The organism is Janthinobacterium sp. 64 (genome assembly GCF_002813325.1).
Lineage (GTDB): Bacteria > Pseudomonadota > Gammaproteobacteria > Burkholderiales > Burkholderiaceae_D > Janthinobacterium.
On record NZ_PHUG01000001.1, the window covers coordinates 2395546 to 2621574 of the forward strand.

Annotated in this window: 209 protein-coding genes, 3 tRNA genes, 1 other RNA gene and 1 pseudogene (1 of these 214 only partly in view); 114 read left to right on the forward strand and 100 right to left on the reverse strand. The window is 63.0% G+C overall.

What is annotated here, in order from left to right; all coding sequences use genetic code 11:
* Positions 1–773 carry the 3' portion of a transaldolase gene (gene tal / locus CLU91_RS10460; protein ID WP_100874101.1) on the forward strand. Its footprint begins 163 nt before the window's first position, so the window shows 773 of its 936 coding nt (coding positions 164–936); the start codon falls outside the window, past its left edge; it ends in the stop codon at positions 771–773.
* 66 nt (positions 774–839) lie between these two features.
* Here the strand turns inward: tal and CLU91_RS10465 are convergent, their stop codons facing one another.
* Positions 840–1697 carry a hypothetical protein gene (locus CLU91_RS10465; protein ID WP_157814674.1) on the reverse strand — a complete coding sequence of 286 codons (858 nt, stop codon included), beginning with the start codon at positions 1695–1697 and terminating at the stop codon, positions 840–842.
* Between the two features lie 167 nt (positions 1698–1864).
* On the opposite strand from CLU91_RS10465, the gene CLU91_RS10475 reads away from it, so the two are divergent.
* The 3 genes from CLU91_RS10475 to CLU91_RS10485 all read left to right on the forward strand — a co-directional run bounded on the left by CLU91_RS10475 (position 1865) and on the right by CLU91_RS10485 (position 6108).
* The gene (locus CLU91_RS10475; protein WP_100874104.1) at positions 1865–2956 is read left to right on the forward strand and encodes a patatin-like phospholipase family protein; all 1092 of its coding nucleotides are present in this window, start codon (positions 1865–1867) and stop codon (positions 2954–2956) included.
* Between the two features lie 121 nt (positions 2957–3077).
* Positions 3078–4799, forward strand: coding sequence for a methyl-accepting chemotaxis protein (locus CLU91_RS10480; protein WP_100874105.1), 1722 nt, complete (start codon positions 3078–3080; stop codon positions 4797–4799).
* 130 nt (positions 4800–4929) lie between these two features.
* Positions 4930–6108 (forward strand): tetratricopeptide repeat protein, encoded by a 1179-nt coding sequence (locus CLU91_RS10485; protein WP_100874106.1) that lies wholly within the window; start codon positions 4930–4932, stop codon positions 6106–6108.
* On the opposite strand, the gene hemW is transcribed toward CLU91_RS10485, so the two are convergent.
* Complete coding sequence (hemW, locus tag CLU91_RS10490; RefSeq protein ID WP_100874107.1) at positions 6105–7379, reverse strand: radical SAM family heme chaperone HemW; 1275 nt, start codon at positions 7377–7379, stop codon at positions 6105–6107. The two genes, CLU91_RS10485 and hemW, sit on opposite strands and share 4 nt — an antisense overlap.
* On the reverse strand, positions 7376–7960 hold the full coding sequence (rdgB, locus tag CLU91_RS10495; protein ID WP_100874108.1) for an RdgB/HAM1 family non-canonical purine NTP pyrophosphatase: 585 nt from the start codon (positions 7958–7960) through the stop codon (positions 7376–7378). Before rdgB ends, hemW begins: the two co-directional genes overlap by 4 nt.
* Positions 7961–8184: 224 nt before the next feature.
* Here rdgB and CLU91_RS10500 point away from each other — a divergent pair, with 224 nt between their 5' ends.
* The gene (locus CLU91_RS10500) at positions 8185–9153 is read left to right on the forward strand and encodes an IS1595 family transposase (protein ID WP_100874109.1); all 969 of its coding nucleotides are present in this window, start codon (positions 8185–8187) and stop codon (positions 9151–9153) included.
* A gap of 7 nt (positions 9154–9160) precedes the next feature.
* Here the strand turns inward: CLU91_RS10500 and rph are convergent, their stop codons facing one another.
* Positions 9161–9889, reverse strand: coding sequence for a ribonuclease PH (gene rph / locus CLU91_RS10505; protein ID WP_100874110.1), 729 nt, complete (start codon positions 9887–9889; stop codon positions 9161–9163).
* 277 nt (positions 9890–10166) lie between these two features.
* Between rph and CLU91_RS10510 the strand changes: the two genes are divergently transcribed.
* Positions 10167–11057, forward strand: a complete 891-nt coding sequence (locus CLU91_RS10510) for a YicC/YloC family endoribonuclease (RefSeq protein ID WP_099403009.1) — start codon at positions 10167–10169, stop codon at positions 11055–11057.
* Positions 11058–11061: 4 nt separating this feature from the next.
* Here CLU91_RS10510 and CLU91_RS10515 read toward each other — a convergent pair whose 3' ends face one another.
* Positions 11062–11472 (reverse strand): DoxX family protein, encoded by a 411-nt coding sequence (locus CLU91_RS10515; RefSeq protein ID WP_100874111.1) that lies wholly within the window; start codon positions 11470–11472, stop codon positions 11062–11064.
* 211 nt (positions 11473–11683) lie between these two features.
* On the opposite strand from CLU91_RS10515, the gene gmk reads away from it, so the two are divergent.
* The 3 genes from gmk to CLU91_RS10530 all read left to right on the forward strand — a co-directional run bounded on the left by gmk (position 11684) and on the right by CLU91_RS10530 (position 14944).
* Positions 11684–12322 (forward strand): guanylate kinase, encoded by a 639-nt coding sequence (gene gmk / locus CLU91_RS10520; protein WP_080753685.1) that lies wholly within the window; start codon positions 11684–11686, stop codon positions 12320–12322.
* Positions 12323–12375: 53 nt separating this feature from the next.
* Positions 12376–12579, forward strand: a complete 204-nt coding sequence (gene rpoZ, locus CLU91_RS10525; protein ID WP_010400723.1) for a DNA-directed RNA polymerase subunit omega — start codon at positions 12376–12378, stop codon at positions 12577–12579.
* Between the two features lie 82 nt (positions 12580–12661).
* A complete protein-coding gene (locus tag CLU91_RS10530; RefSeq protein ID WP_100874112.1) occupies positions 12662–14944 on the forward strand; it encodes a RelA/SpoT family protein in 2283 nt (760 codons plus the stop codon).
* A gap of 41 nt (positions 14945–14985) precedes the next feature.
* Here the strand turns inward: CLU91_RS10530 and CLU91_RS10535 are convergent, their stop codons facing one another.
* Both CLU91_RS10535 and greB read right to left on the reverse strand, forming a co-directional pair.
* On the reverse strand, positions 14986–15636 hold the full coding sequence (locus CLU91_RS10535; RefSeq protein WP_100874113.1) for a transposase: 651 nt from the start codon (positions 15634–15636) through the stop codon (positions 14986–14988).
* A gap of 69 nt (positions 15637–15705) precedes the next feature.
* Positions 15706–16272, reverse strand: coding sequence for a transcription elongation factor GreB (gene greB, locus CLU91_RS10540; RefSeq protein ID WP_100874114.1), 567 nt, complete (start codon positions 16270–16272; stop codon positions 15706–15708).
* A 115-nt stretch (positions 16273–16387) separates the two neighbouring features.
* Between greB and CLU91_RS10545 the strand changes: the two genes are divergently transcribed.
* The 12 genes from CLU91_RS10545 to CLU91_RS10600 all read left to right on the forward strand — a co-directional run bounded on the left by CLU91_RS10545 (position 16388) and on the right by CLU91_RS10600 (position 28462).
* Positions 16388–16975, forward strand: a complete 588-nt coding sequence (locus CLU91_RS10545; RefSeq protein WP_100874115.1) for a hypothetical protein — start codon at positions 16388–16390, stop codon at positions 16973–16975.
* Between the two features lie 17 nt (positions 16976–16992).
* Positions 16993–18495 (forward strand): sensor histidine kinase, encoded by a 1503-nt coding sequence (locus CLU91_RS10550; protein ID WP_232730702.1) that lies wholly within the window; start codon positions 16993–16995, stop codon positions 18493–18495.
* 30 nt (positions 18496–18525) lie between these two features.
* Positions 18526–19173: a response regulator gene (locus CLU91_RS10555; protein ID WP_100874116.1), complete on the forward strand. Its 648-nt coding sequence runs from the start codon at positions 18526–18528 to the stop codon at positions 19171–19173.
* Between the two features lie 195 nt (positions 19174–19368).
* The gene (locus CLU91_RS10560) at positions 19369–20940 is read left to right on the forward strand and encodes a diguanylate cyclase (RefSeq protein ID WP_100874117.1); all 1572 of its coding nucleotides are present in this window, start codon (positions 19369–19371) and stop codon (positions 20938–20940) included.
* Positions 20941–21310: 370 nt separating this feature from the next.
* The gene (locus CLU91_RS10565; RefSeq protein ID WP_100874118.1) at positions 21311–22765 is read left to right on the forward strand and encodes a flagellin; all 1455 of its coding nucleotides are present in this window, start codon (positions 21311–21313) and stop codon (positions 22763–22765) included.
* Between the two features lie 92 nt (positions 22766–22857).
* Positions 22858–23235, forward strand: a complete 378-nt coding sequence (locus CLU91_RS10570; protein ID WP_100874119.1) for a flagellar protein FlaG — start codon at positions 22858–22860, stop codon at positions 23233–23235.
* Between the two features lie 117 nt (positions 23236–23352).
* Positions 23353–25350 (forward strand): flagellar filament capping protein FliD, encoded by a 1998-nt coding sequence (gene fliD, locus CLU91_RS10575; protein WP_157814675.1) that lies wholly within the window; start codon positions 23353–23355, stop codon positions 25348–25350.
* A 30-nt stretch (positions 25351–25380) separates the two neighbouring features.
* A complete protein-coding gene (gene fliS, locus CLU91_RS10580; protein WP_100874121.1) occupies positions 25381–25836 on the forward strand; it encodes a flagellar export chaperone FliS in 456 nt (151 codons plus the stop codon).
* A gap of 3 nt (positions 25837–25839) precedes the next feature.
* Positions 25840–26166 carry a flagellar protein FliT gene (locus tag CLU91_RS10585; protein ID WP_100874122.1) on the forward strand — a complete coding sequence of 109 codons (327 nt, stop codon included), beginning with the start codon at positions 25840–25842 and terminating at the stop codon, positions 26164–26166.
* A gap of 17 nt (positions 26167–26183) precedes the next feature.
* Positions 26184–27371, forward strand: coding sequence for a flagellar hook-length control protein FliK (gene fliK, locus CLU91_RS10590; RefSeq protein WP_100874123.1), 1188 nt, complete (start codon positions 26184–26186; stop codon positions 27369–27371).
* Positions 27364–27690, forward strand: coding sequence for an EscU/YscU/HrcU family type III secretion system export apparatus switch protein (locus tag CLU91_RS10595; RefSeq protein WP_096238642.1), 327 nt, complete (start codon positions 27364–27366; stop codon positions 27688–27690). Before fliK ends, CLU91_RS10595 begins: the two co-directional genes overlap by 8 nt.
* 10 nt (positions 27691–27700) lie before the next feature.
* Complete coding sequence (locus tag CLU91_RS10600) at positions 27701–28462, forward strand: flagellar brake protein (protein ID WP_232730703.1); 762 nt, start codon at positions 27701–27703, stop codon at positions 28460–28462.
* A 111-nt stretch (positions 28463–28573) separates the two neighbouring features.
* On the opposite strand, the gene fliE is transcribed toward CLU91_RS10600, so the two are convergent.
* The gene (gene fliE / locus CLU91_RS10605; protein WP_232730915.1) at positions 28574–28876 is read right to left on the reverse strand and encodes a flagellar hook-basal body complex protein FliE; all 303 of its coding nucleotides are present in this window, start codon (positions 28874–28876) and stop codon (positions 28574–28576) included.
* On the opposite strand from fliE, the gene CLU91_RS28480 reads away from it, so the two are divergent.
* The 14 genes from CLU91_RS28480 (at position 28773) to fliR (ending at position 40517) form a co-directional block, all read left to right on the forward strand.
* The gene (locus tag CLU91_RS28480; protein WP_232730961.1) at positions 28773–29129 is read left to right on the forward strand and encodes a hypothetical protein; all 357 of its coding nucleotides are present in this window, start codon (positions 28773–28775) and stop codon (positions 29127–29129) included. The two genes, fliE and CLU91_RS28480, sit on opposite strands and share 104 nt — an antisense overlap.
* A gap of 84 nt (positions 29130–29213) precedes the next feature.
* Positions 29214–30929 carry a flagellar basal-body MS-ring/collar protein FliF gene (gene fliF, locus CLU91_RS10615; RefSeq protein ID WP_100874127.1) on the forward strand — a complete coding sequence of 572 codons (1716 nt, stop codon included), beginning with the start codon at positions 29214–29216 and terminating at the stop codon, positions 30927–30929.
* Complete coding sequence (fliG, locus tag CLU91_RS10620; protein ID WP_034787109.1) at positions 30922–31920, forward strand: flagellar motor switch protein FliG; 999 nt, start codon at positions 30922–30924, stop codon at positions 31918–31920. Before fliF ends, fliG begins: the two co-directional genes overlap by 8 nt.
* A 43-nt stretch (positions 31921–31963) precedes the next feature.
* The gene (gene fliH / locus CLU91_RS10625) at positions 31964–32677 is read left to right on the forward strand and encodes a flagellar assembly protein FliH (protein ID WP_100876680.1); all 714 of its coding nucleotides are present in this window, start codon (positions 31964–31966) and stop codon (positions 32675–32677) included.
* A gap of 89 nt (positions 32678–32766) precedes the next feature.
* Complete coding sequence (gene fliI, locus CLU91_RS10630) at positions 32767–34083, forward strand: flagellar protein export ATPase FliI (protein ID WP_232730916.1); 1317 nt, start codon at positions 32767–32769, stop codon at positions 34081–34083.
* A gap of 32 nt (positions 34084–34115) precedes the next feature.
* Positions 34116–34556 (forward strand): flagellar export protein FliJ, encoded by a 441-nt coding sequence (fliJ, locus tag CLU91_RS10635; protein ID WP_071075863.1) that lies wholly within the window; start codon positions 34116–34118, stop codon positions 34554–34556.
* Between the two features lie 19 nt (positions 34557–34575).
* Complete coding sequence (locus CLU91_RS10640; RefSeq protein ID WP_157814676.1) at positions 34576–35853, forward strand: flagellar hook-length control protein FliK; 1278 nt, start codon at positions 34576–34578, stop codon at positions 35851–35853.
* A 186-nt stretch (positions 35854–36039) separates the two neighbouring features.
* Positions 36040–36552 (forward strand): flagellar basal body-associated protein FliL, encoded by a 513-nt coding sequence (gene fliL, locus CLU91_RS10645; protein WP_100874128.1) that lies wholly within the window; start codon positions 36040–36042, stop codon positions 36550–36552.
* Positions 36553–36558: 6 nt separating this feature from the next.
* Complete coding sequence (gene fliM / locus CLU91_RS10650; protein ID WP_071075860.1) at positions 36559–37545, forward strand: flagellar motor switch protein FliM; 987 nt, start codon at positions 36559–36561, stop codon at positions 37543–37545.
* Between the two features lie 51 nt (positions 37546–37596).
* Complete coding sequence (fliN, locus tag CLU91_RS10655; RefSeq protein ID WP_034754038.1) at positions 37597–38031, forward strand: flagellar motor switch protein FliN; 435 nt, start codon at positions 37597–37599, stop codon at positions 38029–38031.
* Positions 38028–38603: a flagellar biosynthetic protein FliO gene (fliO, locus tag CLU91_RS10660; RefSeq protein WP_100874129.1), complete on the forward strand. Its 576-nt coding sequence runs from the start codon at positions 38028–38030 to the stop codon at positions 38601–38603. The genes fliN and fliO overlap by 4 nt, the downstream gene beginning before the upstream one ends.
* Positions 38604–38610: 7 nt before the next feature.
* On the forward strand, positions 38611–39369 hold the full coding sequence (gene fliP / locus CLU91_RS10665; protein ID WP_096238644.1) for a flagellar type III secretion system pore protein FliP: 759 nt from the start codon (positions 38611–38613) through the stop codon (positions 39367–39369).
* Between the two features lie 10 nt (positions 39370–39379).
* Positions 39380–39649, forward strand: coding sequence for a flagellar biosynthesis protein FliQ (gene fliQ, locus CLU91_RS10670; protein ID WP_071075857.1), 270 nt, complete (start codon positions 39380–39382; stop codon positions 39647–39649).
* A 16-nt stretch (positions 39650–39665) separates the two neighbouring features.
* A complete protein-coding gene (gene fliR, locus CLU91_RS10675; protein ID WP_100874130.1) occupies positions 39666–40517 on the forward strand; it encodes a flagellar biosynthetic protein FliR in 852 nt (283 codons plus the stop codon).
* Positions 40518–40523: 6 nt separating this feature from the next.
* Here the strand turns inward: fliR and CLU91_RS10680 are convergent, their stop codons facing one another.
* Positions 40524–41168, reverse strand: coding sequence for a LysE/ArgO family amino acid transporter (locus tag CLU91_RS10680; RefSeq protein ID WP_100874131.1), 645 nt, complete (start codon positions 41166–41168; stop codon positions 40524–40526).
* A 73-nt stretch (positions 41169–41241) separates the two neighbouring features.
* Between CLU91_RS10680 and CLU91_RS10685 the strand changes: the two genes are divergently transcribed.
* Positions 41242–42153 carry a LysR family transcriptional regulator ArgP gene (locus tag CLU91_RS10685; RefSeq protein ID WP_100874132.1) on the forward strand — a complete coding sequence of 304 codons (912 nt, stop codon included), beginning with the start codon at positions 41242–41244 and terminating at the stop codon, positions 42151–42153.
* Here CLU91_RS10685 and flgL read toward each other — a convergent pair.
* The 11 genes from flgL to flgB all read right to left on the reverse strand — a co-directional run bounded on the left by flgL (position 42150) and on the right by flgB (position 53124).
* Positions 42150–43391: a flagellar hook-associated protein FlgL gene (gene flgL / locus CLU91_RS10690; protein ID WP_198521306.1), complete on the reverse strand. Its 1242-nt coding sequence runs from the start codon at positions 43389–43391 to the stop codon at positions 42150–42152. The genes CLU91_RS10685 and flgL overlap by 4 nt on opposite strands.
* 51 nt (positions 43392–43442) lie before the next feature.
* Positions 43443–45410 (reverse strand): flagellar hook-associated protein FlgK, encoded by a 1968-nt coding sequence (flgK, locus tag CLU91_RS10695; protein ID WP_100874134.1) that lies wholly within the window; start codon positions 45408–45410, stop codon positions 43443–43445.
* 87 nt (positions 45411–45497) lie between these two features.
* On the reverse strand, positions 45498–46424 hold the full coding sequence (gene flgJ, locus CLU91_RS10700) for a flagellar assembly peptidoglycan hydrolase FlgJ (protein ID WP_100874135.1): 927 nt from the start codon (positions 46422–46424) through the stop codon (positions 45498–45500).
* 10 nt (positions 46425–46434) lie between these two features.
* Positions 46435–47550: a flagellar basal body P-ring protein FlgI gene (locus CLU91_RS10705; RefSeq protein WP_100874136.1), complete on the reverse strand. Its 1116-nt coding sequence runs from the start codon at positions 47548–47550 to the stop codon at positions 46435–46437.
* Positions 47551–47552: 2 nt separating this feature from the next.
* On the reverse strand, positions 47553–48203 hold the full coding sequence (locus tag CLU91_RS10710) for a flagellar basal body L-ring protein FlgH (RefSeq protein WP_100874137.1): 651 nt from the start codon (positions 48201–48203) through the stop codon (positions 47553–47555).
* A gap of 50 nt (positions 48204–48253) precedes the next feature.
* Entirely contained in the window at positions 48254–49036 is a 783-nt protein-coding gene (flgG, locus tag CLU91_RS10715) for a flagellar basal-body rod protein FlgG (RefSeq protein ID WP_076568129.1), read from the reverse strand.
* 72 nt (positions 49037–49108) lie between these two features.
* Positions 49109–49852: a flagellar basal body rod protein FlgF gene (locus CLU91_RS10720; protein ID WP_100874138.1), complete on the reverse strand. Its 744-nt coding sequence runs from the start codon at positions 49850–49852 to the stop codon at positions 49109–49111.
* A gap of 99 nt (positions 49853–49951) precedes the next feature.
* Positions 49952–51499 (reverse strand): flagellar hook protein FlgE, encoded by a 1548-nt coding sequence (locus tag CLU91_RS10725; protein WP_100874139.1) that lies wholly within the window; start codon positions 51497–51499, stop codon positions 49952–49954.
* A 54-nt stretch (positions 51500–51553) separates the two neighbouring features.
* Positions 51554–52252 carry a flagellar hook assembly protein FlgD gene (locus CLU91_RS10730; protein ID WP_100874140.1) on the reverse strand — a complete coding sequence of 233 codons (699 nt, stop codon included), beginning with the start codon at positions 52250–52252 and terminating at the stop codon, positions 51554–51556.
* Positions 52253–52267: 15 nt separating this feature from the next.
* On the reverse strand, positions 52268–52669 hold the full coding sequence (gene flgC, locus CLU91_RS10735; protein ID WP_100874141.1) for a flagellar basal body rod protein FlgC: 402 nt from the start codon (positions 52667–52669) through the stop codon (positions 52268–52270).
* A gap of 2 nt (positions 52670–52671) precedes the next feature.
* Positions 52672–53124, reverse strand: coding sequence for a flagellar basal body rod protein FlgB (gene flgB, locus CLU91_RS10740; RefSeq protein WP_100874142.1), 453 nt, complete (start codon positions 53122–53124; stop codon positions 52672–52674).
* 191 nt (positions 53125–53315) lie between these two features.
* Between flgB and flgA the strand changes: the two genes are divergently transcribed.
* From flgA to CLU91_RS10755, 3 genes are all read left to right on the forward strand, one after another.
* Entirely contained in the window at positions 53316–54011 is a 696-nt protein-coding gene (flgA, locus tag CLU91_RS10745; protein ID WP_100874143.1) for a flagellar basal body P-ring formation chaperone FlgA, read from the forward strand.
* Between the two features lie 110 nt (positions 54012–54121).
* Entirely contained in the window at positions 54122–54430 is a 309-nt protein-coding gene (gene flgM / locus CLU91_RS10750) for a flagellar biosynthesis anti-sigma factor FlgM (RefSeq protein WP_034754089.1), read from the forward strand.
* Positions 54431–54438: 8 nt separating this feature from the next.
* A complete protein-coding gene (locus CLU91_RS10755; protein WP_100874144.1) occupies positions 54439–54906 on the forward strand; it encodes a flagella synthesis protein FlgN in 468 nt (155 codons plus the stop codon).
* Positions 54907–54922: 16 nt separating this feature from the next.
* On the opposite strand, the gene CLU91_RS10760 is transcribed toward CLU91_RS10755, so the two are convergent.
* From CLU91_RS10760 to CLU91_RS28810, 13 genes and pseudogenes are all read right to left on the reverse strand, one after another.
* Entirely contained in the window at positions 54923–55459 is a 537-nt protein-coding gene (locus tag CLU91_RS10760) for a CPBP family glutamic-type intramembrane protease (protein ID WP_157814677.1), read from the reverse strand.
* 141 nt (positions 55460–55600) lie between these two features.
* Positions 55601–56461 (reverse strand): hypothetical protein, encoded by an 861-nt coding sequence (locus CLU91_RS10765; RefSeq protein ID WP_100874146.1) that lies wholly within the window; start codon positions 56459–56461, stop codon positions 55601–55603.
* Between the two features lie 72 nt (positions 56462–56533).
* On the reverse strand, positions 56534–56896 hold the full coding sequence (locus CLU91_RS10770; protein WP_100874147.1) for a translation initiation factor Sui1: 363 nt from the start codon (positions 56894–56896) through the stop codon (positions 56534–56536).
* 50 nt (positions 56897–56946) lie between these two features.
* Positions 56947–57729 (reverse strand): flagellar motor protein MotD, encoded by a 783-nt coding sequence (gene motD, locus CLU91_RS10775; RefSeq protein ID WP_100876683.1) that lies wholly within the window; start codon positions 57727–57729, stop codon positions 56947–56949.
* A 5-nt stretch (positions 57730–57734) separates the two neighbouring features.
* Positions 57735–58481 (reverse strand): flagellar motor protein, encoded by a 747-nt coding sequence (locus tag CLU91_RS10780; RefSeq protein WP_100874148.1) that lies wholly within the window; start codon positions 58479–58481, stop codon positions 57735–57737.
* Entirely contained in the window at positions 58463–59194 is a 732-nt protein-coding gene (locus CLU91_RS10785) for an RNA polymerase sigma factor FliA (protein WP_100874149.1), read from the reverse strand. The genes CLU91_RS10780 and CLU91_RS10785 overlap by 19 nt, the downstream gene beginning before the upstream one ends.
* A 44-nt stretch (positions 59195–59238) precedes the next feature.
* Positions 59239–60102 (reverse strand): MinD/ParA family ATP-binding protein, encoded by an 864-nt coding sequence (locus CLU91_RS10790; RefSeq protein WP_100876684.1) that lies wholly within the window; start codon positions 60100–60102, stop codon positions 59239–59241.
* Positions 60095–61423, reverse strand: a complete 1329-nt coding sequence (gene flhF, locus CLU91_RS10795; RefSeq protein WP_099762516.1) for a flagellar biosynthesis protein FlhF — start codon at positions 61421–61423, stop codon at positions 60095–60097. The genes CLU91_RS10790 and flhF overlap by 8 nt, the downstream gene beginning before the upstream one ends.
* Positions 61424–61695: 272 nt before the next feature.
* On the reverse strand, positions 61696–63792 hold the full coding sequence (gene flhA / locus CLU91_RS10800) for a flagellar biosynthesis protein FlhA (protein WP_100874150.1): 2097 nt from the start codon (positions 63790–63792) through the stop codon (positions 61696–61698).
* Positions 63789–64982: a flagellar biosynthesis protein FlhB gene (gene flhB, locus CLU91_RS10805; RefSeq protein ID WP_100874151.1), complete on the reverse strand. Its 1194-nt coding sequence runs from the start codon at positions 64980–64982 to the stop codon at positions 63789–63791. Before flhB ends, flhA begins: the two co-directional genes overlap by 4 nt.
* A gap of 139 nt (positions 64983–65121) precedes the next feature.
* Positions 65122–66120 carry a fumarylacetoacetate hydrolase family protein gene (locus CLU91_RS10810; RefSeq protein WP_100874152.1) on the reverse strand — a complete coding sequence of 333 codons (999 nt, stop codon included), beginning with the start codon at positions 66118–66120 and terminating at the stop codon, positions 65122–65124.
* Between the two features lie 88 nt (positions 66121–66208).
* Positions 66209–66919 carry a pseudouridine synthase gene (locus tag CLU91_RS10815; RefSeq protein ID WP_100876685.1) on the reverse strand — a complete coding sequence of 237 codons (711 nt, stop codon included), beginning with the start codon at positions 66917–66919 and terminating at the stop codon, positions 66209–66211.
* A 91-nt stretch (positions 66920–67010) separates the two neighbouring features.
* Positions 67011–67109: pseudogene (locus CLU91_RS28810) on the reverse strand (hypothetical protein); the annotation flags it as partial.
* Between the two features lie 55 nt (positions 67110–67164).
* Between CLU91_RS28810 and CLU91_RS10820 the strand changes: the two are divergent.
* Positions 67165–67533 carry a hypothetical protein gene (locus CLU91_RS10820; protein ID WP_100874153.1) on the forward strand — a complete coding sequence of 123 codons (369 nt, stop codon included), beginning with the start codon at positions 67165–67167 and terminating at the stop codon, positions 67531–67533.
* 378 nt (positions 67534–67911) lie between these two features.
* Here CLU91_RS10820 and CLU91_RS10825 read toward each other — a convergent pair whose 3' ends face one another.
* The 4 genes from CLU91_RS10825 to CLU91_RS10840 form a co-directional block, all read right to left on the reverse strand.
* The gene (locus CLU91_RS10825) at positions 67912–68913 is read right to left on the reverse strand and encodes a S49 family peptidase (protein ID WP_100874154.1); all 1002 of its coding nucleotides are present in this window, start codon (positions 68911–68913) and stop codon (positions 67912–67914) included.
* Between the two features lie 17 nt (positions 68914–68930).
* Positions 68931–69314, reverse strand: coding sequence for a Rieske (2Fe-2S) protein (locus tag CLU91_RS10830; protein WP_198521307.1), 384 nt, complete (start codon positions 69312–69314; stop codon positions 68931–68933).
* Complete coding sequence (locus CLU91_RS10835) at positions 69311–69970, reverse strand: HAD-IIIA family hydrolase (protein WP_100874156.1); 660 nt, start codon at positions 69968–69970, stop codon at positions 69311–69313. Before CLU91_RS10835 ends, CLU91_RS10830 begins: the two co-directional genes overlap by 4 nt.
* 90 nt (positions 69971–70060) lie before the next feature.
* A complete protein-coding gene (locus CLU91_RS10840) occupies positions 70061–71056 on the reverse strand; it encodes an RluA family pseudouridine synthase (protein ID WP_100874157.1) in 996 nt (331 codons plus the stop codon).
* Positions 71057–71753: 697 nt separating this feature from the next.
* Here CLU91_RS10840 and CLU91_RS10845 point away from each other — a divergent pair.
* The 6 genes from CLU91_RS10845 (at position 71754) to CLU91_RS10870 (ending at position 81364) form a co-directional block, all read left to right on the forward strand.
* On the forward strand, positions 71754–74864 hold the full coding sequence (locus CLU91_RS10845; RefSeq protein WP_100874158.1) for an Rne/Rng family ribonuclease: 3111 nt from the start codon (positions 71754–71756) through the stop codon (positions 74862–74864).
* Between the two features lie 88 nt (positions 74865–74952).
* Positions 74953–76284, forward strand: coding sequence for a chromate efflux transporter (gene chrA / locus CLU91_RS10850; protein WP_100874159.1), 1332 nt, complete (start codon positions 74953–74955; stop codon positions 76282–76284).
* A 29-nt stretch (positions 76285–76313) separates the two neighbouring features.
* Positions 76314–77435, forward strand: a complete 1122-nt coding sequence (moaA, locus tag CLU91_RS10855) for a GTP 3',8-cyclase MoaA (protein ID WP_100874160.1) — start codon at positions 76314–76316, stop codon at positions 77433–77435.
* Positions 77436–77496: 61 nt separating this feature from the next.
* On the forward strand, positions 77497–79356 hold the full coding sequence (gene moeA, locus CLU91_RS10860; RefSeq protein WP_100874161.1) for a molybdopterin molybdotransferase MoeA: 1860 nt from the start codon (positions 77497–77499) through the stop codon (positions 79354–79356).
* Positions 79356–80144, forward strand: a complete 789-nt coding sequence (locus CLU91_RS10865) for a hypothetical protein (RefSeq protein ID WP_100874162.1) — start codon at positions 79356–79358, stop codon at positions 80142–80144. The genes moeA and CLU91_RS10865 overlap by 1 nt, the downstream gene beginning before the upstream one ends.
* A 287-nt stretch (positions 80145–80431) precedes the next feature.
* A complete protein-coding gene (locus CLU91_RS10870; RefSeq protein WP_100874163.1) occupies positions 80432–81364 on the forward strand; it encodes an MHFG family PEP-CTERM protein in 933 nt (310 codons plus the stop codon).
* 12 nt (positions 81365–81376) lie between these two features.
* Here CLU91_RS10870 and rmuC read toward each other — a convergent pair whose 3' ends face one another.
* Both rmuC and CLU91_RS10880 read right to left on the reverse strand, forming a co-directional pair.
* Complete coding sequence (gene rmuC / locus CLU91_RS10875) at positions 81377–82762, reverse strand: DNA recombination protein RmuC (RefSeq protein WP_100874164.1); 1386 nt, start codon at positions 82760–82762, stop codon at positions 81377–81379.
* Between the two features lie 5 nt (positions 82763–82767).
* Positions 82768–83163, reverse strand: coding sequence for a group II truncated hemoglobin (locus CLU91_RS10880; protein WP_034754244.1), 396 nt, complete (start codon positions 83161–83163; stop codon positions 82768–82770).
* A 123-nt stretch (positions 83164–83286) separates the two neighbouring features.
* On the opposite strand from CLU91_RS10880, the gene CLU91_RS10885 reads away from it, so the two are divergent.
* Genes CLU91_RS10885 through CLU91_RS10895 form a run of 3 tightly spaced genes read left to right on the forward strand, consistent with a single transcriptional unit; the run spans position 83287 to position 85437 of the window.
* Positions 83287–84552: an MFS transporter gene (locus tag CLU91_RS10885; protein WP_100876686.1), complete on the forward strand. Its 1266-nt coding sequence runs from the start codon at positions 83287–83289 to the stop codon at positions 84550–84552.
* A 12-nt stretch (positions 84553–84564) separates the two neighbouring features.
* Entirely contained in the window at positions 84565–84912 is a 348-nt protein-coding gene (locus CLU91_RS10890; RefSeq protein WP_100874165.1) for a GIY-YIG nuclease family protein, read from the forward strand.
* Positions 84913–84969: 57 nt separating this feature from the next.
* Complete coding sequence (locus CLU91_RS10895; protein WP_100874166.1) at positions 84970–85437, forward strand: MarR family winged helix-turn-helix transcriptional regulator; 468 nt, start codon at positions 84970–84972, stop codon at positions 85435–85437.
* Between the two features lie 10 nt (positions 85438–85447).
* Here CLU91_RS10895 and cqsA read toward each other — a convergent pair whose 3' ends face one another.
* Entirely contained in the window at positions 85448–86695 is a 1248-nt protein-coding gene (gene cqsA / locus CLU91_RS10900) for an alpha-hydroxyketone-type quorum-sensing autoinducer synthase (RefSeq protein WP_100874167.1), read from the reverse strand.
* Between the two features lie 197 nt (positions 86696–86892).
* Here cqsA and CLU91_RS10905 point away from each other — a divergent pair, with 197 nt between their 5' ends.
* Both CLU91_RS10905 and CLU91_RS10910 read left to right on the forward strand, forming a co-directional pair.
* Positions 86893–88149: a sensor histidine kinase gene (locus CLU91_RS10905; protein ID WP_232730704.1), complete on the forward strand. Its 1257-nt coding sequence runs from the start codon at positions 86893–86895 to the stop codon at positions 88147–88149.
* A gap of 11 nt (positions 88150–88160) precedes the next feature.
* Positions 88161–89168, forward strand: coding sequence for a response regulator (locus tag CLU91_RS10910; protein WP_100874169.1), 1008 nt, complete (start codon positions 88161–88163; stop codon positions 89166–89168).
* Here the strand turns inward: CLU91_RS10910 and CLU91_RS10915 are convergent.
* Both CLU91_RS10915 and CLU91_RS10920 read right to left on the reverse strand, forming a co-directional pair.
* The gene (locus CLU91_RS10915; RefSeq protein ID WP_100874170.1) at positions 89165–91696 is read right to left on the reverse strand and encodes an ABC transporter permease; all 2532 of its coding nucleotides are present in this window, start codon (positions 91694–91696) and stop codon (positions 89165–89167) included. The two genes, CLU91_RS10910 and CLU91_RS10915, sit on opposite strands and share 4 nt — an antisense overlap.
* Positions 91697–91719: 23 nt before the next feature.
* Positions 91720–92751 (reverse strand): adenosine deaminase, encoded by a 1032-nt coding sequence (locus tag CLU91_RS10920; RefSeq protein WP_100874171.1) that lies wholly within the window; start codon positions 92749–92751, stop codon positions 91720–91722.
* 554 nt (positions 92752–93305) lie between these two features.
* On the opposite strand from CLU91_RS10920, the gene CLU91_RS10925 reads away from it, so the two are divergent.
* The 14 genes from CLU91_RS10925 to CLU91_RS10990 all read left to right on the forward strand — a co-directional run bounded on the left by CLU91_RS10925 (position 93306) and on the right by CLU91_RS10990 (position 110153).
* Entirely contained in the window at positions 93306–95228 is a 1923-nt protein-coding gene (locus CLU91_RS10925) for a PrkA family serine protein kinase (protein ID WP_071075815.1), read from the forward strand.
* Positions 95229–95300: 72 nt separating this feature from the next.
* A complete protein-coding gene (locus tag CLU91_RS10930; RefSeq protein WP_100874172.1) occupies positions 95301–96569 on the forward strand; it encodes a YeaH/YhbH family protein in 1269 nt (422 codons plus the stop codon).
* Positions 96569–98170 carry a SpoVR family protein gene (locus CLU91_RS10935; RefSeq protein ID WP_100874173.1) on the forward strand — a complete coding sequence of 534 codons (1602 nt, stop codon included), beginning with the start codon at positions 96569–96571 and terminating at the stop codon, positions 98168–98170. The genes CLU91_RS10930 and CLU91_RS10935 overlap by 1 nt, the downstream gene beginning before the upstream one ends.
* 539 nt (positions 98171–98709) lie before the next feature.
* A complete protein-coding gene (locus tag CLU91_RS10940) occupies positions 98710–99366 on the forward strand; it encodes an energy transducer TonB (protein WP_100874174.1) in 657 nt (218 codons plus the stop codon).
* Between the two features lie 86 nt (positions 99367–99452).
* Positions 99453–100367, forward strand: a complete 915-nt coding sequence (locus CLU91_RS10945; protein ID WP_100874175.1) for a MotA/TolQ/ExbB proton channel family protein — start codon at positions 99453–99455, stop codon at positions 100365–100367.
* Positions 100368–100372: 5 nt separating this feature from the next.
* Positions 100373–100801, forward strand: coding sequence for an ExbD/TolR family protein (locus CLU91_RS10950; RefSeq protein WP_100874176.1), 429 nt, complete (start codon positions 100373–100375; stop codon positions 100799–100801).
* Between the two features lie 105 nt (positions 100802–100906).
* Positions 100907–101338, forward strand: a complete 432-nt coding sequence (locus CLU91_RS10955) for an ExbD/TolR family protein (protein ID WP_170840419.1) — start codon at positions 100907–100909, stop codon at positions 101336–101338.
* A gap of 78 nt (positions 101339–101416) precedes the next feature.
* Positions 101417–102628, forward strand: a complete 1212-nt coding sequence (locus CLU91_RS10960) for a hypothetical protein (RefSeq protein WP_100874177.1) — start codon at positions 101417–101419, stop codon at positions 102626–102628.
* Positions 102629–102798: 170 nt separating this feature from the next.
* Positions 102799–103770, forward strand: a complete 972-nt coding sequence (locus CLU91_RS10965) for a bifunctional riboflavin kinase/FAD synthetase (protein ID WP_100874178.1) — start codon at positions 102799–102801, stop codon at positions 103768–103770.
* A gap of 67 nt (positions 103771–103837) precedes the next feature.
* Positions 103838–106738, forward strand: coding sequence for an isoleucine--tRNA ligase (gene ileS, locus CLU91_RS10970; RefSeq protein ID WP_100874179.1), 2901 nt, complete (start codon positions 103838–103840; stop codon positions 106736–106738).
* An 84-nt stretch (positions 106739–106822) separates the two neighbouring features.
* Positions 106823–107332 (forward strand): signal peptidase II, encoded by a 510-nt coding sequence (gene lspA, locus CLU91_RS10975; RefSeq protein WP_100874180.1) that lies wholly within the window; start codon positions 106823–106825, stop codon positions 107330–107332.
* 17 nt (positions 107333–107349) lie between these two features.
* Positions 107350–108570, forward strand: coding sequence for a bifunctional phosphopantothenoylcysteine decarboxylase/phosphopantothenate--cysteine ligase CoaBC (coaBC, locus tag CLU91_RS10980; RefSeq protein ID WP_100874181.1), 1221 nt, complete (start codon positions 107350–107352; stop codon positions 108568–108570).
* A gap of 19 nt (positions 108571–108589) precedes the next feature.
* A complete protein-coding gene (gene dut / locus CLU91_RS10985; protein ID WP_086140592.1) occupies positions 108590–109039 on the forward strand; it encodes a dUTP diphosphatase in 450 nt (149 codons plus the stop codon).
* Positions 109040–109049: 10 nt separating this feature from the next.
* Positions 109050–110153 (forward strand): M48 family metallopeptidase, encoded by a 1104-nt coding sequence (locus CLU91_RS10990; protein WP_100874182.1) that lies wholly within the window; start codon positions 109050–109052, stop codon positions 110151–110153.
* A 38-nt stretch (positions 110154–110191) separates the two neighbouring features.
* On the opposite strand, the gene CLU91_RS28250 is transcribed toward CLU91_RS10990, so the two are convergent.
* Entirely contained in the window at positions 110192–110332 is a 141-nt protein-coding gene (locus tag CLU91_RS28250; protein ID WP_162835767.1) for a hypothetical protein, read from the reverse strand.
* 98 nt (positions 110333–110430) lie between these two features.
* Between CLU91_RS28250 and CLU91_RS10995 the strand changes: the two genes are divergently transcribed.
* The 5 genes from CLU91_RS10995 to CLU91_RS11015 all read left to right on the forward strand — a co-directional run bounded on the left by CLU91_RS10995 (position 110431) and on the right by CLU91_RS11015 (position 114173).
* Positions 110431–111438, forward strand: coding sequence for an XdhC family protein (locus CLU91_RS10995; protein ID WP_100874183.1), 1008 nt, complete (start codon positions 110431–110433; stop codon positions 111436–111438).
* A gap of 68 nt (positions 111439–111506) precedes the next feature.
* The gene (locus CLU91_RS11000; protein WP_100876687.1) at positions 111507–112412 is read left to right on the forward strand and encodes a DNA-3-methyladenine glycosylase family protein; all 906 of its coding nucleotides are present in this window, start codon (positions 111507–111509) and stop codon (positions 112410–112412) included.
* A 57-nt stretch (positions 112413–112469) separates the two neighbouring features.
* Positions 112470–112841, forward strand: coding sequence for a COG4315 family predicted lipoprotein (locus CLU91_RS11005; RefSeq protein WP_100874184.1), 372 nt, complete (start codon positions 112470–112472; stop codon positions 112839–112841).
* A 19-nt stretch (positions 112842–112860) separates the two neighbouring features.
* Complete coding sequence (locus CLU91_RS11010; RefSeq protein ID WP_100874185.1) at positions 112861–113388, forward strand: RNA polymerase sigma factor; 528 nt, start codon at positions 112861–112863, stop codon at positions 113386–113388.
* Positions 113385–114173, forward strand: coding sequence for an anti-sigma factor family protein (locus CLU91_RS11015; protein WP_100874186.1), 789 nt, complete (start codon positions 113385–113387; stop codon positions 114171–114173). Before CLU91_RS11010 ends, CLU91_RS11015 begins: the two co-directional genes overlap by 4 nt.
* Here the strand turns inward: CLU91_RS11015 and CLU91_RS11020 are convergent.
* Complete coding sequence (locus tag CLU91_RS11020; protein WP_100874187.1) at positions 114170–115360, reverse strand: MFS transporter; 1191 nt, start codon at positions 115358–115360, stop codon at positions 114170–114172. The genes CLU91_RS11015 and CLU91_RS11020 overlap by 4 nt on opposite strands.
* 110 nt (positions 115361–115470) lie before the next feature.
* Here CLU91_RS11020 and CLU91_RS11025 point away from each other — a divergent pair, with 110 nt between their 5' ends.
* Positions 115471–116256, forward strand: a complete 786-nt coding sequence (locus tag CLU91_RS11025) for a helix-turn-helix transcriptional regulator (protein WP_100874188.1) — start codon at positions 115471–115473, stop codon at positions 116254–116256.
* Between the two features lie 62 nt (positions 116257–116318).
* On the opposite strand, the gene CLU91_RS11030 is transcribed toward CLU91_RS11025, so the two are convergent.
* Positions 116319–116395, reverse strand: a tRNA-Met gene (locus CLU91_RS11030).
* A 143-nt stretch (positions 116396–116538) separates the two neighbouring features.
* Positions 116539–116615: transfer RNA gene (locus tag CLU91_RS11035), tRNA-Met, on the reverse strand.
* 186 nt (positions 116616–116801) lie between these two features.
* On the opposite strand from CLU91_RS11035, the gene CLU91_RS11040 reads away from it, so the two are divergent.
* The 3 genes from CLU91_RS11040 to CLU91_RS11050 are packed head-to-tail and all read left to right on the forward strand — an operon-like array spanning position 116802 to position 118893.
* Positions 116802–117380, forward strand: coding sequence for an NUDIX hydrolase (locus CLU91_RS11040; protein ID WP_034747557.1), 579 nt, complete (start codon positions 116802–116804; stop codon positions 117378–117380).
* A gap of 13 nt (positions 117381–117393) precedes the next feature.
* Positions 117394–118110: a leucyl/phenylalanyl-tRNA--protein transferase gene (gene aat, locus CLU91_RS11045; RefSeq protein WP_100874189.1), complete on the forward strand. Its 717-nt coding sequence runs from the start codon at positions 117394–117396 to the stop codon at positions 118108–118110.
* Between the two features lie 60 nt (positions 118111–118170).
* On the forward strand, positions 118171–118893 hold the full coding sequence (locus tag CLU91_RS11050) for an arginyltransferase (protein WP_100874190.1): 723 nt from the start codon (positions 118171–118173) through the stop codon (positions 118891–118893).
* A gap of 79 nt (positions 118894–118972) precedes the next feature.
* Here CLU91_RS11050 and CLU91_RS11055 read toward each other — a convergent pair whose 3' ends face one another.
* Entirely contained in the window at positions 118973–122284 is a 3312-nt protein-coding gene (locus CLU91_RS11055) for a S41 family peptidase (RefSeq protein WP_100874191.1), read from the reverse strand.
* Between the two features lie 204 nt (positions 122285–122488).
* Between CLU91_RS11055 and CLU91_RS11060 the strand changes: the two genes are divergently transcribed.
* A complete protein-coding gene (locus CLU91_RS11060) occupies positions 122489–123532 on the forward strand; it encodes a quinone-dependent dihydroorotate dehydrogenase (RefSeq protein WP_100874192.1) in 1044 nt (347 codons plus the stop codon).
* Between the two features lie 37 nt (positions 123533–123569).
* On the opposite strand, the gene CLU91_RS11065 is transcribed toward CLU91_RS11060, so the two are convergent.
* The 4 genes from CLU91_RS11065 to CLU91_RS11080 form a co-directional block, all read right to left on the reverse strand.
* Complete coding sequence (locus CLU91_RS11065) at positions 123570–124991, reverse strand: MFS transporter (RefSeq protein WP_100874193.1); 1422 nt, start codon at positions 124989–124991, stop codon at positions 123570–123572.
* A gap of 147 nt (positions 124992–125138) precedes the next feature.
* Positions 125139–126641: an efflux transporter outer membrane subunit gene (locus tag CLU91_RS11070; RefSeq protein WP_100874194.1), complete on the reverse strand. Its 1503-nt coding sequence runs from the start codon at positions 126639–126641 to the stop codon at positions 125139–125141.
* Positions 126638–129826 (reverse strand): efflux RND transporter permease subunit, encoded by a 3189-nt coding sequence (locus tag CLU91_RS11075; protein ID WP_100874195.1) that lies wholly within the window; start codon positions 129824–129826, stop codon positions 126638–126640. The genes CLU91_RS11070 and CLU91_RS11075 overlap by 4 nt, the downstream gene beginning before the upstream one ends.
* Positions 129826–130992: an efflux RND transporter periplasmic adaptor subunit gene (locus tag CLU91_RS11080; RefSeq protein WP_198521308.1), complete on the reverse strand. Its 1167-nt coding sequence runs from the start codon at positions 130990–130992 to the stop codon at positions 129826–129828. Before CLU91_RS11080 ends, CLU91_RS11075 begins: the two co-directional genes overlap by 1 nt.
* A 462-nt stretch (positions 130993–131454) precedes the next feature.
* On the opposite strand from CLU91_RS11080, the gene CLU91_RS11085 reads away from it, so the two are divergent.
* Positions 131455–133875 carry a TonB-dependent receptor plug domain-containing protein gene (locus CLU91_RS11085; RefSeq protein WP_100874197.1) on the forward strand — a complete coding sequence of 807 codons (2421 nt, stop codon included), beginning with the start codon at positions 131455–131457 and terminating at the stop codon, positions 133873–133875.
* 85 nt (positions 133876–133960) lie between these two features.
* Here CLU91_RS11085 and CLU91_RS28485 read toward each other — a convergent pair whose 3' ends face one another.
* Entirely contained in the window at positions 133961–134518 is a 558-nt protein-coding gene (locus tag CLU91_RS28485; protein ID WP_232730705.1) for a PEP-CTERM sorting domain-containing protein, read from the reverse strand.
* 276 nt (positions 134519–134794) lie between these two features.
* Between CLU91_RS28485 and CLU91_RS11095 the strand changes: the two genes are divergently transcribed.
* Complete coding sequence (locus CLU91_RS11095) at positions 134795–135064, forward strand: hypothetical protein (RefSeq protein ID WP_157814678.1); 270 nt, start codon at positions 134795–134797, stop codon at positions 135062–135064.
* Positions 135061–135414, forward strand: a complete 354-nt coding sequence (locus tag CLU91_RS11100) for an MmcQ/YjbR family DNA-binding protein (RefSeq protein ID WP_100874199.1) — start codon at positions 135061–135063, stop codon at positions 135412–135414. Before CLU91_RS11095 ends, CLU91_RS11100 begins: the two co-directional genes overlap by 4 nt.
* Here the strand turns inward: CLU91_RS11100 and CLU91_RS11105 are convergent.
* The 8 genes from CLU91_RS11105 to CLU91_RS11140 form a co-directional block, all read right to left on the reverse strand.
* A complete protein-coding gene (locus CLU91_RS11105) occupies positions 135411–136343 on the reverse strand; it encodes a CysB family HTH-type transcriptional regulator (protein ID WP_100874200.1) in 933 nt (310 codons plus the stop codon). The genes CLU91_RS11100 and CLU91_RS11105 overlap by 4 nt on opposite strands.
* A gap of 14 nt (positions 136344–136357) precedes the next feature.
* A complete protein-coding gene (locus CLU91_RS11110) occupies positions 136358–137428 on the reverse strand; it encodes a sulfate/molybdate ABC transporter ATP-binding protein (RefSeq protein WP_100874201.1) in 1071 nt (356 codons plus the stop codon).
* A 1-nt stretch (position 137429) separates the two neighbouring features.
* Positions 137430–138356 carry a sulfate ABC transporter permease subunit CysW gene (gene cysW, locus CLU91_RS11115; RefSeq protein WP_100876688.1) on the reverse strand — a complete coding sequence of 309 codons (927 nt, stop codon included), beginning with the start codon at positions 138354–138356 and terminating at the stop codon, positions 137430–137432.
* A complete protein-coding gene (gene cysT, locus CLU91_RS11120) occupies positions 138353–139162 on the reverse strand; it encodes a sulfate ABC transporter permease subunit CysT (RefSeq protein WP_232730918.1) in 810 nt (269 codons plus the stop codon). The genes cysW and cysT overlap by 4 nt, the downstream gene beginning before the upstream one ends.
* Positions 139163–139392: 230 nt before the next feature.
* Positions 139393–140031, reverse strand: a complete 639-nt coding sequence (locus CLU91_RS11125; RefSeq protein ID WP_100874203.1) for a peroxiredoxin — start codon at positions 140029–140031, stop codon at positions 139393–139395.
* Between the two features lie 42 nt (positions 140032–140073).
* Complete coding sequence (locus tag CLU91_RS11130; RefSeq protein WP_100874204.1) at positions 140074–140640, reverse strand: RBBP9/YdeN family alpha/beta hydrolase; 567 nt, start codon at positions 140638–140640, stop codon at positions 140074–140076.
* A gap of 36 nt (positions 140641–140676) precedes the next feature.
* Entirely contained in the window at positions 140677–141681 is a 1005-nt protein-coding gene (locus CLU91_RS11135) for a sulfate ABC transporter substrate-binding protein (protein WP_058050127.1), read from the reverse strand.
* 130 nt (positions 141682–141811) lie between these two features.
* Complete coding sequence (locus CLU91_RS11140) at positions 141812–142195, reverse strand: diacylglycerol kinase (protein WP_100874205.1); 384 nt, start codon at positions 142193–142195, stop codon at positions 141812–141814.
* Between the two features lie 153 nt (positions 142196–142348).
* Between CLU91_RS11140 and CLU91_RS11145 the strand changes: the two genes are divergently transcribed.
* On the forward strand, positions 142349–143128 hold the full coding sequence (locus CLU91_RS11145) for an IclR family transcriptional regulator (protein WP_092795825.1): 780 nt from the start codon (positions 142349–142351) through the stop codon (positions 143126–143128).
* 91 nt (positions 143129–143219) lie between these two features.
* Here the strand turns inward: CLU91_RS11145 and CLU91_RS11150 are convergent, their stop codons facing one another.
* The 3 genes from CLU91_RS11150 to CLU91_RS11160 all read right to left on the reverse strand — a co-directional run bounded on the left by CLU91_RS11150 (position 143220) and on the right by CLU91_RS11160 (position 146135).
* Positions 143220–144293, reverse strand: a complete 1074-nt coding sequence (locus CLU91_RS11150) for a serine hydrolase (protein ID WP_100874206.1) — start codon at positions 144291–144293, stop codon at positions 143220–143222.
* 176 nt (positions 144294–144469) lie between these two features.
* The gene (locus CLU91_RS11155; RefSeq protein ID WP_100874207.1) at positions 144470–145189 is read right to left on the reverse strand and encodes a nitroreductase; all 720 of its coding nucleotides are present in this window, start codon (positions 145187–145189) and stop codon (positions 144470–144472) included.
* A gap of 19 nt (positions 145190–145208) precedes the next feature.
* Complete coding sequence (locus tag CLU91_RS11160; protein WP_100874208.1) at positions 145209–146135, reverse strand: DMT family transporter; 927 nt, start codon at positions 146133–146135, stop codon at positions 145209–145211.
* Positions 146136–146483: 348 nt separating this feature from the next.
* Here CLU91_RS11160 and CLU91_RS11165 point away from each other — a divergent pair, with 348 nt between their 5' ends.
* On the forward strand, positions 146484–147050 hold the full coding sequence (locus tag CLU91_RS11165) for a phasin family protein (protein ID WP_100874209.1): 567 nt from the start codon (positions 146484–146486) through the stop codon (positions 147048–147050).
* A gap of 116 nt (positions 147051–147166) precedes the next feature.
* Here the strand turns inward: CLU91_RS11165 and CLU91_RS11170 are convergent, their stop codons facing one another.
* From CLU91_RS11170 to CLU91_RS11195, 6 genes are all read right to left on the reverse strand, one after another.
* Entirely contained in the window at positions 147167–147886 is a 720-nt protein-coding gene (locus CLU91_RS11170; RefSeq protein WP_100874210.1) for an ABC transporter ATP-binding protein, read from the reverse strand.
* Entirely contained in the window at positions 147883–148656 is a 774-nt protein-coding gene (locus tag CLU91_RS11175) for an ABC transporter ATP-binding protein (protein ID WP_034747484.1), read from the reverse strand. Before CLU91_RS11175 ends, CLU91_RS11170 begins: the two co-directional genes overlap by 4 nt.
* 12 nt (positions 148657–148668) lie before the next feature.
* Entirely contained in the window at positions 148669–149886 is a 1218-nt protein-coding gene (locus CLU91_RS11180; protein WP_100874211.1) for an ABC transporter permease subunit, read from the reverse strand.
* Between the two features lie 22 nt (positions 149887–149908).
* Positions 149909–150838 carry a branched-chain amino acid ABC transporter permease gene (locus CLU91_RS11185; RefSeq protein ID WP_100874212.1) on the reverse strand — a complete coding sequence of 310 codons (930 nt, stop codon included), beginning with the start codon at positions 150836–150838 and terminating at the stop codon, positions 149909–149911.
* A 299-nt stretch (positions 150839–151137) separates the two neighbouring features.
* Complete coding sequence (gene ispH / locus CLU91_RS11190) at positions 151138–152085, reverse strand: 4-hydroxy-3-methylbut-2-enyl diphosphate reductase (RefSeq protein ID WP_100874213.1); 948 nt, start codon at positions 152083–152085, stop codon at positions 151138–151140.
* Positions 152086–152095: 10 nt separating this feature from the next.
* Positions 152096–152551 carry an FKBP-type peptidyl-prolyl cis-trans isomerase gene (locus CLU91_RS11195; RefSeq protein ID WP_100874214.1) on the reverse strand — a complete coding sequence of 152 codons (456 nt, stop codon included), beginning with the start codon at positions 152549–152551 and terminating at the stop codon, positions 152096–152098.
* Positions 152552–152672: 121 nt separating this feature from the next.
* Here CLU91_RS11195 and radC point away from each other — a divergent pair, with 121 nt between their 5' ends.
* From radC to rpmG, 3 genes are all read left to right on the forward strand, one after another.
* The gene (radC, locus tag CLU91_RS11200; protein WP_100874215.1) at positions 152673–153347 is read left to right on the forward strand and encodes a RadC family protein; all 675 of its coding nucleotides are present in this window, start codon (positions 152673–152675) and stop codon (positions 153345–153347) included.
* Between the two features lie 248 nt (positions 153348–153595).
* Positions 153596–153832 (forward strand): 50S ribosomal protein L28, encoded by a 237-nt coding sequence (gene rpmB / locus CLU91_RS11205; RefSeq protein ID WP_010400928.1) that lies wholly within the window; start codon positions 153596–153598, stop codon positions 153830–153832.
* A gap of 22 nt (positions 153833–153854) precedes the next feature.
* Positions 153855–154022, forward strand: a complete 168-nt coding sequence (gene rpmG, locus CLU91_RS11210) for a 50S ribosomal protein L33 (RefSeq protein WP_010400929.1) — start codon at positions 153855–153857, stop codon at positions 154020–154022.
* A gap of 137 nt (positions 154023–154159) precedes the next feature.
* Here the strand turns inward: rpmG and CLU91_RS11215 are convergent, their stop codons facing one another.
* The 5 genes from CLU91_RS11215 to CLU91_RS11235 form a co-directional block, all read right to left on the reverse strand.
* The gene (locus tag CLU91_RS11215) at positions 154160–155368 is read right to left on the reverse strand and encodes a DesA family fatty acid desaturase (protein ID WP_100874216.1); all 1209 of its coding nucleotides are present in this window, start codon (positions 155366–155368) and stop codon (positions 154160–154162) included.
* Between the two features lie 133 nt (positions 155369–155501).
* The gene (locus tag CLU91_RS11220) at positions 155502–156860 is read right to left on the reverse strand and encodes a mechanosensitive ion channel family protein (RefSeq protein ID WP_100874217.1); all 1359 of its coding nucleotides are present in this window, start codon (positions 156858–156860) and stop codon (positions 155502–155504) included.
* A 122-nt stretch (positions 156861–156982) separates the two neighbouring features.
* On the reverse strand, positions 156983–158302 hold the full coding sequence (locus CLU91_RS11225; RefSeq protein WP_100874218.1) for an RsmB/NOP family class I SAM-dependent RNA methyltransferase: 1320 nt from the start codon (positions 158300–158302) through the stop codon (positions 156983–156985).
* 21 nt (positions 158303–158323) lie between these two features.
* Positions 158324–158932, reverse strand: coding sequence for a phosphoribosylglycinamide formyltransferase (gene purN, locus CLU91_RS11230; protein ID WP_076568208.1), 609 nt, complete (start codon positions 158930–158932; stop codon positions 158324–158326).
* Positions 158933–159088: 156 nt separating this feature from the next.
* A complete protein-coding gene (locus tag CLU91_RS11235; RefSeq protein WP_034747450.1) occupies positions 159089–159487 on the reverse strand; it encodes a barstar family protein in 399 nt (132 codons plus the stop codon).
* Between the two features lie 401 nt (positions 159488–159888).
* Between CLU91_RS11235 and CLU91_RS11240 the strand changes: the two genes are divergently transcribed.
* The 5 genes from CLU91_RS11240 (at position 159889) to CLU91_RS11260 (ending at position 163739) form a co-directional block, all read left to right on the forward strand.
* Entirely contained in the window at positions 159889–160401 is a 513-nt protein-coding gene (locus CLU91_RS11240; RefSeq protein ID WP_034785134.1) for a glycine zipper 2TM domain-containing protein, read from the forward strand.
* Positions 160402–160489: 88 nt separating this feature from the next.
* Complete coding sequence (locus tag CLU91_RS11245) at positions 160490–161278, forward strand: spermidine synthase (RefSeq protein WP_100874219.1); 789 nt, start codon at positions 160490–160492, stop codon at positions 161276–161278.
* A 47-nt stretch (positions 161279–161325) separates the two neighbouring features.
* A complete protein-coding gene (locus tag CLU91_RS11250) occupies positions 161326–163086 on the forward strand; it encodes a GspE/PulE family protein (protein ID WP_100874220.1) in 1761 nt (586 codons plus the stop codon).
* 68 nt (positions 163087–163154) lie between these two features.
* Positions 163155–163230 (forward strand) — tRNA-Lys (locus CLU91_RS11255).
* A 104-nt stretch (positions 163231–163334) separates the two neighbouring features.
* Positions 163335–163739, forward strand: coding sequence for a hypothetical protein (locus CLU91_RS11260; RefSeq protein WP_100874221.1), 405 nt, complete (start codon positions 163335–163337; stop codon positions 163737–163739).
* A gap of 3 nt (positions 163740–163742) precedes the next feature.
* Here CLU91_RS11260 and CLU91_RS11265 read toward each other — a convergent pair whose 3' ends face one another.
* Together CLU91_RS11265 and CLU91_RS11270 are read right to left on the reverse strand one after the other, a co-directional pair.
* The gene (locus CLU91_RS11265; RefSeq protein ID WP_100874222.1) at positions 163743–164246 is read right to left on the reverse strand and encodes a hypothetical protein; all 504 of its coding nucleotides are present in this window, start codon (positions 164244–164246) and stop codon (positions 163743–163745) included.
* A gap of 3 nt (positions 164247–164249) precedes the next feature.
* Positions 164250–165296 carry a lysozyme inhibitor LprI family protein gene (locus CLU91_RS11270; protein WP_100874223.1) on the reverse strand — a complete coding sequence of 349 codons (1047 nt, stop codon included), beginning with the start codon at positions 165294–165296 and terminating at the stop codon, positions 164250–164252.
* 175 nt (positions 165297–165471) lie between these two features.
* Here CLU91_RS11270 and CLU91_RS11275 point away from each other — a divergent pair, with 175 nt between their 5' ends.
* Positions 165472–167628, forward strand: a complete 2157-nt coding sequence (locus CLU91_RS11275) for an alpha/beta hydrolase family protein (protein ID WP_100874224.1) — start codon at positions 165472–165474, stop codon at positions 167626–167628.
* A gap of 59 nt (positions 167629–167687) precedes the next feature.
* Here the strand turns inward: CLU91_RS11275 and CLU91_RS11280 are convergent, their stop codons facing one another.
* The 5 genes from CLU91_RS11280 to CLU91_RS11300 all read right to left on the reverse strand — a co-directional run bounded on the left by CLU91_RS11280 (position 167688) and on the right by CLU91_RS11300 (position 173254).
* On the reverse strand, positions 167688–168980 hold the full coding sequence (locus tag CLU91_RS11280; protein WP_100874225.1) for an MFS transporter: 1293 nt from the start codon (positions 168978–168980) through the stop codon (positions 167688–167690).
* A gap of 156 nt (positions 168981–169136) precedes the next feature.
* Entirely contained in the window at positions 169137–169868 is a 732-nt protein-coding gene (locus CLU91_RS11285; protein ID WP_100874226.1) for a BON domain-containing protein, read from the reverse strand.
* 104 nt (positions 169869–169972) lie between these two features.
* A complete protein-coding gene (locus CLU91_RS11290) occupies positions 169973–170668 on the reverse strand; it encodes a hypothetical protein (protein WP_100874227.1) in 696 nt (231 codons plus the stop codon).
* A gap of 152 nt (positions 170669–170820) precedes the next feature.
* Entirely contained in the window at positions 170821–172542 is a 1722-nt protein-coding gene (locus CLU91_RS11295; RefSeq protein WP_100874228.1) for a dipeptidyl-peptidase 3 family protein, read from the reverse strand.
* Between the two features lie 112 nt (positions 172543–172654).
* Complete coding sequence (locus tag CLU91_RS11300) at positions 172655–173254, reverse strand: short chain dehydrogenase (protein ID WP_092711235.1); 600 nt, start codon at positions 173252–173254, stop codon at positions 172655–172657.
* A gap of 112 nt (positions 173255–173366) precedes the next feature.
* On the opposite strand from CLU91_RS11300, the gene CLU91_RS11305 reads away from it, so the two are divergent.
* Entirely contained in the window at positions 173367–174284 is a 918-nt protein-coding gene (locus CLU91_RS11305) for a LysR family transcriptional regulator (protein ID WP_100874229.1), read from the forward strand.
* A gap of 9 nt (positions 174285–174293) precedes the next feature.
* Here CLU91_RS11305 and CLU91_RS11310 read toward each other — a convergent pair whose 3' ends face one another.
* Genes CLU91_RS11310 through CLU91_RS11320 form a run of 3 tightly spaced genes read right to left on the reverse strand, consistent with a single transcriptional unit; the run spans position 174294 to position 178642 of the window.
* The gene (locus tag CLU91_RS11310) at positions 174294–175766 is read right to left on the reverse strand and encodes an efflux transporter outer membrane subunit (RefSeq protein ID WP_100876689.1); all 1473 of its coding nucleotides are present in this window, start codon (positions 175764–175766) and stop codon (positions 174294–174296) included.
* A gap of 50 nt (positions 175767–175816) precedes the next feature.
* Positions 175817–177415, reverse strand: a complete 1599-nt coding sequence (locus CLU91_RS11315; RefSeq protein WP_100874230.1) for a DHA2 family efflux MFS transporter permease subunit — start codon at positions 177413–177415, stop codon at positions 175817–175819.
* Positions 177416–177421: 6 nt separating this feature from the next.
* A complete protein-coding gene (locus tag CLU91_RS11320) occupies positions 177422–178642 on the reverse strand; it encodes an HlyD family secretion protein (RefSeq protein ID WP_100874231.1) in 1221 nt (406 codons plus the stop codon).
* A 144-nt stretch (positions 178643–178786) separates the two neighbouring features.
* Between CLU91_RS11320 and CLU91_RS11325 the strand changes: the two genes are divergently transcribed.
* Positions 178787–179503, forward strand: coding sequence for a TetR/AcrR family transcriptional regulator (locus tag CLU91_RS11325; protein WP_100874232.1), 717 nt, complete (start codon positions 178787–178789; stop codon positions 179501–179503).
* A 23-nt stretch (positions 179504–179526) separates the two neighbouring features.
* Here the strand turns inward: CLU91_RS11325 and CLU91_RS11330 are convergent, their stop codons facing one another.
* From CLU91_RS11330 to aceE, 4 genes are all read right to left on the reverse strand, one after another.
* The gene (locus tag CLU91_RS11330; protein ID WP_100874233.1) at positions 179527–180702 is read right to left on the reverse strand and encodes a hypothetical protein; all 1176 of its coding nucleotides are present in this window, start codon (positions 180700–180702) and stop codon (positions 179527–179529) included.
* A gap of 255 nt (positions 180703–180957) precedes the next feature.
* Complete coding sequence (lpdA, locus tag CLU91_RS11335; RefSeq protein ID WP_100874234.1) at positions 180958–182724, reverse strand: dihydrolipoyl dehydrogenase; 1767 nt, start codon at positions 182722–182724, stop codon at positions 180958–180960.
* Between the two features lie 10 nt (positions 182725–182734).
* Positions 182735–184399, reverse strand: a complete 1665-nt coding sequence (gene aceF / locus CLU91_RS11340; protein ID WP_100874235.1) for a dihydrolipoyllysine-residue acetyltransferase — start codon at positions 184397–184399, stop codon at positions 182735–182737.
* Between the two features lie 94 nt (positions 184400–184493).
* Positions 184494–187190 (reverse strand): pyruvate dehydrogenase (acetyl-transferring), homodimeric type, encoded by a 2697-nt coding sequence (gene aceE, locus CLU91_RS11345; RefSeq protein ID WP_100874236.1) that lies wholly within the window; start codon positions 187188–187190, stop codon positions 184494–184496.
* 636 nt (positions 187191–187826) lie between these two features.
* On the opposite strand from aceE, the gene folD reads away from it, so the two are divergent.
* The 5 genes from folD to CLU91_RS11375 all read left to right on the forward strand — a co-directional run bounded on the left by folD (position 187827) and on the right by CLU91_RS11375 (position 193013).
* Positions 187827–188672 (forward strand): bifunctional methylenetetrahydrofolate dehydrogenase/methenyltetrahydrofolate cyclohydrolase FolD, encoded by an 846-nt coding sequence (gene folD, locus CLU91_RS11355; protein WP_100874238.1) that lies wholly within the window; start codon positions 187827–187829, stop codon positions 188670–188672.
* Between the two features lie 48 nt (positions 188673–188720).
* Entirely contained in the window at positions 188721–190790 is a 2070-nt protein-coding gene (locus CLU91_RS11360) for a M3 family metallopeptidase (protein ID WP_100874239.1), read from the forward strand.
* 20 nt (positions 190791–190810) lie between these two features.
* Positions 190811–191236, forward strand: a complete 426-nt coding sequence (locus tag CLU91_RS11365; protein WP_100876690.1) for a DNA polymerase III subunit chi — start codon at positions 190811–190813, stop codon at positions 191234–191236.
* A complete protein-coding gene (locus CLU91_RS11370; protein WP_100874240.1) occupies positions 191233–191610 on the forward strand; it encodes a hypothetical protein in 378 nt (125 codons plus the stop codon). Before CLU91_RS11365 ends, CLU91_RS11370 begins: the two co-directional genes overlap by 4 nt.
* Before the next feature lie 260 nt (positions 191611–191870).
* The gene (locus tag CLU91_RS11375; RefSeq protein ID WP_100874241.1) at positions 191871–193013 is read left to right on the forward strand and encodes a branched-chain amino acid ABC transporter substrate-binding protein; all 1143 of its coding nucleotides are present in this window, start codon (positions 191871–191873) and stop codon (positions 193011–193013) included.
* Here CLU91_RS11375 and CLU91_RS11380 read toward each other — a convergent pair.
* Positions 193006–193908: a LysR family transcriptional regulator gene (locus tag CLU91_RS11380; protein WP_100874242.1), complete on the reverse strand. Its 903-nt coding sequence runs from the start codon at positions 193906–193908 to the stop codon at positions 193006–193008. The two genes, CLU91_RS11375 and CLU91_RS11380, sit on opposite strands and share 8 nt — an antisense overlap.
* Before the next feature lie 91 nt (positions 193909–193999).
* Between CLU91_RS11380 and CLU91_RS11385 the strand changes: the two genes are divergently transcribed.
* A complete protein-coding gene (locus tag CLU91_RS11385) occupies positions 194000–194998 on the forward strand; it encodes an NAD(P)H-binding protein (protein ID WP_100874243.1) in 999 nt (332 codons plus the stop codon).
* A gap of 21 nt (positions 194999–195019) precedes the next feature.
* Here the strand turns inward: CLU91_RS11385 and CLU91_RS11390 are convergent, their stop codons facing one another.
* Together CLU91_RS11390 and ilvD are read right to left on the reverse strand one after the other, a co-directional pair.
* Entirely contained in the window at positions 195020–195331 is a 312-nt protein-coding gene (locus tag CLU91_RS11390) for a c-type cytochrome (protein ID WP_071075742.1), read from the reverse strand.
* A 223-nt stretch (positions 195332–195554) separates the two neighbouring features.
* On the reverse strand, positions 195555–197426 hold the full coding sequence (gene ilvD / locus CLU91_RS11395) for a dihydroxy-acid dehydratase (RefSeq protein WP_100874244.1): 1872 nt from the start codon (positions 197424–197426) through the stop codon (positions 195555–195557).
* A 173-nt stretch (positions 197427–197599) separates the two neighbouring features.
* Here ilvD and CLU91_RS11400 point away from each other — a divergent pair, with 173 nt between their 5' ends.
* Positions 197600–198511: a LysR family transcriptional regulator gene (locus CLU91_RS11400; RefSeq protein ID WP_100874245.1), complete on the forward strand. Its 912-nt coding sequence runs from the start codon at positions 197600–197602 to the stop codon at positions 198509–198511.
* Positions 198512–198590: 79 nt separating this feature from the next.
* Positions 198591–199415 carry a prolipoprotein diacylglyceryl transferase gene (gene lgt, locus CLU91_RS11405; protein WP_100874246.1) on the forward strand — a complete coding sequence of 275 codons (825 nt, stop codon included), beginning with the start codon at positions 198591–198593 and terminating at the stop codon, positions 199413–199415.
* 7 nt (positions 199416–199422) lie between these two features.
* On the opposite strand, the gene CLU91_RS11410 is transcribed toward lgt, so the two are convergent.
* The 5 genes from CLU91_RS11410 to CLU91_RS11430 form a co-directional block, all read right to left on the reverse strand.
* Positions 199423–199887: an EVE domain-containing protein gene (locus tag CLU91_RS11410; protein WP_100874247.1), complete on the reverse strand. Its 465-nt coding sequence runs from the start codon at positions 199885–199887 to the stop codon at positions 199423–199425.
* Positions 199888–199977: 90 nt separating this feature from the next.
* Positions 199978–200155: non-coding RNA, 6S RNA (ssrS, locus tag CLU91_RS11415), on the reverse strand.
* Between the two features lie 55 nt (positions 200156–200210).
* Complete coding sequence (locus CLU91_RS11420; protein WP_034747344.1) at positions 200211–200522, reverse strand: cell division protein ZapA; 312 nt, start codon at positions 200520–200522, stop codon at positions 200211–200213.
* Entirely contained in the window at positions 200522–200812 is a 291-nt protein-coding gene (locus CLU91_RS11425) for a DUF904 domain-containing protein (protein ID WP_332870889.1), read from the reverse strand. Before CLU91_RS11425 ends, CLU91_RS11420 begins: the two co-directional genes overlap by 1 nt.
* A gap of 129 nt (positions 200813–200941) precedes the next feature.
* Positions 200942–201688, reverse strand: coding sequence for a hypothetical protein (locus CLU91_RS11430; RefSeq protein WP_100874248.1), 747 nt, complete (start codon positions 201686–201688; stop codon positions 200942–200944).
* Between the two features lie 527 nt (positions 201689–202215).
* Here CLU91_RS11430 and groES point away from each other — a divergent pair.
* The 5 genes from groES to CLU91_RS11455 all read left to right on the forward strand — a co-directional run bounded on the left by groES (position 202216) and on the right by CLU91_RS11455 (position 207197).
* The gene (gene groES / locus CLU91_RS11435; protein WP_010400979.1) at positions 202216–202506 is read left to right on the forward strand and encodes a co-chaperone GroES; all 291 of its coding nucleotides are present in this window, start codon (positions 202216–202218) and stop codon (positions 202504–202506) included.
* A gap of 50 nt (positions 202507–202556) precedes the next feature.
* Positions 202557–204206 carry a chaperonin GroEL gene (groL, locus tag CLU91_RS11440; RefSeq protein WP_010400981.1) on the forward strand — a complete coding sequence of 550 codons (1650 nt, stop codon included), beginning with the start codon at positions 202557–202559 and terminating at the stop codon, positions 204204–204206.
* A 184-nt stretch (positions 204207–204390) separates the two neighbouring features.
* Positions 204391–204900, forward strand: coding sequence for a hypothetical protein (locus tag CLU91_RS11445; protein ID WP_232730706.1), 510 nt, complete (start codon positions 204391–204393; stop codon positions 204898–204900).
* Positions 204901–204982: 82 nt separating this feature from the next.
* Positions 204983–205540, forward strand: coding sequence for a GNAT family N-acetyltransferase (locus tag CLU91_RS11450; RefSeq protein ID WP_100874249.1), 558 nt, complete (start codon positions 204983–204985; stop codon positions 205538–205540).
* 82 nt (positions 205541–205622) lie between these two features.
* On the forward strand, positions 205623–207197 hold the full coding sequence (locus CLU91_RS11455) for a POT-type proton-dependent oligopeptide transporter (RefSeq protein ID WP_100874250.1): 1575 nt from the start codon (positions 205623–205625) through the stop codon (positions 207195–207197).
* A 50-nt stretch (positions 207198–207247) separates the two neighbouring features.
* Here the strand turns inward: CLU91_RS11455 and CLU91_RS11460 are convergent, their stop codons facing one another.
* Positions 207248–208879, reverse strand: coding sequence for an alpha-D-glucose phosphate-specific phosphoglucomutase (locus CLU91_RS11460; protein ID WP_100874251.1), 1632 nt, complete (start codon positions 208877–208879; stop codon positions 207248–207250).
* Positions 208880–209047: 168 nt separating this feature from the next.
* Here CLU91_RS11460 and CLU91_RS11465 point away from each other — a divergent pair, with 168 nt between their 5' ends.
* The 10 genes from CLU91_RS11465 to CLU91_RS11510 all read left to right on the forward strand — a co-directional run bounded on the left by CLU91_RS11465 (position 209048) and on the right by CLU91_RS11510 (position 220713).
* Complete coding sequence (locus CLU91_RS11465) at positions 209048–209533, forward strand: sigma-70 family RNA polymerase sigma factor (protein WP_198521310.1); 486 nt, start codon at positions 209048–209050, stop codon at positions 209531–209533.
* An 8-nt stretch (positions 209534–209541) separates the two neighbouring features.
* Positions 209542–210624: a FecR family protein gene (locus tag CLU91_RS11470; protein ID WP_100876692.1), complete on the forward strand. Its 1083-nt coding sequence runs from the start codon at positions 209542–209544 to the stop codon at positions 210622–210624.
* Positions 210625–210714: 90 nt separating this feature from the next.
* Complete coding sequence (locus CLU91_RS11475) at positions 210715–213111, forward strand: TonB-dependent siderophore receptor (protein WP_100874253.1); 2397 nt, start codon at positions 210715–210717, stop codon at positions 213109–213111.
* A 378-nt stretch (positions 213112–213489) separates the two neighbouring features.
* On the forward strand, positions 213490–214236 hold the full coding sequence (locus CLU91_RS11480) for a DUF4198 domain-containing protein (protein WP_100874254.1): 747 nt from the start codon (positions 213490–213492) through the stop codon (positions 214234–214236).
* A gap of 2 nt (positions 214237–214238) precedes the next feature.
* Positions 214239–214574 carry a DUF3649 domain-containing protein gene (locus CLU91_RS11485; RefSeq protein ID WP_100874255.1) on the forward strand — a complete coding sequence of 112 codons (336 nt, stop codon included), beginning with the start codon at positions 214239–214241 and terminating at the stop codon, positions 214572–214574.
* Positions 214571–216190, forward strand: a complete 1620-nt coding sequence (locus CLU91_RS11490; RefSeq protein WP_100874256.1) for a PepSY-associated TM helix domain-containing protein — start codon at positions 214571–214573, stop codon at positions 216188–216190. Before CLU91_RS11485 ends, CLU91_RS11490 begins: the two co-directional genes overlap by 4 nt.
* Entirely contained in the window at positions 216190–216543 is a 354-nt protein-coding gene (locus CLU91_RS11495) for a DUF3325 domain-containing protein (protein WP_100874257.1), read from the forward strand. The genes CLU91_RS11490 and CLU91_RS11495 overlap by 1 nt, the downstream gene beginning before the upstream one ends.
* Before the next feature lie 139 nt (positions 216544–216682).
* Positions 216683–217225, forward strand: coding sequence for a sigma-70 family RNA polymerase sigma factor (locus CLU91_RS11500; RefSeq protein ID WP_198521311.1), 543 nt, complete (start codon positions 216683–216685; stop codon positions 217223–217225).
* On the forward strand, positions 217222–218175 hold the full coding sequence (locus CLU91_RS11505; protein ID WP_232730707.1) for a FecR domain-containing protein: 954 nt from the start codon (positions 217222–217224) through the stop codon (positions 218173–218175). Before CLU91_RS11500 ends, CLU91_RS11505 begins: the two co-directional genes overlap by 4 nt.
* A gap of 90 nt (positions 218176–218265) precedes the next feature.
* On the forward strand, positions 218266–220713 hold the full coding sequence (locus CLU91_RS11510; protein WP_157814679.1) for a TonB-dependent siderophore receptor: 2448 nt from the start codon (positions 218266–218268) through the stop codon (positions 220711–220713).
* On the opposite strand, the gene CLU91_RS11515 is transcribed toward CLU91_RS11510, so the two are convergent.
* The 3 genes from CLU91_RS11515 to xylB form a co-directional block, all read right to left on the reverse strand.
* Positions 220704–222518 carry a putative bifunctional diguanylate cyclase/phosphodiesterase gene (locus CLU91_RS11515; RefSeq protein ID WP_100874260.1) on the reverse strand — a complete coding sequence of 605 codons (1815 nt, stop codon included), beginning with the start codon at positions 222516–222518 and terminating at the stop codon, positions 220704–220706. The two genes, CLU91_RS11510 and CLU91_RS11515, sit on opposite strands and share 10 nt — an antisense overlap.
* Positions 222519–222686: 168 nt before the next feature.
* Entirely contained in the window at positions 222687–224300 is a 1614-nt protein-coding gene (locus tag CLU91_RS11520) for a methyl-accepting chemotaxis protein (protein WP_100874261.1), read from the reverse strand.
* Positions 224301–224526: 226 nt separating this feature from the next.
* Positions 224527–226002, reverse strand: coding sequence for a xylulokinase (xylB, locus tag CLU91_RS11525; RefSeq protein ID WP_100874262.1), 1476 nt, complete (start codon positions 226000–226002; stop codon positions 224527–224529).
* Positions 226003–226029: the final 27 nt, after the last annotated feature.

The window sequence follows — 226029 nt, forward strand, 5'->3', positions numbered from 1 at the left end:
TGCGCGACCATCCGAACGCTTCCAACGGCGAAATCATCGACCGCCTGCTGATCGCGTTTGGCGAGGAAATCCTGCAAACCATCCCCGGCCGCGTCTCCACCGAAGTCGATGCGCGCCTGTCATTCGACACGGAAGGCACGGTGGCCAAGGGCCGCGACCTGATCGCCCTGTATTCGAACGCCGGCATTGCCCGCGAGCGCGTGCTGATCAAGATCGCCTCCACCTGGGAAGGCATCCGCGCCGCCGCCATCCTGGAAAAGGAAGGCATCCGCTGCAACATGACCCTGCTGTTCTCGCTGGCACAGGCCATCGCCTGCGCCGAAGCAGGCGCGCAGCTGATTTCACCCTTCGTCGGCCGCATCTACGACTGGTACAAGAAATCGACGGGCATCGATTACATGGGCGCGGAAGACCCGGGCGTGCAGTCGGTCCGCCGCATCTACAACTACTACCGCAAGTTTGGCTACAAGACCGAGGTGATGGGCGCGAGCTTCCGCAACACCTCGCAAATCCTCGAACTGGCCGGCTGCGACCTGCTCACCATCAGCCCCGACCTGCTGCAAAAGCTGGCCGACAGCGATGCCCCAGTGGAGCGCAAGCTGAGCGCCGAAGCGGCGCCATCGACCAACATCGTGCACATGTCGCTCAACGAAGAAGCCTTCCGTTTCATGATGAATGAAGACGCGATGGCGACGGAGAAGCTGGCCGAAGGCATCCGCGCCTTCTGCGTCGATTCCGGCAAGCTGAAACAGATGATCGCGGCGCTGCGTTAATCGCCTCGTGCGTAAAAAAGCGGCGTCCGTGCATTGCACGGCGCCGCTTTTTTCATGCCTGCGCGATCAAGAACAGCGGAAGGTGGCCACGCCCTGGTAATTGGCGCCATTCGCCATGACCACCTTGTAGCCGCCCGTGACGAGGTAGCTTCCCGTGCCGCCGTCGCCCAGCGCCAGCAGCATGCCCGAACTGCCGCCCAGGAAGCCGCCGCTGATGACCGTCATGTCCGGCGTCTTGATCGTGCCGCTGCCGCTGGCCTTGCCGGTGCTGCCGCCGGCAGTGGCATCGACCGTCATGGCCAGCGTGGCGCCTGCGGCGCCAAAGGACAAGGTGGCGCTGCCGCTTGCCGTGCCGAAATAGCCGTCCTGCTGCACGCTGGCGCCGCCCGTATAGCTGGGCGCCGTGAACTTGCCCGCATCGCATTGGAAGGCGCCGGCGAATGGCAAGGCCGCCACCGTGTTGTAGACGCTGTAATGGGCGCTGGCATTGTTGCCGCTCATGACCGTGCTACCGCTGCTGCGCGTGAGGGTGCCGGTGAACCACCGTCCCTGCGCAAATGCCGCGTCGCCGACAATGTCGCGCGTGATGGCGGGCGTGCCGCTGAAGCTGACGCCAGAGATCTCGCTCAGGGCGCCGGAGCTGCCTTGCGCCACGCTGCCCAAGGTGCCGTAAGCCTGGCTGGCAACGGCCAGCAGCAGGTAGCGCGGGCTCGGCCCCTTCGCAAACGGCGCGCTGACGCTGCCCGTGTCGCTGCCGGCGGGCGGCGGAGTGACCTGCGTCACAGGGGGGACTGGATTGACGGGCTGGGCCGGATTCGCGGCAACCAGGGCATCGGAGGAGGAAGAGCCGCCGCCGCAGGCACTGAGGGTAGCAGCGAGCAAGACTGGCAGAACAAGGTTGAAGGCACAGGTGGGTTTTTTCATGTATCTCTTATCAATCAAAAAAGGCAAGGACGGTACGCTTGCAATGCAATTTAGTTTCCAGATAATATTGCTTTTTCCTCTCAACTGTCGCACGCCTGCCACCGCCCTTTGGCACGGCATGACGCTACAATCGCTACAATAAGTAATCGCCACCAGCCGCCACGCGCATGTCCTTCACCCTGCCTGCTTCGTCCGCCATCACCATCCGCCTGGGCCGCCGCGCCCGCGCCCGCATTGCCGAAAACGGCTTGCGCGCCAGCGACATCGCCATCGTGCCTGCCGCCGCGGGTGGGCCGAAAGGCTTGATCCTGCACCAGCTCGATTGCTGGCTGTTCGGTGATTTTCTGGCGCAGGCGCCGCGCCCGCGCCACTTCGTCGGCGCCTCGATAGGCGCCTGGCGCATGGCCGCCGCCGTGTTCCCCGACCCGGTGGCCGCGCAGCGCCGCCTGGTGCGCGAATACGTGGGCCAGCGTTATCCCGACAAGCCCGAGGCGGCGCACGTCAGCCGCACCTGCCGCGCCCTGCTCGACGCCGTCCTCGATGGACAGGATGCGCAGCTGCTGCAGCACGAGCGCCACAGCCTGTCGGTGCTGGCCGTGCGCGGCGTCGGCGCGCTGGCGCAGCCGGGAAAATGGCGCGACCGGTGCGGCTTCCTGCTGGCGGCCGCCGGCAACGCCGTGGCGCGCGCGCGTCTGGCCGCCTCGCTGGAACGCGCTGTGTTCCATGCCGGGCCGGACGGCGCCAGCTGGCTGCGCTCGCGCTTCGACGCCTTTCATTCCCACTTCGTGCCGCTGGCGCAAAAGAACCTGCGCGACGCGCTGCTCGCTTCCGGCTCCATCCCGCTGGTGCTCGATGCCGTGACGGACATCGCCGGCGCGCCGCCCGGGCGCTACTGGGACGGCGGCCTGGTCGACTACCATCTGCACCTGCCTTACCAGCGCGAACCGGACCTGGTGCTGTACCCGCATTTTGCCGACCATATCGTGCCGGGCTGGCTGGACAAGGCCATGCCCTGGCGCCGCGCGCGCAGCGGCGATAGCGCACTCGACAACATGATCCTCGTCTCGCCCTCGCCCGCCTTCGTGGCCAGCCTGCCGAACGGCAAACTGCCGGACCGGCGCGACTTCCCCCATTACGGGCAAGACCACGCGGCGCGCATGCGCGACTGGCGCCGCGCCATCGCGGAAAGCGAACGCATGGCAGCCGCCTTCGCCCGCTGGGCCGAGTTGCCGGACCTGCGCCAGACGCTCGACCTGTAGCACGGGCGAGACTGCAACAGGCACCAAAACAAGCGCGCTTTTCCCTCGCCTATTGGTCACTTATCAGTGCATACTATGTCGCACAGGCAATTAAATCCCCTCTGCGACAGGAGCTCCAACCATGCATGCCCTCTCCCACCTTCGTATCGGCACGCGCCTGGCGGCAGGCTTCGCGCTGGTACTGCTGCTGTCCGTGATTTCCACCTCGTATGCGCTGTACAGCGCGCGCGTGAATGCCGAAGCGACGCGGCAAATGATGGAAAAACCGCTGGCCAAGGAACGTCTGGTATCGGACTGGTATGTACTGATTTACTCGGCCATCGCGCGCACCTCGATGATCGCCAAAAGCACGGATGAAACCCTGTCCAGCGTGTTTGCCGACACCATCGCCGACAGCACCAAACAGGGCAGCGAACTGCTGAAGAAAATCGAGGCGCTGCTCGACAGCGATGAAGAAAAAGCCATCTTCAAATCGTCCATCGCCGAGCGCGTCAAATACCAGGATGCCAAGACCCTGGTGATGAATGCGCGCAAGGCCGGCAACGCGGCGCAGGCGGAAAGCACCTACCGCGACAGCTTCGCCCCGGCCGCCGCCAAATACCAGAACAACGTCAAGGCCTTGCTGGCGCAGCAGCGCCAGGCCATCGACGCGACGGCGCACGCCATCGAGGCAGCCAACGGGCGCAGCTTCACCCTGCTGCTGACCTTGTGCGCACTGGTGGTGGCGCTGGGCAGCGTCTGCGCCTGGCTGATCACGCGTTCGATCACCGCGCCCCTGCAGGCGGCCGTCAAGGTGGCAGAAACGGTCGCCGCGGGCGATTTGCGCACGCATTTCGGCACGGCGGCCAGCGATGAAATCGGCGACCTGATGCGCGCGCTGCACGGCATGAACGAGGCGCTGCGCAAGGTGGTGTCGGAAGTGCAGACGGGTACCAACGCGATTGCCACGGCATCGGGCGAAATCGCCGCCGGCAACCAGGATCTGTCGGCGCGCACGGAGCAGCAGGCCAGTTCGCTGGAAGAGACGGCGTCGTCGATGGAAGAACTGACCAGCACCGTGAAGCAGAATGCGGACAATGCGCGCCAGGCCAACCAGATGGCGGTCGCCGCGTCCAGCGTGGCCGAACGGGGCGGCAGCATCGTCAGCCAGGTGGTCGATACCATGGGCGCCATCGACACGGCATCGACGAAAATCGTCGACATCATCGGCGTCATCGACGGCATCGCCTTCCAGACGAATATCCTGGCATTGAACGCGGCCGTCGAAGCGGCGCGTGCCGGCGAGCAGGGGCGCGGCTTTGCCGTCGTGGCCACGGAAGTGCGCAGCCTGGCGCAGCGCTCGGCCGCCGCGGCGCGCGAAATCAAGACCCTGATCGGCGACTCGGTGGAACAGGTCAACAACGGCACCCGGCTGGTGCAGCAGGCCGGCAGCACCATGAGCGAAGTGGTCGACAGCGTGCGACGCGTCACCGACATCATGGCCGAGATCACCGCCGCCAGCGCCGAGCAAAGCATGGGCATCGACCAGGTCAATCAGGCCATCGCGCAAATGGACCAGGTAACGCAGCAAAATGCGGCCCTGGTGGAGGAAGCGGCGGCGGCGGCCGAGAGCATGCAGGATCAGGCGGCGCGCCTGGCGCAGGTGGCGGCCGGCTTCCAGCTCGAACACGTGACGCAGGCAGTGGCGCCGGTACGCGCCGCGCGGCCGGCGCCCACCCAGCTGGCCAAGCCGGCGGCCAGGAGCGCCACCGCCAGGCAGCCCAGCATCGCTGCCAGGAGCGCGCCTGCTGCGCGCAAGCCCCAGGTGCAGGTGGCTGGCGAGCAGGATTGGGAAGAGTTTTAAGGCTGACGGCGGCGCCGATTGAAAGGGTTTGACAGCGCCGTGGCGCGCGAGGATACTTGTTTCAGGTGGCAGGGCGCTCCACCGGCAGCAATACGTGTTGCGCCTGACATCGTTCTGCGGGAGCACGAACATGAAACGTATCAGCGAACAGCTGCGCCTGGCCTTCCTGTCCCCCTTGCTGCTGTGCGCATTCCTTGCCGGCTGCGCCACGGCGCCCGCCACGCCGCCGCCACCCGACCTGTTCAACGATGCCAGCTTTGCCGCGCCGGCCGTGCCGGTCGACCCGCAGCAGGCGTTTGCCATGAGCGAGGCCATGCGGCTTTACGTGCGTGTCGATATCGCGCGCGAGGCGCGCAGCAAGAATCCCCGCCGCGCGCTGGCCGATGCCCTGCGCAACCGGGCCGGGCTGCAGCTGGAATATGATGCCGCCATGACACGCACGGCGGCGCAGGCGTTCGATGCGCGCAGCGGCAATTGCCTGTCGCTGGTGCTGATGACGGCGGCACTGGCCAAGGAGATGGGGCTGGAAGTACGTTACCAGGTGGTCCTGGGAGACGAGAGCTGGAGCCGCAGCGGCGGCATGTATTTCGTCGCCGGCCACGTCAATCTCGCGCTGGAACGCCGTCCCCTCAGCAATGCGGTCGGCTACGATTCCGATGCCACCCTGCTCATCGACTTCCTGCCTGGCGAAGACCTCGTCGGCCAGCGCACGCAGGAAGTGCGCGAGGCAACCATCGTGGCCATGTACCTCAACAATCGCGCCGCCGAAGCCATGGCCAGCGGCGAGCTCGATCAAGCCTACTGGTATGCCCGCGCCGCCATCCTGCAAGACCCCACGTTTGCGGGTTCCTTCAATACCCTGGGCATCATCCAGCTGCGCCACGGCGATACCGAACCGGCGCGGCGCACGCTCGCTTACGCACTGGAACGCTCGCCCTCGAATACCGTGCTGCTGTCCAACCTGGCGCAGGCGCTCGACGGCCTGGGACGCGCGGACGAAGCCCAGCTGCTGCGGCGCAAATTGCTGGCCCTGCAGCCAGAGCCGCCGTTCCACTTTTTCAACCAGGGCCAGCGCGCCATGGAAACGGCCGACTACCAGGAAGCGGCGCGCCTGTTCAAGCGCGAGATCGCGCGCGACCCCTACTACCATGAATTCCACTTCTGGCTGGCGCAGGCGTATGCGCGCATGGGACAGCTGGCGCAGGCCGGACGCCAGCTGGAACTGGCGATGGACAACAGCACCACGCGCAGCGAGCACGGACTATACGCGGCCAAGCTGCAGCGCCTGCGCACCCTCACCACGCATTAATCTTCCAGGAACATCTGCTGCAGGTCGTTCAGGAAGCACAATCCCCGTTCCGTCGGGCGGATGAGCTGATGGTCGCGGTACAGCAAGCCTTTCGCTTCGGCCGCATTGAGCGGCCGCTCGATGGCGTTGATGGCCAGGCCCGTGCGCTCGGCGAACAGGTTGGGCGCAAAGCCCTGCGTCAGGCGCAGGGTATTGAGCATGAATTCAAAACCCATTTCCTCGCGCGCCAGCTCGCGCTCTTCCTGCACGGGGTTACCGGCCAATACCGCGTCCATGTAGGCGCGCGGCTGCTTGTAGCGGGCCTGGCGCAGCACGCGGTGCGGGAACGAAATCTTCGAATGCGCGCCCGCGCCGATGCCCAGATAATCGCCGAATTCCCAGTAATTGCGGTTGTGTTTAGCCTGGCGGCCCGGCTGCGCATACGCCGACACTTCGTAGCGGCCATAGCCCGCCTGCGCCGCGCGCTCAGCCACCATGTCGGCGATGTCGGCGCTTGCGTCATCGTCCGGCAGCGCAGGCGGATACTTGGCGAACAGGGTATTGGGTTCGAGCGTCAGGTGGTACAGCGACAAATGCGGCGGCGCGAACGACAGCGCCGTTTCCAGGTCCTGCCGCGCCTCGTCCAGCGTTTGCGTGGGCAGCGCGTACATCAGGTCGAGGTTGAAATTGTCGAAATTGGCGTGCGCGATCTCCACCGCGCGGCGCGCCTCGTTGTCGTCATGGATGCGGCCCAGCGCCTGCAAATGGCGGCCATTGAAGCTCTGGATGCCGATCGACAAACGGTTGATGCCGCTGGCCCGGTAGGACTTGAATTTTTCCGCTTCGAAGGTGCCCGGATTGGCTTCCATGGTGATTTCGCAATCGGGCTCCAGTGGCAGCAGGGTGCGCACGTCCGACATCAGCCGGTCCAGCCCCGCCGCCGACATCAGGCTGGGCGTGCCACCGCCGATGAAAATCGTGTGGATCTTGCGGCCCCAGATCAGCGGCAGCGCCATTTCCAGGTCCAGACGCAGGGCCGCCAGGTATTCGGCTTCCGGCAAGTCGCCGCGCACCTCGTGCGAATTGAAGTCGCAATACGGGCATTTTTTCACGCACCACGGAAAGTGAATGTACAGCGACAGCGGCGGCAGGGCCGTCAGGTTCAGCGCGCCAGGCTGCAGGTATTTCAGGGCCGCTCCGGCCGCGCCGGAAATGCCTTCCTGCGGCGCGGGCGACGCTCCGGGCTTGGCTGCCGACCTGGCAACGGCGCCCACCAGTTTGATCGGAATCATCGCAGCTTTTCCACCAGCGCGCGCAGGGCCTGGCCGCGGTGCGACAGCGCGTTCTTTTCATCGGACGTCAGTTCGGCCGCGCACTTGCCCAGCGCAGGAAGGAAGAAATGCGGGTCGTAGCCGAAGCCGCCGTTGCCGCGCGCAGTGGCGATCATCTCGCCATTCCAGCGGCCGTCGGCGATCACCGGTTGCGGGTCGTCCGCATGGCGCACGTACACCAGCACGCAATAGTAATAGGCGGACTTGTCGGCATGCACTTCGAGGTCGGCGATCAGTTTGGCGCTGTTGGCCGCGTCCGATTTCGGCTCGCCCGCATAGCGGGCCGAATACACGCCCGGCGCGCCGCCGAGCGCATTGACGCACACGCCGGAATCGTCGGCCAGCGCCGGCAAGCCCGTCAGGCGCGATGCGTGGCGCGCCTTTTGCAGCGCGTTTTCAACGAAGGTGTGGAACGGCTCGTCGCTTTCCGGCACGTCATACTCGCCCTGGGCGTGGACGGAAAAACCGATGGTCGAGAGCAGCTCGTTGAATTCCTTGAGCTTGCCGGCGTTGTTGGAGGCGAGGATGAGGCGTTGGGTCATGTCAGTAGTCCGGTTGAAGTGCCGACATTGTAAACCTTTTGCGCTCCCCTCACCTTGGCCCGCCGCCACGCTCAACGGCGGCAAAAGCGGGCCTGTTGCCCGGCGCGGCGGGCGGCAATGTGTAAATCTGTGTAAAGATTAGGCTCTGTCATCGAAAGCGGTGGGAACGCGCCACAGTTGCTGAGGTCTAACTGGATCAGGTATTTCCTTTCAAGGAGCCGATCATGGACGCCGCCCAGTGGCAGACCTTCGCCAGCCAATTCCCGCAACTGTCGCGCCGCCAGCGTCTTGCCAGCAGCGAATTATTGCGCACCAGCGCGCCACAGGCTGCGGCCGTCGTCCTGATCGAGCAAACAGCGCTGGCGCAACTGCATTGTCCCAGCTGTCGATCGACACATTTCCACCGTCACGGCCAGGCCCACGGTCTGCAGCGCTATCGCTGCGTGCCTTGCCGCAAAACCTTCAACGCCTTGAGCGGCACGCCGCTGGCGCATCTGCACCACAAGGAACGCTGGCTGGCCTATGCCGATTGCCTGCTCAACTCGTTTTCGGTACGCAAGGCGGCCAGCAAGGTGCATATCCATCGCAACACCAGCTTTCGCTGGCGCCACCGTTTCCTCGCGCTGGCCAAGACCGACCGACCGCGCTGCCTGCATGGCATTACCGAAGCCGACGAGATGTATGTGCTCGAGTCGCAGAAAGGTTCAAAACACATGACGCGTCCGGCGCGCAAGCGCGGAGGCCGCGCCAGCCAGCGTGGCATTTCCAATGAGCAGGTGTGCGTGCTGGTGGCGCGCGACCGCACCGGCCAAACCGTCGACTTCATTGCCGGCATGGGCCAGCTGAGCAAGGCCAAACTGCACGCCTGCCTGCCAGCGGTGATCGACCGTGACATCTTGTTGGTGAGCGATGGCCATCCGGCCTATCCCGTGTTTGCCAGGGAGATCGGCATCGGGCATGCGGCCGTTAACTTGCGGGCCGGCGTTCGCGTGCGCGGCACGGTGCATGTGCAGAACGTCAATGCGTATCACAGCAGGTTGCTCGGCTGGCTGCGTGCGTTTCATGGCGTGGCCACGCGCTACCTGCCCAACTACCTGGGCTGGCGCTGGATACTCGACGCACGGAGAATATTGTCCCCCGAAAGCTTGCTCAGAGCCACTTTGGGGACATTCCCACATCTGACGGTGACATAGCCAAAGATTACATGCCGAGGGCTTGCTTCTGCATGGCGATCAGGTCGGCGATGCCGCCTTGCGCCAGGTCCAGCAAGCGGTTCATGCCGGCGCGGTCGAAGGCGGCGCCTTCGGCCGTGCCCTGCACTTCGATGAAGTGGCCCGCTTCCGTCATCACCACGTTCATGTCCGTGTCGCAGCCCGAGTCTTCCACATAGTCCAGGTCCAGCACCGGCATGCCCTGGTAGACGCCCACCGAGATGGCGGCGACAAAGCTTTTCACGGGGATGGCGGCGATCGCGCCGCGCGCCTGCAGCTGGGAAAACGCGTCATACGCGGCCACCATGGCACCCGTGATCGAGGCCGTGCGCGTGCCGCCATCGGCCTGGATGACGTCGCAATCGAGGTGCAAAGTGCGTTCGCCGAACGCCTGCAGATCGAAGGCGGCGCGCAGCGAGCGGCCGATCAGGCGCTGGATTTCCTGCGTGCGGCCGGACTGCTTGCCGCGCGCCGCTTCGCGGTCCATGCGCGTGTGCGTCGAGCGCGGCAGCATGCCGTACTCGGCCGTCAACCAGCCCTGGCCCTTGCCCTTCAGGAAACCCGGCACCTTGTCTTCGATGCTGGCGGTGCAGATGACCTTGGTGTCGCCGCACTCGATCAGCACCGAACCTTCGGCATGCTTGGTGTACTGGCGGGTGATGCGGATGGCGCGCAGCGCATCGACGGCGCGGCCGCTCGGGCGGGATTCAAATGTCATGGGGTGTCCTGTGTGATTGGGGTTGCGGCCGCGATTTTACCACCGCGGCGCCATGCCACGGCGCAGGGCGGCCCGCGCACAAGATCCCTACAATCCTGCCCCGCCAAACACAATTTTCTTTACAATGCCGTAAAACGCACACTATTCAGCAATTTTCAGGCCATCGCGCACTTCAGTCCTGTTTTGCAGCGCGGGCGGTATTGCCTGCGCTGGCTGATTAAGTGTATAAGTGACTGTATACAAGACCAAATCGGGGAATCCTTTGAGCATTTCAAGCATGACAGGCTACGCGGTTGCCACCAGCGAAGGTGCTGCAGGCACACTGACAATTGAAATCAAGAGCGTCAACTCGCGCTTTCTCGACCTGCAATTCCGGATCAACGACGATCTGCGGGCGCTGGAGCCTGACCTGCGCGCCGCCGTCATGTCCGCCATCACGCGCGGCAAAGTCGAGGTACGCCTGAGCTTTGGCCGCAAGGCCGCCACCGCCGGCACGCAGGCGCTGAACCTGCCCCTGCTGGCCGAACTGGCGCGCCTGCAAAACGAAGTAGGCCAGCATTTTGTCTCCGCCCCCGTCATGACGGTGGCAGAACTGCTGCGCTGGCCGGGCGTCATCGAAGAAGCGCAAGTGGGGCAAGAGTCCTTGCAGGCGGACGTGGGCGCGCTGACCCGCCGCACCGTGGCGGCCTTCGTCGACAGCCGCAAGCGCGAAGGCGCGGCGCTCGAAGCGGTGCTGGTGTCGCGCATCGAAGCGATGGAAGCCATCGTCAAGCGCATCACGCCATTGATACCGCAAGTGGTGGCGGCCTTCCAGCAAAAAGCCATCGAGCGCATGCAGGATGCGCTGGGCCTGGCCAGCCAGGGCTCGAATTCGGCCCTGTCGCGCCAGGACGCCATGGAGCGCATCCGCCAGGAAGTCATTTTGTACGGCATCCGCATCGACGTGTCGGAAGAACTGGCGCGCCTGTCGGCCCACCTGGGCGAAACGCGCCACATCCTCACCAAGGGCGGGCAAGTGGGCAAGCGCCTCGACTTCATGATGCAGGAACTGAACCGCGAAGCCAACACCTTGGGTGCCAAGGCGTCCGTCAAGGAACTGGCCGACGCCTCGATGGACTTGAAGCTGCTGATCGAGCAGATGCGCGAACAGGTGCAGAACCTGGAATAGTCCTTCAGGCCAGGCGCGTTGCGGCGCGCCCCCTGTCGCTGGCGGCGATGACGACGCAGGCGACAAACAGCACGATGCTGTATTCCACGCCGCCGGCGCCATGTTCGCCCACGAACCAGCCCTTGGCCGCATGCACGATGGCGATGCCGCCGACGCAGATCACCATCAGCCCGGCCGCCGCCCAGCGCGTGTATTTGCCGGCGATGAGCAGGCTGCCGCAAACGATCTCGACGATGGTAATCGCCCACACCACGGCCAGGCCGTAGATAAATCCCTTGTCTTCCAGAAAACCGGCAAAGCGGGGGATGGTGCCATTGGCGATGCGCACGATGGCGTGGGCCATGAACATCACGGCGATGGCCACGCGCAGCAGCAACATGGCCTGGGCAACACTGAGAAACGGGAAATTTTTCATGCGTGCATCCTGTCGGTAGAATAGTTATCAAGAAAAAACCATTCGAAATTAGATAACTATTTTCCCAAGATAACAAGCAAAATATGGGTAGCTGCGGCGGCAAGGCGCATCGGGGGACTGGCTGGTCGCCTTGCCTCTTGGTAAAATACTGAATTGGGCGGCGCCCATGCAAGCGCAGGCGCCGTCATCACACGCATATGGAAAGATCCGCATGAGCCACCCTACCGCCTTCTCCGGCAGCCTGTTCGTGGTCGCCGCACCATCGGGCGCCGGCAAATCGACACTGGTCAATGCATTGCTGGCGCAAGAGCCCGGCATCAAGCTGTCGATTTCGACCACCACGCGCGCGCCCCGTCCGGGCGAGCAGCATGGCCGCGAGTATTACTTCACGACGGCGGAAGACTTTGTCGCGCGCGCCGACCAGGGCGAGTTCCTGGAATGGGCGGAAGTGCATGGCAATTACTATGGTACCTCGCGCATCATGGTGGAGCAGCAAATGGCCGCCGGCACCGACATCCTGCTGGAAATCGACTGGCAAGGCGCGCGCCAGGTGCGCAAGCAATTCCCCCGCGCGGCCGGCATTTTCATCCTGCCGCCATCGATCGATGCGCTGGAAGAGCGCTTGAACAAGCGCGGCCAGGACGAGCCGCACGTGATCACGCGCCGCCTGCTGGCGGCCGGCGGCGAAATCGCACACGCTCCCGAGTTCGAGTATGTTATTATCAATGAAGAGTTTACGGTCGCTTTGTCCGAACTGAGCGCGATCGTGAGAGCGGCCCGTTGCCGGTTTGCGCAACAAGCGGCCCGCAACGCATCGCTATTCGCCCAGCTGGGCCTGCACGCAGAGTAATTCGTCTGCACGCCAGTTCACACAGCACCACGCACACAAATTTAGGAGTTACTATGGCCCGTATCACAATCGAAGATTGCCTGAAGCAGATCCCTAACCGTTTCCAGCTGACCCTGGCTGCGACCTATCGCGCACGTCAGTTGTTGCAAGGCCACACCCCAAAGGTGGAAGCCAAGGACAAGCCTACCGTTGTCGCACTGCGTGAAATCGCTGCCGGTAAAGTCGGCATCGAAATGCTGAAAAAGGTCCCGATGTAATTGGGAAGCCGCGTGCCGGAACAGTGCTGACCCCTGCTTCTACCGTATCGTTTATTCACACTGTAAAGCAACGCGACGTTTTATGAGTCTGACCCCAGCCGACACGACTTCTGCAGCACTGCCGCCCCTGGCCTCGCGCCAGGCGGCAAAATCACAGGGCGCTTCCGCGCCCGGCGCCGGCACGTCCGGCAGCAACACCCCCGCAGCACCGCCAGCGCCCGCCCTCGGCGTGGCCTCCGTCAGCCACCTGGCCGACAAGCTGGCCGAATACCTGTCCCCCGCCGACCTGAAAAAAGTCAAGGAAGCCTACCGCTTCTCCGACGAAATGCACCTGGGCCAGATGCGCCGCTCGGGCGAGCCGTATATCTCGCACCCGATCGCCGTCGCCGAAATCTGCGCCGACTGGAAGCTCGACGCGCAAGCCATCATGGCCGCCCTGCTGCACGACGTCATGGAAGACCAGGACGTCAAGAAGGATGAATTGATCGAGCGCTTCGGCGCGCCGGTGGCGCACCTGGTCGATGGCCTGTCGAAGCTGGAAAAGATCGAATTTCAGAGCCAGATCGAAGCGCAGGCGGAAAACTTCCGCAAGATGCTGCTGGCCATGGCCTCCGACGTGCGCGTGATCCTGATCAAACTGGCCGACCGCCTGCACAATATGCGCACCCTGGACTTCATGACGGCGGCAAAAAAACGCCGCATCGCCAGCGAGACCATGGAAGTGTACGTGCCGATCGCGCACCGCCTCGGCCTGAACAACATCTACCACGAGCTGCAGGACCTGTCGTTCTCGCACCTGTACCCGATGCGCTACCGCACCCTGGCGAAAGCCGTCAAGGCGGCGCGCGGCAACCGGCGCGAAGTGGTCAACAAGATCATGGAAGCGGTGAAAAGCACCTTGTCCATGGCCGAACTCGAAGCCGACGTCACGGGCCGCGAAAAGACCCTGTACGACATCTATAAAAAGATGCGCAGCAAGCATTTGTCGTTCTCGCAAGTGCTGGACGTGTACGGCTTCCGCGTGGTGGTGAGCAGCTTTGCCGATTGTTACGTGACCCTGGGCACCCTGCACAGCCTGTACAAGCCGATGCCGGGCAAGTTCAAGGATTACATCGCGATCCGCAAGCTGAACGGCTACCAGTCGCTGCACACGACCGTCATCGGCCCCTACGGCACGCCCGTCGAATTTCAGATCCGCACGCAGGAAATGCACCGCACGGCCGAGTCCGGCGTGGCGGCGCACTGGCTGTACAAGAGCGGCGAATCGAACCCGTCCGACCTGCAGCAGCGCACGCATGCGTGGCTGCAATCCTTGCTCGACATCCAGCAGCAGACGGGCGACTCGGCCGAATTCCTCGAACACGTCAAGGTCGACCTGTTCCCCGATTCCGTCTACGTGTTTACGCCGAAGTCGAAGATCATCGCCCTGCCGCGCGGCGCCACGGCCATCGACTTCGCCTACTCGATCCACACGGGCATCGGCGACCAGACCGTGGCCGTCAAGATCAACAACGAAACCTCGCCGCTGCGCACCGAGCTGCACAATGGCGACATCGTCGAAATCATCACCGATTCCTCGTCGCGCCCCAGCCCGACCTGGCTGTCGTTCGTGCGCACCGGCAAAGCCCGTTCGGCCATCCGCCACCATTTGCGCACGATTAACCTGCCCGAATCGATCGCCCTGGGCCAGCAATTGCTGTCGCAGGCACTGCAGACTCTGAACATCGACGCCGACCTGCAAGCGCCATTGGTGGAACGCCTGCTCAACGAATCGAGCGCCAATTCCATGGACGAGCTGTACGCGGACATCGGCATCGGCAAGCGCATGGCCACCCTGGTGGCGCGCCACATCTTCGGCTTGATTGGCGGCGAAGCGGCCAGCATGCCGGTGGAACACAATAGCGGCAGCGAACTCGACCCGGTCACCATCTGCGGCAGCGAAGGCGTCTCGGTCCAGCTGGCGCCATGCTGCCTGCCGATCCCGGGCGACCAGATCATCGGCCAGCTGCGCCGCGACCAGGGGCTGCTGGTGCACACCAGCGACTGCTCGCAGGCAAAACGCCAGCGCGCCAAGGAACCGGACCGCTGGATCGCCGTGCGCTGGGGCACCGAACTGAACCGCCGCTTCGACTGCCGCATCAAGGTGCTGATCAACAGCGAACGGGGCATCCTCGCCAGAGTAGCCGCCGAAATCGGCGAATCCGACGCCAACATCATCTATGTGGGCATGGACGAAGACAAGGACAACGTCCTCGACCAGCTGCGCTTCACCGTGCAAGTCAAGGACCGCGTCCACCTGGCCGCCCTGCTGCGCAACGTGCGCAGAGTGGCCGGCGTGAACCGCATCCTGCGCGAACGCAATTAATGCTGGGGTCAGACCCGCCGGGTCTGACCCCAGGCTTACGCTTACGGCTGATCTCCACGTTCTGCAATATGCCGCAAAAAATCCTGATCCCCAAGTGCAAACTCGGCATTGATACTGGTGCGCAACTGACTTAACTCTTTCATCGACCAAGCCCGTTGAAAAAGTTCGCGATACGCCACACGTGCCTCAGCAGGACTCGTCCCCAGACGCCAGTACAGCGGATGAGCAGTTACCAAGCTATCATGCTCGCCACGCGCGTTGCAGCGATAGCTGGACCAACGATATTCACCTGGAAAATCAACCATGCCAGCGCGAACCGGATTGAGCTCGATATAACGCTGACAAACCAGTAGGTAAATCTCATCTTGCACCAGACACGACTTGTAACGACCATCCCAGATACTTCCCGTCCGTCCATAGCGCCAATTGAAATATTGCGCGTAACGTTGCGCCAGCGATTTCATCAAACCAGAGACGGTGGCGGGCGTATCCGCTGACAACAGCAAATGCACATGATTAGTCATGTGCACATACGCATGTATTCTGCATGGGTTCGCTTGCAACGCCAGACTCAAATAAGACAGGTATCGCAGGTGATCATTAGCATCAAGAAAGCATGCTTGCCTGTCCGCCCCACGCTGCACCACATGCAAAGGCATGCCAGGCATAAACAAACGCTGGGCGCGGGCCATGGTCGCTCTCCTGTAAAGGAAAGTCCCAGCGTGACAGGCCTACCAAGACTAACCCTGCGTCAGCGCAAACTACCCCTCCCCCGGCGCCGGATATGTCACTTCCAGCAACTCCAGCTCCTGCTCGCCCTGCGGCGTGTTGAGGGTGATCACATCGCCTTCGCGCGCCTTGGTGATGGTGCGCGCCATCGGCGAGATCCAGCTGATCTTGCCGTTCAGCGGGTCGAATTCATCGATGCCGACGATGGTGATCGTGTGCGTTGCGCCGTCGCTGGTGCGATAGGTTACCGTGGCGCCGAAAAACACCTGGTCGTTGCCATGATGCACGCTGGGGTCGACGATGGCGGCCAGGTCCATGCGCTTGGTGAGGAAGCGGATGCGGCGGTCGATTTCGCGCAGCCGGCGCTTGCCATAGATATAGTCGCCATTTTCCGACCGGTCGCCATTCGACGCCGCCCAATGCACGATGCGCACCACTTCCGGACGGTCGACGTCGATCAGCTGCAGCAGCTCTTCCTTGATGCGCTGGTAACCGGCCGGCGTGATGTAGTTCTTGGCGCCGGCGGGAATGGCCAGCGCCAGCGCGGCCGCTTCTTCATCGTCGTCGTTGTCGGATTCTTTTACAAAGGCTTTATTCATCCGTCTATTGTAGCTCCGCCAGAGAGCCACAGGCACACGCGATGCGGGGGCGGCCGGGCTTTTTTGACGTATCATCGTGGCAATCGCGGCAAACCTGCGCCGCACACGGAGTCGGATGAAAAAATTCTACAGAGTCAGGCGCTGGCTGTTCGCGCCGCTGGTTTACCTGGCCGCCATCTGTCTGCTGATCGAGGAATGGCTGTGGGCGACGGGCGCGCGCATCATGCAGGTGGTGGCGCAGTTTCCACCCCTGCATGCGCTCGAAGCGTGGATCAAGCGCCTGCCGCCATACTGGGCGCTGGCCATCTTCGTGCTGCCGGCCGTGCTGCTGTTTCCCGTCAAGCTGCTGGCCCTGCTGGCGATCGCGCGCGGCCATGCGTTTTCCGGCATCGGCGTGATCGTCATTGCCAAGCTGGGCGGCGCAGCCGCCGTGGCGCGCCTGTACAAGCTGACGCGCCCTACCCTGCTCAGTTTGCCGTGGTTTGCCCGTTGGCACGGTGTATTTATGGAAACCAAGGACCGCTGGATCGCCCGCCTGCGCGCCACGCGTCCGTGGCGCAGAGTCAGCCGCCTGTCGGCCGCGCTGAGCCGCGCCCGCCGCGCCTGGTGGCAGCGCTTGCGCAAGGGTACGCCAGGGCGTCATAATTCCCGCCCGGCCAGAGTGCTGCGCCGCTTCGCCGCCTTTTGGCGCGCCCGCCGCTGATGAAGAAAGGCCATCCCATGCACGATACTCCCCGGCTCGCCCCCGCCCTGCGCGCGGCGGCGCCGGAAATTTACCTGTACGACGCGGCCAGCTTGCAATTGCTGGATGCCAACGATGCCGCCTGTGACAACTTGCAGTACGCGCGCAAGCAATTGCTGGCGATGACGCCCTTCACCCTGGCGCCGCAGCTCGACGCGCAGCAGCTGGCCGCCGTGCTGGCGACCCTGGACGACAGCATCGGCGCGCAAGCCCGGCTGCATGTGCAGCAGCGCCGCCGCGATGGCAGCCTGTATTCGCTCAGCCTGCACCTGTCGCGCGCCAGCCGCCAGGGCCGCGCCTTGCTGCTGGCCGAGGGCGAAGACTTGTGCACGCCGCAGGCGACGGCCGCCGCCCTGGCGCAGGTGCAGTCGCGCTTCAACGCCATCGTCTCGAATACGCCGGGCCTGGTGTACCAGTTCTGCCTGCACGCGGATGGGCGCGCCGCCTTCCCCTACCTGAGCGATGGCTGCCAGGCCTTGCTGGGCCTGGAGCCGGCACAGCTGCACGCGCGCCCGGAACTGTTCTACCAGTTGATCCTGGCCGACGACCGTACCTCGTATCTGGAGTCGATGCAGGCGTCAAAAAACGCCTTGTGGAGCTGGAACTGGGAAGGCCGCATCTGGATCGATGCCTGGAAGGACGTCAAATGGATCAACCTGCGCTCCACGCCGCGCGCGCTGGCCGACGGCACGGTGCAGTGGGAAGGCATCATGACGAATATCACGGAAAGCCGGCTCGAACAGATCGAAGTGCGCCAGTCGCGCGCACGCCTGGCCGAGCTGACTGCGCACATCGACAAGGTCAAGGAACACGAACGCACGCGCCTGGCGCGCGAACTGCACGATGACCTGGGCGGCAATTTGACGGCGATCAAGATGGCGCTGGCCATGCTGGCGCGCCGCCTGCCGCCGGACGACCCGCTGCTGCAGGACAAGGCCGAGTATGTCGATGCCCTGGTCGACCGCAGCATCGACGCCGTGCACCGCATTTCGCTGGACTTGCGCCCCTCGATGCTGGACCTGGGCCTGGTTGCCGCGCTGGACTGGCAGGTGAAGGAATTCGCGCGCCAGGCCGGCATCGAATGCCAGTTCATTTGCAACCGCCAGCATATCGAACTGGAACTGGACCAGGCGACCAGCCTGTTCCGCATCGCCCAGGAGGCGCTGACGAATATCGCCAAGCATGCGCAGGCGAACAAGGTCAGCGTGCGCCTGGCCCGGCAGCGCCAGCATCTGAGCCTGTCGATCGCCGACAATGGCGTCGGCATGCGCCTGTCCGACCGCGCCAAGCCGCAGTCGTTCGGCATCCGCGGCATGGCCGAACGCGCCAGCGCGCTGGGCGGCACCCTGAGCCTGGTGGACGGGCCGGACGGCGGCACCCTCCTGAGCATAAAAATCCGGCTGACCACGGCGCGAGAGGCGATAATAGCGGCTGCAGCCAGTGCGCCTGCGCACAGCGGGCCGTCGCCAGACGCGGCCTAGTGGGTGAATTAGATAGGAAACAATGCAGTCATGAAAGAAAAAGCCACCATCCGGGTATTCATCGCCGACGATCATGCGATCGTGCGCGAAGGCTTGAAGCAAATCCTCGCCGACACGAAGGACATCATCGTGGCCGGCGAAGCTGAAAATGGCCACGACGCCATCAAACTGTTCCGCGGCTCGAAGTGCCAGGTCATGCTGCTCGACATCTCCCTGCCCGACCGCAGCGGCATCGAGGTGCTCAAGCAGATCAAGAAGGAAAAGCCGGAACTGGCCGTGCTGATGCTGTCCATGCACCGCGAGGACCAGTACGCCATCCGTTCGCTCAAGGCGGGCGCGGCCGGCTACCTGACGAAACAGAGTGCGCCGCGTGAACTGGTCACGGCCATCCGCCAGGTGGCGCAAGGCTTGAAATACATCAGTGCCTCGCTGGCGCAGGAACTGGCCAACACGGTGGGCGAAGACCACGAAACGGCCTTGCACGACACCTTGTCGGACCGCGAGTACCAGACCCTGGTCATGATCGCCTCGGGCAAGGCGGTGGGCGCCATTGCCGAAGAACTCAAATTGTCCGTGAAAACCGTCAGCGAATACCGCGCCCGCTTGCTGGTCAAGATGAAACTCAAGAATAGCGCTGAACTGACGCATTACGCCATCCGCAACCAGCTGGTGGATTGACGCCAAAGCGGCATGCCCGCTGGCATCGGGCGAATTGACAGGACTTCTCCTTGCTTCTCGCACAATAAGTTCTTTGCCAACTCGCCTATCATGGGGATAATGAGAAATATCTGAAAAGGCTGCGTCTACATGTCCAGTAAATTGCCATCTTCACCAGCAAGCGCTCCCGCTGGCGCCACGCATACCGCCGCCGCGATGAATCCGGCCGATATCGCCCGCGAAGCGTTTCGCCGCCTGGCCACGCGCCGCATCGCTCCTACGCCCGGCGCCTACCGCGATATCTACAATGAGATCGCCGGCATCAGCGAACCGGCCGATACGCCTGCCGCCCCGGCAGCCGTGCTGGCCGCCAGTGCACCCACGGAAAGCGGCGCGGAAAACGTCCTGACGCAGTTTGCCGCCAGAATGAGCGAATCGGCGGGCGAACTGGGCGACTTTGGCCGCCGTTTTCAACGGGCACTGAAGGCGCGCGACTGGGACAGCTATGCGCGCACCCTGGCGCAGCTGGCGGAAAAACAGGTCAAGAAAGGCGGCGGCATCGAATTGCCACCCCTGCCGGACGGCGAGCAGACGCGCACCCTGCGTGAATTGCTCAGCCGCACCCTGGGTTTTGCCGTCGCCACCTTGCTCACGGGCACGCCCGCGCTGGTGGAAGAAGCCGAATCGCTGGGCACTGCCATCAAGCTGGCGCACACGGAAGAGGCGCTGAACGAAGCGGCGCTGCGCCTGAAGCAGCTGTGCTACCAGATCGAACTGAAAAGCGGCGATACGGCCGAGCAGCAGGAATTGCTGCTGCGCCTGTTCAAGTTGCTGCTGGACAACGTCAGCCAATTGCTCGACGACGACAGCTGGCTGCGCGGCCAGGTCGATGCCGTGCAAAACCTGATCGCCGGCCCGCTCGACCAGCGCGCGCTGGAAGACGCCACGCGCAGCCTGAAGGAAGTCATCTACAAGCAAAGCCAGCTCAAGCACAGCCTGTCCGATGTCAAACTGACGGTCAAGAACATGATGATGACCTTCATCGACCGCCTGGGGCAAGTGGCGGCCAGCACGGGCGACTTCCATGAAAAGATCGGCGGCTATTCGGAAAAGATCAGCCAGGCGGAAAATATCAGCGAATTGAACAGTGTTCTCGACGAAGTCTTGCGCGAAACGCGCATGGTGCAGAACGAAGCCCTGCGCGCACGCGACAAGATGGTGCTGGCGCGCCAGGAAGTGCAGGATGCGGAACAGCGCATCCACACCCTGGAAGCGAAGCTCCAGCATATGAGCGAACTGGTGCGGGAAGACCAGCTGACGGGCAGCCTGAACCGCCGTGGCCTGGACGATGTGTTCGAGCGCGAGACGGCCCGCTCCGACCGCCGTGGCACGCCGCTGTGCATCGCCATGCTGGACCTGGACGATTTCAAGCGCCTGAACGACACTTACGGCCACCTGGCCGGCGATGCGGCGCTGAAACACCTGGTCAAAATCGTCAAGGAAACCCTGCGCTCGATGGACGTCATCGCCCGTTTCGGCGGCGAGGAATTCCTCATCCTGCTGCCGGAAACCACGGTCGAAGCGGCTTCGTCGACGATGACGCGCCTGCAGCGCGAGCTGACCCGGCACTTCTTCCTGCACGACAACGAAAAAGTCTTGATCACCTTTTCCGCCGGCGTGGCCCTGCGCCAGCCCAACGAAGACCAGGCCGAGCTGGTCAAGCGCGCCGACCGCGCCATGTACCAGGCCAAGCAGACGGGCAAGAACCGCGTGGTGGTGGCCGACTAAACGGCAACTTGCAGGCTGTCACGCACCATGCCCACCCAACGGTGGGTTTTTTTTTGGCTGTGCCCGGCACGGGCGCACGGCGGCGCGCCAGCGGCCGGCATGCCCCCCCCCTGTGACAATCAAAAGATACTGAACATTATTTCTTATATTTAATTATTTGCAACCCTAAAGTTTAGCCAAAGCCTGCCGTCTACGCGTCTTCGCCCATGGCAACTTGAGGGGCAAAACAAAAAATATACTCGCTTTATTTCCCTAAACTTTCCATGGCCCACTCCGTTAATGAATATAACTGCGGTGTGAGTGTCCCGGAAGGCAGGGGCAGACCAAGGTACAAGGCACATAGCCAAAACATATAGCAAGGAGCTTCAAAATGGCCTCAGTCATCAATACCAATACCTCGTCACTGAATGCGCAACGCAACCTGAGCACATCGCAGTCCGCCCTGTCCACGTCATTGCAACGCCTGTCTTCGGGTTTGCGCATCAATAGCGCAAAAGACGATGCTGCTGGCCTGGCGATTTCCGAGCGCTTCACCTCGCAAATCCGCGGTCTCGATCAAGCCAAGCGCAACGCCAACGACGGTGTGTCGCTGCTGCAAACGGCCGAGGGCTCGCTGGCTTCGACGGGTAACATCCTGCAACGCGTCCGCGAACTGTCGGTACAATCGTCGAATGCCACCAACTCGGCAGGCGACCGCAAGGCAATCCAGGCTGAGGTAGGCCAGTTGCTGTCGGAAGCCGACCGCATCTCGCAAACGTCGGAATTCAACGGCTTGAAACTGCTCGACGGCTCGTTCGGCACGGCATCGTTCCAGGTTGGCGCCAACGCTGGCCAGACCATCCAGGCCACGACCGCCAACTTCCGTACCAGCAACTACGGCAATAACGAGGCAACCAGCGCAGCACCGACCACGGTCACCACCGGCACCGCCTACAGCGGCGGCACCTTCGACATTCAAGGCCTGCAATCGGCAACGATTACGGCCAAGGTGGGCGATACCGCACAATCGCTGGCGGCAACCATCAATGGTTCGACCGACAAGACGGGCGTGACGGCAACGGCCAAGACCGAAGAGTCGGCCAAGTTTGTTGCGAACAAAGTGTATACGCTGGCGGTCACCTCCGACAACAGTACCGCCGCCAACGTCACCTTCACGGTCGGCGCAGCACTGAATGCATCGGGCCTGGCCTCGGCAGTGAGCGCCTTCAATGACGTGTCGTCCACCACCGGCGTCACCGCCAAGTTGAACGACACCAACGATGGCCTGGTGCTGACCAACACTTCCGGCAATAACGTCACGCTGAAAAACAACAGCACTGATGCCGCCTCGCTGGTGACCGCGGCGTCCATCGGCTCGACCGGAACGGTAGGCACCACGGCGTCGATCGGCACTGGCGAGACCGCAACGACGATGGGCTATATTTCGATGAACTCCGACAAGGGTTTTTCGATCGGCAATGATTCGGCCCCAGGCAAGAATGGTGTTGTCGCCGGCGCCGCCAGCCTCAAATCGGTGGCCAGCATCGACGTGTCGACCGTCAAGGGTGCCAACGATGCGCTGAAGATTCTCGATTCGGCTTTGTCGAGCGTCAACAGCCAGCGCGCTTCCTTCGGTGCCTTGCAGTCGCGTTTTGAAACGGCCGTGAGCAACCTGGAATCGACCTCGGAAAATCTGTCGGCTTCGCGTAGCCGCATCCAGGATACCGACTTCGCGGCGGAAACGGCCAAGCTGACGCGCGGCCAGATCCTGCAACAGGCTGGTACCGCGATGCTGGCCCAGGCCAACTCGCTGCCTAACGGCGTGCTGTCGCTGCTGCGCGGTTAATCACCACCAGGCAGTAACGTAGCTTAGCCCTCCCCGGCCGGTCAGATGACGCATCTTGATCTGCCGGGGATTTTTGTTTAGAGGACAACATCATGGATATCCAGGCAACAGGCGGCGTCCCAGCCGCACTGCAGCAGCGTACCGCGGTCACGTCAGGCGGCGCCACTGCCGCCAAGCCTGCGGCGCCTGCGGCCACGGACAGCAATCCCACCGGCAAGGCTGCCAGCAAGGAAGACGCGCAGTCCGAGCTGAAAGAGGTCAAGCAGGTCGTCAGCGACATCAACAAGGCCATGCAGTTCATGTCGCGCGAACTGGAGTTTTCGGTCGACACCGACAGCGAGCGCACCGTCGTCAAGGTGATCGACCAGCAAACGCGCGAAGTCATCCGCCAGATGCCCACCAAGGAAGCATTAGAAATCGGCAAGGCGCTGGAAAAAGTGCAAGGCTTGCTGATCCGGCAAACGGCCTGAGCCGCCGCCATGCCACCGCCTTGGGCATAGGATAAACAGGCGGCCAAATACCCCTCTAAAGTATGGATGAAACATGCCGTTAACCAGTTATATTCATGCATTCTCTAGGAGGTCATTGTGGCTGTTGCATCCCTCAGTACTGGTGGCGTCCTCGACGTAAATAGCCTGGTCAGTCAACTGATGACCGTGGAAAGCCGCCCCTTTGTCGCCATGCAGAACAAAGAAAAGGCCATCACCACCCAATTATCCGCCTATGGCACCCTGAGCGGCGCCGTCGGCGCATTCCAGGGCACCGTCACCGCCCTGGCCGACGCCTCGAAATACAAGGTGGCCAACGCCACCTCCTCGGACGACAAGGTGCTCACTGCAACCGCCGGCAAGGATACCGTCAAGGGTAACTACAGTGTCAATGTGGGCCAACTGGCGCAGGCGCAAACCGTCAGCGCCGCCGGACAGCTCAGCACCAGCGCGCTGATCGGTTCTGGCGCCAGCACCGTGCTCACTTTTGACTTCGGCAGCGTCACGGGCGGCACCTTGGCCGACGGCAAGTATACGGGGGCCACTTTCGATCTCGATGCGACCCGCACGGCCCGCACCGTCACCATCGACGGCAGCAACAACTCGCTGCAAGGCATCCGCGACGCCATCAACAAGGCTGGCGTCGGCGTGACCGCCAGCATTATTTCCGACGGTAGCAGCACGCCGAACCGCCTGGTACTGACCTCGGACAAGAGCGGCGAAACGTCGAGCATGCGCGTTTCCGTCGCCGGCGACCAGGACTTGAGCAATTTATTGTCCTACGCGCCGAACGGCACGCAGAACATGAAGCAAAGCAATGCTGGCCAAAATGCCAAACTGACCGTCAATGGCGTGGCTATCACCAGTCCGACCAATAACGTCGACAACGCCGTGCCTGGCGTGACGATGTCGGTACTGAAGATCGGCGTCAGCAATGTCGGCGTCAGCATGGACACCTCCGGCATCAAGACGGCCCTGAGCAACTTCGTCAAGGCCTACAACGAGCTGAACACGACCATCACCGGCCTGACGGCAGTCACGCCGGACCAGAAGCAGGGTGCGGCGCGCACGGGCGGTCCGCTGGTGGGCGACTCGACTACGCTGAGTTTGCAGGCGAGCTTGCGCAAGATGTTTTCCAGCAACGTGCCCGGCTTGTCGGGTAGCGTGACGAGCCTGAGCCAGCTGGGCGTCGCCTTCCAAAAGGATGGCACGCTCAAGCTCGATACGGGCAAGCTGCAAACGGCCATCGACAAGAGTCCGGACGACGTCATCAAGCTGCTGGCCACGTCCGGTTCGACCAGCGACAGCCTGGTCAGCTTCGTCAGCTCGACCAGCAACTCGACGGTCGGCACCAAGGCCATCTCGATTTCCAAGCTGGCCACGCAAGGCACCCTGGCGGGCAGCGCGCCAGCGGGCCTGACCATCATCGCCGGCGTCAACGACAACCTTTCGATGACGATCAATGGCGTCAGCAGCAAGGCCACGCTGGTGCCGGGCACCTACACGGCGGACAGCCTGGTCAGCCATCTGCAGTCGCTGATCAATGGCGCCTCCGGCAGCACCGACAAAACGGTCGGCGTGACGGTCAAGCAAGAAAACGGCGTCATCAATATTACCTCGAACAAATATGGAACCGCGTCGAAGCTGGAAATTACCGGCAACGGCGCCGATGGACTGTTTGGCAGCCCGACGATGACCACCGGCGTGGATGTAGCGGGCACCATCGACGGCGCCGTGGCCGTCGGCAGCGGTCAGACCCTGACCGGTTCACCCGGCTCCGGCAGCGCCGGCATTGCGGTGCTGATCAACGGCGGCCAGCTGGGCGGCCGTGGCACGGTGAATATTTCGAAAGGCGTCAGCGCCCTGTTTGCCAGCACGACCGACAGCTACCTGGGCACGTCGGGCTTGATTCAAAACAAGAACGATGGCTTGAACAAGAGCATTGCCGATATCACCAAGCAGCGCAATGCGCTCAATAGCCGCCTGACCCTGACCGAGGCGAGGCTGCGCAAGCAATACAGTGCGCTCGACGTGAAGCTCAGTTCGATGAACAGCACCACCAATTATTTGACTCAGCAACTGGCGAAGCTGTCTTAGAGTTAACGCATATCTACTAGAGGAAAACGAATGTTTGGATCATCAAACAAAGGCGCGCAATCCTACGCCAAGGTTGGCCTGGAAACAGGCATAGGTGCCGCTTCTCCGCACAAGCTGATCGCCATGCTGTACGACGGCGCCCTGGTAGCCGTGCTGAGTGCGCAGATGCACATGAAAGCTGGCAATATCCCTGAAAAGGGCAAATCCATTTCACGCGCCATGCAGCTGATCGACCAAGGTCTGCGCGCCAGCCTGGACAAGAATGCGGGCGGCGAGATCGCCGAAAACCTCGATGCGCTGTATGAATACATGGGCGCGCGATTGCTGACGGCCAACCTGAAAAATGACCTGAACATCCTCGAAGAGATCCAGCGCCTTCTGACCGACCTGCGCGACACCTGGAACGCCATAGGCACGCCTTCCGGCATGAATATTGCCGCTAGCGATGCCTCTGCTACCCGCATCTCCAACTATGCGAGCGCCTGACCCATGATGACCAATCAAGAAGTCCTGACCACCTACGAAACCATGCAGACCCTGACGGGCCGGATGGTGACGGCCGCCAGCAACGCCGACTGGGACGCGCTCGAAGCGCTGGAGCAGCAAGTGAGCGCGCACGTGGAAGCGCTGAAAGCGAATGAAGAAAAAGTCGTGCTGGAAAGCGCCGGCCGCCAGCGCAAGGTCGCCCTGATCAAGCAAATTCTGGAAGACGACCGCAAGATCCGCGACCTGACCATGCCGTGGATGGCGCATTTGTCCAAGCTGATCAACAGCACGGGCACCGAACGGCGCCTGGCCAACGCCTACGGCGTCTAAACGCAAGCGGGGGCGCCATGTTGCCGAAGATGGATGCCATCGGCATGACGCCCCTGACCCCGGTCAAGGGCGCGCGCCCGGCCGACGCCGTCGCCGACCCGCGCCAGGCCGAGTTCCAGCGCTCGCTGCAAGGACTGATCGGTAAATCCATGCAGGGCCAGGTGCTGGCGCGCATGGGCGATGGCAGCTACCTGGTGCGCGTGGCCGGTACGCCGGCCCGCATGCAGTTGCCCGCCGGCGCCCAGCCGGGCAGCGAGATTCCCCTGACCCTGATCGGCATCAATCCCCGCCCTTCGTTTCAAATCGGCAATAACCGCGACCAGCCCGCCAGCGCCCTGCTGACGTATGCGGACGCGGAAGCCGAGCCCGAGGAGGCAGAAACGCGCGGGCCCCAGACCGGCGCCGCCCAGGCGGGCACGCGCGCCAGCAGCACGGCCGCCACCCTGCTCAGCCGCGCGCCCCTGACACCGGCCAACTTGCTGCCCGCCCTGGCAGGCGATACACCGGCGCCGGAACTGAGCACCACCGCGCGCGCCATCAGCAGCGTACTCAGTCAGGCTGAAAGCGTGCCCGGCGCGCCCCTGTCCCTGGTCGGCAAGACGCCGCTGATGGCCGCGCCGGGAGCCGATCCCGCCCAGGTGGCGCAAAAGCTGCGCGACACGGTCGGCAGCAGCGGCCTGTTCTATGAATCGCACGTGGCCGAATGGGCCGAAGGCAAGCGTCCGCTGGCCTCGCTGCTGCTGGAACCGCAAATGCAAAAGGCCGCGCCGGGCGAGGCGCCCAGGACGGGCACCGACCTGGCCTCGGCGCAGCTGATCAATTTACAGCTGCATACGCACGAACAGGCGCGCGTGCAGTGGCAGGGCGAAGCCTGGCCCGGGCAGAAGATGCAGTGGGATATCAGCCAGGATGCGCCGGAAGGACAGCAGCACGCAGGCACGCAGGCCGACGAGGAAGCAACGGCCTGGCGCAGCAATGTGCGCTTCCAGTTCCCCCTGCTGGGCGACCTGGCCGCGCACGTGGTCTTGCAGGGCGGCCGGGTCGCGATCCAGCTGCAGGCCGGCAGCGAGGCCAGCGCCGACACCTTGCGCCAGCATGCGGCGCGGCTGGAAACGTCGCTCGATGCGGCCGGCTGGCCCCTGGCGTCATTGACGATCGCCGGCAAGCCGGAAGCGGCCGAGCCAGCGAAAACAGATGATGCTTGACGACACCAAGCGCAAGGTGCCGCAGACGGCCGTCGCCCTGGCCTACCAGAGCGGCACGCCGGCGCCCAAGGTGGTGGCCAAGGGCAGCGGCCTGATCGCGGACCAGATCATCAGCACGGCGCGCGAACACGGCGTCTTCGTGCATGAATCGAAGGAATTGGTGGCGCTGCTGATGGATGTCGACCTGGACCGCCAGATTCCGCCCGGCCTGTATCGGGCGATTGCAGAACTGCTGGCCTGGTTATATCATATTGAATCTGCGAATGGCGGACCGATCCCGCCGCCGCCCGACACCAGCATCAACCTCACCGATACATAGACAGGCATCAATGCAAGCACATATTATGGATTCCGGCCTCGAAAACTGGCATGACTTTGAAGTGGAATCGCGGCGGGAAATCATCGCCTTGCTGCGCAGCATCAGCGAAAAGAACCAGCTGATCCGCATGCTGATCCACGGTGAATCCGATGTGTGCGTCACCTCGATCCTGGAAGTCGATGCCGACCACAATGCCGTCATCCTCGACCGTTCCGTGAACACCGACCAGAACCGGCGCATGCTGGCCGCCAAGGGCATCTCGTTTGAAACCTCGCTCGACAAGATCCGCATCCTGTTTGCCAGTGCCCAGGTGCAAGAGTGCAATTACGGCGGCACACCCGCCTTGAAAATTGCCATTCCAGAAACATTGATCCGTCTGCAGCGGCGCGAGTATTACCGCATGACCACACCCGTGAGCAATCCCGTACGCGTCTCGATTCCCCTGCCGCCTTCGCTCGGCGGCGCCGACGCCCTGTTTCCGCTGGCCGACATCAGCTGCGGCGGCATCGCCATCCTGGACAATAAACTGATACTGGGCGAGACCATCGGCAGGGACTATCCCGGTTGCCGCATCGACTTGCCCGACGTCGGCATCGTCACCGCCACCTTGCAAATTCGCAATTCGCTGGACATGACCCTGCTGAACAACAAGCTGAACCGCCGCCTGGGCTGCCAGTTCGTCGACCTGCCGCGCAGCATGCTAGCGCACGTGCAGCGCTATATCACGCGGCTGGAGCGGGAGCGCAATGCACGGATGGCTGGACTCAGCTGATACCCCAGCCGAAAGCTGGGGTCAGACCCGCCGGGGGAATGCATCCCAATGGGATGCATTCCGATTCCTTGGGAACTGACCCCGGAATTTGCCTTTGGGGTAAATTAAACTTTACACCTGCATATTCATGATCTCGTGATACGCCGACACTAATTTATTGCGTACCTGCACCGTCGCCTGGAATTCGATGCTCGACTTTTGCATCGCCACCATCACATCCGACAGGCTGACCTTTTCGTCGCCCATGGTAAAGCGCTGGCCCAGCGCCGACGACGCCTTTTGCGCGCCGCTCACGGAGTCGAGCGCGCTCTTGAAGGCGTCGGCAAAATTCACCTTCGCTGCCGGCATTTCGCTCTGGATCGCCGGTATTTTCGCCTCCGGCCGCGTGGCTGCCGACTTCAGTTGCGCGATCATCGCCTCGATCCTGCTGCTATCGATACCGCCTGTTTTCACTTTGCCTCCCGATTCTGGTCTGCTTCATATCTGTTCCATGCCTGTTGCACCCAGAGAACAAAACCCTGGCTTGCAAGGCAACGACGGGTACAATAACTTCCGTCACATGTTGCCAGGGTTCCACAATACCAGCGCCAACGCCAGCCGCTCGGCCGAGCAGGCGGCAAAAGCGCCTTCTGTTTGGACGATTGAAGCGCGTGACAGTGGCGGATAATTCTGCATATCGCCCCTCCTCCCGAGGAAGCGGCCCCCACGCACCACCCAATACCCGTCAAACCACACGCCCTGGAAGGCAATCATGGCTGTAGCCGAAGAAATCGATGTGAACCGCATACCGCCGGAACCGGCGCCTGCCCGCTCGCCCGTGGAGTCCGTGCAAGCGTTCGCCAAGACGCCGATGGGCAAGAATTTCCTGCGCGGCCTGGGTGTGGCGGCACTGATCGCCATCGGCGTGGCCCTGTACATGTGGAACCAGCCCCCCGAATACAAGGTCCTGTTCTCCAACTATACGGACCGCGACGGTGGCGCCATCACCGCCTCGCTGGACCAGCTGGGCATCAAGCACAAGTTTTCCGAAGGGGGCGGCGCCATTCTCGTGCCCACCGAGCAAGTCCACGACGCGCGCCTGAAACTGGCCGCGCAAGGCTTGCCGAAGGGCGGCAACGTGGGCTTCGAGCTGATGGAAAACCAGAAGCTGGGCGTGTCGCAATTTCTGGAACAGGTCAATTTCCAGCGCGCGCTCGAGGGCGAACTGGCCAAATCGATCGAATCGGTGTCCGCCGTCGACACGGCGCGCGTCCACCTGGCCCTGCCCAAGCCGCAAGTATTCGTGCGCGACCAGCAAAAACCCACGGCTTCCGTGCTGCTGAACCTGCACCCGGGCCGCGGCCTCGATCAATTGCAAGTGAGCGCCATCGTGCACCTGGTGGCGTCCAGCGTGCCGGAATTGCTTCCAGTCAATGTCACCGTGGTCGACCAGGCCGGCAACCTGCTGTCGAACCAGGAAAAGGACAAGGACCGCGCCAACGGCATCAAGAGCCTGGACCCGAACCAGTTAAAGTACGTGCAGCAATTGCAGCAAAGCGTGATCAAGCAGGTCGAATCGATCTTGCTGCCCATCGTCGGCGAAGGCAATGTCCGCGCCGAAGCGACGGCCGATGTGGATTTCTCGCAAAGCGAGCAGGCGGCCGAAACCTACAAGCCGAACTCGCCACCGGAAGCGTCCACCATCCGCAGCCAGCAGACGAGCGAATCGACGGGCGCCGGCAATGCCAATCCGTCCGGCGTGCCGGGCGCGCTGTCGAACCAGCCGCCGGGCGTGGCGACGGCGCCGCTGACGGCCGAAGCGCCTGGCGCCCCGGGCGGCGCGCCGGCGACGCCGAGCCAGAAGGAATCGACGACAAATTATGAAGTTGACAAGACCGTGCGCTACGAGCAGAAATCCATGGGCGGCTTGCGCCGCCTGTCGGTGGCCGTCGTCGTCAACTACCGCCGCAGCTTCGACAAGGATGGCAAGGTCACGGTCAGGCCGATTTCCCCTGCCGAAATGGTGCAGATCAATAATCTGGTCAAGGAAGCGATGGGCTACAACAAGGAGCGCGGCGACAGCTTCAGCGTAGCCAACTCGCCCTTCGACGGCATCGACCGTGCGCCGGAAGGCAAGCTGGAGTGGTGGCGCGACCCGGCCAACTTGCCGCTGGCCAAAGAGCTGGCGAAATTCCTCATCACGGCCCTGATCCTGCTGTATATCTTCATCAAGATCGTGCGCCCGATGCTGCGCCCCGTGATGCGCAAGATCGACGATTTCGGCGCCCCGCCGCCCGTCATCGAGCCGGAACTGGCCAAGGAGGGCGAAGAAAACGAAGTCCTGCTCAGCGAAGCGGAACTGGAAGAGCTGGAAGAAGATACGGCGCGCGGTTATCGCGAAAACCTGGCAATGGCCCGAAAACTGGCGCAGGAAGACCCGCGCGTGGTGGCCAACGTCATCAAAGCATGGATAGGCAATAATGACTGAGACAACGGGACTGCAAAAAGCATCGATCCTGATGCTGGCACTGGGCGAGAGCGAAGCGGCCGAGGTCATGAAATTCCTCGGCCCGCGCGAAGTGCTGAAACTGGGCGCCGCCATGGCCACCATGAAGGGCATCGCGCACGAACAGGTGGTCGAGGTGCTCGACGACTTCCGCGCGCAGACGGAACTCAATTCCACCGTCGGCCTCGATTCGGACGAATACATCCGCCAAGTGCTCACCAAGGCGCTGGGCGACGACAAGGCATCCGTGCTGCTGTCGCGCATCCTGGGCGGCAAGGATGCGTCCGGCATCGAATCGCTGAAATGGATGGATTCGCAATCCGTGTCCGAACTGATCCGCAACGAGCACCCGCAGATCATCGCCACCATCCTGGTCCACCTGGAACGCGACCAGGCGTGCGAAATCCTCGGCCATTTCACGGACCGTTTGCGCAACGACGTGGTCTTGCGCATCGCCACCCTGGACGGCGTGCAGCCGGCCGCCTTGCGCGAACTCAACGACGTGCTGACGAAACTGCTGTCCGGTAACGAAAACATCAAGAAATCGTCGCTGGGCGGCGTGCGCGCGGCGGCCGAGATCCTGAACTTCATGAGCGGCGAGCAAGAAGGCTCGGTCATGGACAATATCAAGAACTACGACAACGACATGGCGCAAAAGATCATGGACGAAATGTTCGTGTTCGACAACGTGATCGATATCGACGACCGCGGCATCCAGCTGCTGCTGCGCGAAGTGCAGTCGGAAATGCTGATCATCGCCCTGAAAGGCGCCTCGCAAGAGCTGCGCGACAAGATCTTCAAGAACATGTCGCAGCGCGCCGGCGAGATGATGCGCGAAGACCTGGAGTCGAAAGGCCCCGTGCGCCTGTCGGAAGTGGAATCGCAGCAGAAACAGATCCTGCAGATCGTGCGCCGCCTGGCGGACGAGGGGCAGATTGTCTTAGGCGGAAAAGGCGAGGATTCGTTTGTCTAACTTGATTCCCAAAGAGCAGCAAACCGCCTACCAGCGCTGGGAAATGACCTCGTTTGGCGACGAGCGTCCCAGCGTGGTGGCGGCGCGCAAGCTGCTCGAACCCGATCCTGAACCCGAATTCGACCCGGAAATGGATCCATACGGCGAACTGCCGGAAGAAGAGCCGGCCCCGCCGCTCGAATACCCGACGCAGGAAGAACTCGACGCCATCCGCGAGGAAGCGCGCGCCACCGCCTTCGATGAGGGCCGCGCGGCCGGCTATGCGGAAGGCCACGCGGCCGGGCATGCCGATGGCCATGCGCAGTCGTATGCCGAAGGCAAGGCGGCCTCGGCCATCGAGCTGGCGCATCTGCAAACCATCGCCGTCGACTTCGGCACGGCCGTACAGCAGGCCGACGAACTGATCGCCAACGACGTCATGGAACTGGCCTTGCAACTGGCCAAGGCCATGCTCAAGACGGCCTTGCCCGTGCGCCCCGAACTGATGCTGCCGATGGTGCGCGAAGCCATCGAATACTTGCCCGTGCTGCAACAGCCGGCCTTGCTGATGCTGAACCCGGAAGACGCGCAAGTGGTGCGCGACGGCATCGGCGATGAACTCGACAAAGGTGGCTGGCGTGTCATCGAAGACCCGAGCGTGGAACGCGGCGGTTGCAAGATCGACACGGCCAGCAACCAGATCGACGCGCAAAGCTCCACCCGCTGGCAGCGCCTGACGCATGCGCTGGGCAAAGACCTGGACTGGCTGGCGCCGTGAGCGAGCCCGTCAAAGGCCCGACTGCCCATGCGGCGCGCTGGCGCGCCTACCTGAGCGACTGTTCGGCCGTGGTCGGCTTCGTGGAACCGATGCAAATATCGGGCCGCGTCACGCGCGTGGCCGGCCTGGTGATGGAAGCGGTGGGCCTGCGCCTGGCCGTCGGTGCCGCCTGCACCGTGCCGCTGCCCAATGGCGGCAGGGTCGAGGCGGAAGTCGTGGGTTTCGAAGGCGAGCGCCTGTTTTTGATGCCGCAAAGCGACGTCGAGGGCATCGTGCCCGGCACGCGCGTGTTTTCCGTCGAACCGGCCATCCCCCGCCCCGGCAGCGTGGCGCACCCGCGCCGCCGCCCCAGCGACCGCGCGCGCCACCTGCCCGTGGGGCCGCAACTGCTAGGCAGAGTGCTCGATGGCGCGGGCCGCCCGCTCGACCAGCTCGGTCCGCTGCACACGACGGACAGCGCCCCCATCAACGTGCGCCCCGCCAATCCGCTGGGCCGCGCGCCCATCGTGTCCACCCTGGACGTGGGCGTGCGCTCGATCAACGCCATGCTGACCGTGGGCCGTGGCCAGCGCATGGGCCTGTTCGCCGGTTCCGGCGTCGGTAAAAGCGTGCTGCTGGGCATGATGGCCCGCTACACGGAAGCGGACGTGATCGTCGTCGGCCTGATCGGCGAACGGGGACGCGAGGTGAAGGAATTCATCGAGCAGATTCTCGGCCCCGAAGGCCTGGCCCGTTCCGTCGTCGTGGCGGCGCCGGCCGACACACCGCCGCTGATGCGCCTGCAAGGCGCCGCGTATGCGACGGCGATTGCCGAGCACTTCCGCGACCAGGGGCAAAACGTGCTGCTGATCATGGATTCGCTGACCCGCTACGCCATGGCGCAGCGCGAAATCGCCCTGGCCATCGGCGAACCGCCTGCCACCAAGGGTTATCCGCCATCCGTCTTCGCCAAGCTGCCCGTGCTGGTGGAGCGGGCCGGCAATGGCGAGGAAGGCGGCGGCTCGATCACCGCCTTCTACACCGTGCTGACCGAGGGCGACGACCAGCAAGACCCGATCGCCGACTCGGCGCGCGCGATTCTCGATGGCCACATCGTGCTGAACCGGCGCCTGGCCGAGGCGGGACATTATCCCGCCATCGACATCGAGCAATCGATTTCGCGCGCCGCCCATTCGATCACCACGCATGAGCACCAGCAGCAGGCGCGCAAGCTGAAACAGCTGTATTCGCGCTATGAACGCAGCCGCGACCTGATCAGCGTGGGCGCCTACAGCGCCGGCACCGACCCCGTGCTGGACCAGGCGATTGCCCTGCATGAAAAGATCGAGGCGTTTTTGCAACAGCAAATCACCGAGCGGGTCAGCATGGACGAGAGCTTGGGGCAACTTACCGCTCTATTCGACTGATTAGGGCTTGCATGGCGGGAATATAATCAGACATGGCTTCTCCTTCCCAACTTGCAACCCTGATCGACCTTGCCCAGCGCGAAACGGACGACTGCGCCAAGCGCCTGGGCGCGGCCCTGAAGGCGCTCGACGATTGCCGCCAGAAGCTCGACATGCTGTCCGGCTACCGCGACGACTACGCCCAGCGCTTCGAGGCAAGCATGAGCAACGGCATCACGCCCATGGCTTACCGCAACTTCCAGGCTTTCATGGTCAAGCTCGACAGCGCCATCCAGGGCCAGCAGCAAGTGGTCGAGCATGCGCAGGCGCGCAGCGAGAATGAAAAGATGCGCTGGCAGCTGGCCGAACGCAAGCGCATGTCCTACACCACCCTGAACAACCGGGCGCAGGAACAGGCGCTGAAGCTGGAAAACAAGCGCGACCAGAAAGCAATGGATGAGCACGCGGCGCGACAAGCCTATTACAAACGCTAAGCAACACTGAGGCAGCATCATGCAAACCCAGCCAACACCGATTTCCCAGATTATCTCGCCGAACGCCACGCCGGGCGCCGCCAACCGCAGCCAGCCGCCCACCAGCAGCACGGCGGGCGACTTCCAGCGCACCCTGAATCGCCAGATCGAGCAACGCCAGGCCAGCCGCAATATGGAGCAAGCGCAAGTGCAAGCATCGGCGGCAAGCCGCCCCGCCAGCCCTGCGGCAACGCCGGCCCACGCCCAGGCGCCGGCCAGGGAAACGACGCCAGCGCAAGCGGGCACCGAACAGGCCGCCAACAAGGAACAGCCTGCCGCGCCGGTCAGCGAGGCGCCCGCCACCAGCGACAACGCCACGGCCGAGGCCAGCGTGCCCGCCATTCCCGCCGCGCCAGTCCCGCCGCCTGCCGATCCGGCCGCCGAGATGCTGGCCCTGGTGGGCAGCATCCAGCTGGCCATCCAGCCGCCAGCGGCCAAGGCCGCGCCGGAACTGCCCGCGCGCGCCAGCGTCAAGGCCGACGCCAAGGGCCCGGCAACAGGGGCCTTGCTGGCAGCCGGCCAGGGCAGCGGCAAGGCCGCCGCCACGGTCATCGCGCAAGCCGACAACGGCGACTTTGCCGACAGCCTGGGCATGGCCCAGGGCAAGGCAGCCGCCACGCCAGGCGCCAGCGTGCCGAACGGCAAGGCCGAGCCGGGCAAGCTGGCCATCGACGCCCAGTTGGCGGCCACGGCCAGGGCGGGCACCGCCGTAGCCGAACCAATCCTCAAGGAAACACCTGCCGACCTGAGCCGTCTGGCAACCCAGTTGCAGCCGAGCGCGCTGCAGCAGGCCGCCGCCGCCGTGGCCGTGCCGGCAGACAAGCTGACGGGCCGGGTCGGCACGCCGGCCTGGGATCAGCAACTGGGGCAGAAAGTCGTGTGGATGGCGGCCGGTGGCGACCAGAGCGCCACCCTGACCCTGAATCCGCCCGACCTGGGGCCTGTGCAAGTGGTCCTGACGGTCACCAATGACCAGGCCGATGCCGCCTTCATGTCGGCCCAGCCCGAAGTACGCCAGGCGCTGGAAGCGGCCATGCCGCGCCTGCGCGAGATGATGAGCGAAGCGGGTATCGCCTTCGGCAGCGCCACCGTCTCGGCCGGCACGCCGGAACAGCAAAACAATGGCGAGCGTGCCGCCCCGGGCGAACGCCGCGGCAATGGCCAGGGCGGCAGCGTCTCCGGTGGCGAGATCGCCATCGCACCGGCGGCGGGCGGACGCAGCCGGCCCAGCCTGAGTGCCGTGGATACCTTTGCCTGAGGCCAATTCATCGGCCGCAAGCCTCAAGCGCGCCCCAGGGAGTAACTTTTCGTCTAAAAACAGCGAGTTGAGGGCGCTTCCGCCCTCTTTTCACTGCATCCTTCTGCGCAGAATTTGCCGATAATGACATAATGGCGTCGTGATCCACTTCCATGCACTCGTGTACCATTGAAAGCAAATCCAAAAATGAAAGCAGATCCGAAAGCAGATGCAGGCCTGGCCCCCGCCGGCGCCTCGAAAAAGAAGCTTCTGATCATAGTACTGGCCGCGGTGCTGGTGGCCGGCGGCATCGGTGGCGGTGCTGCCTGGTACTTCCTGCATGGCAAGGCCGATAAAGAAGAAGCGGCGCCCAGCAAGAAAAAACATGCCGCTTCCAAGGCAGGCCCGCCCGTCTTCGTGCCCATCGACTCCTTCACCGTCAACTTGCAGCCGGAAAATGGCGAGCAATACCTGCAGATCGCCTTCACCTTGCAGGCCAGCAGCCCGGAAGAAATGGACTTGATCAAGGTCAACATGCCGAAAGTGCGCAGCCGCTTGCTGCTGCTGCTGTCCGGCAAGAAGGCATCCGAACTCAATACGGTGGAAGGCAAGCAGCAACTGGCGGCCGAAATCATCAATCAGGTGAACCAGCCGTTCGAGGACAAAGGGCCGGAGCAGGACGTGACGGACGTATTATTTACCGCATTCATCATTCAATAAGCAGCCATGGCCGATAATTTCCTCTCCCAGGAAGAAGTCGATGCCCTTCTGAAGGGCGTCAACGGAGACCAGGACGACGCGCAGGCGCCGGAAGATGTCACGGGAGTTCGTACCTACAACCTGGCAACCCAGGAGCGCATCGTGCGCGGCCGGATGCCAACGTTGGAAATTATCAACGAGCGTTTCGCCCGCCTGCTGCGCGTGGGCCTGTTCAACTTCCTGCGCCGCAGCGCCGAAGTATCGGTCGGTTCCGTGCGCGTCTCGAAATACAGCGAGTTCATCCGCAACCTGGTGGTGCCGACCAATCTGAACCTGGTCCACATGAAGCCGCTGCGCGGCACGGCCCTGATGGTCTTCGATCCGGGCCTCGTGTTCCTGCTGGTCGACAATCTGTTCGGCGGCGACGGACGTTTTCATACGCGTGTCGAAGGACGCGACTTTACGCAGACGGAGCAGCGCATCATCCTGCGCATCCTCGACATCGTCTTTGAAGCCTATACCAAGTCGTGGGAACCGGTCTTCCCCGTCGAGTTCGAATATATCCGTTCGGAAATGAACACGCAGTTCGCCAACATCGCCACGCCGAACGAGGTCGTCGTCGCCTCGACGTTTACGGTGGAACTGGGCTCCGTTTCCGGACAAATCCACTTCTGCATGCCGTATTCGATGATCGAGCCGATCCGCGATTCGCTGACCTCGAGCCTGCAGGGCGAAGCGCTGGAAGTGGACAAGCGCTGGATCCGCCTGATGACGCAGCAGATCCAGATCGCCGAAGTCGAACTGGTGGCGTCGCTGGGCACGGCGCGCGTCTCGTTCGACGAGATTTTGAACATGAAGGTGGGCGACATCATTCCGCTCAACATACCCGAACTGATCGCCGCCACCGTCGACGGCGTGCCCGTGATGGATTGCACGTATGGCGTGTTGAACGGACAATATGCGCTGAAGGTTGAAAAGTTGTTGGCAAATTCCGATAACATGAACAATCACTAAATAACTACCCGGGCCGCGTTGCGGTCCGTATCTGCACAACAGGAGAAACACATGTCTGATAACCAAGACGACCAAAGCGCGGAAGACGATTGGGGCGCGGCCATTGCCGAGCAGGCCAAGGCGGAAGCCGAAGCGCTGCAAAACCAGGCCGCCAATACGGCCAGCGCGGCCAGCGCCGCCGTGTTCAAGGACTTTTCCAAGCAGGCGTCGAAGTCGGAAACGCACAACGATATCGATTTCATCCTCGATATCCCCGTGCAGCTGACGGTCGAACTGGGCCGCACCAAGATCGCCATCAAGAACCTGCTGCAACTGGCACAGGGTTCCGTGGTCGAGCTCGACGGCCTGGCCGGCGAACCGATGGACGTGCTGGTCAACGGCTGCCTGATCGCCCAGGGCGAAGTGGTGGTGGTGAATGACAAGTTTGGTATCCGCCTGACCGACATCATCACGCCTTCCGAACGCATCCGAAAATTGAATAAATGAAGCCTGGCCTGTTGATTTCCACCGTGCTGCCGCTCATGGCGGCATGCAGCATTGCCCACGCCGAACCGGCAACCGCGTCAGCGCCTGCGGCCAGCGCCGCCAGCGCTTCCGTCGCAGTGGTCAGCGAGACGCCGCCAGCCGCCGCAACGGCGGCGGCATCCGCACCTGCCGCCGCCCTGCCCGCCATGCCGGCAGGCGCGCCCATGGCGATGGCGCCGACGAGCTCGGCCGGCAGCTTGCTGCAAACCATCTTCGCGCTGGTGTTCGTGCTGGCCCTCTTGATCGGCCTGGCCTGGTTCATGAAGCGCTATGGCCCCAAAGTCATGGGCGGCAACAACAGGATGCGCGTCGTCAGTTCGCTCAATCTGGGTGGACGCGAACGCATCGTCCTCGTCGAAGTGGCCGACCAGTGGATCGTCGTCGGCGCCTCGCCCGGCCGCATCAACGCGCTGGCCACCCTGCCGCGCCAGGAAGGCGAGTTGCCGCAACTGGCAACGGCGCAAAACGGCCCCGCGGCCGCCAATTTTTCCGAGTGGCTGAAACAGACCATCGAAAAACGCAATGGGAAATAAGCAGCAGATGGCGTGGTCCAACGTAAAGACTCCCCTGACCTGGCTGCTGGCGGCGGCCGCCCTGGCCTTGCCGCTGTGGGCCATGGCCCAGCCGGGCATCCCGGCCTTCAACAGCACGCCGGCGCCGGGCGGCGGACAGAATTACTCGCTGCCGGTGCAGACGCTCATCCTGATGACGTCGCTCACCTTCCTGCCGGCGGCCCTCCTGATGATGACCTGCTTCACGCGCATCATCATCGTGCTGTCGCTGCTGCGCCAGGCCATCGGCACGCAATCGGCGCCGCCGAACCAGGTGCTGGTGGGCCTGGCCCTGTTCCTGACGCTGTTCGTCATGGGCCCCGTGTTTGACAAGATCTATACGGATGCGTATCTGCCGTATCAGGAAAACAAGATCAGCATGCAGCAGGCGATGGACAAGGGCGTCGATCCCCTGAAAACCTTCATGCTCAAGCAGACGCGCCAGGCCGACCTGGCCCTGTTCGCCAAGATGTCGCGCTCGCCGGCCCTGCAAGGCCCGGAAGACGTGCCGCTGCGCATCCTCGTGCCCGCCTTCGTCACCAGCGAACTGAAAACGGCATTCCAGATCGGCTTTGCCATCTTCATCCCGTTTTTGATCATCGACATGGTGGTCGCCAGCGTGCTGATGTCGATGGGGATGATGATGATGTCGCCGGCGACGATCTCGCTGCCGTTCAAGCTGATGCTGTTCGTGCTGGTCGATGGCTGGCAACTGCTGCTGGGCTCGCTGTCGCAGAGTTTTTACTAGGGGACGCACGATGACACCCGAAAGCGTCATGACCCTGGGCCGCCATGCGATGGAAGTCACCCTGATGGTGGCCGCTCCCATGCTGCTCGTCGCCCTCATCATCGGCTTGATCGTGAGTATTTTCCAGGCGGCCACGCAGATCAACGAATCGACCCTGTCCTTCATCCCCAAGCTGGTCGGCATCTTTGTCGCCCTCGTCGTCGCCGGTCCGTGGATGCTGTCCGTCATGCTCGACTACATGCGCCAGGTATTTACGGGCATTCCGAACCTGGTGGGTTAGTGCAGCCACCATTGCCATGCTGACCCTGTCGAGCATCGAACTGAACACGTGGATCGCAGCACTGCTGTGGCCGCTTAGCCGCATCCTCGGCCTGATCGCGGCCGCGCCCCTGTTCGGCAACGCGGCCGTGCCGGCCACCGTGAAGGTGACCCTGGGCGCGCTGCTGGCCATGATCATCGCCCCCACCGTGCCGGCCTTGCCTGCCGTCAACCCGATGTCACTGCCCGGTTTGCTGATCCTCACGCAAGAGATGCTGGTGGGCCTGGCCATGGGCTTTTCCATCCGCATCGTGTTTTCCGCCATCGAAATGGCCGGCGAACTCAGCAGTCTCACCATGGGCCTGGGCTTCGCCTCGTTCTTCGACCCCCAAACCAAGGGCAGATCTTCCGCCATCAGCCAGTTCCTCGTCATGCTGGCCACCTTGATGTTTTTGACAGTCAACGGCCACCTGGTCTTGCTGGCGGCGCTGGCGGAAAGCTTTGTCAGCCTGCCCATTTCATCGAGTCCCATCAGCGGCGGCGGTTTCCAGCAATTGGCGGCCTGGGGCGGCGAAATCTTCCGTTCCGGCCTGCAGATTTCGCTGCCCATCATCGCCGCCCTGCTGCTGACCAACGTGGCGCTAGGCATCTTGACGCGGGCGGCGCCGCAGCTGAACATTTTCGGTATCGGTTTTCCCGTGACCCTGGGCGTGGGCTTGCTGGTGATCAGCATGGTCTTGCCCTACCTGGCCACGCCGTTCCAGAATATGTTCCTGCGCGGCATAGAAACGGCGCGTTTGCTGCCGCGCGGCTTTGCCACGCGCGACCGGCCACCGCCGCCCGCGCCGCCGAATCCCTTGCGCCCCAAGCAGCCTGCGCCAGCGCCCTGATCCGGGCTACCAGCCCAGCGCATGGCGCAGCAGCAGCGCCGACAGCACGAACATCGTGATACCAATCAAGCCATCGAGCACTTGCCAGGCGCGCGGCCGGGCAAACCACGGCGCCAGCCAGCGCGCGCCAAATCCCAACGAGGCAAACCACAGCAGGCTGGCCGCGCTGGCGCCGGCGATAAACCAGCCGCGCAGCACGCCCGGCTGCTGCGCGCCGATGCTTCCCACCAGCAATACCGTATCCAGATACACGTGCGGGTTGAGCAAGGTAAATGCGGCCGCCTGGGCCAGCGCGGCAGCCAGGCCCAGTTGCGACCCGCCTTCGGCCGCGCGCAACTGCTGCGGCCGGCGCGCGCGCCGCAGCGCTTGCCAACCGTAGACGGCGAGGAAAGCGGCGCCGCCCAGCGCCAGTGCGCTGGCCAGCAAGGGACGCTGCCCCAGCGCACTGGCCATGCCCAGCACACCGGCGGCAATCAGCGCCGCGTCGGCCAGCGCGCAAAACAGCACGATGGCGCCCACGTGTTCGCGGCGCAAGCCAGGCCGCAAGACAAAAGCATTTTGCGAGCCGATGGCAACGATGAGGCCCAGGCCCAGGGTCATGCCCTGTACAAAGACGGAAAAAACGAGTGGGGTGGTGGCGGAGAGTGTCATGCGGCGATCTTGCCAGCCGCCGGGAATGAAGGCAAACTACCTTTTCTACAGCAAGTTAAGGAAAACTTCATCCATGCTCGATTATGCCGCCCTGGGTGCCCTCGCCGCCGTCATCCGCGAAGGCAGTTTCGAGCGCGCGGCGCGCGCCTTGCACGTGACGCCATCGGCCATTTCGCAGCGCATCCGGCTGCTGGAAGAGCGCGTCGGCTGCGCGCTGGTGATACGCGATCAGCCTTGCCGCGCCACGCAAACGGGCCGGCGCTTGTGCCAGCACGTGGACCAGGTGCAACTGCTGGAACAGGATTTGCAAGGGACCGTGCCGGCGCTGGTGCAGGCAGCACTGGGCGTGTCGCGCGCCACTGTGCCCGTCGCCGTGAATGCCGACAGCCTGGCCACCTGGCTGGCGCCCGCCATCGCCGCCTTCGGGGCCGCGCACCCGGTGCTGCTGCAAGTGGCCGTCGACGACCAGGACCATACGGCCGAGTGGCTGCGCAGCGGCGCCGTACTGGCCGCCGTCAGCGCAACGGCCCGGCCCGCATCGGGCTGCAACAGCCGCCCGCTGGGCGCCATGCGCTACCTGGCAGCTGCCAGTCCCGCCTTCCTGCAACGGCATTTTGCCCACGGCGTGGGCGCTGCCAGCCTGGCGCTGGCGCCCAGCCTCGTCTTCAATGCCAAGGACGAGCTCCAATCGCGCTGGGTGCGGCGCCTGTGCCACCGGCATGTGGAATTGCCGCGCCATGCTCTGCCCTCGTCGCACGCCTTCGTCACGGCCGGCCTGGCCGGCATGGGCTGGGGCTTGCACCCGCAGGCGCTGATCCAGCCCCATCTTGACAATGGCAGCCTGGTCGAACTGCTGCCCGCCACGCCCCTCGATGTGCCCCTGCACTGGCATACGGCGCGCGCCGCGTCGAGCCTGCTCGACGGCTTGAGCGCAGCCATCCTGGCCGCCGCCCGCACGGGCTTGCAGCCGATACCGGGCGCTTAGCTGATGTAATTGAACAGCGACAGACCCGAGATCGAGGTGAACGTTTTCTGCGCCGCCTGCAGGGTCACCTGCTGCTGGGTGAAGGTGGAAATGGCTTTCACCATGTCCAGGTCCTGCAGGTCCGACAGGGTGGTGGCGTACTGGAGGTCGAGGTCGTCGCCTGCGCTGTCGAGATAATCGAGCTCCTTCATGCGGGCGCCCACTTCGGTGCGCACCGACAGCACATTGTCGTAGGCCGTGTCGAGTATGTTGTGGGCGGCGTTCAAGCCGTTCGCCAGGCGCGCCTGGCCAGCGTCGCCAGTAGTCGTCTGGCGCAGCACGCCGATCAGGTTTTTCACGGTGGTAAACAGCGATTCCTTGGCGCTCGGCTCCAGCGTAAAGCTGTCCTGGTCCGCCGGCGCACCCGTGATGTTGACTTGCTGGCCGGCGAAGGCGATGGTGTCGCCGCTCTTGTAGGGGATGGGCACGGCGGGATTGGGCACCGTCTGACCCAAGGTGGCGTCGGTGATGGTATACGTGGTGACGGCAGTGGTGCCCGTGCCCGCGACCTTGAAGTCGATGGAATATTTATGTCCCGTCAATGCCGTCGGGTCCGTCACCGTGCCGCCGGAAACGATGCCAGAACCACCGCGCGCGAAGTTGCCGGTAGCGGCGGCCGTGGTGAACTTGCCGTTGCCGGTCAGGTTATTTTCAAAGACGGCGGCGCCGGAATCGCTGGTCGCCAGGTAGCGCGCCGAGCCCACCTGCAATTCGCGCTGGCCCTGGTCGCCCACATAGGTGGCGCCCGTCGGCGTCTGGCTGAATGGCTGGGTGGTGGATTTATAGCCGGAAAACAGGTAGCCGCCGGCGCCGTCGGCCGTGTTGGCAATGCCCAGCAAGTCCGTCAGCCGCCCTTCCAGTTCCCTCGCCAGGGTTTCGCGGTCGACGTCTTTCAGCGCGGGATTGCCGGCCTTGACGACCAGGTCTTTCACGTCCGCAATCAGTGAACCCGTGCTGCCCAGCGCCAGCTCTTCCTGTGACAGGAAGTTTTTCGCATTCGAACGGTTCGTCACGAACTGGGTATTGATCGATTGCGACTGCGTCACTTCCAGCGCGCGCGCCGAGGCGATCGGGTCGTCGGCAGGCGTCAGGTTGCGGCGGTTCGCCGACAGCTGCATCTGCGTACGGTTCAGGGCGCCCTGCAGATTGTTCAGCTGCGAACTGCCCTGGTCATAAATCATTCGTGTGCTGATGCGCATGATGCTGCCCTTCCAGAAAGCCGCCGCGCACTGCGCTGCGGCAAAAATTGATTAACGTCCCAGGCCGATGACCACGTCGAACAGGGTGCTGGCGATCTGCATGACCTTGCCGCACGCCTGGTAGGACTGCTGGTAACGCAGCAGGTTGGCCGCCTCTTCATCGAGGTTGACGCCGGAGACGGCCTGCTGCTGGGTACTGACCTGCTGCAGCAAGGCCAGGCTGGCCAGGCCGCTGACCTGCACTTCGCGCGTCTTGTTGCCCACGAAGCTGACGGTTTGCGCATACGAGCCCTGGAACGTGGCATTGCCGCCATCGAGGATGTTCTTCGTCTGCAAGCCCGCCAGCAGCGCCGCATTGCGGTTGTCGCCAACGCCGCCCGTATTGGGCTTGATCGTGAAGGTATCGCCCTGCGCCGGCGTGCCCGTCATGCTGACATTGATGCCGCCAAAGCTGAAATTGTCGCCTTCCGCATACGGGATGTTCGCCGTGCCGGCCGGATAGGTCGTGGTGGCGCCATTCAAGCCCTTGACCGTCACCGCCTGGCCCGCCGGGAAACCCGTCAGCGAGGTAGTCGCCTTGTCAAAGGTCAAGGTCACGGGACCGGTCAGGGCATTGCCCGGGGTCAGGTAGGCCTTGTCGACGGAGCCGGCGCTGAGCTTGCCCGTGCCCGTATTGGCCACCGGCGCCGAGGTGGCGATGGGGGCCCCGGCGGCAATCTTGTTGCGGTCGGTGATCAGCACGGCCAGGCCGGCCGCGCCATTCGCCGTCGGTTTGATGACGTAGTTGTCGCCCTGGGAGGCCGTGCCCGAGATCGAGAAATCGACGCCGTCGATGGTTTGCGGCGCCGTTTGCGGATACGGATTGATGATGGTGTGCGCGCCGTCCGATTCGCGCGTCACCACATAGTTGCTGCCATCGTACTTCAGGCTGTAATCGCTGGCCGTCAGCTTGGTGGGGTCGCTGACCTTGGCCGACAGCACGGTGGTGCTGCTGGCGTTGTTGCCGCGGTCGGCGCCGATCACGGGGTCGGGTATCTTGAAAAAGTCGCCGCCCATGGCGCCATTCAAGTCCTGGCCCAGCTTGTGCTGGTCGTTGAAGGTACTCGCCAGCGCGATGGCCACCTTGCCCAGCGAGTTCTGCACATTGTCCAGGGTGCCGCTGCGAAATTCCAGCAAGCCGCCCAGCGAGCCGCCGGTCAGGGAGCTGTCCGGCAGCACGCTGACGGTACTGCCCGTGACATAGCCCACCTCGATGCGGTTCGGGTCCGTCCGCGAAGGCGTGGCCGCCAGCTCGAAGCTGCGGTCCGCCACCACCAGCGGCTGGCCCGCACCGATGGAAATGGTGACGGTATTGTTGGCAGCCGGTTGCACCGTTGCCTTGACATATTTGTTCAATTCCGTGATCAGCTGGTCGCGCTGGTCCAGCAAATCGTTGGGCTGGTTGCTGGCATCGACCGACAACTGGGAAATCGACTTGTTCAGCTCGGCGAGCTGCTTGGCATAGGTATTAATCACCGCCACATTCGACGTGATCTGCGAATTGACGCCGTCGCCGATCTCCGTCAGGCGCGCGCTCAGGCCCTGAAAACGCGAAGCGAGCGAGCCGGCGCTCGACAGCAAGGCCTGGCGCGAGGCGACCGAAGACGGATTGGCGCTGAAGTCCTGCACGCCCTTGAAGAAATCCTGCAGGGCGGGCGACAGGCCCGCCGTGGGGTCGGCCAGCAAGTTGTCGATCTGGCTGATCTGCGTGTAATAGCTATCGAGCGCGCTGGTGGCGCTTTGTGCGGCATTGACCTGGGTGGCCATGAAACTGTCGTACTGGCGCTTGATCTGCGACACTTCCGTGCCCGTGCCGACGAAGCCATAGCCGGCAAAGTTCGACTGCGAAGTCTGCTGCAGCACCGTCTGGCGGTTGTAGCCGGCCACGTTCGCATTGGTGATGTTATGCCCGGTCGTCGACAGGCCCACCTGCGCTGCAAGCAAACCGCTCTTACCGATGCTGAGTAGATTCGAAGTCATGGTGTCTTATTGGTTACCGTCACATGTATTTACGGCAGCCGCGGCGAAAACTTGAAGCGCGCGGCCTGCACAGGGGCACGGCAGGGGTTAGCCGACCAGCGAATGCTTGATGATTTTTGTCAATTTGGCAGCGTAATTCGGATCCGTCGCGTAGCCGGCCTTTTGCAAGCCGTGGGCAAACGTGCTGGCGTCGCCCGCGCTGGCCAGCACTTTCTCGTAGCGCTTGTTGTTGGTAATTAACTGCGCATAATCCTTGAAGCTGTCCGCGTAACTATCGTAGGCGCGGAATTTTTCCACCTTGCGCTGCGCCTTGCCATTCACGTATTCCGTCGTGACGGCTTCCGTGACCTTGCCCTTCCAGTCGCTGGACGCCTTGATGCCGAACAGGTTGTGGCTGCTGCTGCCGTCGCGGGCGATGATTTCGCGCTTGCCCCAGCCCGTTTCCAGCGCCGCCTGGCCCAGCATGAACTTGGCCGGGATGCCGGTGGCGCGGCTCGCTTCTTCCGCATGCACGCCGAGTTTTTCCTGGAAGGCGCGCACATGCGGCGCCTGCGTGGCGTTGGCCTTCTCGCTCAGGGTCTTGCCGGTGGCGCTGGCACTGCCGGCACCGTCGGTCAGGGCGCCCTGCTGCTGGCGGAACGCGGCCAGCGCCTGCGCCATGCTCGACGAGCGGGGCGACGGCGCTTCGGCGCCATCGGCGGCCAGCGCCTGGTTCGACGACGATAGCTGGCGGATCAGCACGTCCGCCAGGCCCGTGCCCCGCTTGGCCAGGTTCTGGCTCGTCTGCTGGTCCAGCATCGAGGTATACATCTTGCTTTGCTGGCTATCCATGATGCCGTCCTGCGGCGAAGCTTCACGCATGCTTTTCATCATCATGTTGATGAACATGGCTTCAAATTGCGTGGCCGCCTCTTTCAGGGCGGCAGGGTCCTTCGCCTTGGCGGACTGGCGCAAGCCATCCATGCCCTTGACGTCGTAGGCGGCGGTATTGCTGAGGTCGGTTTGGCTGATCATGGCGTGTCCATCAAATGATTTCAAGTTCGGCGCGCAGCGAACCGGCCGCCTTCATCGCCTGCAGGATAGCCAGCAAGTCTTGCGGCGAAGCACCGATGGCGTTCAAGGCCTTCACCACGTCGGACAGCGAAGCGCCGCCCTTGACCAGCATGACCTTGCCCGGTTCCTTCTTGATATCGATCTGTGCCGTCTGCGTGACCACCGTGCGCCCGCCCGACAAGGGCGCCGGCTGGCTCACCTGTGGCTCGACATTGATGGTAACGGACAGGTTGCCGTGCGAAATGGCGCAGGTTTCCAGCGTCACGGACTGGTTCATCACGACGGAACCGGTGCGCGCATTCATGATGACCTTGGCCGCCAGGCGGGCCGGATTGACTTCGATGCTTTCCAGCTGGCCCAGGAAGGTCACGCGCTGGTCGCTGCTGCCCGGCGACTGCACCTGGATCACGCGTCCGTCCAGCGCGGCGGCCGTGCCGGCGCCGTAGCGGCTGTTGATGGCGTCGACCACGCGGCTGGCGGTGGCGAAATCGGTGGCGTTCAATTCCAGGCGTATGGTGTTGTTGGCGCCCAGCACCGAGGGCACGGTGCGCTCGACGGTGGCGCCGCCCGAGATGCGGCCCACGCTCAGGTGATTGATGACGACGGAGCTGCCGGCCGCCTGCGCACCCACGCCGCCCACCAGCACGTTACCTTGCGCCATGCCGTACACCTGGCCGTCAGCACCCTTCAATGGCGTCATCAATAAGGTGCCGCCGCGCAAGCTTTTCGCATTGCCCATCGACGACACGGTCACGTCGAGCATCTGGCCCGGCTGAGCAAACGCGGGCAAGGACGTCGTCACCATCACGGCGGCCACGTTTTTCAGCTGCAAACTGGTGCCTTGCGGCAAGTTGATACCTTGCTGCTGCAGCATCGCCGCCACGCTCTGGATGGTGAACGGCGTTTGCGTGGTCTGGTCGCCGCTGCCGTCGAGGCCGACGACGAGGCCATAGCCCATCAGCTGATTCTGGCGCACGCCGGCGATGCTGGCCAGGTCCTTGATGCGCTCGGCTTGCGCCACGGGCGCCAGCAGGGAGAGAGCCAGGCCGGCAATGGCCAAACAGCGGGGAAAGGTCAATGTTGCCATGATCAGAACGGCAGCAGGCTGAGGAAGAAACGCGAGGCCATCGAGGCCATTTCGGCGCGGTCGATCTGGCTGTTGGTGCGGTATTCGACGCGCGCATCGGCCACCTGGGTCGAGGGCACGACGTTGCCCGTGCCGATGGTGTCCGGATTGACCATGCCCGAGAAGCGGATGAATTCGGTGCCCTTGTTCATGGCGATCTGTTTTTCGCCGGCAACGATCAGGTTGCCGTTTGGCAGCACTTCAATCACCGTCACGCCGATCACGCCGGAAAAGGTGTTGCTGGCGGACTGGTTGTCGCCGTCCGCAAATTTCGTTGCGCCATTCGCCGAAACGCTGCCGCCCAGGCGGCCCTGCAGCATGCCTGGCGTGCTGAAGCCCACGCTGCCCGACTTGTTGCCGGAGCTGGCACCCGCCTTGACGGCATTCGTGCGCTCGGTGATGGCGATGGTCATGGTGTCGCCCACGTGGCGCGCGCGGCGGTCTTCGAAGGCGGGACGGTAGGTCGACGGCTGGTAGATGGAACCGTTGTTGACGACCACCGGTTCCGGCATCGGCGCGCGCGTGGTGGTCGGGTATTGCACGATGGACGTAGGCGTGATGGCGCAGCCGGACAACAGGACTGCGGACAACAGGGCGATGATGGGGTATTGCATGGCGAACCTCCGCTGCCATCCGGCGGCGGATGGCATGACGACTATGAAAATTAAAGTTGCGACAATTTCTGCAGCATTTGATCGGATGTGGTGATGGCCTTGCTGTTGATCTCGTAGGCGCGCTGCGTCTGGATCATGTTGACCATTTCCTCGGCCACGTTGACGTTCGACGTTTCGATATAGCCCTGCATCAGCACGCCGGCGCCGTTCGTGCCCGGGGTGTTCGTCTGCGCCACGCCGGAAGCGCCCGTTTCCATGTACAGGTTCTCGCCCTTCGATTCCAGGCCGGCCGGATTGACGAAAGTGGTCAGCTGCAGCGAGCCGATCTGCGATGGCGCCACGGTATTGGGCAAGGTCACGGAGACGGTGCCATCGCGCGCCACGGTCAGGCTCAGCGCATTGGTCGGCACGGTGATGGCAGGCTGGATGACGAAGCCTTCGGAAGTGACGAGCTGGCCATTGGCATCGGTCTGGAACGAGCCGTCGCGCGTGTAGGCGGTGGCGCCATCGGGCAGCAGCACCTGGAAGAAACCGGTGCCGTTGACCATCACGTCGCGCGAATTGCCCGACGCCTGAGGATTGCCCTGGGTATGGATGCGTTCAGTCGCCACGGTGCGCACGCCCGTGCCGATCTGCAAGCCCGACGGCAGCTGGGTTTGCTGCGACGATTGCGCACCCGGCTGGCGCACATTTTGATACAGCAAGTCTTCAAACACGGCGCGCGACTTCTTGAAGCCGGTGGTGCTGACGTTGGCCAGGTTATTGGCGATCACGTCCATCTGCGTCTGCTGCGCTTCCAGGCCGGTCTTGGCTATCCAAAGGGAACGAATCATGATTTTTCTCCAATAACAGCGCTCATCAGCCCTGTAGACTATTTCTATGTGACCATTATGCGACCGGCTCTATCAATTCAAAGCGAGGATCTGGGTGGCTTTCGCCGCGTTATTCTCGGCATTCTTCAACAAACTCATTTGTGTTTCGAACTGGCGCGCCAGGGCGATCATGCTGACCATCGAGTCGACGGGGCTGACATTGCTGCCTTCGAGCGCGCCCGTCGTCAATTTGACGGCCTGGTCGGCCTGCGCCACCGTGCCATCCTTCAGACGGAACAGGCCGTCGTCGCCGCGCACCAGTTGCTGCTCGGGCGGGTTGACCAGCTTGATGCGTCCCAGTACCGTGGACGGGCCCGGCGGCACATCGGTGGAAATCGTGCCCACCGTGCCATCGCTGGCGATGGACACCGTCACACCGGGCGGAATGGCCAGCGGTCCCGTGTCACCCTGCACCATCAGGCCCGATTGTGTCTGCAACATGCCGTTTTCATTGAGCTTGAAGGCGCCGTTGCGCGTATAGGCTTCGGAACCGTCAGCCGACTGCACCGCGATCCAGCCGCCGTTCTCCACGGCCACGTCGAGCGCGCGGCCCGTGTGCTGCATGGGTCCTTGCGTGAAATCGGAACCGACCGTCGAATCGACGACAAAGGTGCGCGTCGGCATCATGCCGTCGGCCACCACGGGCACGGCGCGAAACGAGTCGAGCTGGGCACGGAAACCCGTGCTGGTGGCGTTCGCCAGGTTATTCGCCGTGGTCGCCTGCTTGTCGAGGATGTGCTTGGCGCCCGAGCCGGCGGTGTAGATGAGACGGTCCATGTGTTTCTCCGTGCAAAACAAAAGCTGGGGTCAGACCCGGCGGGGGAATGCGCCGCAATGCGGCACATTCCGGTCACGAAGTGACTGACTCCCTGATTATTAACGCAGGTTAACCAAAGTCTGCAAGACCGAATCCTGCGTCTTGATGGTCTGCGCATTCGCCTGGTAGGCGCGCTGGGCCGTGATCATGTTGACCAGTTCGGCCGTCAGGTCCACGTTCGACACTTCCACGGCCGAGGCGCGCAAGTCGCCCAGACCGCCCGAGCTCGGCGAACCCGTCATGGGACTGCCCGAGGTCGAGCTTTCCACCCAGGCGTTGTTGCCCAGCGGTTCGAGGCCATTCGGATTGGCAAACTTGGTCAACACCACCTGGCCCAGGTCGCGCGTCTTGCCATTGTTGTACTGCCCCTGGATCACGCCATCGGAACCCACGACGAAACGGTCCAGCTGGCCGGCCGCATAGCCATCGGCCACGGTGCGCTTTTCGCTGGTGGACGAGCTGAGCTGGGTGGAATTGGTGAAGTCGACCTTGATCGCCAGGTTCGCGTTCGCGCCCGTGGCGGGGAAGACGGGCAGGTTGACCGTCACCGGCAGGGTTTGCGGCGGCGTCAGGCCCAGCATGGCAGCCTTGTCCAGGCTGCCGACGCTGTTGAACACCAGCGAGGCCGACCTCACGGCGGGCACCTCGGTCACCGAGGAAATATTGGCGTCGATCTGGTCCGGCGTGAAGCTGGAATTGATGCCATTGGGCACGGCGCTGCCATAGGTGGCGCTGATGGCATTCAACTGAGCGGTGCTGGCGCCGGCCAGCACGGCGGCGGCGCGCACGGCCGCGCCAGCCGCATTGCCATAGGCGACGGCGGCGGTCGTGATCGCCGCAGGCACCAGCGGCACTGCCGTGACGGCGGCCTGGTAGGCTGCGCGCGCGGCCAGCGAGGCGGCATCGGTCTGCGCCGCGGATGCCACTTTCGCGCTGGTAATTTCCTTGCCGTCAGTCGTCGTGTACACATCCCAGGTATTGGTGCCCGTCTTGACATAGAAATTGGACATGGTGTGCGCATTGCCCAGAGAGTCATAGACGGGCACGGGGAATTGCTGGGTCCACGACTTTTGCTCGCCCACGGTGAACGGCACCACGGTCGGCATCAGCGATTTGGAATCGAGGTTGATCTGGGTATCGACCTTGGTGGTCGCCTTCGGCGCCATGTCGGACGGATCGATCTGCAGGGGCACGGTAGCGCCGGCCAGGATCTTGCCGTTCGCATCGGCCGGGTAGCCGGTCAGCTGGGCTTTTTGCGCATTGATGATGAAGCCGCTCTTGTCGACCTGGAACTGGCCGTTGCGCGAATACTGGATGGCGCCGTTCACGCTGGTGCGGAAGAAACCGCCGCCATTGATGGCGATGTCGAGCGGATTGGACGAGCTTTCCAGGTTACCCTGGTTGAACAGCTGCGCCACTTGCGACACGGATACGCCGATGCCGGGCTGGTTGCCGCCCACGCCATACAGGGAGTTGGCATAGATGTCGGCGAACTGCGCCTGCGACTGCTTGAAACCCACGGTGGCCGAGTTGGCGATATTGTTGCCGATGACGTCCAGCGATTTGGCGGCGCCATTCAAGCCGCTCAGGCCTTGTTGGAAAGACATTGTGTTCTCCTGGTAGAAATTAGGGGTAGAGGATCTACGCTACAAATGAGCGGCTTACAAAATCTGTTTCACATCGGCCATGGTGATGCTGCCCACGCCCGGCACGTTCAATTTCACGCCATTCGCGCCCGTCGACACGCTGGCAACCGAGCCGAACATCAGCGCCGCCGCATCGGTCAGCTTGGCGCCGCCGCGCGTCGCTTCCACCGAGAAGGTGTAGGCGCCGTCGGCCAGCACGACCGGCTTGCCATCTTTGTCGAGCTCGGCCGTGGAGCCGTTCCAGCCCAGCGGCAAGGTACCCGCATCCTGCGGGCCCAGGTCGATCGAATGGACTTCCTTGCCCGCACTGTTGTAGATGATGACCTTGACCTTGTCGGCCGGCGTCGCCAGGTCCACGCCCAGCAGGGCGGCGCTCTTGCTCAAGTTGATGTTCTTGCCTGCCGTCAGCACGCCGTGGCCGATGATATTGGCCGCCTGCATCGATTCGGCCTGCTGGTAGCTGGTCTTGAGCGTTTCGAGCGTGGTATTGAGCTTGTTGACGCCCGTCACCGTGGACAGCTGGGCCAGCTGGCTCGTCAGCTGCGCATTGTCCAGCGGGTTCATCGGGTCCTGGTTTTGCAGCTGGGTCACCAGCAGGGTCAGGAATTTGTTCGTTTCTTCCTCGACGCTGCCCTTCTCGGCCGTCGTCTTCTTCGGATTCATCGTCGCCATCAGGTCGGTGACTTTGGGGGTGCTGGTATCGATGGTTGCCATAATGGTCAGTCAGCCTTATTGGCCGAGCGTAAGGGTTTTCAGGAGCAGCGACTTGGCCGCGTTCATGGTTTCCACATTGGTCTGGTACGAGCGCGAGGCCGACAGCATGTTGACCATCTCGTCGACCGTATTCACGTTGGGCATGGTGACGTAGCCCTTCTCGTCGGCCAGCGGGTTCTTCGGGTCGTAGACCAGCTTCATCGGCGACGGATCCTCGATCACTTTCTGCACCTTGACGGCCGTGGCGCCGTTGGCCATGGGCACGGCCTCGAACACCACCTGCTTGGCGCGATAGGCTTCGCCGTTGGCGCTGGTGGCGCTGTCGGCATTGGCCAGGTTGCTGGCCACCGTGTTCAGGCGCTGCGCCTGCGCGCTCATGGCCGAACCGGACACGTTGAAGATATTAAACAGCGACATGATTATTGTCCTCCCTGGATGGCCGTCAGCATGCCCTTGATCTGCGAGTTGAGGAACGTCACGGCCGCCTCGTAGCGGATGGCGTTGTCGGCAAAGGCGTTGCGTTCAAGATCCATATCGACCGTATTGCCATCGACGGCGCCCTGGGCCGGCGCGCGGTACAGCAGCGGCGTGCCGTCGGCCAGGGTCTCGACCTTGCCGCCCGTGCCGCTCCCTGCGGCAGCGGCGACGCCCTTGCCCGGCAAATGCTGCGGCGCCGTGCCCTTCAGGGCCGGCGGCACGCCATCCTTGCGCGCCATCGCGCCCTTCAGCGCGCTGGCGAAATCGACATCGCGCGCCTTGTAGTTGGGCGTATCGGCATTGGCGATATTCGAGGCGAGCAATTCCTGGCGCGTCGAGCGCAGGCTCAGCGCCGTCTCGTTGAAGCGCATGTAATCGTCGAGTTTCCCTATCATGTCAGGCTCCGGAAAGATCTGCCACTGGCGCCCGAGATGGCGGAAGGATGGCGGTATAGTGATGACAGGAAACATAGTACGGTGCCCACCGGCAAGGCCATCGCCGGATCAGACCGTACTTTTACCCCTTAATCGGCGCTTCAATCAGGACTGCGCGCACTATCATGGCACTATTCCAGAGGCCTATCACCATGAAAACACCGCTCGCTTTCTTCTTCGCCCTAGCCGCCCTGCCACTGCTGGCGCAGGCGCAAAACGCCGGCCGGCAGACGCCGGAAGCGCTGCGCAATAGCGTGGAACAATTCCTGCAGGTACAAAGCAACGGCTTGCCAGGCAAGGTGACGATCAGCGTCGGCGCCGTCGATCCGCGCCTGAACCTGGCCGCCTGCCCCGCGCCGCAAGCGTTCATGGCGCCAGGCGCGCGCGCCTGGGGCAAGACTACCGTGGGCGTGCGCTGCACGGCACCCAGCAACTGGACCATCTATTTGCAAGCCAACGTGGCCGTCGTGGGCGACTACGTGGCCAGCGCCGTGCCGCTGGCGCAAGGGCAAGCCATCGACGCCAGCCAGCTGGTGACGATGCAGGGCGACCTGGCGGCATTGCCCGCAGGCATCGCCACCGACATGGCCCAAGTGGTGGGCGCCAGCACGAATATTTCCTTGCCACCAGGCACGCCGATGCGCCTCGACACCCTGCGCCGCAAGCCGGTGGTCATGCAAGGCCAGCTGGTGCGCGTCGTTTCCAGTGGAAACGGCTTCCAGGTGGCATCAGAAGGACGCGCCATCGGCAGCGCCGGCGATGGCCAGACGGTGCAGGTACGCACGCAGAGCGGCCAGCAGATCAGCGGCGTGGCGCGCGCGGGTGGCATGGTGGAGGTCGCCTTTTAACGCGGATAGATAGCGATATTGTAGTCTGGCGCACTAAAGTTCCTGGATAAGATGCCGATAAGAAGTCATATCCCGGAGTTTTTTGACTTCGACCAGACGAGGATCACGCTGTGAAAATTACCGACAACACCATTAAAAGCAATCCCGGCCTGCCGGTGGCGCCCGCGAATACCTCGGGCGCCCGGAATGCCGAGAAAGCCCAGGCAACACCGACGACGTCGGACAATGTACGTCTGTCGCCGCAAGGACAGGCATTAGCGGCCAGTGCAACTGCCGGCAGCGGCGCCGTGTTCGACACGAAAAAAGTCGAACGCATCAAGCTGGCGATCGCCGACGGCCAGTTCCAGGTCAACTCTGAAAAAGTGGCGGACGGTCTCCTCGACACAGTCAAGGACCTGCTGCACTCACGAAATAGATAGGTTCCCTCATGCAATCAGTGACTCCGTTTTCCAGCCTGCGCGACGAGCAACAGCTCATGACCACATTGCTGGCATTGATGAAAGAAGAACAGCGGCATCTGGTTGCGGCTGACATTGATGCAATCACGGAGCTCACGGTGCGCAAGACGGCACTCGTCGGACAATTGAGCCAGCTGGCGGCGCAACGCCACCAGGCGCTGGCGGCAGCCGGTTTCACGGCCGCCGAAGCGGGCATGGAAGACTGGCTGGCCGGCGCCGGCGAAGCCGAGGCGGCGCCCCTGTGGAAAACATTGCTCGACACGACGCGCGAAGCGAAAGAACAGAACCGGCTCAACAGCCTGCTGGTCAACAAGCACATGCTGCACACGCAAGGCGCCCTGAACGCCATGCGCCCCACGGCCCAGAGCGGCAATTTCTATGGCCCCAGCGGCCAGGCGATGACCAACACGGCCAGCCGGCGCGTCGTCATCGGCTAAAACCCTGATTCGACGCTTATCCCAAGAAATCGGGAAAGACGAGCGACCCGCACAGTATTAATCCATTGCTGCACGCATGCGCCGTGGCCGCCGCCACATAAGCAGGCGCCAGGCCCAGGCTGCGCGCCGCCAGGTAGCAGGCCGCGAAGAGACCTCCGGCAATCAACGTCATGCTGGCATGCAAAATGCCGGAGCCGCCCATGACATGCAAGAGGGAAAACAGCATCGCGCTGGCCAGCAGGCTGTAGCTGGCACGCACATTGTAGCGGCGCAACACTTCAAGCGGCAGCCACTGCCCGATGAGCGTCTCGAACAGCGGCGCCCAGACGACGACCGTCCAGAATATCCGGGCCGTGCCGGCGCCTTGCAGCGATGATGAAGCGGAGCCGCCCAGCTGCTCTGGCGAGAACAAGGCCAGGGCTGCCAACAGCAGCAGCATGGCAATGAGAGAATTGACGGCGCCCGCGCACAAGCCCAGGCGCATGGCGCCCCGCATGGGGCGCTTGGCCATGCTCGCCCGCAGCGCAGCCAGGTTGACAGCCAGTCGTGGCACCGGCAAGTTCGTCGCTTTCAACATCCCTACATTTATCCCCATGGCGTGCCCGGCCCACAGGGCAGGTGTGCGGCCATCATACCGCGACAGCATAGCGCCAAACAACACTAATTGTTGCAAGGCATGCATGCCCTGTGCGCCTCAACCGTGGGCGGGTCGCCCCGTGTGCTGGCGCCATTTCGCCACGATGGCTTGCGCCCTGGCACTGGCGGCCGCCTGCTGCTCCGGCGTCAGCTCATCCTGCAGCCAGTGCCAGTATTCATCCTGGTACGGATTGGTGACGCCGGGAGCGAGGATATCGTCGTAGACCTGGCGCAGGGCCAGCAGGTAGCCATACGCTTGCGGCGCATCTTTCTGCACCACCTCGCCGTCGCGCAGATACGCCATCATCAGGGTAGCCACGCTGGTCAGTTCCGCCGCGTCCGCCTGCACGGTCAGCTGGGCGATGGCTTGCCGCTTCCATGCCTGCACCAGCGGATCGTCGGGACGGTTGCGCAGCGCGCTGCGGTCGCCGAACGGCCCTTCCGACAGGAACAGGGTGGCGGCGCCCGGCACGCCCGCCTTCGCGGCGCTGGCCAGGTAACCCAGGCGGTCGTCGCGCTGGCGCTGTGTCAGGCCCGCGCACAGCTGCTGCTGGGCGGCTTTTTCTTCCGCCGTCATCTCGCGTCCCAGTTCGAATTCCAGCCCCGGCAAGCGGCTTTCGCGCTGGAAGACGATGCAGTCGTCGAGCAGGTTGAAGGCCGCATACGCGTCTTCCGGCCTGCCGCTGGCGGCCAGGCGTTCGAGCCGCTGCGCCAAAGTCACGGCAACGGGCGCGGCATCGGCGGCCGGGGTGGCGTCGATATTCAGATACGATGCCAGGCTGCGTCCCGGTGGTGCGCTGGCGGCAGCGCTGGCCACAGATTGCGGCGCGCCGCCGTCCGGTGCGGGCCAGTACGCCAGCGCCAGCGCTGCCGCGATGGCAGCGGTGATGGCAATGCCGGTAAGTTTGATAGTCATCATGAGTGGCGCGCGTGGACTGGAAGCGCACGTTACCACAGGTGCGCGCTGGCATGCCGCACGCGGCGCGGGCAATCAGCCGCCGGCTTTTTTCGCCTGGTGGCCCAGCTTGGCCAGCGCGGCCACGATGGTGTCCACGTGGTCGCCCTGCACTTCGATCACGCCATCCTTGACGGTGCCGCCCGAGCCGCACTGCGTGCGCAACTGCTTGCCCAGCAGGGCCAGCGCAATGGCGTCCAGCGCCAGGCCTTTTACCACCGTGACGCTCTTGCCGCCACGGCCCTTGGTCTGGCGCGACACGCGCACCGAACCATCGCCGATTGGTGCCGCCTTGGCTTGCGCCTTGCACGCGCATTGCGCCAGCGGCTGGCGGCAGGCGGGACACATGCGGCCCGTTTCGGTGGAATACACTAGACCGCCCAGGGAACTGCTTTTCATGATGGAGAGATAAAAAGGGAGAAGGCCGCGATTGTACCAAGCGCCGGGGTTCAGTTGGCCGGAGCAGGTGCGACGGGCGGCGTCGGCACTTCCGTCACCGTCTCGGGAATGCCCGACAAGATCGTCACGGCGACCCTGCGGTTGCGCGCGCGCCCTTCCGGCGTGGCGTTCGGCGCCACGGGGATGTTGTCGGCGTGGCCCACGGCCGTCAGGCGCGACGCTTGCACGCCGCTGGCGATGAACAGGCGCACCACGGCACTGGCGCGCGCGGCCGACAGTTCCCAGTTCGAAGCAAAGGTCGAATTGCTGATCGGCTGGACATCCGTATGCCCTTCCACCTGCACCGCGTGGGGATCGTCCTTGAGCAGCACGGCCACGGCGCGCAAGGCCTGGTCCGACTCCATCGTCAGCCCAGCCGCGCCCGGGTCGAACAGCACGCTGGCATTGATTTCCACGCTCACGCCGCGGCTCGTCTGCGTCACGCGCACCTTGCCTTCCTTGACCAGCGGCGCCAGCGTGGACGTGAGGTCCTGCGCCAGGCGCGTCATGTGTTCGCGCTCGCGTCGGATGGCTTCCGTGCGGCGTTTCAGGGCGGGGTTCGGCAGCGGGATCGCTTGCGGCGCTTCCATGATGATGGGCGGCGCGCCCTTGTCCAGGCTGAAGGCCTGGCCGATGGCATTCTGGAAGACGCGGTACTTGCCTTCGTTGACTTGCGAAATCGCGTACATGACGACGAAAAAGGCGAACAGCAGGGTGATGAAGTCGGCGTACGAGATCAGCCAGCGGTCCTGGTTGTCCGGTTCCTCGTCATACTTCCTGCGCGCGCGCCGCATCATGCTCAGTGCTCGTGCAAGAGACTGGAAACGCGCTCTTCGATGATGCGCGTATGGTCGCCCGTGGCGATGTCGTACAGCACGGCGGCCGTGATTTCATACTGCAGCACGCGGCGCGAGACGATGGCCTTGAGTTTGTTCGCCACCGGCAGGAACAGCAGGTTGGCCAGGCCGACGCCATAAATCGTCGAGACAAACGCCACGGCGATGCCGCCGCCCAGTTTGCTCGGGTCGGTGAGGTTTTCCATCACGTGTATCAAGCCCAGCACGGCGCCCAGGATGCCGATGGTGGGCGAGTAGCCTGCCGCCGATTCCCATACCTTGACGGCCTGGCGCTCGGCCATTTCGTAGGCGGAGATTTCCACGTCGAGCAGCTGGCGCAGCTTGTCGGGCGCGATGCCGTCGACGATCATGCGCAAGCCCTTGGCATTGAAGCGGTCGGCCGTGTTTTCCATCAGGCGTTCTAGCGCCAGCGGACCGTCGCGGCGCGCCGTCAGACTCCATAGTCCGATGTCGCGCGCCAGCGCGGCGCGCGTGTCGGCGGGCGGCAGGAAGACCCAGCGCAGCATTTCCAGGCCGCGCACGAAGGTGCGCAGCCGCGTTTGCAGCAGCACGGCGCCGAAGGTGCCGATGACCACGATGGCGAAGGCGGCCGGCTGCAGCAGGGAGGCCATCTTGCCGCCTTCCAGTGCCTGGCCGACCAGGAGGCCCGCCAGCGCCAGCGCCAGCCCGATTACGCTGGACCAGTCCACGCCAGCTCCCTCAAGGTTGCGCGCAGGCGCGCGACGGCCTGGGTATGCAGCTGCGAGACGCGCGATTCGGACACGCCCATCACCGCGCCGATCTCCTTCAGGTTCAGCTCTTCTTCGTAGTACAGGCCCATGAGTATTTTCTCGCGTGGCGGCAGCGCGTCGATGGCATCGATCACGGATTGCCGGAAATCGGTATCGAGCAGGGACCGCAAGGGGTCGCTGTCCTCGTCCACGCAATGGCGGTCGAGAAAGCTGTCATTGCCGTCCGGGTCATGAAAGTCTTCGTAGTACAGCAGCTGGTGGCCGCCGCCGTCGCCCAGCATTTCCTGGTAATCGGCGAGCGACATTTTCAGCAATTTTGCCACTTCCGACTCCGTCGGCGGATGTCCCAGGCGCTGCTGCAAAATGCTCATCGCCTCTTCGATCTTGCGCATGTTCTGGCGCATGCTGCGCGGCAGCCAGTCGCTGGTGCGCAATTCGTCGAGCATGGCGCCGCGGATGCGCAGCACGGCATACGTCTCGAACTGCGCGCCATGCGTCTCTTCATAGCGGCTGATGGCGTCGAGCAGGCCGATCATGCCGGCCTGGATCAGGTCATCGACCTCGACCGAAGGCGGCAATTTCGCCTTCATATGGTGCGCCAGACGCTTCACCAGCGGAATATGCTCCGTCAGCAAATAGTCCTTGTTCGATTTCCCTTTGACCGTGTACATAGGCTGCTTATTGTTTTAACTGCTATCGTGTGCTGATGCTGGATTCAGACGCTGAACTGGTGCGGGCTCCCCGTCTGGTACAAGGTGCCACCGAGCACCGGCGCCGCCGAACGGGCCAGCCGCTCGGCCAGTCCGCGAAACGCCACCGAGGCTCCCGCCAGCGGAAAGGCATCGACCACGCTGCGGCCCAGACGCGCCGCGCGGTGCAGATACTCATCGGCAGGCACCGATCCCATCGAGGTCAGTTTCACGGCCAGGTAGCGGCTCGCCGCCTGCGCCATATTATCGTATACCACTTTTGCTTCGGATTCGGAAGCGCCGGTGACCAGAATGCCGAACGGACGGCGCCCCAGTTCCTGGCTCAGGCGCTTGATCAGGCAGTACGCCGCCTTGATCGAGGTGGCGCTGGTCGACACTTGCACCACGATATCCGACGAGGCCATCAGCGGCACGGGGAAGCAATCGCCCGCGTCGGCGACGACGCCGTCGACCAGCACGATGCCGCTCTGGCGCGCCAGCACTTCGAAAGTCTTGCCCAGGCGGCGCAGTTCGTCCTCGCCCGCATAGTCCATGCTGTCCATCAGGTGGTTGCGCGCGCCCAGGCTGGCCACGCCGAAGCCTTGCGGCACCTGGTGGATGACCTGGTTCAGGGCGCACTGCTGGCGCGCCACGTCGCGCAGGCTGGCGCCGTGCGCCAGTCCCAGGCGCGCGGCGACGCCGTCGCTGCCGCCGCTGGCGTCGAGCAGCAGCACGTCATTGCCGCCGTAGACCAGCGAGGCGCCCAGGTTGACCAGCATGGCGCCCTTGTCGTCCTGCGGCGTGGCCGATAAAAATGTCATCACGCGCGGCTGCGGGCCGGCCAGCATGCGGCGCAAGCCTTCGGCCTGGTCGAAATCGAAATTAGCCAAGGCGCACCCCGCGCGCTTCATTGTTGCGTGCGGCCGCCTGCGCCATCAGGAGCGGCAGTTCGGCATCGGAAAACTGCGTCGCCGCCGCATCGCGCTTGAGCTTGAAGGCGCGGTCGATCAGGTAGCCGCGGTCGGCCAGGTACAGGTCTTCCGGCACGCGCTGGCCGTTCGACACATAAAACAGGTTCAGTTTCTGGCGGATCACCACGTCGAGCACATTGCCGATCGAGGCCGCTTCATCGAGCTTGGTCATGATGCAGCCGGCCAAGCCGCTGCCCTGGTAGGCGCGCACGACTTCATTCAAGGTTTCCTGCGTGGCCGTGGAGTTCAGGCACAGCAAACGTTTCACGTCGGCGCCGGCGCCCGACAGCATGGCCACCTGCTCCGTCACCATCTGGTCGCGCTGGCTCACGCCCACGGTATCGATCAGCACCGTGTGCTTGTTCTTCAATTCTTTCAGGGCGATGCGCAGGTCCGCCTCGTCCTTCACCGAATGCACCATCACGCCGAGGATTTTGCCATAGATGCGCAATTGCTCATGCGCGCCGATACGATAGGCGTCCGTGGTGATCAGGGCCAGTTTTTCAGGGCCGTGGCGCATCACGCAGCGGGCCGCCAGCTTGGCCGTGCTGGTGGTCTTGCCGACACCGGTCGGGCCGACCAGCGCAAACACGCCGCCCTGCTCCAGCATGGCGTCTTCATTGGCGACGGTATTGAGGTTACGGCTCAGGACGGTCTTGATCCAGCGCATGCTTTGCGCGCCATCGAGGCCGGCGGGCAGCTTGTCGATCAGGTAGCGCGCCAGGCTGGCCGAGAAACCGGCGGCCAGCATTTCGCGCAGCACCACGGCTTTTTGCGGCTCGCGCTGCTGCGTCGAGCCCCACGAGATTTCCGCCAGCTGGGTTTCCATCATGCCGCGCATGGCGCGGATTTCATTCATCATGCCGCTCATCTCGGCGGCGGCGTTCTCTTTGACGTGCGCCAGCGCGCTGGCCATCATCTGCTGCATGCGAGCCATGTCCACTGGCTCGCCGGCTGCCTGGCGCGGCGCGGCAGGACGTGGCGCAGCCGGGCGCTGGGCCGGGGCGGCCGGACGCTGCGGCGTGGCGAACTGGGTCTGCAACTGGGGACGGGGCTGGGACATTTCGGACGCGGCAGGCGGCGACGCCAGCGAAGCGGCATCGTCATTGGCCAGTGCGAGGATTTCCACCACGCCATCGGCCTGGCGGTTCGACAGGATCACGGCATCGGGGCCCAGCGCTTCGCGCACCTTGCGCAGCGCATCGCGCGACGAGGCGCCCGTAAATTTCTTCACATTCATGACCGGCCTCCCAGGGCGGGGGTGGCGCAATATTGGCTGAACTGTGTGACCATCGTCGACTCCTGTTGCTTGAGTGCTGTCTTCCACATGGACACAGATCACCCGGACAGTTTCCATTATTAGCGATGCTTGGAGGAAATGATCGAAGGAACAGGACGGGAAAGTACCCGTTATTCAGTTTGCCGGCAGGAAATTTCGGTTTTTTTTAACCCAAAGCAACAACTGGGGTCGAACCCTGAGGGTTAGACCCCGGCCCTTCGCTTGGGTTTGCTTTATTGCGCGCCAACCAGCGCCGTGACGCGGATGGTCTTGGTTTCCGGCACTTCCGCATGCGACAGCACCTTCAGCTGCGGCAAGGCGCGGCGCAAAAAGCGCGACAGCAGGGCGCGCAGCGGCGCCGGCACCAGCAGCACCGGCGTCAGGCCCAGCGCCTCCTGCTGCTGCGCGGCCAGCCCTGCCTGATGGGCGATGGTATCGGCCAGGCCCGGCTCGATGCCGGCGCCGTCGCCGCCGTTGCCCATCGCTTGCATCAGCAACCGCTCCAGGCGGCTGTCGAGGGTCATCACGGACAATTCGGCCGCACCGGGGAACAGTTGCTGCACGATGGCGCGACCGAGGGAGACGCGCACCAGCGCCGTCAGCTCGTTCGGGTCTTGCGTATTGACCGTATGCTCGGCCAAGGTTTCGATGATGGTGCGCATGTCGCGGATGTGCACGCCCTCGGCCAGCAGATTCTGCAGCACTTTTTGCAGGGTCGACAGCGACAGCATCTTCGGCACCAGGTCTTCCACCAGGCGCGGCGCATCCTTGCCCAGGTGATCGAGCAAGGATTGCACTTCCGCGCGGCCCAGCAGCTCGGAAGCGTGCGAGGTGATCAGGTGGTTCAAGTGCGTGGCCACCACGGTGCCCGCATCGACCACCGTGTAGCCCATCGATTGCGCCTGGTCGCGCAAGCTGGCGTCGATCCAGGTGGCGGGCAAGCCGAACGCGGGGTCGCTGGTGGCGACGCCCGGCAAGGCGCCGCTGGCCATGCCGGGATTAATCGCCAGGAACTGCCCGTTGAACGCTTCGCCCACGCCCACTTCCACGCCCTTGAGGGTGATGCGGTAGGCGGACGGTTTCAATTCCAGGTTGTCGCGGATGTGCACGGGCGGCGCCAGGAAACCCACTTCCTGGGCGAACTTCTTGCGGATGCCCTTGATGCGTTTGAGCAATTCGCCGCCCTGCGTCTTGTCGACCAGGGGGATCAAACGATAGCCCACTTCCAGGCCCAGGGTATCGACGGGCATGATGTCTTGCCAGCTGGCTTCTTCCTGCTCGGGCGCCACGGTCGCTTGCGGCACGTCGGCCGGCTTTTCGGCCGCCTCTTTTTCCTGCGTGCGCTTCTTGCTGATCAAATAGGCGGAGCCGGCCAGCAACGACGCCAGCAGGATGAAGACCATGTTCGGCATGCCGGGAATCAGGCCCATGCCACCGATGATGCCGGCGGTGATATACAACACTTGCGGTTTCGCAAACAATTGACCGACCAGCTGGGTGCCGATGTCCTGGTCGCTAGCCACGCGCGAAACGACGATACCGGCCGCCGTGGAAATGATCAGCGAAGGAATCTGCGCCACCAGGCCGTCACCGATGGCCAGCAGGGTGTAGTTCTTGAGCGCATCGGCAAAGCCCATGTCGTGCTGCAGCAAGCCCACCAGCAAGCCGCCGACGATATTGATGACGGTCACCATGATGCCGGCGATGGCGTCGCCGCGCACGTATTTGCTGGCACCGTCCATGGCGCCATAGAATTCCGCTTCCTGCGCCACTTCCGTGCGGCGGCGGCGCGCTTCGTCTTCGCCGATCAGGCCGGCGTTCAGGTCGGCATCGATGGCCATCTGTTTACCAGGCATGGCGTCCAGCGCGAAGCGGGCGCCCACCTCGGCGATACGGCCCGCACCCTTGGTCACGACGGTAAAGTTAATGATGGTCAAAATGATGAAGACGACGATACCGACCGTATAGTTGCCGCCGATCAGGAAGTGGCCGAACGCCTCGATCACTTTACCGGCCGCGTCGGCGCCCGTATGGCCTTCCGTCAGCACCACGCGCGTGGAGGCCACGTTCAGCGACAGGCGCAGCATGGTCGACACGAGCAAAATGGTCGGGAAGGCCATGAAGTCGAGCGGCTTGACCGTGTACAGCGCCGTCAGCAGCACGATGATGGACAGCGCGATATTGAAACTGAAAAAGATGTCGAGAATGAAGGCCGGCAGCGGCAGCACCATCATCGCCAGCAGCATGATGATGATGACCGGCGCGGCGATGCCCTTGCTGGCGCTGCCTTTCAATCCGCTGAGCCAGGCTGGCATGGTCAGGCCGTTCATGGTGTACTTCCTTTATTCTTGTCTGCCGCGTCGGCTGCGGCTTTGGTCTGCGATGCGGGGTCGAGCGGATCGAGCTCGGGCGGCACGTCGAGTTTCTTCGGCTTGTCGGGGCGCTCGCCGTGGCCGCTGCCGTAGCTGCGCAGCTGGAACACGTAGGCCAGCACCTCGGCCACAGCGCCATACAGCGCCTCGGGAATTTCGTCGCCGATCTCCGTGTGCTGGTACAGCGCGCGCGCCAGGGCCGGTGCTTCCAGGATGGCGACCTTGTGTTCGCCCGCCAGTTCGCGGATCTTCGCCGCCACCTCGTCGATGCCCTTGGCTACCACCTGCGGCGCGCCGCGCGAATTCTCGCCATACTTCAGGGCCACCGCGTAATGGGTAGGATTGGTCACCACCACGTCGGCCGTCGGCACGTCGGCCATCATGCGGCGGCGCGACATTTCATGTTGCATCTGGCGTATCTTCGCCTTGATCTGCGGATTGCCGTCCGACTCCTTGGCTTCCTGCTTGACTTCCTGCAAGGACATTTTCATCTTGTTAGCGTAGTGCCACATCTGGTACGGGCCGTCGATGGCGGCGATCAGGCCCAGCGCGCCCACGATCAGCAAAAAGGCCGTGATCAACAGGCTGATCAGATGGGCCGAACCGACGCGCAGGGATTCGACCGACAGGCCCAGCACGGCGTCCTTTTGATGCTGCATCACCATCCAGGCGACGACGCCGACGACGAGCGTCTTGGCGACAGCCTTGAGCAATTCCACCAGCGCATTCTTCGAAAACATATTGCCCAGGCCGCGAATCGGGTTGAGCTTGCCAAAATTGGGGGTGAACGCCTTGGAACTGAACAGCCAGCCGCCCACCAGCACGGGCGAGGCCAGGGCGACGAGCATGATGGCCGCCGCGTACGGCAGGCAGGTCAGCAAGACGGAACCCACGTCGTAGCCGATGCGCAACATCATCGCATCGGGATTGAGGATCTGCTCCCGGTCCAGGCTCAGGCCGGAGACCATGACGGCCGTCAGCCGGCGCACGATGGCGTCGCCGGCAAACCACAGGCAGCAACCGGACGCCATCAGCACCGTAAACGTGGCCACTTCACGCGATCGCGGAACGTCGCCTTCCTCACGCGCCTGCTCGAGGCGCTTCGGTGACGCGGCTTCGGTCTTTTCTGCGTCGCTGTCTTCCGACATCAATCAACTCCGGTGAAGTCCTGCAGCCTGATTAGGCGCAATACGGACTGGGCATGTCGCATTATCGGTGCAATGACCGCAACGCCATCAAGGGAAAAGGAGGCCTAATCCCCTGCTTTTCCTTTGCTCTCCAGTAACCTTAGCGCGACTTCCTGGCTTCCGCCTGCTTTACCGTTTGTTCTATTGCACCAAACAAGGACTTGCCGTCGTCACCCAACACTTCCAGCCGGACAACATCGCCGAACAGCAAATAGGGCGTACTGGCGACGCCATCGGCGATCATCTCCTGGTTACGTCGTTCAACGATGCTGGAAAAGCCCTTCTTGATTTCCTTGTTGGCGACGCCGCCCGCACTGACCACGCTGCCGGCGCGCGCATTGCGCGTCCGGCACAGATGGGCGAGCAATTGCGGATAATTAAACGCCATGTCGGCGCCCGCGTGGGGCTGGCCCGTCAATTTTCCGTTCAGGCTGCAGCGCAAGGCGTAATGCACCTTGCCACCGCGCCAGGCATCGCCCAGTTCGTCGGGCGTAATCGCCACGGGAGAACAGGCCATGGCCGGCTTCGCTTGCAGGTAGCCGTAGCCACTGGCCTGTTCCTCGTCCGCCAGGTTGCGCAAGGTGATGTCGTTGACCAGCATCAACAGCTTGATGTTCAGGTGCGCCTGGTCCGGCGTCGAGCCCATGGCCACGTCGTCCGTGATGGCGGCGATACCTGCCTCGTAATCGATGCCCCACTGCTCGTGCGCCAGGGTGATGTCGTCGTGGGCGCCGAGGAAATCGTCGCTGGCGCCCTGGTACAGGCGCGGCGCCTCGCGCAAATTGGCGGGCGCGTCAACGCCAGCGGCCTTGCAGGCGCGCTCGATCTGCTGCAGGTAGGAGGCGCCGGACACGCGCAAGCTGCTGCGCGGCAAGGGCGCCATGCAGTTGGCAGGGTCGAAGTCGAAGGCCCGGTGACCGCGGCCACTATTGATGGTCTGGTACAGCAAGTCGAGCTGGGGCGCGATGAAACTCCAGTCGTCGAGCGCCTTTTGCAGGGTCGAGGCGATGCCATCGGCCAGGTGCGCCGTTTTCAGGTCGCGCGAGACGACAGCCAGCTGGCCGTCGCGCGTGCCGTCTTTCAAAGTTGCTAATTTCATGTACGGGAAACTTCGTCAAATGCGGGCAATTAAGAACCAAAGACGCCAAAAAGCCGGGATATTCCCGGCTTTGGCGGTCAGGAGGGATTTATGCCAGCAGCGCGATCTGCTCGGGCGTCAGATAGCACCACTCACCTTCGGCGATGCCCAGCGACTCCAGGGTCAGGCTGCCGATGGCGGAACGGTGCAGCGCGCTGCAATGGTTGCCGGCGGCGGCCAGCATGCGCTTGACCTGGTGGTATTTGCCTTGTTCGAGCACGATTTCCAGCTGGTGTTCGCCGCGCTTGATGCAGACGAGGGCCGCCAGCGGGGCCGGTTCATCGTGCAATTGCACGCCGGCCAAGAGCTGCGCCACCAGTTCATCGGTCACGGGCTCTTGCGTGGCAGCCTGGTAAATCTTGGGAACGTGGCGCTTCGGCGACGATTGCGCATGGATAAAGGGGCCATCGTCGGACATCAGCAGCATGCCGGTCGTATCGTGGTCGAGCCGGCCGACGGGCTGGACTTCGCGCCAGGTAAACTGTTCCGGCAGCAAGGTCAATACGCCAGGATGATGGCTGGGCTTGCGCGAGCATTCGAAGTTGGCGGGCTTGTTCAGCGCCAGGTACAGGTGCGCGCGGTAGACCCACTCTTCTTCGAACACGTGCAGCACCAGGCCGTCGGTCTCGACGGTGGTGCGGTAATTGGTCTGGGTGACGCCATCGATGACGACATCGCCATCCTCGATGAGGGAACGACAATATTTACGGGTGCCAAAACCCTGCGATTGCAGGATGCGGTCTAGGGATAATTTACTCATGGACGTGACTTTACCAGAAGCGGCTGACAGCGTGAAGCGGCCCTGCGCCAGGCCTTTGAAGACACACCAGCTTTGCGCAGGCACAGATGAGCTAAAGTACAAGGTGAGATTTCGATATAAATGGCCAATTCCTTTGAGATATATCAAGCGCTCGGGATATCGCATTGATAGACTGAAACTTCGTTAGGAATCCGCCTAACGTACTTTAGGAATTGTGGCAGTCATCCATCTCACAAGGACATCGTATGAAGCATACCGACACCATCGCCCTACAGGGCAGCATCGCCGACATGCGTCAGCGCATCGCCGCGGAACAAGCGGCCATGCACAAGGTCAGACTCGGCGTGGCGCGCTGGCGCAACGCCACTGCGCCGCAGAAGGCGGACGCGCCGTCATCGCCAGCGAGTCAGACACACTGGCATGCCGAGGCGCAGTGCCATTTCATGTGCTGGCTGGAACTGGGCGGTTTTGCGCACGCGGATGCGGCAGCCGACAGCGTGAACGCGCCCGCCGTGGCAGACATGCCGCCCGATACCAGCACAAGCAGCACCAGCAGCAGCACGGCAGCGGAGCCCGTCCCGCTGCCCGCGCACTGTAACGGCTGCGCCGCCTGAGCGCGCCGCCAGCGGACCCGCCATGCCCTGCCCCTGCATGCCTGCCTTGCCAGCCAGACCAGATCACGCATCGCGCGATGCCAGCCTACCCGGCGCGGACGACGCACAAAAGGAAACGGCGGCATTGCGCCGCCGTTCCCAAGCCCCATCGGGACTTCAGTGAGGAATGTAAATTCACTCAAAACCACATCTGCGATGCGGCGAGTAGTTCCAAGACCTGCCAATCAAGTTAGTACTGACAACATAGTTGATATATCGCCCCTCCTTGAAAAGAACTACGCTTTCACTATAGCCCAAGCAGCCCCATTTTCAAGTCAATTTACCACCTTATTGAAAATCATTCTCGACTGGCTTGCCCGTCAGCCAACAGTGATATCCTTATCGCAACGCCGGCTGTGACTGCTGCACGGCTGCCTTCATGGCACCTGCGCCCATGGCGGCGCCAAATTTCTTCAGGACCCGCTCCGGCAAGCCTTCATGCTGCGTGTAGTCGACGATGTCTTCCGCCTTGACGACGTCGCGCGCCACGCTGTCGACCGTGCCGAAATCGTCGGCCAGGCCCATTTCCACGGCTTTCGCGCCCGTCCAGTACAGGCCCGAGAAGGTCTCCGGCGTTTCCTTCAGGCGCTTGCCCCGTCCCGTGCGCACCACGTCGATGAATTGCTGGTGGATTTCATTGAGCATGCCTTGCGCATACGCCTTGTGCTTTTCCGTCAGGGGGCTGAACGGGTCCATGAAGCCCTTGTTCTCGCCCGCCGTCAGCAAACGGCGCTCGACGCCCACCTTTTCCATCACGCCCGTAAAGCCGAAGCCATCCATCAGCACGCCGATGGAACCGACCACGCTGGCCTTGTTGACGTAGATGCGGTCGGCGGCGGCGGCGATGTAATAGCCGCCCGAGGCGCACATTTCATCGACCACCACATATAAAGGCTTGTCCGGATAGCCCTTGCGCAGGCGCTGCATCTCGTCGACGATCATGCCCGCCTGCACGGGACTGCCGCCCGGACTATTAATATGCAGCACCACGGCCACGGAGCCGGCATCGGAAAATGCCTTGTCCAGCGCGGGGATGACGACGGCGGCCGAGCCGCTGCCTTCGGACTCGATGGCGCCGCTGATGTCGATCAGGGCCGTGTGGCGGCCCAGGGTTTCGCTGTCATCGGCCGTGTTGTAATCATAAAACACCCACAGGGCGAACAGCACGATCAACAGGCCGAACACCTTGAAAAAGATGCTCCAGCGGCGGTGCGCGCGTTGCTCTTGCAAAGTGGCAAATACCAGCTTTTCCAGCACGTCGCGCTCCCAGTGTCCCGCAGGGGCGCCGTGGCCGGCGGCTGGCGCGCTGCTGTCCAGCTTGTCATTCGTGTTATCGCTCATGGTTCACTTTGCTTAAATTACAATAAGGCCGGCAGCGGCTGGACATACTCATCGGGCTGCCAGTACAGCTGGCCATCGCGCTCGCTCACGGGTATCGGACGCAAGCGTCCACCCTTGCAGGGGCCGCCCGCGCACAAGCCGCTCTCCGGCACATAGATGGCGCCATGCGTCGAACACATCAGGTACAAGCCGCTGGACTCGAAAAACTCGCCCTCGGCCCAGTCCAGTTCGATCGGCACGTGGGCGCAGCGGTTCAAGTAGCCATATGCCTTGCCGCCGTGGCGCACGACAAAGCCCGTGGTCGCTTCGCCACCGGCCGAGACGGGAAAGCGCACGCCCTTGCCGCCATCGGCCACCGCGTCGGCGGCACAAATCAACACTTCCACAACATCGCTCATCATGCGTGCTCGCTCAGCCATTGGTGCAGATCGGCCACCGTGGCGGCCGAATACAGGGGATTGCAAGCTTGCAACTGCTCCACAGGATGCGCCCCATACTCTACGGCAACACCGGCCGCGCCTGCATTGTTTGCCATCAACAAATCATGACTGGTGTCGCCGATCATCACGGTGCGGCGCATATCCTGCCCCAGTTCGCGCGTCAGTTCCTGCAGCATGGCCGGATGGGGCTTGGAAAACGTTTCATCGGCGCAGCGCGTCGCATCGAACAGCGACAGCAGCTTGACGGCATTCAGCGAACGATTCAGGCCGACACGGCTCTTGCCCGTGGCCACCGCCAGAAAGTACGCTTGCTGCGACAGTTCCTGCAACATTTCCTGTACGCCGGGAAACAGGGTCAGCTCATGGTCGCGCGACAGGTAGTGATAGCGGTAGCGCTCGGCCATGCGCGCATGGAATTTCGGCTCCACATCGGGCATCACCAGCTGCATCGCTTCCTGCAAGCCCAGGCCGATCACGTGCGAAGCGAGCAACTCGGTGGGAATGGGCAAGCCCAGGTCTTTCGCCGACGCCTGGATGCACTTGACGATGGTCGAGGTACTGTCTATCAGGGTACCGTCCCAATCGAAGACGATCAGATCAAATTGCTTTCTTGCCATGTTTCCCGACGGCAAAGCCGCCGGCTCCTTGAGAATGAATGATGGCGACTGACTACCTTGTGAGTAGTGTCGCACGCACGCGATGCAGAGCTATCGTGCGGCAACGGCCAATGGTTTGCCCAAGCTTACCAAGAAACGCTCGCATTCAGCAGCCAGCGGCGCATTCAGAGTCATCGTCTTGCCCGTTTCCGGATGCGTAAACGTGATCTGGTGCGCGTGCAGGAACATGCGTTTCAGGGCGCCGCGCGTGCTGTCGGCTTTCAACAGGGCACGGTTGAGAGCAAAGTCGCCATATTTATCGTCGCCCGCGATGGGGAAACCGGACGAAGACAGGTGCACGCGGATCTGGTGCGTGCGTCCCGTCTTCAATTCCGCTTCCAGCAAGGCAAAGTTGTGATATTTATGCAACAGTGAAAACACCGTGTGCGACGCCAGGCCATCGGCTTGCACGGCCACCCGGCGCTCGCCCTCGGCCGTCGTATATTTGTGCAATGGCAACTTGATATGCTGGCGCGCATTCTTCCAGTCGCCGGCCACCAGCACCAGGTAGCGCTTGTCCGTGACCCCGTCGCGCATCTGTTCGTGCAAGTTCGTCAACGCGGAACGTTTCTTCGCCAGCAACAGCAAGCCGGACGTGTCGCGGTCCAGGCGGTGCACCAGTTCCAAAAACTTGGCGTCGGGGCGCGAGGCGCGCAATTGCTCGATCACGCCGAACGAGACGCCCGAGCCGCCGTGCACGGCCACACCGGCCGGCTTGTCGATGACGAGCAGCTGCGCATCTTCGAAGATGATCGAAAATTCGGCCGCTGGCGCGCCCGTGGGGGCCTTTTCGGCCACGCGCACGGGTGGAATGCGCACCACGTCGCCGGCGGCGAGACGGTACAGCTGATCGATACGGCCTTTATTAACCCGCACTTCTCCCGATCGCAAGATCCGGTAGATGTGGCTTTTAGGCACTCCCTTGCACACTCTTAATAAGTAGTTGTCGATGCGCTGGCCTGCTTCCTCTTCGGCGATCGTTACGAATTGGGCTTGCGGCTGAACCGGGGGTGTTGAAGGGGGAACAACATCTTTTTGACTCTTCATTTACTATGTCTTCCCAGAAATCTCTCTAAGTCCTTCATTTTGAATATATAATTGTTTTTGCTGCGGCCCTGGCTGCTGCGAGTGTAAGAATAAAAGCACATTTTACACAGGGGCGTCTCCACCGGCCTCGCCAAATTGCAAATTCGGTGGAAAAAAATGTATATGCACCATCCCTGCGCGAATCAAGGTTGCACCGTAGTTGTAATCGGATAACGCGTGGAGATGCAGAAGTGAGTGTGGGATTATAAGGATAAGTACCCGTTAGCGCGACTTATCGAGTCGGGCTCGCGGGTTGATGAAGTTGATAACGCTTGCCGTTTTCGCCAAACCCCGTATGTGGCCAAATACTGAGGGTTGTCGATGATAGGCTGAGGCCAAGCCTCGCCATCGCGATCCCTGTAATGAGCCGGCTAACGATTTTGGCTCTGAATTTGCTGACCACTTGCATTCTCTGCCCCCGATGCAGTTCATTCTCATCCGGGCTGTTTCAGATGAGTTGCAAGTGTCCTGTGCACTCGGCATGACGATTGACCTCACCGCGCCTGTTGCGGCCGTAACGCATATCTCGTACGCGTTGTTGCTCCGCACGCCTGGGCATTTCCCCCGCCAACACTCCCGTTCTCGCATATATCCCTGTACTTTCGCCGCTTCCCCGGAAGCGGCTTTGAGATGGCCTACGGGTCGCGGAGTTATAAAAATGAAACGCATGTTGTTTAATGCCACGCAGCAAGAAGAACTGCGCGTAGCGATTGTCGACGGACAAAAACTGATCGACATCGATATCGAGACAGCCGGGCGCGAACAGCGCAAATCCAACATCTACAAGGGCGTCATCACGCGTATCGAGCCATCGCTCGAAGCGTGCTTCGTCAGCTATGGCGAAGACCGCCACGGCTTCCTGCCTTTCAAGGAAGTTGCCCGCACGTATTTCCGCGAAGGCGTCGACGTGCGTAACGCTTCCGTCAAGGAAGCGCTGCGCGAAGGCCAGGAAATCATGGTGCAAGTGGAAAAGGAAGAGCGCGGCAACAAGGGTGCTGCCCTGACCTCGTTCGTTTCGCTGGCCGGCCGTTACCTGGTCTTGATGCCGAACAACCCGCGTGGCGGTGGCGTATCGCGCCGCGTGGAAGGTGAAGAGCGCCAGGAATTGCGCGAAACCATGGATAAACTGGACTTGCCAGCTGGCATGTCCGTCATTGCCCGCACGGCAGGCATCGGCCGCAACGTCGATGAACTGCAGTGGGACTTGAATTACCTGATGCAACTGTGGCGCGCCATCGAAGGCGCCGGCAAGTCGGCCAACGGCGCTTTCCTGATCTACCAGGAATCGTCGCTCGTCATCCGCGCCATCCGCGACTACTTCCAGCCCGACATCGGCGAGATCCTGATCGACACCGACGAGATCTACGACCAGGCGCACCAGTTCATGAGCCACGTGATGCCCGACATGGTGCACCGCGTAAAACGCTACAGCGACGACGTGCCGCTGTTCTCGCGCTTCCAGATCGAACACCAGATCGAAACGGCGTACAGCCGCACCGTGCCGCTGCCATCGGGCGGCGCCATCGTGATCGACCACACCGAAGCGCTGGTGTCCGTCGACGTCAACTCGGCCCGCGCCACGCGCGGCTCGGACATCGAGACGACCGCCTTCAACACCAACTGCGAAGCGGCCGAAGAAGTGGCCCGCCAGCTGCGCTTGCGCGACTTGGGCGGCTTGATCGTCATCGACTTCATCGACATGGAAGTGGCGAAGAACCAGCGCGAAGTGGAACAGCGTTTGAAAGATGCGCTGCACCATGACCGTGCCCGCGTGCAAATGGGCAAGATTTCGCGCTTCGGCCTGATGGAACTGTCGCGCCAGCGCCTGCGCCCTTCGCTGTCCGAAGGCTCGCACGTGACGTGCCCGCGCTGCTCCGGCACCGGCCACATCCGCGATACGGAATCGTCCGCCCTGCAGGTGCTGCGCATCATCCAGGAAGAGGCGATGAAGGAAAACTCGGCCACCATCCACGTGCAAGTGCCCGTGGACGTGGGCGCCTTCCTGCTCAACGAAAAGCGCGGCGAAGTGCTGAAGATCGAAAACCGCCACCGCATTGCCGTGATCCTGATCCCGAACAAGCATCTGGAAACGCCGCATTACAAGCTGGAACGCATCAAGCACGACGATCCGCGTCTGGAAGACAGCCAGGCCAGCTACAACCTGGCCGAAAGCGCTGAAACCGACATGGCTTACAGCAAGCGCCAGAAGGAAGAAGCCAAGCCGCGCCAGGAAGCCGTCGTCAAGACGATCACCCCTGACCAGCCGGCACCGCTGGTCGAGCGCAAGCCCGTCGAAGCGAAACCGGCTCCAGTGGCCGCGCCTGCCGCACCACAGGGCCTGATCGCCAAGATCATCAGCTTCTTCACCGGCGCTCCGGCACCGGTGGCACCAGCGCCCGCTCCTGTCGCTCCAGCCAAGCCGGCCGGCGCCGACCGTGGCGACCGCAACAGCCGTGGCCCGCGTGGCCGTGGCCGCAACGGCAAGCCTGGCCGCGAAGAACGCGAACCAGGCCAGGCCCGTCCAGCCCTGGACGACGCTGCCAAGGAAGCGGAAGCACTGGAAAAGGCGGCCCGTCCGCCACGCCCACCGCGTCCGCCACGCGAACCGCGTGAAGCGCGCGAAGGTGGCGATGCAACGGCGGCACCACGCGAACGCGGCGAGCGTCCGGAACGCGCGGAACGTCCTGAGCGCGCAGAGCGCCCGGAACGCGCCGAACGTCCGCCACGCCAGCCACGCGAAGGCCGCGAACCACGCGCCGACAAGGCTGTTGTTGCTGAAGTGAAAGCTGACGAGCTGGCCCTGGTTGGCGCCACCGCCAGCGCGGTCAATGTGGTCGTGGCGTCAAACGGCCCTGAATCGGACGCCGCACCGGCCAACCTGCTGAAAGCGCCGGTCAATGCCGGTCCTGAAGGCGAAGAGTCGGAAAGCGACGTGGAAGGCGAAGAACCGCGCCGCCGCCGTCGTCGTGGTGGCCGCAACCGCAACCGCCGCGACCGCGAAACGGGCGAGCTGATCGAATCGGCAAATGGTGACAACGAAGGCCAGGACGCACCAGCGATCAGCTTTACGGTCGCTCCGGCGCCGGAAGCGGCAACGGATGCCGCTCCGGTCGCCGTCGTGGCTGCCGCCGCTGTCGTGGCCGTCGCTGCGCCAGTGGAAGCTGCCGTCGTGGCTGAAGTCGTGGAAGTGGTCGAAGTGGTGGAAGTGGCCAAGGTTGAAGAAGCCGCCCCTGCCGCGGAAGTGATCGTACCGCCAGCCCCTGTGGAGCCCGTCGTTGCTGCAGCGCAAGCTGAACCAGCCGCTGCCGAACCGGCACCAGCTGCCGAGTACAGCTTCGCCGAGAAAGCGGAAGTTGCACCAGCACCTGCTCCAGCGGAAGTCATCGTCGAAGCGGCGCCAGTCGTTGAAACGGTTGCTGTCGTGGAAACCGTCGCTGTGGTGGAAGAAGTTCCAGCAGCAGCGCCAGTCGCCGAAGCGGCACCGGCCGTGGTGGAAGCTGCCCCGGTAGTTGCCGAAGTTGCGCCAGCTCCTGTTCCTGTTCCTGCCGCTGCTCCGGCACCGGCAGCACCAGTGGCCGCGCCGCTGGACTTGAACGCGGTGCTCGGTTCGGCCGGTCTGACCCTGGCTGCCACCGATCCGGAAAAACTGCGCCTGGCGCAGGAAGCGGCCGCCAAGGCAGTCGCTCCCGTGCGCAAGCCGCGCGAACGCAAGCCATTGCCGCCGCAATCGGATGAGCCGTTGATCCAGGTCAACACGCAGCGTCCATAAGCGGGCCGGGTTCGCCCAGCCGCCAATGATGAAAGGGGAAGCTCAGGCTTCCCCTTTTTTACGTCCACTTTTTTGCCAGCCATCCGCCATGCACGAGCACGCCTCTCCTTCCCCCGTCAGCCTGCGCAGCGCCTTCTGGTACTGGCTCAAGCTGGGCTGCGTCAGCTTTGGCGGCCCGGCCGGGCAAATCGCCATGATGCATGCGGAACTGGTGGAAAAACGGCGCTGGATTTCCGAACAGCGTTTCCTGCACGCCCTTAACTACTGCATGCTGCTGCCGGGGCCGGAAGCGACCCAGCTGGCCATCTACATCGGCTGGCTGATGCACCGCACGCGCGGCGCGCTGGTGGCGGGCCTGCTGTTTTTGCTGCCCTCGCTGCTGCTGCTGATCGCCCTGTCCTGGCTGTACATGGCGTATGGCCACGTGGGCGCCATCGCCGGCATCCTGTACGGCATCAAGCCGGCCGTCGTCGCCATCGTGCTGGCGGCCGCCTGGCGCCTGGGCCGACGCACCTTGCGCAGTCCCGGCCTGATCGCCATCGCGGCGGTCGCATTTGTCGCCATCGCCGCGCTACGGCTGCCATTTCCGCTGATCGTGCTCGCTGCCGCCCTGCTGGGCATGGCGGGCGGGCGCTGGCTGCCGGCCCAATTCCATACCGGCGCCACGGGGCACGGTGGCGCGGCCCGCTACGGCGCCGCCCTGATCGATGACGACACGCCCACGCCGGAGCACGCGCAGCTCAAATGGCCGCGCCTGCTGGCCACGGCCGCCGTGGGCCTGGCGCTGGCCTTCTTCACCTGGCTGGGCCTGGCGCTGGCGGGCGGTGCGGACCAGCCGCTGGCGCAGATGGGCGTGTTTTTCAGCAAGGCCGCCCTGCTGACGTTCGGCGGCGCGTATGCCGTGCTGCCCTATCTGGTGCAAGGCGCCGCCGACCATTACCACTGGATCACGAGCGCGCAGATGATGGATGGCCTGGCGCTGGGCGAAACGACGCCCGGCCCCCTGATCATGATCGTCGCCTTCATCGGCTTTGTCGGCGGCTGGAGCCATGCCGTGACGGGAGAACAGCTGTGGCTGGCGGGCATATGCGGCGCGTTCGTCGCCAGCTGGTTTACTTTCCTGCCCTCGTTTATCTTCATCCTGGCCGGCGCGCCGCTGGTGGAGGCGTCGCGCGGCAATCTGCGCCTGAGCGCGCCCCTGACGGCCATTTCGGCGGCCGTGGTCGGCGTCATCGCCAGCCTGGCCCTGTTCTTTGGCCGCCACGTCTTCTGGCAAGCAAACCCGCTGCCGCACTGGGATTGGCTGGCGATGCTCATCGCGCTGGCGGCCGGCGTGGCGCTGATCCGGTTTCAAGTGGGCACCATCAAATTGCTGCTCGCCTGTGCCATCTTCGGCCTCGTGCTATCGTATCTGCCTTGACCGATTTAACGTAAGTGGTATCACCTTTCATGGCTGACAAGATTATCTACCTCGCCGAGGCCCGCAATGGGGTACCGGCGATCCCCGCGCAGCTGGAAAGCCCGAGCGGCAACGTGGCCGACAGCCTGGGCCGGCCCCTGCACGACTTGCGCATCTCGATTACCGACCGCTGCAATTTCCGTTGCGTGTATTGCATGCCCAAGGACGTGTTCGACAAGAACCACGTGTATCTGCCGCACACGGACTTGCTGTCGTTCGAGGAAATCACGCGCGTCGCGCGCCTGTTCGTTGAACACGGCGTGGAAAAGATCCGCCTGACGGGCGGCGAACCGCTGCTGCGCAAGAATATCGAAAAGCTCATCGCCATGCTGGCCGCCCTGCGCACGCCGTCGGGCCAGCCGCTGGACCTGACCCTGACGACCAACGGTTCCTTGCTGGCCAGAAAAGCGCAGGCACTCAGGGATGCGGGCCTGAACCGGGTCACCGTGTCGCTCGACTCGCTCGACGACGCCACCTTCAAGCGCATGAACGACGTCGATTTCGCCGTGGCCGACGTGCTGCACGGCATCGACGCGGCCCATGCGGCGGGCCTGGGCCCGATCAAGATCAACATGGTCGTCAAGGCCGGCATGAACGAGCAGGAAATCGTGCCCATGGCGCGCCACTTCAAGGATACGCCTTACATCTTGCGCTTCATCGAGTACATGGACGTGGGTGCCTCGAACGGCTGGAACTTGCAGGAAGTCATCCCGTCCGCTGAAGTGGTGCGCCGCATCGGTGCACACATGCCCTTGCTGCCCATCAACCCCAACTACACGGGCGAGACGGCGGCGCGCTGGCGCTATGCCGATGGCGGCGGCGAAATCGGCCTCATTTCCAGCGTCACGCAAGCGTTCTGCGCCGACTGCAGCCGCGCCCGCCTCTCGACCGAGGGCAAGCTGTACACGTGTCTGTTCGCCAGCAGCGGCCACGACTTGCGCAGCCTGCTGCGCGGCGGCCGCAGCGACGCGGAAATCTCCTCGGCCGTGGCGCAGCTGTGGCGCGGCCGCGGCGACCGCTATTCGCAATTGCGTACCAGCCAGACGGATTTGACGGGCACCACGCTTGAGCACGGTAAAAAGAAAGTGGAAATGTCGTACATCGGCGGCTGAATCAGGCGCGGCGCAGGCCCGCCGCTGCTACCATGGCGCATGCACCCACTTCCTACCTGACATGATCAACACACACGACATTACCGGCCTGATCCTGGCCGGCGGCCTCGGCACGCGCATGGGCCAGCGCGACAAGGGCATGCTGCCCCTGCATGGCCAGCCTCTGGCGCGCCACGTGCTGCAGCGCCTGGCGCCGCAAGTGGGCCAGCTGGCCATCAGCGTCCACGCCGATGCCGGCGATTACGCGCGCTTCGGCCTGCCCGTCTGGCCAGATCTGCTGCCGGGCCAGCTCGGTCCGCTGGCGGGTCTACACAGCGGCATGCAGCACGCCAGCACGCCCTACCTGCTGACCGTGCCCTGCGACTCACCCCTGCTGCCGCCCGACCTGGCAGCGCGCCTGGCGGCCGGCCTGCTCGACAACGATGCCGACCTGGCCATCGCCGTCACCGAAGAGACCGACCCGGCGACGGGCTCGACGGTGCGCCGCCCCCATCCCGTCTTTTGCCTGGTGAAAACATCCGCGCTGCCCCAGCTGGACGCTTATCTGCGCGCCGGCGAGCGCCGCATGCGCAGCTGGCACGGCCCCCTGAAGCTGGCCGAGGTCGTGTTCGAGGATGGCGCCGCGTTCGGCAACATCAATACCCCGGACGAGCTGGCCGCCCTGCAGGCGCAGGGCCTGTCCGTGCCGATGGCGCAAGCCATCCTGGCCGACAGCGTCGCGCCCGTCGCCGAAATCGAGGAACTGCCGTTGCCGCAAGCGTTCGAGCGCATCCTGGCGGCCGACATCATCTCGCCCATCAGCGTGCCCGCGCACGACAATTCCGCCATGGATGGTTATGCGCTGCATGGGGCTGACCTTGGGGCCGACCTCGGCGGCGACACTCCCGTCACCCTGACCGTGGTCGACACCATCCTGGCCGGGCGTCCCGGCACCGTCAACGTCGGGCGCGGGCAATGCGCGCGCATCATGACGGGCGCCGTCATGCCCGATGGCTGCGACAGCGTGGTGCCGCAGGAACTGGTGCGGCAAGCCAGCGAGCACAGCATCACCATCGCGCCCGACTGCATCCGCCCCGGCGACAACCGCCGCTTCAAGGGGGAAGACTTGATGCAGGGCCAGCCTGCGCTGCTGCAGGGCAAACTACTCGGACCGGCCGAACTGGGCTTGCTGGCCTCGCTGGGCATCGCCACGGTGCCCGTGCGCCGGCGCCTGCGCGTGGCCTTCTTTTCCACCGGCGACGAATTGCGCTCGATCGGCGAAGCGCTGGAGGCGGGCTGCATCTACGACAGCAACCGCTACACCCTGCTAGGCATGCTGACCCGTTTGGGCTGCGACGTGCTCGACATGGGCATCGTCAAGGATGATCCGCAAGCGCTGGAAGCGGCCCTGCGCGGCGCCTGCGCCTCGGCCGACGTCATCATCACCTCGGGCGGCGTGTCCAGCGGCGCGGCCGATTTTACGCGCGAGATCCTGGCGCGCCTCGGTGAAGTGGCCTTCTGGCAAATCAACATGCGCCCGGGCCGCCCCATGGCCTTTGGCCGGATTGCCAGCGAGGGCAAGACGGCCTTGCTGCTGGGCCTGCCCGGCAACCCCGTGGCCGTGATGGCGGCGTTTTATTTCCTCGCCCGCCCGACCCTGCTGCGCCTGATGGGCGCCGATGCGGACACGGCCACCCTGCCGCTGCTGCAAGTGGCGGCGCAAGCGACTATCCGCAAGAAGCGGGGCCGCACGGAATACCAGCGCGGCATCGTCGAGCGGGGTGCGGATGGGCGCCAGCACGTGCGCGTGACGGGGGCACAAGGCTCCGGCATCCTGCGCTCGATGACGCAAGCCAATTGCATGATCGTGCTGCATGCAGCGCAAGGCAACGTGGCCACGGGCGACCTGGTCGATATCGTACTATTCCATGGATTGACCTGATGAAGCATCTACTTCTGACACTGGCCTTGCTGCAGGGCATGGCGGCGTATGCCGGCGAAGTTCAGAGCAATGGTTACACGGTGCGCTTCGACGAGCGCACCGAAACGGCGCCGGGCGACTTGCATGGCGCCACCGTGGGCCGCATCAGCCTCGTGCGCGCCGCCGATCAAGGTCTCGCGTGGCAGGAAAACACGCCCTTGCAGCCGGGCTGCGGCGCCATTGCGGCCGTCACCGTCCTCAACGACAGCCATGTGGCCCTGTGCGGCCACCTGGGCGGGCGCCATTACACGCACAAGATCATCTTCATGCAAGGCAACTCGCCCACCATGGTGAGCGTGGACCAGTTCGATTCGCCCAGTGCCGTGCGCGTGGAGCGCGACGGATCGCTGGCCATCGACGTCCTGCGGCGCGACCGCTTCCCTGGCGAACTGACGGGTCCGCATTACTTTCCCACCGTGTACCGCCTGCACCACGATGACGCCACGTTCGGTTTCGTCCCCAGCTTTGATGGCGATGCCGCCGAGCGCTACTGGCAGCACTACCGCGCCACGCGCCAGACGGCGCCAGCGGCGGCCGTGCTGCCGGAACTGCTGGCATCCCTGCTGGCCGCGCAGGCCGGCAAGCAATCCATCTGTGCCGAGCTGGCCACGCTCGCCGCGGATCTGCAGCGTGACGGCCAGCCGCACGATGCACAAGGCGCGCGCAGCCTGATGCGCACGTGGCTGCACAAGCTGCCCGCCATCGGCTATCCCCGCTTCGACGCACCTGCCTGCCGGGGCACTTTCTAGCAGATCGGCGCTGCGGCGCCAGCTCGCTCAACATTCTTCTTCAAGCACCACGACGGCCCGCCCTGCGCGGGCCGCTCGCATTGCCCCTTCGCAATCAATTGACCTGCGCGGCAAGCGCACGCCTATCGAGATAAAAATATTAACTATTTATTAAAATAACATATAAATAAACACAACAATAATTGTAATTATTTTATTTATTTGTTGATGCTACAGTTTCTTCGGTGATAACATCCGAACTCGCATAAAAATTCAATTTTGATATTGTTTTCACGAGGAAACTACTAATGAGACACCAATCATGGATCGCGGGCGCCGGCATGCTGGGAGCGGCTTGCCTGCTTGGCATGTTGTCCCTGGCGCCGCTGCCCGCCTATGCCAAAGGGGCGCCACGGGCCGACGTGCTGGAGCATTGCAGCTGGAACCGCCCGGGCGCCGACCCGTTCATGGGCGATGTCGTGGCCGCCGTGGACCGCTACCCGGACATCGCGCCGCAGGTGCGCGAAGAATTGAAGGCGCGCATGCGCGCGCGCCAGTACGATGAAATCGTCGTGATCAGCCGCGACGCCATCCGCGGCAAAGGCAATTACGATGCGCGCATCAGCGACATGCATTTCGGGCCGGGCCGCGTCTGCCGCAATGTCACGCGCTCAGGCTGGAGCGAGCAGATGCAGGAAAGGGGACTCGTGTACTGCGTGCAGGGCGTTTGCATCCTCGTGCCCACCGTGTGCCGCAATGTCAGCCGCATCACGCAGGCGGCGGCCGCGCCGCGCGGCGCCGAACCGGGCGGGACGGCAGCGGGCGGGGCCGCAGCAGGTGGCGCACCGGCCGATGCGGCACCTGCCGCACCATCGGCGGGCGTGCCCGTCATCGACCATCCCGCCGCCGCGCATAGCGGCTCGTTCACGGGCGGGCTGCCGCCAGCCGTGGTGGCCAGCCTGCCCGTACGGGCCTTCGACATCGTGCGCACCGGCAGCAACACGCTGCTGCCATCGGGCATCGGCGGCGGGCGCAACGGCGGCGGACCACCGCCGCGTGGCAGCAGCGTCATCGAGTCCCTGGTGCCGGCCATCATCCTGCCCTCGGTGCCACCCACCGACCTGTCCGTCTTGCCGGCCGTGCCGGAACCGCACACCTGGGCCATGCTGCTGGCGGGACTGACGCTGCTGGCCGGCGCCACGCTGCGCCGCCGGCCAGCGGCAGGGGTGAAGCTGGCCTGAACGCCGGGGGCGCTATTCGCCGTCGGCCTCGGCGGACAGCCCCGCGTCCGCCGTGCCCAGCAGCAAGGCGGAAGCCTCACCCGGCAAGGCTTCCACGGATTTCAATTTGCGCGCCATCTGCCGGCTGCGCACTTCCGCGCTTTCGATATTTTTCGCCGCCTTTTCCAGGGTCAGCCGGGTTTGCGACAGTACGTCGCCGAACTTGCCGAATTCCGTCTTGACGGCGCCCAGCACTTGCCACACTTCCGACGAACGTTTTTCCAGCGCCAGCGTGCGGAAACCCATCTGCAGACTGTTGAGCAAGGCCGTCAGGGTGGACGGTCCGGCGATGCTGACGCGGTGCAGACGCTGCAATTCGTCGGCCAGTCCCGGCCGGCGCATCACTTCCGCATACAATCCTTCCGTGGGCAGGAAGAGGATGGCAAAGTCGGTGGTCAGCGGCGGTGCCAGGTATTTCTCGGCGATGGTTTTCGCCTCGCCCCGCACGGCCCGTTCCAGCTCGCGGCCGGCGACGGCCACGCCGTCCGCATCGGCCCGCTCGGCCGCGTCGACCAGGCGCTCGTATTGTTCCTTGGGGAATTTCGCATCGATGGGCATCCACACGGGCGGACCGCCGTCGACCATGCCTGGCAACTTCAGGGCGAATTCCACACGCGCGCCGCTGCCCGGCAGCGTTTCCACGTTCTTCGCGTACTGGTCGACAGTGAGTACCTGCTCCAGCAGCATTTCCAGCTGCACTTCGCCCCACGTTCCCCGCGTCTTGACGTTGGTGAGTACCCGCTTCAAGTCGCCCACGCCCAGCGCCAGCTGCTGCATCTCGCCGAGTCCCTGGTGGACTTTTTCCAGCCGCTCCGACACTTGCTGGAACGACGCACTCAACCGCGTCTCCAGGGTGGCATGCAGTTTTTCATCGACCGTCTTGCGCATCTCTTCCAGCCGCGCACCATTGTCGGCCTGCAAGTCACGGATCTTGTTTTCCAGCGTGGCGCGCACTTCCAGCATGCGCTGCGCATTCGATTCCGTCAGCTGCGCCAGGGTCTGGTTGGTACTGTCGGCAAAGCGCGCCAGGCTTTGCGCCTGTTCCTCGCGCCCGACTTTCCCCTGCGCCTGCATCTGCGTGCGCAAGCTGTCGAGCTGTTGCAAGGTCGCCGCCTGGAATTGCGCCAGGCTGGTGGCCAGGTCTTGCCGCGTGGCTTGCGCCGACGCCTGCAGCTGCAGCCGCACTTCGCGCTCGACCCGGTCGATGCGTTCCAGGCTTTGCTGCTGGTGCTGCTGCACCAGGGCCAGGGTGGTGGCGCCATCGCCGGCCGCGCCACGCGGGCGCAGCAAGATCAATAGCAATAAAACGATGGCGACGATGGCGGCGCCCAGCAGGCTGTAAAACTCGATAGGGCTCATGGCTGTCAGTCAGGTTTGTTGCGCATCCAGTCGGCCGTCTGATAGAACGATTCCATCAGGCGCACGCGCAGGGACTCTTCGATGCCCGTGTCTTCCATGGCCCAGGCCATGGCGCGCAGCCACTGGTCGCGCTCGCTGGTGCCGATGGCGTAGGGCAAGTGACGGGCGCGCAGGCGCGGGTGGCCGAATTTCTCGATATACAAGTCCGGCCCGCCCATCCAGCCCGTCAGGAAGAAGTACAGCTTGTCGCGCGAACCGTCCGTCGAGGGCGGATGCATGACGCGGATGCCGGCAAACTCGGGCTCAAGTTCCATCAGATCATAAAAACGGTCGACCATTTCACGCAGCACGGGGGCGCCGCCGATGGTCTCGTACAGGGTGGGGGCAGTGGTATCAGTCATGGCCGCCATGATAGCGCAAGCGCCGGCGGCCCATGCGGCACCCGCCACAACAAATGGCAATATACTTGACCACTCAAGCTTATATCAACTACTATGCAATCTTTAAACACGGACAAAACCACCATGTCGACCACCGCAGAATCACATTTGCTACGCAATACCAACTTCCGCTGGCTGCTGGGCGGCGGCCTCGTGTCCATGCTGGGCGACCAGTTCAGCATGCTGGCCCTGCCCTGGCTGGTGCTCAGCCTGACGGGCGATAGCCTCAGCCTGGGCATCGCCGTGGCCCTGATGGGCGCCCCGCGCGCCGTATTCATCTTGCTGGGTGGCACCATCGCCGACCGTTACTCGCCCCGGCGCGTGCTACTGCTGAGTAAATATGCGAACGCCGCCATCCTGCTGGCGCTGGCCGGGTTGCTGATGCTGGACCAGGCCAGCGTGGCGCTCGCGTATGCGGCCGCGCTGGCGCTGGGCGTCGCGTCCGCCTTCGCCATTCCGGCCGGCACGGCCATCCTGCCGCAAGCCGTGCCGCCGCAGTCGCTGCAGAACGCCAATGGCTTGCAGATGGGCACACGCCAGTTGTCCTTGCTGGCCGGCCCCCTGCTGGCGGCGCTCGTGCTCGGCGCCCACGATGGCGCGCAGCACACCTCCACGGCGGCGCTGGCTGCCGCCTTTGCGCTCGATGCGCTGACGTTTCTGTTTTCCGCCTGGACCTTGCGGCAAGTCACGCTGCGGCCCCTGGCCGTGGTGGCGGCGCAAGGCATGTGGCAAGACATGGTGGCGGGCCTGGCCATGGTGTGGCGCGACCTTCCCTTGCGCAGCTGCTATGCCTACTGGGCGGTGGTGGCCTTCTTCGTCATGGGCCCGCTGCAAGTGGCCTTGCCCGTGCTGGCCAGCGAGCGCCTGCACGGTGCCGCGGCGCTGGGACTGCTGATGGGCGCGCACGGCGCCGGCACCTTGGCCGGCATGCTGGCATCCAGCCTGGGCGGCGCCTGGCTGCGCCAGCGTTTCGGCGTCACCTTGCTGCTCGTCGACGCGGTCGTCGGCCTGCTGCTGATGGCGCTGGGACAAATCAGCACGGCCTGGCAAGGCGCGGCGCTGCTGGCCGTCACGGGCCTGCTGTCCGGTTACTTGCAGGTGGCCATCTTTACGTGGATACAGCGGCGCGTGGCGCCCGCCATGCTGGGCCGGGCGATGGCTGTGTTCATGGGCATCTTCCTGGGCCTGGCGCCCCTGTCGGCGGCGGCCACAGGCGCGCTGCTGCGCCACCTGAGCGTAGGCGAACTGTTCTGCTGCGGCGGCGCCCTGCTGCTGGCGGCCGCCATCGCGGCCGCCCTGTGGACGGACATCCCGCGCATCGCGGGCACCCCTTCCGTATCATTACCTTGAGAAAGTTCCACCATGGATAAAACACGACAAACGGCCCTGAAAGCGGCCTACCGGCAACAAGCGCCAGCATTGGGCATCATCGCGCTGCGCCACCTGCCCAGCGGATGCACGCTGCTCGAACGCAGCCGCAACGCGCCTGGCGCGCTGAACCGCCACCGCTTCGAACTCGCGCTGGGCACGCACCGCAACGCCCGCCTGCAGGCGGACTGGCGGCGCGATGGCGCGGCAGCCTTCCGCTTCGACATCATCGACAGCGTCAAGCCATCGAGCGATCCCGCCTTCGATGCCGAGGCCGAACTCGACGCGCTGCTGGCGCTGCACCGCGCACAGTGGCAGGAACAGGGGCAGCCACTGTATTGAGCAGTATTGCTTTACACTTGCGCACTCAAGCATTGCGCAGCCAACACAAAGAAAACCATGACCGATCACACTTCCCCACCGCAGAACGGCGCCAGCGCGCTGGACTTCTGCCTGCGCCTCGCGCGTGCCCAGGCGCTCATCGTGCGCCGCTTCGACAGCATCCTGGGCAATCTGCACGGCCTGAGCTTTGGCGATTATCAATTGCTGTACCACTTGCAGCGCGCGCCCGGCGGGCGCCTGCGCCGCATCGACCTGGCCGAGCGCCTGGCGCTGACGGCGTCCGGCATCACGCGCTCGCTGATGCCGCTGGAAAAAATCGGCCTGGTGGCGCGCCAGGCCGATGCGCGCGATGCCCGCGTCGGCTATGCCGTCATCACCGGGGCGGGGCAAGCCCTGCTGATCCACGCCGATGCGACGGCGCAGGCGCTGGGCCAGGAATTGCTGGGCAGCGCCAGCGCGGAGCAGCTGGCACCGCTATCCATGCTGCTGGCCGGCATCGCGGGCAGCCAGCCCGGCAACGGCTGACGCGCTCCCCTTACACCAGCGCCAGCCGGCGCAGGCGCCGCGTCGATGGCCACTGTTCCATGCCCGTCTCGTCGCGGATGGCGGCGCAGGCAGCCAGCAGCCTGGCGATGTCTGCGTCGTCGAGGGCGGAATTGAGGGTCAGGCGCACGAGGGCGCGGTTCTTCGCCGTGGCCGGGGCGCAAAACATGGCGCCGTAGATGCCGTGCCGTTCCAGCGCCTGGCGCAAGGCCAGGGTGGCAGGTTCGCCGCCCGCCTCCAGCGCCACGATCTGCTCCGTGCCGTCGCTGACGTTGTAGCCGAGCTCGCGCAAGCCCTCGCGCACCTGCAGCGTGTGGCGCCGCAAGGCGGCGCGGCGCCCGTCGGCGCCCATGATGAAATCGAGCGCCGCCCCCAGCCAGGCCAGTTCATGCGCCAGCAGGCAGGAACTGAAGATGGCGGGGCGCGACTCAGACAAAAAGTATCCCTTGAAGCGGCTGGAACAGCTGATGAAGCCGGCACGCCCGGCAAACGCCTTGGCCAGCGACGCCGTGCGGAAATGCACGCGGTGTCCCAGTCCCCATTCCTCCACCAGGCCCGCGCCCTGCGGGCCATGCGTGCCCAGCGAGTGCGACTCGTCGACCACCACCACGCAATCGCTGCGCTCGGCGATGTCCAGCAATTCCAGCAGCGGCGCCAGGCTGCCGTTGGTGCTGTACAGGGCATCGACGACGATCACGCCGCGGCCATGCTTTTCCACCTGCCGCCGCAAATGCGTCATGTCGTTGTGCAAAAAAGCGACGGCCTGGGCCTGGGCCGACAGCACGCCTTCCCACAGCGACGCATGGGCCTGCATATCGAGGTAGACGGGAATGCCGGGGCCGGCAATACACTGCAGCAAGCCGACGTTAGCCGCCATGCCGGACTGCGCCAGGATGCCATCCTCGCAGCCCATGAAACGGGCCAGCCGGCTTTCCAGCCGGTGCTGTTCGCTGCCTTCCTGCAAGTACACGGCCGACATCAGCATGCCGCCCGCGTTCGCCTGCAACGATGCCACCTGGGCCGCCACCAGTACCGGCTCGGCGGCGATGGACAGGTAATCATTACCCGCCAGAAAGATGGCATCGGCCGGCGTGGGCTGCCAGGCATGGGGATGCTGGCCGCCCAGCAATTGCTCGATGCGCGTGATGTGATGCGCATCCATGCGCCGCACGATGTAATCGGGCAGGCAGTGTTCGGCGCGGACGAAGGATGGGGTATGCAAGCTGGTAGCGATGGTCATGAGTTTTCTCCTAGGGAAATGTTTATTTCAAGTTAAAACCTTGACCGTGTTGCCAACCCGTCCATTGACGTATATCAATGTCCAGTCAGATAGTCGTTCAATCAGGGAAAATTACGCGATGATGACGTTCTGGAAAGCATCAAGGCAGAGTCATGACGCAGCAATGGCAAGGACGATGGACACACTGGCGGCAACGCGTGCGCCAGACACTGCTCCATTCGCTGCTGCATGAGCGCGCACCGCATGAGCACCTGGCCAGGCGGGTTGCCGTGCTGGCCGCCGTAGGCACGGTGACGATGCCGCTGTACTACCTGCTGTGGCAGTTTTTTTTTCCGCAATCCTATGAAAACCTGACCCTGCGCCTGACGGGCGTGGGCATCTGCGTGGCCGGCCTGTTCGCGCGCCGTTTTTCGGCGCGCTGGCTGTCGCGCTACCTGCTGTTCGCTCTCAGCTACATCCTGCCCTTCTTCTTTACCTTCATGTTCGTGATGAACCATGCGTCGTCCATCTGGAGCGAATCGCTGCTGATCGGTCTGGTGGTGCTGTTTCATTTCGAGACAAAACTGGCGTGCCGCGCCTACCTGATCGGCACGGGCGCCGCCTGCCTGGCCGTCATCGTGCAGGGCGAAGGCGGCTTCCTGCTGAAGCCCGAAGTGCTGCAGCAGTTGCCCGTGCACTGGTTCACCATCGCCGCGCTGTCCGTCGTGAAAGTGGGCGGCAAGGTGCTGGAGCAGGAGCGGCTGGCGGGTCTGGCGGCCGGGCTCGGTTCCGTGGCACACGAACTGCGCACGCCGCTGACCAGCGTGGAGGCGAACGTGCGCGGCATGCGCCGTCTGCTGCCGCAGCTGGCCGGCCAGGCGGACGACACGGCGCCGCTGCAGGAAGCGCTGTCGCGCATCCAGTTCGAGGTGCGCCACATGCAGCACATGATCGACCTGTTCCTCCTGAGCGCCAGCGCCGTCAACCGCAACCTGGAACCGAGCCAGGCGCTGTCGATGCTGGACATGGTGAATTCCGTGCTCAGGCGCTATCCGTTTACCGGCAACAGCCAGCGCAGCAGCGTCACGGTGGACGTGCGCGCCGACTTCCAGTTCGCGGGACAGGACGAACTGTGCGTGGTGATCCTGCTGAACCTGCTGCGCAATGCCTTGAAAAGCATCCACCGGGCCGGCAAGGGCCGCGTGCGCATCATCATCGACGGCGCCCGTCCCGTGCCCAGGCTGCTGTTCATCGATACGGGCTGCGGCATCGCGCGCAACCGCCTGCCGCTGATCTTCGAGCGTTTTTATTCGTATCCCGTGCACAACGGCAGCGGCATCGGCCTGGCGCTATGCCGGCAGATCGCCCACGCCTGGCAGGCGCGCATCCGCTGCGTCTCGCGCGAGCATGCGTATGCGATCTTCATCCTGGAATTTCCCCAGCCCGTGCCTGCCCGCTTCCAACCCACTTCCTAGCAAGGTGACGCATGCAACTGCCCGTCTACACCCATCCGACCCTCACCGTGCTGATCGATGACAGCGATTCCTTTTTGAAAAGCATGGCTTTCCAGCTCGATCCCGCGCTGGCGCGCAAGACCTTCCACGACACGAGCACGGCGCTGCGCTGGCTGCAGCAAACGCAGCAGCGCGAAGCCATGCCCCTGCATGTGAATTTCGACCTGCACAGCGCGGCGCCCAACGACTGCAATGTCGCCATCGACCTCGAACGCATCTGGCGCATCAGCGGCCAGGCCCAGCGCTTTGCCGTGCCCTCCGTACTGGTGGTCGATTATTCGATGCCGCAGATGAATGGCCTGGAATTCTGCCAGGCCGTGCGCGACTTGCCGTGCAAGAAGATTTTATTCACGGGGGCGGCCGATGAAAAAGTGGCCGTGACGGCATTCAACCGGGGCTTGATCGACCGCTACATCAAGAAAAGCGACGACGATGCGCTCGACATACTGGAACAGGAAGTCCATGCCCTGCAGCGCGAATTTTTCCTGCAGCAAACAGACACCATGCGCGACCTGCTATTGCTGCATGACTATAGTTTCCTGCAAGACGAAGCGCTGGCCGCCGTCGTGCACGAGCTGTGCCGGCGCCATGGTTTTGTCGAATACTATATTTTCCCGAATCCCAGCGGCATCCTGTTTTTTACGCGCGACGGCCACGCCAGGCTGATGATCATCGAGACGGAACGCAGCCTGCACACGCAGTACGAAATGGCGCGCGACAGCGACGCGCCCGAATCCCTGCTGCTGGCCCTGCTGGAAATGCGTGTGATTCCGTATTTTTCCGACGCCGACAGCGACGGCATGTACGCGGCGCACATCGGCGAAAACTGGTTCCGCTACTGCGCCGCACCGACCATCTGCGCGGGGCGCGAAACCTATTTCTGGGCCCTGTTCGACGTGCCGGCGCACCAGCTGGGGCAGCCGGTCATGTCCTACGCGCAATTTTTGCGCGCGCAGGCGGGCGACGGCGTGGGCGCCTAGTTTTCCCGCAGGGTTTGCAGGGGCGGATGCTTGAGCACGTTACGCAAGCCCAGCCAGCCGCCTGCGATGGCGCACAGGGCGCCAGCCAGCAGCCCGAACGCCCACACGCCCGGTGCGAAGCTCCAGGCGAACTTGAACTGGTACGTGGCCAGGGCCCAGCCCATGGCCGCCGCGCCCGTCGCCGCCAGCAAGCCGGCCAGCGCGCCCACGAGGGAAAATTCGATCAGCTGTGCTTGCGCCAGCTGGCGCCGCGTGGCACCCAGCGCGCGCAGCAGTCCCGCTTCGCGCGTGCGCTCGTCCTGCGAGCCCATCAAGGCCGCATACAGCACCAGCAAGCCCGAGGCCAAGGTGAACGCAAACAGGAATTCGACGGCCGTCACCACCTGGTCCAGCACGCCCTGGATCTGTTTCAGCACGCCGCCCACGTCGACCACCGTCAGATTCGGGTAGTCGCGCAACAGGGCATTGCCCAGGTCCGCCTGCGCCGGCGGCAGGTGGAAGGCCGTGATCCACGTCTGCGGCGTGTCCGCCATGGCGGCCGGATTGATGATGACAAAGAAATTGACGCGCATCGAACCCCATTCCAGCTTGCGCAAACTGGTAATGGCCGCTTCCACGGGCTGGCCGGCGATGTCGAAGCGCAGCTTGTCGCCCAGTTTCAGCTTCAAGGTCTTGGCGATGCCCTCTTCCACCGACGCTTCAGCCGGCGCGCCGGGCGCGTTGCCGAACCACTTGCCGGCCACCAGCTTGTTTTCTTCCTGCATCGTGGCCATCGTCGACAGGTTGAATTCGCGGTCGGCCAGGCCTTTGGCGCGGTCATCCTCGTAGGTGGATTCCGTGATGGTGTTGCCATTCACGGCCACCAGGCGCCCGCGTATCATCGGATACAAGGGCGCGTTGGCCACGCCGGCCTGCGCCAGGCGCGCGGCGATCGGGTCTTTCTGTTCCGGCAGGATATTGATCATGAAGCGGTTCGGCGCATCGGGCGGCGTGGCGTTGCGCCAGGCCACCATCAAGTCGCCGCGCACCACCGTCAGCAGCAGCAAGGCCATCAGGCCCAGGGCCAGCGACACCACCTGGATGACGGTGGCGCCCGGACGGCGCTGCAAGGACGTGACGGCAAAGCGCCAGCCCTGGTGATTGAAGGCGCCGCGCAGGGTTTTCAACGACTTGATGCCCAGCCAGCCGGCCAGGCCGAACAGGGCGAAGCCGCCGAGGAAACCGGCCGCCGTCAGCAAGGCCAGTTTCACGTCGCCCGCCTGCCACAACAGCAGCACGACAAAGGCGGCGATGCCCAGGCCATACGTAGCCACGGCCAGCGCTTGCGGCGGCTCCTGCTCGCGGCGGATCACGCGGTTATGGGGAACATTGCGCAACTGCAAAATCGGCGGCAAGGCAAAGCCCAGCAAGAGCAGCATGCCGGTGGCCACGCCTTGCAGCGCGGGCAGCATCGACACGGGCGGCAAGTCGTTCTGCACCAGTTTGCCCAAGAGTTCCAGCAGCACCAGGTGGCCGCCGAAGCCCACCATCACGCCAACGACGCTGCCAGCCAGGCCGACGAGCAGGAATTCGATCACGTACATGGCCGTGACCTGGTTTTGCGTCAGGCCCAGGCAGCGCAGCATGGCGCAGGCATCGAGGTGGCGCAGCATGAAGCGGCGCGCCGCCATGGCTACGGCGACGGCCGCCAGCATGGCCGACAGCAAGCCGACGAGGGAAAGAAAACGGTCGGCGCGGTCCAAGGTCGATTGCATTTGCGGACTGCCCGATTCCAGCGATTCGATGCGCACGCCCTTGATGGCCTGCGTCTTGATCTGGCTTTCCAGCCTGGCTTGATATTGCGCAAGCTCGGCCGCCTTGGCGGGCGGCGCCGACAGCAGCAAGCGGTACGACACGCGCGAACCGTTCTGCACCAGCGCCGTGGCGGCCAGGTCGCCCAGGGGCAGCATGACTCTCGGGGCGAAGTTCAAAAAGGAAGCGCCGCGGTCCGGCTCGCTGGCGATCAGTTGCGTGACGGTAAATGCCTTGTCGCCCAAGGTGAGTGTGTCGCCCAGCTTCGCGTTCAGGCTGGACAGGATCGCCGCATCGACCCACAGGGTGCCCGGTGCCGGCACCTGGTCCGTGGGCCGTCCGACGGCATCCTGCGCCTCGCTCAATGTGGTCGTGATTTTCAGCTTGCCCCGCTGCGGGTAGCCGGGCGAGACGGCCTTGATCGACGCCAGTTGCGACAGCGATTGCTCGCCCTCGCCCGCCTGCGCCATGCTGGGGAACGTCACCGTGTCGGCCAGGATAAAACCGCGCTGTTGCGCTTCGGCGCGCCAGGCCGCATTGACGGGCTGGTCGGCGCTGATGACCAGGTCGGCCCCCAGCAGCTGGTGCGCGTCGCGGTTCAGGCCCGCGCGCAGGCGGTCGACGAAGAAGCCCACGGCCGACAGGGCCGCCACGGCGACGATCAGGGCGACGAGCAGGAAACGCAGTTGCCCGGCGCGCCAGTCGCGGCCGGTCATTTTCAGGGAGAGGCGGAACATGGGCGGCGGGTCTTCCGGTAGATTTATTGCGCGATGCCGTGGGCGGGGGCGTGCTGCGCGAAATACGCATCGACGGTAGCGAGGAAGGCGTCTTTCTGCGCCTGCGGCAGGAAGGCCGCAATAAAACCGTTGCGCGCCAGGCGCTGCGCGTGGGACAGGCCCAGTGGCAGCGCGTCGAAGATGGCGTCGAAATTGTCGTTCATGTAGCCGCCGAAATACGCGGGATCGTCGGAATTGACCGTCACGAGCAGGCCGGCGTCGAGCAGTTGCACCAGGTTATGGTCGTGCATCTGGTCGAATACGCGCAGCTTGGTGTTCGACAAGGGGCAGACGGTCAGCGCGATCTGTTCGCGCGCCAGGCGGGCCGTCAGGTCCGCGTCTTCCAGGCAGCGCACGCCATGGTCGATGCGTTCGACTTGCAAGTCGTCGAGCGCCGTACGGATGTAGGCTGGCGGACCTTCCTCGCCCGCGTGGGCCACCAGGTGCAAGCCCAGCTCGCGGCAACGGGCAAACACGCGCGAAAATTTCTCGGGCGGGTTGCCCACTTCTGACGAGTCCAGGCCGATGCCGATGAATTTGTCGCGGTGCGGCAAGGCGTCTTCCAGGGTCTCGAACGCTTCTTCCTCGCTCAGGTGGCGCAGGAAACACAGGATCAGGGCCGCGCTGACGGGGCTGTCCTGGCAGGCGCGGTGGATGCCGTTGATCACGTCGGCCATGGCCACGCCACGCGCCGTGTGGGTTTGCGGGTCGAAGAAGATTTCCGTGTGCAGCACGTTATCGGCTTCGGCGCGGCGCAGGTACGCTTGCGTCATGTCGTAGAAATCCTGCTCTTTCAAGAGCACGCTTGCGCCAGCGTAATAAATGTCGAGAAAAGACTGTAAATCCGTAAAAGCATAGGCGCTGCGCAAGTGTTCCACCGATTCATAGCCCAGCGGCACGCCATTGCGCGCTGCCAGTGCGAAAATCAGTTCTGGCTCCAGCGAGCCTTCGATATGGATATGCAGTTCGGCCTTCGGCATGTCGCGGACGATTGCGCGCAATTGGGGGTTCATCATGGGTGTTCCTTATAGGGTGACGATAACAATGCTGGCTCGCGTACGCGCACGCGCGGCGCGCAGGGCCATCAGACATGCAGGCATCTTAGCGCAAGATGGCCGGCCGCACCGGCGAGCGGCCGCCGTGGCCGGCACCGGCACGCGCTGGCGAATTGTCGTATGATGGTTTAACAGGGACAAAAAGGTTCATTGAAACCGGTGGAAAATTTGATGATTTATCCAATTAAATCAACAATTTACAAACAAGTATTAAGGATATGCTGACATATCTTTTGACTTCCTGATCCTTTAGAGCAATAATTAATTTCATGGGGTAATGGTAGGTGCAACAAGCGCTATCAACAGTGAAAAAAAGCCGGCTGGCCACGTCAGCACACGGCATCAAGCGCCAGTTTTTTGGTCCGGGCAATCCGGACTCGCAAAGACAGCCGGGCTTGAAACAACAATAAAAATCGGTACGGGGTACAGGAAAAATTCAGACGGCAAGCCCAGGCGAGTGCCAGGCGGGCGGCCATGGTGACTGGCAGTTCAGGTTTACATTAAAGGACATTGACATGACCATTTTTGATAACTATGCAGCACGCTACGAGCGCACCCGCGAAGAGGAAATGTCGCTCACCGAATACCTGGCCCTGTGCAAGAAGGACAAGCTGACGTATGCCAGCGCGCCCGAACGCATGCTGGCCGCCATCGGAGAGCCTCAGCTGGTCGACACGCGCAACGACACGCGATTGTCGCGCATCTTCGCCAACAAGGTCATCAAGATCTATCCCGCCTTCCGCGAGTTCTACGGCACCGAGGAAGTCATCGAGCAAGTCGTCTCGTATTTCCGCCACGCCGCGCAAGGCCTGGAAGAACGCAAGCAGATCCTGTATCTGCTGGGGCCTGTCGGCGGCGGCAAGTCGTCGATCGCGGAAAAACTCAAGTCGCTGATGGAACACGTGCCCTTCTATTGCCTGAAAGGCTCGCCCGTCAACGAATCGCCGCTGGGCCTGTTCAACGAGCAAGAAGACGGCACCATCCTGGAAGAGGATTACGGCATCCCGCGCCGCTACCTGCGCAACATCCCCAGCCCGTGGGCCGTGAAACGCCTGCATGAATACAATGGCGACATCAACCAGTTCCGCGTCGTCAAGCGCTACCCGTCCGTGCTGAAACAGATCGCCATCTCGAAAACGGAGCCGGGCGATGAAAACAATCAGGATATTTCGTCCTTGGTGGGCAAGGTCGACATCCGCAAGCTGGAAGACTATGCGCAGGACGACCCGGACGCCTACAGCTATTCCGGCGGCCTGTGCCTGGCCAACCAGGGCTTGATGGAATTCGTGGAAATGTTCAAGGCGCCGATCAAGGTGCTGCATCCGCTGCTGACGGCCACGCAGGAAGGCAATTACAAGGGCACGGAAGGTTTTGGCGCGATTCCGTTCGACGGCATCATCCTGGCCCACTCGAACGAGTCGGAATGGAAGACGTTCAAAAACAACCGCAACAACGAGGCCTTCCTTGACCGTATCTATATCGTCAAGGTACCGTACTGCCTGCGCGTGACCGATGAAATCAAGATCTACGACAAGCTGGTGGCCAATTCCTCGCTGGTGAAAGCCCCGTGCGCGCCCGGCACCCTGCGCATGATGGCGCAGTTCGCCATCCTGTCGCGCCTGAAAGACCCGGAAAACTCGAGCATTTTCTCGAAGATGCTCGTCTACGATGGCGAAAACCTCAAGGATACGGACCCGAAAGCCAAGTCCATGCACGAATACGTCGATTACGCGGGCGTAGACGAGGGCATGAACGGGCTGTCGACGCGCTTTGCCTTCAAAATCCTGTCGAAAGTGTTCAACTTTGACAATTCCGAAGTGGCCGCCAATCCCGTGCATCTATTATATGTACTGGAGCAGCAGGTCGAGCGCGAGCAGTTCGCGCCGGAACTCGAACAGCGCTACTTCTCCTATATTAAAGAGCACCTGGCGCAGCGCTATGTGGAATTCATCGGCAAGGAGATCCAGACGGCGTACCTGGAAAGCTATTCGGAATACGGCCAGAACATTTTTGATCGCTACGTGACGTTTGCCGATTTCTGGATACAGGACCAGGAATACCGCGATCCGGACACGGGCGAAAGTTTTGATCGCGAATCGCTGAACAATGAACTGGAAAAGATCGAGAAGCCGGCGGGCATTTCCAATCCGAAGGATTTCAGAAACGAAATCGTCAACTTCGGCTTGCGCGCGCGGGCCTCGAACGGCGGCAAGAATCCCGCCTGGACCAGTTATGAAAAGTTCCGCACCGTGATCGAAAAGAAAATGTTCTCGAATACGGAGGAATTGCTGCCCGTGATTTCCTTCAATGCCAAGGCCAGCGCCGACGATGCCAACAAGCACGCCGACTTCGTCGCCCGCATGGTGGAAAAAGGCTATACGGCCAAGCAGGTACGCCTGTTATGCGAATGGTACTTGCGCGTACGCAAGTCATCCTAGCGCGGACAGCGGAGGCGCGCTCCCGTCCGGCGACTGGCGGGGCGCGCAAGACGAGAGGCAAGGAGGCACCCTTTGACATACCTCATCGACAGGCGCTTGCAAAGCAAGAATAAATCCGCCGTCAACCGCGAGCGTTTCCTGCGGCGTTACAAGGGCCAGATCAAGGATGCCGTGGGGCGCGCCATCAAGGGGCGCTCGATCACGGACGTCGAGAATGGCGAAAAGGTCAGCATCCCCGTCAAGGACGTGGGCGAACCGTCGTTCGGCCACGCGCATGGCGGCGTGTGGGAAGTGGTCAATCCCGGCAATAAGGAATACCTGAAAGGCGACCAGATCGCCCGGCCGAAAGGCGGCGGTGGCGGCGGGCGTGGCAAGGCGGGCAATAGCGACGAGACGACGGAAGACGATTTCATCTTCGAATTGTCGCGCGAAGAATTCATGAACTATTTCTTCGAAGACCTCGAATTGCCGCACATGGTGAAAACCCAGCTGACGGCCACTACGGAATTCAAGAACCAGCGCGCCGGCTACAATATGTCGGGCACGCCATCGAACATCCACGTGCTGCGCTCCCTGCGCGGCGCGCTGGGCCGGCGCATCGCCGTCGGCGGCGGCGCCCGCAAGCAGCTGGCGCAGGCCGAGGAAGACCTGGCCGCCCTGCTGCTCGACGGCGCACCCGACAGCGACCCGCTGGTGACGGAACTGCGCCGCCTGATCCACCACCTGCACACGCGATTGCTGGCGATTCCCTTCATTGACCCGTTCGACTTGCGCTACAGCAACCGCATCAAGGTGCCCAAGCCGATGACGCAAGCCGTCATGTTCTGCATCATGGACGTGTCCGGTTCCATGGACGAATCGCGCAAGGACACGGCCAAGCGCTTCTTCATCCTGCTGTATCTGTTCCTCAAGCGCGTCTACGACAAGATCGAGGTCGTCTTCATCCGCCACCATACGGCGGCGGCCGAAGTGGACGAGCATGAATTCTTCAATTCGCGCGAGTCGGGCGGCACCGTCGTGTCGTCCGCCCTGCACTTGCTCAATACCATCATCGACGAACGTTATGGCGCCGGGCAATGGAACAGCTATGTGGCGCAGGCCTCCGACGGCGACAACTGGGACAACGATTCCGTGCTGTGCCGCCAGTTGCTGATCAACACCATCCTGCCCAAGGTGCAGTACTACACCTATGTCGAGATCACCGACGGTCCGCAGCAAAACCTGTGGGAGCAATATGCGGGCGTGCTCGACCATCACGCCCATTTCGCCATGCAAAAGATCGTCACGCCGGCCGATATCTACCCGGTCTTCCGCGAACTGTTCAAGAAACAGGTGAAATGATGAGTGCAGCCTTTGACCGCGCCAGCAACACCCCGGGCGAGCCGTTCGAGCGCCTGCGCCACCCGAACGCCCTGCCCGAGCAGTCGGAATGGACGTTCGAGCTGATCGAGCAAATCCACGAGGAAATCCGCAGAGTGGCGAAACAGTTTGGCCTCGACACCTATCCGAACCAGCTGGAAATCATCACGGCCGAGCAGATGATGGATGCCTACACGTCGGTCGGCATGCCCGTGTCGTACAACCACTGGTCGTTCGGCAAGCATTTTCTGTCCACCGAGAAAAGCTACAAGCGGGGCCAGATGGGTCTGGCCTACGAGATCGTCATCAACTCGAACCCCTGCATCGCCTATTTAATGGAGGAAAACAGCCTGACCATGCAGTCGCTGGTGATCGCGCATGCGGCCTACGGCCACAACTCCTTCTTCAAGGGCAACTATCTGTTCCGCGCCTGGACGGATGCGGACGCCATCATCGACTATATGGTGTTTGCCAAGAACTACATCGCCGAATGCGAGCAGCGCCATGGCGTCGATGCGGTGGAATTGCTGCTCGACTCGTGCCACGCCATCCAGAACTATGGCGTGGACCGCTACAAGCGCCCGGCGAAACTGTCGATGGCGAAGGAATATGCGCGCCAGAAAGAGCGTGAAGCCTATGTGCAGTCGCAGATCAACCAGCTGTGGCGTACCTTGCCCCGGCGCGAGGAAGACGAGGACGAGGATGAGCAGCGCAAGGCCGCCCCCCGCTTTCCGCCGGAACCGGAGGAAAACCTGCTGTACTTTATAGAGAAGTACGCGCCGCTGCTGGAACCGTGGCAGCGCGAGATGGTGCGCATCGTGCGCAAGATTTCCCAGTATTTCTATCCACAGCGGCAAACCCAGGTCATGAACGAAGGCTGGGCCACCTTCTGGCACTACACGATATTGAACCAGCTGTATGACGAGGGCGTGGTGGGCGACGGCTTCATGATGGAATTTCTGAAAAGCCATACCAACGTGGTCTACCAGCCGCCCATCGACAGTCCCTATTACAGCGGCATCAATCCATATGCGCTGGGTTTTGCCATGATGAGCGACATCCGCCGCATCTGCGAGCACCCGACGGACGAAGACCGCGCCTGGTTCCCCGACATGGCCGGCAGCGACTGGCGCAAGAGCCTGGACTTTGCCATGCGCAATTTCAAGGACGAAAGCTTCATCGCCCAGTATCTGTCGCCGCGCCTGATCCGCGAATTCCACTTCTTTGCCGTGCTCGACGATGACAAGAATGAAAAGCTGGCCATTTCCGCCATCCACGACGATGCCGGCTACCGCTACGTGCGCCAGCAGCTGGCCGAGCAGTACAACCTGGGCAACCGCGAGCCGAACATCCAGGTCTGGTCCGTCAATACGCGCGACGACCGCGCATTGACTCTGCGCCACACGCAATTCCAGCGCCGCCCGCTGAACCAGCAGGCAGCCGAGGTGCTCAAGCACGTGGCACGGCTGTGGGGCTTCGATGTGCACCTCGATACGGTCGATCCGCAAGGGGTCGTCCTGGGCACCTTGAATTGCCGACGGGAAAAACGTAACCGGCGCGATGACCCGGTTGTCCGGCCATGAAATGATTTGTTGATAATAATCAATGGCAAGAATATAAGCGCTTCCTATGCCTGTATAGGAATTCCGTATGGCCTGGCGGCGTCGAAACAGCTGTCGGGAGCGCCTTTTTTGACCTGGATAAAGTCCCTTCCGCACCCGTTTGGTGCGCGCGCGCCACTAAGTGGTCTGGTTCCGAGTCAAAACATTTCCCAAAAGAAATCTTTTTCTCCAAATTTAGCGGTTTCCATATTGATTATCACGAAATATAATTCCGCCATATGGGCACATCGGAGAACTTAGCAGTGGTCACCCAAAACGGCTGTAAAAAACCGATAGGACCGCCTTTTTTTATGTCCGAAAGCGTGCAAAGATGACATAAGCAAGTACGTTTTCAGGGCGCAAAAGCGCCAAAAATTTAACCGGTTTTAGGCGTTAAAAATCTGTGTAAAATAAAGAATTCGTATGTATAATTCGGCGACGTCCCGGATACGGCTGGAGCTTTGTGTCGTCATTTTGGGGTTCAGTTGCAAGACAAGAGATGGTATTTGGAGAAAGCAGGCATGAATTTTTCGAACGAGAAAAGTCCCAAGAACTACACAGGCATAACCGTCGTTGTCCTGCTGCACGTTCTCGCGGCTTACGGGATCGCGACGGGCTTGGGCAAGCGGTTGGTCACCAAAATGATGGAACCGGTTGAAACCAAGATTATCGAGGAAGTCAAACCGCCTCCACCGAAGGATCTTCCACCGCCACCACCGCCGCCAGAAATGAAAGCGCCACCGCCGCCATTCATTCCGCCAGTCGAGGTGAACGTGCAGCAGCCGCCACCACAGCAGAACGTGATTGCAAATACGACTGCCGTGAAGCCAGCCACGAATGTACTGACGCCGCCATCGCCGCCTGCACAGCCTGCGCCAACTCCTGGACCAGCCAAATCGGTGCGTACACCGGCCGTGGTTGACTTCAGTGTCTGCGAAAAACCGGCTTATCCAAAGTCGTCGCAGCGCAACGAGGAAACCGGTGTGGTGACACTGTCGTTCCTGATCGGTGTAGACGGCAAGGTCGCTGATTCGAAGATCGTGAAGTCCAGCGGCTTCAGAGACCTGGACAAAGCTGCGGTGCAAGGTATCAGCCGCTGTACATTTAAGCCGGCAACAGTTGACGGCAAGCCGGAACAAGGCTGGCAGCAAATGCAATACGTTTGGTCGCTGGATTAACACCCGAGACAGTTACCCCCTGTCTCACACCATGATTTCGTTGTCATTACGTTCAGCGATCTGTTATTTTTAATTTTGGAGGAAGCATGTTTAAGAATACCCGTTTGTCCGCATTTTTTGCCGCGGTTCTGTTGTCCGTCACCGCTACTACCGCTCTGGTAGCAGCTCCGGCATTCGCTGACGCGCCAGCATCGGCTGCCGCTTCGGCTCCTGCGGCAGACGCTGCACCAGCACCAGCACCAGTTGCTGCAGATGCAGCCGCTCCAGCAGCAGACGCAGCAGCTCCAGCCAAAACCGAAGAAGTGCATAACCCGTTCGGCCTGTCCGCAGTCTGGGACGGCGGCTTCGTGCCACGCGCTACCCTGATCATCCTGTCCATCATGTCGATCGGCAGCTGGTACATCATCATCACCAAGCTGCTGGATCAAATGAAGATCTTCAAGCAAGCCAAAGAAGCCGCTGCCAAATTCTGGAAAGCTCCTTCGATCGCTGCTGGTTCGGCAACCTTGAGCGAAGGCTCGCCATTCCGCTTCATCGCTGAATCGGGCACCAAGGCAACCGCGCACCATGACGGCGCCCTGCTGGAACAAATCGATCTGTCGACCTGGGTAACGATGTCGATCCAGCGCGCTTCGGACAAAGTCCAATCGCGTCTGCAAGATGGCCTGTCGTTCCTGGCAACCGTTGGTTCGACCGCACCATTTATCGGTCTGTTCGGTACCGTCTGGGGTATTTACGGCGCGCTGACCGCTATCGGCATGACCGGTAACGCATCGATCGACAAAGTGGCAGGTCCAGTTGGTGAAGCACTGATCATGACCGCTTTCGGTCTGCTGGTCGCCGTTCCTGCCGTTCTGGGTTACAACTGGCTGGTGCGTCGTAACAAAACCGCAATGGAAGACATCCGCTCGTTCAGCGCCGACGTTCACTCGGTACTGATCTCCGGCGCCATGTCGACCAGCGAAGCTGGCCGTGCTGCCGGCGCTAAAAAGATCGGATAAGAATCATGTCGATGTCCGTCGGCTCCGACAGCGGAGATGAAGATCAAGTAATGTCAGAAATCAACACGACGCCGCTCGTCGACATCATGTTGGTTTTGCTGATCATTTTCTTGATTACGAGTCCAGTTGTCCTCAAGCTGCAGAAAATCGATCTGCCGATTGAGACCAACCAAGCCCTGCAAACCAAGCCAGAAAACGTCAACATCGTTGTTAACAAGGATGGCGAGATTTACCTGGGCCAGACCAGACTGAAAGACACGAACGAATTGTTCGATTATCTTAAAGTTGAAGCAGTGAAAGTACCGCAGCCGGAAGTACACGTTCGTGGCGACCAAGAAACACGCTACGAATCGATCGGCCGGGTTATTTACACGACCCAACGTGCCGGGATCCAGAAGGTCGGCTTCATCACCGAACCACCTGACAAGGGCTGATAGCAACTGACAGCGGCGTCCCGGCAACACGGGGGCGCCACTGCCGGAAGCTGACCGGGCGGCAGTTTCGCCCGGTGCTTCGTTGGACTTCTTAAAGGAAACACTATGAGTATGAATGTCGGTTCGGGAAGCGCAGCAGGCGCGGATCCGGAACCAATGATGGAACTGAACATGACGCCCCTCATCGACGTGATGCTGGTGCTGATTATCATGTTGATCATCACGATTCCTAAGCAAAACCACTCGGTGAACCTGAACATGCCGGTCGGCACCCCGCCGCCACCGACAACCGAACCAGTGGTCGTCACGATCGATGTCGATTTTGATGGCACTATCTTGTGGGACAATCAGGTCGTACCTGATCGTAATACGCTGGAAGCCAAGCTGAGCAACGTTGCTGCGCAAGCAGACCAGCCAGAAGTGCATCTGCGTCCTAACAAGCTGGTGGAATACAAAGTCGTCGCCGGTGTGATGGCGTCGGCGCAGCGTCTGGGCGTGACCAAAATCGGTCTGGTCGGCAACGAGCAATTCCAGTAAGCTGCAGCAATCAGGTTATCTTTACATCCGAATAGGCAGGACTTCCTGCCTATTCGCTTTTTACTGAAAGACTTTCTTATGTCCAAGTTTCGTCTCGCTCATCTCGGCCTCGTCATGGCCGCTATCGGTTTTACCGCAGCAACTCCCGTAATCGGCCTGGGCTCGCTGGCATACGCCGCGGACACCGTGCGTGCCGAAGTGGGCAAGCCACTGCAAGAAGCGCAAAAACTCGCTAGCAGCGGCAAAAACAAGGAAGCGCTGGCCAAGCTGCGCGAAGCTGACAGCGTCGGCGGCAAGACCGCCTTTGAAAGCTACCAGATCGAACGCGTGCGCGCCTCGGCCGCTGCTGCTGCCGGCGATAACGGCACCGCCATCAAGGCTTTCGAAGCCGTCATCAATTCCGGCCGCCTGAGCGCCGCCGAAGCCCCCAAATTCACGCAAGCGCTGGCAGGCATGTACTACCGCGCCAAGGATTGGCCAAACACCATCACCTGGATCAAACGCTCGCTGAAAGACCGCGAAGATCCACAGATGCGCGAACTGCTGATCCAGACCTACTACGTCAGCGGCAACTTCGCCGAAGCGGCCAAGGAACTGCAAGCGCGCGGCGGCAACTCGGAAGCGAGCCTGCAAATGCTGGCCAACATCCAGTTGAAGCAAAACGACAAGGGCGGCTATGTGGCCACCCTGGAAAAACTGGCATCGAGTTATCCGAAGACCAGCTACTGGGCCGACCTGCTGAACCGCGTTTCGGGTAAACCTGGCTTCTCGCAGCGCCTGAGCCTGGACGTCCAGCGCCTGCGCCTGGCCAACGGCCTGTTCACCAAGCCGTCCGAATACATGGAAATCAGCCAGCTGGCCCTGCAAGCAGGCAATCCAGGCGAAGCACTGAGCATCATCGAGCAAGGCTACAAAAAAGGCGTGCTGGGCACCGGCGCCGATGCGCCGCGTCACCAGCGCCTGAAAGACCTGGCCCTGAAAACCCAGGCTGACCTGAAAGCCAGCGCGGCCAAGTCGGAAGCGGAATACGTCAAGAACAAGGACGCCGACAGCTTGAGCAAGCTGGGCTTCGCCCTGGTCTACGATGGCCAGGCAGACAAAGGCCTGGGCTTGATGAACGACGCCGTGAAACTGGGCACCGCCAAGTACGCGGAAGAAGCCAAGCTGCATCTGGGCATCGCCTACATGCACGCCGGCAAGAAATCCAATGCCACGACGGCGTTCAAGGCCGTCAAGGGCACGGATGGCGCGGCTGACCTGGCCCGTTACTGGACTTTGATGAACAAATAAGTTCACGTTGAGAGTGTAGTGTATCCATATTAAAGCGTTGCCAGCACACCCGCCGGCAACGCTTTTTATCATTTCAGCAGGGAAATTACCCCTGCTGCCGCCCTGCCGGGTGTGCTTCCCTGAAACAGTCCGTATAATCCCCCTTTTGGCACAGTTTTCATCAGATTCCTATGAAGGTATTCCGCGGACTTCCCAATGCCCAGGCACGAGCGCCTTGCGCTCTGACCATCGGCAATTTTGACGGTGTCCACATCGGCCATCAAGCCTTGCTGGCGCGCGTGCGCGGCGCGGCGACCGAACTCGGCATTGAAGCGGCCGTGATGACGTTCGAACCGCACCCGCGCGAATTCTTCGCGCAGCGCGCGGGCGACCTGTCGAAGGCACCGCAGCGCATCGCCAACCTGCGCGACAAGCTGCAATCGCTGGACGACGCCGGCATCGACCGAGTCGTCGTCGAGCACTTCAGCGCGCAATTTGCCGCCTTGACGCCGCAGGAATTCACGCAAAAAGTCCTCGTCGACGGCTTGCACGTGAAATGGCTGATGGTCGGCGACGATTTCTGCTATGGCGCCCGGCGCGCCGGCGACGTCGCCATGCTGCAGGAAGCGGGCCGCGAATACGGTTTTCATGTAGAAACATTGCCGACCGTCATGAATGGCAGCACGCGCATCTCCTCGTCGGCCGTGCGCCTGGCCCTGGCCGCCGGTGATTTCCCCCTGGCCACGCAGTTGCTGGGCCACCCGTACGCCATTTCCGGCCATGTGATCCACGGCCAGAAACTGGGCCGCACCCTGGGTTTCCCCACCCTGAACCTGCGCGTGGCACACCGCCCCGCCCTGTCCGGCGTCTTCATCGTGCAAGTGCACGGCCTGGGACCGCAAGCGCTGCCGGCCGTGGCCAGCCTGGGCGTGCGCCCTACCGTCGACGACAGCGGCCGCGTCTTGCTGGAAGTGCATCTGTTTAATTTCAATCAATCGTGTTACGGCAAGCTGGTACGCGTGGAGTTTTTGGAAAAGCTGCGCGACGAAGAAAAGTATGACGACTTGCCCACCCTGACGGCCGCCATCGAGCGCGACTCGAACCAGGCGCGCGCCTATTTTGAACAGCGCAGCGGCGCCATTACCGCTACCGACCGAATTTGACGCCGGCCAACTCCGCCGCCTGGCGGCGCCTGCCGCCGCAATCCATTCAATATCCTTAAAGAAGACTATGTCCGATCAAAACAAGCCAGCCACGCCCAAGCAGAACAAGAAGCCTGAAAGCAAATACCCGGTCAACATGACGGAAACCCCGTTCCCGATGCGCGGCGACATGGCCAAGCGCGAGCCGCAATGGGTACAGCAATGGCAAGACAAGAAAATTTACGAGCGCGTGCGCAAGGCCGCCGCCGGCCGTCCGAAATTCATCCTGCATGACGGTCCGCCGTACGCGAATGGCGACATCCACCTGGGCCACGCCGTCAACAAGATCCTCAAGGACATGGTCGTCAAATCGCGCTCGCTGGCCGGCTTCGACGCGCCATACGTACCGGGCTGGGATTGCCACGGCATGCCGATCGAGATCCAGATCGAAAAACTGCACGGCAAGAACCTGCCGACGGCCGACGTGCTGGAAAAGGCCCGCGCCTACGCCAACGTGCAGGTCGAGCGCCAGAAAAAAGACTTCATCCGCCTGGGCGTCCTGGGCGAGTGGGACAACCCGTATCTGACCATGGCGCACGGCAATGAAGCCGACGAATTGCGCGCGCTGGGCAAGCTGCTGGAAAAAGGCTATGTCTACCGTGGCCTGAAACCCGTCAACTGGTGTTTTGACTGCCAGTCGGCGCTGGCGGAAGCTGAAATCGAATACGAAAACAAACGCGACCCGGCCATCGATGTCGGCTTCAAGTTCGCCGAATTCGACAAGCTGGCCAAGGCTTTCAATTTGCCTGAACTGCCGACCGAAAACGGCTTCGTCGTTATCTGGACCACCACGCCTTGGACCATCCCGTCGAACCAGGCGCTGAACGTCCATCCTGAATTGAAATACGCGCTGGTCGAAACCACGCGCGACGGCCAGCCTTTGCTGCTGATCCTGGCGCAAGACCTGGTCGAATCCTGCCTGGCGCGCTTCAAGCTCGAAGGCACGACGATCGCCACCTGCGACGGCGCCGCGCTGGAAGGCATCAGCTTCCGCCATCCGCTGCACGCGTCGGACGCTTTCTACGACCGCCTCTCGCCGATGTACCTGGCCGACTACGTGACCGCCGAAAGCGGCACGGGCGTGGTGCACTCGGCGCCCGCGTATGGCGTGGACGACTTTATCTCGTGCAAGGCGCACGGCATGCAGGACGACGACATCATCAAGCCCGTCATGGGCGACGGCAATTACGTTTCGACCTTGCCCCTGTTCGGCGGCATGAGCATCTGGGACGCTTCCAAGCCGATCTGCGCCGCCCTGAAAGAAGCGGGCGCCCTGTTCGAAGTCAAGATGTTCGACCACAGCTACATGCACTGCTGGCGTCATAAAAAGCCCGTCATCTACCGCGCCACCTCGCAGTGGTTCGCCGGCATGGACGTGACGCCGAAGGACGGCGGCCCGACCCTGCGCGAAACCGCGTTGAAAGGCATCGCCGAGACCGAGTTCTTCCCGGACTGGGGCCAGGCGCGCCTGCACGGCATGATCGCCAACCGTCCCGACTGGACCCTGTCGCGCCAGCGCCAGTGGGGTGTGCCGATGGCTTTCATCGTGCACAAGGAAACGGGCGACCTGCATCCGCGCACGCCGGAACTGCTGGAGCAAGTGGCCAAGCTGATCGAAAAAAACGGCATCGAGGCATGGCAGTCGCTGGACTTGAAGGACCTGATCGGCGACGAAGCGGCCATCTACGCCAAGAACAAGGATACGCTGGACGTATGGTTCGATTCCGGCGCCACGCACCAGACGGTATTGGGCGGCCCGCAAGGCCATGGTTCGCACTCGACGCAGCTGCAATTCCCGGCCGACCTGTACCTGGAAGGCTCGGACCAGCATCGCGGCTGGTTCCATTCGTCGCTGCTCGTGTCGTCGATGCTGAACGGCCATCCGCCGTATAAAGCCTTGCTGACGCACGGCTTCACGGTCGATGGCGAAGGCAAGAAGATGTCGAAGTCGCTGGGCAACACGCTGGCGCCGCAAAAGATCTCGGACACCCTGGGCGCCGACATCCTGCGCCTGTGGATCGCCTCGACCGACTACACGGGCGAGCTGTCGATCTCCGACGAAATCCTGAAACGCGTGACGGAAGCGTACCGCCGCATCCGCAACACCTTGCGCTTCCTGCTGGCCAATACCTCGGACTTCAATCCGGCCACGGACGCCGTGCCGGTCGCCGAAATGTTCGAAATCGACCGCTATGCGCTGGCCAACATGGCGTCGCTGCAGCAGCAGATCGAAAACAACTACGCTCGCTACGAGTTCCACCCCGTCGTGTCGAAGCTGCAGACGTACTGCTCGGAAGACCTGGGCGGCTTCTACCTGGACATCCTGAAGGACCGTTTGTACACTTCCGGCTTGACGTCGCACGCACGCCGCTCGGCGCAGACGGCCCTGTGGCACATCACGCAAAGCCTGCTGCGCCTGATGGCCCCGGCCCTGTCGTTCACGGCCGAAGAAGCGTGGGCCGTCTTCGCCGGACCGGAAGCGTATGCCGCCAGCGATGAAACCATCTTCACGCAAACCTGGTGGCAGCTGCCGCAAGTGTCGGACGCGGCCGACCTGCTGCAGAAATACACGGCCCTGCGCGCCGTGCGCACGGACGTCACGAAGCAGCTGGAAGACTTGCGCACCTCGGGCGCCATCGGTTCCTCGCTGCAGGCGGAACTGACGATCAAGGCCGCGCCGATGAAATACAAGCTGTTGACGACCCTGGGCGACGACTTGAAATTCGTCTTCATCACCTCGCAGGCAACCGTGGCTGAAGTAGCAGACGAAGCGGCCGAGGAAGTGGTCGTGGCCGCGTCGACGGCGCCGAAGTGCGAGCGCTGCTGGCACTACCGTGCGGACGTGGGCACGGACGCCGCGCATGCTACCCTGTGCGGCCGCTGCGTCAGCAATCTGTTTGGCGCGGGCGAGAAACGCCGCTTCGCCTAAAAACGGTGCGGGACAGGTTCCCGCACCGCTTCCCACCGCCGCTGCCCGCAAGGACAGCGGCGGCTTTATCTTCCCTGGAAAAATATGGCCACTAAAAACCGTTTTTCATCGAAATCGTCATCGTCGGCGTCGCTGGTGCCCTGGCTGGGCATTGCCGCCATCGTCATCCTGTTCGACCAGATCACCAAGATCACGATCCTGAAGACCTTCCGCTATGCGCAAGAGATGGTCATCACCTCGTATTTCAACCTGGTGCTCGCGTATAACAAGGGCGCCGCCTTCAACTTCCTGTCCGACCAGGGCGGCTGGCAGCGCTACTTCCTCAGCGCCATCGCCCTCGTGGCGGCCATCTACATCATTTATCTGCTGAAAAAGCACGCCGGCCAGCGCATGTTCTGCTGGGCCCTGGCGCTGATCCTGGGCGGCGCGCTGGGCAACGCCATCGACCGCCTGATGTACGGCCACGTGGTCGACTTCCTCGACTTCCACTGGAAAAGCTGGGGCCACTTCCCCGCCTTCAACATCGCCGACAGCGCCATCTGCATCGGCGCGGCCCTGTTCATCATCGATGAACTGCGCCGGGTAAACAAATAAACACGCAGGAGAACGGCATGGAATTGTCCGGCAAAAAAATCGTCCTGGGACTTTCGGGCGGCGTCGCCTGCTACAAGGCGGCGGAACTGTGCCGCGCCCTGACCAAGTCTGGCGCCTCGGTGCAGGTGGTGATGACGGATGCGGCCAGCCACTTCATCACGGCCGTGACGATGCAGGCCCTGTCCGGCCACCCCGTGCACACCAGCCAGTGGGATGCGCGCATCGCCAACAACATGGCGCATATCGATTTGACGCGCCATGCCGATGCCATCCTGATCGCGCCGTGTTCGGCCGACTTCATGCGTAAACTCGCGCACGGCGTGTGCGACGACCTGCTGTCGACCCTGTGCCTGGCCCGCCCGGCCCACCTGCCCCTGCTGATGGCGCCGGCCATGAACGTGGAAATGTGGCAGAACCCCGCCACGCAGCGCAATGTGCAGCAGCTGCGCGACGACGGCGTCAAGTTGTTCGGCCCGGCCGCCGGCGAACAGGCCTGCGGCGAAACGGGACTGGGACGCATGCTGGAACCGGAACAATTGCTGACGGAGCTGATCGCCGCCTTCCAGCCGAAGGTATTGGCGGGCAAGCGCGTGCTGGTCACGGCCGGCCCGACTTTTGAAGCCATCGACCCCGTGCGCGGCATCACCAATCTGTCCTCGGGCAAGATGGGCTATGCGGTGGCGCGCGCGGCGCGCGAAGCGGGCGCCGAAGTGCTGCTCATTTCCGGCCCCACGGCCCTGGACGCGCCCTTCGGCGTGCGCCGCATCGACGTGCAAAGCGCGCAGCAGATGCATGATGCGGTACTGGCCCACGTCGACGGCCAGCATGTCTTCGTCGCCGTGGCTGCCGTCGCCGACTGGAGAGTCGCCAACGCCAGCGACCAGAAGATGAAAAAGCAGGCCGACGGCTCCGTGCCCGAACTGCAGTTCGTGCAAAATCCCGACATCCTCGCCACCGTGGCGGCACGCACCAACCTGGCCGGCTATCCCTACTGCGTCGGCTTTGCCGCCGAATCGGAAAACCTGGTGGAATTCGGCTCGACCAAGCGCGAAAAAAAAGGCATTCCTCTGCTGGTCGGCAATATCGGCCAGAACACGTTTGGCCAGGACGACAACACCATCATCCTGTTCGATGAAGAAGGCCATACCGTGCTGCCGCGCGCCTCGAAACTGAACCTGGCGCGCCAGCTGATTTCGGAAATCTCGAAGCGGCTGGCAAAAAACTCGCTCCTCAAGTAACCCCTTACGTTCTAAATTAATGAAAAATATCGACATCAAGATCCTCGACGCCCGCATGCAGGAACTGCTGCCGGCCTACGCCACGCCCGGCAGCGCCGGCCTGGACCTGCGCGCCTGCATCGACGCGCCCATCACCATCGAAGCGGGCCAGACGGTGCTCATTCCCACCGGCCTGGCCATTCACATCGGCGACCCGTCGTATGCGGCCATGATCCTGCCGCGCAGCGGCATGGGCCATAAAAACGGCATCGTATTGGGGAATCTGGTAGGCTTGATCGACTCCGATTACCAGGGCCAGCTGATGGTATCGACCTGGAACCGGGGCCAGAGCGCTTTCACGCTCAACCCCATGGAACGCCTGGCGCAACTGATTATCGTGCCGGTGCTGCAAGTGGGCTTTAACGTCGTCGAGGAATTCGGCGACAGCGAACGCGGTGTTGGCGGTTTCGGCAGCACCGGCAAACATTAAGGACTTTCTTATGCCAGGTTTCCGCCATCTGATCTCAGCCCCGACTTCGCTGCGCCGATTGGCTACTCCCCTCCTGTTGGCCAGTGCGGCCATCCTCGCCGGCTGCACCACGCCGGCAACGAATGTCGGCGGCCCGTTCAACGTCGTGCCGGCGCCCGATGCGCCCGCGCCGACGGCGCAGCAAAAGGCGGCGCAGGAAGAGCTGCTGAAGATGGTGGCGCTGCAGGACCGCCTGTCGAAAGTCTCGGCGCCCCTGCTGATCAACAATGCGGACCTGTGCAAGACGTATGCACGCAACCTGCTGGGCTTCACGGCGCAGAACAAGTATTCCTACCCTGGCATCTATGCCGATGCGGCGCAGGCAGCCCTCGGCTATGGCGAACAGATGCAGGTCTCGGGCGTGCTGCCTGGCAGCGGCGCCGCGCGCGCCGGCTTGCGCAAGGGCGACGGCTTGCTGGCCGCCGAAGGCAAGCCGCTGCCGGCCGGCCCCAAGGCGGAAGGCCCGTTCGCCGCCATCGTCGGCCCGCTGGCCTCGAAGAGCGCCAGCCTGAACATGACCATCGCCCGCGACGGCCAGCAGCAGGATCTGAAAATTCCCGTCACGCGCGCCTGCGCCTTCCGCGTCGCCCTGGGCAATGCGGACAATATCAATGCCTATTCGGACGGCGCACGCATCATGCTCACGCGCGGCATGCTCAATGCGGCGCAAAACGACGAAGGCATCGCCTTCGTGATCGCCCGCGAAATGGCGCACAACATCCTCGATCACGCGCGCAGCCAGCGCACGGCCGGCACGGCCGGCAGCATCATCGACAGCCTGGGCGCCGTGCAGCCCGACGTATCGATGCTGACGGGCGCCGCCGGCATCAAGGCCATGCCGCAGGAACTCGACGTACAAGCCGACACCCTGGCCATCTACCTGCTGGCGCGCGCCGGCTACAACGTCGACAACGCCGCCCGCTTCTGGCAGCGCCTGACCACGCAAGTGCCGGCGACGGTCGCCAACGGCTACACGGCCCTGCATCCGGGTACCAACTCACGCATGGCGGCCATCAACCGCGCCGTCACCGACGTGCGCGCCAAGCAGGCGGCAAAGAAGCCGCTGAAACCTTAAGTACAGAGGCACAGAGGCGCCTGATGCAGCAGGTTTGCTCAGGCGCCGGGGAAGTTCGGGAAGTAGGTGCCCATGATCCATGTGAGAGCACCGCAGAACACCACGGCCAGAAACAGGACGATGAGCAGCTTGCCGAACTTGGGAATGCCCTCTTCTTGCGTCTTGACTTCATTTGACATGAAAATTCTCCGCAGCGTGGTGGAGCAGGTAGTATATCCATAATCTTGAATACTTTTCCATACTTTGCCGCAAACATGCGGCATCTCTCCCGCACCCCATGGACAGCATCGACCTTGAAGTTCTGAAAACCAGCGCCGCCTGGCTCGCCGCCGGGCACCGCTGCGAACTCGTCACCGTCGTCAAGACCTGGGGCTCCAGCCCGCGCCCCGTTGGTGCCACGCTGGCCATCTGCGACGACGGCACGGTGGTCGGTTCCGTTTCCGGCGGCTGTATCGAGGATGACCTGATCGATGCCGTCCGCACGCACGGCATCGTGCGCACGCTGCCCGACATCGTCAGCTACGGCATCAGCGCCGACGAGGCGCACCGCTTCGGCCTGCCCTGCGGCGGCACCATCGAACTGGCCATCGAGCCGCTGCATGCGGACAGCCGCGTGGCCGAACTGCTGGCGCGCCTGGAAGCGCATGAACTGGTCGAACGCCGGCTGGACTTGCGCAGCGGCGCCGTCACCCTGCGCACCGCCGTGCCGGGCGCCGTGCTGGCCCTGGACAACGCCGTGCTCACCACGCAGCACGGCCCGCGCTGGCGCCTGCTGATCATCGGCGCCAGCCAGCTGTCGCGCTTCGTGGCGCAAATCGCCATGGCCATGGATTACCACGTCATCGTCTGCGATCCGCGCGAGGAATACCGCGGCGGCTGGAACGTGCCCGGCGTGCCCCTGCTGCACGCCATGCCCGACGACCTCGTGCTGGATTTAAAGCTCGACAGCCGCAGCGCCGTCGTCGCCCTCACGCACGACCCCAAGCTCGACGACCTGGCCCTGATGGAGGCGTTGAAATCCCCGGCTTTTTATGTCGGCGCCATCGGCTCGCGCGCCAACAATGCCAAGCGCCGCGAGCGGCTACTGCAGTTCGACGTCAGCGCCGCACAGCTGGCGCGCCTGCACGGCCCCATCGGCCTGTACATCGGCAGCAAGACGCCGGCCGAAATCGCCATCTCCATCCTGGCCGAACTGACGGCCGTCAAAAATGGCGTGCCCGACGCGCTGCAGATCCAGCACGCAGCAGCCTTGACGCCACCCAACCCGGACCTCTGCGTGCGCTGAAGCCTGAAAGCAAGAAACAAGATGCGCCCGCATCGCGCCCCTGCTACCTTCCCTGATTTTTGGCCACCATGACCCTGCTGCACTGGACCCTGCCCCTGCCCGCCGGCTACCGCCGCGACGATGTCATCGCCTTCCACAGCCGCGATGGCGAAGCCGTGGCCGAACAAGTCACACCGACGGGGCTGCGCAAGGGCATCCTGCTTGCAGGCGTGCCCGTCGTGCTGGACGTGGCCTTCACGGATGCTGCGGCCATCTGCCGCGCCGAGATCGAGGGCGATAGCGACCTTCAAACACCGCTGCACGGCGCCCTGCTCAACATCCTCGGCCTGCGCATCGATCCGCAGCCATTCGCGCAACTGGCCGCCGGCGACCCGCTGCTGGCGCCTCTGGTGCGCGCCAACCCGGGCCTGCGCATCGTGCAATCGGCCAGCCCCTTCGAGGCGCTGACCTGGGCCATCATCGGCCAGCAGATCAATCTGCCGTTCGCCATTTCCCTGCGCCGCACGTTTATTCTGCAAGCGGGGCGCCGGCACGGCAGCGGCTTGTGGTGCTACCCGGAAGCGCGCGACGTGGCGCGGCTGTCCATCGAGGATTTGACCAACCGCAAATTCTCGCGCGCCAAGGCGGAAACCGTGCTGCGCCTGGCCCATCTCGTCAACGATGGGGAACTGTCGCTGGAGCTGCCCCCGTCCGGCGACGTGGCAGCCATGTCGCAGGCGCTGCTGGCCGTGAAGGGCATCGGTCCGTGGACCGTCAACTACGCGCTGCTGCGCGGCTATGGCTATGCCGACTGCTCGCTGCACGGCGACGTGGCCATCCGCGCCGCCCTGCAAAAGCTGCTCGGCGAAGAGAGCAAGCCGGACATGGCGCGCACGGAACAGTGGCTGCGCCAGTACGCGCCGCACCGCACGATGGCGGCCGCCCACCTGTGGGCCAGCCTGCATGCAAAAAATAATCCGACGGCGGCGGAATAAACGGCGGGCGGCAGGCGTCTATCCCTTGCAAGCCCTCAAAACCTCAAGGAGACCATCATGCGCTTTACCACTTTTGCCGCCACCGCCCTGTTCACCGTCTTGTCCGCCCCGCTGGCTTTCGCCGCCGACGTCATGCCCGCCAATGGCATGCTGGTCAACGCCACAGGCATGACCGTGTATGTGTTCGACAAGGACGTCGCCGACAGCGGCAAGAGCGCCTGCAGCGGCGGCTGCCTGGTGGCCTGGCCCGCCGTCATCGCCACCGACGCGGCGCCTGCGGCCCCTTACGGCAGCATCAAGCGCGAAGACAACGGCGCCATGCAGCTGACCTACAAGGGCAAGCCCCTGTACCTGTACAAGGAAGACAAGAAGCCGGGCGACGTCGCCGGGGACAATTTCAAGAACGTGTGGCACGTCGTCAAGCTGTAAGCCCCTTCCCGCCGCCACGATGACCACGCCAGAGGACAGCCGCCAGCTGCAAGCCTGCCTGCCCGGCCTGCGCCGCTATGCGCGCGCGCTGGTGGGCGCCGCGCACGCGGACGATCTGCTGCAGGATACCGTGGAGCGGGCCTGGCGCAAATTCGACCAGTGGCAACGGGGCGGCGAGATGCGGCCCTGGCTGTTTTCCATCATGCACAATCTGCACGTGGACCAGTTGCGCCGCCCGGGCCTGGCGCTGCAGGAGCTCGACGACGACGCCCTGCTGCCCGCGCCGGAACGGGCGCCGGGGCAGTCCATCGCCATCGGCGAAATGGATGCGGCGCTGGCCCGCCTGCCGCTGGGGCAGCGCGAAGTCATCCTGCTCGTCGCGCTCGAACAAATGCCATATGAACAGGTGGCGGCCACCCTGGACATCCCCGTCGGCACCGTCATGTCGCGGCTGTCGCGCGGGCGCGACAAGCTGCGCGCCCTGCTCGATGGCCGCCCTGCCTGCAGCCAGGGCAGCGGCCCACCCACCCTGAAAGTCGTGAAATGACAAGGCAAGCCATCAGCGAAGCGCAACTGCACGCCCTGGCCGACGGCGTCCTGCCGGAAGAGCAGCGTGCTGCCATCGAGGCCCACCTGCGCGCGCATCCGCAAGACGCCGCCAGGGTCGATGCCTGGCGTGAACAGAACCGGCAATTGCGCGCGTTGTTCGACCCCGTGCTGGACGAAGCCGTGCCGCCGCACCTTATGCAGGCAGCATCGCCACCGGCGGCGAACGGCGCCTGGCAGCGCCACGCCATGCAGGCGGCAGCGGCCATCGTGCTGGTCATCGCTGGCGGCATGGGTGGCTGGCTGCTGCGCGGCGATGCCGGCGATGGCGCGACAGCCAGCGCCAGCCCCCTGGCCCTGGCGCGCAGCGCCGCCATCGCCCATGCCGTCTACACGCCCGAGGTGCGCCACCCCGTCGAGGTGGGAGTGGAACAGGAGGCGCACCTGGTGCAATGGCTGTCGAAACGCCTGGGCACAAAATTGCAGCCGCCCGCGCTCTCAACGCTCGGCTATCACTTGATCGGCGGACGCCTGCTGCCCGGCGATGGGGACGGCCCCGTCGCGCAATTCATGTACGAAGAGGGCACTGGCAAGCGCCTGACCCTGTACGTGGCCAGGGAACGGGCCGGCAAGCAGGAAACGGCGTTCCGCTACACGCAGGAAAAGGACCTGGGCGTGTTTTACTGGATCGATGGCCAGATGGGCTACGCCCTCTCGGCCAGGCTGCCGAAAGCCGAGTTGGGCAAGATCGCCGACGCCGTGTATGCGCAGCTGGAAAGTCACTAAACAGACGCTGCAATCCGTTTCACGCCCCACCATTGCAGCAGCAACGCTGCGATGGCGACCAAGGCGGCGCCGGCCGCCAGCAGCCACATCGGCCAGTTGAGCAACAGCAGCACTCCGCCCGTGGCGGCGCCGATGGCGCTGCCCAGGTACAGCGCCGATTCATTGAGGGCGATGGCCAGGTTGCCGTCGCCCTGCCGCGCGCGCACGGCCAGCAACTGCTGGTTCTGCGGCACTTGCAGGGCCCAGCCAGCCGCGCCCCACAACGCAATGGGCGCCAGCATCAGCCAGGCCGACCAGCGGGCCGCCAGCGGCAGCGCGCACAGGGCCAGCGCCAGCAGCAGCAAGATGAAGGCGGTCAGTTTTGGCGCCGCCACCTTGTCCGCCCATGGCCCGACCAGCACACTGCCCGCGATGCCGCCTACACCCCATGCCCACAGGAAGGGCGTGGCGGACATCGCCGTCCCCTGCGCGGACCACGCCAGCAGCGGCGCGATAAACGTGTACATGCCCAGGCTGGCAACGGCCGCCAGCAAGGACACCAGCAGAATGAGCAGCACACGCCCATCAGCCAGCAAGGCCAGCTTGCGGCGCAGGGAAATGGCCGGTGCTGCCGGTAGCTCCGGCAGCTTCCACAGCAAGCCCGCCAGCGCCAGCACGCCAAGGATGGCGACCAGCCACAGGGCCGCCGTCCAGCCCAGCTGCTGCGCCAGCAGCAAACTCAATGGCACGCCCAGCACCGTGCCGCCCGCCATGCCGCCCATGATCACGCCGATGGCCTTGCCCCGCTGCGGCGGCGCCGACACGCCCGCCGCCGCCGCGATACCGAGCGCCAGGTAGACACCGGCGCCGATGCCGGCCATGGCCCGCCAAGCCAGCAAACTGGCAAATCCGGGCGCCAGCGCGCTGGCCCCGTTCGCCAGCACGAACACGGCCAGGGCGAGCAACAGGCCGGTGCGTTGCGCGCGCGCCGGCAGCAAGGCCACCACCAGCGGCGAGCCGAGACCATAGGCCAGGGTAAACGCCGTCACCAATTGCGCGGCCATCGCCAGGGAAATGGAAAAGGCACCGGCGATCAGCGGCATCAAGCCCGCCGTCACATACGACGCCATGCCCAGCGCGAACGCGCCCACGGCGATCAGGTAGACGGTGAGGGGAAGAACGGCACGGGAGGAAGAAAAGTCAGACATGGGCTCGCTTTCGGGAAGAAAGCAGGCATTCTGGAATACAATATAAACAATTACAATTTAACTGTTTATGCTATTACTGATAGCAACAGCCTCACAGGAAAGACAGCACCATGCGCACTTTGGCCCGCACCCGCCACGAACTGGCCGCCTACCTGCAGGCGCGGCGCGCGCGGCTGTCGCCCGAAGACGTGGGCTTGCCCGGCGGTGGAAGGCGGCGTACGCCGGGTTTACGCCGCGAAGAAGTGGCGGCGCTGGCCGGCGTGGGGCTGACCTGGTACACCTGGCTGGAGCAGGGGCGCGAGATCGGCGTCTCGAGCGCCTTTCTCGACAAGCTGGCCGAAGTGCTGAAACTCGATGCGGGCGAGCGCCGCCACCTGTTCCTGCTCGCGCATGCGCGTCCACCGGCCGAAGAGGGCAAGACGTATTGCGTGGTGCCGCCGCCCGTGCGCCGCCTGATGCACGAACTGGCGCATCCGGCCTATGTGCTCAATCTGCGCTGGGACGTGCTGGCGTTCAATGCGGGCGCGGATGCCCTGTTTGGCTTCGGCGCGCATGCCGCCTCGCGCCGCAACCTGCTGTGGCTCTTGTTTACCGACCCGCTGCTGCGCTCGCGCTTCGCCGGCTGGGAAGAACAGGCGCCGCTGATGCTGTCGAGCTTTCGCCGCGACTACGCGCGCGCCACGCAGGAAGCCGATATCCACGCGCTGGTGGAGGAACTGGAAAAAGTCTCGCCCGAATTCAAGCGATGGTGGCGCCGCCACGATGTGCATGCGCCGTGCGCCGGCGTGCGCCGCCTGACCATCGACGGCGAGCAGGTCGCGTATGAACACACCTCGCTGACCATCGATGCGGACCGCCATTTGCGGCTGGTCGTGTATGCGCGCCAGCTGGCATAGGAAATCTCCCCGCACAACGAAAAAACCGCTGGCCCTCTTGCGAGGAACCAGCGGCTTCGAATTGGTTGCGGGGACAGGATTTGAACCTGTGACCTTCGGGTTATGAGCCCGACGAGCTGCCAGACTGCTCCACCCCGCACAAGAATTATATACCAGATTGTTGCGCGGCGTAAAGGGCAAGAATTGACAATCTCATTCCTGCCCCGTCTGCCGGAGTTTGCCGTTGGCCCAGCAATGAAAAAAGCCGCTGATCTTTTGCAAGAATCAGCGGCTTTCCGGTATTGGTTGCGGGGACAGGATTTGAACCTGTGACCTTCGGGTTATGAGCCCGACGAGCTGCCAGACTGCTCCACCCCGCACAAGAATTATAAGGGCAAACGGGGGGCTTAGGCAATAGCTATCTCAAATTCAACCGTGATAGACCAATCTAATGAATGTGCGGGCGAGAGGATCGCCGGCCCCGCGTGCCTGCGCAGCTCGCCACGCGGTGCGCAATCGGTGTACAGTAAGCGTTACACCAGACACCCATTTTCCGAAGCCTGCCCATGAAATTCTGTTCCGAATGCGCCCATCCTGTCAGCCTGTCCATCCCGGAAGGCGACAACCGTCCCCGCTATGTCTGCGCCAACTGCGACGCCATCCATTACCAGAACCCGAAAATGGTGGTTGGCTCCATCCCCGTCTGGGAAGAGGATGGCCAGCTGCAGGTCTTGCTGTGCAAGCGGGCCATCGAGCCGCGCCTCGGCTACTGGACCCTGCCGGCCGGTTTCATGGAAAACGATGAAACGACGTCCGACGCGGCCGAGCGCGAAACGGTGGAGGAAGCGGGCGCCAATATCGAGCTGGGGCCGCTGTTTTCGCTGCTCAACGTGCAGCGCGTGCACCAAGTGCACCTGTTTTATCTGGCGCGCTTGCGCGACCTCGATTTCGCGCCGGGCATCGAAAGCCTGGACGTGCAGCTGTTTACGGAAGCGCAGATTCCCTGGGACGACCTGGCCTTCCCCACCATCCGCGCCACCCTGGAACTGTTCTTTGCCGACCGCGTGAAAATCCGCGAAGGCGGCAGCTATGGAGTCCATACGGGCGACATCACGCGCCCGATGGCGCGCGCGGACGCAGAATAAGCCAGCACGCCGCATGATTCCCTGGCTCGACATCCACACCCCGTTCCCCGACGTCTCGCGCGCCCTGACCGACGAGGCGCCCGGCCTGCTGGCGGCCGGCGCCGACCTGTCGCCCGCGCGCCTGCTCGACGCTTATAAACACGGTATCTTCCCCTGGTTTTCCGAAGGCCAGCCCATACTCTGGTGGAGCACCGATCCGCGCATGGTGCTGATGACGGACGCTTTCAAAGTGTCCGACAGCCTGGCCAAGGCGATCCGCAAGGTCGAGCGCAGCGCCGCCACGGATGGCCGCTGGCAGCTGCGCTTCGATGGCGATTTCGAAGGCGTCATGCGCGCCTGCGCGGCGCCGCGCAAGGATGGCCCGGGCACCTGGATTTCGGACGAGATCATCGCCGGCTACACGGGCTTGCACAAGCTGGGCTACGCGCACTCGTCGGAGCTGTGGCTCGATGGCGAACTCGTGGGTGGCGCGTATGGCGTGTCGATCGGGCGCATGTTCTATGGCGAATCGATGTTCGCGCGCGTCTCGGATGGTTCGAAGATCGCGCTGGCGCACCTCGTGCGCTTTTTGCAGGCGCGCGGCGTGACCATGATTGACTGCCAGCAAGAAACAAAACACCTGGCCTCGCTGGGCGCGGCGCCCATTTCGCGCACGCGCTTCCTGGCCCATGTACGCGTCGCCATTGAAGCTGCGCAAATCACCGATTGGCATGCTGCGCCAGCGGCCTAAAAAAGCTATGATAGCTTCACACAGACATCCATTGCCGCGGCCAGACCAGACAGGATCAGCATGACGCACCTGAACGAACTACCGTTTGCCACCCTGCAGTTCTACACGACGGCGCCCTACCCGTGCAGCTATCTGGACGACCGCCAGGCCCGCTCGCAGGTGGCCACGCCTTCGCACCTGATCAACAGCGACGTGTATTCGGAGCTGGTGCGCAACGGCTTTCGCCGCAGCGGCATCTTCACCTACCGGCCGTATTGCGACGGCTGCCAGGCCTGTATCCCCGTGCGCGTGGTGGCGCAATCGTTCACGCCCAACCGCAACCAGCGCCGCGCCTGGAGCCGGCACGCCGACCTGCAGGCGGGCGTGGCCACCCTGTCCTTCCTCGACGAGCATTACGAGCTGTATCTGCGCTACCAGAGCACGCGCCACGCGGGCGGCGGCATGGACCAGGACAGCCGCGACCAGTACGCGCAATTTTTGCTGCAAAGCCGGGTCAACACGCGCCTGGTGGAATTTCGCGATGCCGACGGCATCCTGCGCATGGTCAGCATCATCGACGTGCTGGCCGATGGCCTGTCGTCCGTCTACACGTTTTTCGATCCCGACGTGCCGGGCGCCTCGTACGGCACCTACAACGTGCTGTGGCAAATCGCCCAGGCGCGCGAACTGAACCTGCCCTACATCTACCTGGGCTACTGGATAGAACAAAGCCCGAAGATGGCGTATAAAACCAACTTCAAGCCGCTGGAAGCACGCATCAAGGGGCAGTGGGTGGTGATGTAAATCAAACCCGACGGCAGACACTGGGGTCGTACCCTGAGGGTACGACCCCGGCCCTTGCTGTTGGGTTTGAATTGCCGCCTTATTTGCTCTTGTCCGGAAACGCCGGCCTTGCAGGCCGCGCAGGTGGGTTCTTCGCCAGTTCGGCCTGTATCACCTCGATCGCCTTTTCCAGCTGCGGATCGCGCCCGGCAATGACGTCGGCCGGCGTTTGCTCGACTTCGATATCGGGCGGCACGCCTTCGTTTTCCACGCCCCAGCCGTTTTCGCGCGTCCAGAACGCCAGGTTCGGCGCCGTGATCGTGCCGCCATCCATCAGCACGGGAAAGCCGAGGATGCCCACCAGGCCGCCCCACGTGGCCTTGCCGATCAGCGGACCCATGTTATTTTTGCGGAACATCCACGGCAGCAGATCGCCGCCCGAGCCAGCCGTCTCGTCGATCAGCATGGCGCGCGGCCCCTGGATCGAGGCGGACGGCGTCTTCATGTCGGCGCCATAGCGCATGGTCCACCAGGCGATTTCCTTCTTCTGCAGGATCTCGATGTAGTAATCGGCCACGCTGCCGCCGCCATTGAAACGCTCGTCGACGATGATGGCCTGCTTGTCCGCCTGCTGGAAGAAATAGCGCTTGAAGTAAGTGTGGCCCAGGCCCGCCGTATTGGGCACGTACACGTACGCCACCTTGCCATGGGTGGCCGCATTGACCTTGCGCATATTGCCTTCGATCCAGTCGCGGTTGCGCAAGGCATCCTCGGTCGGCACCGGCACCACGGTGATCGTGCGCGCGCCCTTGCCGTCGGCCGAGGGACCAACGGTCAGGTCGATGGCCTTGCCGGCCGTGTTCTCGAAGGCGCTGTAGATATTCGTCGGCGGCAGCAAAGGACGGCTGTCGACGGCCAGCAGGTATTCGCCCGCCTTGACGTTCAGGCCCGGCTCCGTCAGCGGCGCGCGCAGGGCGGGATTCCAGTTCAAGCCGCCATACACTTTCTTGAAGCGATAATGGCCGCCGCTCACTTCATAGTCGGCGCCCAGCAGTCCACCCGGCACTTTCTTCGCCTCGATAAAATCGTCGCCGCCACCGCCGCGGTGATGGCCCACGGCCAGTTCGCTGCACATCCATTGAATCAAGCGGTTCAGGTCCGCGCGGCTCGACAGCTCGGGCAGGAACACGGCGTACTTGTCGCGCATGGCCTTCCAGTCCACGCCATGCATGCCCGGGTCATAAAAGTAATCGCGGTTGATGCGCCACACCTCGTTGAAAATCTGCGCCCACTCGGCGCGCGGATCGGCTCTCACTTCGATGGCGTCGACCTTGATCTTGCCTTCGCCCGGCGCCAGCAGCTTGCCCGTGGCGGACCCCATGGCCCAGTTGTCCTTCTGCCGGTACAGCAGCTTCTTGCCATCGGCCGACACTTCGAAATCATCGGCTTCCGCCACCACGGTTTCCGCCTTGCGCTCCTTCAGATCGAAGCGCTGCACGGCCTTCTTGCCATCGCTTTCGCGCAGCAAGAAGATCTGCCCCGCGGCGCCGGCCGTCAGGCTGGAAAACTGCGCGGCCGGCAGCGGCAAGTCGACGATGCGCGTGGCGATGCCGTCGAAATCGATGTGGATCGGCGCCACTGGCGCCACTGCCACTTTCGGATCGTCGCGGCCCGTCTTCGGATCGAGCTTCGCTTCGTTCTTTGGCTCGGCTTCCGCCTTCGCCGTATCCTTCTTGTTCTCCGTGCTGGCGGCCTTTTCCTCGTCGCTTTCCTTGATCAGCGGCGACGGCAGGTCGCGCCGCAGCACGGCCATCCACACGGTGCGCGTCACCAGGTTGTCTTCATTCTGCTGCGAGAACCAGTTGTTGCTGGGGCCTGCATTGGTGGACGCAAAGAAGTACAGGTATTTGCCGCTCTTGTCGAACACGGGCTGGGCCACGTCGGACAGGCCATCGGTCACCGGCATGGACTTGTTCTGCTCGACGGAATAGATATACGCGCTGCGCGTGTAGGTGGGCGAATTGAGCGTGTAGGCCAGCCAGCGCGAATCGGGCGCCCACGAGGCGCGCATGCTCTTGTCGACGCCATACATCGGTTCCGTGGCGATTTTTTGCACCTTGCCCGTGCCGACGTCGATCACATACATGCTCCAGCCATTGTCGGCAAACGCGATCTTCTTGCTATCGGGCGACCAGGCGGCGTTGTCATAGAAGCCGCTGCCATTGAGCTTGAGCTTGCGTACGGCGCCCTTGCCGTCCTGCGCCCGCACGTGCAGTTCATATTCTCCCGACTCGTCCGAAAAATACGCGACCGAACGGCCATCGGGCGACCAGATGGGCGTGCGCTCGTGGGCGCCAGCCGTCTGCGTCAGGTTGCGCACGTCGCCCTTGTCGGCGGGGATGGTGACGATCTCGCCACGGTATTCAAAGGCGATGCGCGCACCCGACGGCGAAATCGACGCGTCGCGGATGTATTTCGCGTTCTTGACCCAGCGCGGGCGCGTTTGCCCCAGGTCGCTGGCCACGCCGATGGCGAGTTTGTGCGCCTGGCCGCTGGCGATGTCGAACGCGTGCAGATAGCCCGCCTGCTCGTAGACGATGGTGCCGTTCGCAGCCGATGCGTTGAGCACGGGGAAATCCGCGTGCTGCGTCAGCTGGCGCACGGCCTTGGTCTTGACGTCATACGCGAACAGGTTGAATTCGCCGTTGCGGTCCGAGCGGAAGTACACGGTATCGCCTATCCACATCGGATCGACGTCGTTCGAGCGCGTGGCCGGCTGGGGGATTTTTTCGATGGATTTATCGGCCGACGAGAACAGCCACAGCCAGGAATTGGTGCCACCCCGGTAGCGCTTCCACTGTTTGAAGGCGGGCATCAACGGGTTGTACGCGATGCGCTTGCCATCGGGCGAATACGCGGCGCGCGAGGCGTTCGGAATTTCCAGCTGGGTTTCCACGCCGCCCGCCACGGGCACCGTGAACAGCTTCTGGAAACGGTTGTTGAAGGCGGCGCGGGGCGAGGTGAACATCACGGCCCGGCCATCGGGCGTAAACGCCTGCGCCAGGTCCGCGCCCGGGTGGAAGGTCAGGCGGCGCGGCACGCCGCCCGCCGCCGCGATCACATACACGTCGACATTGCCATCGATGTTGGCGCTATACGCGATCTGGCTGCCGTCGGGCGAAAAGACGGGATTGGACTTGTCTCCCAGGTCGGACGTGAGGCGCCGCGCGCCGCCGCCGTCGAGGTTAGACAGCCACAGGTCGCCCGCATAGATGAAGGCGATGTGGCGGCTGGAGACGGCCGGTTCGCTCAGCATGCGGGTGTCTTGCGTATTGGGCAGGGCCAGGGCCGGGTGGCTCAGCAGCAGTGCGCTGGCGGCGGCGATGGCGGTCAGGATGCGTGTCTTTTTCAATCGATGTCTCGCTTATGAAGTCAACAGAACAGAGAAAAACAGGAAAGTCCATGGCCCGATGCGAATTAACAAGGAATCAATGTTGCATTTGACCAAAGAGAACTATACACCCGGCAGCCGCGCGGAACACGGTAAAATACGGCACTTATTTCGCGCGCCGCCAGCCCTTCCCGGCGGCCTGCGCACCACCCTAAAAGCGCCCCCATGTCTGAAAAATTCCTGTACTCCCTCGCCCGCCCGCTGCTGTTTTCGATGGATGCCGAAGCGGCCCACCACTTCACCCTGCCCGCCCTGAAACGCGCCAGCGCGCTGGGCCTGACCAAGCTGGCCGGCAAACCGGCGGCGGACCCGCGCACGGTAATGGGCATTACCTTCCCCAACCCCGTGGGCCTGGCCGCCGGCCTGGACAAGGACGGCGCCTACATCGACGCGCTGGCCGACCTCGGTTTTGGCTCCATCGAAGTGGGCACCGTCACGCCACGCGCGCAGGCGGGCAATCCGAAACCGCGCATGTTCCGCCTGCCGCAGGCGCAGGGCATCATCAACCGCATGGGCTTTAACAATGGCGGCGTCGACGCCTTTGTCGCCAACGTGCAGGCGTCGAAGTTCTACCAGAACCGCGCCGGCGTGCTGGGCCTGAACATCGGCAAGAACGCCGACACGCCCATCGAGCGGGCGGCCGACGACTACCTGCTGTGCCTGGAAAAAGTCTACCCGTATGCCAGCTATGTGACGGTGAACATCTCCTCGCCGAACACGAAAAACCTGCGCCAGCTGCAGGGCGCGTCCGAACTCGACGCCCTGCTGTCGCAGCTCAAGGATGCCCAGGCGCGCCTGGCGGACAAGCACAAACGCTACGTGCCGCTGGCCCTGAAAATCGCGCCGGACATGGATGGCGAACAGGTGAAAAGCATCGCCGGGTCGCTCACGCGCCACCAGATCGACGGCGTCATCGCCACCAACACGACCCTGTCGCGCAGCGCCGTCGAAGGCATGCCGCACGGTGCGGAAGCGGGTGGATTGTCCGGCGCCCCCGTGTTCGAACTGTCGAACAATGTCATCCGCCTGCTGAAGGCGGAACTGGGCGATGCGCTGCCCATCATCGGCGTGGGCGGCATCATGCAGGGCAAGGATGCCGTGGCCAAGTTCGAGGCGGGCGCGCAGCTGGTACAGCTGTACAGCGGCCTGATTTACGCCGGTCCGGCCTTGATCAAGGATTGCGCCCGCGCGCTGCGCGGCACACGATGAGCTTCGGCAAACAGAAGCTTCCAGTGACTTGAGGACGTCAGCCCACCGGCACATCTCGTCGCTGACGAGTCGATCCAACGAACACCAGTGCGGCGAGCGCGGCCAAGCCGGCGGCGACGCCAGCCCCCAGGAATGCAGCCTGAAAACCCGCCAGCATGCCGTCGGCAGTTTGGCTGGTACCGTGGCCAATGCCGTGACCAATGCCGGAGGTCGAGAGCGCAACCATCATGGCGAGACCGATGGCGGAGCCGATTTGGTAGGTCGTATTGATCAGGCCCGAAGCCAGGCCTGTTTCCTCAGGCTTGGCGCCAGCCATGCCTGTCATCGTCGTCGGAATATACGCCAGGGCCATACCCAGGGCGGCGAGTATGGAACTCGGGAGAACATGCGTCACGTATGAACCGTTCAGCGGCAGGTTCGCCAACATCAGCAGCGCGCCAGCCATCAGGAACAAGCCGAGCACAAGGTTGAGCTTGACGCCAAAGCGTCCGATCAGCTTACCCGAAAAGCCCACCATCACGATCATGATCGTCATGGTCATCGGCAGCAGTGCCAAGCCGCTGGCGAGCGCCGAGAAACCAAGGATTTGCTGGAGATAAAGGTTCAGGAAAAACCACAGCGGGATCCAGGCGGCCCCAAGCAGTGCCATCACAAGATTGCCGGCCGCCAGGTTCCGCGTTTTGAAGATGCCCATAGGAAGCAGCGGTTCGCGTCGCACGAACTGGCTGATCAAGAAGACGACGAACAAACCGACCGACATTGGCAAAATCGGCACAGAACCAAAGCCGGAGGATTCGATGGTGACGATGGCAGACACAAGGCTGACCAGCGCACCCGTCACACTGATCGCGCCAAACCAATCAACGGCACCGGTGCTGCACGCAGACTTGCGAAGCACGACCGGAATCAACGCCAGCACAAGCAGGCCGAGCGGCACGTTAATCAGGAAGGTCCAGGGCCAAGTCATCCATTCGGTGATGACGCCGCCGAGAAACACGCCAGCCGAGCCACCGGCGGCAGCGGCGGCGCCCCAGAAGCCGAATGCCTTGCCAAGTTCGGCTCCATCATGTCCGAAAAGGCGCATGACGATCGTCAGTGCCGACGGTGCGATCAATGCGGCACCAACTCCCTGCAGTGCGCGACCGGCCAGCAGCATTTCCTGGCTGTGTGCCAGCCCGGCCAACAGCGAAGCGCAGGCAAGTATGGCAAATCCGCTCGCAAACATGCGGCGGGCGCCCAGCAAGTCACCCAACCGTCCTCCCAGCAGCAGCAAGCCGCCAAAGGCGATGACATAGGCATTGAATATCCAGCTCAAGCCGCTGGCGCTGAAACCGAGGTCCCTCTGCATGGCGGGAAGTGCCACACCGATGATGGACGTATCAAGGATCACGATGAACTGGGCGGCGCAAAGCAGGGCCAAAGCGGCCCATCTCTTCGGATCAGGTATAGATTGTTGCATTGGCATTCTCCAAAATCGATTTCCCGCTGATTGCGATTGATAGGCAGTGTTTGGCCTACAACGCTGGGATGGTCAAGAGATAAGATACAAGGTACGGGCCGCCCGCCATACACAGGATCGGCCCGGGATGCTGCTAGCACAGGAAGGTCAAGGCCGGTCGGTGAGTTGTTTCGCGAAGCGCGATCGAGGAAGGGTCCTGGCGCCGCCGCAGTCGTCATTTGTCTGCGCACAGATCTCCCAGCCGCCGCCCAGCGCCTTGTAGATGCCGACAACGGCAAGGCGCTGGTTGGTGCGGGCCACCGCCAGCGCGCGACGGCTGGCAAAGTCGGCCCGTTCCGCTTCGAGCACATCCAGGTACAGGCCTGCGCCTGCCGAAAACTGCAGTCTGGCAAGACGCGCCGCCTCGCGGTTCGCCGCCGACTCCAGCAGCCGCAGCCCAAGCGCGCTGCCTGCCGTGCCATGGGCTTTGAAGGCATCGTCCGTTTCCTGCAGTGCGCGCAAGACGGTCTGGTCGTAGACGAGCAGGGCTTCCCGGGCGCGTGCCTCGCTGGCGGCGATGCGGGCGCGCACGCGCCCCGTGTCGAGCAGATTCCAGCGGATGACGGGACCGAGCAAGCCCGACTGCATGCCGGCGTCGCCCATGGCATCGAGGCTGCCCCCGACGAGTCCGATGGAACCGAGTACCTGGACCTCGGGATACAGGCCAGCCGTCTCCACCCCGATGCGGGCCGTCGCGGCAGCCAGATTGCGCTCGGCCGCCGCAATATCGGCGCGCCGCGCGAGCAGCCCGGCAGGGTCGCCCACGGCAATCGCCCGCACCGTCAGCGCGTCACTTGCCGGCGTGGCGGCGGGAAAGCTGAACGTCTGCGGCACTTCGCCAAGCAGGATGGCCAGCGCATTGACGCAGGCCGCGCGGCGGCGCTCCAGTTCGGGCGCGGCCACCTCCACCGAGCGCAGCAAGGCCTCGGCACGGAGGCGGTCGAGTTCGCTGGCAGAGCCTGCGCTCACCATGCGCTCGACCAGCGCCAGGCTGTCGCGCTGGCTTTGGGAAATGCTGGCGACGACAGCGAGTTCAGCCTCGATGCCGCCCAGTTCGAACCAGGTGGCCGCCACCGCAGCGGCCGTGCCCGCCTGCACGCCGCGTAGCAAGGCTTCGCGCGAGCCCGCCTGCGCCTGGCCCGCCTCCACGGAGCGCCGCACGCGGCCGAACAGGTCGATTTCCCAGGACGCATCGACGCTGGCGCGATAGGTTTCGCTCCGGCGCGGCTGGCCGGGCAGCATCTCGCTCTTGCTCAGGCGACGCTTCTCGTACCCGAGCGCGGCGCCACCTTGCGGCAGGAAGCCTTGCCGGTCTTCGCGCAGCAGGGCCTTTGCCTGCGCGAGCCGGGCGGCAGCGATGCCGACGTCATGGTTTGCCGCCAGCGCCCGCTGGATCAGGGTGACCAGCGCCGGATCGTCGAAGCTGCGCCACCACTCCACCTCGACCGTTCCCGGGACGAGCGCGGCGGACATCTGGCCTGCGCTGCCGAAGAACTGCGACGATGGCAGCGGCGGCGGCAACGGCGGCGCATAATCGGGGCCGACCGCGCAACCGGCCAGCAACGTGAGCCCACTCAATGAGACTAGAATTGTTTGATACGGGCTATTCATGTCGTGCTCCTGTTCATGCTTGTCTGGGTCGTTGGCGTGTGGCGCTCGAAGCGGGCCGCCAAGGCGCGCATCAGCACATAAAACACGGGCGTGAGGAACAATCCGAACAATGTCACGCCCAGCATGCCGGCGAACACGGCGATGCCCATGGCCTGGCGCATCTCGGAGCCGGCACCACTGGCGAACACCAGCGGCACGACGCCGGCGATGAAGGCAAGCGAAGTCATCAGGATGGGCCGCAGCCGCAACCGGCAAGCTTCGATGACGGCATCGAGCGTGCTCGATCCTTCCATTTCCTGGCTACGTGCGAACTCGACAATGAGGATGGCGTTCTTGGCCGCCAATCCGACGAGCACGATCAGTCCGATCTGCACGAAGATATTGTTGTCGCCGCCCGCCAGCCACACGCCGATGATCGCGCTCAGCAAGCACATCGGCACGATCAGCAGGACGGCCAGCGGCAGCAACCAGCTGTTGTACTGCGCAGCGAGGATCAGATAGGCGAGCAGCACGCACAGCGGGAAGATGAACAGCGCCGAATCACCGGCCAGCTTTTGCTGGTAGGTAAGGTCGGTCCATTCAAAGCTCATGCCTTCAGGCAGCACCTCTTTGGCAATGCGTTCCATGACCGCCACGGCCTGCCCCGAACTGACGCCTGGCATCGCGCCGCCCGAAATGTCGGCCGAGGGATAGCCATTGTAGTGAACCACGCGGTCCGGACCGGAACTGGGCGTGACGGTGACAAACGACGACAAGGGCAGCATGTCGCCGGCCGCATTGCGTACCTGCAAGCGGCCGATGGCCTCGGCCTGCATGCGATGCTCGGCATCGGCCTGGGCCGTCACCTTGTAGGTCCGGCCAAAGCGGTTGAAGTCATTGACGTAGAGGGAACCAAGATAGATCTGCAGCGACTCGAACACGTCGGCCAGGCGCACGCCCTGGCTCTTGACCTGAGTACGGTCGATGGCGACCTCGAGCTGCGGGGCATTGACGTCCAGGCTGGTCATGAGTCCGGCCACCTGTCCCGACTCGCTTGCCTTGGTCATCAGGATATGCGTCTGCTGCACCAGCGCATCGAGCCCGGCGCTGCCGCGGTCCTCGACCAGCATCTTGAAGCCGCCCGTCGCGCCAAGGCCGGGCACTGGCGGCGGCGGGAACACGCCCAGGAAACCGTCGGGAATGCCGGCGAATTTCGCCTGCAGGCGCGCGGCGATCGCGTTCGCCGTGAGATCGGGCGTCGTGCGGGCCTTGAACGGGTCGAGCATGACGAACATGACGGCGGCGTTCGGCACGTTGACGAAGCCGTTGATCGACAAGCCAGGGAAGGCGACGACGCTTTCAACGCCAGGCTCGGCCAGCGCAATCTTCGACATCTGCCTGGCGACCGCGTCGGTACGGTCCAGCGATGACGAGTTGGGCAACTGAGCAATCGCCACCAGATAGTATTTGTCCTGCATCGGCACGAAGCCCGGCGGCACGGCCTTGAAGCCAAAGAAGGTCAGCGCGAGCAGGCCGCCATACACGAGCAAGGCCACGCCGCTGATCCTGACGACTTTGCGCACCGTGTTGCCATAGGCATCCGGCGCGCGCTGGAACGGCCGGACCAGCATCTGCAACAGGCGCTCGGCGCGGCCACGCAGGCTGCGCGCATCATGCACGGCCCCGGTCCCGGCCTTGACCTTGCCTGGCTTGAGCAGAATGCCGGCAAGCGCCGGGCTGAGCGTGAGCGAATTGACGGCCGACAGAATGGTCGAGATGGCGATCGTCAGCGCGAACTGGCGGTAGAACTCGCCCTGCAAGCCGCTCAGGAAGGCGGTCGGAATGAACACGGCGGCGAGCACCGAGGTAATCGCGATGATGGGGCCAGTGACCTCATCCATGGCGCGCCTTGCCGCTTGCCTGGGTTCCTCGCCATTTTCGATGTGGCGCTCGACGTTCTCGACCACCACGATGGCGTCATCGACAACGATGCCGATCGACAGCACCAGGCCAAACAAGGACAGGGTATTGAGCGAAAAACCCATCAGGTGCATGACGGCGAAGGTGCCGATCAGCGACACCGGCACCGCCATCAGGGGGATCAGCGAGGCGCGCCAGTTGCGCAGGAACAGCACCACCACGATGACGACGAGAATGATCGCCTCGAGCAAGGTCGTTGCCACCGATTCCAGCGAGGCACGCACAAACACCGTCGGGTCATAGGCGATGCGCGAGCTCAGTCCCGCCGGGAAATTTTCCTCCAGCCGCTGCATGGTGTCGCGTACCGCCTGCGCAACGTCGAGCGCATTGGCGCCGGGGCTTTGAATGATTTGCAAGGCGACGGCCGGCTCGCCGTCGAGCAGGCTGCGCAACGCATAGGCGTCGGCGCCCATCTCGATACGGGCCACGTCGCGCAAGCGCGTGACCTGGCCTTCGGCGCCCGTGCGAATGATGATGTCGCCGAACTGTTCCTCGTCGGTCAGGCGTCCGAGCGTGTTGACCGTCACCTGGAAGGCAGCGCTGGAATCGGGCGACTGGCCGACGGAACCGGCTGCCACCTGCACGTTCTGTTCGCGCACGGCGGCAATCACCTCGCCGGCCGTCAGGCCGCGTGCGGCGATCAGGTTCGGATCGAGCCACAGCCGCATGCTGTATTCGCCCGCGCCCCAGACGAGGACGTCGCTGATGCCGGGGATGCGGGACAGCTCGTCGCGCACCTGCAGGTAGGCGTAGTTCGAGATGTACAGGGGATCGTAGCGCTTGTCGGGCGACAGCAGGTGCACCACCATCAGGATGTCCGGCGAGGTTTTCTGCGTGACGACGCCCTGGCGCTGCACTTCTTCAGGCAAACGCGGCAGTGCGCGCGCGACCCGGTTCTGCACCTGGATCTGCGCCATGTCGGCATTCGTTCCCTGCGCGAAAGTGACGGTCAGGGTCATGCGGCCATCGGTTGCCGATTGCGACGACATGTACTGCATGCCCTCGACCCCGGTGATGGCCTGCTCGAGCGGCGCCGCCACCGTTTCGGCGATCACCTTGGGATTGGCGCCAGGATAGGCGGCGCTGACCTGCACGGTCGGCGGCGTCACGGCAGGATATTCGCTGAGCGGCATCTGGAAGAAAGCGACAATGCCGGCGAGCACCATCAGGACCGAAAGGACGATGGCAAAGATCGGGCGGTCGATGAAGAAACGTGGGAAAGACATTACGCGGCTCCCGAGGTTTTCGGCACGGCGATGGGCGTGCCGTCGATGCCGGCCGGCTGCGGCGTCACCTGCATGCCAGGGCGCACGAGGCCCTTGACGACGATGCGCTCGCCCGGCTGCAGACCCTGCTCGATCACGCGCAAACCATCGACCATCGGGCCAAGCTCGACGGGGCGAAACTCCGTCTTGTCGCCTTTGCCGACCACCAGCACATAGCGGCGCCCCTGGTCCGTGCCTATCGATTGATCGGACACCAGCACCCTCGCTTGCTGCGCCCCCGTCTCCAGCCTGACCTTGGCAAACAGGCCGGGCGTCAGTTTGCCATCGGGGTTGTCGACCACGGCGCGGACGCGCACCGTGCCCGTGCCGCGATCCGCGGCGTTGGCCAGGAAATCGACACGGCCGGGACGTATATACGTCTTGTCCGTGGCCAATGCCACCATGACCTTGGCCGCCTGCGCCCCACGCGCAGTGGCGCTGGCCCGGCCGGCGGCGAGCGAGCGCAAATAGGTGCGCTCATCGACATCGAAATACACGTGCAGGGGATCGACGGAAACGATGGTCGTCAGGGGCGTCACCCCGCTGGCGACGTAGTTGCCCTCGGTGACGAGGACTTGGCCGACTCGTCCGCTGATCGGCGCCGTCACGCGCGTGAAACCGAGCTCCAGCTGCGCAGCGTCGAGCGCAGCCTTGGCGGCGTCGACCTGTGCCTTGCCCGCATGCAGCGCCGCCGTCGCCACGTCGAGACGGTCGCGCGCGACGATCTTCGTGGCAAACAGCTGTTCGGCCCGTGCATGCTCGGCCTGCGCCAGCATCGACGCCGCCTCAGCCTCGCGCAGGCGCGCCGTGGCGGCATGCACCGCCGCCTGGAACACGCGTGGATCGATCACAAAGAGCTTGCTGCCCTTCTCGACAAAGCGGCCTTCCGGCACGCTCACGTCCTGCAGGTAGCCGGCCACCTGCGGGCGCAGTTCAACCCGCTTGACGGCGGTCAGCGAGCCGTTGAACTCGACGTACGGTGTTGCCTGGCGAACGATCACTTCGGCAACGGGAACTCCGGGCGGCTTGGCCGCAGCGGCAGGCGAGGCCGTCTGCTTGCATCCGCTGATGGTGAATGCTGCGCCTAGCACCGCAGTGATCAGGGTTATTGGTGTGACTTTCATCATTGTGCCTTTCGCGACTGGAGTCGACTTGGTTTTGTTGATCTGAAGCAGATCCCAAAGTCTTTATCCGACGTGACACACTTGGAAGGTCAAGCATTTTTTGAGTTCGAGAGCTGTGCTGAAGGGAATTGTCGGTTCGCACAATCACAGTCTGAATATTTCTTCGGACAGCTATGATTAGAAAGAACGCGTTCTTCATGCCAGACTACCCACGCTCATGCCATATAGTCGTATTTATACAACAGCCAGCAATTTACTGCGGTGCAGCATTGCAGCCTGCCATACCCGGTCGTATGCTGGAGACAAGGCCATATGCGCTACTCGTGCCATGTTGACGAGTATCAGATATTTATTGCATATCGATAGACAGAACAATTCGTAAGCACGCCGTTCGCCCGCTGCTAAGCTGATTTCGTCAGCGGACCGCCATGGTCCGCGCAACCACCAACCGAAGAGATATTGTCGATGAGTTCAAGCACCGCCCGCTCCCAGCTTCCCGCCCTCCCCGTGAAAACCGTCCTCGCCGCCAGCCTGATCGCCTGCTTCAGCCTGCCGATGCATGTGCAAGCGCAGCAAGAGCTGCCGGCCGAAGGGGAATTGCAATCGGTGGTGGTCACCGGCACCTTCGCCAAGAACCGCCGCACCATCGATTCCGAATCGCCGATCGACATTCTCACCTCGCGCGACCTGCAAAGCACGGGTTCGGGCGAACTGGCTACCGTACTGAGCCGCCTGCTGCCATCGCTGAACTTTGCCCGCGCCACGGGCGCCGACGCCAGCGACGCCGTGCGTCCGGCCCAGCTGCGCGGCCTGTCGCCCGACCAGACCCTGGTGCTGGTGAACGGCAAGCGCCGCTACACCTCGGCCGTGGTCAACGTCAACGGCTCGCTGGGCCGCGGCTCGGCGCCCGTCGACCTGAACGCCATTCCCCTGGCCGCCATCGACCATGTGGAAGTGCTGCGCGATGGCGCGGCGGCCCAGTACGGCTCCGACGCGATCGCCGGCGTGATCAACATCATCCTGAAAAAAGGCGCGGCAGGCGGCGATATCGAAGTGGGCTATGGCCAGACGCAGGAACGCGACGGCAAGCAAAAGAGCATCAAGGGTTCGGCCGGCTTCGCCCTGGGCGACGACGGCTGGGTGCGTATCTCGGCGGAAGTGGCCGAACGCGACCCGACCAACCGCGCCGGCGCCGATTTGCGCAATCCACTGGAACCGCGCTACGGCAAGGTCAACCAGCGCTACGGCGACGCGGAAAGCAAACCGGCGACGATTTTCCTCAATAGCGAATACCATATCAATGACAATGTGGACTGGTATGCCTTCGGCAACTATGGCAAGCGCGATACCTCGGCCGCCGCCACCTGGCGCACGGCACTGCTCCAGGATAACGTCACCAAGCTGTACTCGCAGCGCACGCCGATCTTCCCGGAAGGCTTTTTGCCATTGCAAAACAGCACCCTGACCGACCAGTCCATCGTCACGGGCTTGCGCGGCGAAGCGGCCGGCTGGCGCTGGGATGCCAGCCTGAACTACGGCAGCAACAAATTTGAAATGAACGTCGACAATACGGTCAACCAGTCGCTGGGCGCAGCCAGCCCCACGCATTTCCATGCCGGCTCGCTGAAAAATGAGCAGACCGTCTTGAACCTCGACGCGGCGCGCGAATTCCCCGTGTCTTACTTTACGGGTCCGCTGACGGTGGCCGTGGGTGCGGAAGCGCGCCATGAAAAATACACGATAGGCGCTGGCGAGCCGGCATCGTATTTCGGCAGCGGTTCGCAAAGCTTCTCCGGCTATCGTCCCGCCAATGCCGGCAGCCACTCGCGCCACAACGAATCGGTCTATGTGAATCTGGAAGCGGAAGCGACGAAAAACCTGTCCGGCGGCGTGGCCCTGCGCCATGAGCGCTACAGCGATTTTGGCAGCACCACGTCGGCCAAGGCTTCGGCCCGCTATGCTTTCACGGACGCCCTGTCCCTGCGCGGCACCGTGTCGAGCGGCTTCCGCGCGCCGTCGCTGGCGCAGCAGTACTACACCATCACCACCACCAGCTTCATCGTAAAAGATGGCATCAACACGCCGCTGGAAACAGCTACCTACGCCGTCAATACGCCAGAGGCACGCGCCCTGGGCGCGCAAGAACTGAAACCGGAAAAGGCCCGCAACTACAGCCTGGGGCTGCAATTCCAGCCTAGCCGCAACTTCACGGCATCGATCGACGCCTATCGCATCGACATCGATAACCGCGTGCTGTTCTCCGGCAATTTACAATTGAACTCCACACTGCAAAAACTCGTTTCCGCGCCTGGTGCTCCCGTCACAGCAGCACGCTACTTCACGAATGGCGTCGATACGCGCACCGAAGGCGTGGACATCGTCAGCACCTACCGCATCGACCTGCAGGACAAGGATCGTCTGGACTTCACCGTGGCTTACAACCACAACAAGAGTTCGGTGGAGCGCGTGGCGGACAACCCGGCCATCCTGACGGCCAATAACCTGAAACTGATCGACCGCCAGACCATACAGCGCGCCACGGTGGCATCGCCGAAAGACAAGTTCAGCCTGGCCGCCGACTACGGCTTCGGCATCTGGAACGTGCACGGCCTGGTGACGCGCTACGGCAGCTTCACCGTGCCGCAGAACGATGCCAAGCTGGACCAGACGTATGATCCGCAATGGGTGCTGGACGTGTCCGGTTCCGTGAAACTGGGCAAGAACTGGCGCCTGGTGGCCGGCATCGACAACGTCACCAACCGCTACCCGGCGCAAGTGACGAGCGCGGGCAACCTGAACGTCAACGGCACCCAGCCCTACAGCATCTTCGCGCCGAACGGCTTCAATGGCCGCTATTACTACGCCAAGGCGGGTTATAGCTGGTAAATAACGCTCTGCCATGCAAAAAGCCCGGAACGCAAAAGTGCGTTTCCGGGCTTTTTCATGTCTTGCGCCCGCAGGCGCTGCAGACTCAGACGCGGCGGCGGCGCGCCGCAAAACCGACCAGACCCAGGCCCAGCAGCAGCATGCCGTAGGTCGCCGGCTCAGGCACGGCCGATACCGAGCTGAAGGCGTAGAAGTTGCTCAGGCCGCGCGGCAAATTGGCGATAGTGAAGGACGTATTGGCGGCAACCGGGCTATCCCAGTGAAACAGCAATTCGCCACGGCCATAATGGATGGCCAGATAGTCGAAACTGGAGCTGACGGTAAACGAACCGGACTTGCTGCTGGCCAGCTTGCCCTGGGCGGCAATGACCAGGGAACCGGTGCCGCTGGACGGCAGGCCAAACGTGCCGCTAACCAGGCTCTGGATGTCGGCCGCGCTTTGCGGGCTGGACGGATTGGCGCCGTCAAAGACCCAGACCGTATCGGCGGCCACGGAACCATAGGTGACGTTCTTGCCGCCCACCGAGAAGCCATTCACGGCAGGATCGGTGATCTCCACCCAGCTCGCCGCCTGCGCCAATGGCGCCAGGCAAGCCGAAACGCTCAGGCACAGGCCCAGCAAAGCATGTTTAATCGTGTTCATATATTTCCTCAATTCCCATATTTCTATAATTGCAATATTAATTATTTTTTTATCATATTCTGTGCCGCTGAGCAAAAGATATCATCCAGGAAATCAAAGTGCAATAAAAGAAACAAATTTTACCATTGGTATTTTCAATCGGCCTCATCAATTTTTTGCCATGGCCGGCTATCGTGGGGCTTGCCGCCATCCATTTCCGGAAACAGGATTGTTGTAGATCCGCACATGCGGGATGGCGGGGTAGCCCTACGGCGATGGCAAAGTTTGCAGACATGCATGACCATCCTGGCACGTAATCGGCTACCATGGGTTTTACTTTTTTTGACGACGGATAAGCATGCCCAGCTGGCACCTGGCCGCCGCCGCCACACTGACGGCGCGCCACCCCATACTTTCTATCAATCACCGCCCGCGGCCATCGCCCGCGCGTCGCTCGGTGCCGTGCTCAGCCTGGACGACCGTTTCATCCGCCTGCTCGATGCTCCGGCCGGCGCGGCGTATGCCTTCGACCACACCACGCAACAACTCAAGGCGGTTGACGAATGACAAGCGATGAACTGAAAGACTTTTGCGCGGCCCTGCCCGGCGCGCAAGCCGTGCTGTACGGCCCACCGTCGAACATCCTCGTGTGTGAAGTGAGCGGCAAGAAGTTTGCCTATTTCAAGACCAGCGCACCGGAGCAGTGGCGCTTCAGCCTGAGAGTCAGCGCGGAGCGCTTTATCGAGCTGACGGACATGCCGGGCGTGAAACCGGCCCGCTATATGGGCCGCTTTCACTGGGTCACCATCGTCGACGTGGCGCGCTTCCCGGCCGATTACCTGGCGGAACTAGTGCGCGATAGCTACGCGCGCGCCGTGGCCAGCCTGACGCGCGCGCAAAGGACGGCCATCGCCTAGAGCGCTTCCTCTCCCGCCATGGCGCGGTCGATGTCTGCGCGCGTCAGGTCCGGCGCCAGTTGCAGGATGAACTCGTAGGCGTAGGCGCGCAGGTAGGCGCCGCGGCGCACGGCCAGGCGCGTCGTGTTGCTGGCGAACAGATGCGACGCTTCCACCGCCCTTAACCCCTTGTCGCGGCCATGGTCGAAGGCCATCGAAGCGACGATGCCCACGCCCAGGCCCAGCGCCACGTATTGCTTGATGACGTCGGAATCCATGGCGGTGAGGATGATATCGGTCGCCACGCCCGCCTTGGCGAACGCGTCGTCGATATGGCCCCGTCCCGTGAAGCCCTTGTCGTAGGTAATCAAGGGATACTTGGCCAGGTCTTCCAGGCGGATCGGTGAATGTTCAAGCAGCGGGTGGCCGTCCGGCACGACGATCAGATGGCTCCAGCGGTAGCACGGGAACGACACGAGGTCGGGGAACTGGCTCAGGCCTTCCGTGGCGATGCCGATATCGGTCTTGCCCGACAACACCCATTCCGCGATGTGTTCGGGCGCGCTCTGCTGCAGCGCGATGCGCACGTCGGGGAAGGCGGCGCGGAAGCCCTGCACCACTTTCGGCAGCGCATAGCGCGCCTGCGTGTGCGTGGCCGCCACCGACAAGGTCCCGCTGGTCTGGCCGCTGTATTCGAGGCTGGCCTGTTGCAGGTTTTCCGCCTCGATCAAGAGACGGTCGACGATTTTCAAGATGCCCTTGCCCGGCTCCGTCAAGCCCGTCAAGCGCTTGCCGTTGCGCTCGAAGATGACCACGCCCAGTTCGTCTTCCAGTTCGCGGATTTGCCGGCTCACGCCCGGCTGCGACGTGAACAGGGCGTTGGCCACTTCCGTCAGGTTATAGCCGCGGCGGGCCGCTTCGCGGATCGATCGCAGTTGTTGAAAGTTCATGGTGTTCCTGCCTATTAGTTTCTTGTGGGTTCAACGAACACGTGCAAGCGTTTCGGGCGGACGACCAGGGTCTCGCCTTCCTTCAGCTGCAGATGCGTAAAACGCTCGTTCGACATCACCGCTTCGATCAGCTCGCTGTTATCGACGCGCTGCAAGTCCAGCTGGGCCAGCGGACCGATCGCATGCGCGCGGCTCAGCTTGACGACGATGCCTTCCGCGCCCGGCGTGTAGCGGTCGATTTCCAGGTCGTGCGGACGCACATAGGCCGTGCCCTTGCTGTCGCTCACGCCCGCGTAATCGGGCACCTCGAAACTGGCGTCGCCGGTGGCCATCACGCCGTCATGCACGCGGCCGTGGAACAGGTTGACGTTGCCCAGAAAACCGTAGACGAAGGGCGAGGCCGGGTGGTTGTAGACTTGTTCAGGGGAACCGAGCTGCTCGACGGTGCCCTTGTTCATCAGCACGACCTGGTCCGCCACTTCCAGCGCTTCTTCCTGGTCATGCGTGACGAAAATGCTGGTCACGTGCAAGTCGTCATGCAGGCGGCGCAGCCAGCGGCGCAATTCCTTGCGCACCTTCGCATCCAACGCACCGAACGGCTCGTCGAGCAGCAGCACGCGCGGCTCGACAGCCAGTGCGCGCGCCAGGGCGATGCGCTGGCGTTGCCCGCCCGACAACTGCGGCGGATAGCGGTCGGCCAGCCAGTCCAGCTGCACCAGCTCCAGCAAATCTTTCACCTTGCGGCGGATCTGGTCTTCCGACGGGCGCTCGCTGCGCGACTTCACGCGCAAGCCAAAGGCCACGTTTTCAAACACGGTCATGTGCTTGAACAGTGCATAGTGTTGAAAGACGAAACCGACTTGCCGCTCGCGCACGTGGCGGTTCGACGCATCTTCCGCGTCCAGCAGCACCTGGCCGCTATCAGGGTGTTCCAGGCCGGCAATGATGCGCAGCAAGGTGGTCTTGCCGCAACCGGACGGGCCCAGCAGGGCCGTCAATTCGCCGGCAGGAAAGTCCAGCGAGATATTGTCGAGGGCGACGAAATCACCGAAACGTTTATTGATGTTTTTAACTGCGATGGTCATATCAGTGCTCCGTAGAACGTAAGGCGGAATCGTCGGCGTCGCTCTCGTTCAAACGCCACTCAATGAAAGCTTTCAAGGCCAGGGTCACCAGCGCCAGCAAGGCCAGCAGCGAGGCGACGGCAAACGCGGCGGCAAAGTTGTACTCGTTGTACAAAATCTCCACTTGCAGCGGCATGGTGTTGGTTTCGCCGCGGATATGGCCGGAGACCACGGACACGGCGCCGAACTCGCCCATGGCGCGAGCGTTACACAGGATCACGCCATACAGCAGGCCCCACTTGATGTTCGGCAAGGTGACTCGGCGGAACGTGTTCCAGCCCGAGGCGCCCAGCACGAGTGCGGCCTCTTCCTCTTCGCTGCCTTGCGACTGCATCAGCGGGATCAGTTCGCGCGCGACGAAGGGGAAGGTAATGAAGATGGTGGCCAGCACGATGCCGGGCACGGCAAACAAAATCTTGATGTCGTGTTCCTGCAGCCACGGACCGAACCAGCCCTGGGCGCCGAACATCAGCACATAGATCAGGCCGGAAATCACCGGGGAAACGGAAAACGGCAAGTCGATCAGGGTCAGCAAGATGCTTTTGCCGCGAAACTCGAACTTGGCGATACACCACGATGCCGCCACGCCGAATACCAGGTTCAGCGGCACGGCGATGGCGGCCGTGATCAGGGTCAATTTAATGGCGGAAATCGCGTCCGGATCGATAATGGCGGCGATATACGCTTCCCAGCCCTTCTTGAACGCTTCCGCAAACACGGCCACCAGGGGCACGATCAGGAACGCCGTCAGGAACAGCAAGGCGACGGTGATCAAGACCGTGCGCACCCACAGCGGTTCCAGCACGACGGGGCCGACGTTCGGTTCGATGCGGCGCGCTTTTGGCAGCGCATCTTCCACATTCGCCACGGCAGTGATATTCGTACTCATGATTTCTTCGCCTTTCCGCGCGTCCATGCTTGCAGCAGGTTAATCGTCAACAACAGCAAAAAGGAGACCACCAGCATCACCACGGCGATGGCCGTGGCGCCCGCGTAATCGTATTGCTCCAGCTTGGTAATAATGAATAGCGGCGTGATTTCCGACACCATCGGCATATTACCGGCGATAAAGATCACGGAACCGTACTCGCCCGTGGCGCGGGCAAAGGCCAGCGCAAAGCCCGTCAGCAAGGACGGCAAAATCGTGGGGAAGATGACGCGAATAAACGTTTGCCAGGAATTGGCGCCCAGGCTGGCAGCTGCTTCTTCGAGTTCCTTTTCCGCGTCTTCCAGCACCGGTTGCACGGTGCGCACGACAAACGGCAAGCCGATGAAGGTCAGCGCCACCACCACGCCCAGCGGCGTGAACGCCACCTTGATGCCCAGCACGCCTTCGATGAACTGGCCGAACCAGCCGTTCGACGAATACAGGGCCGTCAGGGTGATGCCGGCGACGGCCGTCGGCAAGGCAAACGGCAAGTCGACGAGCGCGTCGATGATGCGCTTGCCGGGGAATTTATAGCGCACCAGCACCCAGGCCAGGATGCCGCCAAACACCACGTTCAGCAGCGCGGCAATCAGCGAGGCGCCAAACGTCAGGCGGTAAGACGCCATCACGCGGTCGGAGGTGACGGCGCTGAAGAAGGCGTCCCACGTCATGGTAAAGGTTTTCAGGAACACCGACGACAGCGGAATGAGGACGATCAGGGCCAGGTAAAAGAGCGTGAAGCCCAGTGACAGCTTGAAACCCGGCATGACCCGAAACGGCGCGCCGCGCGCCTTGAGCGGTGCTGCTGATGCTGCAGACATAGAAACCCCTTCTTATTACATTTTTGAGTTATAGGGCGCAATAATCACATGCAAGCGTTATAAAAAGAACTAACCATTTCTCATTTGCTTAGATGGATTTTGCATACTTGCCAGCAGAATCGGCGGGCGAAAAAAAACGCACCGGCGAGGTGCGTTTTTTATTGGAATTGAAACTTTTACTTGTTTGGCTGGGGCGTCAAGCGCAGATACGGCTTGGCTGCCGTAAAGCCCTTCGGATACTTTTGCTTGATGACGTCAGGGTCTTGCACGGTCAATGGAATGATGACATCGTCGCCATCTTGCCAGTTGCCTGGTGTCGCCACCGTGTAGCCGTCCGTCAGTTGCAGGGCATCGATGACGCGCAGGATTTCATTGAAGTTGCGGCCCGTACTGAGCGGATACGTGAGGATCAGGCGTACTTTTTTGTTCGGGTCGACGATGAAGACGGAGCGCACGGTGGCCGTGACGGATTGCTCCGGGTGAATCATGTCGTACAGCACCGACACTTTCTTGTCGATGTCGGCGATGATGGGGAAGCCCACCACCGTGTTTTGCGTCTCTTCGATATCCTTGATCCAGCTCTTGTGCGACTCGGCCGCGTCCACCGACAGGGCGATGGCCTTCACGTTGCGCTTGTCGAATTCCGGCTTGAGCTTGGCCGTCAGGCCCAGTTCCGTCGTGCACACGGGGGTAAAGTCGGCCGGGTGGGAAAACAGCACCACCCAGGAATTGCCAGCCCACTCGTGGAACTTGAGCGGACCGATCGAGCTGTCTTGTTCAAAATCAGGGGCGACATCGCCCAAGCGTAAAGTCATCGTGATCTCCTTGAAAAGTTGTGTGGCGGGATGTTCGTCGTATCAGGCTGCCTGACGGTGGCGTTTGTCGCTTTGCGCCAGATCAAACAGTGTTTGCAGCTGCGCCTGGCCGTAGACCCAGTCGCCAAGGCGCGACTCGGCGTTGATATGGCCCAGCGCACCGCCATCAATATACTTGCAATTCCAGCGCCGTGCCCACTGCGCCGCGTGCTCGGCCGTCATCCACGGGTCCGTCTGGCTGGCGATCAGGATGCCGGGGCAAGGCAGCCGCTTTTGCGGCAATGCCTTCGCCACGCCAAACTTGTCCGGGTCGGCCGGCCCCACCAGCAGCACGCCGGCAACGCCTTGCGGGTCGCGCGCCAGGCTGTGCGCCGTCGCCAGGCAGCCGAAGCTGTGGGCGACGATCAGGGTCGGGCGCGCATCTTGCCGGCGCACCTGGTCCAGGCGCGCCGACCAGGTGGCCAGCTCGGGTGCGTTCCAGTCGTCCTGCTCGACCCGTTCGAATTGCGGATACAGGCGTTGCCAGCGGCTCTGCCAGTGCTCGGGACCGCTGTTATGCAAGCCCGGCACAATCAGTACCCGGTAATCGGAAAAGCTGCGCAGCGCCATGATGGATCCTTAAAAAATCAACACAGGCAGGCTTGATTATTTCGGTTGATAAATCTGGTCGAAGATACCGCCGTCGGCAAAGTGTGCCTTCTGGGCTGCCGTCCAGCCACCGGCCACTTGCTCGATGGTGAACAGATTGACCTTGGCAAACTGCGACGCGTATTTCTTCGCCGCCTTGTCCGTTGCGGGACGGTAGTAATTCTTGGCGATGATGTCTTGCGCTTCGTCCGTGTACAGGTAGTTCAGGTAAGCCTCGGCCACCTTGCGTGTGCCGTGCTTGTCGGCAAACTTGTCGACAACAGCGACGGGCGGCTCGGCCAGGATGCTGACGGAAGGCGTGATGATGTCGAACTTGGTCGGGCCCAGTTCCTTGACGGCGAGATACGCCTCGTTTTCCCAGGCGATCAGCACGTCGCCGATGCCGCGTTCGACGAAGGTGGTAGTGGCGCCGCGTGCGCCGGAATCGAGCACGGGCACGTTTTTATACAGTTTGCCGAGGAAATCCTTGGCCTTGGCTTCATTGCCGCCCGGCTGGCGCAGCGCATAGCCCCACGCTGCCAAATGGTTCCAGCGGGCGCCGCCCGAAGTTTTCGGATTCGGCGTGATGACGGACACGCCCGGCTTGATCAGGTCGTTCCAGTCCTTGATGCCTTTCGGGTTGCCCTTGCGCACCAGGAACACGATGGTCGAGGTGTACGGCGAGCTGTTGTGCGCCAAACGCTTTTGCCAGTCGGCGGCCAGCAGCTTGTGCTCGGCCAGCGCATCGATGTCATAGGCCAGGGCCAACGTGACCACGTCCGCTTCCAGGCCATCGATGACGGCGCGCGCCTGCTTGCCGGAACCGCCGTGCGATTGCTTGATCTTGACGTTGTCGCCCGTCTTGCCTTTCCACTCCTTGGCAAATGCCGTGTTCACATCCTGGTACAGCTCGCGCGTCGGGTCGTATGACACGTTGAGCAGGGTGATATCGGCAGCCTGCGCCGTTTGCAGAAGGGCAAACGCGCTGATGGCGGCGGCAATGATGATTTTTTTCGACAGCATCTAAGATCCCCGAGTGGTTGAACTTTCAGAGCCACCAGATTACGGCGCCATGGCCGCAAAGAGAACGAAGCGTTTCGCCGTTTGATATGCGTTTTTCACATATGGACGGCGCGCAACGGGGATTTAGCAGTTAATAAAAACGGTTGAACAGCACCACTGCCCACGTGGCGAAGGCCAGGATGCAGGTCAGAAGCACGGCGGCGCTGCCAAAATCCTTGGCGTTTTTCGACAGCGGATGGCGTTCCAGCGAAATGCGGTCGACCACGGCTTCGATTGCCGAATTGATCAGTTCCACGATCAAGACCAGCAGCAGCACGCCGATCAGCACCAGTTTTTCAAACGCGGAGATGCGCAGCAGCAAGGCGATCAGCGTGCCGACGACGAACAAGCCCAGTTCCTGGCGGAACGCATGTTCATGGCGCCAGGCCGCTTTCAAGCCATCGAGCGAGTAGAAAAAGGCGGAGAAAATCCGTTTCAAGCCACTCTTGCTCTTGAATTCATTGACAGGTTGCATAGTTTTCCATGGTTCAAAGTCCATCCAGCCGTCAATTATGACGGCCAATATGAGAATTGTGACAATTTATTCGCTGAATATCTCGGAACATTTCACTATTTTTTCACATCATGGTATAAAGAAGCATGAATACTGCATTGCACCAAATCCATCATGAAAATTGAACCGGTCGCTGCCCCGAAGACAACCATACAGGTGATCGAACGCATGGTCGCCCTGCTCGATGCCCTGGCTAAATATTCCGACCCGGTCAGCCTGAAGGAATTGTCGAAAGTTTCCGGCCTGCACCCCTCGACGGCGCACCGCATTCTCAACGACATGGTGCTGACGCGCTTTGTCGACCGTATCGAACCGGGCACGTACCGGCTGGGCATGCGCCTGCTGGAACTGGGCAATGTGGTGAAAAGCCGCCTCAGCGTGCGCGAAGCGGCGCTGGACTTCATGCGCCAGCTGCACAAGAAAACCCAGCAAACGATCAACCTGTCCGTGCGCCAGGGCGACGAGATCGTCTACATCGACCGCGCCTTTTCCGAGCGCTCGGGCATGCAGGTCGTGCGCGCCATCGGTGGCCGCGGCCCGCTGCACCTGACCTCGACCGGTAAATTATTCCTCTCCGTCGACGAGCCGAAAGCCATCCGCGCGTACGCCACGCGCACGGGCTTGGCCGGGCACAACAAGAATTCCATCACGGATCTGCTGAAACTCGAACGCGAGCTGAGCCTGGTGCGCGAACGCGGCTATGCGCGCGACAATGAAGAACTGGAACTGGGCGTGCGCTGCATGGCCGCCGGCATCCGCGACGACTCGGGCAAGCTGATTGCGGGCCTGTCGATCTCGGCGCCGGCCGACCGCTTGCAGGATGAGTGGCTGGTGGACCTGGTGGAAACGGCGAACCAGATTTCCGTCACGTTGGGTTTTATTCCACAGGACTAAAGCTGGGGTCTGTCTTGCAAGATCGGAATTTCCTCTGTTGAGAAAATTCCCCCGGCGGGTCAGACCCCGGTCAACGCTGCCATGGACATTTTTAGCCGCCTGGCAGACTCATGTTGGCGGGTTTGAGTGCTTCCAGCCACTTGCGCATGCGTCCCGCATCGGCCGTACGCGACTGTTTCCCTTTGGAATCAAGGAAAACCATGATCACGGCCCGTCCTTCGATGACGGCCTGCATCATCAAGCAACGTCCCGCCTCATTGATGAAGCCCGTCTTTTGCAAGCCGATTTCCCAGCCCGGATTGGCCACCAGGTGATTCGTATTGCCAAATTGCATGGGCTGGCCGCTCGCTTCGACGATGGCTTTCGGATCCGTCGAGTACTCGCGCAGCAGCGGATGGCGGAAGGCGGCCATGGCCAGCTTGCCCAGGTCGCGCGCGCTGGCCACGTTCATTTTCGACAGGCCGCTGGAATCGACGTAATGCGTATCCATCATGCCCAGCTGGCGCGCCTTGCTGTTCATGGCGTCGACAAACGAAGGCAAGCCGCCCGGATAATTGCGCCCCAGCGCCGAGGCGGCGCGGTTTTCCGAGCTCATCAGGGCGATGTGCAGCATATTCGCGCGCGTCAATTGCGAGCCCACTTTCAGGCGCGAGCTGCTGAACTTGGCGCGGTCGACGTCCTCGTCCGTGATCGTCAGCACTTCATCCATATCCTGGCGCGCTTCGACCACCACCAGGCCCGTCATCATCTTGGTGATGGAGGCGATGGGCAGGGCGACATTGGAATTCTTTTCAAACAGCACTTCCGCATTGGCCTGGTCCAGCACCAGCGCCACGCTGGACTTGAGGTCGAGCGGATCGCGTGTCAGGTTCAGGCCGGCCAGATCGCCCATGGTGGGCATCGGCGCAGCCATGGGCACGGCCACGCTGCTGACTTTTTGATAGATGACCTTGCGTTTGCCGCGCACCATGACGACCCGGCGCACGGTCTTGTCGCGCGGCGCGGCCGTCGCGCCCTTGCGCAGCACGACTTTGACTTTCTTGGTGTTGTGTTTCTTGGAGGCTGAGGATTTGCCGTTCGCTTCCCTGGCGTGCACGGCCGCAGCCGGCGCCAGCACAAACAGCAGGGAAGCCAGGATACCCAGCGCAAGTTTAAACTTAGCCATTCGATAATTCCCCGTGAAGCTGTTGCCTTATTGCAGTGTAGCGAAATGCAGAGTAATCGCAAGCCTATTTAACAGTTGGGACAGTATTTATTGCAGCAACGAAATACAAATCGTTGGCGATCAGCAAACAGACTCATCCTTAATCAACTGATTGCTTGCGCAAATCGCTGGCGTGTCTATTGATCGATAAATTTAACAAAGCCGGCCAGCGGCTCGCGTTCCGTGTTCAAGCGGTTCTCGATCTTGTCCGGGTCGGCATAGCCGAGGGCCATGCCGCACACCACCATTTCGCTGGCCGGCACGCCCAGCTCGTCGCGGATGATGTCATGGTAATGGATGAAGGCCGCTTGCGGGCAGGTATCGAGCCCCCGCGCGCGCGCCGCCAGCATGATGTTTTGCAAGAACATGCCGTAGTCGAGCCAGGAGCCCTGCTCCAGCACCCGTTCGATGGTAAAGATCAACCCGACGGGCGCATCGAAAAACTGGAAATTGCGTCCGTGCTGGGCCGCCATGCCGGCCGTGTCGCCGCGCTCCAGGCCCAGCAGCTGATACAGGTCCAGGCCGATCTTGCGGCGGCGCTCGATGAATGGCGCCGTCCACTGGCGCGGGTAATAGGTATAGGACGCCGTGCGCGCGGGGGCATCGGGCGCCTTCGGTGCGGCATAGGCGTCGAGGATGCGGCGCGACAGGCGCAGGCGCGCTTCGCCCGACAGCACATACACTTTCCACGGCTGCATGTTGGCGCCGGAGGGCGCGCGCGCCGCCACTTCGAGGATGCGCGCGATAGCGTCTTGCGCCACCGGCGTGGGCAAAAAGGCACGGATCGAACGGCGCGACAGAATCACGGCGTCGACGGCTTGCTGCGCCGACTGTATGGTTGATGCTTGCTTGCTCACTGCCCTGCTCTCCCGCGCTCTACTTCTTGACCACAAATACCACACCGACCACGGCCACCAGCATGCCGGCGATGCCCAGCATATTAAAGGCTTCGCCAAACATCAGCCAGGCCATCACGGCCGTCGTGGGCGGCGTCAGGTACAGCAAGCCCGTCACTTTCGTCGCATCGCTGCGGCGGATCAGGGCGAACAGCAGGAAGATGGCGCCGATGGACAGCACGAGTACCGACCACAGCAAGGCGCCGATGAAATTCGCCGTCCATTGCACGTTGCTGAAATGCAGGTCCAACCCCTCGTAATACAGGGCGAAGGGCAAGACCACGACGATGGAAGCGGCAAACTGCACCACCGTGCCGGTGCGCAAGTCGAAGTGGGGGCAGTGGCGTTTTTGGTACATGGTGCCGGCCGTCATCGACAACAGCGCGAGCACGCACAGCAGCACGCTTTCCACGGTCAGGCCGACCAGGTTGATCTTGGCGTACACGACCAGGGCCACGCCCAGCAAGCCGAAGAACAGACCCAGCCACTGGCGCGGGCGCACGGATTCGCCGATCAATGGTGCGGCGCAGGCCGTCAGCACGGGTTGCATGCCGACAATGAGCGCGGAGAGGCCGGCCGGCATGCCCAGCTTGATGGCGCACCAGACGCCGGCCAGGTAGCCGGCCTGCATCAGAATGCCGGCCACGGCGATCTGGCGAAACTGCCCCACGGGCCACGGTGCGCGCAGGATCAGCACCAGCGGCAGCAGGATCACCAGCACGCCCAGGAAGCGCAGCAGCAAAAAGGTCAGCGGCGGCGCGTAGGGCAGGCCGAACTTGGCCACGATAAAACCTGTGCTCCATAACAACACAAAGAAGCCGGGCAAGGCCATCGGCGCCAGGGTCGTCAGGAAAGAGGCTTTGGGGGCTTTGCCGCTGGCGCCAGCCGCGGCGGGAAGATTGGACATGGTATCAACTCGGGAAACGGGGTCGGCACCGGGCGCTACGCCAGTGCGGGAGGCAAAGTCTAGCATGCTGCGCCGCACCCGTCCTGAAAGGCGGGGAAATAACAGTTTAGGGCTAAACCATTAACACCCAGAAATCAAATATTTCTCTTTAGAAACAATGGTTTTTGATGCAAATCTATTCAATTGTTGCATCGCACAAGAATCGCTTGACTTCATTTTTTTTCGCCGTAGAATAGGGTTTGTTGCGTTGCACAATTCTTGTTCAGCTTGAAAATTTAGATTCACCTGCTTTCCCAAACGGTACACGCAGCATCAAATTAACCAGATTTCGATTTTTTGGAGATTTATATGTTTTCAATTCCTGAGCAATTTTCGTCCGCTACCAAAGCCAACCTGGAAGCCCAATTCGCCCTGTTCTCGTCGCTGACGGGCAAAGCCTTCGAAGGCATCGAAAAGATCGTCGAACTGAACCTGACCGCTGCAAAAGCGACCCTGGAAGAATCGACCGCCGCCGCCAAGCAGTTGCTGTCGGCAAAAGATCCACAAGAATTCTTCTCGCTGAGCGCTGCTCAAGCCCAGCCTGGCGCCGAAAAAGCCATCGCTTACGGTCGTCACCTGGCTGCCATCACGTCCGGCACCCAAGCCGAGTTCAGCAAAGCTGCTGAATCGCAAATCGCTGAAACCAACCGCAAAGTCCTGTCCCTGGTGGAAGAAGTCACCAAGAACGCGCCAGCCGGTTCGGAAAACGCCGTCGCCATCCTGAAAAGCGCCATCGGCAACGCCAATGCAGGCTACGAGCAATTCTCGAAAACCAGCAAGCAAGCCGTCGAAGCCATCGAAGCGAACCTGACCTCGGCCGTGAACCAGTTCACGCAAGCAGCTGAAAAAGTCGTGCCACGCGCTGCCGCCAAGTAATTCTTGTGTGACCGCTCCGGCGGTCCGCTAGTACCAGCTCCTCCAGGCATCCATCCCGTACTTCCCCGACGGATGCCATTATGCCCCAGCCTAGCTGGGGCATTTTTTATGCGCGCTTACTCTCCCAGATACGCCGCCTTTACGCGCGGATCGTCGAGCATGGCGGCCGCGTTGCCACCCATGGTGACCAGGCCGGAATCCATCACATAACCGCGGTGCGCCGCTTGCAGGGCCAAACGGGCATTCTGTTCGACCAGCAAGATCGTGATGCCTTCGGACGACACCTTGCGGATCACCTCGAAGATTTTCTCGACCATGATGGGCGATAAGCCCATCGACGGCTCGTCGAGCAGCAGCAGCTTCGGATGACTCATCAGCGCGCGCGCCATGGCCAGCATCTGCTGCTCGCCGCCCGACAGGGTGCCGGCCATCTGCGCTGCCCGTTCCTTCAGACGGGGAAACACGTCGAACCACTTGGCGATGTCATCCTCGACACCGGCCTTGTCCGTGCGCGTGTAGGCGCCCATCATGAGGTTTTCGCGGATCGACATGCGGGTAAACACGCCCCGCCCTTCCGGCACCATGGCCAGCTTCTTTTCCACCAGGTGAAACGATTTCGTCCCCTTGAGCGATTCGCCCAAGTAGCTGATCGTGCCTTCGACCTTGCAGGCCGGCAAGGTGCCCGTGATGGCTTTCAAGGTCGTCGTCTTGCCCGCGCCGTTCGCGCCGATCAGGGCGATCAGCTCGCCTTCGTTGACCTCCAGGTCGATACCCTTGACGGCCTTGATGCCGCCGTAGGCCACGTGCAGGCCCGCCACCTTCAATATATTGCTCATGCGTGCGATCCCCCCAGGTAAGCCTCGATGACGGCCGGGTTTTGTTGTATTTCGGCCGGCAAGCCTTCGGCGATGCGCTTGCCATATTCGAGCACCGTGATGCGGTCGCACAGTCCCATCATCAGTTTCACGTCGTGCTCGATCAACAGCACGGTCTTGCCTTCGGCCTTGATTTTCACCAGCAATTCGCGCAGGGCCAGCTTTTCCGTGGCGTTCATGCCGGCCGCCGGCTCGTCGAGAGCCAGCAGTTGCGGATCGGTGGCCAGCGCGCGGGCAATTTCCAGGCGCCGCTGGTCGCCATACGACAGGAAGCGCGCCGTGCGGCTGGCGAACTGGGCGATGCCGACGAAATCGAGCAGCTCCATGGCCCGCTTGCGGATGGACGCCTCTTCCTCGCGCGCCGCCTTGTGGCGGAAGATGGCGCCGAACACGCCCTGGTGCGAACGCACATGGCGCCCCACCATGACGTTTTCCAGCGCCGTCATGTCGCCGAACAGACGAATGTTCTGGAAGGTGCGGGCGATGCCCGCCTTCGCCACCTTGTGCGGCGCGGACGGCGAATACGGCTTGCCAGCCAACTCGAAGGTGCCCGTGTCGGGCTGGTACAGGCCCGTAATGACGTTAAAGAAAGTGGTCTTTCCGGCACCGTTCGGGCCGATCAAGCCGTAAATCTGCCCTTGCCTGATGGTGATGCCCACGTCCGTCAGCGCCTGCAAGCCACCGAAACGTTTATTTACGCCGGCAATATTGAGAATGATCTGTTCGCTCATGCTATCCCTCCCTTAAGCGGACACGACGCCGGTGGATTTGTTCGGCTGGTCCACATCGTGGTCGGGCCGGTCTTCGTGCTTCGGCGATGGCCACAGGCCGGCGGGACGTATAAGCATAATAAGTACCATGGCCAGACCGTACAGCAACTGGCGCAGTACTTCAGCGTCGATGATGACCTCGCCAAACAGCGCCTTCTGCGCCGGTTCCACCACGTGGCGCAACACTTCGGGTATCGAAGCGAGGATCACGCCGCCAAGGATCACGCCAGGGATATGGCCGATGCCGCCCAGCACCACCATGGCCAGCACGGCGATCGATTCCGTCAGCAAGAACGATTCCGGCGCGACAAAGCCCTCGAACGAGGCAAACATGGCGCCGGCCACGCCACCGAACGAGGCGCCCATGGAAAAGGCCAGCAATTTGACGTTGCGCGTATTGATGCCCATCGCTTTTGCGGCGATCTCGTCTTCGCGGATGGCCACCCAGGCGCGGCCCAGGCGCGAATGCTGCAGGCGCTTGGTGACGAACACGACGGCGATGCACAGAAAGAGGAATAGAAAATAATAGGCATTTACGGACGGCATGGAAAAGCCGCCCACCACGACGGTGCTGTTGGTGCCCGCCTCGCCCGCCAGATTGACGCCGAAGATGCGGATCGGGTCAATCATGTTGATGCCTTGCACGCCATTCGTGAAATTGACGGGCTCATTCAAGTTGCCCATGAAAATACGGATGATCTCGCCAAAGCCCAGGGTCACGATGGCCAGATAGTCGCCGCGCAGTTTCAAGGTCGGCGCGCCCAGCAAAGCGCCGCACAGGCCCGCCACGGCAGCGGCCAGCGGCACGATGATCCAGATCGACAAATGGATGCCGTTTTCGCGGATTTCCGGCCCCATCAGTTGCACCAGGGTCTCGCCCAGCACCGGATATTGATTCACCACCGATTCGAGCAGGATGGCGAACTGCGGCGAGGCCAGCAAGGCCGTCAGGTAGGCACCCACGGCATAGAAGGCGATGTAGCCGAGGTCGAGCAAGCCGGCAAAGCCGACGACGATGTTCAAGCCCAGGGCCAGCATGATGTACAGCAAGGCCATGTCGACGATGCGCACCCACGAATTGCCGAACTGGGCGGCAAAAAACGGGAACACCATCAGCAGCGCGGCCAGGCCCAGCATGCCGGCGTAGGCTTTGGTCGGATTTTTCTTAGCGTCAAAATCGAGTAGTGCCATGATTTAATCTCCCAGTTTCACGTCAGGCACGGTCGGCCACTCGTTCGCCCATGATGCCGGACGGGCGCAGGGTCAGCACGATGATCAGCACGATGAAGGCAAAGATATCCTGGTAATTGCTGCCGAGGAAACCAGCGGTGAGATAGGCGATATACCCGGCACCCAGGCTCTCGATAAGGCCCAGCAGGATGCCGCCCAGCATGGCGCCATAGATATTGCCGATGCCACCCAGCACGGCCGCGCAAAATGCCTTCAGCCCGGGCAGCGCTCCCATCGAAAACTTTACCGAAGCATAGTTGGCGCCCCACATCACGCCGGCCACGGCGGCCAGCGCGGCGCCAATGGCGAACGTGGCGACGATGACCTTGTCGGAATCGACACCCATGAGGCCCGCCACGCGGGGGTTTTCCGCCGTGGCCCGCATGGCGCGGCCCATCTTGGTTTTCTCAATAAGTAAGACCAGGGATCCCATGGAAATGGCGGCCAGGGCCAGCAGCAATACTTGCGTTTGGGAAATAACAGCGCCACCGATGTGCAGCGGGTCGGTCGACAGCAACTGGGGAAATGGCAGCGGATTACGCGTCCAGATCATCATGGCGAAGGTTTGCAGCAGGATGGAGATGCCGATGGCGGTAATCAGGGGGGCGAGGCGGGGGGCGTTGCGCAGGCGGCGGTAGGCGACCCGCTCGATGAAGATGTTGACCAGCATACAGACGGGAATGGCGCCGAGGATGGCGGTGGCCAGTTTCAGATAGCCGGGCCAGTCCGGTACATAAATGCCCAGCAGCTTGAGGATGGTCAGGCCCACCATGGCGCCGATCATGAGCACGTCGCCGTGGGCGAAGTTGATCAGGTTCAAGACGCCGTACACCATCGTGTAACCGAGGGCGATCAAGGCATACATGCTGCCCAGCACCAAGCCGTTAATGATTTGCTGGATGAATGTATCCATGGTCAGATTGCCCTATCAAATATGCATTTTTCGGGAACAACTTCCGCCAGAATAGGTCGCTGATACAAAAACGGCACCGGAGGAAGAATTCCTGCAGTGCCATCCCTGGACCGTTCTCACCAGCATGGTGCACGCACTCAAAACGGGCGTGACCTTGCTTAGTCATAACGACAACATATTCAAGCTTGAAGCAATCATAACGATCTTTTGCAAAAACTAAGCTTGGAATAAATCGATCATTTCCGAATTAAATTCGGTTTTGAGGTAACTCCTCATCGATACGCAATCGTCCTGCAGACTCAGGCCACGTCGCGCTTGAGGCCATCGAGGCCTTTCGGCATCGGAAAGGTGACGGCTTCCTGCACGCCGTCGAGCGGGCGCACGCTCTTCACGCCGCACTCTTTCAAGCGGTCGATGACGGCTTGCACCAGCACCTCGGGCGCCGAGGCGCCAGCCGTCACACCCACGCGCAGCTTGCCTTCCAGCCAGGCGGGATCGATCTGCGAGGCATTGTCGACCATGTAGGCTGGCGTGCCCATCTTCTCGGCCACTTCGCGCAAGCGGTTCGAATTCGAGCTGTTCGGGCTACCCACGACGATCACCACTTCCACTTGCGGCGCCATGAATTTCACGGCTTCCTGGCGGTTCGTGGTGGCGTAGCAGATGTCGCCTTTTTTCGGCTCGGCGATATTCGGATATTTCGCTTTCAAGGCCGCAATAATGTCGCTAGTGTCGTCAACTGACAACGTTGTTTGCGAAACATAGGCCAGGCTGTCCGGATTGGCAACCTGCAAAGCAGCCACATCGTCGAGCGTTTCCACCAGATGCATGCCCATATCGGCCTGGCCCATCGTGCCTTCCACCTCGGGATGGCCGTCGTGGCCGATCATGATGATCTCGCGGCCTTCGCGGCGCATCTTGCCCACTTCCATGTGCACCTTGGTGACCAGCGGGCAAGTCGCGTCAAAAATGCTCAGGCCGCGCGATTCCGCCTCGGCGCGCACGGCTTTCGACACGCCATGCGCGGAAAACACGAGCGTATTGCCAGCAGGCACGTCATCGAGGTCGTCGATGAAGATGGCGCCTTTGTTGCGCAAGTCGGCCACCACATAGGCGTTGTGGACGATTTCATGGCGCACATAGATCGGCGCACCAAATTGCTGCAAGGCACGTTCGACGATTTCGATCGCCCGGTCGACGCCAGCGCAGAAACCGCGGGGCTGGGCCAGTAACAGTTCTTTATCCATCGCTATTCCTTCACAGCACCGAAATGAGCTTGACTTCAAAGCGCAGCGGCTGGCCGGCCAGCGGATGGTTGAAGTCGAACAGGGCCGAGTCCTCGCGCATTTCGCGCAGCACGCCGGCAAAGCGGCCGCCGCCCGGCGCGGCGAAGTCGACCAGGTCGCCGATCTTGTAGTCGGCACCGGGCACCGAGTTTTCATCCAGGGTCACGCGCGAGACGGACTGCACCAGCTCGGGATTGCGCTCGCCAAAGCCTTCGCCGGCCGCCAGCTCGAACGTCTGGTGCGTGCCTTCAGGCAAGCCCAGCAAACGCTGTTCGAGGAATGGCGCCAGCTGGCCCTGTCCCAGCATCAAGGTAGCAGGATTTCCGCTAAAGGTAGTGACAATATCAGTACCGTCAACAGTAGCAAGACGATAATGCAGGGTGAGGTAAGCCGCTTCGGTGACGACTGCTGGTTGCTCGTTGGACATAGTGAGTTTTCAAGTAGCTGATGCAAAACGATATTGTAAGCCACACTGGCCGCGCCTGCCCCATGGCTTCGTCAAAGAAGGCCATGCTGGGGCACGAGCCGGTGACAAACAGGAGAACGGCATGGGCATCAAGGACTGGCCGGCCCGCGAACGGCCGCGCGAACGCCTGATCGAGGATGGCGCACACTCGCTGTCGGACGCAGAATTGCTGGCCGTGTTCCTGCGCACTGGCGTGCGCGGCAAGAGTGCCGTGGAACTGGCACGCGACACGGTCGAGCACTTTGGCTCCCTGCGGGGCCTGTTTGGCGCCAGCCTCGTGAGTTTTTCCGCCGTGCATGGCATGGGCAGCGCCAAGTTTGCCCAGCTGCAAGCCGTGCTGGAACTGGCGCGGCGCGCCATCATCGAGGATTTGCAAACGGGCCAGGCCCTCAATTCGCCGCACGCCGTCAAAGACTATTTGCGCCTGACCCTGGGCAACCTGGCGCACGAAGCGTTTCATGTGTTGTTTTTGGACGTCAAGAACCGCCTGATCACGACCCAGGAAATGTTTCGCGGCACCCTCACCCATACCAGCGTGTACCCGCGCGAAGTGGTGAAACAAGCGCTGCTGCACAACGCGGCCAGCGTGATGCTGGCCCATAACCACCCATCCGGCACGCCTGAGCCCAGCGAATCGGATTTATTGCTCACGCGCGCGCTGGTGCAAGCCTTGTCGCTGGTGGACGTGCGCATCCTCGACCATTTCGTCGTGGCCGGGCGGCAAGTGCATTCGTTCGCGGAACACGGCCAGATCTAGGCCCGCGCCCGCCCTGGTCACAGTTAACCATGTGTAAACAAGGACATACGTGACAGCAGCGGGACGCTTATCTAACAGTAAACAGTCCTGTTTACCAGTGCTTTCCCCTATAAAGAAGGGGAAAAACCAAATTGTTAAATTATTTCAATACAACATGACACAATTGTTTTTCGCAAGTCATTGATAAATCTGCTTATTTTGGATATACTCTCGTTTTTCCAATTTGGAATATCTTTAAGGAGTGCGCCATGGCACGTGTTTGCCAAGTCACTGGGAAGAAGCCGATGGTCGGCAACAATGTTTCCCATGCAAACAACAAAACCAAACGTCGTTTTTTGCCTAACTTGCAGAATCGTCGTATTTTTGTTGAATCTGAAAACCGCTGGGTCTCCCTGCGTTTGTCCAACGCCGGTCTGCGCGTCATCGATAAAGTCGGCATCGACGCCGTATTGGTCGATATGCGCGCTCGTGGCGAAAAAGTCTAATTAGCAGAATAAGGGAGCTATCATGGCAAAATCAGGCCGCGACAAAATCAAGTTAGAATCGACCGCCGGTACGGGTCACTTCTACACGACTACCAAAAACAAGCGTACGACGCCTGCGAAAATGGAGATCATGAAATTTGATCCTAAAGCACGCAAGCACGTCACGTACAAAGAAACCAAAATCAAGTAATTGATCTTGTGTTCTGTAAAAAGAGCCGCTCCGATGAGCGGTTTTTTTTCGTCCTGATTTTCAGTCGCCCCCCTCCCTTTTACCGGGACGAAAAAAAGGCCCTGGAATCCAGGGCCTTGATATGGCGCAACGGCTAATCAGGCATAACTACGCAGGCGCAAGGAGAAATCTTGCAGCGACTGGATGCCCGACGCTTCGGCGCGCGCGCACCAGTCTTGCAACTTTTGCAGCAACTGTTCACGCGTAAAGTGCGAACGTTCCCAGATGGCGCCCAGCTCGACGCGCATGTGGTGCATGGTTTCCAGCGCCTTGCTGTGCTGGAACAGTTCCGACAGTTGCTCGTGGTGTGCATCGGCCAGCTTGCCCGGCTCGCGCTGCATCAGCTTGCGCGACGATTTCAGGAAGCGCTTTTCCAGCTCGGCCTTGTGCTTCAGGTGTTCCAGCTCTTCCTTCCAGGCATGCTTGATCGATTTCGCGTACTTGGCCATCACGTCGTAGCGGTTGGCGATGACCGACTGCAAGGTCTCGAAGTCCGCTTCCAGCTTGCCGTGCGAGAACTTCGGCTCCGGCGCCAGCTTTTTCACTTTGGCCAGGCCCAGCATTTCCAGCGCGCGGATATACGCCCAGCCAATATCGATTTCATACCATTTCGACGACAGCTTGGCCGACGTCGCATACGTATGGTGGTTGTTGTGCAACTCTTCGCCGCCAATCAAGATGCCGAAGGGAATGATGTTGGTGGCCGCATCGGCGCAGTCGTAGTTGCGGTAGCCCCAGTAGTGGCCGATGCCGTTGATGATGCCGGCCGCCGTGATGGGTATCCACATCATTTGCACGGCCCACACGGAAATGCCGATCACGCCGAACAGGATGAAATTGATAACGAACAGCGATACCACGCCCAGCCAGCTGTACTTCGTGTACAGGTTGCGCTCGATCCAGTCCGTCGGCGTGCCGTGGCCGTACTTGGCCATGGTTTCCATGTTCTTCGATTCAGCGCGGTACAACTCGGCGCCTTCCCAGAACACTTTCTTGATGCCGCGCGTCACGGGGCTGTGCGGATCTTCTTCCGTATCGCACTTGGCATGGTGCTTGCGGTGGATGGCGGCCCACTCCTTGGTGACCTGGCCCGTCGTCAGCCACAGCCAGAAACGGAAGAAATGGCTGGGAATCGCATGCAATTCCAGCGCGCGGTGGGCCTGGTGGCGGTGCAGATAAATCGTGACGCTGGCGATCGTGATGTGGGTGACCACCATGGTGTACAGGAAAACTTGCCATGCGGACAGATCGGTAATGCCAGTGGCCATGAACTGCAAAACGTCGTGTAAAACGGAACTCAATGTCATTACTGCTACTCCAAGTGGACAGGGCGTGCGCACGGTCGCTCCAGTGACTCTGGAGGTCCGGCAGAGTTAATTTTAGGCGTGATTGTACGCCCTAATGGGTATTCTCAGGCAAAATCGGAGGCAGGCAGCGAGGTTAAGGCTGGGTGCCGGATGGGGCGGACTCACCCTCTGCCGCGCCCGCGAGCGGGGCAGGAGGCGTACCAACAATACGCAATTCGCGTTGCGGAAACGGTACAGTCACTTTATGTTCCTGCAAGGTACGCCAGATGGCGCGGTTCACATTCGACTTCACGCCGCCGGTACCATTTTCCGGGTCCGCGATCCAGAAGCCGATCTGCACATCGAGGCCGTCGGCGCCGAAACGCACGAGGGTAGCCGATGGCGGATTGCTTTGCGACACACGCGGCACCTTGGCCGTCGCCGCTTCCAGCAAGGGGAAGATGACATCGATATCCGTTTCATAGCCCACCGACACGGCCGTCGACAGCCACACCATGCGGTTGCTCAGCGACATGTTCTGCACGCCGCCGGAAATCAGCATTTCATTCGGCACGATGGATTCAACGCCATCGCCGCCCAGCAACACAGTATAGCGCGTATTGATCTGCGTTACCTTGCCCGTAAATTGTCCCACCGTGATCATGTCGCCGATGGTCAGGCTGCGGTCGAGCAGGATGATGAAGCCGGAGACGAAGTTCGCGGCGATCTTTTGCAAGCCAAAGCCCAGCGCCACGCCGAAAGCGCCGCCAAACACGGACAGCACCGTCAGGTCGATGCCCACCAGCGACAGGCTGACCAGCACGGAAACGAGGATCAGCACGGCGCGGCCCATGCGCGACAGCACCACGCGCAAGGAGGTATGCAGACCTTGCATTTTCATCAGGCGCTCGTCGAGCGAGGTGCCGGCCCACATGGCCAGCACCAGCAGCACGGCCACGGAAATAGCGGCTTGCAAGATGGCAGCCACGGAGACCTTGTTGCGTCCCAGCGGTACGACGATGCCTTCCAGGAAAGCATGCAGTTCCGGCCACAGGCCCGTGATATACAGGGCCATGCCGGCCCACACCACCACCGTGAAGATCTTTTCCAGCAGCAACATGGTGGGGCTGATCTCGCCGTGGCGGGCAAAAATGCGGCGCAGCACATAAAAACCGAAGCGCACCAGCGCCATCGAGGTGCACAGGGGAATGGCGATGCTGAGCAAATTCACCGACTGGAACTTGGCCAGGAAATGTTGTGCAATGCCCAGCAGCATGGCCGCCAGCACGGGCGTCAGGATGCGGATGAAACTATCCGTACGCTGCAAGGTTTCCGGCGTGGCTGGCGTGGCCGCCGCTTCCGCCCGCTTATGCAGGAACACGCGCAACTGCCGCACCAGCAGCCAGCTCAGCGCCAGGCAGGCGACGATGACCAGCGCCTGCCACAGGATGGCCGGTTGGCGGAAATCATTGACAAAATCAGTGATCAGGTTGAGCAGCGGGGTTTCATTCATGGCGGATACGGTCCGGAAGGTGGGACGGAAGTGGTACGGATGGGCATCGAACCCATGCCGCCAGGCGGGCTGGCGGCATTGAAAGCCGCTACTGCAGGGTGCAGCGGCGGCTCATGACAGGCTTACTCGGCTGCTTCAGCGTCAGCGTCGTCGGCCGGTTTTTCATCGGCGTAGACTTTTTTCGGCATGACCTTGCGCTCGAACACGGCGGCGAAGAAGCCGTCGGTCTGGTGCAAATGCGGCAGCAATTTCAGGTAGTCGCCCATTTCCAGCTCGATCTTCTGTTCGGCCAACACCTTGCTCATCGGCACCAGGGTGAAGTCCGGATGCGCGGCCAGGAATTGCTCGGCGATAAAATCGTTTTCTTCATTCAGGAAGCTGCAGGTGGCGTACACCAGGCGGCCGCCACCCTTGACCAGACGCGCCGCGCCGGCCAGGATGGCTGCCTGCTTGGCTTGCAGTTCGACGATGGAGTTCGGCTGCTGGCGCCATTTCACGTCCGGATTGCGGCGCAGGGTGCCCAGGCCGCTGCATGGCGCATCGACCAGCACGCGGTCGATCTTGCCGGCCAGGCGCTTGATCTTGGCATCGCGCTCATGCGCGATCTGCACCGGATGCACGTTCGACAAGCCGCTGCGGGCCATGCGCGGCTTCAGCTTGGCCAAACGTTTTTCCGACACGTCGAATGCATACAAACGACCCGTGTTGCGCATCAGCGCGCCCAATGCGAGCGTCTTGCCGCCCGCGCCGGCACAGAAATCGACGACCATCTCGCCACGCTTGGCGCCGACGATCTGCGACAGGATCTGGCTGCCTTCATCTTGCACTTCGATGGCACCGCTCTGGAACAATGGCAAGTTTTGCAACGATGGCTTCTTGATCACGCGCAGCCCCAGCGGCGCGAATGGCGTAGGCGTGCTGAGGATAGGCGCTTCGGCCAGGGCCAGCATCACGTCGTCACGCGTGGCCTTGAGCGAGTTCACGCGCAAGTCCAGCGGCGCCGGCGCGTTCAGCGCATCGGCCAGCTTCATGGTTTCCGCTTCGCCGAACTGGGCGATCAGCTTGTCGAACAGCCAGGTCGGCATGTTGGCGCGCATGTTCGACGGCATCAGGCTGCGGTCGATCTGCGTGATGCGTTCCAGCCATTCCACTTCTTCTTCCGTCAGGCCGCCCAGGGAGTCGGCACCGACCGCTTCGGCCAGGCCGAGGATGGTCAAACGGCGCATGGTCGGGCCACTGCCCGCTTCGGCGAAATCGGTAAAGAACGATTTGTTGCGCAGCACGGCATAAATGCCTTCGGCGATGGCGCCACGTTCGCGCGAACCGAGGCGCGGATGGTCGCGGAAATAGCGCGACAGGGTGGTGTCGGCCGGGGCCGTGAAACGTAAAATTTCGCGCAACACTTCTTCAGCATTGGCAAGTATCGCTGGTGGCAATCTCATTGTTATTTTTCCTGTAATATTTTATTGAGGGTCCACGCGGACCTGGCCATGCTCGACTGACAGTTTATCGTCAATGAACAGGCGGATGGCGCGCGGGTAAAGCAGATGTTCCTGTACCAGCACGCGCGCCGATAAGCTGTCTTCTGTGTCGCCTGGCAAGACGGGGACTGTCGCGCTCGCCACGGCCGGGCCATGATCGAGCTCGGCAGTCACGAAATGCACGGTCGCGCCGTGTTCCGTCACCCCCGCCTCAAGCGCCTGGCGGTGCGTCGCCATGCCCGGGAACAGCGGCAGCAGCGACGGGTGGATATTGAGCATGCGCCCCGCGTAATGCTCGACGAAAGGCGGCGTCAGGATACGCATGAAACCGGCCAGCACGACCAGGTCGGGGGCAAAGCCGTCGATCACGGCTTGCAGCGCCGCATCAAACTGTTCGCGGCTGGCATAATCCTTGTTGGCAACGACTGCCGTCGCTATCCCATGTTCCGCGGCAAAAACCAGTCCCTGGGCGTCGGCCCGGTTACTGATGACGGCGGCAATCCGGGCTGGCCATTGCTCGGCTTGCGCCGCGCGCACGACCGCTTCCATGTTGCTGCCGCGTCCGGAAATGAGGATAACGATATTTTTCATAGCGCGCATTGTACCCGCTATGGCGATGCGAATCTAGAAAGGCCGGTATTATTGTTGCGGCGCAACATAAGCGCCGGCGCGCCGCAGCCGCCCGGCGATGCCGATTGCCATCGGCGCGGGAAGCCGGTTTCAGGGCGCCGCGGCAAGAGTAAGTATTTACTCGAACGAATAGAAGACGCGGAACGGCACTTTCTTCTCGGCCCAGTAGTCGGCCGCGTCGCGGAACACGTCGAGCAGGATCTCGCGCGCTTCCTTGTCGAATTTTTGCGTATTTGGCAATTGCTCCAGCACTACCAGGAAACCCGTCTGCGTGCCGGCCTTGAACATGGTGTCCGTCAGGCACAGGCGCAGGGCATCGAAATTCTTCGCCAGGTTTTTGGGAAACAGGAATGCTTCTGCAATAATGCCGATGACTTGTTGTTTGGTCTGTCCAGCGTTGCAATGCGCATATAAAAAGTGCTGCCCGAGACGGATCGCCTCGTCTTGTAACTCGGTCACGCGAAAGGCACGGATGGACTGGACAAGGTTGGGCGGCACGGTTAGTAACAAACTCATTTTTCCCTCAAATCGACCTGTTATGTATGGATCTCTTCTAGCTGCTCTTCTTATTGCATCCCCGCACGCGGGTCAATGCGCACGCGGTGATTCGATCTGTATCAACTTTTATGCGATTCAGTGCGATTTTATATAAGCCATACGCGTATTAGGGTAACGTGTTGTCCTGTATGAATCAACCCGAATGTGATGTCAAACGCAAGATTTGTTACAAACCGCTGGTTTCAAGTCACTTCAACATCTTGTATCGATTGAAAGTGCATGTTACAGACTGTGGGGCAAGGGGCTTGGGCTGTTACATTTTGTTGCCATGCGAAACACTTGCCTCGGGCTGGCGGGATTACTATAGTCCCAAGTTGTAAAAAATACCCTGAAAGATTCTCTACATAATGAGGTTAGAAATGAACTTGCAAGCCAAATTGATGATGTCAGCCCTTTGTATCGGTGCATTGCCACTCGCCCAGGCCGCCGACTTTGAAGATTTCGGCAAGGTCGTGCGCGTCGTGCCGCAAGTGGAACAGATCAATCGTCCACGCCAGGAATGCCGTACGGAATACGTGCAAGTGCAAGCACCGCCGCAACAGCGCAGCGCTGGCGGCTCCATCGTCGGCGGTATCGCCGGCGCCCTGCTCGGTAGCCAGGTCGGTGGCGGCAATGGCCGCACGGCCGCCGCTGCTGCCGGCGCGATTGCCGGCGCCGTCGTCGGCGACCGTGTCGACAACCAGAACAATTACCAGGGCGGCATGCAGGAACAAGCCGTCAAGCAATGCCGTCAGGTCGACCACTGGGAATCGCGCAACAATGGCTACCAGGTCACCTACGACTACCGCGGCCGCAACTACACGAGCATCATGTCCTACGATCCGGGCGAACGCATCCGCTTGCGCGTCTCTATTGAACCCGCTCAGCAATAAGCGGCCCATATCATGCCAGCCCCAGCGGCTGGCATTTTTTATGCCGCTCCGGCACGGGCTATAATGCGGCACACTTTCAGGCCGCCTTATGCTTATCAAACGAAAATCCATCGAACAAGTCGAATCCTCGCGCCCGGCGCGCAAGCCCCGCTACGCCCCTGTCACCCTGTCTGAAATGGATGGCGTGCGCTATCTGCATTTCGGCACGGAATGGGTGCAGGGCGCCATGCGCATCCGCAAGCCGGACTGGCCGGAACTCGAGTACGCGCAGCAGATGATGGCGTGGATGCTGTGGATCGAGCAGCCGCAGCGCCTCGCCCAGCTGGGCCTGGGCACGGGAGCGCTGACCAAGTTCTGCTACCGCCAGTTCCCGCAGGCGCAAGTGGAAACCATCGAACTGAACCCGTCCGTCATCACCATCTGCGCCTCGATGTTCAAGCTGCCGCCCAACGACGAGCGCTTGCACGTGCGCGAGATGGATGCGCTCGACTACGTCAACGACGACGCCAACCACGGCACCCTGGACGCCCTGCAGGTGGACCTGTACGACGCCACGGCGCGCGGCCCCGTGCTCGACAGCGCGGACTTCTATTCCGCCTGCTGCGCCTGCCTGGCGCCGCACGGCATCATGACGGTCAACCTGTTCGGCGACCACCCCAGCTACGCGAAGAACATCAAGGCGATGAAGTTTGCGTTTGCACAGGTGATCTGCCTGCCGGAAGTCCATGATGGGAACGTGGTGGCGATCGCGTTCAAGACGAAAGTCACGCTCGATGCCGATGCGCAAGCGGCCCTGCTCGAGCGCGCCAAACAGATCGTCACCGAGACCAAGCTGCCCGCCAAGTCCTGGGTCAAGGGCATCGTCAGCACCCTGTAAGCGCCGGCACACCCACGCAAGGCCGGCAGCCCTGAAAGGCGCCGGCCATGCCCGCTTCCCCTCCTCCTTCTTCACCCAACACACCGCTGGAACTGCCGCAACTGCTGGCCTGGCTGCAGGAAGACGGCTTGCTCGATGCCGCGCAAGCGGCAGTCGTCCAGGCCCAGGCCGCCCTGCTGCCCGCGCCTGCCTTGCATCCGCTGTGCAGCATCGCTCACGGCGCACTGACGCTCGACACCCTGTGCGCCTGGCTGGCGCGACGCTCGGGCTTGCCGTATGTGCGCATCGATCCCCTGCACATCGATTTCAGCCAGGTGGCCGACGTCATGACCGCCGGCTATGCGGCCCGCTTCAACATCCTGCCCGTGGACAGCACGCTTGAGCGCATCGTCATCGCCACGGCCCAGCCATATGCGCTCGCTTGGCAGACGCAGCTGGACAACCTGGCGCCGCGCAAACTGAGCCTCGTCATCGCCAATCCGCTGCACATCGCCGACGCCATCGCGCAATTTTTCAGCCTGGCCAGCTCCGTCAAGGTGGCAAAACTGGCGTCCACGCAAGACCTGGCGCTGCGCCAGAATGTCGAACAACTGGTGGAGCTGGGGCGCAACAAGACCAGCGTCGACGCCAACGACCAGCACGTCGTGCGCATCGTCGACTGGCTGTGGCAATACGCGTTTGCCCAGCGCGCGTCCGACATCCATCTGGAACCGAAGCGCGACGCGGGCCTCGTGCGCCTGCGCATCGACGGCCGCCTGCACCAGGCCTACCAGCTGCCGCCCGTGGTGCTGCTGGCCATGACGGCGCGCATCAAGTTGCTCGGACGTATGGACGTGGTGGAGAAGCGCCGCCCGCAGGATGGACGCATCAAGACGCGCAATACTCTGGGCCAGGAAGTCGAGCTGCGCCTGTCGACCTTGCCCACGGCCTTTGGCGAAAAACTCGTCATGCGCATCTTCGACCCGGAAGTGGCCGTCAAGAGCCTGTCTGACCTGGGCTTTCCGCCCGTGGACGCCGAACGCTGGCGCCAGCTGACGGCGCGCACGTACGGCATCGTGCTGGTGACGGGTCCCACCGGCTCGGGCAAGACCAGCACGCTGTACAGCACCTTGAAGGCGCTGGCCAGCAGCGAAGTCAATGTGTGCACAGTGGAAGATCCCATCGAAATGGTCGAGCCGGCTTTCAACCAGATGCAGGTGCAAACCCAGGCCGGAATCGAACTGTCGTTTGCCGATGGCGTGCGGGCGCTGATGCGGCAAGATCCCGACATCATCATGGTGGGCGAGATCCGCGACCTGGCCACGGCCGAGATGGCCATCCAGGCGGCGCTGACGGGCCATTTGGTGCTGTCGACCCTGCACACCAACGACGCGCCGTCCGCCGTCATGCGCCTGCTGGAACTGGGTGTGCCCACCTATCTGCTGGAAGCGTGCCTGATCGGCGTGCTGGCGCAGCGCTTGCTGCGCTGCCTGTGCGCGGCCTGCAAACAGCCGGGCGCCGCCCCGGACGCCGACGCCTGGCAACGGCTGACGGGCGGCCAGCTGGAGCGGCCCTCCGCCGCGTACCGCCCCGTCGGCTGCACCCTGTGCCGACACAGCGGCTACCTGGGGCGCGCCGGCATCTACGAACTGCTGAGCGTGACGGAAGCGTTCGGCCAGCTGATCAAAGAGGGCGCCGACCTGCACGCGCTGCGCCGCCAGAGCATCCTCGACGGCATGACGCCGCTGCGCATCGCCGGCGCCCGTAAAATCATCGATGGCACGAGCAGCATCGACGAAGTGCTGAAACTCACGGCTGCCCTGCCTTAGCTGGCCTGCACTTTCTCACAGGAATGCTTTGCATTCTTTTTCAACTGATATATAATGCGGCCTCTTTCGGGTCGTTAGCTCAGCTGGTAGAGCAGCGGACTTTTAATCCGTTGGTCGCAGGTTCGAATCCCGCACGGCCTACCACGAATGCGCAGTACTAAAAAGCCCATCCTCACGGATGGGCTTTTTTCGTTTCCGGCCCTCACGGTTATACTGGCGCTTCGTCTTGCCAGCCCTGAAAGAAACGCATGAAACTTGCCGCCATCCTGTTGCTTGCCACCGCCTGCCTGTCCGCCCATGCTCAAACGCAAGCGCCCATCGTGCTCGACGGCCAGTACAGCGCGCGCACGGACGAGATGAGTCTGGAAATCATCGGCAACCGCGTCTGCTTCGCGCCCGACAAGGCGCAGTGGGGCCGCCTGCCCCGCCCTGCCGCCACGCACGCTGTGTGGTTTTGTTTTTCCAACGATGGCGAGGCGCGCCGGTTGCTGCGCGTGCCTGCGCGCCAGGCCGACAATTGCGGCTGGCAAGCGCGTGCGCGCATCGTCATCGACACGTATCAACCGTATGTGGAGCAAGGCGACGGCCACGACATGGCGCGTTTGCAATCGGTGGTGAAAGTGGCGCAGCCGAACGCCATCGCCTGCGAATAAACCCTAGTCGAGTTCGTATTCCTCTAAATAACGGGCAAACAAGTCGCCATCGGCCAGCGGACACGCAAACCCCGCGCCCCAGTCGGCCAGCAGCAACTGCTCTTTCAAGGGCAACAGCAACAGCTCGGGCATGGCGTCGCTGCACCACAGGTCGCACACGATGCCCTTGTCGTCCAGGCCGGCAAACAGGGTTTCCGTGTTCTCTCCACCAAAGGCCAGCACATTCTTGCATTCCACGCGGTACGTGCTGTAGCCCGTGTAGACGGCGTCATACGGCGGCAAGGCGTCCGCCAGCGCCAGCCGCAGCTGGTCCGCCGTGAGGCCCAGCGCACCCATCTGCGACGGCGGCGCCTCGGGCACGTACATCTGCGTCCAGCCGGCGCCGCTGCGGTGCGCATCGGCAAACACCTGCTGCTCGCCCATCTGCGTCAGACAGTGCTGTAAATTATCCAGCGGCAGCAGTTCGATCATGCAAAAATCGTCTTCGTGGTAATACGCTTCGCGCATGTCTTAATTCTCCAGCAGATCTTGTAATTGTGCATTACGCCGCGACGTCAACCGGCCAGCCCAAGTCTCGCTCGTCACGGACGGATAGCGCACGGCGCCAAAATTCATCCAGGCATCGCGGTACGCCAGCCACAGGCGCTGGGTGGCGCGGATGCCGTCCTTGCCCACGGCGCCCGCATAGGTTTCCGCCGGCTTCTTCATGAGCTTGCCGTAGATGGCGTTGAGCTCCTTGTCCAGCGCCGCCGCCTGCTCCTTCGTCATGCTGGCAGGCAGCTTGCCCGCCTCGTACCCGCGCAAGTCCTGCGCCAGCAGATCGAGCTCGGCCATGCGGGCGGCGATGCTCAGGGCGGCGCGTGCCGTGCCGCTCAAGTCCGTTTCATTGGCCGCGCGCGCATCGGCAAACTTGCTTGCCGCCGCCTGCAGCTTTTGCAGCGACGCTTGCGCCGCGGCCGGCATGCTGTCGCTGACTTTGGCTGTCGCCTGCCCGCGCACGCGCTGCTTTTGCCGCGCATCGATGGCGCTGCACACGCCCATCATGTAGCCGCTGGTGATGTCGTCGCACAGATCGATCATGCCGCGCCCGCTGGCATTGATCTTCTGCAAGTGTTCGATGCGCCCCTGCATCTCGGCCGGCGCCGCATCGATGCTGCACGCATACTTGAGCGCCAGCAATGGGTCTTTCTGCACGCCCTGTCCATTCTGGTACAGCATCATCAACACGGCACTGTTCTGCGTGGCCATGGCGCAATGGCGCGCGGGACGCCAGTCGGCCGGCTTGGGCGCGGACATACTCTTGGTATCGTAATACAGGTCCGTTGCCTGGCATTGCTGCAGGGACGCCGCGGCCGACGGCGCCGGCAAGTCGGCAGGCGGTGGCGCCGCATCCTTGACCTTCAGGCAGCCCGCATACCAGGCCGTGCTTTCCGCGTGACCGACGCCCATGGCGCTCGTGTTCGGGTAGGGAGCGGGCCCAGCGGCAAAAACCGGGGCCACCAGCAGGCAACTCGCGCCCAGCAATGCTGTTTTCAATAAGGGTAGACTAATTTTCATGGCCGGCCAAAGGTAGCGTCAGTAAAAGAACAAGTTTAACTGATCGGCCATGGCGCGCCCGCCCGATACGTGACACTCCCGCCTGGTAAGTAACGGTACACGGCCTTGGCAGTGCAGGAAACCATGGGCAATAATGTTGCCTGCTGTACTCTTTTTCACTTCCCGGACCACGCCCATGACCTCACCCCGTCTTCGCCGTTCCCTCGGCTCGCTGCTGATCGCAGCGGCCTGCGCCTCGCTGGCAACGACCGTCCACGCCGCCGATACCACGCCGGCATCGCCAGTTGCCGCCACACAAGCCAACGCCAAACACGCCATCACGCATGAAGACGTGTGGCTGATGAAACGGGTCGGCGCGCCCGTCGCCAGCCCGGACGGAAGGTGGGCCGTGTTTTCCGTGGTCGACAGCGCCTACTCTAGCCAAGATCAATGGTCGGACCTGTGGATCAAGTCGCTTGGCGACGACAGTCCCGCGCGCCGCCTGACCTCGTCCAAGGGCGGCGAAAGCGCCGTTGCCTGGTCGCCGGACAGCCGCCAGCTGGTCTTCGTTGCCAAACGCGACGGCGATGATGCGGGCCAGATCTACCGCCTCGACGTGGCCGCTGGTGGCGAAGCACAACGCCTGACCTCGCTGACCATGGGCGCGCGCATGCCGAAATGGAGCCCGGACGGCAAGCAGCTGCTGTTCATCAGCGACATCTATCCTGGCAACAAGACGGAAGCCGACGTCAAGCAAAGCGCGAAAGAGCGCAAGGAGCGCAAGTACAGCGCCCGTGCGTATGAAACGACGGCGCCGCGCTACTTCGACAAATGGCTGACCGACAAGCAGGTACGCATGTTCGTCGTCGATGCGCAAGCCGATGCCAAGCCACGCGACATCCTGTCGGGCACGCAACTGGCCGCCCTGCCGGGCTTTGGCGGCGGCCAGGGCGATGAAGGGCAATCGCTGGACGCCATCTGGACGCCGGATGGCAAGGCCGTCGTTTTCAACGCGGCCACCAACCGCGATGCGGCCCAGCGCGAAGCCGTCTACTCACAGCTGTATTTGCTGCCCGTGGCGGGCGGCGAAGCGCAGCGTCTGACACAAGACAAGCACAGCTATGGCAGCCTGAAATTTGCCGCCGACGGCAAGACCCTGTTCGCCTTGAGCGACGCGGAAACGCCGGGCAAGGTGTATGACGTGAAACGCCTGGCCAGCTTTGCCTGGCCGATCGCCAACCCCGCACCGACCATCCTGACGGCCAAGCTGGACCGCTCGATTTCGCGCTACGTGCTGCCGGAAGGCGGCAAGCGCGTCCTCTTCAGCTATGAGCATGCGGGCCTGGAAAAGCTGTACTCGATCGATACCAAAGGCGGCGAGGTGCGCGAAGAGCCATCCTTGCCGACGGGCAGCATCGGCTCGCTGAGCAGCGGCGGCAAGGCCCTGGTGGGCGTGTGGGAGTCCGCCATCAACCCGCCGGAAATCTATGCCTTCAACGGCAAGCAGCCAAAACGCTTGACGGCCTTCAACACGGACAAGGCCAGCAAGATCGACTGGCAGGCACCCGAGCACTTCTGGTTCACGACGGCCGATGGCCGCCAGATCCACAATATGCTCGTCAAGCCGGCCAATTTTGACCCGAACAAGAAATACCCGCTGTTTACCGTCATCCACGGCGGCGCGGCCAGCATGTGGCGCGACCAGTTCGTACTGCGCTGGAACTATCACTTGCTGGCCAAGCCAGGCTATGTCGTGCTGCTGACCGACTACAAGGGTTCCACCGGCTATGGCGAAGAATTCTCGCGCTCGATTCAGTTCGACCCCTTGAAAGGTCCGGGCGACGAAGTCAACCAGGGCGTCGATGAAGCCATCAAGAAATACCCATTTATCGACGGCACGAAACTGGCGGCCGGCGGCGCCAGCTATGGCGGCCACCTGGCCAACTGGCTGCAAGCGACCACCACGCGCTACAAGGCCATCGTCTCGCACGCGGGTGAAATGGACCTGATCATGCAGTGGGGCACCAGCGATGGCGGTTTCGGCCGTGAAACGAATGCAGGCGGCCCCGTCTGGTCGAACCTGCCCGTATGGCGCGATCAAAGCCCCGTCATGCAAGCGGGCAACCACGAAAAAGGCACGGGTTTCATGACACCGATCCTGATCACCGTGGGCGAACTCGATTACCGCGTGCCGGCCAACAATGCACTGATGAACTTTGCCGTGCAACAACGCCTGAACGTACCGGCAAAACTGCTGGTCTTCCCGGACGAAAACCACTGGATTTTAAAGGGCGAGAACAGCCGCTTCTTCTATAGCGAGGTTGAAGGGTGGCTGGCTAAATACCTCAAATAAATCCTGAAACGTTCTTGATAAACAGAAGCCAGGCTCCGCACACGCGGGCCTGGCTTTTTTCATGCAGGCCGGGCAGCGGGCGCGGCCGCCTTCTGGCGCTGAATCGCCAGCACCAGCAGCGCGGCCACGAGGCAGGCGGCACCGGCCGCGAACAGGGCCGGGTTGTAGGTCAGCATCAAGGTGCGGATGCGGCCCGCGCCATACGCGGCCACGGCGGCGCCCAGCTGGTGGCCCGCAAAGATCCAGCCAAACACCATGCCCGCCCGCTCCCGGCCGAAGGTGGCGCCCACCAGTTTCACGGTCGGCGGCACGGTGGCGATCCAGTCCAGGCCATAGAACATGGCGAACAGCGACAGGCCGTACAAGGTGAATTCCGAATACGGCAGCCAGAACAATGACAAGCCACGCAAGCCGTAATACCAGAACAGCAGTTTGCGGTTGTCATAGCGGTCCGACAGCCAGCCGGATAGGATCGTGCCGAACAGGTCGAATGCGCCCATCATGGCCAGCACGGACGCGGCCGGCACGGCGGACAGGCCTGAGTCGCCGCACAGGGAAATGAAGTGGGTCTGGATCAGTCCGTTGGTGCTGAGGCCGCAGATGAAGAAGGTGCCGAACAGTATCCAGAAGGTGCGGTGCGCCGCCACGCTGCGCAGGATCAGGAACGGCGTGGCAAACGTCATTTTTGCCGCCACTGGCGCAGTGAGGGGCGTGGCCGGATCGGCGCCATACGGACGCAAGGCCACGTCCTGGGGACGGTTGCGCATGCACAAGAAGGCCAGCACGGCGACGATGGCGCAGGCGGCAAACACGGGCATGACGGCCGTGCGCCAGCCGTAGTGCTCGATCAGCCAGGCACCCACGGGCAGGAACAGCAACTGGCCCGTGGCCGAGCTGGCCGTCAGCACGCCTACGACCAGGCCCCGGTGCGTCTCGAACCAGCGATTCGCCACCACGGCGCTCAAGACCAGCGCCGTCATGCCAGAGCCCAGCCCCAGCAGGATGCCCCACAGGGCCACCAGGTGCCAGAACTGCGTCATGCGCGTGGCCAGCAGCATGCCAGCGGCGATCAGGCCCAGCGCCACGCAGATGATATTGCGCAAGCCAAAGCGTTCCATCAGGATGGCGGCAAACGGCCCCATCAAGCCAAACAGCACGAAACGCACGGCCAGCGCCGAGGAAATCTGCTCGGCATCCCAGCCGAATTCACGGCTCAAGGGCTGCATCAGCGCGCCCGGCAAGCCCAGCGCGGCAGACGAGGTTAATGCCGTAAGGAAAGTGATGGCGACGATGACCCAGGCAAAGTGCACGCCGCGCCGCGCCAGCCATTGCGAAAAGGGATAGGAAAGCATGCAGTCCTCATGAGAAAAAATGGATGCCGATCAGCGCCAGCCGACGGGATTTTTCTCATGTTATATTATGATCGTAATTTATACAATCGAAAAAGACTGGAGCCGTATTGCTGCGTACGGCTCCAGTCCTGGCTTGAACGCCGGTGCAGAATGCGCTTATTTCACCTTCAAGCCATTCTTCACATCCGTCACGCCTTCCACGCCACGGGCCAGGTCGGCGGCTTTTTTCACTTGCGCCTGGGAAGGCACGAAGCCGCTGAGCATCACGACGCCATTGACCGTTTCCACGTGTACGTCGAGCGCTTTCAAGTCGTTGTCCTTGACGAGGTCAGCCTTGATTTTCGTCGTGATGACGGAGTCGGCCACGGCCGTCTTGGTGCTGCCGGCCGCGTTGCGCGTCACGCAGGCGGCCTTGGCCGTCGCATCCATGGCGTCGCAATTTTCCTTCGTCGTGGCGGGCGGATTTTGCGCCACATTGGTGCCGGCCCTGGCGCCCGTGTTGGCATCGGCAAGCGCGGCCGTTTTCGACGCCTTGGCATCGTTCATGCACGTGGTCTTGTCGGCGCCCGTGCGGTCGCCGCATTTGGCCTTGGCCAGGTCATACTCGGCATTGGCGACGTCCTTGCGGGCCTTGCCCAGTTCCCGCGGCGTGTTGCGGTATTGCGCCACGGCGTCCGAATCGGCCTTGGCGCGCGCTACCTTGGCTTCTTCCACGCAGACTTTTTTCGCATTGCCGCTGTGGCTGTCGCAGGCGGCCTTGGCCTGCTTGTAGTCGGCCGTTGCCTTGTCCGTCAAACTCTTGTACGAGGCATCCTGCGCATACGCGGGCGCGGCGGCAAGCAGGGCACTGGCACTGGCGGCCAGCATGAGTGCGATCATTTTGTTCATGATGGTTCCTCTCTGGTTAGTTGATGCCCAGATTAGACCCCTGCCGCACGCAAAGCTCCGTGCGACAACACACGCTGACAGTCCATTCACATAAAAATCAACGTTTATTTGTCCCCGCTCAAGCCCTTTCGCCACAATACTTGCGCCTGTTCAAATATTGAAGCGGACTCATCAAATACACGGGCACCATCGGCCAGCGCCAGCCATGCCTGCGTGGCGTGCGAACCGCCTGCACCGCCGCTTGCAACCTCGCCAGCCGCGCGCACGCCACGCATCCAGACCAGCACATCCTGATATTGCCCGGGATGGCGTCCATGCATCCAGGCCAGGGCCACCAGGTCCGCATAGGCCTCTTCGCGGCGCGTCTCGCGCAGTTCCTGCGCCAGCGGGGTCAACTTGCCCTGCTGCATGCTGCGCGGCTCGACAAAGCCGCGTGGCAAGGCATGCCAGTCGCCCTGCGCATAGCGCCGGCAGTGGCCGATCTCATGCGCCGTCATCGCTTCCATCATCAGGCCGTGGCGCGTGGGTGGCACGCCCTGCAAGATACTGTCCGCCTGCGCATTGCCGCGCAAGGACAGCACCAGCTTGCAGCGCCCTGCAGCGTAGCCCAGCGCCAGCGGCACGGCGCCGGGCGCCTCCTGCGGCTGCACGATGATATCGATGGGCAAGCCCTGCGTGCGTGCATACTCGATGACGGGCTGGCCCGCCAGCAGCCAGCGGGTTTCCAGATCGGTGAGCTGGGCGGCGGCCACGGCGGGCAAGGCAAGGGACACACTCAACAGCGAGAACAATTTCAACATGGGATCAACAGGAGGAATGGAGGATTTACCACTGCAGAGTAAGCGGTGAAAATATTTCCACAAGGAAAAACTGGCAACTTTTCATAAAAAAGACGAAAAAAAACCGACGCAGAATGCGCCGGCTTTCCAGGCTGATAATAGTCAGGGTCAGCTTATTTCTTCGCCGCCTGGTCCAGCGCGCGGGCCGTGACGAATTCCGGGCGGATATCGTTCGGTACGGCCTTCATCTTGTCGAGCGCCACTTGCACTTCAGGGCGGATGACCACGTATTTCGTCATCAGGCCTTTCGCGCGCGCATAGTCGCCCGTCGCCTCGATGGTCAGAAATTCACGGTCCAGGTCGATCACGGCTTGTTTGATCTTGGCAAAATCGACGCCGAACTTGCCATCGCCCAAGGACACAAAACCGCCCTTGTCGAGGATGTAATTGATCTGGATGGCCATGCCGCGCGCGTGCGAATCCGTCAAACCGAAATGCAGGGTGCGGAAACCGGAGGCGAGGAAAGTGTTGTACAGCTTGCGCTCGGCCACGTCGCCCTGGCCCAGGGTATCGTTCAGTTGCCCCTTGTCCATCATGTAGCGCAGCGCGAACAATCCCGTGATGTCGGCCTTCGCTTCTTCGATGGTCGAGTAGGCTTCCTTCAAGTCCTGGCGCGGCGTCGAAGGCTTGCCGTCGACAACAGTCGCATGCGGGCCCAGGCCGTGCATGATTTCATGCGCGAGGATGTGCGTGAAGAAAGAATTGAAATCGACGTCCTGCTGCGCTTCGGGCGTGAGCACCAGTTTCGAGATCGGCGTCAGGGTGGCCTTGAACTTGGCTTCCTGCACATTCTTCAGCATGACGCGCTTGGAGCCGCGCGCGCTGATGATGCGCTCATCGTTCGGCAAGTTGTAGGCAGCCGTCTGCACGGCCATGTTGCCGTCGCCGGCGCCATACACCTGATTCACCACCACCATCGGCGCCAGCGCGCCCACTTTCGGGTTGCGGTACCGGGCGTCCAGCGGCAGGTTGTCTTCCAGCTCCTGCATGTGCCTGGCGAAGAAGTTCAGCTTTTGCGTTTCCGCCTGGTCACGGATATTGACATACGCTTCGAACGCGGCCTTGTAGCCGAACAGCTCGTCGTTATACGTCTCGTACGGGCCGATGGTGATGTCGACGGGCGAATCGAGGTCCATCCAGGCGAAGTCGGACGGCAAATAATCGTTGTCGAGGAAAGCCTTGGCGCGCAGGGTCAAAAATTTCTTCAGCGACGCGTTATCCGTGGCGGCGGCAGCTTCATCCAGAAGCTTGGCCAACTGCTTGAGTTCCACCTTGTATTCGTCCGAATACTTGACGGTCTGGTACTTGCCATCCTTGCCGGCGCGAATCGTCGTGAAGAACCATTGCGCCTGCTGCTTGTCCTCTGGCGACAAACCATTCATCCACGTTTCCAGGCTGGCCTTGGTGGCGCCCTGCGGATAGAAATTGCCCGCTTCCGGCTTGTGCGCGGGAATGGCGATACCGGCATAGCTGGCCGGCATGAACGAGGCGTGCGCGTCGAGCACCGACCATGGTCCCTTGTTGATCCAGAAATAATTCAAACGGGCCAGGCCCAGCTTGGATTTGTCCTTCTTCAATGCGGCCCACAGCGCTTCGTTGCCGGACCAGCGCTGGCGCAATTGCAGCACGTCGACCAGCTTGGCCGCCTCGACCAGCTTGGCGATGGCCTGGCGGTCACCCGCGGACAGGTGCGTGACATCGGCAGTCAGCGCGACGGGCGCATAGCGGGCGCTCATGGCCGTCAGTTGCTGGGCAGTGGCCGGGGTAACCGGCGTTGCGGCACAGGCACTGCCGACGGCGGCGGCCATCAGCAGGGGAATCAGGATGTTTTTCATGGGGCCTCGGTGTATGGTTCACAGCAAGAAAGCGCCCCGCGCTGTTACGGCGCGTCCGCTTCCTTGTTCAGCCTGCGATTGTCCCACCTGCCCCCATGGCATGGCAAGCGGCTTACCAGACCTTGTACACCTGCCCCGTCTGCGCCCCTTCCACGCTGCGGCTGTAGGCCAGCGCTACGCGGCTGGCGGCGGCCGGCTCGAAGCCGTAGAAGAAGGGGCCATACGCTTCCAGCGATTCTTCCAGCACGGTGGGGCTGACGACATTGATGCGCACGCCGCGCGCCAGTTCGATGGCGGCGCCCCTGACAAAACCTTCCACGGCCGCATTCGTCATGCTGGCGGCCGCGCCGAAGCGGATCGGCTGCTCGGCCACGATGCCGCTGGTCAAGGTAATCGAACCGCCGTCGTTCAGGTATTCCTGCGCCACCAGCGCCACGTTGACCTGGCCCATCAGCTTGCTGTCCAGGCCCAGCTGGAACTGCTCGGGGGTGAATTCGGCCAGGGGGCCGAAATGCAGTTTGCCCGCCGTGACGACGACGGCGTCGACCTTGCCGATGCGCTTGAACAGGGCGCGCACTTGCGCGATGTCGCCCATGTCGGCCTGGTGCGTGCCCGTGCGGCTACCCACTTCGATGATTTCATGGCGTTGCGCCAGTTGCGCGGTGACGGCCTTGCCGATGGTGCCGCTGGCGCCGATGATGACGATTTTCATGTTGTTTCCTTGTGTGGATTGAACGATGGAGCCAGTATGCGCCGCTTACAAAAAGGAATAAATACGCTAGAATTTACAAGATTACCAACCTACAGTTTGGAATCAGGGCAGCATGGATAAATTGCGCAGCATGGAGATTTTTGTCGCCGTCGTCGATGCGGGCAGTTTCACGGCCGCCGCCGAGGCGTTCCAGATATCGCCCGTGATGGTGGGCAAGCACATCAAATACCTGGAAGAGCGGCTGGGTGCGCGGCTGCTGGCGCGCACGACGCGGCGGCAAAACCTGACGGAAATCGGCCAGCAATACGTGGAACAGTGCCGCCAGATCCTGGCCAGCATCCATGCGGCCGAACGGGGTGCGGAAGCCATGCGCACGGCGCCGCGCGGCAAGCTGAAGATCACGGCGCCCGTGTCCTTCGGCAGCGAGTGCATCGCGCCGCTGATGGCCGACTACCTCAATGCGTATCCGGAAGTGAGCCTGGAATTGAACCTGAACGACAGGATGGTGGACCTGGTGGAAGAAGGATTCGATGCGGCCATCCGCATCGGCAAGCTGGAAGATTCCGCCATGGTGGCGCGCGTGCTGCGGCCGTATGCGATGGTGATCTGCGCCGCGCCCGCCTACCTGGCAAGACACGGCACGCCGCGCACGCCGGCCGACCTGGCGCGCCACGAATGCCTGGACTTCATGCAGTGGACGCGCCACGTGCGCTGGCGCCTGGCCAGGAGTGGCGACGACGACGGCAGCCCCGTGCGCGAGAGCCGCTTCCGCTCGAACAATGGGCAGGCGCTGCGCGTGGCGGCCCTGCACGGCTTCGGCATCGTCATGCAGGCGGAAATCCTGATGGCTGGCGATATCGCCGCCGGCAGACTGGTGCCGCTGCTGGCCGACTACGTGCCGGCGCCGCGCCCCATGCACCTCGTGTATGCGCGCGACCGCCAGCCCACACCCAAGCTGACGACCTTCATCGATTTTCTGCTGGAACGCTACGGGCCGGCGGCGACACCGCCACCGGCCACGCTCACGTAATCGTCGTGCCTAGTTCACCTTCGCTGCGGGCGCGGACGCCAGCCTGGCCAGCTCGCCTTCCGGCTGCCAGCCGGCGCCCAAGGAGCGCGCCACGGCAACGGTGGCCAGCAAGCGCTGGGTCTTGATCTGCGCGGCGGCGCGGTCCGCGGCCAGTGAGCTGCGCTGCGCATCCGTCACATCGAGGTAGGTCGAGATGCCGCGCTCGTAGCGCGTGCGCGCCACCAGGTAGGCGCGCGCCGCCGCTGCCTGCGACAGGGCTTGCGCATCGCCCTGCAACTGGCGCTGCTCCACGTCGGACAGCGCATCTTCCACTTCGCGCAAGGCCGTCAGCAGCTTCGTTTCATGGTTCGCCACGGCTTCCGCATAGCGCGCCTTGGACAGGTCCAGGTTGGCCTGGTTGCGGCCGCCGTCGAAGATCGGCAGGGACAGGGCCAGCGGGCCAAAGCTGAACTGGCGCGAACCGCCCTGCGCCAGGTCGCGCAGTTTTTCCGACGCGTAGCCGAAATTGCCCGTCAATTGCAGCGTCGGATAAAACGCGCCTTCGGCCACGCCCACTTGCGCGTTCGCCGCGCGCAGGCCCGCCACGCTGGAAACGAGGTCCGGGCGGTGCGACAGCAGGCTGGCCGGCAGACCGACAGGGATACCTGGCGGCAGCGGCAAGGCCGAGGGATCAGCGGCCACCGGCAATTGCAGCGCCGACGGCGGCTTGCCCGTCAGGGTGGCCAGGCTGTTTTCCAGCTGGTTGCGCTGGCGCTTGACTTCATGCAGGTCGGCCTGCGCGTTCGACAGTTCGACTTTCGCACGCGCCAGGTCCAGCTCATTCGTCAAGCCCGCATTGAAGCGCGCCTCGACCAGCTGGGCCGACTCGCGGCGCGTGTCCAAAGCCCCATTCAGAATCGCCATTTCCACATCGAGGCCGCGCAGCTGCCAGTAATTGCTGGCCACTTGCGACGACAGCATCAGCAGCACGCCGTCGCGGTCGGCCTGCGCCGCCAGCGCCTGCGAGTCAGCCGCTTCGACCATGCGTTTGACACGCCCCAGCAAGTCGACTTCATACGACAGCGAGCCACCCACGGAAAAATTATTGCCGCTGATGGAACGGTTGCCCAGGGCCAGGCCCTGCGAAGTGTTGGCCGAGGTGCGCGAGTTCGAGATGCCCGTGCTGACGTTCACGCTCGGGCCCTGATTGGCACGCGCCGTACCGCTTTGCGCCAGCGCCTGCAGCAGGCGCTCGCCGGCCGCCTTGACGCTCGGATTGTCGCGCAGCGCGCTCTGTTCCAGGCGGTCCAGGGTGGCGTCGCCGTAGATGCGCCACCACTCTTTGGGTAGCTGGGCGGCGTCGGCCGCGGCTGCGCCATGGCGGAAGGTGTCGGCGCCGGCTACATTCGCCGGGGCGGTGAAATCCTGGCCCACGGTGCCGCAGGCGGACAGCGCCACGGTGAGGGAAGCGGCCAGCGCGATTTTCGTCAATACTGTTTGCATGATGTATACCTTCTTGTTCTTGAGGTGCTGCACGTGCGGACTGTGGGCGGTCAATGACCGCCGCCACCGCCACCAGGGGCTTTGAGTTTGTCGGCCAGCCACAGGGGCACGATGCAGGCCAGCAGGATGGCGCCGACGAGGAAAAAGCCGTCGTTGTAGGCCATCACGTAGGCCTCGCGGCGCACGATGCCGTCGATCGCCTGCAAGGCCTGGTTGCCGGCCGTGACGGCATCATAGCCCTTGGCCATGAACGAGGACGTCAGCTGGTCGATGCGCAGCTGCGTGGCGCTGGAATACGCATTGATCGCTTCGCCCAGGCGCTGCGAGTGGAAATGCTCGCGCGTGCTCAGGGCCGTGGCCAGCAAGGCGATGCCGATCGAGCCACCGAGGTTGCGCGTCATGTTGAACAGGCTCGACGCGGACGCCATGTCTTTCGGCGCGATGCCCTTCATGGCGAAGTTCGACAGGGTCAGCATGACGAAGGGTTGGCCCAGCGCGCGCACCACCTGCGACCACAGCAGCTGGTCGTAGCCGGTGGATGCGTCCATATAGGCATTCATCATGCACGAGCCGCCGAACAGCAAGAGGCCGATCGAACACAGGATGCGGTTGTCCACCACGGACGACAGCTTGGCGACGAAGGGCATGATGAACAGCTGCGGCAAGCCCACCCACATGATGACTTCACCGATCTGCATCGGCGAATAGCCGGCGATCTGGCCCAGGAACAGGGGCAGCAAGAAGGCCGAGCCGTACAGGCCCATGCCCGTCACGGCCGACAGCACGGTGGCCACCAAAAAGTTGCGCTGGCCGTACAAGGCCAGGTTGACGAACGGCTCGGCGCGCGTGGCGCTGGTGACGACCCAGCCCAGGATGCCCGTCAGGGCCAGCGCGGCAAAGGCGATGATGAAACCCGAGTCGAACCAATCTTTCGAGTTGCCCTCTTCCAGGAAGATGGTCAGGCAACCGAGGCCCAGGGCCATGAAGAAGATGCCCAGCCAGTCGGCTTTCCAGAACAATTTGAGCTGCATCGGCTCCTTGTCCAGGCCATAGATCATGCCGGCGATCAGGAGCACGCCCGGCACCCAGTTGATGTAGAAGATCGAAGGCCAGCCATACAGCTCACTCAGATACCCGCCCAGGGTCGGGCCCATGGCCGGCGCCAGGGTGGCCGTCAGGCCGAAGATGGCCATGCCGACGGCACGCTTGGAAGCGGGCAGCTTGAGCATCACCAGCGTGAACGCCATCGGGATCAGTGCGCCGCCCGTGAACCCTTGCAGCATGCGGAAGACGATCATGCTTTCCAGGTTCCAGGCCGCCCCGCACAGGGTCGAGAACAGCAGGAAGAAGGCGGTGGTGCCGATCATGTAGGCACGCAAACCGAACACGCGCGCCAGCAGCGCGGTGAGCGGGATGACGATAATTTCCGCCACCAGGTAGGCCGTGGAAATCCACGAACCCTCTTCCTGGGTGGCCGACAGCGAGCCAAGGATATCCTTGAGCGAAGAGTTGGTGATCTGGATGTCGAGCACCGCCATGAAGGCGCCCAGCATGCCGGCGGCGACCGCCAGCCAGGTGCGCCCGGAGACTTTCTCGTCGATCACGGGAAACGCTGGCGGCTTCGCCAGCGTGGTGGAGGGGCTGCTCATGGAAGCTTAGCGGGTGGTGGTTTGGGCGGCGGGAGCGGGAGCGGAAACAGCGGCGTGGCGCGCGGCCGGCTCCTGGGCTGCATTAGGCTGATTCACTTCCACTTCGGCGATCACCGACATGCCCGGCACCAGGCGGCCATTCATGGCCTTGATGTCTTGCGGCTGGAAGACGATTTTCACGGGCACGCGCTGGACGATCTTGGTGAAGTTGCCGGTGGCGTTATCGGCCGGCAGCAGCGCGAATTGCGCGCCCGAGGCAGGCGCGAAGCTGTCGACCGTGCCCACCAGTTTCTTGCCCGGCATGGCGTCGATCGTAACGTGCACGCTCTGGCCGCGGTGCAGATCGGCCAATTGGGTTTCCTTGAAGTTGGCGGTAACCCAGACGTTGTCTTGCACGATGGCCGTCAATTGCTGGCCAGGCTGCACGCGCATGCCCGTTTCCACGTTGCGCTTGCCGATACGGCCGGCGACGGGGGCCAGGATGCGGTTGTATTGCAGCTGCTGCTGCGCGTCTTTCAATTGCACGCGCAGCACGGCCACTTGTGCCTTGGCCACGTCGCGCGCAGCTTGCGCCGCACCGATCTGCGCCTTGGCGGCCGAGGCGCTGTCGCGGCGCGCGGCCAGGTCGGCCACGGCGCTCGAACGGGCCGCGTTGGCGCCGTCGAGTTCCGCTTTCGAGACGGCTTTCATCTGGCTCGTATACAGCTGGCCATAGCGCTCCGCATCCTGTTTTGCGCGCAGCAGTTGCGCATCGGCTTGCGCCACTTGCGCCTGGGCGGCGCTCGCTTGCGCCTGCACTTGGGCGATCTGCGCGTCCGCTTGCAGCACTTGCTGCTCGGCGCTGGCGATCTGCGCGGCGATCTGCTCGGTTTTCACGCGCTGGTCGAACGGGTCGAGTTCAGCGATCACGTCGCCCTCTTTCACCATTTGATTGTCGTCGATGAAAACCTTGGTGACGACGCCGGAAATGCGCGCCGACACGGGGTGCACGTGGCCGGCCACATAGGCGTTTTCTGTTTCCACGAAATAGTGGCTGCGGTACCACATGCGGGCGCCAGCGCCCAGGGCAACCAGGACGATCAGGCCGGCGATGATTTTCACGCGATTGTTAGGTGGTGCGGAGCTGGCGGCAGCGGCGGGTGCGGAAGGTGCGGAAGGTGCGGCAGGGGCCGCGGGTGGGACGGCACTCAGCACCTTGTGCTCAGCTTGGCCTGGCTGGTTGGACATACTCGCTCCGAAAATGAAATGATATAGGTTCATTATTGGGCAAAGAAAAGCCAAAGTCAAGAAATGAAACGATTGCATTTCATTTTAATTTGCACTACAGTGTGAGCCATCACTAACCTCCCAACTTATAAAGAGACCCAGACCATGTCCGATCCCGGCCTCAGCGATACCTTGCCTACCACGACAGAATCCGACGCCGCCCAGGAGCTTTCCTGCTGCGGCAAGCCAGCCGGCCGCCCGCGCGCGGCCGACATGGAAGCGCGCATGGAAAACCTGCTGCACACGGCCGGCTGCCTGTTTCTGGAAAAAGGGTATGGGAAGGTGAGTCTGGAAATGATCGCCCGCGAAGCCCATGTGGCCGTGCGCACGATTTATGTGAAGTTTGGCGGCAAGGCTGGCTTGTTCAATGCCGTGGTGGAATTGCGCCGCGCCGCCTACTTCTCGACCATGCCGGCACTGGAAACGGATATGCGGCCCCTGCCCACCATCCTGGGCGAGTTCGGCCTGCTGTTCGTGCAGCTCGTCACCATGCCGGCGGCGATCCGCCTCAATCGCATGGTGGTGGCCGAAGCGGCCACGCATCCGGAACTGGCGGAAACGTTTTACAAAGTGGGACCGGGACAGACGCGCGAGATGCTGACCAAATTTTTCAGCCGTCCCGACATCGCACCGCTGTTTCGCGCGGAGCTGACGCCCTCCATCCTGGCGCTGCACCTGCTCAATTGCCTGCTGGGCGACCAGATGTCGCGCCTGCTGTTTCCGCCACAAGCGCAACCGGACGTGGCGCAATTGCGCGCCAAGGTGGCGGTCAGTCTCAACCTGTTCCTGCGCGGCACCTTGCACCAGCCGCTGGCGGACTGACGCGCGAAGGCTGGCTGCGAACGTCAGCCAGGGCGGCTGCAGTCTTGCGGCAGCGCCACGTCGGCAGATGCCTCATTCAAGCCCAGCGCACGCAGGAAAGGCTGGACCGCTGACGTGGCATCCAAGCCAAGTGAAGACTCACTTCCATCATGCCGTTCCGGGCCATAGCGCATCAGGTCGAACGAGGTTTCAAAGCGCTGCGCCAGAAAATAGGTGCGGAAATAATCGAAGGAAAACGCCACCTGTCCATCGGTCCGCAGCAGCAAGCCCTGTGCATACAGCGGCGCCAGCCAGTCCCCGGCCGCCATGCTCCAGCCCTTCACAGCGCAATAGTCGCTGGCAAAACGCTGCAGTTCCGCTTCGCCGAGGAAGACGGTCTTGGCTTCGAACATCACGAATGCCAGTTCGATCAGGAATTCACGCGCATCGGCAGCCATGCCGGCGCCCTCATGCAGCTGCCCGCCCGCATGACCCAGCAAGCCATCGAGATAAGCGCGCTCGCCTGCCAGCTGCGGCAACAAGGTGGCAAACACGTACTCGGCATCCACCTGCCCCGTTTCCTGTCCATTCGGCGTGTACAGTACCGACAGGGCGAAGTGCTTGCTCACGTCGTCGAACTCGCGCAGCGACACCGTCCACTGCGTGCCTGCCGCGCCGCCATCGGCCGCAGCCTCGCTTGTACCGAACTCGAGCACGGAAAACGCCGCCATCTGGCCATGCGCACCGTACAGGCTGCCGGGATTGCTCTTGAACAGGATGCCCAGCGACTTCATCAGTGAACTGGCATCGCCCGTATGCTGGTGGCCGTGGAACACGGCGTGGATATTCTTGTACTGCGCGCGCTGCTCGGCACTGGCGTGCTCATCGGCGGAGAAAAAACTGAAGCCCGCATTGCCCAGCGCCGCCGCGGCAACGCCCTGCGCGCGGCTGCCCGGCACCAGGTAGTAACGCGCACCGGGCAAGCTGGCCGCCTGCAGCAGGGGCCGCAGGAAGTATTCGTAGACATACACGGGCGTCGTGCCGGCACAGGCGTCGGGCGCCACCAGCTGGCCCGTGAAGAAAATCGCATCGATCTGCTTGCCCGCCGCCAGGATAGCGGCCACATCCTGATACAAGGCATGCAGCATCACGGCTTGCTCTTGCTCGTCAGCCCGGCGCAAGCGGACGTCGGCGATATGAAGGGCGGTAAATTTTTTCATCGTTGCAAAATTCTCTCAATACAGCGGAATTTGACCGAACCCCACGCTGGCAACATTCCTGGAAAAATCACACGCTTCCGTTGAAGCAAAAGCAAAACATGGTGACAGACCTCCATTCTGCCACTTTTTCCACACGGCAATACTCACCAATTTTCACAAGACGCCGCCGCGCCACGTTTTACTATGCCGCAGGTCAATGGAAATAAAAAAACCGGGAACATGTCCCGGTTTCTTGTACTGAAAGTTAACTCTTTATCAGCGCTTGCGCGGCGGCGGCAAGTCCGTGCACACGCCTTCGTACACTTCGGCGGCCATACCGATCGACTCGCCCAGGGTCGGGTGCGGGTGGATGGTCTTGCCGATGTCGGTGCCGTCGCAGCCCATTTCGATGGCCAGGGCGATTTCACCGATCATGTCGCCCGCATGCGTGCCGACGATGGTGCCGCCGATGATGCGGTGCGTTTCCGCATCGAACAGCAGCTTGGTGAAGCCCTCGGCGCGGCCGTTGGCAACGGCGCGGCCCGAAGCTGCCCACGGGAAGTGGCCCTTCTCGACCTTGATGCCCTTGGCTTTCGCTTCGTCTTCCGTGATGCCGGCCCATGCCACTTCCGGATCCGTGTAGGCGACCGATGGGATCACCTTGACGTCGAAGTGCGACTTCTGGCCGGAAGCGGCTTCCGCTGCCACGTGGGCTTCATGCACGGCCTTGTGCGCCAGCATCGGCTGGCCCACCAAATCGCCGATGGCGAAGATGTTCGGCACGTTGGTGCGCATCTGGCTGTCGACGTTGATGAATCCGCGGTCCGTCACCTGCACGCCGGCCTTGTCGGCGGCCAGCTTCTTGCCGTTCGGGCTGCGGCCCACGGCCACCAATACCAGATCATAGATCTGTGGCGCTGGCGCCGTGGCACCCGCTTCGGCCGCTTCGAACGTGACCTTGATGCCTTCCGGCAGCGCTTCCACCGCGACCGTCTTGGTCTTGGTCATGATGTTGTCGAAGCGCTTCTCGTTGAACTTCTGCCACACCTTGACGGCGTCGCGGTCCGCGCCCTGCATCAGGCCATCCATCATTTCGACCACGTCGATGCGCGCACCGAAGGTCGAATAAACAGTCGCCATTTCCAGGCCGATGATGCCGCCGCCGATGACCAGCATGCGTTTCGGGATCTGGCGCAATTCCAGCGCGCCCGTCGAATCGACGATGCGCGGGTCTTCCGGCACGAAGGGCAGTTTTACCACGGACGAACCGGCCGCGATGATCGCTTGCTTGAACTGCACGACTTTTTTCGAGCCGTCGCCTGCCGTCACTTCGATGTGGTTCGCTGAGAGGAACTGGCCCACGCCCGTCACCACTTGCGTCTTGCGCGCCTTGGCCATGCCGGCCAGACCGCCCGTCATGTTCTTGATCACGCCTTCCTTGTACGCGCGTACCTGGTCGATGTCGATGGTCGGCTTGGCAAACGTCACGCCCGTGTTGGACATGTGCGACGTTTCATCGATCACGGAAGCGACGTGCAGCAGCGCCTTCGACGGGATGCAGCCCACGTTCAGGCACACGCCGCCCAGGGTGGCGTAGCGTTCGACGATGACCGTCGACATGCCCAGGTCGGCCGCGCGGAACGCCGCCGAATAGCCGCCAGGACCGCCGCCCAGCACCATCATGTCGACGTCGATGTCGACCTGGCCGCTGTAATTGCCGGCCGGGATGGCGGCAACAGGAGCTGCAGCAGCTGCCGGAGCGGCTGCAGCAGGCGCAGGAGCGGCTACTGGGGCAGCTGCGCCTTCAGCCGCTTCCACCACCAGCAGCGCACTGCCTTCGGCAATCTTGTCGCCGACCTTGACTTTGACTTCCTTGACGATGCCGGCGTGGGTCGACGGAATCTCCATGCTGGCCTTGTCCGATTCGACCGTGATCAGGGACTGGTCCACCTTGATGGTGTCGCCGACCTTGACCATCAGTTCGATGACTTCGACTTCCTTGAAGTCGCCGATATTCGGTACTTTTACCTCTACTGTGCTCATGAATCGCTCCTTACAGCAGAATTTTGCGCATGTCGGCCAGGACTTCGCCGAGGTACACGGAGAATCGCGCGCCCATCGCGCCATCGACCACGCGGTGGTCGTACGACAGCGAGGTACCCATCATCAAACGTGGCTGGAAGGCCTTGCCATCCCATACCGGCTTGATCGAGGCTTTCGACAGACCCAGGATGGCCACTTCCGGCGCATTGACGATAGGCGTGAAGTGCGTGCCGCCGATGCCGCCCAGGGACGAAATCGTGAAGCTCGCGCCCTGCATGTCGGCAGGTTTCAGCTTGCCTTCGCGCGCCTGCAAGGACAGTTCCGTCATTTCGCGGGCGATCTGCGACACCGACTTCTGGTCCGCGCCCTTGATCACCGGGACCACCAGGCCGTTCGGCGTGTCGGCCGCGAAGCCGATGTTGTAGTACTGCTTGAGGATCAGGTTCTCGCCCTTGGCGTCGAGCGACGCGTTAAACGCGGGGAATTTCTTCAGCGCGGCGACGGACGCCTTGATCACAAAGGCGAGCATGGTCAGCTTGGCCGCATCCTTGTTCTTCGCATTGGCCGCGTTGGTGTCGACGCGGAACGCTTCGAGGTCCGTCACGTCCGCTTCGTCGAACTGCGTGACGTGCGGGATCATGACCCAGTTGCGGTGCAAATTCGGACCCGAGATTTTCTTGATGCGCGACAGCGGCAGCAATTCGGTCGTGCCGAATTTGCTGAAGTCCAGCGACGGCCATGGCAGCAGATCCAGGCCCACGCCCGAACCAGCTTTGGCGACCGGCGCCGCATTGGCAGCACCTGGCGCGGCAACCGCGCCCGACATCACGCCCTTGACGAAGTTCTGCACGTCTTCCTGGGTGATGCGGCCCTTCGGACCGGAACCGCCCACGCTGGCCAGATCCACGCCCAGTTCGCGCGCGAACTTGCGGATCGATGGCGACGCGTGCGCCAGCTTGCCATTGACCGCAGGCGCGGCGGCAGGAGCAGGGGCTGGTGCAGCAGCGGCGACCGGCGCCGAAGCGACGGCGGCGGCTGGTGCGGCGGCGGCTTGCGCTGGCGCAGCAGCGGCTGCAGGAGCAGCAGCAGCGCCAGCGGTCGTTTCCACCACCAGTACCAGACTACCCTTGGCAACCTTGTCGCCGACCTTGACTTTCAATTCCTTGACGATACCGGCATGGCTCGATGGGATTTCCATGCTGGCCTTGTCCGATTCGACCGTCAGCAGCGACTGGTCGACCTTGATGCTGTCGCCGACCTTGACCATCAGTTCGATGACTTCGACTTCCTTGAAGTCGCCGATATCGGGCACGGTCACTTCGACCAGGGCCGGCGCGCCGGAAGGGGCGGCAGGTGCTGGCGCGGCGGCAGGAGCGGCTTCAGCGGCAGGTGCTGCGGCCGGGGCTGCAGCCGCTGGCGCAGGAGCCGAGGCGTCGTCCGCCACTTCCAGCAGCAGGACCAGCGAACCTTCGGCAATCTTGTCGCCCACGTTGACTTTCAATTCCTTGACGACACCGGCGTGGCTCGATGGAATTTCCATGCTGGCCTTGTCCGATTCGACCGTGATCAGGGACTGGTCGACCTTGACCGTATCGCCTGGCTTGACCATCAGTTCAATGATCTCGACTTCCTTGAAATCGCCGATATCCGGGACTTTGACTTCCACAATGCTCATAGCTTGCTCCGTTATTTTATTTGTCAGATGGACCCGCACACACGCCAGGGCGGCACTTTCGCACCGCCCTGGCATCATCGGGTCCGCACAACGATTACTGGGTCACCGGATTCGGTTTGTTCGCGTCGATGCCGTACTTGGCGATCGCCTGCTCCACCACCGACACGTCGATCTTGCCTTCGTCAGCCAGCGATTTCAACGCGGCCACGGTGACATAATAACGGTTCACTTCGAAGAACTCGCGCAGCTTGGCGCGGCTGTCCGAGCGGCCAAAGCCATCGGTACCCAGCACTTTATAAGTGCGGCCCTTCGGCATGAAGGCGCGGATCTGTTCTGCAAACGCGCGCATGTAGTCGGTCGTGGCGACGATCGGGCCGTCCGTATCCTGCATCAGCGACGTCACGTAAGGCACGCGCTGCTGTTTCGACGGGTTGACCATGTTCCAGCGTTCCGCATCCTGGCCATCGCGCGCCACCAGGGTCAGCGACGGCGCCGACCACACGTCCGCAGCCACGCCCCAGTCGTTCTGCAACAGTTCGGCGGCGAAGATCGATTCGCGCAGGATGGTGCCGCAACCGATCAGCTGCACGCGCAGCTTGGCGTCCGCCGGGCCTTCCTGCAGTTTGTACATGCCTTTCAGGATGCCTTCTTCCTGGCCTGGCTTGATGCCTGGCTGAGCGTAGTTCTCGTTCATGATCGTGATGTAGTAAAACACATCTTCCTGGTTGGCGATCATGCGGCGCAGGCCGTCCTGGATGATGACGGCGACTTCATGGCTGAAGGTCGGATCGTACGGCATGCAGGTCGGGATGGTCGCGGCGAAGATATGGCTGTGGCCATCTTCGTGCTGCAAGCCTTCGCCGTTCAGGGTCGTACGGCCAGCCGTGCCGCCCATCAGGAAGCCACGGGCGCGCATGTCGGCCGAAGCCCACACCTGGTCGCCGATGCGCTGGAAGCCGAACATCGAATAGAAGGTGTAGAACGGGATCATGATGCGGTCGTTGGTCGAGTACGACGTCGCCGCGGCGATCCACGAGCTCATGCCACCCGCTTCGTTGATGCCCTCTTGCAGGATCTGGCCGGCCTTGTCTTCGCGGTAGTACATGACCTGGTCTTTGTCGACCGGCTCGTACAACTGGCCTTTCGGGTTGTAGATGCCGATCTGGCGGAACAGGCCTTCCATGCCGAAGGTACGCGATTCATCGACCAGGATAGGCACGACGCGCTGGCCCAGGTTCGGGTCTTTCAGCAGGGTCGAAATGACGCGCACGAACGCTTGCGTGGTCGAGATTTCACGGCCTTCAGGCGTCGCTTCCAGCACGTTCTTGAACGCGTCCAGGCCAGGCACGGGCAGGGTTTCTTCCGACTTCTGGCGGCGCTGCGGCAGGTAGCCACCCAGGGCCTTGCGGCGCTCGTGCAGGTAGACCATTTCCGGCGCGTCGTCGGCTGGCTTGAAGAACGGGATGTCGGCCAGCTTGTCGTCAGGGATAGGCAGCGAGAAGCGGTCGCGCATTTCGCGGATGGCTTCGTCGTCCAGTTTTTTCGTCTGGTGCGCCGTGTTGCGCGCTTCGCCCGACTTGCCCATGCCGTAGCCCTTGATGGTTTTCACCAGCAGGACGGTCGGCTGGCCCTTGTGTTCCTGGGCGATCTTGAAGGCCGCGTAGATCTTGTGCGGATCGTGGCCGCCACGGGTCAGGCGCCAGATGTCGTCGTCCGTCATGTTGGCAACCATTTCCAGCAGCTTCGGATGCTTGCCGAAGAAATGCTTGCGCACATAGGCGCCATCCTTGGCCTTGTAGTTCTGGTATTCGCCGTCGACGGTTTCCATCATCACGCGCTGCAGGATGCCTTCCTTGTCTTGCGCCAGCAGGGCGTCCCAGCCCGGACCCCAGATGACCTTGACGACGTTCCAGCCGGCGCCACGGAATTCGCCTTCCAATTCCTGGATGATCTTGGTGTTGCCGCGCACGGGGCCGTCCAGGCGCTGCAGGTTGCAGTTGACCACGATGACCAGGTTGTCGAGCATGTCGCGTGCGGCCAGGCCGATCGCGCCCAAGGACTCTGGCTCATCCATCTCGCCATCGCCGCAGAAGGCCCAGATCTTGCGGTTGTCGGTTTTCGCGATGCCGCGTGCGTGCAGGTACTTCAGGAAGCGCGCCTGGTAGATCGCCATGTGCGGGCCCAGGCCCATCGACACGGTCGGGAACTGCCAGAAGTCAGGCATCAGCTTCGGATGCGGGTACGAGGACAGGCCCTTGCCGTCGACTTCCTTGCGGAAGTTCAGCATTTGCTCTTCGCTCAAACGGCCTTCGAGGAAGGCGCGCGCGTAGACGCCGGGCGAGGAGTGGCCCTGGATGTACAGCAGGTCGCCGCCGTGGTCGGCCGTTGGCGCGTGCCAGAAGTGGTTGAAACCGATGCCCAGCATGTTCGCCAGCGAAGCGAACGAGGACAAGTGGCCACCCAGATCGCCGTCGGCGCGGTTGGCCTTGACGACCATGGCCATGGCGTTCCAGCGCATCCACGAGCGCAGGCGCTCTTCATATTCCAGGTTGCCGGGACAGTGTGCTTCTTGCTTGGTGGGGATGGTGTTGACGTAGGCGGTGGTGCTGGAGAACGGGATCTGGGCGCCGCGGCGGCGGGCCAGGTCAACCATGCGCTCCATCAGGTAATGCGCGCGTTCCGGACCTTCATTTTCCAGAACGGCTTCGAGCGCGTCCAGCCACTCCTTGGTTTCCTGCATATCCGGGTCGGTGCCGATCTGTGTCGTTACCTGGTTCAGTTGAGCTGACATCTGTTGAGTCTCCTTTGTGAACGCCCCACCCCGATTTTCCGGATCGCTGTCGGACGGTATTTCGCTGATTATTTACTATTAAGTCGGTTTAGTGTGGGGATTCTAACAGCGTATTTACTATTTTTCAAATTACGATATAGCGTTTCGTATTATGAAATTGCCCTATGAAATTTATGCTGCACTGCCGCAAATTCTGTCCGGAAATTAGCGTGATCAAAGTGCCAAAAACGAATGTACACCCCGGTCGCCCGCACAGGCATACCGGGCCAAGCGGGCCTGAAAAATGTCGAGGGCAAGGCGCGGCGACGCAGACAGTACGCCAGTACGGCAAGGAGCTGCAACGCCGCCATCGGCATTTTCTCAGGCCCGCGTCTCTGGCCCGCTTTTATGCCGGGCCAAGCGGGCCTGAAAAATGTCGAGGGCAAGGCGCGGCGACACAGACAGTACGCCAGTACGGCAAGGAGCTGCAACGCCGCCATCGGCATTTTCTCAGGCCCGCGTCTCTGGCCCGCTGTTGTTAAGCCTTGCGCTTTTAAACGCATGGCACTGCTTAACGTAAAGGCTAGGCGCCAAAACCGCCCCTTTGCACCGCCCGGCTTTATAATCTGTCTTTTCCCTCCCACACAGCCTCCTACCATGCCAGCACAACTGATCGACGGAATCGCCCTCTCCCAACAACTGCGCAGCGAGATCGCCACGCGCGCCGCCGCCCTCACGGCCAAGGGCACCCAGCCCGGCCTGGCCGTGATACTCGTCGGCGAAGATCCGGCCAGCCAGGTGTACGTCCGCAACAAGGTCAAGGCGTGCGGCGACGTGGGTTTCCATTCGGTGCTGGAAAAATATGAAGCGGACCTGTCCGAAGCGGACTTGCTGGCGCGCATCGCCAGCCTGAACGCGGACCCGGCCATCCACGGCATCCTCGTGCAAATGCCCTTGCCCAAGCACATCAACCCGCACAAGGTCATCGAAGCGATCGCCACGACGAAAGACGTGGATGGCTATTCCGTCCTGAGCGCCGGCGAACTGATGACGGGCTTGCCGGGCTTTCGCCCGTGCACGCCGTATGGCTGCATGAAACTGATCGAAAGCACGGGCGTGGACTTGCGCGGCAAGCACGCCGTCGTCATCGGCCGCAGCAACACGGTCGGCAAGCCGATGGCCCTGCTGCTCTTGCAAGCGAACGCTACCGTCACCATCTGCCATAGTGCGACCCCGGATCTGGGCCTGTACACGCGCCAGGCGGACGTGGTCGTGGCCGCCGTCGGCCGCCGCAACACGCTGACGGCCGACATGGTCAAGCCGGGCGCCATCGTCATCGACGTGGGCATGAACCGCGACGATGCAGGCAAGCTGTGCGGTGACGTGGATTTTGCTGGCGTGAAAGAAGTCGCGTCCCACATCACGCCAGTGCCAGGTGGCGTGGGTCCGATGACGATCACGATGCTGCTGATGAATACGGTAGAGGCCGCCGAGCGCATTTAAGAATCACCGGGGCGGCATGACCGTCCCTTTTAATATATGGAAGCGACGATGAACACCAATCCCCTGCTTGATTTCTCCGGCCTGCCACGCTTCGACGCGATCACGCACGAGCATGTCACGCCTGCCATCGATACCCTCTTGGCCCAGGCGCGCGCCACGGTGGCGCAGCTGGAAGCGCCCATGGAAGAAGTGAGCTGGGACAACTTCGTCGCGCCCCAGGACCAGATCGCCGAAACCCTGGGCCGCGCCTGGAGCATCGTCAACCACTTGAATAGCGTGGTCGATACGCCCGAGCTGCGCGCCGCCTACAATGCGAACCAGCCCAAGGTGACGGAATTCTGGACCGAGCTGGGCCAGAACGAAATTCTGTTCGGCAAATACAAGCAATTGCAGGCACGCGCCGATTTCGCCAGCCTGTCGCCGGCGCGCCGTCGCATCGTCGACAATGCCGTGCGCGACTTCCGCCTCGGTGGCGCCGAATTGCCAGAAGACAAGAAAGAGCGCTTTGGCGCCATCCAGGAAGAACACGCGGCCGTCTCGACGCGTTTTTCCGAAAACGTGCTCGACGCTACCAATGACTATAAATTGCTGGTCGAGAACGAGCTTGAGCTGGCCGGCCTGCCCGACGACGTGAAGGCCGCTGCGCGCGCCGCCGCCGAAAAAGCGGGCAAGCAAGGCTATGAATTCTCGCTGCACTTCCCGTCGTACTACCCGATCCTGCAATTTGCCGACAACCGCGCGCTGCGTGAAACCATCTACCGCGCCAACGCCACCAAGGCCTCGGACCAGGGCGACGTCTTCAGTAAAAAAGAGGACTGGGACAACACTCAAAACATCGTCACCTTGTTGCGACTGCGCAACGAAGAGGCGCAACTGCTCGGTTACGCCAATTTCGCCGAAGTGTCGCTCGTCCCGAAAATGGCCACCTCGCCCGCGCAAGTCATCGCTTTCCTGGAAGACCTGGCCAAGCGCGCGCGCCCGTTCGCCGAGAAGGATCTGGCAGAACTGAAACAATTCGCCCGCGAAGAACTGGGCATCGCCGAACTGCAGGCGTGGGACGTGCCCTATGCTTCCGAAAAGCTGCAGGAACGCCGCTATGCGTTCTCGGCCCAGGAAGTCAAACAGTATTTCCCTGAACACAAGGTGATCGACGGCTTGTTCCGCCAGATCCAGAACCTGTTCAACGTCGAAATCAAACCCGATACGGCGCCCGTCTGGCACCAGGACGTGCGTTTTTACCGCATCGAGCGCGATGGCAAGCTGGTGGGCCAGTTCTATCTGGACCTGTATGCGCGCGCGGGAAAAAGCGGCGGCGCGTGGATGGATGACGCGCGTGGCCGCCGCGCCGACGCGCAGCACGTGCAAACGCCGATCGCCTACCTGACCTGCAATTTCACGGAACCGGCCGTGGTAGCTGGCCAAGCCCAGCCTGCCCTGTTCACGCATGATGAAGTCATCACCCTGTTCCACGAATTCGGCCACGGCCTGCACCATATGTTGACCGTCGTCGACGAGCTGGGCGTGTCGGGCATTGCCGGCGTCGAATGGGATGCCGTGGAACTGCCATCGCAATTCATGGAAAACTTCTGCTGGGAATGGGAAGTGCTCGAACACATGACGGCGCATGCCGTCACGGGAGAGCCGCTGCCGCGCGCGCTGTACGACAAGATGCTGGCGGCCAAGAATTTCCAGTCCGGCTTGCAAACCCTGCGCCAGGTGGAGTTCTCCCTGCTCGACATGCATCTGCACTATGACTACGACGCCAGCACGGGCCAAAGCGTGCAGCAGCTGATCGACGGCGTACGCGCCCAGTTTTCGCTGCTCATCCCGCCCCCGTTCAACCGCTTCCAGAATGCCTTCGGGCATATCTTCGCTGGCGGCTACGCGGCTGGCTACTACAGCTACAAGTGGGCCGAGGTGCTGTCCGCCGATGCGTATGCAGCTTTCGAGGAAGCCAAGGCGCTGGGGCCGGCCGCCACCGCGCAAGCAGGCAAGCGCTACCTGCAAGAAATCCTGTCCGTCGGCGGCTCGCGCCCCGCGCTGGAATCGTTCACGGCCTTCCGCGGCCGCGAACCGTCGATCGACGCCCTGCTGCGCCACAGCGGCATGGCCGCCTGAAGGGTGATATGAGCAACACCATGAGCCGCGTCGATTTTCACAGCAACGTGCCGGACAAGCTGGCCTACGCCTGCCGCCTGGCACGCAAGGCGTATATGGCTGGCAACAAGGTCATCGTGCTGGTGCAAGACAGCGCCCAGCTCGACGCCTTGAACAGCGCCATGTGGACCATTTCCGCCACGGATTTCCTGCCGCACGTGCTGGCCGGCGACCCGCTGGCCGCGCAAACGCCGATCATCCTGACCGATGACGCGGCGGCCGAGCTGCCGCATCACGACATCCTCGTCAACCTGTCGCAGCTGCCACCCGCCAATTACGCGCAGTTCCAGCGCGTGTTCGAAATCGTTTCCATGGATGAGCAAGATGCGCAGGCAGGCCGCCAGCGCTTCCTGCACTACCGTCAGCACAACGTGCAGCCGACGCACTTCGTGGCAGGGAAGACATGAGCCAGCAGCCATTCGACCAGGGCATCCCCCTGCTGACGGAGGTGCTGCTGGGGCCGGAAGTGGCTGAGGTCGTCGCGCCAGTTGCGGCTCTGCCTGCCGTCGAGGAAGCGCCGGCGTTACCGCCAACGGTGGCGCAGCCCGACTGGGACGCCATCGAACAGCGGCTGACGCAGCGCATCCTGCACCAGGTGCAGGGCAAGATCGACCATCTGCTGGAAGAGCGCATTGCCCACGTCCTGCAAACGGCCCTGCAAAATGCCCTGATCGGCATGCGGGGAGCATTGCGCGCAGACTTGCAGCAGTCGCTGGAACAGATCGTGGCGCATGCGGTGAGCCATGAACTGGGGCATTTGCACCCACCCGCGCAAGCCTGAGCATGCTGCGCAATGTCGGGTTACGCGCTGTGCGCTAACCCGACCTACCCTATTCTCCCTCCCAACGCCATTCTTTGGTGCGCTCGCGCCTGCGAAACCGGTGCATCGCGCCTCACTTTGGTGATTGTTGCGACAAAATGCAAAAAGCCCCAAAAGCGGCTTTGCGCGGCCTGTTTTTTGTTGTACCTTTCTTCACACGTACCGCCATTCGAAGCGGTTTCACGAGACGCCGCCGTATCTTTATCCATTGGAGAATGTTTATGCTGCTCAAGACCAAAGTCCTTCCTCTCGCCCTCGCCCTTGCTTTTACCGGCCATGCGGGCGCGCAGGAAATCATCAAGATCGGCCACGTCGCCCCGGTCTCTGGCGCCAGCTCCCACCTGGGCAAGGATAACGAGAACGCGGCCAAGATGGCCATCGAGGACTTGAACGCCAAAGGCTTCAAGATCGACGGCAAAGCCGTGAAATTCGTGCTGGTGCCCGAAGATGACGCAGCCGATCCCAAGCAGGGCACGGCCGTGGCGCAAAAGCTGGTCGATGCCAAGGTCAACGGCGTCGTCGGCCACCTGAACTCGGGCACGACGATTCCCGCCTCGCGCATTTACTTCAATGCCGGCATTCCGCAGATTTCGCCGGCCGCCACCAACCCGACGTACACGCAGCAAAAATTCAACACGGCCTTCCGCGTGGTGGCCAATGACAATAAATTGGGCGGCACCCTGGGCGCATATGCCGTGGGCAAGCTGCAGGCGAAGAAAATCGCCGTCATCGATGACCGCACGGCCTACGGCCAGGGCGTGGCGGAACAGTTCGTCAAGGGCGCCAAGAAGGCGGCGCCTGGCGTGCAAATCGTCGGCAAGGAATTTACGAATGCCAACGCGACGGACTTCAATGCCATCCTAACCAGCATCAAGTCGAAAAATCCCGACCTGATCTTCTTTGGCGGCATGGATTCCGTGGGCGGCCCCATGCTGCGCCAGATGAAGGCGCTGGGCATCAAGGCCAAGTTCATGGGTGGCGATGGCCTGTGCACGGAACCGCTGGGCAAGCTGGCCGGCGACGCCGTGGGCGAAGACATGGTCACCTGCGCGGAAGCGGGCGGCGTGACGGGCACGCAGCAAAAAGGCATGGACGATTTCCGCGCCCGCTACAAGCAAAAATACAATATGGAAGTGCAGCTGTACGCGCCCTACGTCTACGATGCCGTGATGACCATGGCCACCGCCATGGCCGACGCCAAGTCGTCGAAGCCGTCCGTCTACCTGCCATTCCTGGCCAAGGTGCACTATCAGGGCGTGACGGGTCCAATCTCGTTCGATGCCAACGGCGACATCAAGGATGGCGCGCTGACGCTCTTCACGTACCGGGATGGCAAGAAGACCAAGATGGAAGTGGTCAAGTAAGCGGCTGCGTCGCCACGTAAGCCTGCAAGCCTTCGGCCAGCGCGTCGAAGGTGGCGCGGCAGCGCAGGCTGCCGCGCAAGTCTTCATGCATGGTGATCCAGGTTTCCATCGGTAGAGCAAACGCTTGCGGCAACACGCGCCGCAGGGCCGGATCGCGCGCCGCCAGCCCCGCCTGGCACACGCCGATGCCGGCGCCCGCCCGTATCAGGGCCAGTTGCGCCAGGTCGCTGTCGCTGCGCCAGGCAAAATTTTCCCGCGCAAAACCCCCAAAGGCGGCGCCCGCGTTGCGCACGAAGGGGCTCGCTTCGTCGTAGCCGATGACGGCATGCTGCGCCAGGTCGGCCAGTGCCAGCGGCGTGCCACGCCGCGCCAGGTAATCCGCATGCGCATGCAGGCCCAGTTCGATTTCGCCCACCTTGCGCGCCACCAGCTGCTCCTGGCGCGGCCGCAGCATGCGCACGGCGATGTCCGCCTCGCGGCGCAGCAAATCCTGCACCTTGTTGCTCAATACTAATTCAATGACCAGGTCCGGATGGCGTTCGCGCAAGCGGGCCAATATTGGCGGCAGCACTTCCACGCCCACCACCTCGCTGGCCGCGATGCGCACGACGCCGGCCACGCCCTGCCCCTGGCTGCTGGCGGCGCGCGCCATCAGCGCAGCAGTATGTTCCATGGTTTCCGCATGGGGCCGCAGCGCCAGCGCCACTTCCGTCGGCAGCAAACCCTGCTGGGAGCGCGTAAACAGGGTCGCGCACAGCGCCTGTTCTAGAGCGGCGATGTGCCGGCCGACGGTGGGCTGCGTGATGTCCAGCGCGCGGGCCGCGCCGGACAGCGAGCCGTGCTTGAGCACGGCCAGCAGCGAGCGGTAGTATTCCCAGGCAATCGAGGTAGTCATACATAAATGTATAGCCTCTGGTCGATGTTCGTCAATTCTCAAATAGCCTTGCGCGGCAGATACTGGCCTCATCAACCACACGGAGGACAATATGGACAAAACAGCATTGGTACTGGGCGCCACGGGCGGCATCGGCGGCGAGATGCTGCGCCAGCTCGTGGCGGCGGGCTGGCAGGTGCGCGCCTTGACGCGGGGAACAACACAAGCGCCACGGGGAGACAACGTCGCATGGCTGCGCGGCGATGCGCTGTCGCGCGCGGACGTGCTGGCGGCCGCCAAAGGCTGCGCCGTCATCGTGCACGCAGTCAACCCACCCGGCTACCGCCACTGGGGCCGGCTGGTGCTGCCCATGCTCGACAATACGATTGCCGCGGCGATGGCCGAAAACGCCACCATCGTGCTGCCTGGCACCGTCTACAACTTTGGCCCCGACGCGTTTCCAGTCTTGGCGGAAGACGCGCCGCAACGCCCGCAGACGCGCAAGGGCGCCATCCGCGTGGAACTGGAAGCACGGCTGGAACGGGCCAGCACACAGGGCGCCAGGGTCATCATCGTGCGCGCGGGCGATTTCTTCGGTCCCCGCGCCGGCAACAACTGGTTTTCGCAGGGCCTGGTGAAACCGGGCCAGGGCGTGCGCAGCGTGCTGTATCCAGGTGCGCCCGGCGTGGGCCACCAGTGGTCCTACCTGCCCGACGTGGCGCGCACGATGCTGCAATTGCTGGCCGTACGCGCCACCTTGCCCGCGTTTTCCCGCTTTCACATGGCAGGCCACTGGGACCACGACGGCCGGCAAATGACGGCGGCGATTGCCCGCGTGGTAGAACAGGCGGCGGGAGCTGCGCCCGCCATCCGGCGCTTTCCATGGTGGCTGGTAGCGCTGGCGTCGCCTTTCGTGGCGACCCTGCGCGAGATGCGCGAAATGCGCTATCTGTGGCAAACGCCCTTGTCCATGGAGAATGCGCGGCTGCTGGCCGTGCTGGGCCAGGAGCCGCATACGCCGCTCGACGAGGCGGTGCGGGCAAGCCTGGAAGGCATGGGCAATTTAGATGCAGCAGGCAAAAAAAAAGCGCCGGGATTGCCGGCGCGCTAATTACTGGTACTGCGGCACAGATTATTTCTGTGCCAGTACCCATTTCACCAAGGTATGGGCTTCCGCATCGCTCACTTGCGGATTGGCTGGCATCGGGATCGCGCCCCAGGTGCCGGAACCGCCCTTCATGACTTTCGCCACGAGCTTGGCTTCCGCGTCTTTTTGACCGGCATATTTGGCCGCCACGTCTTTATACGCAGGACCCACCAGTTTCGTGCTCACCGCATGGCAAGCCATGCAGTTTTTTGCTTTCGCCAGGTCCGGATTGGCCAACGCTGCTTGCGATGCCAGAGCCGATACGGTCAATACACTCACCAACATAAAACGTTTCATTGTCTTTTCTCCAAAGTTACTTCCTGCGGCATTTTACTGTGTTTCCGCAGATGCACCACGAGCCCAGATCAAGCGTTTCAATGTAGTAACGCAATGTAGTAGCGATTAGGCACTCATATTCTGCCCCATCTGCGCGTGCCTGACCATGTTGTTTGTAAGGCGATGTAACGACAGGCGGCCCCGCACGGTCAAACGGGGCCGGCCGTCGCACTTATACAACAAATCAGCGTTTCTGCTTTTTCAGCTGCGACAGGTCACGCACGGCGCCGCGGTCGGCCGACGTCGTCAGCGCCGCATACGCCTGCAGCGCCTGCGACACGTAGCGCTCGCGGTTGACGGGCAGCCAGGCATCGTCGCCCTTCGCTTCCATGGCGGCGCGGCGCGCGGCCAGCTCGGCATCCGTGACGCGCAGGTTGATCGTGCGCTCGGGGATGTCGATGTCGATGAAGTCGCCCTCTTCCACCAGGCCGATGGCGCCGCCTTCGGCCGCTTCCGGCGAGGCGTGGCCGATCACCAGGCCCGAGGAACCGCCCGAGAAGCGCCCGTCCGTGAACAGCGCGCACGCCTTGCCCAGGCCCTTGGATTTGATGTACGAAGTCGGGTACAGCATTTCCTGCATGCCGGGACCGCCTTTCGGGCCTTCATAGCGGATGATGACGACGTCGCCCTCATGCACGGTATCGGCCAGAATCGCTTCAACGGCGGTATCCTGGCTTTCGAACACGCGCGCCTTGCCCGAGAATTTCAAGATGCTTTCATCGACGCCGGCCGTCTTGACGATGCAGCCCTTTTCGGCCAGGTTGCCGTACAAGACAGCCAGGCCGCCATCCTGCGAATACGCATGCGCCTTGTCGCGGATGCAGCCCGTGGCGCGGTCCGTGTCGACTGCCGCAAAACGCTCCGACTGCGAGAACGCCGTCTGCGTCGGCACGCCGCCCGGGGCGGCGCGGAACAGTTCATGCACGGCAGGATCGTCCGTGCACTTGATGTCGTTTTGCGCGATGGCGTCCGCCAGGGTCGGTGCGTGGATGGTCGGCAGGGTCGTGTTGAGCAGGCCGGCGCGCGCCAGTTCGCCCAAAATCCCCACGATGCCGCCCGCGCGGTGCACGTCTTCGATATGGTATTTGTCCGTCATCGGCGCCACCTTGCACAGGCACGGCACCTTGCGCGAGATACGGTCGATGTCGGCCATCGTGAATTCCACTTCCGCCTCGTGCGCTGCGGCCAGCAAATGCAGCACGGTGTTGGTCGAGCCGCCCATGGAGACGTCGAGCGCCATGGCATTTTCAAACGCGGCCTTGGTGGCGATCGAACGTGGCAGCACCGAGTAATCGTCCTGCTCATAATGGCGCTTGGCCAGTTCGACGATCAGGCGGCCCGCGCGCAGGAACAGCTGCTGGCGGTCCGAGTGCGTGGCCAGGATCGTGCCGTTGCCGGGCAGGGCCAGGCCCAGCGCCTCGGTCAGGCAATTCATCGAGTTGGCCGTAAACATGCCGGAGCACGAACCGCAGGTTGGGCAGGCCGAACGTTCGATTTCCGCCACCTCGGCGTCGGACACGGTGCTGTCGCCCGCCTTGATCATGGCGTCGACCAGGTCCAGCTTGATGATCTTCTGCGTGCCGTTGACCACCTTGACGACCTTGCCCGCTTCCATCGGGCCGCCGGAAATGAAGACGACGGGGATGTTGATGCGCATGGCGGCCATCAGCATGCCCGGCGTGATCTTGTCGCAGTTCGAGATGCAGACCATGGCGTCGGCGCAGTGGGCGTTGACCATGTATTCGACGGAGTCGGCGATCAGGTCGCGCGAGGGCAGCGAATACAGCATGCCGCCGTGGCCCATGGCGATGCCGTCATCGACGGCGATGGTGTTGAATTCCTTGGCCACGCCGCCGGCCTTTTCAATTTCGCGCGCCACCATCTGTCCCAGGTCTTTCAGGTGCACGTGGCCGGGCACGAACTGGGTAAACGAGTTGACGACGGCGATGATCGGCTTGTCGAAGTCGCCATCCTTCATGCCGGTGGCGCGCCACAGGGCGCGGGCGCCAGCCATGTTGCGGCCGTGGGTGGTGGTGCGGGAGCGGTATTGCGGCATGATGGGGTCCTTCCAAGGATGATTGATGCCTGACTGCGCGGATTTTCGACAAAACCCTGCATGCAGTGGGGGTACGCCAGATTGCCTTGCGCGCGCCCCACTGTCAAATATATGATGCACGTGTCTGTGAGTCGTTTTATATATCACAGCAAGCAATCCGCATGGAAACGCATATGAATCTTGAGTTACGCCAGTTGCGCTATTTCGTCACCGTCGCCGAGGAATTGCACTTCGGCCGCGCCGCCGCGCGCCTGCACATGACGCAGCCACCGCTGTCGCAAACCATCATGGCCCTGGAAGAGCTGCTGGGCGCGCCCCTGTTCGTGCGCACCCGGCGCGAAGTGCAGCTGACGCCGGCCGGCAGCGCCCTGCTGCCCGAAGCGCGCCGGCTGCTGGCGCAGGCGCAGGATTTACCCGCGCTGGTGCGGCGCGCCGCGCAGGGCGAGGCGGGGCGCCTGAGCCTGGCGTTTGTCTCGTCGGCCGACTACAGCGTGCTGCCGCCATTGCTGCGCGCTTACCAGACGGCCTATCCGCAAGTGCAGATCGCCCTGCAGGAGGCCACCTCGGACTTGCAGCTCGACGAATTACTGGCCGGGCGTACGGATGCGGGCCTGTTGATCCCGCCCCTGCCCGAAAAGGCGAAAGGTGAACTCGACTACCTGCCCGTACTGGCCGAAGCGCTGGTGCTGGCCGCGCCGTCCGGCCTCGCCATATTGAAGTCGCCGGGACCGGTGCGCCTGCACGACCTGCCGCCCCTGCCTTTGATCATTTTCCCGCGCGCGATATCGCCCGCCCTGCACGATGCCATCCTGGGCGTGTTCCGCGCGGCCGGCATTACGCCGCAGATCGGCCAGGAAGCGATCCAGATGCAAACCATCGTCAGCCTCGTCTCGGCTGGCATGGGCATCGCGCTTGTGCCACAATCGGTATCGAATCTGATGCGCCCGGGCGTAGAATACAGGCCGCTGCAGGACGCCACGCCGCTGGTGGAAACGGGCCTGGCCTGGCGCCGCGACAATCCGTCCGCCGTGCTGCAAGGCTTCCTGGCGCTGCTGCGCCAGCAGATCGGCGCGACTGCCGATTAAATTAAGTGGCCGCTAAGGCAAAAAACCGCCAGCGCCCCCATACTACGCAACCTTGGCTTTAAACAAAGAAAGAAACCCCATGCTGATCCACCCGATGCCCGACCCGATCGCCATACAAATCGGCCCGCTCGCCGTGCACTGGTACGGCCTGATGTACGTGCTGGCCTTTGCCCTGTTCATACTCCTGGGCAGAGTGCGCATCAAGCAGCCGCACATCGCCGTACTGGGCTGGAAGAAGGAAGACCTCGATGACATGCTGTTCTACGGCATGCTGGGCGTGGTGATCGGCGGGCGCCTGGGCGAAGTGCTGTTCTACCGCCCCGAGTACTTCCTGCACAATCCGCTGGAAATCTTCATGGTCTGGCATGGCGGCATGTCCTTCCATGGCGGTTTCCTCGGCGTCATCCTGGCCATGTACCTGTGGAGCCGCAAGGCGGGCCGCAACCTGTTCGACGTGCTCGACTTCATCGCCCCGCTGGTACCGCTCGGCTACGCGGCCGGCCGCCTGGGCAACTTCATCAATGCCGAACTGCCGGGCCGCATCGCGCCGGACACCCTGCCGTGGGCCATGCAGTGGCCGGGCATTCCGTATCCCGTGCACCCGTCGCCGCTCTACCAGATGCTGGTCGATGGCATTTTGGTGTTCATCATCCTGTGGCTGTTTGCGCGCAAGCAGCGTCCGCGCATGGCCGTGGGCGCCATGTTCACGCTGCTGTACGGCTGCGCGCGCTTCTTCACGGAATACTTCCGCACGCCGGACTGGGAAGTCGTGTGGCTGGGCGTGCCGATCACGTCGGGCCAGATGCTGTCGCTGCCGATGATCGTCGGCGCCATCGCGCTGCTGGTGTGGGCATATAAAAGCCAGGTGATGGGCACGCCGCCCACCAAGGCGCGCCCGGCCTGAGGGGCGATCAGCCTAGTAGTTTGCTTGTAATCACCTTCCATTGCGCCGGCGTCACCGGCGTGATGGACAAACGGCTGCCCTTCTTCAACAGCAGCATGTCTTCCAGTTCCGGCATCTGGCGCATTTCGGACAGGGGCAGCAGCGCCGTCTTCTTCACGCCACGCACATCGACGCTGATCCAGCGCGGCTGTTCAGGCGTCGCCTTCGGGTCGAAATACTTGCCACCTTCTTCAAACTGGCTGTGATCGGGATACGCGCCGCTGGCCACTTCGGCCACGCCCGCCACACCTGGCTGCGGGCAACTGGAGTGATAGAACAGCACGCCATCGCCCGGCCGCATGCCATCGCGCATGAAGTTGCGCGCCTGGTAGTTGCGCACGCCGAACCAGGGCATGGTGTGCTGCGGCGCGGCCATCAGGTCGTCGATGCTCACTTCATCGGGTTCGGATTTCATCAGCCAATATTGTTTCATCTAGACTCCGTGTGAAAGCGACAGACGTAAAAAAACGGTTGCGCATGATGCGGCAACCGTTTTCAGTGGTACTTACAAATGCAATGCAAATTAGGCCCCGCCTGTGCCGCTATGCCGGCATCCCGAACCAAACGGTTCAAGGTGGTCACGTTAGTTCAATTTCGGGTTCGTCGAACGAGCGACGCTCACTCCCATCAAACAAAATTCGCAACCGATGCGCATAAATGGTTCAAGGAATATATGGCAATCGCGAACACCGCAGGGTAGACCCAAGTTTACTCCTTTTGATCGCGCATCGCAAAGACAAATCGTCGCGTGCACGCTTAAAAAAGGTTTTCCTGGGGCGTCAATGCACTGTCCAGGACGGTATGCATGGCCGAGATTTTCTGCTTCACTTCCAATATCGTCAATTCCGACAGCGGACCTTGCGGCGACTTCACGGAGAGGAATTCCGCGGCCACGCCCAAGGCGGCCAGTACGGCGATGCGGTCGTTGCCCTTGACCTTGCCCGCGTCGCGGATGGCTTTCATTTTGCTATCGAGATAGATCGCCGCTTCGCGCAGCGCGCGCTCTTCGCCATCGCGGCACACCATGCTGTAGGACTGGCCCATGATATTGACATCGACACGCGGCATTACGCTTCCTTCTCGTTCTCGGCAATGTAGGCGCCCGCTTCCGAAGCGGCTTGCTCCAGGCCCGCTTGCACCAGTTCGGGAATTTTTTCCAGCAACGCTTCCACCCGCTCCTGCGCCTCGCGCATGCGTTGCACGTACAGGGCGTTCTCGGCGGACAAGGCGGCGTTATCCTTGCGCAGTTGCGCGTTTTCACGGCGCAGCGCATGGGTCATTTCGGCCAGCAGGCCTATTTTGTCGGATAATTCGTTGAATTCGGAAATCATCCCGCCACTATAGGGCGGACGCTCCATGGGCGTCAATCGAATCACGCCGCTGTCACACATATTTACATCAATGCAGGGCAGTTGGCGGACAATACACACTTTTTCCGGCGCTTTTCGCCAACTGCGCGCATCCGCCGGCGCCGCGATGGCAACGTTTTACTCGTCGACGTAATCGGCTTCGATATCGAGTCCGCCATAGCGGTTTTCGCAAGAGCGGCGCACCAGCGTCTGCTGTCCGCCCTTGCCGTCAAGCACCATCGTCAAATCGCGGCAAGTGCGGCTGTAGCTGCCAGGTTTGGCGTCCGTGCCCGAGGGCGTCAGGCGCACTGCCAGCGGTACCGCATTGCCCAGGCCCTTGTTGCTCCACTGGCGCGTCTTGCCCTCCTCTTCATCTTTCAAGGTGCGCACGGCGGCCTTCAGCAACGATGCTTGTTCTTTGGCATTCAGCTTGGCGATGGTGACGTCGGACAGGAAAGGCGGATACACGACGGGCACCGGGTCCTTGCCCTGCACGTCCCATTTTCCACTGTTCTGCGAACAGGTGCGCCGGCTCAGGTCTTGCGACTTGCCGCCCGCCGTGACGACGAATTTCAGGTCGCGGCACACATGCGCCTTCAGGCTGTGTTCCGTCATGCCGGAGTTGCTGAAGTTATACGTGACCTTGACCATCGCGCCGCGGTCGCCACCGTTGTCCCACACGTGCGCTTCCTGGTCGTCATCGTCCTTGTTGATGTCGTTGAACAAATCGCCCAGCAGCCTGTCTTTTTCCTGCGGGGTCAGGGTGGCCACGGTGATCTCGTCGGCGATGGTGGGCGCTTGCGCGGCGGCATTGCCCAGGCAGGCGAAACCGAGGACGGCGGCGCCCAGCAGGCGCAGGGAGGGACGGGAAAGAGTCGATGGCATGGTGAGTGAGCTTTCAGGTGCGAATGGCGATATTGATATGCAATTCTAATCATCTTATCAAAGTCCATAGTAAAACTCTGTTTCCTGTGCGTACAGGAACGCCGTCCGCCCGAAGGGCATGCTAGAGTCGCGCCTGTTGCTGACGCCCGGAAACGAGCCTTGCGTTTGCGCAAACCCTGTGTAAATGCAGGCTGCGCAGAACGTCTAAGCTTATCTTCCCGGAGAATAAGCCCTTGAATAAGCCCCCTACCGTCCCTATAATTAGCACTCGTTAGTAGAGAGTGCTAACAAACTCTTTCGTAGCAATCCTCAGGACATGATGGTGCATGCCGTACAACAGCAGGGAACGCTACGCGGCGGGCGACGCCGCGATGCACCACTGCTCAAGCCGGCACGCACCGATGCCATGGGGTTTGCTTGACCGTTGCGGGCTGCTTTCAACGGCGGTCACTGAAAGCACGCCTGGCGCTGTGCCAGGCATGTATTCATTTAGCAACACCTATCCATTGAACTTTAAGGAGTTTTGTATGAATCTGCGCCCATTGAACGATCGCGTCATCGTCAAACGCCTCGACCAGGAAACCAAAACTGCGTCCGGCCTCATCATTCCTGATGCAGCCGCTGAAAAACCGGATCAAGGCGAAGTCCTTGCCGTAGGCAATGGCAAGATTCTCGACGACGGCAAAGTCCGTCCTCTGGATGTCAAAGTGGGCGACCGCGTCCTGTTCGGCAAGTACGCCGGCCAAACCGTCAAAGTTGACGGCGATGAGCTGCTGGTCATGCGCGAAGAAGACATCATGGCGATCGTCGTCAAGTAATTGTTTCCACGTTGTAGACAGATACATCCCGAAACTCAGGAGAATTGAACATGGCAGCTAAAGAAGTAGTATTCGGCGACGCAGCGCGCGCCAAGATGGTCGAAGGCGTCAATATCCTCGCCAACGCAGTCAAAGTCACCTTGGGCCCGAAAGGCCGCAACGTGGTTCTGGAGCGCTCGTTCGGCGCCCCTACCGTCACCAAGGATGGTGTGTCGGTAGCGAAAGAAGTTGAACTCAAAGACAAGCTCATGAACATGGGCGCGCAAATGGTCAAGGAAGTTGCTTCCCGCACCAGCGACAACGCCGGCGACGGCACCACCACCGCCACCGTGCTGGCACAAGCCATCGTGCGCGAAGGCATGAAGTTCGTTGCCGCCGGCATGAACCCGATGGACCTGAAGCGCGGTATCGACAAGGCAGTTGCTGCGACCGTCGAAGAACTGGCGAAAATCGCCCGTCCTTGCACCACGACCAAAGAAATCGCCCAGGTTGGCGCGATCTCGGCGAACTCGGACTACTCGATCGGCGAGCGTATCGCTGAAGCGATGGAAAAAGTCGGCAAAGAAGGCGTCATCACCGTGGAAGACGGCAAGTCGCTGAACGACGAGCTGGACATCGTTGAAGGCATGCAGTTCGACCGCGGCTACCTGTCGCCATACTTCATCAACAACCCAGAGAAACAAGTTGCCGTACTGGACAGCCCATTCGTCCTGCTGTGCGACAAGAAAATCTCGAACATCCGTGACCTGCTGCCGGTACTGGAACAAGTCGCCAAAGCTGGCCGTCCACTGCTGATCATCGCAGAAGACATCGAAGGCGAAGCGCTGGCCACCCTGGTTGTGAACAACATCCGCGGCATCCTGAAAACTTGCGCAGTGAAAGCCCCTGGCTTCGGCGACCGCCGCAAAGCCATGCTGGAAGACATCGCTGTCCTGACCGGCGGCCAAGTGATCGCTGAAGAAGTCGGCCTGACCCTGGAAAAAGTGACCCTGGCCGAACTGGGCCAGGCGAAACGCATCGAAGTGGGCAAGGAAAACACCATCGTCATCGATGGCGCCGGCGAAGCAGCATCGATCGAAGCACGCGTAAAACAAGTGCGTGTACAGATCGAAGAAGCGACCTCGGACTACGACCGTGAAAAACTGCAAGAGCGCGTCGCCAAACTGGCTGGCGGCGTTGCCGTGATCAAGGTTGGCGCAGCCACCGAAGTCGAAATGAAAGAGAAAAAAGCCCGCGTTGAAGATGCACTGCACGCGACCCGCGCTGCCGTGGAAGAAGGCATCGTGCCAGGCGGCGGCGTAGCCCTGCTGCGCGCACGCGCCAACATCACGGTCAAGGGCGACAATCCTGATCAAGACGCTGGTATCAAGATCGTCCTGCGCGCAATGGAAGAGCCACTGCGCATGATCGTGCAAAACGCTGGCGAAGAAGCTTCGGTCGTCGTGGCAGCCGTACTGGCTGGCACGGGCAACTACGGCTACAACGCTGCCAACGGCACGTATGGCGACATGGTGGAAATGGGCGTTCTGGACCCAGCCAAAGTGACCCGTTCGGCGCTGCAAAACGCCGCTTCGATCGCTTCGCTGATGCTGACAACCGACTGCATGGTCTGCGAAATCGCTGACGACAAAGCAGGCGGCGGCATGGGCGGCGGCATGGGTGGTATGGGCGGCATGGGCGGCATGGACGGCATGATGTAACCCCGGCATCCCCGCGCGCAGGCGACGGCGCGCAGGGATGCATACGCCGGGGAGAAACAGCAGACCAAAAGCTGCCAGCGCCTCCCCGGCAGCCCCGAAAGCTATCTTCTACGGAAGGTAGCTTTTTTTTCGCCTGCCTTTTCAGCAAGCCCGGCGATTGCCCGCCTGCGCGTTTTGCTTTAGCATGGCCGCCATCGTCCCTCTTTCTCACGCCACCATCATGCCGCCACGCGCCTCTTCTTCCAAAACCACCATCATCGCCGGCATCCTGGCCGGCTTGCTGGCCGCCGGGATCGGCGCTTTCTACCTGCACCAGCAGTCCGCGCCGCACGCAAGCAATGCCCCGGCCGCGAACAGCCAGGCGGCGCAGGAGCAGAACGCGCGCGCCGTCGATGCGCTGATGGCATTGCCGGAAATCAAGGCGTGGTCGGCGCATATCGAAAAGGCATCAGGCGGCCGCGCCCATGGCGCCGTGATGGAAACGTCGCCCGAGACGCGCCTCGTCGATGGCGTCGCCAGCTACCAGCTGAGCTTTTTCGAAAGCACGCCCGATGCGGCCCACCGCTGGGAAAGTTTCGTCGTCACGCCGGACGGCAAGCGCATCCTCGTCGACGACATCGTCAGCGGCGACCTGATCAGCCTGGAACAATGGCGCAAGGACAGCGCGCCCATGCAGCGCATCGCCACGCAGTAACTACGCCGGCGTCCCTTGCGGCGGACGCTTGCGTTGCAGCGCAAGCTTTACTTTCTGGCATCGAAGACCGATACTCGTCCACATGCCCGCCATCACTGTCCGCTCCCTCACGCCAGACGACGCCAGCGCCTACCGCGCGCTGCGCCTGGCCGGCATCGCCGAACTGCCCGCCGCCTTCTGCACCACGCACGCAGCGGAAAGCGCCTTGCCGCTGGCACAGATCGCCCAGCGCTTGCGCACCACCTCGCACCAAATAATATTTGGCGCTTTCAATGAAGAACAATTGATCGCCATAGCCGGCCTGCGCCGCGAACCGATCGCCGTCGTGCATGACAAGGCCAGCCTGTGGGGCGTGTATGTGGCGCCGCAGGCGCGTGGACGCGGCGCGGGACGGCAACTGGTGCACGCCGCCATCGCGCACGCCTGCGCCATTCCCGAACTGGGCCGCGTGTGCCTGGCCGTGGCGCAGGACAACCACGCGGCGTTGAGCCTGTACCTGGGCTGCGGCTTTACCCTGGCGGACTGTCCCGCAGCGGATGGCATGCTGCAAATGCAGCTGTTGCTGCCCCGCCCTGCCCTTGCAAGTGCCGAAAGTAATGTCTTTATGAAAATCAATACCTTACAAATCCCTGCGAAATAGCGGACAGGCCGTTTTTTCTGTTGCAAGCAAACGCGGCAGGCCTTAGCATCGCGGCTTACAAAAAAAACTTGGGGGAGAGCCAATGTCATCGGCCGAGACACAAACCGCCACGGGCAAAATGCCGCGGCAAATACCGTACATCATCGCCAACGAAGGCTGCGAACGCTTCAGCTTTTATGGCATGCGCAATATCCTGACCGTTTTCCTGATCAGCACCCTGTTGCTGCAGCTTCCGGCCGAGCAGCGCACGGGCGAAGCCAAGCACGTGTTCCACACCTTCGTCATCGGCGTGTATTTCTTCCCGCTGCTGGGCGGCTGGCTGGCCGACCGCTTCTTTGGCAAGTACAACACCATCTTCTGGCTCAGCCTCGTGTATTGCGCCGGGCATGCCTCGCTGGCCATTTTCGAGAACAATGTCAAGGGCTTCTATTTCGGCCTGTTCCTGATCGCCTTCGGCTCCGGCGGCATCAAGCCTCTTGTCGCCTCGTTCGTCGGCGACCAGTTCGACCAGACCAATAAGCACAAGGCCAAGCTGGTCTTCGAGCTGTTTTACTGGATCATCAACTTCGGCTCCTTCTTCGCCTCGTGGCTGATGCCGATGTTCCTGCGCGATTACGGCCCGGCCGTCGCCTTCGGCATTCCCGGCCTGATGATGCTGGCCGCCACCATCGTGTTCTGGATGGGCAGCAAGAAATACGTGCACGTGCCGCCTGCACCGCCGAATCCCGACTCGTTTACCCGCGTCGCCCGCACCGCCCTGCTGGCGCGTGTCGATGGCGGTTCACGCCCCGGCCTGTATGTGGCTTACGTCGGCGTGATCGGCGCGCTGTACGCGTTCTACAGCGTCCCCGAATGGGGCTTCGTGATTTCGGCGTGTACCGCGCTGGTATTGCTGCTGGCCTTCGGCAGCATCGGCACGGCCATGCAGCTGGAACGCGCGCGCGGCATCCACCCGGATCATGCCGTCGAAGGCGTGCGCTCGGTCCTGCGCATCCTCGTCATCTTCGCCCTCGTCACGCCCTTCTTCTCGCTGTTCGACCAGAAGGCTTCGACCTGGATCGTGCAGGCCGAATCGATGACCAAGCCGGAAGGCTTCCTGCCATCGCAGATGCAGGCACTGAACCCGTTGCTGGTAATGCTGCTGATCCCGTTCAATAACCTGGTGCTGTACCCGAGCCTGCAGCGCTTTGGCTGGCAGCCGACGGCGTTGCGCCGCATGACGGCCGGCATCGGCTTTTCCTCGCTGTCGTGGATCGTCATCGGTATGCTGCAGTTGTCGCTCGACAGCGGCAATTCCGTTTCCATCTTCTGGCAGATCCTGCCGTACGCGCTGCTGACCCTGGGCGAAGTACTGGTGTCGGCCACGGGGCTGGAGTTTGCCTACAGCCAGGCGCCGGCATCGATGAAGGGCGCCATCATGAGCTTCTGGAACCTGTCGACCACCGTCGGCAACCTGTGGGTGCTGATCGTCAACAAGAGCGTGATGAACGAAGGCGTGATCAGCAAGATCGGCCAGAGCGGCATCAGCGTGACGGCCTTCCAGATGTTCTTCTTCGCCGCCTTTGCAGCGGTGGCCATGCTGGCCTTCGGCCTGTATGCACGCAACTACAAGATGGTCGACAACTACCGCCAGGCGGTGGTGCCGGCGAAAGCATGATGCCGGTTTGATTTGCCGCAATCAAGAAGGGCGCCCTCGGGCGCCCTTTTTTACGTCGTCACCGTCGGCGCATCGCGCCCCGTGCGCTCGCGGATCTGCGCCAGTTGCTGCGCCACGCCAATCAGCCCCGCCAGCGCTTCCTGCGTCGGGATGGCGTGTTGTGACGGATCGGCTTCGTAGCGTTCCAGGTACAGGCGCAGGGTGGCGCCCTCGGTGCCCGTGCCGGACAGGCGCAGCACGATGCGCGCGCCATCCGTCATGATGATGCGGATGCCCTGCTGCGTCGCCACCGAGCCGTCGACCGGGTCGGTGTAGCTGAAATCGTCGGCCAGCGCCACCGTGTAGCCATCGAACACCTGGCCCGGCAAGGCGGCCAGCTGGCCGCGCACGGCGTCCATCAGCTGCTGCGCGCCGGCGCTGTCGAGGTCTTCGTAGTCGTGGCGCGAGTAGTAATTGCGGCCATACGTGGCCCAGTGCGCGCGCACGATCTCTTCCACCGATTGTTTTTTCTCTGCCAGCAGGTTAAGCCAGAACAGCACGGCCCACAGGCCATCTTTTTCACGCACGTGGTTCGAGCCCGTGCCATAGCTTTCCTCGCCGCACAGGGTGGCCATGCCGGCGTCGAGCAGGGTGCCGAAGAATTTCCAGCCTGTCGGCGTCTCGTGGCAAGGGATGCCCAGCGCGCCAGCGACCCGGTCGGCCGCGCCCGACGTGGGCATGGAGCGGGCGATGCCTTTCAAGCCGGCGCGATAGCCGGGTGCCACGCTGGCGTTGGCGGCTAAAATCGCCAGGCTGTCCGAGGGCGTCACGTCGAAGCGCCGGCCGACGATCATGTTGCGGTCGCCGTCGCCATCGGAGGCGGCGCCGAAGTCCGGTGCATCGTCGGCGGCCATGATGGCGATCAATTCCTGCGCGTTGACGGGATTCGGGTCCGGATGGCCGCCGCCGAAGTCTTCCAGGGGTATGCCGTTGATGACGCTGCCCTTAGCCGCGCCCAGCATGCCCTCCAGGATGGCCGTCGCATACGGGCCGGAGACGGCGTGCATGCCGTCAAAGCAGATGCGCAAGCCGCCCGCGAACAGGGCGCGAATGGCGTCGAAGTCGAACAGCTGCTGCATCAGTTCCGCGTAATCAAGCACGGGATCGATCACTTCGACCGTCATCTGCTCGATGCGCGTCAATCCCGGCGCATCGAGGTCGATGTCGGCCGCGTCGCTGATGCGGTACTCGGTGATGGTTTGCGTGCGCGCAAACATGGCTTCGGTGACCTTCTCGGGCGCCGGGCCGCCATTGGCGATGTTGTATTTGATGCCGAAGTCGCCATCGGGGCCGCCCGGATTATGGCTGGCCGACAGGATGAGGCCGCCGCTGGCGCCATGCTTGCGGATCACGCAGCTGACGGCCGGCGTCGACAAAATGCCGCCTTGCCCCAGCAGCACGCGCGCGTAGCCGTGCGCGGCCGCCATGCGCAGCACCGTCTGGATGGCCGCGCGGTTGTAGTAACGCCCGTCGCCACCGAGCACCAGCGTCTGGCCATGGCAGTCGCCGAGCGTGTCGAACACGCTTTGCACGAAGTTTTCCAGGTATTGCGGTGCGCTGAAGACCGCCACCTTCTTGCGCAAGCCCGAGGTGCCGGGCCGCTGGCCGGCCATCGGCGCCGTATTGATCGTTTGAATAGCCATCTTGCCTCCTTATTAACTTCTCATGTTAACCGATGCTGGCCGCGGGGCAAAGCGTTGTACGCCTGCCACGGTGCGGCAAGCCGCTTAGCGCGACATCGCGGCATGCCATATAATGAGAATCATTCTCATATGCGGCATTCCTGGCTGCGGACTCATACATCGGACGCCGTGGTTGCACGCTATTACCAAGAACTGTTGAACTTTTGCTGGCGCAGCTTGCGCAACCGCGAGGCTGCTGCCGACCTGGTGCAGGAAAGCTATGCGCGCGTGCTGGGCGAAGCGGCCGTGCGCGAACCGCGCGCGCTGCTGTACCACACGGCGCGCAACCTGCTGATCGACCAGCACCGGCGCGCCGCCTTGCGCCAGCACGAGGCACTCGACACCCTGCCGGAGGCCGCGCATCCGGCCGCGCCGCACCATTTGCAGCCGGAGCAGGCGCTCGAAAGCAGCCAGGACTGGCAAGCCTGCGTGGCCGCCATCGACGCCTTGCCGCCGCGCTGCCGCGACGCCTTCGTGCTGCACATCTTCGAGCAATTGCCGCACGCGCAGATCGCCGCGCGCATGGGCATTTCCGTGAGCATGGTGGAAAAACATATCGCGCGTGGCATGCTCAGTTGTCAGGCACAGTTGCATTCTTTACGGGAAGCCACATAATGGCGCCCATGACCGCCCTTCCGCCCCGCCATGCTTTCGGCCCTTCCGCCCAGGAGCAGGCGGACGTGCGCGAGCATGCCGACTTTGCCGCCACGCAAGACCCGGTAGCGCTGGCCGCCGCCACGTGGTTCAGCCGGCGCGGCAACCTCGATGCGCAGCAACAGGCCGAGTTTGCCGCCTGGCTGGCGGACGATGCGCGTCACGCCCAAGAGTATGCGCAGCTCAAAGACACGCACCGCGCCGTGCGCCGGATTCCCCCGCACATCGCCGCGCGCTGGGCCGTGCCAGCGCCATCCCCCCGCCGCCCGCTTCTGCGCTCCCTGCGCGTGCTGCCGTATGCGGCGGCCGCCATGCTGCTGCTCGGCGTGGGCGCGGGCGGCTACCAGTGGTGGCAGCAACCCACGTTCAGCCAGTCGTATGCCACCGCGCGCGGCCAGCGCCTGGCCGTTGCCCTGCCCGACGGCAGCAGCATGCAGCTCGATACGGCCACGCAGCTGCACGTCACCGTGTACCGCCAGCGCCGCGAAGTGCGCCTGGCGCACGGCGAAGCGCTGTTCCAGGTGCAGGCGAAGCAAGGACAAGCGTTCGACGTGCTCAGCGGCCCCTTGAGAGTGACGGTGGTGGGTACGCAGTTTTCCGTGCGCAACACCGTGGCCCACGACGGCCAGTTGCGCGTGGCCGTGCAACATGGCCAGGTGCGCGTGGCGGGCGCGCGGCAAGAGCTGGTCGACCTGACGGCCGGCCAGGGCGTCAGCAGCGATGCCGGCGGCCGCCTGTCTGAAATTGCCAGCCTGGCCCCGGGCAGCGTGGCGCCGTGGCGCAGCGGCAGGATCACCTTCGACAATGTGCCGCTGGGCGCGGCGCTGGCCGAGTTCGAACGCTATGGCGACACGGGCCTGGCCGTGCGCGATCCCGCCGTGGCCAGGCTGCGCATCGGCGGCAGCTTCAGCCTGGCCCAGCTCGACCGCTTCGCCGCTGCCCTGCCGCAGCTGCTGCCCGTCCACGTCGTACGCGATGGTGCCGTCAGCGAGATCCGCATGGCGGCAAAAATGCCGGCGCAAGCCCCTGCGATGCGCCGGCCTGCAAAATAAATGCAAATAGTTCGTATTCGCAGGTGAGGATGTGGCACACTGCCGCGTCTACCAAGTTAATCGACAACAAATTAACCTGGAGAATGCTGCATGTGGTCCCCCCGCCTCAATCTGACACCCGCCCCCCTCGCCCTGGCCGCCATGCTGGCCCTGGGCACCCTTCCCCTGGCACAGGCGCAAACGGCGCCCACCGTCAAGCTGTCCATCGCCGTCCAGCCGCTGGGCCAGGCCCTGAATGAGCTGGCGCGGCAAGCCAATCTGCAACTGCTGTTCGCGCCCGAGCTGGTGGCCGGCAAGACGGCACCGGCCGTCAGCGGCACCTTGAGCGTGGCCGACAGCCTGGAACGCCTGCTGGCCGGCAGCGGCCTGGCCGCCAGCATCGACGGCAACAGCGTCATCATCCGCCCGGCGCCCGCCGCCACGGGCAAGGTGGCGACCCTGGCGGAAATCACCGTCAGCGCGCGCCAGGAGGCGACGACGGATACCGAGCTGACCAAGTCGTATGCGGCGCAGGCGGTGAGTATCGGCAAGGGCCGGCAAAGCCTGCGCGAGATTCCCCAGTCCGTCTCCGTGCTGACGCGCCAGCAATTGAACGACCAGAATTTGCTGAGCCTGGACGACGCCATGCGCGGCGTGACGGGCATCACCGTCGAAGCGAGCAGCACGGGCGGCAACCACGGCAACTTTTACTCGCGCGGCTATGCGCTCGATGCGGTGCAGGTCGATGGCGTGATGACGCCGGCCAGCACGGGCAATGACCTGTCGGCCGGCTTCGGCCTGGCCATCTATGACCGCGTGGAAGTGCTGCGCGGCCCGGCCGGCCTGTTCCAGGGCGCGGGCGACCCAGGCGGCACCATCAACCTGGTGCGCAAGCGGGCGCGCGACACCTACACCGCCAGCGGCGTGCTCAGCGCGGGTTCCTGGGACCGCTACTATGCGGAAGCGGACGTCACGGGCCCCCTGAGCGCGGATGGCAAGGTGCGCGGCCGCCTGGTGGCCGCGTATGAACACCGGCGCTCCTTCGTCGACCACGTGTATGCGGAAAAACCGCTGCTGTACGGCACCGTTGCCGTCGATGTGGCGCCGGGCACCGTGCTGACGGGCGGCGTCACCTGGCAGGAATACAAGGGCCGTCCCGCCTTCGGCCTGCCCGCGTATGAAGACGGGCGCCTGCTCGACGTGCCCCGTTCGACCTACCTGGACCCGGCCTGGAACCACATCACGGAAAAGGTCACCGAGTATTTTGCCGAACTCGACCATAAGCTGGACAACGGCGGCCAGGTCAAGGTGACGGCACTGTACCGCAAGCAGGATGAGCCATCGCGCAATTTCGGCTGGTCCGACTGTTCGGCCGATCCCGTCACGGGCGACAGCTGCCTGATCAGCTGGAACTACCGCAGCCACTGGAAGACGCAGGGCCTGGACGCTTACCTGGCCACGCCGTTCCAGGCGTTTGGCCGCAGCCACGACCTGATCGTGGGCGCCGACTACCGCCAGGTGCACAAGAATTTTCAGTATGGCGGCGGCGACAATGCGCCGATCAACATCTTCCATCCGGATAACAATATCGCCCGGCCCAGCTACACTTTTTCCAACGGCAATGACAACCGCACGAAACAGTTCGGCCTGTACGCGCGCACCCGCCTGCAAGCCACCGAGCGTCTGGCCATCAACCTGGGCGGGCGCCTGACGCACTGGGACAACCATACCGTCAACCGCAATGCCTATTTCAACCAGTTCACCGATGTCAGCAACACCATCAACGCGAAATTCACGCCGTACGCGGGCCTGGTGTATGAGCTCGACAAGCAGGTGTCGGCCTACGGCAGCTACACGCGCATCTTCACGCCCCAGAGCACCACGGACGCTGCCGGCCAGACCCTGAAACCACGCACGGGCCAGCAGTTCGAACTGGGACTGAAGGCGGAGCTGTTCGACAAGAACGTCAACGCGCATGCGGCCCTGTTCCGCATGGAAGACGAGAACCGCGTCATGCCCGACCCGGCCAACCCGCTATTTTCCATCGGCGCGGGCAAGATGCGCAGCCAGGGCATGGAAGCCGAACTGAGCGGCAGCCCCCTGCCGGGCTGGAACATCACGAGTGGCTATTCCTACACCAGCACGCGCACCCTCGAAGGCAGCGATGACCAGAAGGCCCAGCTGTACACCTTCATCGCGCCGCGCCACAATGTCAATCTGTGGACCACTTACCGGCTGGCCGGCGCGCTCGACAAGATCAGCGTGGGCGGCGGCTTGCGCAGCGTCAGCAGCATGTACCGCCTGAACGGCCCCGTGAAATTCGAGCAGGGGCCCGTCACCACGGTGGGCTTGCAGGCTGGCTACCGCCTCAGTCCCAAGCTGGAGCTGTCGCTGACGGTGAACAACCTGTTCGATAAAAAATACTACACGCGCGTGTGGGCCGCCTATGGCTCCAACTTCTATGGCGAACCACGCAATGCCATGCTGACCCTGCGCGGCCAGCTGTAAACGCCCGCGCTCCTGCGCATACACGGCCGCCGCCAGCGATGGGGCGGCCGTGCTCGTTTACAACATCGTACTCTTGCATGTCTCGCAACTCCACACTATAATAAGAATAGTTCTCATTCACATTTGGATTCCGTACGGAGTCCGCCTCCCGCATGTCCTGCCTGCCATCGACCGGCCAGGATGGCATGACTGGTGCGCAGCTGGATGACACGCTGCGCCAGCCAGGCATCCCCGCCAAGCAAGCCTTCCCGTATCAATAACGAAAAAGGTAGTTTCATGGCGCGGGCACGTTCGCCGGCCGGCATTGCCGCCGCCGCATCCCGGCACCTTGCACCGCTGCGACAACCACGTTTCTCACCATAAACCAAGGGATACACCATGCACCTCACTTCCATCGCGCGCCTCGGCGCCCTCGCCACCGCCCTGCTGGGCGCTGCCCTCGCTTCCGGCACGGCCAGCGCGCACCAGATCTGGCTGCAGCAGGACGCCAAGGCGGCCAGCGTGTACTTCGGCGAGTTCGGCGACAACCTGCGCGAAGCGTCGCCCGGTCTGCTGGACAAGTTCAGCATCAGGAACGTGACGTGGATCTCGGCCAAGGGCGCGCAGCCGCTGCAGGCGAGCAAGACGGGCGGGGCGTTCATCCTCAATGGCAAGGCGGGCGCCGGCGAAAGCATCATCGTCGAGGAAGACAACTACCCGTCGTGGGAAGAAAAGAAGGATGGCAAGGCCACGCGCACCGTATGGATTCCCGCCGCGCGCCTGGTCGCCGACGGCAAGGCGCAAGCTCCCGCGCTGACCCTGGACCTGGTACCGACCGGCAAACCGGGCCAGTTCCAGGTCAGCTACCAGGGCAAGCCGCTGGCGCAGGCCAAGGTCAACGCCGTGGTGCAGTCGGGCTGGGGCAAGGAAGCGTGGAGCGATGCGCAGGGCCTGGTCAGCTTCCCGCTGCCATGGAAGGGCACCTATGTGCTGGAAGTGCAGCACACGGACAAGACGGCCGGCCAGCGCGGCGCGCAAGCCTATGACAAGGCCATGTTCGTGACGACCCTGAGCCTGGTGCAGCCGCAAGGCGTGACGCCGCTGCCGGCCGGCCCTGCCGTGCCACCGAGCAAGGAACACGACTGAGCATGCAAGCGCCAGCCATCCTTAAAATCGCGCGCCTGCGCCTGTCCGCGGGCGCCGTGTACCGGCTTGGCGTGGCCTCGCGCAGCGTGGCCGCCATCGTCGGCGGCTACGTGCTGGCAGCGCTGGTCACCATGCTGCTGTCGGTGAGCCTGCCCATGGCCCGTTCCGAAGCCGTCATGACGGCCACCCTGCTGTCGTTTGCCATCTATACCTGCGCCGTGCTGTGGGTCTTCGCCACGCGCAGCGCCCTGCGCGCCTGGCTGGGGCTGCTGATCCCGGCCGCCATCATCGCCGCCATCCTGCAGTCGATGGACGCACTATCCTGGAGTCTCGCATGAAAGAAGGTTTCCGCCAGTCGATGGCATGGCTGCACACCTGGTCCGGCCTGCTCGTCTGCTGGATTTTATTGCTGGTGTTTTGCGCCGGCACGGCCAGCTACTACCGCAATGAAATCACGCTGTGGATGCAGCCCGAATTGCACGGCGCCGCCGCCAGCCAGGTAAGCACCGAGGAAGCGGCCAAGGTTGCGCAACAAGCGATGCAAGAGCGGGCAGACGGCGCCACGCGCTGGTTCATCAGCCTGCCCGGCGAGCGCAGCCCGTCCACGCAACTGGGCTGGAGCAAGCCATCGAAGCCCGGCGAAAAGAAACGCGGACGGCGCGGCAATTTTCATAGCGAAAAAGCCGACCCGACCACGGGCGAAGTGCTGTCCAAGCCGCGCGAGACGCGGGGCGGCGAATTCCTCTACCGCCTGCATTTCGATCTGCACTACATGTCGGCCATCTGGGGCCGCTGGATCGTGGGGTTCTGCGCCATGTTCATGTTCGTCTCCATCATCAGCGGCATCGTCACGCACAAGCGCATCTTCAAGGACCTGTTTACCTTCCGGCCGAAAAAGGGCCAGCGCTCGTGGCTCGACGCGCACAACGTGACGGCCGTGCTGGCCCTGCCCTACCACATCATGATCACCTACACGGGCCTCGTCACGTTGATGTTCCTGTACATGCCATCCGGCGCCACGGCCGCCTACAAGGGCGATCAGGATGCCTTCTTCGCCGAAGCGTTTCCCGGCCGCTCGGGCGACAGCAAGCCGGCCGGCGTGGCCGCGCCGCTGACGCCGATCGCGCCCCTCGTGCGCCAGGCGGAACAGCACTGGGGCGGCAAGGTCGAGCGCATCTCCGTCAACCACCCGGGCGACGCCAACGCCACCATTTCGCTGACGCGCGCCGGCGGACGCGACATGTCGTCGAAGCAGCCGTCGATGGAATTCGATGGCGTGACCGGCAAGCTGTTGTCAAGCGACGGCGAGGCGCAGCCCGGTGCAGCCGCCACGCAAGGCGTGATGGTGGGATTGCACGTCGCGCACTTCGGCGGACCGCTGCTGCGCGCCCTGTTCTTCCTCTCCGGCCTGGCCGGCTGCGCCATGGTCGCCACGGGCGCCCTGCTGTGGGCCGTCAAGACGCGCCAGAAACAAGCCAAGGCGCTGGCTGCCGGCAAGCGCGCCAGCTTCGGCCTGCGCCTGGTCGAAGCGCTCAACATCGGCGCCATCGCCGGCATCCCGATCGCCTTCGGCGCCTACTTCTGGGCCAACCGCCTGCTGCCGGTGGCGATGGAAGAGCGGCCGAAGGAAGAAATCGCCTGCTTCTTCGGCGCCTGGGCCCTGGCCGCCATCATCGCCCAGCTGCGCCCCTCGCGCGCCATGTGGCGCATGCAACTGGCCGTGGGCGCCTTCCTGCTGGCGGCATTGCCCGTGCTGAACGTCTTCACCACCGATTCGCACCTGGGCGTGACCTTGCTCCTGGGCCGCGGCCCCGTAGCGGTGGCCGCCTTCGACCTGGTGGTGCTGGTGCTGGGCCTCGGTCTCGCATATGCGGCGTTCAGACTGAAACCGCTGCCCGTGAAAGCGGCCAAGGCGGCACCGGTGAAACCGGCGCAAACGATGGAGGCCGCGTGATGGAACTGTTAGCCAATTTCCTCGTCTTCGCGCTGTGCTACGCGGGCCTGTCCTCGCTGTGCCTGGCGATGGACCGCCACTACGCCGACCTGCACGGACGCGGCGCCGAACCGCCCGCGCCGCTGCGCCGCCGCCTGCAGTGGGCTGGCTGGCTGGCGCTGGCGGCGGCCCTGGCCTGGGCCATGCACATCGCCGGCGGCGGCTATGGCCTCGTCTACTGGATCGGCAGCCTGACGGGCTGCGGCTTGCTGCTGATCTGGCTGCTGCCGTACGCACCCCACCAGGCCATGCGCCTGGCGCGCATGATCGGCGTGGCGGCCTTGCTGGCCGTTATCGCGCTGGCCATTCTGTAAAGATAGTTCTGTGCCGCCACGGCGTGGCGGCAAGCGCGTGGCGGCAAGCGCGTGGCGGCACAGCAACAGCGCATTGCGCCAGCAAGCTCGCCGCGCTAAAATGAGAATAATTCTTATTTGCATTAAGGCTTTCTCCATCATGCCAGGCAGTCCGTTCGCGCCCTCCCCCCTGCTGCCCACGCAACTGGAAAGCCATTACCGCGCTCACCACGGCTGGCTGGCGCACTGGCTGCAGCGGCGCCTGGGCAATGCGGCCGAGGCGGCCGACCTGATGCAGGACACCTTCGCGCGCCTGCTGGCCGGCGCGCCCATGCAGCCGCAAACGCCGGCCCTGCGCGCGCCCAAGGCTTACCTGGCGACCGTCGCCAAGCACCTGCTGATCAACCACCTGCGCCGCCAGTCGCTGGAACGCGCGTGGCTGGCAGCGCTCGCTGCCCTGCCCGAACAGCACGTGCCATCGACGGAGCGGCGCGCGGAAATCCTGCAGGCGCTGCAAGCCGTCGACGCCATGCTCGATGGCTTGAAACCGAAGGTGCGCGCCGTCTTCATCCTGGCGCAGATCGAAGGCTACGCGTACGCGGACATCGCCGCGCAGCTGGGCATCGGTGAACGCTCCGTGAAGCGCTACATGGCCGAAGCGCTGACCGAATGCGTGCTGCTGGCGCCGGACTTGCCGGCATGAGCACCGCCGCCCACCTGTCTCCCCCGCTGTCGCGCAAGGTGGCGCGCCAGGCCGTCGAATGGTATTTGCTGGAGCAATCGGGCCAGGCCACATCGGATGACCTGACGGCGTCGGCGCAATGGCGCGCGCGCGACCCGGAACATGCACGCGCCTGGAACAGGGTGCAGCAGGTGAGCCAGACGGCGAATTTGCTGCCGCCGGAACTGGCCGTGCCCGTGCTGCGCCGGCCGCAGCGCCGCGTGGCCGTGCAGGTGCTGCTGGCATTGATGGCGGCGCCAGCCGCCTGGCTGCTGGTGCGCCATGAACTGCTGGCCGATTACCGCAGCGGCGTGGGCGAACGGCGCGAGGTGTCCCTGCCCGATGGCGGCACCGTGGTGCTCAACACGGACAGCGCCGTCGACCTGGCGTATGGCGCCGATGAACGTTTGCTGACCCTGCGCCGCGGCGAAGTGCTGATACAGACGCGCCCCGATCACGCAGGCAGCCGCCCCTTCATCGTCGCCACCTGCCATGGCCGCATCCGCGCGCTGGGCACGCGCTTTACCGTGCGCGTCGACGACGACGGCAGCCGCGTGACGGTGCTCGAACACGCGGTGGAAATCACGCCGCGCGCACCCTCGGCTACCGTGCGCACGCTCATGGCGGGCCAGCAAAGCCGCTTCGATGCCAGCCACGCCGGCCTGCCCACGCCGGCGCCGACGCAAGCCGATGCCTGGGCGCGCGGCATGCTGGCGGTACAGGACATGCGCCTCGACGCCTTCGCTTTTGAACTGTCACGCTACCGCCCCGGCCTGCTGCGCGTGGAACCGCAAGTGGCGGGCTTGCGCCTGTCGGGCGCCTTCCAGCTCGACGACACGGACGCCGTGCTGGACAGCCTGGCGCGCATGCTGCCCGTCGACGTGCTGTACCGCACCCAATACTGGGTCACCATCACGGTCCGCAAAAAATAATTGTTGAAAATTGGCCCTTTTTCCCGGCATGGCCTGTCCTATGGGTATTGCAACGATATCTTCAACGACATCCACCGGAAAGGCCACACCATGCACCCACCCCATTTGACTCCCCTCGCGCGCGCCATCGGCAGCGCCGTGATCCTGCTGTCGCTGGCGCAGGCGCCGGCCATGGCGGCCGATGCCACCGCGCCAGCCGCCGCGCAAACGTCCTTCCACGTGCCGGCCGGCGAGCTGTCGGCCGCCATCGCCAGCTTTGCCATCGAAGCAAAAGTGAGCGTGGGCGCGGCGGCCGAACTGCTGCAAGGCGTACGCACGCCAGGCCTGAACGGCAGCTACACGGTGCCGCAGGCACTGGCCCGCCTGCTGGCCGGCACGGGACTGGAAGCGCTGCCCAGCGGAGAACGCAGCTACGTGCTGCGCAAGGCCGGCGCAACATCGTCCGGCGCGCCGATCGCCGCCACCTTGGGTGAAGTCGCCGTCAGCTCCAGCGCCCTGCGCGACGGCACCACGGAAGGCAAGCGCGGCTACGCGGGCCTGACCAGCGCCACGCGTTTGAACCTGTCGCTGCGCGAAACGCCGCAGGCGGTCAGCGTCATCACGCGCCAGCAGATCGACGACCAGGGCTTGCGCACCTTGCAGGACGTGCTGGTGCAGGCGCCCGGCATCACGGTCGACCATTCGTCGAGCACGCGCGAATACGACCAGGTGTTCTCGCGCGGCTTCGAAGTGACGTCGTACATGTTCGACGGCATCCCGACCAGCAAGAGCCTGGAAGCGCGCACCTACGACATGGCCATCTACGACAGGGTCGAAATCATCCGCGGCGCCACTGGCCTGATCAGCGGCACGGGCAGCCCGTCGGCCGCCGTCAACCTGGTGCGCAAGCGCCCGGGCCGCAGCTTTGCCGCCACGGCCGGCGCGCAGCTCGGTTCGTGGGACCGCTACCGCATCGAAGGCGATGTCTCGACGCCCTTGACGGCGGACGGCAAGGTGCGCGCGCGCGTCGTCGCCGCGCATGAAGACCAGCGCTCGTTCATCGACCGCTACCAGCAGAAGAAGGACGTGCTGTACGCCATCGTCGAAGCGGACCTGACGCCATCGACGGTGCTCAGCGCCGGCATCAACTACCAGAAGGAAAAGCTCAAGGGCGCGGGCCGCGAATTCCCCATGTTCTACGCCGACGGCTCGCAGACGCGCTTCCCCCGCTCGATGAACGGCACGGCCGCGTGGAGCACGTATGACCGCGAACAGAGCATGCTGTTCGCCACGCTCGACCATTATTTCGACAACGACTGGATCGCCAGGGTGGCCGTCAGCCGCAGCAGCAACCAGTACGACGCCTTGCAGGGCTTTTCCGGCAACGGCTACCCTGACCGCGTGACGGGCGGCGGCATGCAGCTGTGGCTGGCCAACTGGCACAGCAAGCCGCAACAGACCTCGCTCGATGCCTACGTCAGCGGCCCGTTCCAGGCCTTAGGCCGCCAGCACGAACTGGTGCTGGGCCTGAGCGCCTCGGAACTCAAGACGAATGGCCCCATCTATCCGGGCTGGCGCCTCGATGGCTATAACCATACGGTGCCGAATATCCACGCCTGGAATGGCGCCATGCCGGTGCCCGATTACAGCGGCACGCGCCTGGGCAGTTCGTACGACAAGGAACGGGAAAGCGGCCTGTATTCGACCCTGCGCCTGCGCCCGACGGATGCGCTGTCGGTAATCCTCGGCGCGCGCCTGTCGTACTGGAAGCGCGACATCCGCAGCGACTATTTCAATGACACGGACCTGTACGACGCGATGCGCGAAAACGGCAAGATCACGCCGTATGCGGGCCTCGTCTACGACCTGGGCCAGCACTGGTCGGCCTACGCCAGCTACACCAGCATCTTCACGCCGCAAAGCCAGCGCGACGTCAACAGCCGCTTCCTGGCGCCGCTGGAAGGCAAGAACTACGAAGTGGGCGCCAAGGGCGAATTCTTCGGCGGCAAGCTCACCACCAGCGCCGCCCTCTTCCAGCTGAAGCAGGAAAACCTGGCCGAAGCCGATCCGGGCAATGTCTGGATCATCGGCACGGGCGGCGGTTCCTACGCCTATCACACGGTGAAAGGCGCCACCACGCGCGGCTTCGAGGCGGAAGTCTCGGGCCAGCTGCGCCCCGACTGGCAACTGACGGCCAGCTATGCCTACAGCCGCATCCGCAACGCCGCTGGCGCGCGCATCCAGACCAACCAGCCGCAGAGCATGGCCAAGCTGTGGAGCACCTGGCGCCTGGCGCAGGGCGTGCCGGGCCTGGTGCTGGGCGGCGGCGTGAACTGGCAGAGCGATATCTACATGGATGACCGCGGACCGAACGGCGAACGCTTCACGCAGAAAGCGTATGCGGTGGCGGGACTGATGGCGCAGTACCAGGTCAGCAAGCAGCTGCTGGCGACCCTGAACGTCAACAATGTCTTCGACAAGAAGTACTACTCGACGGGCATGGGCGGCTACTACGGCGATCCGCGCAACGCCATGCTGTCGCTGCGCTATCAGCTCTGAATGACTTCACTCGTTTTGAGCAGCACCTCGATGCCCTCGGGCGCCATGGCGCGGCCCAGAAAATAGCCGAAGGCCTCGTCGCAGCCCATCTCGGCGAGCAGTTCCAGCTGCTCGCCGCTTTCCACGCCGCCGGCAATGGTGCGCAGTCCGAGCGTGCGCGCCATCGCCACGATGGCGCGCACCATGGCGCCGTCGCCACCGGACTTGCCCAGGTCGTCGACGAAACACTTTTCGATCTTCACGGCATCCGTAGGAAAGCGTTTCAGGTAATTGAGCGACGCGTCGCCCGTGCCGAAATCGCTGATGGAAATCGCCATGCCCAGCTGGCGGAACTGGCGCAGTATCAGTTCGCAGTTCTGGTTGCGGTCGATCAGGATGCCGGCGGCGATTTCCAGTTCGATGCAATGTCCCGGCACGCCGGCCGCCTCCAGCGCGGCGGCGAAATTGCGCGCGATATCGCGCTGGTAGAACTGGCGCGCCGACAGGCTGACGGACACCGTCAGCATCTGCCCCTGCGCGATCCAGCTGCGTGCCTGTTCCACCGCCGTGGCCAGCACCCAGGCCCCCACCGGCAGGATCAAGGCGCTTTCCTCCAGCACCGGCAAAAAGTCGAGCGGCATCATCAGTCCCAGTTCCGGGTGCTTCCAGCGCAGCAGCGCCTTCACGCCCGTGATCGTGCGCGTCTTCAGGTCCATGCGCGGCTGGTAGAACAGGGCGAATTCGTTGCGTTCGAGCGCATGGCGCAGCGCCGTCTCGAGGATGGTGCGCGAATACGACTGCGTCTGCATGCGCGGCGCGTAGCGCAGGCAGGTACCGGGCGCGTGGCGCTTGGCCGCGTACATGGCCAGGTCGGCCTTCTCGATCAGCGCATTGACGTCGTCGTCATCGTCCGGGTACAGGGCCACGCCCACGCTGGCTGCCACCGACAGGCTGTATTCGCCGATGACGAAGGGCGCGGCGATGGCGGCGACGATCTTTTCGGCCACCCGCTCGGCATCGTGCGCCGTGCGCAGTTCCGTCAGCAGGATGATGAATTCATCGCCGCCCTGGCGCGCCACCGTGTCGACCTTGCGCACGCACTGCTGCACCCGGCGCGCGAACTCCGTCAGCACCTGGTCGCCCACGTCGTGCCCCAGGCTGTCGTTGATGGACTTGAAGCGGTCGATGTCGACGAACAGCACGGCCAGCAAGCCCTGGTGGCGGCGCGCGTAGGCGATGCCGTGCTCGAAGCGGATCTGGAAATGCAGCCGGTTCGGCAGCCCCGTCAAGCCGTCGTGGTGGGCGATGAATTCCAGCTGCTGCTCGGCGCGCCGGCGCGCCGACACATCGTGCAGCAGCAGCACCGCGCCGCCCTGCGCCAGCGGCGCGCAGCTGTACTGCACGTCGATGCGCTTGCCATCGAGATGGCGCAGCAGCACGGCGCCGCGCGCCACTTCCAGCACTTCCTGGCGCGCCACGCAATCGCGCACCTGGCGCGCCGCATCGACGGGCGCGCCGTCATGGAACAGCGGCAGCAGCTCGGTCACAGGCTGGCCCAGGCCATCGTCGCCCAGCCGGCCGCCCATCGCGCTGGCGCGGGGATTGAGGTACTGCACCACGCCATCGTGGTCGGTGCCGACGACGGCTGCCGGCAGCGCGTGCAGCAGCGCCAGCGCATCTGCCATGCGCTGCGCCTGCGCCGCCTGCAGCACCACGCCCGTCGCATGGCGCATGCGCCACATGCGCGCCGCCTGCCACTGACAGGCCAGCAGCACGGCGAGCACCACGGCCAGGGTCAGGCACAGCGCCAGCAGCAGCGCCGTCATGCGTCACCCGGCAGGCGGAAAGTACGGAACATGGTTTTCCTTTGCAACGCGCGCCATGCGGCCGGGCGCAGATCCATGCGGAAAGGAAATAGTATAAGAATTTCAGCGCGATATTTGCCTGATCGGACGCCGCTTGACTGGCATCAAGCGGCGCGGGGCGGGCCTGCGTCAAGTCAGCGACAGTCTCCGGGCCGGCGCGGCCACGCCGGGAACGGCATGCAGTTTGAAGATGCTGACGGCGTCGGCCAGGCTGGCCGCCTGCTGCTGCAGCGCGTCCGCGGCGGCGGCGGCCTGCTCCACCAGGGCCGCATTCTGCTGCGTCACGCCATCCATCTGGCTGATGGCGATGCTGATCTGCTCGATGCCATCGCGCTGTTCCACGCTGGCTATGGCGATCTCGCCGATGATGGCGTTCACGCGCTGCACGCTGCTGACCACATCGTCCATCGTGCGCCCCGCCTGGCCCGCCAGCACGCTGCCTTCTTCCACCGTGCGCACGGATTCGCCGATCAGCTGCTTGATTTCCAAGGCCGCCGCGGCCGACCTGTGCGCCAGGCTGCGCACCTCGGTGGCCACGACGGCGAAGCCGCGTCCCTGCTCGCCCGCGCGCGCCGCTTCCACGGCCGCATTCAGGGCCAGGATATTCGTCTGGAAGGCGATGCCGTCGATGACGGCGATGATGTCGACGATGCGCTTGGACGAGGCGTTGATATGGTTCATGGTCTGCACCACCTGCGCCACGGCCTCGCCGCCGCGCTGCGCCACATCGGATGCGCCGCCGGCCAGCTGGCGCGCCTGGTCCGCGTTGTCGTTATTCTGCCGCACGGTGGAGGTCAGCTCGATCATCGAAGCGGCCGTCTCTTCCAGCGAACTGGCTTGTTCTTCCGTGCGCGACGACAGATCCATGTTGCCGCTGGCGATTTCGCCCGACGCCGTGGCGATGGCGTCCGTGCCGGCGCGCACCCGTCCCACGATGTCGGCCAGGTTGCCGCTCATCGCCTTCAAGGCCCGCAGCAGGTCGCCGATTTCATCGCGGCTGCTGTCGGCCACCACGGCGCGCAAGTCGCCCGCCGCCACCTGCTGGGCTATGCCGACGGCCGCGCCCAGCGGCACCGTGATGCTGCGGATCAGCCACCACACGGTGATAGACCCCACCACCAGGGTCACCAGCACCGTGACCAGCATGGCGATGCTGGCGCTGCGGTGGGCGCTGGCGTCCTGCTCCTTCATCTGCGCCATCAGGCTGTGCGACTGCTTGCCGATCGTGGCGACGATGGCGTCGATCTGGCGCGTCGGTTCGCGGTCCATGCCCTTGACCAGCGCATCGACCACGTGGGCGCTATCGGCGCGCGCGCCGTCATACTGCTGCAGCGCCGCCAGGTAGCTCACGCCCAGCGCGTCGTGCGCTTGCAGCGCCTGCTGCACGGGCGCCGTGTCGAGCCCCAGCGCCCCCATCATCGCCTGCAGGCTTTTCAATTCCTTGCGCGTCTGCGCGCCGCTGCCAACAAACGCTTCGCGGTAGCGCCGGAAGGCGGCCGCATCGCCGCCGCGCAGCAGGATGTTTTTCCATTCCTGCACCTGGATCTTGAATTCCACCTGCGCGCTGCGCGCCGCGTCGACCGCTTCCGTCAGGGCCACGGAGCGCTGCATGGCCTCGGCGCTGCGCGCACTGGCCGCGTCGAGCGCGCTCCAGCCACGCACGCCCACGAACACCAGCGCAAGGAAGAAGAAGGCGCCCAACAGACCCAGGCGGACAGAGATTTTCAGATTCGCAAGTTGCATGTATTTCTCCTGGCGGCAAGAACAGGATGGCAACAAAGGCGCCACCAAAACTATCCAATTCTCACCAAACAGGGAAATCATGCGGCGCGCCCCGCGAAAAACCAAGCGGTGCTTTCGCTAGAGAAACACTTTCAACACAGAAACAACAAATTACACGGGAAGGTTGATTGTCTGGCCATATTGCCGGGCTCGCAGCATGGTCGGGCCGGCAATCTTGTTGGCAGCACTAGCGCGCCGCCGCGGCCGCGCCCGCAAACTCTTCGCGCAGCAGCCGGTACAAACGCCGGTAGCGCGCCAGCCGCTCGTCGAGCACGGCGCACGCTTGCGGCGCGATCGTTTCCTGCACGGGCGGGCGCGTGCACACCTGCGCGGGCGACAAGCCCGTCACCGCCATCTGCGCCAGGCGCGCCGCGCCGAGGGTGCCGCCGGCCACGCCATGGTCGTGCCGCAGCACGTTCAGGCCCGAGGCATTCGCGCACAGCTGCGCCCAGAAGCGGCTGCGCGAACCGCCACCGACGAACGACGCGTCTTCCAGGTGCGTGCCGGCGCTGCGCAGGGCCGCATTGCCGTCGGCCATGGCAAAGGCCACGCCTTCCATCACGCTGTAGGCCAGTTCGGCGCGCCCATGTTCCGTCGACAGGCCGAAAAACACGCCGCGTGCGGAGGCGTCGTTGTGCGGCGTGCGCTCGCCGCTCAGGTAGGGCAAAAAGATCGGCGCCGTGCGCGCTTCCACGCCTTCGGCCAGCGTCACCAACTCTCCGATGTCGGACGACTGCGTCAGCCGCGCCACCCAATTCAGGCTGGACGCTGCGCTGAGGATCACGCTCATCTGGTGCCAGCGCCCGGGCAGGCAATGGCAGAACGCGTGCACGCCCTGGCCAGGATTGGGCGCGAAGCCATCACTGCCCGCGAACAGCACGCCGGAGGTGCCCAGCGACAGCAGGCCGGCGCCCGGCTCCACCACGCCCAGGCCCACGGCGGCGGCGGCATTGTCGCCCGCGCCGCCGGCCAGCAGCACCGCATGCGCGATGCCCCATTCCTGGCACAGCGAGGGCCGCACCTGTGCGGCGGCATGGCTGCCTTCGACCAGGCGCGGCATGTGTTCGCGCGACAGGCTTGTTGCCGCCAGCATGCGCTCGGACCAGTCGCGTTTGGCCACGTCCAGCCACAGGGTGCCGGAGGCGTCGGACATGTCGGATACATAATCGCCCGTCAGGCGCAGCGCCACGTAATCCTTGGGCAGCAAGACTTTACGGATGGCGCGAAACAGCGACGGCTCGTATTTTTGCAGCCACAGCAGCTTGGGCGCCGTGAAGCCGGGCATGGCCTGGTTGCCCGTGATGGCGCGCGACCCGGGCACCAGCGCTTCCAGTTCCACGCACTCGGCAAAGGCGCGCGTATCGTTCCACAAAATGGCCGGGCGCAGCACGTGCTGCTGCTTGTCGAGCAAGGTGGCGCCATGCATCTGGCCAGACAGCGCGATGCCGCGCAAACCGGAAAACGCCAGCGGCTGGGCGCTGCGGATGGCCGCGATCACGTCCAGCGTGGCCTGCCACCAGTCTTCGGGGTTCTGCTCCGACCAGCCGGGACGGGGGCTCGACACGCGCAGGGTCACGCCGCTGCTGGCGAGGATGGTTTGCGCGTCGTCGGTCAGGATGGCCTTGACTTCGGAAGTGCCGATATCGATACCGAGATAGGTCACGATGGTTCCATGAAAAGTGAATGGGCG

What these genes read in the sequence shown, in the direction of transcription:
- CLU91_RS10465 (WP_157814674.1), bottom strand. Translation starts at nt 1,697, where the DNA reads ATGAAAAAACCCACCTGTGCCTTCAACCTTGTTCTGCCAGTCTTGCTC.
- CLU91_RS10475 (WP_100874104.1), top strand. Translation starts at nt 1,865, where the DNA reads ATGTCCTTCACCCTGCCTGCTTCGTCCGCCATCACCATCCGCCTGGGC.
- CLU91_RS10480 (WP_100874105.1), top strand. Translation starts at nt 3,078, where the DNA reads ATGCATGCCCTCTCCCACCTTCGTATCGGCACGCGCCTGGCGGCAGGC.
- CLU91_RS10485 (WP_100874106.1), top strand. Translation starts at nt 4,930, where the DNA reads ATGAAACGTATCAGCGAACAGCTGCGCCTGGCCTTCCTGTCCCCCTTG.
- hemW (WP_100874107.1), bottom strand. Translation starts at nt 7,379, where the DNA reads ATGATTCCGATCAAACTGGTGGGCGCCGTTGCCAGGTCGGCAGCCAAG.
- rdgB (WP_100874108.1), bottom strand. Translation starts at nt 7,960, where the DNA reads ATGACCCAACGCCTCATCCTCGCCTCCAACAACGCCGGCAAGCTCAAG.
- CLU91_RS10500 (WP_100874109.1), top strand. Translation starts at nt 8,185, where the DNA reads ATGGACGCCGCCCAGTGGCAGACCTTCGCCAGCCAATTCCCGCAACTG.
- rph (WP_100874110.1), bottom strand. Translation starts at nt 9,889, where the DNA reads ATGACATTTGAATCCCGCCCGAGCGGCCGCGCCGTCGATGCGCTGCGC.
- CLU91_RS10510 (WP_099403009.1), top strand. Translation starts at nt 10,167, where the DNA reads ATGACAGGCTACGCGGTTGCCACCAGCGAAGGTGCTGCAGGCACACTG.
- CLU91_RS10515 (WP_100874111.1), bottom strand. Translation starts at nt 11,472, where the DNA reads ATGAAAAATTTCCCGTTTCTCAGTGTTGCCCAGGCCATGTTGCTGCTG.
- gmk (WP_080753685.1), top strand. Translation starts at nt 11,684, where the DNA reads ATGAGCCACCCTACCGCCTTCTCCGGCAGCCTGTTCGTGGTCGCCGCA.
- rpoZ (WP_010400723.1), top strand. Translation starts at nt 12,376, where the DNA reads ATGGCCCGTATCACAATCGAAGATTGCCTGAAGCAGATCCCTAACCGT.
- CLU91_RS10530 (WP_100874112.1), top strand. Translation starts at nt 12,662, where the DNA reads ATGAGTCTGACCCCAGCCGACACGACTTCTGCAGCACTGCCGCCCCTG.
- CLU91_RS10535 (WP_100874113.1), bottom strand. Translation starts at nt 15,636, where the DNA reads ATGGCCCGCGCCCAGCGTTTGTTTATGCCTGGCATGCCTTTGCATGTG.
- greB (WP_100874114.1), bottom strand. Translation starts at nt 16,272, where the DNA reads ATGAATAAAGCCTTTGTAAAAGAATCCGACAACGACGACGATGAAGAA.
- CLU91_RS10545 (WP_100874115.1), top strand. Translation starts at nt 16,388, where the DNA reads ATGAAAAAATTCTACAGAGTCAGGCGCTGGCTGTTCGCGCCGCTGGTT.
- CLU91_RS10550 (WP_232730702.1), top strand. Translation starts at nt 16,993, where the DNA reads ATGCACGATACTCCCCGGCTCGCCCCCGCCCTGCGCGCGGCGGCGCCG.
- CLU91_RS10555 (WP_100874116.1), top strand. Translation starts at nt 18,526, where the DNA reads ATGAAAGAAAAAGCCACCATCCGGGTATTCATCGCCGACGATCATGCG.
- CLU91_RS10560 (WP_100874117.1), top strand. Translation starts at nt 19,369, where the DNA reads ATGAATCCGGCCGATATCGCCCGCGAAGCGTTTCGCCGCCTGGCCACG.
- CLU91_RS10565 (WP_100874118.1), top strand. Translation starts at nt 21,311, where the DNA reads ATGGCCTCAGTCATCAATACCAATACCTCGTCACTGAATGCGCAACGC.
- CLU91_RS10570 (WP_100874119.1), top strand. Translation starts at nt 22,858, where the DNA reads ATGGATATCCAGGCAACAGGCGGCGTCCCAGCCGCACTGCAGCAGCGT.
- fliS (WP_100874121.1), top strand. Translation starts at nt 25,381, where the DNA reads ATGTTTGGATCATCAAACAAAGGCGCGCAATCCTACGCCAAGGTTGGC.
- CLU91_RS10585 (WP_100874122.1), top strand. Translation starts at nt 25,840, where the DNA reads ATGATGACCAATCAAGAAGTCCTGACCACCTACGAAACCATGCAGACC.
- fliK (WP_100874123.1), top strand. Translation starts at nt 26,184, where the DNA reads ATGTTGCCGAAGATGGATGCCATCGGCATGACGCCCCTGACCCCGGTC.
- CLU91_RS10595 (WP_096238642.1), top strand. Translation starts at nt 27,364, where the DNA reads ATGCTTGACGACACCAAGCGCAAGGTGCCGCAGACGGCCGTCGCCCTG.
- CLU91_RS10600 (WP_232730703.1), top strand. Translation starts at nt 27,701, where the DNA reads ATGCAAGCACATATTATGGATTCCGGCCTCGAAAACTGGCATGACTTT.
- fliE (WP_232730915.1), bottom strand. Translation starts at nt 28,876, where the DNA reads ATGATCGCGCAACTGAAGTCGGCAGCCACGCGGCCGGAGGCGAAAATA.
- fliF (WP_100874127.1), top strand. Translation starts at nt 29,214, where the DNA reads ATGGCTGTAGCCGAAGAAATCGATGTGAACCGCATACCGCCGGAACCG.
- fliG (WP_034787109.1), top strand. Translation starts at nt 30,922, where the DNA reads ATGACTGAGACAACGGGACTGCAAAAAGCATCGATCCTGATGCTGGCA.
- fliH (WP_100876680.1), top strand. Translation starts at nt 31,964, where the DNA reads ATGACCTCGTTTGGCGACGAGCGTCCCAGCGTGGTGGCGGCGCGCAAG.
- fliI (WP_232730916.1), top strand. Translation starts at nt 32,767, where the DNA reads ATGCAAATATCGGGCCGCGTCACGCGCGTGGCCGGCCTGGTGATGGAA.
- fliJ (WP_071075863.1), top strand. Translation starts at nt 34,116, where the DNA reads ATGGCTTCTCCTTCCCAACTTGCAACCCTGATCGACCTTGCCCAGCGC.
- CLU91_RS10640 (WP_157814676.1), top strand. Translation starts at nt 34,576, where the DNA reads ATGCAAACCCAGCCAACACCGATTTCCCAGATTATCTCGCCGAACGCC.
- fliL (WP_100874128.1), top strand. Translation starts at nt 36,040, where the DNA reads ATGAAAGCAGATCCGAAAGCAGATGCAGGCCTGGCCCCCGCCGGCGCC.
- fliM (WP_071075860.1), top strand. Translation starts at nt 36,559, where the DNA reads ATGGCCGATAATTTCCTCTCCCAGGAAGAAGTCGATGCCCTTCTGAAG.
- fliN (WP_034754038.1), top strand. Translation starts at nt 37,597, where the DNA reads ATGTCTGATAACCAAGACGACCAAAGCGCGGAAGACGATTGGGGCGCG.
- fliO (WP_100874129.1), top strand. Translation starts at nt 38,028, where the DNA reads ATGAAGCCTGGCCTGTTGATTTCCACCGTGCTGCCGCTCATGGCGGCA.
- fliP (WP_096238644.1), top strand. Translation starts at nt 38,611, where the DNA reads ATGGCGTGGTCCAACGTAAAGACTCCCCTGACCTGGCTGCTGGCGGCG.
- fliQ (WP_071075857.1), top strand. Translation starts at nt 39,380, where the DNA reads ATGACACCCGAAAGCGTCATGACCCTGGGCCGCCATGCGATGGAAGTC.
- fliR (WP_100874130.1), top strand. Translation starts at nt 39,666, where the DNA reads ATGCTGACCCTGTCGAGCATCGAACTGAACACGTGGATCGCAGCACTG.
- CLU91_RS10680 (WP_100874131.1), bottom strand. Translation starts at nt 41,168, where the DNA reads ATGACACTCTCCGCCACCACCCCACTCGTTTTTTCCGTCTTTGTACAG.
- CLU91_RS10685 (WP_100874132.1), top strand. Translation starts at nt 41,242, where the DNA reads ATGCTCGATTATGCCGCCCTGGGTGCCCTCGCCGCCGTCATCCGCGAA.
- flgL (WP_198521306.1), bottom strand. Translation starts at nt 43,391, where the DNA reads ATGCGCATCAGCACACGAATGATTTATGACCAGGGCAGTTCGCAGCTG.
- flgK (WP_100874134.1), bottom strand. Translation starts at nt 45,410, where the DNA reads ATGACTTCGAATCTACTCAGCATCGGTAAGAGCGGTTTGCTTGCAGCG.
- flgJ (WP_100874135.1), bottom strand. Translation starts at nt 46,424, where the DNA reads ATGATCAGCCAAACCGACCTCAGCAATACCGCCGCCTACGACGTCAAG.
- CLU91_RS10705 (WP_100874136.1), bottom strand. Translation starts at nt 47,550, where the DNA reads ATGGCAACATTGACCTTTCCCCGCTGTTTGGCCATTGCCGGCCTGGCT.
- CLU91_RS10710 (WP_100874137.1), bottom strand. Translation starts at nt 48,203, where the DNA reads ATGCAATACCCCATCATCGCCCTGTTGTCCGCAGTCCTGTTGTCCGGC.
- flgG (WP_076568129.1), bottom strand. Translation starts at nt 49,036, where the DNA reads ATGATTCGTTCCCTTTGGATAGCCAAGACCGGCCTGGAAGCGCAGCAG.
- CLU91_RS10720 (WP_100874138.1), bottom strand. Translation starts at nt 49,852, where the DNA reads ATGGACCGTCTCATCTACACCGCCGGCTCGGGCGCCAAGCACATCCTC.
- CLU91_RS10725 (WP_100874139.1), bottom strand. Translation starts at nt 51,499, where the DNA reads ATGTCTTTCCAACAAGGCCTGAGCGGCTTGAATGGCGCCGCCAAATCG.
- CLU91_RS10730 (WP_100874140.1), bottom strand. Translation starts at nt 52,252, where the DNA reads ATGGCAACCATCGATACCAGCACCCCCAAAGTCACCGACCTGATGGCG.
- flgC (WP_100874141.1), bottom strand. Translation starts at nt 52,669, where the DNA reads ATGTCGCTGTTTAATATCTTCAACGTGTCCGGTTCGGCCATGAGCGCG.
- flgB (WP_100874142.1), bottom strand. Translation starts at nt 53,124, where the DNA reads ATGATAGGGAAACTCGACGATTACATGCGCTTCAACGAGACGGCGCTG.
- flgA (WP_100874143.1), top strand. Translation starts at nt 53,316, where the DNA reads ATGAAAACACCGCTCGCTTTCTTCTTCGCCCTAGCCGCCCTGCCACTG.
- CLU91_RS10755 (WP_100874144.1), top strand. Translation starts at nt 54,439, where the DNA reads ATGCAATCAGTGACTCCGTTTTCCAGCCTGCGCGACGAGCAACAGCTC.
- CLU91_RS10765 (WP_100874146.1), bottom strand. Translation starts at nt 56,461, where the DNA reads ATGATGACTATCAAACTTACCGGCATTGCCATCACCGCTGCCATCGCG.
- CLU91_RS10770 (WP_100874147.1), bottom strand. Translation starts at nt 56,896, where the DNA reads ATGAAAAGCAGTTCCCTGGGCGGTCTAGTGTATTCCACCGAAACGGGC.
- motD (WP_100876683.1), bottom strand. Translation starts at nt 57,729, where the DNA reads ATGCGGCGCGCGCGCAGGAAGTATGACGAGGAACCGGACAACCAGGAC.
- CLU91_RS10785 (WP_100874149.1), bottom strand. Translation starts at nt 59,194, where the DNA reads ATGTACACGGTCAAAGGGAAATCGAACAAGGACTATTTGCTGACGGAG.
- flhF (WP_099762516.1), bottom strand. Translation starts at nt 61,423, where the DNA reads ATGAATGTGAAGAAATTTACGGGCGCCTCGTCGCGCGATGCGCTGCGC.
- flhA (WP_100874150.1), bottom strand. Translation starts at nt 63,792, where the DNA reads ATGAACGGCCTGACCATGCCAGCCTGGCTCAGCGGATTGAAAGGCAGC.
- flhB (WP_100874151.1), bottom strand. Translation starts at nt 64,982, where the DNA reads ATGTCGGAAGACAGCGACGCAGAAAAGACCGAAGCCGCGTCACCGAAG.
- CLU91_RS10810 (WP_100874152.1), bottom strand. Translation starts at nt 66,120, where the DNA reads ATGAAATTAGCAACTTTGAAAGACGGCACGCGCGACGGCCAGCTGGCT.
- CLU91_RS10815 (WP_100876685.1), bottom strand. Translation starts at nt 66,919, where the DNA reads ATGAGTAAATTATCCCTAGACCGCATCCTGCAATCGCAGGGTTTTGGC.
- CLU91_RS10820 (WP_100874153.1), top strand. Translation starts at nt 67,165, where the DNA reads ATGAAGCATACCGACACCATCGCCCTACAGGGCAGCATCGCCGACATG.
- CLU91_RS10825 (WP_100874154.1), bottom strand. Translation starts at nt 68,913, where the DNA reads ATGAGCGATAACACGAATGACAAGCTGGACAGCAGCGCGCCAGCCGCC.
- CLU91_RS10830 (WP_198521307.1), bottom strand. Translation starts at nt 69,314, where the DNA reads ATGATGAGCGATGTTGTGGAAGTGTTGATTTGTGCCGCCGACGCGGTG.
- CLU91_RS10835 (WP_100874156.1), bottom strand. Translation starts at nt 69,970, where the DNA reads ATGGCAAGAAAGCAATTTGATCTGATCGTCTTCGATTGGGACGGTACC.
- CLU91_RS10840 (WP_100874157.1), bottom strand. Translation starts at nt 71,056, where the DNA reads ATGAAGAGTCAAAAAGATGTTGTTCCCCCTTCAACACCCCCGGTTCAG.
- CLU91_RS10845 (WP_100874158.1), top strand. Translation starts at nt 71,754, where the DNA reads ATGAAACGCATGTTGTTTAATGCCACGCAGCAAGAAGAACTGCGCGTA.
- chrA (WP_100874159.1), top strand. Translation starts at nt 74,953, where the DNA reads ATGCACGAGCACGCCTCTCCTTCCCCCGTCAGCCTGCGCAGCGCCTTC.
- moaA (WP_100874160.1), top strand. Translation starts at nt 76,314, where the DNA reads ATGGCTGACAAGATTATCTACCTCGCCGAGGCCCGCAATGGGGTACCG.
- moeA (WP_100874161.1), top strand. Translation starts at nt 77,497, where the DNA reads ATGATCAACACACACGACATTACCGGCCTGATCCTGGCCGGCGGCCTC.
- CLU91_RS10865 (WP_100874162.1), top strand. Translation starts at nt 79,356, where the DNA reads ATGAAGCATCTACTTCTGACACTGGCCTTGCTGCAGGGCATGGCGGCG.
- CLU91_RS10870 (WP_100874163.1), top strand. Translation starts at nt 80,432, where the DNA reads ATGAGACACCAATCATGGATCGCGGGCGCCGGCATGCTGGGAGCGGCT.
- rmuC (WP_100874164.1), bottom strand. Translation starts at nt 82,762, where the DNA reads ATGAGCCCTATCGAGTTTTACAGCCTGCTGGGCGCCGCCATCGTCGCC.
- CLU91_RS10880 (WP_034754244.1), bottom strand. Translation starts at nt 83,163, where the DNA reads ATGACTGATACCACTGCCCCCACCCTGTACGAGACCATCGGCGGCGCC.
- CLU91_RS10885 (WP_100876686.1), top strand. Translation starts at nt 83,287, where the DNA reads ATGTCGACCACCGCAGAATCACATTTGCTACGCAATACCAACTTCCGC.
- CLU91_RS10890 (WP_100874165.1), top strand. Translation starts at nt 84,565, where the DNA reads ATGGATAAAACACGACAAACGGCCCTGAAAGCGGCCTACCGGCAACAA.
- CLU91_RS10895 (WP_100874166.1), top strand. Translation starts at nt 84,970, where the DNA reads ATGACCGATCACACTTCCCCACCGCAGAACGGCGCCAGCGCGCTGGAC.
- cqsA (WP_100874167.1), bottom strand. Translation starts at nt 86,695, where the DNA reads ATGACCATCGCTACCAGCTTGCATACCCCATCCTTCGTCCGCGCCGAA.
- CLU91_RS10910 (WP_100874169.1), top strand. Translation starts at nt 88,161, where the DNA reads ATGCAACTGCCCGTCTACACCCATCCGACCCTCACCGTGCTGATCGAT.
- CLU91_RS10915 (WP_100874170.1), bottom strand. Translation starts at nt 91,696, where the DNA reads ATGTTCCGCCTCTCCCTGAAAATGACCGGCCGCGACTGGCGCGCCGGG.
- CLU91_RS10920 (WP_100874171.1), bottom strand. Translation starts at nt 92,751, where the DNA reads ATGATGAACCCCCAATTGCGCGCAATCGTCCGCGACATGCCGAAGGCC.
- CLU91_RS10925 (WP_071075815.1), top strand. Translation starts at nt 93,306, where the DNA reads ATGACCATTTTTGATAACTATGCAGCACGCTACGAGCGCACCCGCGAA.
- CLU91_RS10935 (WP_100874173.1), top strand. Translation starts at nt 96,569, where the DNA reads ATGAGTGCAGCCTTTGACCGCGCCAGCAACACCCCGGGCGAGCCGTTC.
- CLU91_RS10940 (WP_100874174.1), top strand. Translation starts at nt 98,710, where the DNA reads ATGAATTTTTCGAACGAGAAAAGTCCCAAGAACTACACAGGCATAACC.
- CLU91_RS10945 (WP_100874175.1), top strand. Translation starts at nt 99,453, where the DNA reads ATGTTTAAGAATACCCGTTTGTCCGCATTTTTTGCCGCGGTTCTGTTG.
- CLU91_RS10950 (WP_100874176.1), top strand. Translation starts at nt 100,373, where the DNA reads ATGTCGATGTCCGTCGGCTCCGACAGCGGAGATGAAGATCAAGTAATG.
- CLU91_RS10955 (WP_170840419.1), top strand. Translation starts at nt 100,907, where the DNA reads ATGAGTATGAATGTCGGTTCGGGAAGCGCAGCAGGCGCGGATCCGGAA.
- CLU91_RS10960 (WP_100874177.1), top strand. Translation starts at nt 101,417, where the DNA reads ATGTCCAAGTTTCGTCTCGCTCATCTCGGCCTCGTCATGGCCGCTATC.
- CLU91_RS10965 (WP_100874178.1), top strand. Translation starts at nt 102,799, where the DNA reads ATGAAGGTATTCCGCGGACTTCCCAATGCCCAGGCACGAGCGCCTTGC.
- ileS (WP_100874179.1), top strand. Translation starts at nt 103,838, where the DNA reads ATGTCCGATCAAAACAAGCCAGCCACGCCCAAGCAGAACAAGAAGCCT.
- lspA (WP_100874180.1), top strand. Translation starts at nt 106,823, where the DNA reads ATGGCCACTAAAAACCGTTTTTCATCGAAATCGTCATCGTCGGCGTCG.
- coaBC (WP_100874181.1), top strand. Translation starts at nt 107,350, where the DNA reads ATGGAATTGTCCGGCAAAAAAATCGTCCTGGGACTTTCGGGCGGCGTC.
- dut (WP_086140592.1), top strand. Translation starts at nt 108,590, where the DNA reads ATGAAAAATATCGACATCAAGATCCTCGACGCCCGCATGCAGGAACTG.
- CLU91_RS10990 (WP_100874182.1), top strand. Translation starts at nt 109,050, where the DNA reads ATGCCAGGTTTCCGCCATCTGATCTCAGCCCCGACTTCGCTGCGCCGA.
- CLU91_RS28250 (WP_162835767.1), bottom strand. Translation starts at nt 110,332, where the DNA reads ATGTCAAATGAAGTCAAGACGCAAGAAGAGGGCATTCCCAAGTTCGGC.
- CLU91_RS10995 (WP_100874183.1), top strand. Translation starts at nt 110,431, where the DNA reads ATGGACAGCATCGACCTTGAAGTTCTGAAAACCAGCGCCGCCTGGCTC.
- CLU91_RS11000 (WP_100876687.1), top strand. Translation starts at nt 111,507, where the DNA reads ATGACCCTGCTGCACTGGACCCTGCCCCTGCCCGCCGGCTACCGCCGC.
- CLU91_RS11005 (WP_100874184.1), top strand. Translation starts at nt 112,470, where the DNA reads ATGCGCTTTACCACTTTTGCCGCCACCGCCCTGTTCACCGTCTTGTCC.
- CLU91_RS11010 (WP_100874185.1), top strand. Translation starts at nt 112,861, where the DNA reads ATGACCACGCCAGAGGACAGCCGCCAGCTGCAAGCCTGCCTGCCCGGC.
- CLU91_RS11015 (WP_100874186.1), top strand. Translation starts at nt 113,385, where the DNA reads ATGACAAGGCAAGCCATCAGCGAAGCGCAACTGCACGCCCTGGCCGAC.
- CLU91_RS11020 (WP_100874187.1), bottom strand. Translation starts at nt 115,360, where the DNA reads ATGTCTGACTTTTCTTCCTCCCGTGCCGTTCTTCCCCTCACCGTCTAC.
- CLU91_RS11025 (WP_100874188.1), top strand. Translation starts at nt 115,471, where the DNA reads ATGCGCACTTTGGCCCGCACCCGCCACGAACTGGCCGCCTACCTGCAG.
- CLU91_RS11040 (WP_034747557.1), top strand. Translation starts at nt 116,802, where the DNA reads ATGAAATTCTGTTCCGAATGCGCCCATCCTGTCAGCCTGTCCATCCCG.
- aat (WP_100874189.1), top strand. Translation starts at nt 117,394, where the DNA reads ATGATTCCCTGGCTCGACATCCACACCCCGTTCCCCGACGTCTCGCGC.
- CLU91_RS11050 (WP_100874190.1), top strand. Translation starts at nt 118,171, where the DNA reads ATGACGCACCTGAACGAACTACCGTTTGCCACCCTGCAGTTCTACACG.
- CLU91_RS11060 (WP_100874192.1), top strand. Translation starts at nt 122,489, where the DNA reads ATGTCTGAAAAATTCCTGTACTCCCTCGCCCGCCCGCTGCTGTTTTCG.
- CLU91_RS11065 (WP_100874193.1), bottom strand. Translation starts at nt 124,991, where the DNA reads ATGCAACAATCTATACCTGATCCGAAGAGATGGGCCGCTTTGGCCCTG.
- CLU91_RS11070 (WP_100874194.1), bottom strand. Translation starts at nt 126,641, where the DNA reads ATGAATAGCCCGTATCAAACAATTCTAGTCTCATTGAGTGGGCTCACG.
- CLU91_RS11075 (WP_100874195.1), bottom strand. Translation starts at nt 129,826, where the DNA reads ATGTCTTTCCCACGTTTCTTCATCGACCGCCCGATCTTTGCCATCGTC.
- CLU91_RS11080 (WP_198521308.1), bottom strand. Translation starts at nt 130,992, where the DNA reads ATGATGAAAGTCACACCAATAACCCTGATCACTGCGGTGCTAGGCGCA.
- CLU91_RS11085 (WP_100874197.1), top strand. Translation starts at nt 131,455, where the DNA reads ATGAGTTCAAGCACCGCCCGCTCCCAGCTTCCCGCCCTCCCCGTGAAA.
- CLU91_RS28485 (WP_232730705.1), bottom strand. Translation starts at nt 134,518, where the DNA reads ATGAACACGATTAAACATGCTTTGCTGGGCCTGTGCCTGAGCGTTTCG.
- CLU91_RS11095 (WP_157814678.1), top strand. Translation starts at nt 134,795, where the DNA reads ATGACCATCCTGGCACGTAATCGGCTACCATGGGTTTTACTTTTTTTG.
- CLU91_RS11100 (WP_100874199.1), top strand. Translation starts at nt 135,061, where the DNA reads ATGACAAGCGATGAACTGAAAGACTTTTGCGCGGCCCTGCCCGGCGCG.
- CLU91_RS11105 (WP_100874200.1), bottom strand. Translation starts at nt 136,343, where the DNA reads ATGAACTTTCAACAACTGCGATCGATCCGCGAAGCGGCCCGCCGCGGC.
- CLU91_RS11110 (WP_100874201.1), bottom strand. Translation starts at nt 137,428, where the DNA reads ATGACCATCGCAGTTAAAAACATCAATAAACGTTTCGGTGATTTCGTC.
- cysW (WP_100876688.1), bottom strand. Translation starts at nt 138,356, where the DNA reads ATGAGTACGAATATCACTGCCGTGGCGAATGTGGAAGATGCGCTGCCA.
- cysT (WP_232730918.1), bottom strand. Translation starts at nt 139,162, where the DNA reads ATGCCGGGTTTCAAGCTGTCACTGGGCTTCACGCTCTTTTACCTGGCC.
- CLU91_RS11125 (WP_100874203.1), bottom strand. Translation starts at nt 140,031, where the DNA reads ATGACTTTACGCTTGGGCGATGTCGCCCCTGATTTTGAACAAGACAGC.
- CLU91_RS11130 (WP_100874204.1), bottom strand. Translation starts at nt 140,640, where the DNA reads ATGGCGCTGCGCAGCTTTTCCGATTACCGGGTACTGATTGTGCCGGGC.
- CLU91_RS11135 (WP_058050127.1), bottom strand. Translation starts at nt 141,681, where the DNA reads ATGCTGTCGAAAAAAATCATCATTGCCGCCGCCATCAGCGCGTTTGCC.
- CLU91_RS11140 (WP_100874205.1), bottom strand. Translation starts at nt 142,195, where the DNA reads ATGCAACCTGTCAATGAATTCAAGAGCAAGAGTGGCTTGAAACGGATT.
- CLU91_RS11145 (WP_092795825.1), top strand. Translation starts at nt 142,349, where the DNA reads ATGAAAATTGAACCGGTCGCTGCCCCGAAGACAACCATACAGGTGATC.
- CLU91_RS11150 (WP_100874206.1), bottom strand. Translation starts at nt 144,293, where the DNA reads ATGGCTAAGTTTAAACTTGCGCTGGGTATCCTGGCTTCCCTGCTGTTT.
- CLU91_RS11160 (WP_100874208.1), bottom strand. Translation starts at nt 146,135, where the DNA reads ATGTCCAATCTTCCCGCCGCGGCTGGCGCCAGCGGCAAAGCCCCCAAA.
- CLU91_RS11165 (WP_100874209.1), top strand. Translation starts at nt 146,484, where the DNA reads ATGTTTTCAATTCCTGAGCAATTTTCGTCCGCTACCAAAGCCAACCTG.
- CLU91_RS11170 (WP_100874210.1), bottom strand. Translation starts at nt 147,886, where the DNA reads ATGAGCAATATATTGAAGGTGGCGGGCCTGCACGTGGCCTACGGCGGC.
- CLU91_RS11175 (WP_034747484.1), bottom strand. Translation starts at nt 148,656, where the DNA reads ATGAGCGAACAGATCATTCTCAATATTGCCGGCGTAAATAAACGTTTC.
- CLU91_RS11180 (WP_100874211.1), bottom strand. Translation starts at nt 149,886, where the DNA reads ATGGCACTACTCGATTTTGACGCTAAGAAAAATCCGACCAAAGCCTAC.
- CLU91_RS11185 (WP_100874212.1), bottom strand. Translation starts at nt 150,838, where the DNA reads ATGGATACATTCATCCAGCAAATCATTAACGGCTTGGTGCTGGGCAGC.
- ispH (WP_100874213.1), bottom strand. Translation starts at nt 152,085, where the DNA reads ATGGATAAAGAACTGTTACTGGCCCAGCCCCGCGGTTTCTGCGCTGGC.
- CLU91_RS11195 (WP_100874214.1), bottom strand. Translation starts at nt 152,551, where the DNA reads ATGTCCAACGAGCAACCAGCAGTCGTCACCGAAGCGGCTTACCTCACC.
- radC (WP_100874215.1), top strand. Translation starts at nt 152,673, where the DNA reads ATGGGCATCAAGGACTGGCCGGCCCGCGAACGGCCGCGCGAACGCCTG.
- rpmB (WP_010400928.1), top strand. Translation starts at nt 153,596, where the DNA reads ATGGCACGTGTTTGCCAAGTCACTGGGAAGAAGCCGATGGTCGGCAAC.
- rpmG (WP_010400929.1), top strand. Translation starts at nt 153,855, where the DNA reads ATGGCAAAATCAGGCCGCGACAAAATCAAGTTAGAATCGACCGCCGGT.
- CLU91_RS11215 (WP_100874216.1), bottom strand. Translation starts at nt 155,368, where the DNA reads ATGACATTGAGTTCCGTTTTACACGACGTTTTGCAGTTCATGGCCACT.
- CLU91_RS11220 (WP_100874217.1), bottom strand. Translation starts at nt 156,860, where the DNA reads ATGAATGAAACCCCGCTGCTCAACCTGATCACTGATTTTGTCAATGAT.
- CLU91_RS11225 (WP_100874218.1), bottom strand. Translation starts at nt 158,302, where the DNA reads ATGAGATTGCCACCAGCGATACTTGCCAATGCTGAAGAAGTGTTGCGC.
- purN (WP_076568208.1), bottom strand. Translation starts at nt 158,932, where the DNA reads ATGAAAAATATCGTTATCCTCATTTCCGGACGCGGCAGCAACATGGAA.
- CLU91_RS11235 (WP_034747450.1), bottom strand. Translation starts at nt 159,487, where the DNA reads ATGAGTTTGTTACTAACCGTGCCGCCCAACCTTGTCCAGTCCATCCGT.
- CLU91_RS11240 (WP_034785134.1), top strand. Translation starts at nt 159,889, where the DNA reads ATGAACTTGCAAGCCAAATTGATGATGTCAGCCCTTTGTATCGGTGCA.
- CLU91_RS11245 (WP_100874219.1), top strand. Translation starts at nt 160,490, where the DNA reads ATGCTTATCAAACGAAAATCCATCGAACAAGTCGAATCCTCGCGCCCG.
- CLU91_RS11250 (WP_100874220.1), top strand. Translation starts at nt 161,326, where the DNA reads ATGCCCGCTTCCCCTCCTCCTTCTTCACCCAACACACCGCTGGAACTG.
- CLU91_RS11260 (WP_100874221.1), top strand. Translation starts at nt 163,335, where the DNA reads ATGAAACTTGCCGCCATCCTGTTGCTTGCCACCGCCTGCCTGTCCGCC.
- CLU91_RS11265 (WP_100874222.1), bottom strand. Translation starts at nt 164,246, where the DNA reads ATGCGCGAAGCGTATTACCACGAAGACGATTTTTGCATGATCGAACTG.
- CLU91_RS11270 (WP_100874223.1), bottom strand. Translation starts at nt 165,296, where the DNA reads ATGAAAATTAGTCTACCCTTATTGAAAACAGCATTGCTGGGCGCGAGT.
- CLU91_RS11275 (WP_100874224.1), top strand. Translation starts at nt 165,472, where the DNA reads ATGACCTCACCCCGTCTTCGCCGTTCCCTCGGCTCGCTGCTGATCGCA.
- CLU91_RS11280 (WP_100874225.1), bottom strand. Translation starts at nt 168,980, where the DNA reads ATGCTTTCCTATCCCTTTTCGCAATGGCTGGCGCGGCGCGGCGTGCAC.
- CLU91_RS11285 (WP_100874226.1), bottom strand. Translation starts at nt 169,868, where the DNA reads ATGAACAAAATGATCGCACTCATGCTGGCCGCCAGTGCCAGTGCCCTG.
- CLU91_RS11290 (WP_100874227.1), bottom strand. Translation starts at nt 170,668, where the DNA reads ATGTTGAAATTGTTCTCGCTGTTGAGTGTGTCCCTTGCCTTGCCCGCC.
- CLU91_RS11295 (WP_100874228.1), bottom strand. Translation starts at nt 172,542, where the DNA reads ATGAAAAACATCCTGATTCCCCTGCTGATGGCCGCCGCCGTCGGCAGT.
- CLU91_RS11300 (WP_092711235.1), bottom strand. Translation starts at nt 173,254, where the DNA reads ATGAAAATCGTCATCATCGGCGCCAGCGGCACCATCGGCAAGGCCGTC.
- CLU91_RS11305 (WP_100874229.1), top strand. Translation starts at nt 173,367, where the DNA reads ATGGATAAATTGCGCAGCATGGAGATTTTTGTCGCCGTCGTCGATGCG.
- CLU91_RS11310 (WP_100876689.1), bottom strand. Translation starts at nt 175,766, where the DNA reads ATGCAAACAGTATTGACGAAAATCGCGCTGGCCGCTTCCCTCACCGTG.
- CLU91_RS11315 (WP_100874230.1), bottom strand. Translation starts at nt 177,415, where the DNA reads ATGAGCAGCCCCTCCACCACGCTGGCGAAGCCGCCAGCGTTTCCCGTG.
- CLU91_RS11320 (WP_100874231.1), bottom strand. Translation starts at nt 178,642, where the DNA reads ATGTCCAACCAGCCAGGCCAAGCTGAGCACAAGGTGCTGAGTGCCGTC.
- CLU91_RS11325 (WP_100874232.1), top strand. Translation starts at nt 178,787, where the DNA reads ATGTCCGATCCCGGCCTCAGCGATACCTTGCCTACCACGACAGAATCC.
- CLU91_RS11330 (WP_100874233.1), bottom strand. Translation starts at nt 180,702, where the DNA reads ATGAAAAAATTTACCGCCCTTCATATCGCCGACGTCCGCTTGCGCCGG.
- lpdA (WP_100874234.1), bottom strand. Translation starts at nt 182,724, where the DNA reads ATGAGCACAGTAGAGGTAAAAGTACCGAATATCGGCGACTTCAAGGAA.
- aceF (WP_100874235.1), bottom strand. Translation starts at nt 184,399, where the DNA reads ATGAGCATTGTGGAAGTCAAAGTCCCGGATATCGGCGATTTCAAGGAA.
- aceE (WP_100874236.1), bottom strand. Translation starts at nt 187,190, where the DNA reads ATGTCAGCTCAACTGAACCAGGTAACGACACAGATCGGCACCGACCCG.
- folD (WP_100874238.1), top strand. Translation starts at nt 187,827, where the DNA reads ATGCCAGCACAACTGATCGACGGAATCGCCCTCTCCCAACAACTGCGC.
- CLU91_RS11360 (WP_100874239.1), top strand. Translation starts at nt 188,721, where the DNA reads ATGAACACCAATCCCCTGCTTGATTTCTCCGGCCTGCCACGCTTCGAC.
- CLU91_RS11365 (WP_100876690.1), top strand. Translation starts at nt 190,811, where the DNA reads ATGAGCCGCGTCGATTTTCACAGCAACGTGCCGGACAAGCTGGCCTAC.
- CLU91_RS11370 (WP_100874240.1), top strand. Translation starts at nt 191,233, where the DNA reads ATGAGCCAGCAGCCATTCGACCAGGGCATCCCCCTGCTGACGGAGGTG.
- CLU91_RS11375 (WP_100874241.1), top strand. Translation starts at nt 191,871, where the DNA reads ATGCTGCTCAAGACCAAAGTCCTTCCTCTCGCCCTCGCCCTTGCTTTT.
- CLU91_RS11380 (WP_100874242.1), bottom strand. Translation starts at nt 193,908, where the DNA reads ATGACTACCTCGATTGCCTGGGAATACTACCGCTCGCTGCTGGCCGTG.
- CLU91_RS11385 (WP_100874243.1), top strand. Translation starts at nt 194,000, where the DNA reads ATGGACAAAACAGCATTGGTACTGGGCGCCACGGGCGGCATCGGCGGC.
- CLU91_RS11390 (WP_071075742.1), bottom strand. Translation starts at nt 195,331, where the DNA reads ATGAAACGTTTTATGTTGGTGAGTGTATTGACCGTATCGGCTCTGGCA.
- ilvD (WP_100874244.1), bottom strand. Translation starts at nt 197,426, where the DNA reads ATGCCGCAATACCGCTCCCGCACCACCACCCACGGCCGCAACATGGCT.
- CLU91_RS11400 (WP_100874245.1), top strand. Translation starts at nt 197,600, where the DNA reads ATGAATCTTGAGTTACGCCAGTTGCGCTATTTCGTCACCGTCGCCGAG.
- lgt (WP_100874246.1), top strand. Translation starts at nt 198,591, where the DNA reads ATGCTGATCCACCCGATGCCCGACCCGATCGCCATACAAATCGGCCCG.
- CLU91_RS11410 (WP_100874247.1), bottom strand. Translation starts at nt 199,887, where the DNA reads ATGAAACAATATTGGCTGATGAAATCCGAACCCGATGAAGTGAGCATC.
- CLU91_RS11420 (WP_034747344.1), bottom strand. Translation starts at nt 200,522, where the DNA reads ATGCCGCGTGTCGATGTCAATATCATGGGCCAGTCCTACAGCATGGTG.
- CLU91_RS11425 (WP_332870889.1), bottom strand. Translation starts at nt 200,812, where the DNA reads ATGGAGCGTCCGCCCTATAGTGGCGGGATGATTTCCGAATTCAACGAA.
- CLU91_RS11430 (WP_100874248.1), bottom strand. Translation starts at nt 201,688, where the DNA reads ATGCCATCGACTCTTTCCCGTCCCTCCCTGCGCCTGCTGGGCGCCGCC.
- groES (WP_010400979.1), top strand. Translation starts at nt 202,216, where the DNA reads ATGAATCTGCGCCCATTGAACGATCGCGTCATCGTCAAACGCCTCGAC.
- groL (WP_010400981.1), top strand. Translation starts at nt 202,557, where the DNA reads ATGGCAGCTAAAGAAGTAGTATTCGGCGACGCAGCGCGCGCCAAGATG.
- CLU91_RS11445 (WP_232730706.1), top strand. Translation starts at nt 204,391, where the DNA reads ATGGCCGCCATCGTCCCTCTTTCTCACGCCACCATCATGCCGCCACGC.
- CLU91_RS11450 (WP_100874249.1), top strand. Translation starts at nt 204,983, where the DNA reads ATGCCCGCCATCACTGTCCGCTCCCTCACGCCAGACGACGCCAGCGCC.
- CLU91_RS11455 (WP_100874250.1), top strand. Translation starts at nt 205,623, where the DNA reads ATGTCATCGGCCGAGACACAAACCGCCACGGGCAAAATGCCGCGGCAA.
- CLU91_RS11460 (WP_100874251.1), bottom strand. Translation starts at nt 208,879, where the DNA reads ATGGCTATTCAAACGATCAATACGGCGCCGATGGCCGGCCAGCGGCCC.
- CLU91_RS11470 (WP_100876692.1), top strand. Translation starts at nt 209,542, where the DNA reads ATGACCGCCCTTCCGCCCCGCCATGCTTTCGGCCCTTCCGCCCAGGAG.
- CLU91_RS11475 (WP_100874253.1), top strand. Translation starts at nt 210,715, where the DNA reads ATGTGGTCCCCCCGCCTCAATCTGACACCCGCCCCCCTCGCCCTGGCC.
- CLU91_RS11480 (WP_100874254.1), top strand. Translation starts at nt 213,490, where the DNA reads ATGCACCTCACTTCCATCGCGCGCCTCGGCGCCCTCGCCACCGCCCTG.
- CLU91_RS11485 (WP_100874255.1), top strand. Translation starts at nt 214,239, where the DNA reads ATGCAAGCGCCAGCCATCCTTAAAATCGCGCGCCTGCGCCTGTCCGCG.
- CLU91_RS11490 (WP_100874256.1), top strand. Translation starts at nt 214,571, where the DNA reads ATGAAAGAAGGTTTCCGCCAGTCGATGGCATGGCTGCACACCTGGTCC.
- CLU91_RS11495 (WP_100874257.1), top strand. Translation starts at nt 216,190, where the DNA reads ATGGAACTGTTAGCCAATTTCCTCGTCTTCGCGCTGTGCTACGCGGGC.
- CLU91_RS11500 (WP_198521311.1), top strand. Translation starts at nt 216,683, where the DNA reads ATGCCAGGCAGTCCGTTCGCGCCCTCCCCCCTGCTGCCCACGCAACTG.
- CLU91_RS11505 (WP_232730707.1), top strand. Translation starts at nt 217,222, where the DNA reads ATGAGCACCGCCGCCCACCTGTCTCCCCCGCTGTCGCGCAAGGTGGCG.
- CLU91_RS11510 (WP_157814679.1), top strand. Translation starts at nt 218,266, where the DNA reads ATGCACCCACCCCATTTGACTCCCCTCGCGCGCGCCATCGGCAGCGCC.
- CLU91_RS11515 (WP_100874260.1), bottom strand. Translation starts at nt 222,518, where the DNA reads ATGACGGCGCTGCTGCTGGCGCTGTGCCTGACCCTGGCCGTGGTGCTC.
- CLU91_RS11520 (WP_100874261.1), bottom strand. Translation starts at nt 224,300, where the DNA reads ATGCAACTTGCGAATCTGAAAATCTCTGTCCGCCTGGGTCTGTTGGGC.